Origin of the sequence: Planococcus faecalis, assembly GCF_002009235.1 — a bacterium.
In the GTDB taxonomy this organism is placed as follows: domain Bacteria; phylum Bacillota; class Bacilli; order Bacillales_A; family Planococcaceae; genus Planococcus; species Planococcus kocurii.
The window spans coordinates 2,204,634-2,435,319 of sequence record NZ_CP019401.1 but is presented as its reverse complement, the minus strand read 5'-3'; the positions used below and the strand labels follow the sequence as shown (position 1 = coordinate 2,435,319).

The following is a 230,686-nucleotide window of genomic DNA, read 5'->3' as shown; positions in this document are numbered from 1 at the left end:
TGTTGGGTAATGGGGCCACTATGAAAATCGGAATAATCTTTCAGTAAACGGGTATATTCTTCTTTTGTTAGCATGTTTTTAAATTCAATTTCAAGTTCTTTTGTCATGAAAAACACCTCTCTAGTAACTTCATTATCGGATAGTTGCATGCAAACTGCAACGAATGGCAGAGCTGTGTTAAAATATCATTATCAACAAGCTAGAAAGGAAGGTTCGATTTGCATAAATTAGTGGCAGTAAACAGGACCGAAATAACTGAAAAAAACATTGAGTTTATTATCGAAGAAATGGAACCGGCCGAAGCGCTTGAAGCATCCGGTCAAATGTTGACAGATTCTGATCATCAGGCGTTTGTCTATTTGTTGGACACAGGTACTGATTATATATATGTCCAATTTAAACTACATACATGGCCAGCGTTAACGCAAGCGTTACAACTGAAAAAAGTTCCGCTTCTGACGTGGGGTAAGCAAATTATGCCATTAGCAAATTTTCACGAAGAACTGTGGATGCTGGTGGAAAACATAGAAGGCAACGACAATTACGGGGAAGATTTCCGTACCGCTGTCGAGCAAGCATTTCATGAGGCACTTGCTTCACGAGCTTAAAAGAAGTAAGGGGGTCCGGTGATGGGGCAATGGAATCGATTTTTAGCACCATATAAACAAGCAGTAGACGAATTAAAAATTAAATTTAAAGGAATGCGGAGCCAATTTGAAAATGACAACACCAATTCGCCAATCGAATTTGTAACGGGACGTGTCAAACCGTTAGCAAGTATTTACGATAAGACTTTAGAAAAAGGGATTGCGTTTGAACCCTCTGAAAAGCTTGCGCATCAATTGCAGGATATCGCGGGTATTCGAATGATGTGTCAGTTTGTAGGGGATATTGAAACCGTAGTAGCTTTACTAAAACAACGTAAAGACTTGCGAATTGTAGAGGAAAAAGACTATATCTCAAACGAAAAGCAGAGCGGCTATCGATCGTACCACGTAATTGTAGAATACCCTGTTCAAACGATTAACGGCGAGGAACTGATTTTAGCAGAGATCCAAATCCGTACGCTGGCTATGAATTTTTGGGCTTCAATCGAGCATTCCTTGAATTATAAGTACAAAGGCGTTTTTCCAGAAGAAATAAAAAATCGGCTTCAACGAGCAGCAGAAGCCGCGTTCCAACTAGACGAGGAGATGTCCCAGATTCGGGATGAAATTCAAGAAGCCCAAGCTTATTTCACCGAGTTTAAGGAATCTCCCGGTACACATTTCCTGAGTGATAGAGAAGGAGGTCGAGCAGAACGATGAAATTTCATATCATATCGAGAACAGACAAATTATCCAATGACTTGATGAGGACCGCAAAAGACTATTTAGAGGATTTTGGCATGGAATGGAACGAGGAATCGCCAGACGTTGTTTTGTCTATCGGCGGAGATGGGACGTTGCTTCACGCTTTTCACAAATACAGCGAAAAGTTGTCAGAAGTCGCTTTTGTCGGAATACACACCGGTCATCTTGGCTTTTATGCCGATTGGAAACCGATTGAAATTGAAAAGCTTGTTTTGTCTATCGCGAAAAAAGAATATGAAGTAATCGAATATCCTTTACTCGAAGTCAGCATTCATTATCAGAACTTAGACGACCCCGCTGTTTATTTGGCTTTGAACGAGTCAACGGTAAAATCTCCTGATGTGACATTGGTAATGGATGTCTTTTTGAATGAAAGTCATTTCGAACGTTTTAGAGGAGATGGGTTGTGCATGTCGACCCCTTCAGGCAGTACAGCTTACAACAAAGCATTAGGCGGTGCCATCATCCATCCATCGCTGCAAGCAATGCAATTGACGGAGATGGCATCGATCAATAACCGTGTCTTCCGAACAGTCGGTTCCCCACTGGTGCTGCCTGGGCATCATAAATGTGCATTGCGCCCTGTTAAGGCCCCTGATTTTATGGTTACCGTCGATCACTTACAACTGCTCCATAAAGACGTTAAATCAATCGAGTATAAAGTGGCCAAGGAAAAAGTGCGCTTTGCGAGATTCCGTGCATTTCCATTTTGGCAACGTGTTCACGACTCGTTTATCGACAGTGAGCTTTCAGATTGAATGCTATGAAACCTTTTCAATTGACGTATACCGCTGAAAATCCGGGATTGCTCCGAGACGCGCTAGGAGGATGGGGCATCTCCAAACGGACACTAGCTTCTGTTAAATACGGAGGTGGTCAAATTCTGGTGAATGGTGCAGAAGTAACGGTCAGGCATGCCTTAGAAAAAGGGGATGCTGTGACCGTTATTTTTCCGAATGAAGAACATGGCAAAGGCTTAAGTGCAGAAGACGGACCACTGGAAATTGTCTACGAAGATGAAGCGTTACTAATTGTGGAAAAGCCGCCTATGCAAAATACGATCCCGTCCCGTGAGCATCCTTTTGGCAGTTTAGCCAATATTGTTGCAAAGCATTTTAATGACCATGGGATTCCGTCTACTTTGCATATCGCAACTCGACTCGACCGTGACACTTCCGGACTTGTTTGCATCGCAAAAAATCGCCATATTCATCATATGATTTCATTGCAACAACAGGAAAAAAAGATGAAGCGGCGATATGAGGCGCTAGTTCATGGACATTTAGAAAAAGAAAAATTTACGATAACAGCTCCGATTGGTCGAAAAAACGCCAGCATTATCGAGCGAGAAGTTCGGGAAGACGGTCAATTTGCGGAAACTGAAGTTTGTTTGCTTCAAAAGATAGCAGGCTATTCGCATGTTTCTTTGCAATTAAATACGGGAAGAACCCATCAAATACGCGTTCATTTAGCGCATATTGGTCATCCCTTAGTTGGAGATGATTTGTATGGTGGCAAGAGAAATCTCATAAAGCGCCAAGCACTGCATTGCACAGAGTTGGAGTTGATCCATCCAGTTACAGACGAAAGGCTGTTCTTCCATTCGTCATTAAATGGGGACATGCAGTCGTTGATTTAAGTGTAACGATAAAAGCGGTCTGGTTGATAAGGCTGTTCGGAAGAGACGGATACGATTTCTTTTTCAGGAAAACGGAAGGCGGTTAACGAACCCCCAAAAACACAGCCTGTATCAATATTGACGGTGTTGTTGATAAAATAAGGTTCTCTCGTCGGCGTATGACCATAAACGACCCATTTAGGACCTTTATAGAATTTGGCCCAGTCGCGGCGAACAGGACGACCATCAGCGTGAAACTTTCCCGTAATATCGCCGTATAGTACAAAGACCGCGATGCCTCTACTCAGCGGCTTTCCAACCATTTCAGCCTTTAGTCCAGCGTGAGCAACGATTAAATCATGATCAAGTTGTTGGTAATGAGGCAACTGTTCATAAAACTCAAGATAGCGTTTGCGAAATTGCTGTTGTTCTTGTGGAGACAGCATTTTCCATTCGGCCACAGTCATTTCTAAGCCGTGAGCAAGCTGGACATCATGTCCTTTGAAAAAGCGGAAAAGTTTATTGCAATGATTGCCAGGGGAATAGTAAAGAATGCCCTCGTCCTGTAAGGCGAATAATAAACGTAGAACTTCAAGTGATTCAGGACCGCGGTCCGTGGCATCTCCAACAAAAGCGAGTTGCCTGTTTTCAGGATGAATAAAGACATCTCGCTGTTTTTCGTACCCTAATCGGTCAATGAGCTTTAGTAGCTCCTGATAGCAGCCATGAATGTCACCAATTACATCAAATTTCATCGAACACACCTCTTTTTAAAAATTTACTATACATATGAGTGGTACAGCGTATAGACTACTATAGCAAGCATAGAAGATCTTCGGAAGGAGGGAGTATACATGATGGAAGAAAAAGTAGTACGCGATGAAGAATTAAACGAAGCATTGTTCACTGAATTACTTATACGCGGAGATGTTAAAGAATTCCGTGATGAGTTTTTATCCCACCATCCATACGACCAAGCAAGTTTTTACGAGAAAGCGGATTCGGGGACAAGGCAATTGCTGTATCAGTATCTCTCTCCTAAAGAGATGGCGGATTTGTTTGAAGCGATTGAATTAGATGATGATGATTACGAAGATCTATTTCTCGAGATGGATGCTCGTTATGCTTCTGATTTGTTGTCCTATATGTACACAGATGACGCGGTAGATATCTTAAACGAATTAAATAAAGAGCAGGTCGCCACTTATTTAACAATCATGGATAAAGAATCGGCGCAGCAAATTAAAGATCTACTGCATTATGAAGAGTATACGGCAGGTTCCATTATGACGACTGAATTTGTAGCTGTACCGAAAAATTCGACAGTACGTTCTGCGATGAACATTCTTCGTAATGCAGCACCTAATGCTGAAACCATCTATTATGTATTTGTCGTTGATGATGATAAGAAGCTGTCAGGCATTGTCACGTTAAGGGATTTGATTCTTGCAGAAGAAGATACCCTGATTAGTGCCATTATGAACGAACGAGTGGTCAGTGTTTCGGTTAGCGAAGACCAAGAAGAAGTAGCGCGAATGATTAAGGATTATGACTTCCTGGCATTGCCGGTAGTCGATTTTCAACAGCATTTGCTAGGCATTATTACCGTCGACGATATTATTGATGTATTAGAAGAAGAAGCTTCAGACGATTATTCGAAACTCGCAGCTGTATCAGATATGGACACGTTTGACAAAAGTTCGTTGACTGCCGCTAAAAAACGGTTGCCTTGGCTGATTTTGTTAACATTTTTAGGTATGTTGACGGCCAATTTGATGGGCATGTTTGAAGCAACGCTGGATCAAGTAGCGTTATTAGCTGTTTTTATCCCACTTATTGCGGGTATGGCTGGTAACAGTGGCACACAAGCACTAGCTGTAGCAGTTCGAGGAATTGCGACAGGGGACATTGAAGAAGAAAGTAAAATGAAATTATTACTCCGTGAAGCGGGTACGGGACTCATTACGGGCATTGTGTGCGGAGTCGTCGTTGTCGGCTTGGTTTACTTCTGGAAAGGTGAATTGTTAATCGGCATGCTCGTCGGAACTGCTGTTATGAGTTCTATTTTTGTCGCCACGTTAGCCGGTTCCTTTATCCCGTTATTAATTCATCGGATGAAGATTGATCCAGCTGTAGCATCAGGTCCTTTTATCACAACGTTAAACGATATTATTTCGATTTTAATATATTTAGGCTTAGCTACCACTTTTTTGAGCCGCCTCTAGAAAAGTGCAAATTGCACTTTTCTTTTTTGTGATGTATTATTAGTACCAGGTAATAATAATCGATGCAGGAGGAATGGACATGTCAATATCATTACAAGGAAAGACTTTTGTCATTATGGGAGTAGCCAACAAGCGGAGCATTGCTTGGGGGATTGCACGTTCGTTAGATCAATCTGGAGCCAATCTAATTTTTACTTATGCAGGTGAACGTTTTGAAAAATCAGTACGGGATTTAGTCGCAACGTTGGATGGGAACCATGAATTGATTTTGCCATGCGATGTGACCAATGATGAAGCTGTTGCGACTTGTTTCACGACAATTAAAGAACAAGTTGGCACAATTCACGGATTGGCGCATTGTATCGCTTTTGCAAAAGGCGAAGAATTAGCAGGCGATTTTTCAGATACATCGCGAGATGGCTTCTTGTTAGCACATAATATTAGCGCGTACTCGTTAACAAATATCGCGAAAAATGCAAAACCATTGATGGCTGAAGGCGGTAGTATCGTTGCACTAACTTATATCGGTGGCGAACGTGTAATGCCTAACTATAACGTCATGGGTGTTGCGAAAGCTTCTCTTGAAATGTCCGTGCGTTATTTAGCAGCAGACCTTGGCAAACACAATATTCGTGTCAACGCGATTTCTTCAGGTCCAATTCGTACGCTTTCTTCAAAAGGTGTCAGTGATTTCAACTCGATTTTACACGAAATTGAAGAAAAAGCGCCATTACGTCGTAATACGACACCTGAAGAAGTGGGCGATACAGCGGCATTCCTTTTCAGTGATATGTCACGCGGAATTACAGGAGAAACTATTCATGTAGACAGCGGGTTCCATATTTTATAAGCAGCAAAAAAACAGATCAGCCGATTTACCGGTTGATCTGTTTTTATTATTCTTAGTTTAATGATTTTTCCATCGTTTTATGGGGAATATCTGCGTCCATAAATTCGTCTGATGTAATTTCATAGCCAAGCTTTTCATAAAAGGCAAGCGCGTGAGTTTGTGCATTCAATTTGAGTCTGAAAATGCCATTTGTCTGAGCATAATCTTCCATTTCGTTCATCATCATGACGCCAATGTGCTGACCGCGGTACTCGGAAAGCACGCATACGCGTTCAACTTTGCCAAGACCGGTTTCAACTTCACGGATACGCCCAGCAGCAATTGGCTGTTCAAGTTGATACGCGATAAAGTGAATGGCGCCATCGTCATGTTCATCCATTTCGATATGAAGAGGAACCTTTTGTTCTTCTACAAAAACTTTTCTGCGAATATCAAAAGCTTGTTCTTTTTCCATTTGGTTTTCAGCCATTTTAACTTTCAACACTTATTGATCATCTCCAGTTAAACGGAATGTCTCATAAACCGTCCACGATCCATCTTCTAATTGATAAAGCAGATGCACCCGGTCAATGATTTCTTCGTGATCAATGCCGGCCATTTTTAACTGACCGTAGACATCAGCATGTTCTGTATCAGACAATTTTTGCCCGATTGTGATATGCGGTATGAAAGAGTGTTTGGACGTGCCACCAAAGAAATCAGAATTTAAATCCTCATGTAGCCCTTTGATTTCAGCAGTCGGTTCTACTTTGAAATACAAAGTAGTGTTAACCGGGGAAAATGTGCTAACACGCGTAGCATGCAATTTAAATGGTTTATGGCGACTTGCAATATTCCGCATTTCTGCTGCCATTTCCTTAATCTGTGATGCATCCACCTCAAATGGATCTTTTAATGTCATGTGAGGAGTGATTAACTCATAATGCGGATCATATCTTTTCCGGTACGAATTGGCAATATCCTGTAATTTTTTTGAAGGAAAAGCTGCGACTCCATATTTCATCCTAATGACCTCCTTGTCTGTAATAACCATCTTATAAGTATGTTGCTCATGCTACTTTGGAGCATCATCAGCCTTTACATGCCGAAGTTCTGAATAAGTGCACGTCTTAAATCGGGCTGCCAATGCTTCCAAGTGTGGTCTCCTTCAAATTCTTCATAAAAGACCGAAAACCCTTTATTTTTCATTAAATTATTTAATTTTCGATTTGGTTCGAGAAAATCAGCAGTTTCTCCTGATCCCAATTTTACGGCTGTTTCTTCTTTTCCAATTACATGATAAACGGTAAACGAGTTTGCTGATTTAAAAGCTTCCACGGCCGTTAATAGGTTTTCGCCAACTTTCGGTGACTGAAGAATTACGCGCCCAAAAATATTTGGGTATTTTAAAGCTGCCATTAGGGACACAGTCGCGGCTAACGAGTCACCAATCAAAGCGCGTCCCATACCCACTTGATAAGTCGGGTACTTAGCATCTAAAAACGGTACCAGTTCGTGTGCTAAAAAGCGCAGGTAAGCGCCATGTTGCTCGCCAGTCGGCTCGTATTTTTTATTGCGATCAGCTACGCTTTTATACGGAACACCGACCACAATAATATTTTCTATTTCTCGATTTTCCAATAATTCATCCACAACTCGCGGAATTCTCCCCAGCTGAAAATAATCTTTGCCGTCAGAAGCAATAACGAGTGTGTATTTATACAAAGGTGAAAAATTGGAAGGGAGATAGACAAGCAGTTGCATATCTTCTTGAAGCTCTTTGCTGTAGATCGATAAATCTTCTACCTTTCCAGTAGTCATGTCTATGCCTCCTTTAGGGTTTTGTAAGAAAATTGTACCACATTGCATAGACAAGGTATAATGGAAAGGAACATGAATAAGTTAAGATGAGAGGGGTTTTGGATATGGATGGCAGAAGATTCCGGGTTCACTCAGATGATGTGACAAAAGCTACTCATGAAGCATTAGAACGTAGAGGCGTTACAAATGAAGACATAGCCAAAATAGTTTTGGATATGCAATTGCCTTTTAACGAAGGACTTAAAATCGAACATTGTATGGAGTCCGTTGAAAGTGTTTTACGTAAACGTGAAATGCAGCATGCCTTACTTGTGGGAATTGAATTAGATGAACTTGCTGAACAAGGTAAACTATCCCGCCCACTTCAACAAATTGTAGGTTCGGATGAAGGTCTTTTTGGCGTTGATGAAATGATTGGACTCGGTGCAGTGTTAACGTATGGCAGTATCGCAGTAACGACATTCGGTCATTTGGACAAAAATAAAACAGGCATTATCCATGAGTTGGATACTAAATACGGTGGACAGGTTCATACTTTTTTGGATGATTTAGTCGCTAGTGTTGCTGCATGCGCATCAGCGCGTATCGCTCACCGCACGCGTGATCTGGAAGAACAAGGTAAGACTTTTGAAGATTTGGCTCCGGAAGACACAGCTCCTGAAACGTATGTAGAAGGTGCAGAGACGTAAACGAGTATTCTAAATGTTCTTTATGTAAGCGGTTGTATTTTTCGAAATGCATTGAATCTAGTAAGAAAGACATGCTATTATGAATAAGAACGTCAAAAATTAGTTTAGAAAAGGGAGGTCACTTTATGTTGAGAAAGAAATTTGGTTTATTCGCTGTAGTTACTCTTGCAGGATCTGTGTTTTTAGCAGGTTGTGGAGATGACAAGGCTACTGAAGGTGGAGGCGGAGAAGAAGCTTCTAAAGATCCAGAATTCCTTAGTATTCTGACAGGTGGAACAACAGGTACGTATTATCCACTTGGTGGCGCAATGGCATCCATTATTGAAACAGAGACAGGTTTAGATACAACTGCCGAAGTTTCACAGGCATCTGCTGCAAACATGACGGCACTGGCTGATGGAGATGCACAAATCGCATTTGTTCAAACAGATACGGCATTTTACGCTGCTGAAGGATCGAATATGTTCGAAGGCGAAGTGATTGATACGGTTTCTGCTATTGGGGCACTTTACCCAGAAACAATTCAATTAGTTACAACTTCAAGTTCAGGTATCGCTTCATTTGACGATTTGGCTGGGAAGAAAATTTCAGTTGGTGCACCTGGCTCTGGGACTTATATTAACGCTGAACAATTATTAGAAATCCATGGCATGACAATGGACGATATTGATGCACAGAATCTTGACTTTGGCGAATCACAAGAAAGCTTGCAGTCAGGTCAAATTGACGCAGCATTCATCACTGCTGGGACACCAACAGGCGCAGTTGAAAGCTTAGGCGCAACTTCTGATGTAGTAATCATTCCTGTAGAAAAGGATAAAGCCGATGAATTGATCGAGAAATATCCTTACTATGCGCACGACGTTGTACCATCTGGTATTTACGGATTGACTGAAGAAGTTCCAACGGTTTCTGTTTTAGCGATGTTAGTCGTGCAGAATGACCTTTCAGAAGATCTTGTTTACAATATCACAAAAGCAATTTACGAAAACACAGATAAAATCCAGCATGCAAAAGCTGAATTGATCAAAGCTGAAACAGGCCTTGACGGAATTGGAATCGATATCCATCCAGGTGCACAAAAATATTTCGATGAAGTAAATTAATTGAATGAGCGATTAACTGACGGTAAAGCGCAAGCTTGCCGTCAGTTATTTGTTTACATAGGGGAGAACAGATTATGCGGTGTAACCGGATACAAAAAATCCTTCTTTTCGTAACCATCCTCCTCATCATCAGCTCCTTAATCGCATTTATCCCTTCCCAGAAGTATTATGTGTTTATCGACAATGAGACTGAAGAAGTAGCGGCTTATGTACCAGTTGTCAGCCCGTACTTCCAACTAATCTATACGCATTCAATTCACTTATCAGAAGTTATTGAAAGCTACAAAGTAGTAAGCGATAATAGAATAATGATGACAGAACTTGAATACGAAGACTTTAACATTGGCATGCCTTCAAATGCAGGAGAAGGAGAGACCTTTGTCGAAAAAGACGGTAAATACTTTATCAAGAATATGACAAAGGAAATTCCGGAGTTTCGGTTATTTGTGGGAGATGTGGATGCCAACTTGTCATTCAAAACTAAAGGACATCAGATGGATTTAAAAAGAACACTTGAAAGAGGACAGTCCTATACGTTTCGCGTAGAGCACTTATCCCTGTTTCAACTAAGAAAAGGAGTGAGAATTGATGAGCGATAAGTTATCTCCAGAAGAACTTCAACAGAAAAAGCTTCCACCAGAAGATGAATCATACATCTCAGAGGAAAAACAAAAGGAAATTCTACAAAAATACGATCCTGAATCCAATACGAGAGATTTAAGTGGAATAATTAAACATGTGGTCTTTTTCGGTTTACTAGCCTTTTCCTTATTCCAATTGTATACCGCTATCTTTGGGCAGTATACTGCTTACATTCAGCGGTCGGTTCACTTAGGGTTTGCACTGTCCTTAATCTTTCTATTATTTCCTGCTAGAAAACGCAAAGGGGCTCGTCACAAAGTTGCCTGGTATGACTACATACTGGCGCTATTATCAGTAGGCGTAGCTGCCTATTGGCCAATTATGTATGATGATTTAGTCTTCCGTCTTGGACGGGTTACCGAATTGGATTTAATTGTCGGGATATTAGCAATCTTGCTGACACTTGAAGCAACACGGCGAGCAGTCGGTATGCCAATTACGGTCATCGCCAGTTTGTTCTTGGCATATTCCTTTTTCGGACCTTATTTCCCAGGGTTTTTACGCCACAGGGGACAGGATTTAGATTCGGTTATCCAACTGATGTTCTATACTACCGATGGAATCTTAGGAACACCCATCAGTGTCTCAGCTACCTTCATTTTTACCTTCTTGTTATTTGGTTCGTTCCTAGTGAAAACGGGGGTCGGGCAGTATTTTAATGACTTGGCTGTATCACTCGCAGGTAATTTAGTTGGTGGCCCCGCGAAGGTAGCAATCTTCTCAAGTGCTTTGCAAGGAACCATTTCCGGAAGTTCAGTGGCCAACGTTGTCACATCAGGTTCTTATACGATTCCGATGATGAAAAAATTGGGTTACAAGAAAGAGTTTGCTGGTGGAGTAGAGGCAGCGGCTTCAACAGGCGGTCAATTAATGCCACCAATTATGGGTGCTGCAGCTTTTCTAATGGTTGAATTTATTGGAGGAGTAACCTACTGGGAAATAGCGAAAGCCGCTGCTATACCGGCTCTTTTGTATTTCACAGGTGTTTGGATCATGACTCATTTCGAAGCCAAACGAATTGGCCTGAAGGGTCTTTCTCCAGAAGAAATGCCAAATCGTAATGAAGTATTAAAAAAGATTTACTTACTTACGCCGATTGTTGCCATCATCGTATTTTTATTGATTGGTGTGCCAACAATGCAAGCAGCACTTTACGGAATCTTGTTAACGATTTTTGTTAGTGCTTTCAACAAAGAAACACGACTTAGCTTTAAAGATATGATTTTAGCTTTAGTCGATGGTGCAAGAACAGCGTTAGCAGTTGCAGCAGCCACAGCAGCAGCAGGTATTATCGTTGGAGTAGTTGTTAAGACCGGGCTCGGATTGAGCTTGGCAAATGGACTAGTTTCAGCTTCAGGAGGAAACATCCTGTTAACGCTGTTCTTCACAATGCTAGCAGCAATTGTTTTGGGCATGGGCTCTCCAACAACTGCCAACTATGTTATTACGTCTACAATTGCAGCACCTGCTATTATTACGCTGTTAATGTTAGATGAGCCAGTTGGAGCAGCAGTTCCACTAGTGGTCGCTTTATCTGCCCATTTATTCGTTTTCTACTTTGGTATCATTGCTGATATTACACCACCGGTTGCACTTGCTGCATTTGCAGCGTCAGGTATCTCAGGTGGAGAGCCGATTAAAACCGGCTTTATTGCTGCTAAATTAGCAGCAGCAGCGTTCATCATTCCATATATGTTCGTGTTATCTCCAGCGCTGTTAATGATTGATACAAGCTGGCCAGAATTGATTTGGGTATTAATTACAGCTCTTTCAGGTATGGTTGCCATCGGAGCAGGACTCATTGGTTTCTGGTACCGAAAACTAAACTGGTTCGAGCGCATTATTACATTTGCGACTGGACTGGCGTTGATTTATCCAGAAGGCTTGTCTGATACAATTGGCGCAATACTATTCGTAATTTTGTTCGGAATTCAATGGATGGCACGTGAAAAGAAACCTGCTAAAACAGTAGCAGCGTAAAAAAGACAAAACCGTTTGGGCCAATGCCCGAACGGTTTTTTTTCATTGTTTTGGTTTATGAAAATACGAAAAAAGCCACCACCCGAAGGTGATGACTTTTTCAAAGCAAACTTTGTTCCTAAAGCTTGCAGTGGGTTTGGCACCCAATGATTTTTACTAATCTTAAAAACAATAAAAATGTTGGATGTCGAACTGCTTACTTTATTCATCATATACGGTTAAAAGAGAAATGTAAAGTTGTTAGAAAGTTTGGTGTTTCAAAAGATCACTAACTTATATGGAGTGCAAATTGATTGTCTGAGTACAAAACTATGGACAGTTACTAAAAAACAGGTACTAGTCTGATGTTCATTTGCTAAATTACCAAACGGCTGTTTTTATTTTCCTTAAAAGGATTGCCGTTAGTATAGCTGTGGTATAGAATAAGAACAAATGTTCTATTTGGAGGTGGTAATTATGAAGATGCATGAATTACCGGAACCTTATATTTTTTGTATCGACATGTGCGGCTTTTACGCCAGTGTTTCAGCGGTCGAGCTTGGATTTGACCCTTTAGAAGTTTGTCTTGCAGTTGTCGGGAATCAACAGCGAAAAGGCAGTGTTGTATTGGCTGCATCACCCATGATGAAAAAACGTTTTGGTGTGAGAACAGGTACAAGACTGTTTGAAATTCCAAATCACCGAGATATTTTGTTGATCGAGCCAAAAATGAAATTGTATCTACAGAAATCCATGGCCATTTCAGAGTTATTAGCAAGCTACGTGCCGAAAGAATCGATTCACATCTACAGCGTGGACGAAAGTTTTGTTGAACTTACAGGAACTGAAAAGTTATGGGGAGCACCCACAATGACGATGCGCCGCATTCAACAAGAAATACTAGAGCACTTTAAACTGCCTTCTTCAGTCGGCGGAGGACCGAACATGCTACTAGCAAAACTAGCACTGGATTTAGAAGCGAAAGAGACTGGATTTGCCTTTTGGACTTACGCCGATGTGGCCATGAAGTTGTGGCCCGTTAAACCGTTGAGCCGCATGTGGGGCATTGGGTCTCGAACCGAGAAGACCTTAAACAATATGGGGATTTTCTCTGTTGGTGATTTGGCTTGTGCTGATGTTTCAGTTCTAGAAAAACAGTTTGGTATTTTAGGAAATCAGCTGCATCAGCACGCCAACGGCATCGATCTGTCAGATATGGGGACACCTTTAGTCGAAGGACAAATTAGTTACGGCAAAGGACAAATTTTATACCGGGATTACATAGAAGAACAAGACATCATGACCATCATCCTGGAAATGTGCGAAGACGTCGCGATGAGAACACGCCAAGCGAGACGTGCAGGACGGACCATTCACTTAAGCATCGTTTACAGCAAGACAGCTTTCGGTGGTGGATTTTCCCACTCACGGTCCATTGACGAAGCGACAAATGATACATTGAAAATTTATAAGGTTTGCCAAGGCATTTTCAGAGAGTATTTTCAACACAAGCCAGTTCGGCAAATATCATTAGCTATCAGCAATTTAGAAGAAGAGTCATCGATGCAGTTAAGTCTCTTTGACGAAAAAAAGTTTGAAAACAGACAGCTTGGAGAAGCGATGGATCGGATTCGTAAAAGATATGGCTATTCAGCTATTTACCGCGGTGTATCAGCTACACAAGCGGGTACTGCGATCGCACGAACGAAATTAATCGGTGGGCACAATAAAGAATAAGGGGGCGATCCGAATGAAACGCAATAAGTATTTAAAAGTTGTCGGAGACATCAAAGACCGCGGACGCATCAAGTGGACTGCGTTAATGTTACCCGAGCATATTGAAATGATTCGGGAATGGTATGCCAAAGATGAACAAGTACCGAAGCCACAGTTAACTGAAGACGATTTGCAGCTGCTTCAAGAAGAAATGGATATTGCGTTAAAGCGACAATGTGAAGTGGTAATTCAAAGTTGGAAAGAAGGTGTCATCCATGAGTACCGTGGAACAATTGAAGGCATTGATGTAAGAAGTAGAGTGCTAATTTGTGTGGAGTCAGAGAAAAAGTATAGGTTACCGATCGATGAAGTGGTTGCGATTGTCATGGTGGATTGACGTTCAATCGAGTGCCACGAAAGGTACTGAATTACAACAAACCCTTTGAGGCATTCATGAATTTTTTGCCGCGTTCGACTTGAATTGACAATTTACATATTTATAGGCTATTGGATATGATAAAGTAAAAGAAAAAAGGAGGTAATATGAGTGAAGAAAATTATAGTGTTCGTTGTGCTATTACTTATGCTTAGTGGTATTTTTACTAATCAATCCTTAGCAGCTACTAATTTAAAGGATGTAGAGAAAAGTAATCGCTTTTATAATGAGATTCAATATCTTATTAAAGAAAAGGTGATTTCAGGTTTTCCAGACGGTACTTTTCGTCCGAAAAGTAATGTCACAAGAGCGCAAGCGGCAATCATGATAGGGAGAGCTATGGGCTACGATGGAAAACAAAGAAATACAAGCTTTTCAGATGTAAGCTCTTCAAAAATTGCAAGTGGCTATATTGCTGAAGCTACTGAAAACTCTTTAATATCGGGGTATCCTGATGGAACGTTCAAGCCCGACAAAGTAGTAACAAGAGCAGAAATGGCAATAATATTAAATCGAGCTTTTTTCAATAAGACGATCACGCCTACCGTCTCTTTTAGCGATGTGGGCAAGAAGATGAGCTCATATTATTCTATTATGAATTTAGCTGCGATGGGAATCGTAAGCGGCTATGAAGATGGAACGTTCAAGCCCAATAATAGTTTGAACAGAGAACAGTTTTCTGCTTTTCTGGCAAGAGCATTTAATGATGATTTTATCAAGTCACCTGACAAGACCGAAACGGTGTCACAACAACAAGCGATAAAAAAGGCTAAAAGTTATCTAGAATACACATCATTTTCTAGAAGCGGTTTGATTGCTCAATTAAAATATGAAGGTTTTAGTAATGCAGATGCGACGTATGCTGTGGACAAAATTAATGTGAATTGGAGAGGACAAGCCGTAAAAATGGCCGAAAATTATCTAGAATACACATCATTTTCTAGAAGCGGTTTGATCGCTCAATTAGAATATGAAGGATTCAGTAATGCAGATGCGAAGTATGCTGTGGACAAAATTAATACGAATTGGAGAGAGCAAGCCGTAAAAATGGCTAAAAATTATCTTGAATACACATCCTTTTCAAGGAGCGGTTTGATCGCTCAATTAGAGTTTGAAGGGTTCAGTAATGCAGATGCGACGTATGCTGTGAATGCCGTAGGACTCTAGTAGAAGTATGTAGATAATCGAAAGAATCAACGGTGAATATGAGTAAAGATTTTGGTTACACATATTTTTAATTAATGATGAAAATGTAAGCTATAATATATTCATTTTACGACTTCTAAGTAGAAGTCGTTTTTGATTTCATCAAATTTATTTGTTGGAAGATTGACAATAAGTAATGCTTAATATATACGATAGGATTTTAGAAAATACTAAACTACACAGAACATATGAAGCTCTTTTAACGTTAGTATATAGATTTCTAGGAATTTAAGAGAAAGGTTTAGAAGCTTCTTGTCATCTCTATAGTCTTGCATAGTAAACTTGAATAAAAAAACCACTTCCTCTCTGATTTCAATCAGATAAGGAAGCGGTCTTTGGTAGTGGATTCTTATTCGGTATCCAACCACTACACCATTGAAGTTTGAAAAGTGCCTCAAACCATTGATAGATTAACATGTATGATTCCTACTGGGCTCGAACCAGCGACCTCTACCCTGTCAAGGTAGCGCTCTCCCAGCTGAGCTAAGGAATCTCAATTTCCAGGACAAATATAAGTATAGCTCGTCCGCAGAAAAAGTCAATAGTTTACAAAGAAGAAAAGAAGCCTGTTTAGGGTCATTCGGTTAGTAGCATGTGGCGATTTGTATTGCTACAAGTCGATTAACCTACTGTCCAACACCTTTAAAGCCGGCATTTTTTGCTTCTTGTTCGGAACAGAACCATTCTTCTGGATTGGTTTGCTCGTAAGAAGAGTCGCTTGGCAGGTGGTAGATTTTATTGCCACTGCGGTTTATGTTGCCTTTAATATCGCAGTCGGTAGTTGCTTCTTTAGGGGGCGTGCTCGGAGTGCTAGTTGGTTCTTGTCCGTAAGCTTCCGAGTCAAAGCCGCGGTCTGTTGAATAATTTTCATATTGCCAAATGCCTGTTTGGCTGTCTTTGGCGACTTGCTCTACTTGTTCAAAATCGTCGAGGTAACGTGTGTTTGGGGGAAAGACGTAAGCAACTCTGGCCAGTCCAGATGCTAGCATTTGTTCTTGAACGCTCTCACCATCGACATAAATGTAAGCAAGTAAACGGTCATAATCATCAAAGCGGTCACCGACATCAAATTCAATCGATACATCACCAGATTCGATCAAACGTCTGTTTTCTTCAGTGGCCTCACTACCAAGCGGTTGTTTGCCGAGGCGTGGATGATTGGTTTCGGGTGTGTCTATTAATAGGTAGCGAACCGTCACTTCTTCGCCTTCGTATATAATTTTTATAGTATCGCCATCAATAACTTGCGTTACTTTCACATCAATTTGGTCCGTGGTGCCAGAAGTGTCGGTCGATTCTAACATTCCGCAGCCCGATAGGAATAATACAGCAACTAGCATCAATTTTAGTTTCATCACAATCCCCACTTTCAGTTCTTCATAAGTATATAAATAATTATGTTACCTGGCAATTGGATAACGGCTCTAAGTCGATCGTTCCCGTCGTTAACGCTAAAAAACGGCATAATAAAACGCCTCTTTCAATCAAAAATTGAAAAGGCGCCTTTATGTACGGGAGTGATAGAGTCTAATCCGTTTCCGCAATTAAAGTGTTGTCTCCGCGGGTGATGCTGTTTCAGCGTAATACAAAAGCGATTCTTCCGTGAGACCTTCTAATTTTTCCTTATTAACCCCAACTTCTAATTCACCCGTAAAAATAGTTTCCCACCAATAGGTCTGTTCATTCATTTTATTTCCCCCCTGGTTTTAATTGTATTGTTTGACTATTCTATACCCTTAAAGGTTACACTAATAAACAAATAAGGTAAAAAAGCTGAAAAGCATTAAAAGGAGAGATTTGGCATGATTTCAATTGGCATCATTGGAACAGGAATTGTTGGCGAACGAATTATTAAGCAACTGGAACAAGAACATCATGTGGACATAAAAATAGTTTTTGATCCACAAACAGAGCGTCTTACGCAAATTAGTGAAACTTACGGAATCCCTATGGCGAAATCAGTGGAAGAAGTGCTGCATTCAGACATCAATTGGGTTTATATTGCGACGCCTCCCGCTTTTCACGAAGAAATCGCTGAACGTGCAGCTAGTGCAGGGATTAATATCCTGTGCGAAAAACCATTGGCCCACAATGTTGAAGCTGGCAAAGCGATGGTAAAAACTGTACAAAATAACCGAGTGCAAACTGCCATGCATTTCCCCTTAATGTATAAACCTGCAATTCGTGAAATGGCCAAGCGCATTAAGGAAGGCGATATCGGAAAAATTGTCCGAATCGAACTTCAAACTTTTTTCCCAGACTGGCCGAGGTTATGGCAACAAAATCCGTGGATTGGTTCAAGGAGCCAAGGTGGATTTGTTCGTGAAGTGTTCCCTCATTATTTTCAATTAATGCATCGTCTCTTTGGAGCATTGTCGTTTACATCTCATCATATTACCTATCCAGAACAAGCGGATAAATGCGAAACTGGACTCATTGCACACGGACTTACCGAAGCAAAAATTCCTTTTTTACTGACAGGGATTAGCAATATTGGTCAAAAAGAATTATTGCAGTTTAAAGTGTATGGAGAACAGGGCGTGCTGACTCTAGAAAACTGGACAACCCTTTATAAATCAATGTACGGAGAAGACCGTCAATTGATTGAAGAATTTGAAGAAGTCCCGTCGCTGTTTGAAGAAATGAATAACCAGTCTACTTTATTGGTTAATTTCGAAGAAGGATTAATTGTTCAACGCTATATCGATCATTTACTGATGGAATAACTCTTTGTTTTTTCTATAATTCTTTTGGGTAAAGAACTTAAGGTCATTAACTTCGCTTATGCAATGCCAAAATTGCTATACTGAAGAAACTTAGAGGAGGTTGGACAATGAATTTTACAGCAACTGATGTGGAACGCATGATAGAAGAACAACGTGCTTACTTTTATACAGGTGACACGAAACCAGCGGATTTTCGAATTGAACAATTGTACCGCTTAAAAAGCGTGATCCAATCTCATGAAAAAGAGATTATCGATGCTTTGAAAAAAGATTTAGGAAAAAGTGAATTTGAAGCTTATGCAACAGAAGTCGGTTTTGTACTCGATAGCATCGGCAGCATGGCAAAAAATATAGAAGACTGGATGAAGCCTGAACACGTCAAGACACCAATTCATCTTCAGCCGGCTAAAAGCTTTGTTATCCGTGAACCATACGGCTCTGTGTTAATCATTGGGCCTTTCAATTATCCATTCCAATTGGTGATGGAGCCATTAATTGGAGCGATTGTCGGTGGGAATTGTGCGATAGTCAAACCTTCAGAAGCAACACCTCACGTGGCAAAAGTAATTGGTACTATAATTGAAGAAGCATTTCCTTCTTACTATGTTCGTGCAGTCGAAGGCGAACGTGAAGAAGTAACCGCATTGATTCATGCCTCATTTGATTATATTTTCTTTACCGGCAGTGTGAATGTCGGAAAAGTCATCATGAAAGCTGCATCCGAGCGCTTAACGCCGATTACCTTAGAACTCGGAGGCAAAAGCCCGGCGATTGTCGACCAAACAGCGAACCTGGAACTTGCTGCAAAACGAATTGCTTGGGGGAAACTGATGAATACCGGTCAGACATGTGTGGCACCTGATTATATTTGTGTACACGAATCGGTTAAAGAAGAATTCCTGAAAATTTTAACGAAAACAATAAAAGGCTTTTACGGCAAAGATGCACAACAGAGTCCTGATTTTGGGCGGATCGTCAACACTCAACATTTTGATCGATTGACTGAAATTATTCGCAAAGAAGCGGGACAAATTATTTATGGCGGCAATACGGATCGCAATGACTTGTATATCGAACCGGTCCTTCTAAACAATGTTAGCTGGGACAGTCCCTCTATGGAAGACGAGATTTTTGGTCCGATTTTACCAATTATTAGCTATACAGACTTGCCGTTATTGTTGCGTCAAATCCGTAACTTGCCGAAACCATTATCGGCGTATTTGTTTTCAGAAAATGAACGTGCGACACAATTTTTCTTAGATCAATTACCATTTGGCGGCGGCTGTATTAACGATACGGTTTCTCATGTGGGTAGCTCTTATTTACCGTTTGGTGGCATCGGAACGTCGGGTATCAATTCCTATCATGGTAAATCCAGCTTTGAAACCTTTACACACGCTAAATCCATCTTGAAGAAATCAACTAAACTATCGACAAATTTACTGTTTCCACCCTACAAAAATAAAGCGAAATGGATCAAGACAGTACTGAAATAAGCGGCCTTCGGGTCGTTTTTTTCGTTTCTGTCTGTCTTACGCTCGTCGAATCTACATGGGCGCCTGCGCTTTTCAGTGTCCAGGCTCCGGCGCCCAGATTCTAGGGTCATAAGCCAACCCAGCTGCGTGGCAAAGAGCGCCACACTGCTGGTCTGTCTTATGCCCGTCGAATCTACATGGGCGCCTGCGCTTTTCATGAATCTGATATGATACTTAGTAAGAGGTGATGGCAATGGCAGAACGCATTTTAATTGTTGAAGATGAAAAAAGCATTGCGCGTGTATTGGAATTGGAATTGAAGTTTGAAGGATATGAAACAGGCGTTGCTCATACAGGATCTGAAGGATTGATTCAGTTCCGGGAGCAGAACTGGGATTTGGTGTTGCTCGATTTGATGTTGCCAGAAATCCACGGCTTGGATGTGTTAAAGCGTATCCGCATATCGGATGCGGCGATTCCGGTTATTTTGCTAACAGCTAAAGACGATGTAAAAGATAAAGTGGCTGGTTTGGATTTAGGTGCCAATGATTATATTACGAAACCGTTTGAGATTGAAGAAGTGCTGGCACGAATTCGTGCGTGTCTGCGCCTATCAAACGGTAATGGAAATTCAGCGCTTCACCGTTTTCATGAGCTGGAAATGAACGAAAGTACGCGGGACGTCAAACGTAACGGACGGATGATTGAATTGACGCCACGGGAATTTGATTTATTGCTGTATTTGATTAAAAACTCACAGCAAGTGCTTAGCCGTGAACAAGTCTTGAATGCGGTGTGGGGCTATGATTATTACGGAGACACCAATGTAATCGACGTTTATATTCGCTATTTGCGGAAGAAAGTAGATTTGGGTGAACGTTCTACGTATATCCAAACCGTTCGTGGAGTGGGCTATGTGTTGAAGGAGCAAAGCCATGAAACTAAAAAATAAAATTCATATTTCCTCCACGTTGTTGATGCTGGTGATTTTGTTAATCTTGGCTTTCGTTATTTATTTTTCATTTAGCCGATTGACGTATTCGACAGAAGTTGAACAGCTTCAGACGGAAACGAACGCACTGGTGGCGAAGTTTAATAATACGGAAACGGAAGATCCAAGTACGGTGCTGCGTGCCTATGTCCCTGTTAATGGGCTTGTGAAAGTTACGACAGCTGATGGTCAACAACTAGCACCTATCCAATCTCCAACGGTAACTGTCAAGCTCCCCGATAAACTAGAAGAGCTGTCGGGCACAATCAACGTGGAAGGCGAGCGCTTTGCTTATGTTAAAGCACCGATTATTTGGACGGATGGCCAAGTGGCAGAAGTTACAGTTGCACAGTCGATGCAGGAAACGACAAAAAACTTGGAGACGCTGCGGCTGGTTTTAGTTGCTGTCACTTTGCTAGCTATGATTCCCGTGATTATTTCGAGTGTCGTTCTAGGAAGAATTGTTACACGGCCGATTACCAATTTGACGACTACCATGACACGCATACAGCGTAACGGTAATTTTGAAAAACTACCGGTAGCAAGCAATTCACACGATGAATTGACTGAGATGGGCAATACCTTCAATGAAATGATGGACTTGTTAGAAGAAAACTATTCCAAGCAAGAAGAATTTGTTTCGAATGCTTCCCACGAACTAAAGACACCGCTAACGGTAATCGGCAGCTATGCCAAACTGCTCCAGCGACAAGGCATGCACGATAAAAAAATTGCGGAGGAAAGTTTGGTAGCCATACGTGCAGAGACCGACCGGATGAAGGTGTTGATCGAGCAATTGCTGCATATTGCTCGCCGAAGCGAATCACAAATGGAATGGATCACTGTAAATGTAGTCGATATACTGGCGCAAACCGTCACGGCCATGAACACATCTTATGATCGTGAGTTCGAGTTGATTACAGCTGAACAGTCACTACCGGTCGTTACAGATGTCTCGAAGTTCAAGCAGCTTCTCTATATTTTGCTGGACAATGCCAGAAAGTATAGCGCTAATAAAATTGAGGTAATCGCTCAAAAAAATGGAGACACCGTTATTCAGATTCGTGATACAGGAATCGGCATTCCAAAAGATGCAGTGCCTTTTGTCTTTGAACGATTTTATCGTGTAGATAAAGCAAGGAACCGAGAAACTGGGGGATTTGGGTTAGGTCTATCATTGGCAAAACAACTGGCTGATTCATTGAAGGTTGAAATTAGTCTGGAGAGCATCGAGCAGTTGGGTACGACAGTAACCATTACTTTCTCAGAGAATTCTAATGTTGCTGATGTACACTTGAAACAGGAGGGATGATGATGCGAAAGTGGATTTTGATGACCTTAGCGACGATTTTACTTGGTGGGTCAGTAATAGCCTTTCTGCTGTTTCCACGCACTTCTCCTGAAATTTCAGAAGAGCAGGCCGAGGAAACGGTAATTAGCTTGTACGGGGGAAGTATTGAACAAACTACAGCCTCTGGAGAAGATTACCAAGTCGAATTCCAACGGACAGATGGACGCTATCTCGCTCTAGTAAACCGACAAAACGGCCAAGTAGAAAGCATGAAACTACTAAAAAAAACGGAAAAAGCTAAAAAATTAACCGAACAACAGGCAGAAAAGATGGCTTTAGAGAAAGTTGAAGGAATAATTGGGAGCAACACCTACAACAAAGATCGAAACGAGTACACCGTTAAAGTCGAGGAAGAAACGCAAGTCTCGACTTTGGTGCTATCTGCTGCAACAGGGGAAGTATTAACAATCAGTAAAGAGCCGGTTCAAGTAGTTCCGTCAGAAGAACCGGATCTCGAGCGGATTATTACACGCAACGAAGCGATTAGACTGGCTAAAAAAACATTGTCAGGAGAAGTTCAAGACGATGAATTCGTGGAGACCGTAGATGGTGGCTATTACTTGATTGAAATTGAGAATGACGAAACGGATCAAGAAGCGACAATTCAAATTCATGCAGTTCGTGGCGATACAATGACAGTCGAATGGGACAATTGACTTGAACGAATCTGCATTCATTTCTCATCAGTTTCTCATCTTGCCTTAATCTTCTACTCAGAAGAAGAGGTTATTGTAAGAGTAACAACAAATGAGGAGGAGAAATTACATGAAGAAATTAGTGTATATTCCAGTAGCAGTCGGGGTTTTAGCTTTTGGAGGCGTTGTAGTAGCCAATTCGGAAACAGCAGCTGTTAATGGCAAAGTGACTGATGACGTACAAGAAGTCGCAACTGAAAAAATGATGAGCACAGAAGAAATTTCAGCGAAAGCGCTTGAACTGGCAAATGGTCGCATTACGGATATTGAATTGGATACAGACGACAAAAGAGCCAATTACGAAGTAGAAATTGATTTTGATGGCTACGAATACGACATTGAATTTGATGCTTATACGGGTGAAGTACTTGAGCAGAAGCGTGAAAAAGACAACGCTGAAAAATCTCAGACAGCTACAGTGGGAGAATTTATTAGTTCTGACGAAGCGATTAAAGCGGCGTTAGCTACAGTGAATGGAACTTTCGAAGGGTTTGAGCTAAAAGCCGAAGAAAATCCTGCTTACTACGAGGTTGAAGTTCAAGATGGACGCATAGAACATGAAGTTGATGTTAATGCTAAAGACGGCTCTATTCTAAACCTTGCTTCAGATGAAGAAGATGATGACCGCGATTAATCAAAACTAAATAAAAACACAAAAGACGAAGGGGCGAAATCAGTTGATTTCGCCCCTTCGTCTTTTAAATTATGACTTTAAAAAAATCCTATTATTTGGCATGCGATAAGACTGAGGGAAATTTAACGAGTGCCACTTTCTTTAATAAGCGGGCAAAATGATTTTTGCGACTGTCCCTAGTCCGGCCGTACTCGATATGGTGAGAGTGCCGTTATGTTCTCGTATAATCTTTTGAGAAACCAATAACCCTAGTCCTGTACCGCTAGCTTTGGTCGTATAAAAAGGTTCGAAAATACCGTCTAAATCTTTTTCGGAAATTCCGATACCTGAATCTTCGAAGCTGATGGAAAACTTATTATGTTTTTCAGAAGTGATTGTTATTCGTATTTTTCCTGGCTGTTCCATTGACTCGACTGCGTTTTTCAATAAATTAATAAAAACTTGTTTTAAATGATGTTCTTCACCGTTGACTTGGAAGTCTTCTTGCCATTCTTTTTTTAATTCAATGCCGTTCAGATTAAGTTCAGAACCGAACAAGGTAAGAATATCTTCCAATGCTTGCTGAATACTAAACTTTTTTTGTGTGACGGCTTGTGGTTTGGCAAGCACTAAAAACTCACTAATGATCAAGTTGATCCGGTCTAATTCGGATTGAATCAGTTCGGTATATTCCGGAAAAAGATGCTTCGGATCGCGATGCATCATTTGGATAAAGCCAGAGATGACGGTCATGGGATTTCTAATTTCATGAGCGACACCAGCTGCAATTTCGCCTGCAAGCTTGAGTTTTTCAGATTGTAAAATCAGTTTGTCGGATTCTTTTTGGTAGCTGATGTCGCGAGAAATGATGGATGTCGCTACTACTTTTTGGGAATGGTCAAAAATAGGTGACAAGGTGATTAACGCGTGAAAGCGGCTGCCATCTTTTCGAAGATCTATTGTTTCTAAGAGAGAGTAACTTTTTCCTTGCTGAACATCCAATGTGCGTCTCTCGACGTCTTCTTTCATGTCCTGTGGATAAAGTGGCAAGGTGTTTCCTATGCATTCTTCAGAGGTCCAACCGTACAATTCTTCAAAAGCAGGGTTGACTGCGATGATTTTATTGTTTGGATCGAAAACAGCGATAGCATCTTTGGCTGTTTCAAAAAATAACTGTAAGTAACCTTCTTTGGATAACAAAGCTTTTTCCATCGATGCATTAGTTAGTTCTAGCTGCTTCCAATAGCGACTAAAGTAAATACTATGAAGCAAGGTAATCGATAATATCGATAGTATAAAAATAACGATGGATAATTGTGTGTAAGAAAAAGGATTTCCAGTATCAAAGCGGTCAAACAGTGTTGATAGGAGTGTGAATTCAATGGCAGTTGCTAAGCCGAGGATAAGAATAAGTTTGGTATCATTGTACAAAGCAGAAATAATAATTGGTACGACAAAATAAATAAGTGTAATAGGAGACAAAGATTCAACGTTCAAAATGAAGATGTACAGATTCATAGCAAAAAGAATAGCATACTGCAAGGTGCGTTCTTTCATTTTAGACATAGCCAAAAGAAATAAAAAATAACTGGAAATTCCGAAAAGCGGAGAAACCACTGCTGTATTTGTTTCTATTAATTGATTGAGCAAAAAATGGAAAATACTTAAAAATCCGAATACATGAATGAACAATTGGCTTCTTTTGCGATTAATAATCTTGCTTTCCATAAGTCACCTCAGCGTTTTGCTTTAAAATGATATCAGTCCTACTTAGAAAGTTATGAATAGTGAGTACAGTCCTAATTGGGTATATTGTGACTAAAATGACGCGTCTAACTAATTTTTTTAGCTAACTAATACTATAATACTATAAGACGGGACTGTGCGAACATCATTGATTTTGATATGATTAAAGAACCGAGGAGTGGTAGAGATGACTTATCAATGGAACCAAAACGAAACAATCGATTTGTTAAAAGAATTAGTGGAAATTCCAAGTCCATCTGGATACACCATGAATGTTATGTCAAAAATTCGTACTGCATTGACACAGTGGAATGTGGAGTATGAGACGACTCATAAGGGAGCAGTCATTGCGACGATCCCAGGAAAGAATCAACAGCAGCACCGTTTGCTGACAGCGCATGTCGATACGCTTGGAGCTATGGTGAAAGAAATCAAGTCGAGCGGTCGTTTAAAACTATCGTTAGTTGGCGGTTTTAAATTCAATGCAATTGAAGGTGAAAATTGCCTCGTACATAAAGCGGACGGTTCAACAGTTTCTGGAACAATCCTTTTACATCAAACGACTGTGCATGTTTATAAAGATGCCGGTACAGCAGAACGTAGTGCAGACAATATGGAAGTGCGTCTAGATGAAAAAGCATTTTCGAAAGAACAAGTGAAGAACTTAGGTATTGAAGTAGGAGATTTTGTTTCTTTTCAACCAAGATTTGAAGCGACAGCGTCAGGTTATATTAAATCTCGTCATTTAGATGACAAGGCAAGTACCGCGCTACTGCTTCAATTGGTAAAACATTTTAGTGAAACGGGAGAGCAGCTGCCCTATACAACACATTTTTATATTTCAAACAATGAAGAAATCGGTTACGGTGGAAACTCCAGCATTCCGAAAGAAACACAGGAATATATCGCTGTTGATATGGGAGCTATTGGAGACGGCCAAGAGTCGGATGAGTACACGGTTTCCATTTGTGCAAAAGACTCAAGTGGTCCTTACCATTATGGACTGACACGCCATTTAATTTCTTTGGCGCAAACCAATGCAATCGATTATAAAGTGGATATTTATCCTTATTATGGATCAGACGCGTCAGCTGCCATCAGTGCAGGACATGATGTGAAGCATGCTTTGTTTGGTCCTGGAATTGAAGCTTCCCATTCATATGAACGTACGCATACAGATTCATTACAAGCGGCAGCAGCATTGCTTTATGCATACGTGCTGTCTTCAATGGTTTCTTAAGAGTTAGGAGAGTGTTTTCATGAACAGCAAAGAGTTACTTACAGCCATTCCGTATAAGCAGATTAAAGGTGCCTTGCCTGATCGCATTGAGCATTTAACTATAGATTCACGTGATATTAAAAAAGATTCAATTTTTGTTTGCATCACTGGCTACACAGTAGATGGCCATGATTTTGCCCAACAAGCGGCAGACCAAGGAGCAGCAGTCATTGTAGCAGAAAAACCTTTAACAATAGATAATGCAACAGTGATTCTTGTCGAAAGTACGTCACGAACATTGGGACTTCTAGCTGCTAAATTTTACGATTATCCTTCTAAGCTTCTTCACATGATTGGAGTTACCGGAACTAATGGCAAAACGAGTGTGGCTGGTATTCTGCATTCGATGCTAATGGAATTAGGCGAGAAATCGGCAATGACGGGGACGATCGGCTTTAACTTGAATGGCCAATTGCATCCATCAGCTAATACGACAAATGATGTATTGACGACACAACAGATGATTGCGCGTGCGCGTGACGAAGATTGTTCGCATATGACGATGGAAGTTTCGTCGCACGGTTTAATTTTGGGTCGTTTAGCTGGTGTAGAGTTTGATACGGCTATCTTTACTAATTTGACACACGATCATTTAGATTTTCACGGAACGATGGAAGAATACGGTCATGCCAAAGCGTTATTATTTTCACAGCTTGGCCAGGATGTAGCCAATCAAAAGCAAGCCATCTTAAATGCGGACGATCCGTGGTCTAGTGAAATAGCAAAAATGACGCCTCATCCGGTGTACACATACAGCATTCAAAATGATGCACAATTCCGAGCAAAAGATATTCAATTGGCGCATACAGGAACTACGTTCACCTTGCATTGTCCTGCAGGCCAGTTTCCGGTAGCGATGAAACTGCTCGGTGAATTTAATGTTTCTAATGCGTTAGCTGCGATTGCCGCTTTATACGCAGAAGGCTATAAGTTAGATGAAATCTTACAAGCACTTGCGGCAATTGCGCCGGTAGAAGGTCGCATGCAAAAAGTGGAAGTTGAAGCACCTGTATCGATTTTTATTGATTATGCGCATACACCTGATGCGATTGAAAAAGCAATTGAAGCCGTTCAAGATTTTAAAAAGAATCGCATTATTTTTCTTGTTGGAACGGGTGGAAATCGTGATAAGACTAAACGTCCGATTATGGCTGAAAAAGCATCGGTTGCTGATTATGTGGTCTTGACAACAGATGACCCACGCGATGAAACGTACGACAGTATTTTAGAAGACCTGAAAAGTGGCATGACACATGAGCAGTTTGCTTGTATCGGTGACCGTGCAGAAGCAGTTAAGCATGCTGTTCAGCAAGCAGAGAGTGGCGACATTATTATTCTTGCTGGAAAAGGGCATGAAGATTATCAAATTATCGGCAACACCAAATACCCACACAGTGATAAAGAAATCGCGATACAAGAAGCATTGAAGAAGTTTTAGTGGAAAAGGAGCCTCCAACGGCTTCTTTTTTCTGTAGACGTTAAAATTCCTTGTTTTTTTCAGGTTCGTTCTCTAAGATGAAGAGAGTAGATTAAAGGAGCGTATAAACATGTCAGACCAATTAACGAATGAAATTCAAAATAGAAGAACTTTCGCTATCATTTCCCACCCGGATGCCGGTAAAACGACCTTAACCGAAAAACTATTATTATTCGGTGGAGCTATTCGTGATGCGGGAACAGTTAAAGGAAAGAAAAGCGGCAAGTTCGCAACATCCGATTGGATGGAAATTGAAAAACAACGTGGCATTTCTGTAACTTCTTCCGTTATGCAATTTGATTATGCCGGACATCGTGTCAATATTCTTGACACACCAGGACACCAAGATTTCAGTGAAGATACGTACCGTACATTGATGGCTGTTGATAGTGCAGTCATGATTATTGATGTTGCCAAAGGAATTGAAGCGCAAACTGTTAAGCTTTTTAAAGTCTGCAAAATGCGTGGCATTCCAATTTTCACCTTTATCAACAAAATGGATCGTCAAGGGAAAGAGCCATTAGAATTAATGGAAGAACTTGAAGAAGTACTTGGCATTCAATCTTATGCCATGAATTGGCCAATCGGTATGGGGAAAGAATTTCTTGGAATTTATGACCGTTTTAACAAACGCATTGAACCGTTTCGTTCAGCAGGAGATCGCTTTCTTGAACTTGATGAAAACGGCAAAATGATCGAAGAACATGAAATGAAAAAAACTTCTTATTATACACAGGCAATGGACGATATTGAGTTATTGGATGAAGCCGGTAATGACTTTTCGATTGATCGTGTAAAAAAAGGTGAATTGACGCCAGTATTTTTCGGTAGTGCATTGGCTAACTTTGGTGTGCAAACGTTTTTGGAAACCTATTTGCAATTTGCTCCTTCCCCGCAGCCGCGTATTACGCAACAAGAGGAAATAGTTGATCCAGTGGACATGCCGTTTTCAGGATTTATCTTTAAAATCCAAGCCAATATGAATCCTGCTCACCGCGACCGAATTGCTTTTGTACGGATCGTGTCTGGTAAATTTGAACGAGGAATGACTGTTACTTTAGCGCGTACCGGAAAAACGATTAAACTATCACAAACTACACAGTTTTTAGCAGATGACCGCGAAATGGTTAATGAAGCCGTAGCTGGCGATATTATCGGGTTACACGATGTAGGAAATTACCAAATTGGTGATACAATTACAAGTGGCAAGAAATTCGAGTTTGAAAGTTTGCCGCAGTTTACCCCAGAGCTTTTTGTGAAAGTAACGGCTAAAAACGTTATGAAACAAAAACATTTCCATAAAGGGATTCTTCAATTAGTTCAAGAAGGCGCGATTCAGTACTACAAAACGCTTCATCTAGAAGAAGTTATTTTAGGGGCTGTCGGACAACTTCAGTTTGAAGTATTCGAACACCGTATGAAAAATGAGTATAACGTAGATGTGCGTATGGAGCCGGTTGGTAACAAAATTGCACGTTGGATTGAAAATGAGGAAGATGTGAAAGAATCGATGTCAAGTGGGCGTTCAATGCTTGTGCGTGACCGTTTCGATCGATACGTCTTTTTATTCGAGAATGAGTTTGCGACACGTTGGTTCCAAGATAAAAATCCTAATATTCGACTATATAGTTTGTTATAAAAAACCTGCTACTAGCGGGTTTTTTTTTGAGTAAAAAAGTGGCAGATAAGTGAACAAGCTCTGTTAAATTTGCGGTTATAAAGGATTTTTCTTATGATAGAAGAACACAGTAAAGAGAGGGTTTGAAAAGATGAGAATAAGTGATTTTTCGATAAAAAGGCCCGTCTTTACATTGGTCATCATGTTTTTGATCATTATTCTTGGGGCGGTATCATTTACACGAATTCCGATTACGTTGATCCCTGAACTTAACCCGCCGATTGGTGTCGTGGTAACTAATTATCCAGGTGCTAGTCCGACAGAAGTAAGTGAAAAAGTAACAAAGCCTTTAGAAGCAAATTTGGCGACATTGCCGGGTATCAAATCGATTCAATCGAATAGCCAAGAAGGCTCGAATTTTATCTTGCTGGAATTTGATTGGTCAACAGATATAGATGATGTCCAATCAGATATCGCACAAAGAATTGATCAAACGCCGATTCCAGACGATTCGAATGATCCGCGCTTTTTAAAGTTCGATCCTTCTCAATTCCCCATCTTGCAGTTGTCTTTGCGTTCAAGTGATCCGGATGCAGACGTGCGAGTGATTGCCGAAGAATTAGAGACAGAACTTCGTCAAACAGACGGGGTAGCAAGTGTCAATGTTTCAGGTTCTTTAATAGAGGAAATTCAAATTGAATTAGATCAGGCAGCACTTGAAGAAAAAGGCTTGCAGCAATCGGACGTTGTTCAGCTGATTCAAGCAAACAATATTTCTTTACCTGGGGAACCGATTGAGACCGAAAATGGTCGAAACCTAACAACCCGCATTATTAGTACACTGACTAATGTGGAGGAAATACAGGACCTGGTTTTGACTATCGATCCGATAGACGGCAATAATGTCACAATCGGTGATGTAGCAAAGGTTGGTATTAGTGAACGTGAAAGTAGCAGTGAAACGAGAACAAATGAAGAGCCAGCTGTCCTACTGTCTGCTCTTCAGGAATCTCAAGCAAATACAGCAGAAGTTTCAGACGCATTCCAAGAAAGGCTAGATGAGCTGCTCAGTGAAGAGCGCTTTGAAGGCGTGGAGGCAGATATTCTGTTTGACCAAGGAGACTATGTCAAACTGGCTATCGGTAATATTGGACAGACACTGATTCTAGGCGGAATTTTTGCCATGCTAGTTCTATTCTTTTTCCTACGTGGCATTAAAAGTCCAATCATTATCGGTGTAGCGATTCCTTATTCTGTTATCGTTACATTTGTTCTTATGTTTTTCGCCGATTTTGCTTTGAATATTTTAACTCTAGGGGCACTAGCGTTGGGAATTGGAATGCTAGTGGATAACGCCATTGTCGTTATCGAAAATATTGAACGCCATTTGGCGATGGGCAAAAACGCCAAAAAGGCTGCTTCTGAAGGTTCAAAAGAAGTAGCAGGTGCAATTATTGCTTCAACACTTACGACTGTAGCGGTTTTCATACCGGTTATTTTTATCTCCGGATTGATTGGAGAAATTTTCTTTGAATTTGCTTTGACGATATCCTTTAGCCTTTTTGCATCGTTGGCAGTCGCTTTGACCGTTATACCGATGATGGCATCAAGGATGTTGGGTAAGCCTGGTACAAAACCGAAAGTCCAGAGAGATACTTCTAGAAGTGTCAAAGCATTTGAAGGATCGGTCGTTTGGGCTTTGCGCCATAGAATTATCGTGTTGTTTACAGCACTGGTATTACTAGTGGTAGGTGCTTTTGGCATCATGCAAGTCGGCACAGAATTTATTCCGGCAACAGACGAAGGGTTTGTCAGTGTTTCTGTAGAACTGGAAAATGGTTCTTCAAGAGCAGCGACAGATGAAGTAGTCAATCTGATAGAAGAAGAATTGAAACTTGAAGAAGATGTCGATGTGTACGTTAGCCTAATTGGCTCGACTCAACAGGGACAAGCGCAAGGATCTGCGGAAACAAATGTTGCTGAAATTTACGTGAAATTGGTAGATTTAGCAGATCGGGATCGTTCGGTTTTTGATTTTGTAGATGACGTACAGCCTCGAGTTCTGGAAACGGTAGGAGAGCGTGCGTTAGTCAGCTTTAACTTGCAGACAGCAGCCGGTTCTTCGCCAAATACGTTATCCTTTACTGTAACGGATACAGACCGTTCAAGACTGGACAAAGCGGTCGTCGATATTGAAGCGGCATTAACCGAACTTCCTGAAGTAACAGAGTTGACGAATGATCGTCAAGAAACTATTGATGAAATCCAGATGACTATCGACCGCGAGGCGGCTACTGAATATGGCCTGCCACCGGTCCAAATAGCTCAATCTGTCAATAACATTACACGAGGTGTTTTAGCTACTCAGGTATTGGCTGAAAATGATGAAGTTCTCAGTGTCTATGTGGCTTATGAAGAAGGGGAAAGAAACAGTCTTGAAAAACTACGCACTTTATCTCTTCGGACACCTGCAGGCGAATTTGTGGAACTCCAGGAGTTAGCTGAAATTGAAGTTGCTCAAGGTCCTGTGAGTATTCAACGTGTAGATCAGGCAGATAGCGTTTCTTTCACGTTGCAACATCAATCGAGTATTACACTAGGTGACATGTCTGATAAAGTCGACGTCGCAATTGAAGAGTTAGAGTTGGATGATAACACACTGATTTCGTTTGGCGGGGACCGGGAATTACTGGATAACTCGATCAATGATATGTTACTTGCCGTCATGCTTGCAGTGGTGCTTGTCTATATTGTAATGGCTGCACAATTTGAATCGTTCAAGTATCCACTAGTTATTATGTTCACGGTGCCATTGATGGCAATCGGCGTAGCAATCGCACTGTTCGTTACGCAGACGCCGGTTAGCATTACTGCTGTCATTGGATTGCTTGTTCTGGTGGGTATTGTCGTTAATAATGGGATTGTGCTGGTTGATTATATCAATCAACGAAAAGAGGATGGCATGGATTCCTATGATGCCATTATTACCTCGGTTCATGATCGCCGCCGTCCGATTCTGATGACAGCATTAACAACTATTTTGGGCTTATTGCCTCTAGCAATTGGTATCGGCGAAGGTACTGAAATTAATCAGCCGATGGGTATTACCGTTATTGGTGGGCTTATCAGTTCAACTTTACTGTCACTTTATATCGTGCCAATTGTCTATAGTCTATTCGATCGACAAACAAGAAGAATGAATAAAAAGTAAGCCTTCGGGTTTACTTTTTTTTTACTTTATAAGGTGAATGTCAAAGAAACTTTTCGTAATAGAGGGAGCTCAGTGAATTATTTTCTTACTTATCAAACATATTGATGGAAAATTTAGTATGATTTAAAAAAGGGGTTGAAGTTATGAAAGAAGTTGTGTTTACTGGTTTTCCTGGATTTATTGCGAGTCAATTGATGTACAAACATGCACAGCAAAATAAAGCGATTTCTGCCATTATCCTATCGTCGGAACGAACAAAGGCAGAAAAAGAAGCCAAGCGAATCGAAAAAGAAACAAATTGTCGAACGATCCAGCTGATTGAAGGAGATATCACTATTAGTGGATTAAATCTTACAAAGGCTGATAAAGAGTATTTACAGGAGAAAGAGGTGACATTCTGGCATCTTGCAGCTATTTATGACTTGGCAGTTCCAAGAGATTTGGCATGGAAAGTCAATGTGGAAGGAACTCGTCATGTGAATGAATTCGTTTCAGAATTGCCAAGTGTAGAACGCTATGTTTACTTCAGTACAGCCTATGTAGCTGGAAATCGACAAGGAACTATTTATGAAGACCAATTGCAACGACCAGAAGCGTTTAAAAACTTTTACGAAGAAACGAAGTTCGAAGCAGAACTACTAGTAAATGAGATGAAGAAACAAGTACCTGTCACAATTATTCGACCAGGCATTGTCCGTGGACATTCGATTACAGGGGAAACCATTAAATTTGATGGTCCATACTTTTTCTTGAATTTAATTGATCGAGTAAAATTTCTACCAATTATTCCATTCGTTGGACGTTCCAAATCGTATCTAAATGTCGTGCCGATCGATTATATTTTGGAAGCATCGATGTATCTTAGTGAATTGGCAGCCGCTGCCGGACAAACTGTTCATTTAACGGATCCCAATCCCCATCCTGTGGAAGAAATATATCGTGGTATGGTCCATTTGATGACAGGGAAAAATCCCAAAGGACGAGTGCCTCATAGCTTAGCGAAGATGTCTTTGTCTATTGGTTTCGTAAGAAGAGGGGTGGGTGTCGAAATTGAAACCTTAGATTATTTAACGTGGTCAGCTGATTTTGATACACAAAAAGCGGAAAATTTATTGGCAGGAAGCGGTATTTACTGTGCAGATTTTATAGCGACTATGCCTGCAATGGTTGAATTTTACAACGTACATAAAAATGACAAAAAATTTCAAATTGCTATCCGTTAAACTTTCTTTGGATTTGAAATGATGCTATACTAACATTACAACTCAATACACTTTGACTTTCAGTCAAGGGGGAGTAGCTATAGGGAAACCTATTTCACAGTCGTCAATACATGGTTAGTAGCCATCGGTTGTGATAGCAAACGAAATTTGCTTAGCGAGACCTTTGCCTTTATTTAGGCAAGGGTCTTTTTTGTTGGCAAAAAACAGGAGGAGAAAGCAGAATGGAAGCAGTTTTATTAGAATATGCTTGGGTACTACTCGTTTTAGTAGGACTTGAAGGATTATTAGCTGCAGATAATGCAGTAGTTATGGCGGTAATGGTTAAGCATTTACCGAAAGCACAACAGAAAAAAGCGTTGTTTTATGGATTGGTAGGAGCATTCGTGTTCCGTTTTGCAGCCTTATTCATGATCACGTTGCTCGTAAATATCTGGCAGATCCAAGCACTTGGAGCAGCTTACTTATTGTTCATTTCAATTAAGAGTCTCTACGATCAACGCAAGGGAGATACAGATGAAATCCTTGAAGGCGTTGATGGTAAACCTGAGAAAAAAGGTTCAGGTTTCTGGATGACGGTATTGAAAGTGGAATTAGCCGATATTGCTTTTGCTATCGACTCAATGTTAGCAGCAGTAGCTTTAGCAGTTACATTGCCACATTTAAATGTTTTTGGCGTTAATGACATTGGTGGCATTAACTCAGGTCAGTTTATGGTTATGCTGGCCGGTGGATTGATCGGTGTAATCATTATGCGATTTGCGGCACATAAATTCGTACAATTGCTTGAGAAATACCCGCAACTTGAAACAGCAGCGTTTGTTATTGTTGGATGGGTTGGAGTAAAGTTGCTAGTGATGACTTTATCTCACGAAAACGTCGGTATCTTGCCTACTGACTTCCCACACTCTACAGGCTGGACATTGGTCTTCTGGTCAGTATTACTCGGCATTGTCGTGGTAGGCGGAATCCTTGGAGTCAAGCAGAACAGAGAGCAAGCTAAAGAACAAGAAGTAAAATAAAAACGGTTTTAAAGAATAAAAGCTGGGGTTGTCACATCAGCCTCTATCATAAAACAGACGGAGAAAAAGGAACTCTTTTTCTCTGTCTGTTTTTTTGTAGTGCCGCAGAGAACGAAGAAAATAGCATGGTTGATGACAATGAAGACGGTGCAACCTGGCTGTGTCCGCTAAAGTGTCCGTCAAAGTAGACCTCAGTCCGTTCTGTAGGCAGTTTACTGAAAAATTGCAGCAAGACAATAAATAAGGTGAACAAAAAGGGAAGTATTTATATGGATACCCCGCAATTGTTTTACAAAAAATCATCATTCATACAACATGTGTAGAGACCGACAAAAAAATAACTATAAAAGCGAATAATGGTAAGAACAGTAAAGTCCACCTCTTTTCAAACACGCATTCCAAAGTTACAATTAACTGGAGGCAGTGACTTAGAGAAGAGGTGAATAGTGTGCTTTTAGCTTTATTAGGTGGAAGGTTCGGACGCAACAAAAAGTCTGATGCTGAAATAATGGTTTTGCAAGCACAAGGTGGCGATGAACAAGTATTGCATGAGTTGCTTTTTTCCTATTCACCTTTTATGAAAAAGACAGCTTCTCAAGTATGCAAGCGATTTATCGATGACCATGATGATGAATACAGCATTGCACTTTCTGCATTCAACGAAGCAATTGAAAAATTCGATCAAACCAATAATGCTTCGTTTCTAACATTTGCTCACCTCGTCATTCGCAGACGGCTAATTGATTTTATACGTAAAGAAAGCCGAAGAGATGAATTTAGCCACGACTTCATGACAGCGGAAGAGCCAGAAGCACATAATGGCCTTGCTGATCATGCTGCAGCTATGGCTTATTCGATAGAACAGCAAAATCAGAAAAGAAGTGAAGAAATATTTCTGTATGAAAAAATGCTTCAACAATTCGGCTTATCTTTTCAAATACTGGTAAAAGTGTCTCCAGTTCATCAAGATACACGTCTTACTTCTATTCAAATTGCCCAGTTAGTAGCCGAAACTGATGAGTATAAACAATACTTGATGGACAAGAAAAAGTTGCCAATCAAAGACATTGAAGCGCTCGTAAAGGTGTCGCGCAAAACGATAGAGCGCCATCGAAAATACATAATAGCAATGGCTTTACTGCAGATGAGCGATTTGCATTTTTTAAAAGAATATTTGAAGGGGCGATTAAACTAATGCGGAGACAATTGGGAATATGCATTGAATTGAATAACAATCGCTCTGTTTTTCTATTGAAAGATGGTCGAATCGTTAAAGGACTGCCTGTGGGCAAACCTGTACTAGGAGAAGAAGTTTTGTTTGATCTAGCTGATAAGAAAAGAGCAATCTATCGACAGCCCGTTATGGCTCCTCTAACAGCGGCTCTAGCTGCTGTTGCGTTGTTCGTTTCTGTTTTAGTGTTTCCCGCTGAAGAAGCATTTGGCTATGTCCAAGTTCAGATCAATCCAGGCATAGAACTAGGGATAAATGATGACTATGAGGTTGTATCTATCCGTGAACTAAATAGCGATGGGCAACAGCTGATTGAACAACTCGGCGGTTGGGAAAATGATTCTCTTCATGTTGTATTGGATCGGGTCTTTGAGCTGGCAGTCACAGAACGAACAAAGCAAATCACCATTACTGCAGTCGAAGAAAATGACAACAAAACCGACGAGTCTATAAAGAAAGTTGTTATGGCGGTTTCTTCAGATGTGAAAAATGAACAACTGGCAATTCAACTAAAGCGAGCCACAAAAGAACAATGGCGTCATTCAAAAGAAAACCAAATGCCTGTCGGACAATTGATTCATAAAGTTGAAACTTTGGAAATTCAGCAATCGCCTAAAGTAAACGATTCAAATCAGGAAAAAGAAGAAATGCCTACAAAAGAAAATAAAGCAGAGAATGAACACAAAAAACAGAATAACACCAAAGACATAAACAAAAAAGAGAAGGAAAATAAGCCAGTAGTAGGTCCGAAACCGAATTCGCCCGCAGTTCAAAAGAAAAATGAAAATCAGTCTATCCGAGCAAATCAACAACAAAAAACATCAACACAAAATATCCATCCATCAAAGTCTCTCAATAAAGTTGAAACTCGCGCTCCTATAGAAAAACAGCAAAAAATAGATCCGGTAAAGCCAGTTCAAAAAGAAAAATCTACGGAAAAAAAACAACAGAAAGAGACACAGAAACAGCAGCAAAACAACAGAGCTGTAGAACAGAAAAAGAATCCATCAACTACTACTAAAAATAAGTCTCAGTCAATACCAAACGACCAAAAGAACAATGAAAAAATCCTAAACAAAGCAATAAAGACCAGCTTTATAAACAAAAGAATAAAGATGTATCTCCGAATGCAGAACATAAACCAAAAGACAACGAGTAAATTTTTTCTTTGCACTGACAGCTGTTCTAGAGGACGTAAGGTGTTGTTTTTGAATTGCTAAAAGCTTGTTCATTGGACCAACTAAAATAGATTATCGATTTCTCTTTCTTTTTGTCTCATCTTTTCATAGAATGAGAAGAGAGTAAAACGCCGAAGGGAATCAATGTCTTATGAATAATTCATTTCAAAAAGTACGAAATCTAACACCTGCACAGGTTATTGTTTCGTATTATTTTGTGGCAATTGCTGTTTCCTTCTTATTATTGAGGTTACCAAATGTCCATAAACCAGGGATGACCATCCCCTTAATCGATAGCTTGTTTACTGCAGTAAGTGCTATAAGCGTAACGGGCTTATCCGTAATTAATGTTGTGGAAACATATACAGTATTTGGTATCGTTGTTTTAATGTTTATCTTGCAACTTGGGGGCATTGGAATTATGTCCATCGGAACATTTTTCTGGCTTCTTGTGGGTAAACGTATTGGGTTACGTGAACGCCAATTAATCATGGTTGATCACAATCAATCGAGTATGGCGGGCGTTGTTAAACTGATTCGCGAAATTGTGAAAATTATGTTGCTAATAGAAGCGGTCGGTGCAATTATCCTAACAATTTATTTTACGCAGTATTTTCCAACATTCCAAGAAGCGTTATTACATGGTGTATTTGGTTCAATTACAGCCACCACTAATGGAGGATTCGATATTACAGGCGAATCGTTAATGCCGTATTTTAATGATTATTTTGTCCAAATTATTAATATGATTCTCATTATTTTAGGTGCTATTGGTTTTCCGGTATTAATTGAACTAAAGGAATTTATTTCGAATAAGCAAAAATATTTTCGTTTTTCTCTTTTCACAAAAATCACAACGAGTATATTTGCAGTGTTACTAGCAGTTGGAGCTATCGGTATTTTCTTATTAGAATCGGTAAAAGCGTTTAAATCGATGAGCTGGCATGAATCGATATTTGCGTCGATTTTTCATTCGGTTTCCTCTCGATCAGGCGGTTTGGTTACAGTCGACATCACGCAATTCAGTGACGCCACAAATGTTTTTATGAGTGCCTTAATGTTTATAGGTGCATCTCCAAGTTCAGCTGGTGGCGGTATTCGCACAACTACTTTTGCAATCGCGATTTTGTTTTTGATTAATTTTGCACGAGGAAAAAACACCATTCAAATTTTCAAGCGCGAAATTGAGCTAATTGATGTCTTTCGGGCGTTCGCAGTTATTTTCTTGGCATTTTTTATCGTCTTTGCGGCGACCCTTGCACTTCTTATTACGGAGCCCACTGCTACGGTTGTGGAAATCATATTTGAAATCACCTCTGCTTTTGGAACATGTGGAATGTCTTTAGGCATTACAAGTGATTTGTCAGAAATCGGGAAGTTTATCATCATGGCTTTAATGTTTGTTGGGCGTGTTGGACTGATTTCTTTCCTCTTCACAATTGGCGGTAAAACAGATCCAACTAAATTCCACTATCCGAAAGAACGCGTAATTATCGGGTAGACCCAGGAAGGTGTCATTTGAGAAGAAAAAGACTATAATTAGTGCAATGCAGCTTAAATAGCGGAAAGAGTGAATAGGATGAACGAAGAAATCAAACAATCTCTGAAATTATTTATTGTGCTGTCGCGTGCACATAAAGCAATCACTGAACAGACCAATCAATTTTTCCAGGCGAGTGGCGTAAATCCAACTGAATTTGCGGTTTTAGAGCTTTTGTACCATAAAGGGAAACAACCGCTTCAAAAAATAGGTGGCAAAATATTACTAGCAAGTGGTTCTATTACTTATGTTATTGATAAACTCGAAAAAAGAGGCTATATTACGCGTGTTAATTGTCCGAGTGATCGCCGTATCACTTATGCAGAAATATCAGCCCAAGGTAAAGAATTCATGGCACAGATTTTTCCGGAACATGAAAAAAAATTGCATGAATTAACAGAAGCGTTATCGAATGAAGAAAAAGAGCAAGCCATTGAATTGATGAAAAAACTAGGTTTGTCGATCAAAGATTTATCATACTAATTCAAAAAAGGCCATCCAAAATTTGGATGGCCTTTTTGAATTGATGGATGTCTCTATTGGAGTACTCATTATTCAACTGATTGAATCGTTTTCCCCATAGAGATAAAATCTTCTGTTGCGTTAACCGTGTTGTCATCAAAAATAGTTAGACGCACAATCAGTTTATCGTTTTCGTAAACAATCCCGGTTACACTGCCTTCAGTACTTGGCACTTCGAAGGCCGCAGATTGTTTGAAGTTAGCACCATCGAAATTACTGGCTTCAACTGCTTCCGTATCTGGATTAACAGCTTTTAAGGTTTGTTTCATGCTTTCTGTTGCAGAAGCAAAATCGATGTCCTCAGGAGAAAACGTCTCAATTCTCATAAAAACGGCTGAATTATCCGAAACATACAGTGAATCTTTGTTTGGCTCTTCTGCTGTTAGTTCGTAACCATCTAAGACATGCAGTTCGTAGTTTTGTTCATCGCTTTGAATTAAGGTACCTGCAGCTTCTTCAACTGATTCGTCTTCGCTTGTAGTGGTGTCTTCAGTACTTTCTTCAACTGATTCGTCTTTGCTTGCAGTGGTGTCTTCAGCTGGTGCTTCTACTGGCTCAGTGTCTTCTTCGACAGTAGCTGCAGTTCCACAAGCTGCCAATAGCATAGCGATCATTAGAGCGGATGAGAATAAAAATAAGTTCTTCTTCATAAAAAAAATTCCTCCTATCGGTTTGTCTAGTAGACGTCCCAGAAAGAGGAATGTTTCACTTTAAATCGCTAGTGGGAAAATCAAAAATAACAAGACGATCATAACCAAATGAGAAACGATGATAACAGGTAAACTTCTTTTCCATTCATAAAGCAAACCAAGAATCAATCCTGTGATGATTCCAGTCCAAGCTCCTGGCCAAAATCCACCTAATGCCAGTGCCAGACCAAACAAAACAGAGCTCGCTAAAATTGCCAATGGCGTCGAGCAATAGTGTTTAAACTTCTGCTGAACAAGTCCTCTCCAAAAAATTTCCTCACCCGGTACGATGATAAACATTAATAGTAGGTAGTGCCAAATCGTAACAGGTGCAAAATTTGCTAGAAAACTTTTGACAGATCCAGCTATATTGAAAGGTGTTAATAGTAATAGCTGAAATCCGGCAGCAACGAGCCCGTAAAGAAGTGTTCCAAAGACTAATCCGTAAACCAAAGATTTCCACGTAACAAGCTCGTCAAAAATTTTAACGAATATAATAGCGAGAGACATTAATATCAGCATCGCAAATGTGTACATATACCAAAAAATAGCAGTATTTTCAAAAGCTAAATTGTATAAAAAGAAAGCTAGTGGCAGCATCAAAATCAACGGATGCTGTTTTAAAAAGTTAATCATGTAAATCCTCCTAAAAATTAAAGCCGTATTCCATTTTAATGACTCGGTAAAGACAAAGGTGTTCGACTTGTTTTCTTGCTGTATACTAATTCTAGTACAGGTGTTTTTTGACATGTCTTAAGACAGTCTCGTACAGTATATGCTAAATAGAATAGTAGCGTCCGTTTAGTATTATACCAGAAGGAATTAGTAAAACTAAGACAAAAGGAGAACAATTCATGACTGACTATAACGAGCAACTCGAAGCGTTAAAAAATGGTGAAATCGAATCTATTACAATTGAAAAAGAAGATTTTCTAGAATTCCGCAAGGTTTTGATTGAACGTGAGGATTTTAAGCATTTTAAAGGCACAGCCTATCATCACGGAACGACCAGTTATATCTACACCGAAGAACCGTCGAAATAAGAAAGCATAATTAGAAGCGGAGGGGACAATGTGGAGAAATTAACACAGGCTAGAACACAATTAAATCAATTAGTAGTAGGTAGAGAAAAAGAGATTGATTTTATGTTAATTGCGTTGATTCAAGGGGGACATGTACTGCTTGAAAGTGTACCGGGTTCAGGTAAGACGTGGATGGCTAAAGCATTTGCGGGGTCATTTGCTGGTCAATTTCAGCGAATTCAATTTACACCAGACGTTTTGCCGTCAGACGTTACAGGCATTCGTTTTTTCAATCCGAAGACGCAGGAATTTGAATTACGGGCTGGCCCAGTTCAAACTAATTTACTACTAGCGGATGAAATTAACCGAGCGACACCTAGAACGCAGTCAAGCCTGTTGGAATCGATGGAAGAAAAACAGGCGACCATTGATGGAGAAACTATACAATTGCCAGATCCGTTTATCGTCATTGCTACACAAAATCCCGTGGAATCGCAACAAGGAACATTTCCACTTCCTGCGGCACAACTGGATCGCTTTTTGTTTCGCCTAGAAATTGGGTATCCAAATCAACAAGAAGAGTTGTCTATCATTCGGAATTTTCGAGATAACGTTTCCCATAAAAAAGAAATTCTACCAGTGGCATCAGTTGAAGATGTTCGGAAATGGCGCATTGAAGCGAGTAAAGTAGCAGTTCACGAAGACATTGAAATGTATATTGTTTCACTTGTCCGCGCAACACGTGAACATCCATCAATTGAACTTGGCTTGAGTTCTAGGGCGGCTCTGGCACTTGTTCATGCAGCTCAAGGAAGAGCATTTATCGAAGGTCGAAATTTCGTAACGCCAGATGATGTAAAGTATATACTCGAACCCGTCGCGGTCCATCGGTTAATGCTGACAGCTGAAGGTATGCTCATTCAGGAGCCCACAGCTATTTTACGTGAAATTGCCACTTCTGTTGCTTCACCGGTAGAGGCGTTTTAGATGGTGTGGATGCGCCATGCTGACGATACGAAAAATATGAAATGGGTATTGGGCTTATTAATTGCCTTATTCTTTATGGCAATGATATTTTTACAGTTTTTAGCTGCAGCTGTCATCTGTTTTGCAGCAACAGTAGTGGGGTTGCAAATTCTCTATTTAGACCGAGCCGGCAAGAAATTGGTTTTTCAAAACAACCGCATACGTAAGCGTCTTCTTTATGGAGGAGATTCTTCTTGGGAACTTGTTTTTAAAAATGAAGGCTTGCCCATTTGGAACGGTCAATTGAAAATTTGGTTTCATGATGCAGTAGAGCCGAAAGGTGACAGTGCAGTGAGCTATGGAGATTTAGTAGAAGTTGATCTTCCTTTTACCATTGGCAGTAAGCAGACAATTGAAATTGATGTGCCAATTACAGGTAAAAGAAGAGGACTGTCGCGTATTCAGAAAATGGAGCTACTCATTGCTCATCCTTTTGGAGAAGGCAGCATAACTCTGGAGTATCAGCCGGCGATTTTACATGAGCAGCTGGTCTTTCCAAAACTTCAAAAATACCCTTTTCGGTATACGCCATCCCGTCAAAAACCGGGTCAATTCAATTTGCAACATACTTTGTTTGATGATGCCTTTCAGCCAATTGGTACGAGGGATTACGTGTCAACAGACCAATTCAATCAAATCCATTGGAAAGCCAGTGTTAGAATGCAGCAATACCAGACAAAAATTTTTTCGACAGTAGCTAATGAATCAATGCTCTTTGCGCTTAACGTGTCAGCCTTTTATGGCACTATTCATGATTTAGAAGATAGAATTGAAGAATTGGCTAGTTATATTGAGAATTGCTTTAGCGCCGGTGTGCCTTATGCAGTAGCAGTTAATATTCGTTCAGCCGGTAAAATGCCTTATTTATATTTGTCTACAGGACTCGGACAAAAGCAACGACATCAGGCGTTAGAACTGCTATCGATTATTTCCAAAAATAATGCTACACTGCCTTACCGCACAATGCTGGGACATTTGGATATGCATATAGAACTGCCTTATACAACTTATCTATTAACTGATACACCAAGTGACGCTTTACGCTTTATTACGAAATGGAGTGGTCAAACAGAATTGACCGTACTGCCAAGCAGAAAGGAACGTGATTTGGCATGACATCACGCTTACCATCTGCCATTCACTTTATGCTAGATGCTTTTATCATTGCGTTGGTCCTGGTTTTTGCTGATACACAAGGAGCCTTGTCTGTAGCTTGGATTTGGTTGTTGCTCGCATGGCTAGTCTCCGTTAGTTCGTACCTCCTTTTTTCAAGGTATTCGTATCAATTAGTAGGAGGGATCGGTCTTTCCACTGTTGCGACAGTAAGTATGTGGGCAATGGGTATGCCGTTATGGTTGACGACTATTTTAGGGATGCTGTCTGTTTACTTGCTTCATGCACGGTATTCAGTACGTTACAAAGAATTCAATTACGGTCACTATTTTTTAATGAAATTCACCGTAGTTTTTAGCATCTGCTGGATATTGGTACTGCTAAATCCAAACCAGCAAACAAGTCGCCTCCTGTTTTCCATCGTGCCTGTTGCCATCTTATTTTATGTAGGTGCGCAATTGCTCTATAGCTATCTTCATACGAGACAAGCCGGTGCAAAATTTAGCCAAGTAGCGAGTGTGTTTGGACTTCTCGTCAGCATTCCTTCCGTGGTAGCAATCAGCATCTTTTATATAGCTGATGATGTTCGGAGATTAGCCGGATGGGCAGTGGGAGGAATGATACGGGTTGTATTTTGGCCACTTGCGTTATTGCTTGAGCAGGTAAATGAATTTTTAGCAGGCTTATCAACAGAAGAAGAAATGCAAGAAACCTTAGAGGTACTTGGTCCCGATGAGGAAATAGCGCAACGTGAAACTTTGGTAAGCGAAACAATGCCGTCAGATTTTCCAATTGAAATTCTTTTAGGAATCGTGATGGTCATAAGTGCAGTAGTACTGATAATATGGCTGAAAAAAATCAAGCCGGATTCAGAAACGCCTGTACCCAAAAGCACAATCCGTATGAAAAGGCATAATCATTTATCTACAGAACTGTTCGTATCGACTGCTAAGGAATCTCCAGCTAGCAGGGACTTGCATCAAATTAGAGAAGTTTTTCGCAGTCTTGAACTAATGGCCAAAGAGCGAAAACTAGAACGGCAAAGTCACGAGACAGTCCGAGAGTGGATAGCACGAATGGATTGGGACGTATCAGCTTCTTTTTACAAAACCTACGACCGTGTCCGATATGGCGATAAACAGTTGCCGGAATCACAAGCTTCAAACTTTATCGCTGAAATTGAAAAAATAAAAAATCACTATTTGAATAAAAATGTTTAATTTGTTTTCAAGTCGGGCATAGTATACTTGAACAACAGCAACATTCTCATTTCCCCCTTTTGTGGTCGGTCCGTTTACGGATCGGCTTCTTTTTTGCGCTTAATAAGCGAGAGAGTAGTTCTTGTATCTACATAAGTGAATATCCTAAAGATGTTTGCTAAACTGAAGCTATATACAAAAGGAGGAACTACATATGAAGATTGGATTTATCGGAACTGGCGTGATGGGCAGTAGTTTGGTTAAGCATTTGCTCGACCATGAGCACGAGGTTTCAATCTTTACACGAACTGCTAAAAAAGCGGAAAGCTTAGTAAAAGCCGGTGCATTCCTTGTTGATTCACCTCAGCAAGTAGCGAATAACTGTGAACTCATTTTCACTATGGTGGGCTATCCAGCTGATGTTGAAGAAGTTTATTTTGGTGAGCGAGGCCTATTGGGGAATGCTAAAAAAGGAACGATACTTGTGGACCTAACCACTTCTCAGCCACAGTTGGCCCAAAGAATTTTTGAAGCAGCTACACTGGAAGGTCTCCATGCGCTGGATGCACCCGTTTCTGGTGGCGATATCGGTGCTAAAAATGGCGTATTATCGATTATGGTAGGTGGAGAAAAAGAAATTTTCAAGCAGATTTCTCCAGTTTTCAACTTATTCGGTGAAAATATCGTATTTCAAGGTCCTGCTGGTTCAGGGCAACATACCAAAATGTGCAACCAAATTAACATTGCCAGCACAATGATTGGGGTGTGTGAATCGCTTATTTATGCAGAGAAGGCGGGATTAGATCCTGAACGTGTACTGCGTTCTATTTCTTCAGGCGCAGCCGGTTCCTGGTCACTGTCAAACTTAGCACCTAAAATGATTAATGAAGATTTCCGCCCCGGTTTTTACATCAAGCATTTTATAAAAGATATGAAAATTGCGGCAGAAGAAGCAGAAAACTGGGGATTGGATTTACCGGGTCTTCGCTTATCTCTAAGCATGTATGAAAAAGTAGCAGCACAAGGTCACGAAGAACAAGGTACGCAAGCTTTAGTAGAATATTATCGATCATAAAAAAACTGGAAACCTCTACAGGTTTCCAGTTTTTAAAAATCAATCAAAATAGGATTTTTTAGGTGAATAAAATCGGTCAACTTGTCTTGGCTGATAGGATTTAGTGAAGTTAGAACGTACCACTTCTTTTTTTTGCGGTTCTAATCCAGTCAGCATCCGTAAAATTTCTTTCGCTACTTTCAAGTTCATTCGGCTAGGAGGATTGCGGTACGTATCGTCCAAGTGGCCTAAATGTTCGAGCGACGAGAAGTCTTCTTTTTTCGGAAGCATGTGAAAATAATAATTGCCGCATTTTACGAGGACTGAAGATTGCTGTTGACTTTTCTGAGGGTTTTTACTGAAGTGTAAACCAATTTTTAATGCACGTTGTTGTATAATCATTAAATTTAACGCTTCTTTCTTCAGTGCATACAAATAATGATTATCAGGAGCAGTTTTTGCATGGCGGTTAACAGTGAAAATGGCTTGCGCGATATCTGAATCTGATTTAGTAACTGGCATGAACTCATTCCTTTCTTACAAAATAGTGAGTAGTTCAGCTTTATCATATCAAAATTATTAAGCACTGTATACAAAAGCTCCATGTGCAATAAAAGGGGAAATCAATGACTTTGTAGAATGCTTTAGTTAAGGTGATCGAAACTGTCTGCAGTTTAGCTAACGAAATGTGGGCAAACAAAGAGCACTGATTTATGTGTTGTAATTTAATCAAAAGGGGATGTTTACATGTTTACGGATCAAACGATTATTGTTACAGGTGGCTCAAGTGGTATGGGACTGCACATGGCTAAGAAATTTGCCTCAGAAGGAGCTAATGTCGTCATCACAGGACGCGATATGGAAAAACTCAACGAGGCTGTGAAAGCGATTGCAGGAGACCGCGGTTCTGTCGAAGTTTTTCAAATGGATGTACGGGAACCTGAACATGCTAAAGCAATGGTAAAATTCGCTCATGAAAAATTTGGCAGAGTGGACGGATTGGTGAATAATGCTGCTGGAAACTTTATTGTTCATGCAGAAAAGTTATCGCCAAATGGCTGGAAATCAGTAATTGATATTGTCTTGAATGGAACTTTTTTCTGTTCGCATGCAGTCGGAAACTATTGGATTGAGAACGGTACAAAAGGCAATATTGTAAATATGCTGGCAACGTATGCTTGGAATGCTGGAGCAGGAGTTGCCCATTCAGCTGCAGCTAAAGCAGGCGTGATGTCGTTGACACGGACGCTTGCTGTTGAATGGGGTACACAGTTCGGTATTCGCGTGAACGGTATTGCGCCTGGACCGATTGAACGAACGGGTGGAGCTGACAAGCTCTGGGAATCTGAGAAAGCCGCTAAACGGACATTAGAGTCAATTCCTCTTGGCAGACTTGGAAAACCCGAGGAAGTGGCTGAACTGGCCGCCTTTATCATGTCAGATAAGGCTTCTTATATGAATGGGGAAATCGTCACCTTAGATGGTGGGCAGTGGCTGAATAAGTTTCCTTTTTAAGTAAGTTCATGCAACAATTAATTAGTTTCCGAAATCTTGATGTGTTATGATGAGTCTAACTAGACAGCGTCTAATACAGGAGATTTAAAAGGAGTAGAGTACATGATTTCATTGCCAAGCAAAGATTTTCTTGATACACCAATCGAAAACTATATCATCTCTTCCGAGAAAGTAGCGCATGTTCAAATGGGGAACAGTGCCGAACATGCACTGCTCGTCTTAACGAAGACAGGCTATTCAGCCATTCCGGTATTGGATTCGAAATACCGCTTTTGCGGTTTAATCAATGCACAACGGATAACTGACGCGATTCTTGGAATGGATCATATAGAATACGAGCGGCTTTCTGATATCCGCGTGGAAGATATCATGGAAAAAGATTTGCCTTTGATCCACGTCAATGAACGTTTTCAAAAAGCGCTTGATATGGTCATTAACCAGAACTTTCTATGTGTAGTAGACGACGAAGAAATGTTTATGGGGATTTTGACGCGGCGTGTTGTACTAAAGCAGCTAAAAAAACAAATTTATCAATTGAAAAGATGAGCACAGTAACTGGAAAAGGTCTCGTCATAGAGGCCTTTTTTACGATGGAAGTTAAATTTTAGCGTTTCATATTAGCTGGAAAACTTTAGCGCCCGTGTAGACGTAACGGGCGCTTTCGCTTTTTTTAATAGCTAATCGAAAAGAGGTTTGTTGAATGGAAGGAACAAAAAAACCACTCGTTTTAGCGTCTGTCATGCTCGCCATGTTCGTCAGTGCTGTCGAAGCGACAATCGTCTCAACAGCCATGCCAAGCATCGCAGCTGAACTAGGTGGGTTTTCAAAATATAGTTGGGTGTTCTCAGCCTATTTGTTGATGAGTACTGTAACCGTGTTACTCTACGGTAAACTATCTGACATATTCGGACGTAAACGTATATTTGCTGTCGGTATGCTTTTGTTTTTACTCGGTTCTTTATTATGTGGATTGGCCAATTCAATAGATGAACTTATTTTTTACCGATTTATCCAAGGAATGGGTGCAGGTGCCGTCATGCCAATCGCCACGACGATTGTCGGAGACATCTACTCTAGAGAAGAACGGGCTAAAATCCAAGGTTACCTATCAAGTGTCTGGGGAATTTCGGCAGTTACGGGTCCTGCAATTGGAGGGATTCTCGTCGTCACGATTGGTTGGGAATACGTCTTCTGGATCAATTTGCCTCTTGGGATTATTTCGCTGCTCGGTGTTCTGTTGTTTTTAAAAGAGCCAGTCAATACGAAGAAACCGGTAATTGACTATAAAGGGGCTGCTTTATTGACAGCTGCTTTATCGACTATGTTGTATCTGTTAGTTGAAGGCGGCGTATCATTTGATTGGTTTTCTACGAAATCACTGATTTTACTAACTGCCAGTATCTTGTTTTTTGTGCTATTCATATGGGCAGAGCGAAAAGCCGTCGATCCGATGATGCCTTTTGAGATTTGGCGCAATAAAACTATTTTTTATGCCAACCTGGTTTCTTTGACAAATGGTGTTATTTTAATAGCAATTTCTAGTTACTTGCCAACATATGTAACGGGTGTCATGGAACAACCTGCCGCGATTGCAGGCTTCACGTTAACAGCTATGTCAGTCGGATGGCCATTAGCTGCTTTTTTCTCGGGAAGACTCTTGCTGAAAATCGGGTATTTTAAAACATCTATCGCTGGTGGTGCTTTTTTACTAATAGGATCTTTGTTGTTTGTTTTGATGCAACCCGGATTCGGTCCTTTATGGGCGGCTATGTCGAGTTTTTCCATTGGTCTTGGCATGGGCTTAACTAGTACCGTGTTTATCGTTGCAATTCAGGCTGCCGTATCTTATGAACAGCGTGGTTCTGCCACTGCTTCAAACATGTTCATGCGGAACTTAGGTAGTACAATTGGTGTTGCATTGCTAGGTAGTATTCTCAACAGTTCATTACTGCGTTATTTCGCTGACAGTGGTCAAAACTATTCTTTAAGCGCTATCAATGATTTGCTTAGTGCAGATGCTCGCGCAGGAATTCAAGTAGAGTCATTGAGGTTTTTACAACAAGCATTAGCTGAATCGCTTCAACATGTTTATTTAGTCACTGCATTTTTCGCATTGCTTAGTTTTATTTTGATTTTTGGGCTTCGTGGGAAAAAAGGAGTGAAAAGTCGTGTCAAATGAAGAGTTAATTATTAAGATATTGGCAGAAGAAGGAAATATGAGAAAAGCTGCAGAGCGTCTGTTTTTATCACAGCCAGCCTTATCGCAGCGGTTGCAGTCTATTGAAAAAGACTGGGGCCAACAATTATTTATTCGTTCGCAAAAAGGATTATCGCCTACACCTGCCGGAGAACTGGTCATTCAATATGCCAATGAAACCATACAGCGAAAAGAAGAAGTATTCGAAGTCCTGCATACGTTAACTTCCAAAGTGCACGGCACGTTAAAAATTGCCTGTGCTACGATTATTGGACAAAATTGGTTGCCAAAAGTATTAAAGGACTTTGTGACACTTTATCCAGAAGCGAAAATTCAGTTGATTACAGGATGGAGTTCAGAAATAGTTCGTGCGTTATACGACGGCGAAGCTCATATTGGGATTGTTCGTGGCCATACAGATTGGAAAGGACCGAAGTTGCATTTGTTCAAAGATACTTTGTATCTGGTAGACAAAGAAATTCGCTCACTTGAGGAACTTCTTCAAACCGATCGGCCGTTTATCCAGTTTAAAAGTGATTCTACTTACTATGAAGAAATTCAACAATGGTGGCAAAAACATTTTGCTTCAAATCCGAAACGACAAATTACGGTTGATCAGATTGAAACATGTAAGCAAATGGCCGTTAACGGAATTGGCTATGCAATCTTGCCATCAATTACGCTGACAGGAACTGAGGAAGTTCATATGATGCCATTGACTAATAATGAAGAAGAGTTAGAGTTAACACGAGATACATGGCTTATTGGATACGAATCTGCTTTTCAGTTGCGCCAAGTAGAAGCATTTGTTGATATCGTTGAAAAACATGCCGCTTTATTAAGATGAAGTGGATGAATTTTTATGCTAAATCAGATATAATAACAACATCACTTAATAGAAAGAGGTTTTATTGATGAAACAGATGGATGCAACTGAAATAATCTCGTACATACAAAATGCAAAAAAAGCGACACCCGTAAAAGCGTACATAAAAGGTCAAGGCGTTGCTGATTTGGATTATGGCACAGAGTCCAAAGTTTTCGGACAAGGCAATTCAGTAACTGTATTCGGCGAATGGGCAGATATTCAAACGGCACTAGAAGAAAATGCTGCGCTTATCGAAGATTCTGTAGTGGAAAACGATCGTAGAAATTCAGCGATACCACTACTAGATATGAAAAACATCAATAGCCGCATTGAACCCGGTGCATTTATCCGTGAAAATGTAGAAATCGGAAACAATTGTATCATTATGATGGGTGCTGTAATTAATATCGGTGCTGTTATTGGCGATGGTACAATGATCGATATGGGCGTAATTATGGGCGGTCGGGCGACAGTTGGGAAAAACTGCCACATCGGTGCTGGAGCAGTACTAGCCGGCGTTATCGAACCGGCATCAGCAACTCCTGTTATTGTCGAAGACGATGTTATGATCGGCGCCAACGCAGTAGTTCTCGAAGGCGTTCGTATTGGTAAAGGTGCAGTTGTCGCAGCGGGCGCAATCGTCATCGAAGATGTGCCTGAAAACTCCGTAGTGGGCGGCACACCAGCGCGCGTATTGAAATTAATGGACGAAAAGACTCGTTCAAAAACAGAAATCAAACACGAACTAAGACAGCTATAATCGGTGAACCCAATGGAATTAGTGAGAATTAGAAGAGCGTTGCATCAGATTCCGGAAATTGGTTTTCAAGAAGTAAAAACACAAGCTTATTTAATGGACATCATTTCTCAGTTTCCTCAAGAACGTATTGAACTTGTAAAATGGCGGACAGGTCTTGCAGTTAAAGTACGTGGTGATAACCCGACAAAAATGATTGGTTGGCGAACAGACATGGATGCTTTGGCGATTATGGAAGAAACCGAATTGGAATTCCAATCCCAGCATCCAGGATTTATGCATGCATGTGGTCATGATATTCATATGACCATTGCAATCGGGTTGTTGCACAAGCTAATTGATGAACCCATTCAAGACGATGTTGTCATTTTGTTTCAACCAGCTGAAGAAGGACCTGGAGGCGCCTTGCCTTTTCGGGAATGGCTGAAAACCGACAAGCCGGATTTTCTACCTGATTGTATTTATGCTTTGCACATTGCACCAGAGCTGCCGGTTGGTACTGTGGGTACACGATCTGGATTATTGTTTGCCAATACATCAGAACTGTTTATCGATCTTCATGGTAAAGGCGGACATGCGGCTTTTCCTCATTTGACAGAAGACATGGCGATTGCAGCCGCTTCTATGCTGATGCAGCTCCAAACCGTGGTCAGTCGCAATGTGAACCCGATGGATTCGGCCGTGCTCACCATTGGCAAGTTAAGCGCTGGAACGGTACAGAACATTATTGCGGAACATGCACGGCTAGAAGGTACAATTCGCACACTTACTAGTGAATCGATGAGCCAAGTTAAACAGCGTATTGAAGCAATTTGCCGAGCGGTTGAACAAGCAAATAATTGCCAAGTCCACATTGATTACGGTTCGAGTTACCTTGAAGTTAAAAATGATGAGACTTTAGCAGAAAATTTCTTGCGCTACGCCAGCCAGGTTAAAGGCATCCAAGCAATACAAAGCGATGCCGCGATGACTGGTGAAGATTTTGGTTACTTTACCGAACAAATTCCAGGGGTTATGTTTTGGGCAGGTGTTTCGTCAGCGTATGGACTGCATCATTCAAAATTGAATCCTGATGAACAAGTTCTTGAGTTGATGCCAGATTTTCTACATGGCTTCTTTTTAAAAAGTTAAAAGCAGACAGCTCAGGCTGTCTGCTTTTTTGTATAAGGAAAATTAAATAAATAGAACGATACAGATTGAACTAATGATTGCCACTTGTCGATATTCCGCAAAACAGCTGTGCTTTTGGGTTCATAGGGTGTGAGTCATACAACTGGCGCTACAGGACTTCGCACCAGTTGAAAAGAGCTCGCAGGAGCCTCCATTGCTTTGCTCAATATCTTCTAGTTAACAATGGAAATATAGATAACACTTTCTTATTCAACGAGAAGCTTGTTTACTAGGATATCATCAGCAAGAATTTTTGATTCAAATTATTTAGAATTAATTGTGAGAAGATGGAACTAATTTAATTTACTAGCGTACTAATAAGGAGACGAGTAAAAGGGGGATTATCATGCATAAACGCTTGCTGGCATTTTTTGTTTTCGCATTATTCATGACTTTGTTTACTATGCCACAACCTTCTTTAGCAGCGCCACAAATCACTATTGATTCGAGTGCTGGTTTTCAAAATAAAGTAAAGTATGAAAAAGGGTTGCCTCTTCAGTTCACAGTAACCAATGAAGGATCAGCATTTTCTGGAGATTTGGTACTCAGTTTTTCAGAGACGTATAACCTCGGAGCTGGTATGGCCTTGCCAATAGATCTTGCAGAAGGCGAAAGCAAAACGCTGCAAATCGCTTCATCCGGATTATCTGATATGTATTACTCCGGGGCACCGAGCGACCAAAGTATCTTCTTGTTTGAAGGTGGTTGGGAAAAAGGAAAGTCCATTAAGTTTAAAGGCAAGAAAACGATACAGCCATCTTACTATACACCAATGTCATTATTTGTAGCGACGTTAACAGATAATCCAGATCGTTTATCCCCTTTAAAGCAATTGAACGTTCCAACAAGTGAAGGAATCGAAGTGTTTCACCTCAATCAACTAAAAGAATTTACATTACCGACTGAAGTGCAGGCATGGGACATGATCGATTATTTGGTCATTGATGAGTTTGCTTATAGTGATTTACCGGCATCTACCCAAAAAGCAGTTTTACAATGGATTCAACAAGGTGGACACGTTGTTACAGGATCCACAACTAACCTACAAGCAGAACTTGGCAATTTGAGCGAATACCTGCCTTTGGAATTAGCCGATGTGACCGATGTGAAAGTTCCAGGATTAGAAACAGCAGTTCCTGTTTTTCAAGCAACAGTCAAAGAAGGGGCGACAGCTAAGCTGCAAAAAGACGGTCAAGTTTTTGCTGCCACACAATCAGTTGGCTCGGGTAGTTTGACACAAATGAGTTTTTCGCTTGGAGACGAAACGGTTTCCACACAAAAAGGCTACAGCCAAATGATGTCGAGTTTTTTTCCAGCAGTTGCTACAAACTCTAACTCAATGGGTGGACAATCCATACTCGATTATATGACCTATGAAGTAGGAAGTGTTAACGAGTTGTTTGAAAGCTTTGAAGTGTCAAAACCATTTATATTGGCGATTGTATTATTCTATATTTTATTGATTGTCCCAGTACTCTATATCGTACTGAAGAAAAAAGACAAGCGAGAATATGCCTGGGTTATCATTCCAGCAGTTGCTGTATTAACTTCTATTGGATTATTCGCTTTTGGTGCAAAAGACCGAATTGGTAATCCACAAATTCAACAAACTGGCTTTTTTGAAGTAGACGCGGATAGTGGATTAAAAGGTTATTACGTTAATTCATTATTGTCAAACCGCGGTGGCAACTACCAGTTTACAGCGCCTGCTTCTACTACAATGACTAGTCGCATAGCTAATGAATTTTCTTCAACAGAGCCTTATCTTTCGGCAATGTTGGAAAGAGGTGCAACCAATAGTCAAATGACTTTGCGAGATATGCGTTACTGGTCTGTACAATCGATTATGGGACAATCCTATATAGAAGATAGTGGTGACTTCGCTATCGATTTAACTGTAGCTGACGAAAAAATTACGGGAACTATTCAGAATAACTTTCCGTTTGCGGTTGAAGAGATTTCAATTTGGACAGGTACACGTCTTATGGATGTCGGTAAGCTCAATCCTGGTGAAACCTTGAAAGTTAATGAACCCGTTCAATCAGCGATCTTGTCACCGGCTGCGCCTGTCGGTCAATCCTATGCCTATCAGCCAGTAGCAAATGTAAAAGAGTTGGAAAAAGCGCGTCGTCAAACTTTACTATCCACATCTTTCGAACAATTATCTGAAAACGGTAAATCGCCTTACGTAATCGCTTATACGAAAGATGCAATTGTGCCAATCACACTTGAAAATCAACGAGCATCTGTAGAATCTGTCCACCTGATTGCACAAAGTTTTAAACCGCAATTAACATTGGAAGGTGATATCACATTAAATGTAGATGCCTTGACGTTAGATCTTGTGGCAGCCAATAATACAGGGTTTTTTGAAAATGTCTCAAATGATCCGTATCTCTATTATTTTGAACCTGGTGAATTTGACCTGACCTATACTTTGCCAGAAGAAATTGAGTTGAAAAAATCAACATGGACTGAATTAGCACTTACTAAAACAGGACAAAACGTCACTGTCAGCCTATTCAATGTGGACAGCGGAAGTTACGAAGAAATTACAGAGGCTAACCCAAAGTTTGCTGAAAATGCAAAACAATATATCGGTCCAGAAGGCGCCATCAAACTAAAGTTGAAAGTTACCGAAAGTTCGAGCAACCCTGAAGTGGTTGTGCCGAAAGTCAAATTGAAAGGAGTGATTGCTCCGTGATTGAAACAATTGGATTAACAAAAAAATATGGGTCTTTTTATGCCTTACAAGATTTAAATTTAGTAGTTGAAGACAGTACAGTTTTCGGCTTTGTAGGTGCAAACGGGGCAGGCAAATCAACCACCTTTTCAATTTTGGCTACGCTTCTTCAACCAACAGCTGGTGATGCCTTTATTAATGGAATAAGTGTGACGAAAAACCCTCAAGAAGTGCGCAAGCAAATTGGTTATATGCCCGATTTCTTTGGTGTTTATGACCAACTAAAAACAGATGAATATTTAGATTTTTACGGTGCTAGTTATGGGATCAAGCCAAAAGAACGCGCTGTATTAATCCCGAAGCTTTTGGAACTGGTTAATTTAGAACATAAGCGTTATGACTACGTCGACTTATTGTCTCGCGGCATGAAACAGCGGCTTTGTTTAGCGCGGGCGCTGATTCATGATCCGAACATCTTAATATTAGACGAACCTGCTTCAGGACTAGATCCACGTGCACGTGTAGAAATGAGAGATATCTTACGAGAGTTAAAAGCTATGGGCAAAACGATCTTAATTTCTTCTCATATTCTTCCAGAACTTGCTGAAATGTGCGATAGCATTGGCGTCATTGATAACGGAAAATTGATTGCACAGGGTTCTGTAGCTGACATTCAAGCGCAACTTCAAAGTGAAAAAGTACTCCGTGTCAAACTAGTGGGCGATATGCAATCCGTCATTGCATTTTTTGAAATGGATCCGTTTGTTTCTCAAATAGAAGTACAACAAGACAAAAATAGCATTCAATTTTTCTACAGAGGAACAGATGAAGATCAACTGCAGTTGTTGCAACGAGCTATCCACCAAAAACTGCCGATTTTATCGTTCTCAGAAGAAGAGACGGATTTGGAAGATGTCTTTATGGCGATTACAAAAGGAGTGGAAATCGGATGAAAACCCTTTTTGGCAATCCCGTACTAGTGAAAGAACTTAAATTGCGCTTTCGTAACTTAAAAAGCTTTACCGGGATTTTGTTTTATTTAATTGCGATGAGCGTCTTTGTTTTCGGTTTCATTTTTCTAGCTACATCCTTAACAGGTAATGGTTTTTTTCGTCCGGATGAAAGTTTTATGTTATTTAGCATCATGACGTATATTCAATTAGGATTGATTTTATTCATTACGCCAGCATTAACAGCTGGGACCATTAGTACAGAACGTGAAAAACAGACCTTGAATATTTTACTGACAACTTCGCAAACTTCTTTCCAAATTATTTTTGGGAAAATGACATCATCCATCGCCTTTTTGTTGTTGATGATTGTGTCGGGGTTACCAATATACAGTTTAGTGTTTTTATACGGGGGCGTTTCGCCCAGTCAGTTATTTTATATTTTCTTGTTTTATATGCTGACCTTACTGGCAATTGCTAGTATAGGTGTCATGCTATCGACCTTGATTCGAAAAACCATTGTTGCCATTATCGCAACATACGGAGCCATGATTTTCATCGCTGGTGTTACCGCCTTTTTCTTACTGATTTCGGTTCAAGTTTCTCAAATGGGTTCGGCGGTGTCTTCAATCTCACCAATGGCTCATTTTTGGGCTACCATTAACCCGCCGGCAGTGTTGCTAACTTTGCTGCAGCCCTCAATGGAAGAGCAATTGCAAAGCTTAACGATGGTCCCCATTCCTCTGTGGATTGGTTATGCCATTTTCTATGTTTTGGTATCAGCCGGCTGTCTTTTATTGGCTGTCAAAAAGCTGCGCGTCAATATGAATAAATACAAATAAGGAGGGACTTTCATGAACAATCGTGATATACGCAGCTATGTTAAAAAAGTTGAGCGGCTGTTAAAAATGCTTCATATCAGCCGTGTTTTTCAGTTTGCATTATTTGTAGGTCTGACTTTAGCTACAGTATTGCTGTTAATATCACGGTTGTTCGTGCTTCCTTATTATGAATTTTATGCATATGTAGCAGGAGTTGCTATCGTGATAAGTTTGATTGTGTTGTCTAGTAAAGGCTTACCTAACGTGCAACAAGCTGTGCAAGAATTGGACCGTTTTACACCTCATAATCAGTTGCTAACCGTGTGGAAGCTAACAGAACAAAACACATTAACTAAAGAATTATCTCGTGAAACAGCCAAAATCATTCCGTATAGCTACCGACTATTCCGCAAAGAACGCAAAGTATGGCTACGTCCTAAGTGGTTAATCGGAGCGGTCGTTAGTGCGACGTGTATGGTCTTGCTTTTAGTGTTTCCTAGTAATTTGCAAAATCAAGCAAATGATGTGGAAAAAGAACTTGAATTGGTAGAAGATATTAAGAAAGAAATTAATGAGATAAAAAAACAAGCAGAAACAAAAGTAGTTAAAAAAGAATTGGATGCACTACAAGCAACAATCAAAGATAAAGAAAATCCAGAAGCTATATTAAAAGAAATCGTCAAAAAACAAAAAGAATTAGATTTGAAAAAACGCCAGCTGGCAAAAGGAAAAAACCCGGATGCTAAAGAAATTAGCGAAGATATTGAAAAAGCTGCTGGGCAATTAGCTGAGAAGGCCGGAAACACACAAACAGCTTTGAGTAATATGGGAAAACCTGTAGCATTTCCATTACAACAAACTATAGCCAAGCGAGAACAATCAACTAGTAGCAAAGACAATGATTCTTCTGAAGGCAAATCTTCTGACGCAGAAGGGAAATCTAGTGAATCTAATTCTAGTGGGCAAGCATCAGAAAACGGAGAAAGTGAAACTACTGAAACAGCTGGAGAGTCAGAAAGTAGCCAATCACAAAACCAAGGGCAAGGGCAAGGACAAGGACAAGGACAAGGGCAAGCACAAGGACAAGGACAAGGCAGCGGAGCTGGTAAAGGTCAAGGAAGCCGAGATTTGTTAACTGTACCTTCTCGAATTGGAGGTCGAAGTGACATATCAGTCGATAGCGGAAAAGTGGGAGAAGGACAAGCGGCCGGCGAACAATATGGTGCTGTTCCTGCAACTAAAGGAACGGTCCAGCCTTATGCGGACGTAGTGGGAGATTATTCAACTTCATATTTCTCAAGTGCAGATCGTCTCCAACTGCCTGCTGATTTACAAACCATTGTAGAACAATACTTTACAGATATTGAATCCGACAAATAGAAAAGAGGGCTTTTTATGACATACACGACCGATCAATTTACAGAAATGAGCCAATTGCTTCAACAAGTCAAATCCGAAATTGGACGGTTTATCGTCGGACAAGAAAGCGCGGTTGAGTTTTCTTTGTACGCTATTCTAGCGGATGGTCATGCCTTGCTAGAAGGCTTGCCCGGTCTTGGTAAAACAATGTTGATTCGGACCATTTCAGATGTGCTCGATTTGTCGTTTTCCAGAATTCAGTTTACACCCGATTTAATGCCTTCGGATATTACTGGGACGAGTCTTATTGAACGAGATGCAGAAGGACGCCAACAATTTACTTTTCGAGAAGGTCCGATTTTTCACCAAATGGTACTTGCAGATGAAATTAACCGTGCTACACCGAAAACACAAAGTGCGCTGCTAGAGGCAATGGGTGAAAAGACAGTGACCATACTTGGTGATACGAAAAAAATGGCGCGACCGTTTTTCGTTTTGGCAACACAAAACCCTATTGAAATGGAAGGGACGTATCCGTTACCTGAAGCACAAATGGACCGTTTTCTTTGTAAAATCCTAGTTGCTTACCCAAGTCGCGAGGAGCTTGCGGAAATTAGCCGCAGAACAACGGGATCTCAACTAATTCTTCTTAGTAAAAAAATGAATACAGCCAGCTTAATTGATGCACAAGATATGGTGAAAGAAGTGTTGATAGCAGAAGACATTTTAATGGTCGCTGTCGATATCATTCAAAATACGCATCCAGAGCATTCAGAACATCAAGAAATCCAGCAATTTGTTCAATACGGTAGCGGTCCTCGTGGTCTGCAAAGTTTGATCCGTTTAGCAAAAGCACGTGCTTTAATGGAAGGACGGTATCATGTATCAATTGGCGATTTAAAACATGTGGCAAAACCAGTACTGAGGCACCGCTTGTTATTAAATTATGAAGCAGAAGCAATGGGTAAAAATGTAGATGAACTGATTGATAGTGTGCTAAGTACAGCAGGAAAAGGCGTATTGAAATGACGTTATTAAATTTACCAGCTGATTGGGGCTCACGTCTTAGTCGCTATGCAATTGGAACAAAAGCAAAAATCAAGGGACACCATAAAGGTTCTCACCGGTCAATGCGTTTTGGTAGTTCATTGGATTTTTCCGATTTTCGCGAATACCATCCAGGAGATGATGTACGCCATATTGACTGGAACGTTTATGCAAGAACTGAACGTATCTATATTAAACGTTTTCTAGATGAACAAGAAATGCGTATCCATATCTTACTTGATAGTTCAAAATCAATGGACAATAAATGGCTGTTTGCGAAGCAATTAGCGTTTTCACTCGGTTTAATGGTGTTAGGAAGAGATGACCGCTTGACGGTGTCTGCTGGACAAAAACAACTGATTCCTTTTCGTAAAAAAGGGAAATCGGCAAAAAAGCTGTTTGAACATTTCGTATCTGTTATGCCCAACCCTGAAAACGTGTCATTTGCGAGTCAGGCAAGTTTTCACGCTGCTAAAGATTCTACGGTATTATTCATTGTATCCGATGGACTAGAACCACTTGCAGATTGGCAGGTGTTTTTCAGACAGGCTCCGACTTTTGCGCACGATATTCGATTTATTCATTTGACTACACAAGATGAACGGCTGCCGTCTTACAAAGGTGATTTGCGTTTTATCGACGATGAGACGCAGCAAGTAACGAGTGTGACGGTGACAGAAGAAGCACTTCGTGCCTACCAAAAGCAAAGTGACTTGCACAGTCAAGGTTTGGAATCTCTTTGTCGCACATATGGTATTGCTTATTTGCCGGTACACGTAGAAGACGGAATCGAGCAAGTGTTATTTCATCAAATGATACGAAAAAATTGGATTAGGTGAGGTGAAGCGGCATGGGAGTAGCAAATTGGGGAATGATTTGGACGGCAATTATGCCGCTAGCCGTCATTCTCTATTATTTCTTTAGAAAAAAGTACAAAGACCAGCGCGTTTCTTCAACGTTATTTTGGCAAGAACGAATGAAAGAGCTGCAAGCATCGCCTTATTTAAAAAAATTGCAGCATCATTTATTGTTTTATCTTCAATTAGCAGCCCTTATGTTTTGTGTAGTGGCGTTAATCGAGCCTTTCAGCGAATCGGAAACATTAGCTGGTAATGATTTTATATTTATTGTCGATACGTCAGCAACGATGCTAGCTGGTTCTCCAACGCATTTTGAAAAGCAGCAGGTCCAAATGAAGAAATTGGCGTCACAAGCAGGAGGTAAGCCTGTGACAATTGTTACGACGGGTGTTAGCCCGGAAGTGGTCATTCGCAATGAGCAAAATGTTGAGCGAGTCGAAAAAGCAATTGACGAATTAGCGGTAAGTTACGAAAATGCCGAAATGGAGCAAACGATTTTATTTGCGGATACGCTCGCGACTAATGACTCAACGATTATTCATATTTTTACCGATTACTTGGATCGTGCCATCCTTGCCAATAAAACCGGACAAAGTTATCAAGTTCATGGATTTTCAGAAAAACTGACTAATGTAGCCATTCGCCAATTGGGTCTTTCAGAAACGGACAATGGGATAAGAGGTATAGTTCAAGTAGTTAATAATAGCGAAAAAACGATGAATGCTACTGTCCGTTTATCGTCTGGCAGTTTCGAGAAAGCAGTAGAAGTAAAAATCGAAGCGGCGGAAGAATTGCTCGTTCCGTTTGAAGCGTTGCCAAATCATAAGCTATGGCAAGCAGAACTAGAGGTATCGGATGATTATGCGGCGGATAACACAATGGCAACATATTTGGCCCCACCAGTTAACGCAATTGTCATTGACTCGGCTTTGCATGAATTAATCGCAAGTGGTTTTCGTTCACTCGCTTTAGATGTTAGTTTAGCCGAAGCCACTCAATTGCAGCCTGACGCTGGATTACCCATAGTTACGAATCAACGTGACTTACTAGAAGCAACAACACCCATTTTAATGTTTGGGCGAAATGATGAAAATCCGTTTGAAGTGACCGGACAAATTGAGACAAAGCCGCATTCGCTTTTCACATATGCCTCATTGGACGAAGTTTATGTTTCACAACTGTACCCGTCTTTTGAAAACTATGAAACCATCGCCACCATAGATGACCATCCGTTTATTCAAATTTCTCCAAAAGGAGATATTGTCGTGCTGACAGATATTCAATTGACCGACTGGCCACTTTCTCCTTCGTTCCCTTTGTTTTTATGGAGCGCCATGGAAAGTTTATCAGGCGATGCGGAATTTCTTGGTTTTTTCCAACCGAACGAACACCGATCTGTATCGTTAGCTTCACCAACCGGAGAATGGGAAATTTTTCGAGACGGTGCTTATCGCCATTCCTATATTGAAAGGAACGGGCCTTTTGCGGCACCTAATGAACCGGGTGTTTACCAAGTGGTGGGTGACGAAAAAGACATGACTATGATCGTACAGTTAACTTCTCAAGAAAAAGAGCTTTCTGCTGGGGCGTCTTATGCAATGGGGCAGGCGAAAGCAGCACAAGATACCGTCCGCTTTTCGTTTGTGCCATTTGTTATAGGAATTGTCTTACTGTTAGTGCTTCTGGAATGGGAGGTGTATCGTCGTGGAATTACAACTCGATAAACCCATCTGGCTGCTGTTACTCATTCCGGTACTGTTTTATTTTGGCTGGTTTGCACTCAAGCATTTTTCAGCTAGCTCTAAAGTGATAAAGGCTGTGTTTGTTTTAAGAACCGTGGCTGTCACCTTGTTGATAGTTGCTTTGGCAGCTCCTTCGTTATTCAGTCCTGTAAAAGAAGAACAAGTTATTTTTCTTATGGACCGTTCTGCGTCTCTTGAAGGAATGCAAACAGCAATGACCGTGGCAATTGAAGAAGCAGTAGAGGCCAAAAAAGATTATCAATCTATCGCGGTCTATACATTTGCAGAGGATTTCCAAAGCTTGTTGCCAATGACTAACGATCCACAACCTTTACCGGCAGAACTAACCATTGGAAACAGTAGCCACACCAATATCGCGCGAGCGTTAGAACTTGCTTCAAATAGTGGAGATACCAACTTAGCGACGCGACTTGTTATTTTAACGGATGGCAATGAAACACAATCGTCTGCTATTGAAAGTTTAAATCGACTTCAGTCTGAGCGCCTTCAAGTGGATATCTGGCCGGTCGAACAAATCGCTAAAAATGATCTGGCGATTAGTCGTTTTGAAACACCTCCACATGCATTTTTAGGTGAATCGCAAACGTTTACTGTAGCCATTGACTCAAGTACCGAATCAACAGCTAAACTTATTTTTTCTGCTAATGATAAAGAGGTGGATAAGAAAGAAATCAAAGTTGTTGAAGGTCAAAATGTCTATAGCTATTCGTATCCTGCCAATTCGGAAGGGCTTCAAAAGTATGAAGTCCGTTTAGAAACGGCGAAAGATGCGTACCTTGAAAACAATTCATTGTTTAGCATGACAGAAGTTTCTGGAAACCCAGAAGTGTTAGTCGTCAATGGCGGTGTTCCAAGCCCAATTCCACGTTTATTGGATACAAATAATTTAAGCGTAACGGAACTAACTGCGGATCAATTGCCGAGTAGTTTGTCTGCCATCCTTCGTTACGATTCGATTATTTTTGATAATGTCTCTGGAACGTCTGTAGGAGAACAACAAATGACAATTATTGAACAAGCGGTTCGTCAATTTGGTGTTGGATTTATGATGGTTGGTGGCGATCAAAGCTTTGGCTTAGGTGGCTATTTTAAAACGCCAATTGAACAGTTATTGCCAGTCGAAATGGAAGTCAAAGGCAAGCATGAATTGCCTTCACTGGGATTGATGATTGTTATGGATCGTTCGGGAAGTATGATGGGCATGAAAATGGAACTAGCGAAAGAAGCAGCTGCTCGTTCGGTTGAATTGTTGCGTCCCGATGATACATTAGGAGTTATCGCTTTTGATGACAAACCGTGGGAAATCTTACCGACAGCTAAAGTAGCAGATCCGGAAAATGCAGTAGATAAAATTTTAAGTATTACACCTGGTGGCGGAACTGAAATTTATCGTTCGTTGCAGCAAGCCTATATGGAACTAGAAGATTTAAAACTGCAGCGCAAACACATTATCCTGTTAACAGATGGACAATCGGCAACATCCAATGATTATGACGCGTTGATCGAGAATGGAAAAGACAATAATATTACCTTATCGACCGTCTCTATTGGACAAGATGCAGATCGAAACTTACTAGAGCAACTAGCTAATACAGGTAGCGGGCGATTTTACGACGTTACGGATGCCACGACAATTCCCGCTATTTTATCCCGTGAGACGATCATGATGTCACGAACATACATTGTGGATAAGCCATTTTATCCGGTGGTATACGACAGCAAATGGAATAATTTGTTTGCAGACGGTGTCCCGCAGTTGAATACCTATATTGCAACGACAGCGAAAAATACAGCAACGGTGGCACTCGAAAGTGAAGAACAAGATCCGGTACTCGCGAGTTGGAATTATGGCCTTGGAAAAACAGTTGCTTTTACATCCGGAAGCGGGGCCTGGAGCGGTGATTTTCAGAGCTGGTCGAAGTGGCCAGAGTTTTGGGATAAAACTGCAGCTGAATTACAGCCTAGTTTTGAAGAAATTCCTTTTTCAGTGGTACGAAAAGAACAAGGCGTTTACACAGTCGAGGATCCTACTCATAGCTCGGCAATTTTAACGGTTGCGGCAGTAGATGAGCAAGGCAACGAGATTCCGCTGCAGACGGAACCGGTAGCACCTGGAAAAGTAGACGTGAAAATCGATGCTGAACCCGGATTAGTATTTTTGAGCGTGAGTAACGAAACAGGAGCAGCCTATAAAACAGGCCTGACGATCCCTTATGGAGATGAATACCACCCGGCAGAGGCAAACATGTCTTTACTAACAACATTGGCCAAACGGACAGGTGGACAGGTTTTAGAGACATTAGATGTAGCTTTTCGAGATATGTCTTACAAGAGTGGTAGTATTCGGTCGATTCAGCTGATTGTCTTGTTTATCGCAATGGTCTTGTTTTTTGCGGATATCACGCTTCGTCGTTTCGGACTACCGACACCTCTAGTTAAGAAAAAAGCTACAAAAGAAAAAGATTCCTCGCCTATGGCAATTGATCAATTAATAAAAGCGAAAAGTAAAAAATAACACTTTTGTATTTTCCCATTAAACAACAGTAGCTCAGACCTTTTAGGTCTGAGCTACTGTTGTTTAACTCCGGCTTGTAGCCAAAAGTTGTTGTTTTCGCATCGACCAGGTGTTGGCGATAAAGAAACAGGTGATTAAAATGGCAGTTCCTAAAATATAAGGATAGCTCATATCGATATCAAAAAGAATACCTGCAAGTGCCGGACCAATCATATTGCCAAGACTCATATAGGCATTGTTCATACCGGCGGCAAAGCCTTGTTCATCACCCGCTAATTTTGAAATCAACGTATTGATCGCAGGTCGAAGTAGAGATGCTGCAGTGAAAAATACCGCTGATACTAAAAGAATAGCCCAGAAAGAACTAACGAACAGAATACCAATCATCCCAGCTGCAGATATGAGAAGGTTAACCAATATAACTTTCATCTCACCGAAACGCTTAAAGAGTTTGTCGATTACAAATGTCTGAACAATAACGCCGACAAACCCACCAACTGTGATTAACACAGCAATTTCTTTCGGTGTGAAACCAAATTTTTTATCAGCATATAAAGCAATGGTCGATTGAAAGTTAGATAAACCAAAAGCGAAGATGAACATCACCAATAACATGACGAAGTAAGGAGTATAAGTAGAACGCTTCATCTGTTGCAGCAAGTTTTCGGATTTTTTATCCGTTGCTTGAATCGTAGGAACCACATTGGGTAGCACAGCGAAGGAGATCAACGCCGCAATTAAGGCAACTGCAGTAGCGATATAAAACGGAAATTGAATACTAACTTCGGCCAAAAAACCACCAATCCCAGGACCAATCATAAAGCCAAGTGACATAGAAGCACCAAGCAGACCCATGCCTTTACCTCGTTCTTCGTATGTCGTGATATCTGCAACAAATGCCATCATCGGCGGAATCAGGAAGGCTGCTCCCAATCCACTAAAAAAACGAGCTACATAAAGCATCCATAACTCAGTAGATATACCGAATGCAAGTTGAGACAGTCCGAAGACAATCAAACCAAAAATAATTAGTTTTTTGCGACCGTATTTATCGGAAAGCTGACCTGAAAGAGGAGAGAATAAAAACTGTGCTAAAGCAAAAGTGGCGATTAATGTGCCGAGTGCTTGACCTGCTACACCAAATGTATCCAAATAAGCAGGCATAATGGGAATGATCAGTCCAATACCACTCATCGCAATGAACATATTAAACATCAGCACATAAAGCGCCGATTTATTTGATTGTACGGCCATAGAGGGACCTTCTTTCGTTATTATTTCGTGTTGCTAAATTTCAGTCTTTAGAATCTACATACTATACCTCAAAACGCAAAAAAAAAACAGGCAAACGTTCTGCCTGTCAATTTTCCATATCCATTTTGAATTCTAAAAACAACTCATTATAAGTGCCAAGCATTTCAAGTCCTAAGTTTTCGTAGACTTCTAGTCGCTCTCGAAGTTCTTCAGGTGGATAAAACCGTTTATCTTCTGTAACTTCTGGGTCCATCAAAGCAATCGCTTTTTCGTTTGGTGTAGAGTACCCGACATAATCTGCGTTTTGAGCAGCTACTTCAGGATCTAACATAAAGTTGATAAAAGCATGAGCACCTTCTACATTATCCGCAGTTTTAGGAATAATCATATTATCAAACCATAAGTTCGAGCCTTCTTCTGGGACAACGTAATCAATGTCTTCGTTAACCCACATGACGTCTGCAGCTTGGCCGGACCAAATAACAGCTACCGCTGCTTCTTCGCGTCGCATCATTTCAACAATTTCATCGCCAATAATGGCTTTAACGTTGGGACCCATTGTTTTCAACTTGTCTGTCGCTTCTCGCAATTCATCCATATCGGTTGAATTTAACGAATAGCCGAGACTGTTTAACCCCAAACCAATCACTTCACGGGCGCTATCAACTAGGATGACTTCTTGTTCAAGTGACGGATCCCACAAGTCGTTCCAGCTTTCAAACGTCTGTCCGTCTAGTAAGGTAGGGTTAAAGGCTATACCGACAGTCCCCCAAAAATAAGGAATAGAATATTCATTGCCTGGATCAAAAGGCAAATCAAGAAAATAAGGATCAATATTTTTCAAGTTCGGAATCAGCGCATGGTCAATCGGTTGTAGTAATTTGTTTTCCTTCATTTTTTCAATCGCATATTCAGAAGGCATCGCGACATCATAAGTGGTTCCGCCTTGCTCAATTTTTGTCATCATTGATTCGTTTGAATCGAATGTTTCATAAACTACAGAGATATTGGTTTCTTCTTCGAATTGCTTAATTAGTTCAGGATCAATATATTCGCCCCAGTTGTAGACTGAAATGGTACCACCGCCTGAAGTTGCTGAACTTTTTTCCAATACATTGACGGTATACAACAGTATAGTCGAAATGACAACAATCGCGATTGCGACTCTCACAAGTTCTTTCATAGTTTGGCGCCTCCAGTCCCAGGAGATTGTCCCGCACGTTGATTAAAGAAGTAATAGCCGAGAACCAAGCCAAGTGTTACAACAAATATTAATGCGGAAAGCGCATTGATGGTTAACGTGATTCCCGCTCGTGCCATTGAATAGATTTCGATGGATAAAGTCGAGAAACCGTTTCCTGTGACGAAAAAAGTTACCGCAAAATCGTCTAACGAATAAGTTAATGCTAGGAAAAATCCAGCGAAAATACCCGGCTTAATATAAGGGATAATTACGCGCGTCAAAATATCACGTTTCGATGCGCCAAGATCTGTTGCAGCATCGATCAATGACCGGCTCATTTCCTGAAGTTTTGGCAAAACCATAATCACCACAATTGGAATACTAAAAGCAATGTGTGAAATTAAGACAGATGCAAAACCGAGTTTGACACCAACCAACGTGAACAAGATTAGAAACGATGCGCCAATAATGACGTCTGGACTGACAATCAAAATGGTGTTTAAGGACAAAACAGCTTTGCGCGTTTTGCGATTTCGTAAAAATACGATACCAATAGCACCTAAAACACCGATTGCTGTTGAAATAAGTGAAGACAATAAGGCAATAATTACCGTATTCATCAAAATAATGAGTAATCTTGTGTCATTAAAGACCGCACCGTAATGCTCCCAAGTAAATCCTTCAAAACTCGACATTGTGCCACCACTATTAAAAGAATAAAAGATCAAGTAGAAAATAGGCGCATAGAGAATGGCAAAGACCAGCACCAAATAGACTTTTGCCGTTTTACTTAGTTTTGCCATTATACGAGCCTCCTTTTTCTTTCTGACCTGTCAGCATCATAATGATGATCATAAACAAGATTAAAAACACTGCAATGGTTGAACCCATTCCCCAGTTTTGTGTCACAAGGAATTGTTGTTCAATGGCTGTCCCTAGCGTAATCACTTTGTTTCCAGCAATTAATCGCGTAATAACAAAAAGGGAAAGGGCAGGGATGAAAACAGCTTGAATGCCTGACTTTACGCCGTTGATGGCTAATGGAAAAATAACACGTCTAAATGTTGTGAAAGCTGAAGCACCTAAGTCTCGGGAAGCATCAATCAATGCAGGGTTTATTTTATCTAGCGAGTTGAAAATTGGCAGCACCATAAACGGAATAAAAATATAAACGGAAACAAAGATAAAACTGAAATCAGTAAATAAGATTTGCCAGGGACCTGCCCCAAGCGTTTGGAGAAGCTTGTTAGCAGGTCCATACAATCCAAAAATACCGATAAAAGCATAAGCTTTTAGCAATAAATTAATCCACGAAGGAATAATGATGAGTAGTAGCCAGAGTTGTTTGTGCTTTGTTTTTGTTAGCCAGTAAGCCGTTGGATAAGCAATCACAATAGTGATTAACGTAATCAAAAACGCATACCAGAAAGAACTCAGCGTCATCCGCAGATAAACAGAAGAAAAGAAATTCTGATAATTTTCCAAAGTAAAAGCGCCAGTCAAATCCAAAAATGAAAAATAGAAGATTAACGCAATTGGCGCTATGACGAATAAGGCAATCCATAAATAATAAGGGACAAGGTAAAGCGGACGTGAGGGGTTATCTTTCATTGACTGAAGCTCCGTAGGACTCAAGACGTGCATCAAACGCTTCTTCCGATTCGTTTAGACGCATCACGTGAATAGCTTCTGGTGAAAAATCTAAGCCAATTTGAGAACCGACTTCTACTTTTTTCGTAGAATGCACAAGCCATTCATTGCCAACTTCATCGATGGTTGAAATTTCAAAATGAACCCCTCTAAATAGTTGCGTATCAACCGTAACCATCATTTTGCCTGTTCCACTTGGCGTGATTTCCAAATCTTCTGGACGGATGACGATTTCTACTTGCTCATTCGGATTGAGTCCAGCATCGACACATTCAAAAATTTTATTGGCAAATCGAACTTGGTAATCCGCAATCATTTCTCCACTGACGATATTCGATTCTCCAATAAAGTCCGCAACAAAACGATTGATAGGTTCATCGTATATGTCCATAGGGGTGCCACTTTGCTGAATTTTACCTGCATTCATAACGAAAATTTCATCCGACATGGCGAGCGCTTCTTCTTGATCATGTGTGACAAAGACAAAGGTTTTGCCTAAACGCTGCTGCAGTTCCCGCAATTCATACTGCATCTCAGTGCGTAATTTCAAATCCAAAGCAGACAGTGGCTCATCTAGCAAAATAACTTCGGGGTCATTGACGATAGCTCGTGCAATTGCCACACGTTGACGCTGACCACCAGACATCTCTGAAATTTCTCTTTTTTCATAGCCTTGTAAGTTAACAAAAGCGAGTGCTTCTCGTACACGTCTTTCAACTTCAGGACCTTTTACTTTCTTAATCCGCAAGCCAAACGCAATATTTTCAAAAACATTCAAGTGAGGAAACAGTGCGTAGTCTTGAAATACCGTATTCACTTGACGCTGATTAGCAGGTACCGTGTTCATTTTTTTGTCTTCAATATAAATATTGCCGCTAGTAGGTGTTGCAAATCCTGCAATTAAACGTAAGATGGTTGTTTTTCCACAACCAGAAGGTCCAAGCAATGTATAAAATTTTCCTTTTTCGAGTTCGAAGCTAACATTATTTAAAACATTGCCGGCTCCTTCGTAAGTTTGCGTCACATTTTCAAAGCGAATGATGGGTATTTCCGCCATAAGATCCCTCCTGAATTATAAATAAGATTGTGTTGTGACAATGATCATTTCTGAAACACCATCGCAATCATTGATAAGCTGATGATGATTAGAAGCTTCATAGTAAATTGAATCTCCAGCAGCTGCAGCGTACTGATGATCGCCAATCTGAAGCAGCACCTGTCCTTCAAGAACATAGATAAAGGTTTCTGCTGAAGATGGCTCAAACTCTTTAAAATGACCGTTTGCCTGAAGCGTTAAAAAGACAGGTTCTATTTCTTTTTCGTTGGATGTAGGAATGAGCCATTCCACTTCATAGCCCGCATCTTCATCAACATGTGCGATATGATCTGCGGTCGAATAGACGATTTTAACTTCGTGATCCTCCGTAAAAAATTCTTTTGGCGTGGTTCCTAACACTTCGAGTAAACTAAAAAACGTTTCGATAGAAGGGGAATTCATGTCCCGTTCTAATTGGGAGATAAAACCTTTACTCAAATCAGTCCTTTTTCCAAGCTCTTCTTGAGTTAATCCATTTTTTAATCGAAGGCGTTTGATTTTTGTGCCGATATCCACCAGAGTTCTCCTCGATTCTTTGTATATGAATATTTGCAGAAAGTTTAGTTAAAATATACTTTTAGTTTACTAATAGCATATATTCATTATACGGAATGACACTATTTTTTCAAGCCGAAAATTATTTTCAATAAAGGATTGTTATCTATTGCAATTCACTAGCAACTTTTACTATCATAGAGAAAGTGTGAAATAATAAATAAACGAGATAATAATGATATGATAGATAGCAGGGAGATAGCTGATTTTATTGGCAACCAATTTTAACATACATGGTGCTCCTGCATAGGTACGAAATCGCTAAGCCAATTAACTTAAAGCAAACATTTATAAGTGGAATTTTCAAGTGAATGCATATAAAAATATACAAACAGTTCGACCCAAACTCTAGGAGTGATCAATGTGAACGGAAAAATGAATTTCTTTCTTGACCCTAAAAACCGTGTCATTCAAAAATCTTCAATTATGAACTACAAACAAGACCAGCAAGGATTGTATCTAGTAGCCGACAAGCGATTTATCAACTGGATGGATGTCCATACGTATTGTCATACGTGTTTAGCAGCTTTGACTTTTGATGACGAATTTGATGCAAGTTATTGCGCGAGTTGCAACGAATGGCGAGAAGAACCATGTACAGATATTAGTTGCGAGTATTGTGAAAACCGTCCAAAACGCCCATTAGATCCCCGCCGATAAGCGGGTTTTTTTTATTGAAATAAGTTTATCAACTCACGTATACGGTATTAGCGAATGCGATAACTTTTTCGATTAGTTTGCAAAAATTTAACAAGCATTGATGTAGCTAGGATGATCTATGTTAAAATAAAGCCACTTGAACAGTTGGAGGATGGATATGAAAAAAGAATTTGTAGTCATTGGACTTGGCCGTTTTGGCGGTAGCATTGTAAGAGAATTGATTGAACAAGACGCAGATGTAATGGCAATTGATAAAGACTCAGAGCGAGTCGATGAATACGCTTCGATCGCAACGCAAGCTGTTGTGGCCGACACAACAGACGAGGCAGTGTTAAAATCGCTAGGTATCCGGAATTTTGAACATGTTATTGTGGCCATCGGTGAAAACATCCAGGCGAGTATTTTAACAACATTGATGTTAAAAGAAATTGGTGTAAAGAAAATTACGGTAAAGGCGCAAAATGACTATCACGCGAAAGTATTGAATAAAATCGGTGCTGATAAAGTGGTTCATCCCGAACGTGACATGGGCATTCGGATTGCGCATAATATTCTTTCTAACAACGTATTGGATTACTTGGAGCTATCGGATGAACATTCTATTATGGAGATCAAAGCAAATCATAAACTTGCAGGCTACACCTTGATCGGTCTCGATATTCGGGCGCGTTATGGCATCAATATTGTGGCCATTAAAAGAGGAGACGATATTATCGTTTCTCCGCAAGCAGACATGGAAATTGAACAAGAAGATATCTTAATCATCATCGGTTCTGATGCAGATATTAATCGTTTCGAGAAAAAAATGATGAATTAGTAGAAAGGCCTGTAAAAGAAAGTGATTCTTTTACGGGTCTTCATGCGTTTAGGAAGAATAAAAAAGGTGTGTGGGAAGTTACTCCCACACACCTTTTAAATGCCATTTTATTAAACTTCCATAATTACTGGCAAAATCATTGGACGACGTTTTGTTTTTTCATACAAATACGGTCCAAGAACATCAGAAATATCATTTTTCAATTCTGCCCAGTCCGTATTTTTGCTATGAATTTTTTTATTTAAGTGACGATTAAGCATTTGCTGAGCTTCGTAAATCATCGTACCTGACTCACGCATGTAAACAAATCCACGTGAAATAATATCAGGACCCGAAACCATTTTGTTCTTTTGCATATCCACACTTACAACAACGATAACTAAACCTTCTTCAGAAAGAACACGACGATCACGTAACACAATGTTGCCAATGTCACCGATTCCACTACCGTCGATATAAACATCACCGGAAGGAACACGCCCTGCAATAGAAGCTTCATCTTGACCTAAAGCAAGAACTTCACCATTTTCCATAATGAATGTGTTTTCTAATGGAACATCACATTCAACAGCTAAACCGGCATGTGTTTTTAACATACGATATTCACCATGAATTGGCATAAAGTATTTTGGTTTAATCAAACGAAGCATTAATTTGTTTTCAGGCTCTGAACCGTGACCAGACGTATGGATGTTGTTAAGCGATCCGTGAATAACGTCTGCACCGGCACGGAACAATAAATTGATTGTTCGATTGACGCTACTCGTATTGCCCGGAATTGGCGAAGATGAGAAGACAACCGTGTCATTTGGTTGAATTTGGATTTGACGGTGAGTCCCGTTGGCAATTCTTGAAAGAGCAGCCATCGGTTCGCCTTGTGAACCGGTACATAAAATAAGTACTTCGTTAGCAGGTAGACGGTTCAAGGTTTGTGTATCCACAAACGCATCTTCAGGCGCGTTAATATAACCAAGTTCGCGACCAATCGTCATAGCGTTATCCATACTACGGCCGAAAACAGCTATTTTGCGTCCTTGTGCAACGGCTTCATCTGTCACTTGTTGCAGACGATAAATGTTTGAAGCGAAAGTAGCAAAAATCAAGCGACCATCGACTTTTCTCATAATGTCTTTAATCGTTTCGCCGACTTTTCGTTCAGACATCGTGAAGTCAGGAACTTCAGCGTTGGTACTATCGGATAGAAGACAAAGAACACCTTCACTACCGATTTGAGCCATTTTCAATAAATTGGCAGGCTCTCCTACAGGCGTGAAATCAAATTTAAAATCACCTGTATGGACAATATTGCCGGGCGGTGTTTTTACAACTACACCAAATGCATCAGGAATACTGTGAGTTGTACGGAAAAAGCTAACGGCCGTCTTCCGGAACTTGATGACATCTTCTTCTTCGATTTCAGTCATTTTTGTTTGACGCAATAAACCGTGTTCTTCAAGCTTTTTACGTAATAAGCCCAATGCTAGTTTTCCGCCATATACAGGAATATTTATCTTTTTAAGTAAGTAAGGAATACCGCCGATATGATCTTCATGGCCGTGTGTAATGAAAAGACCTTTGATCTTATCGACGTTTTTTACTAAGTACGTGTAATCCGGAATAACGTAATCGATTCCGAGCAAATCGTCTTCCGGAAATTTAATGCCGGCATCAATTAGGATAATTTCATCCTGAAATTGAACACCATACGTATTTTTGCCGATTTCACCCAGTCCGCCGAGTGCAAAAACAGCTGTTTGATCATTTTTAACGAATTTCATCGTTATTCGACGCTCTCAACTTCGTAATTTTGACTAGCTTGTTCATACTCAAGGTGATTGCCTTCAAGTAATTGAACAAGTTCAATATTGTAGTCACGATCTTTTAAATGGTGTCGGACTTCGCGCTCGGATGCTGCTTCCACATAAAGGCTTTGTGTATTTTCACGAACAGGTACTTCAAAACGGTTTTCTTGGTAGTATACTTTAAAAATCATTGTTTGCTCTCCTTTTTCCACGCTCAAATAGATGCACTTCCTTTATATTATCATGACATTAGACTAAAATAAAGAATAGCCCTCCTTATTTATAAAGAAGGGCTAAAACGTTTATGCGATTTTCTTTTTATTCATGATGCCATTGAGCTGTCTGAGAAGTTTTCTTTTCAACCGTTTCAGCATGGCTAATCACTCCTTAACGCGATTATACTGCGTTTTCTGACAATTGTAAAGAAGCTGAACCTGTGTATTCAACGCTAATTATATTAAGAATGGAGATTCTAAAATGCCGAAATTATTATTGCTAGATATCGATGGAACTTTGTTGGATTCAAACAAAAAACTACCGGCTTCTGCGAAAGAAGCACTACAACAAGCAAGATTGAATGGACATGACTTAGCCATTGCCACTGGACGTGGACCATTTATGATTACTTCTATTCTAGAAGAACTAAAAATCGATACGTACATTACGTTCAACGGCCAGTACATTTCACATAACAACAAAGTGGTTCATAAGCAAGCAATCGAAGCTAAAATGCTAAATGAAATTCTTGTGTATGCAGAGCAACGCAATCATCCCGTTGTCTTTATGAACGAAGAGAAAATGGTATCTTCTATCGATTTCCATCCGGATATTGAAGAAAGTATACAGACGTTGAAAATACCGCATCCTGAAACAGAGAAAGATTTTCATTTGAATCACGAAGTCTACCAAGCACTGGTGTTCTGTGAAAAAGAAGAAGAACAGCAATACCACGATGCATTTAAAGAAGTGGACTTTGTCCGCTGGCACCGCGTCTCTTGTGATATTTCACCAAAAGGTGGTACTAAGGCAAGCGGAATTAAAAAGTTGATCCGCGCAACAGGTCACTCTATTGAAGACACAATCGCATTTGGTGATGGATTGAACGATTTAGACATGATGGATGTCGCCGGATATAGTGTCGCAATGGCAAATGGTCACGAAGAAACCAAAAAACGCGCATCCTATGTAACAGAACACGTAGACAACGACGGTCTAGCAAAAGCGTTCAAGCATTTAAAATTAATTTGACAAAGAAAAGCGAAAGCGCCTGTTCGAGCTAGGTGCTTGAGCATATAGAATAAAAAAGAGACGCGGCTTATTCAGCCGTGTCTCTTCCGATTGCAATCGCATTTTCAATTTCAGCGAAAGGATTTGTTGGATTGATGTGATCGAAGAACATGACTCCATTCAAATGATCAAGTTCATGCTGGAATGCAATAGCAGGTAACCCTGTCAAACGCATTTTGAATTCTTCACCATCTGGATTAAAAGCTTTAACAGTAATTCGCGCATATCTTGGAACATATCCAGGAACTGAACGATCAACGGACAAACAACCTTCTCCAGCAGCTAAATAAGCTTTTTCTATAGAGTGACTGACTATTTTAGGGTTAATGGCAACGAGACTAAGATCTTCTCCTGTACTCTCGTCAAAATGCAAAGCGAACATTCGTTTTGCTTCATTTATTTGAGGAGCTGCAATACCAACACCGGGACGCAAATCATATTTTTCAGCCAGTTCATCGTCTTGGCTGTCAACTACATATTCCATAAGGTCTTTACTCAACTGACGATCTTCCTGAGACAGTGGAAATTTCACTTCTTCAGAACGTTTTCTGAGTGTAGGATGACCTTCGCGTATTATATCTTTCATTCGTATCAACTGATTTCATCCTTTCAAATGTCTTGCTATGTATTTTATTATAACGCAATTTTTCTATTTTGAAAAAAGAAAAAGCTGCAGAGCGTAGTTGTATTTTCCATATGTGCATACTATAGTTAATTCATGGGAATTAAGGAGTGAACTAGATGAAAAAAACAGCCGTAGTGTTAAGTTTTTTCGCAATTTTTTTGTTAACTGCTTGTTCAGGTTCAGGAATTCGCGGAGATTTAGATCAAGTACTTAACGATACTTTCGATGCGGAAGAGGAGTACCGTGCAGTGCAAGACGATTTGGAAAAGCGGGAGAAAACAGAACAGCAATTGTTTGAAGAAATTATGGCATTGACACAAGAAGAGCAAGACCAAGTAGCTAAACAAGCACAAACTGCGCTTGATTCGGCAGACGAACGTCTAGAGTTCTTAAAAACTGAAAAAGAATCAATGCAGTCTGCAGAAGAAAATTTCACTGGCATTGATAAAGTGATCAAAGCTGCCGAAGAAGTAGCTGTAAAAGCAGACGTGGAAGCGCTGAAGACAAAAATGAAAGAACGCTTCACAGCTCATTCGGAGTTTACGAAAGCTTATGAAAAGTTGATAGAAAGACAAAAAGAATTGTATGAGATGTTGAAGAAGGAAGAAACTACGTTGCAACTGCTTCAAGAAAAAGCTGCGGAAGTAAATGAACAAAACGAACAAGTTCAACTGGCTGTTACAGCATTTAACGAAATAACCAAACAGGTCAATGAATTAAAAGATGCCACAATGAAAAAAATAGATGAAAGTGAGGAATAAGCGGCCTTTATGGTCGCTTTTTCTGTCCTATAAAAGACGTGTAAAAATGACTCTGTATTATAATACAGAGTATTAAACGAACTGATACAGTTCAAGAAAACGAAATTGTCATGCAATTATTATTACTTAAAAATGTCAGGTTCTCTATGATTGACCCACGTTTTGTCGTAACGTATACTAAGTAGGAATGCGAAATTGTATCATAACTTGTATGTAATTATTTTAATACAGATAAAAAGGAGAGTTGCTTTTATGGCTGCGAAAAAATCACAGCAGTTCGATCCAGTAGAGACGCTGAATGCAATCGAAGAAAAGTTTGAAATGGTTCAGATTTTAAATGAAGAAGGCGAAATCGTTAACAAAGAGGCTGACCCGAAACTTTCGGACGAAGACCTACAGGAATTGATGAGCCGGATGGTATATACACGAATTCTTGATCAGCGTTCAATTTCTTTGAACCGTCAAGGACGTCTTGGATTTTATGCTCCGACAGCAGGACAAGAAGCTTCACAACTAGCTTCTCATTTTGCCTTGTCAAAAGAAGATTTCATTTTGCCAGGTTACCGTGACGTTCCACAATTGATTTGGCATGGATGGCCACTTCATCAGGCATTCTTGTTTTCACGTGGACATTTCATGGGGAACCAAATGGCTGAAGGTTTGAATATCTTGCCTCCGCAAATCATCATTGGTGCTCAATTTATTCAAGCTACCGGTGTTGCTCTAGGTATGCAAAAACGTAAAAAAGAAGCTGTTGCAGTTACTTACACAGGTGATGGCGGTTCTTCTCAGGGAGATTTCTACGAAGGAATCAACTTTGCAGGCGCGTTCCGCGCACCGGCTATTTTCATTGTGCAAAATAACCAGTATGCGATTTCGACTCCTCGCGAACTTCAAACTTCAGCGAAAACGATTGCTCAAAAAGCAGTTGCAGCTGGAATTCCTGGTGTTCTTGTAGATGGTATGGATCCACTTGCAGTATACGCTGTAACGCGTGATGCTCGTGAACGCGCAATCAAAGGTGATGGACCAACATTAATCGAAACACTTTGCTACCGTTATGGACCACATACGATGGCGGGCGATGACCCTACGCGTTACCGTACATCAGATATTGATAGCGAATGGGAAAAGAAAGACCCTCTTATTCGTTTCCGTAAATATTTGGAAGCAAAAGGCATTTGGGATGAAGCAAAAGAAAATGAAGTAATCGATAAAGCTAAAGAAGAAATTAAAGCAGCAATCAAAAAAGCTGACGGTGCTCCAAAACAGAAAGTATCAGATCTTTTAGAGCTTATGTATGAAGATGTGCCGTTTAATGTTCAGGAACAGTTGGATATTTATAAAGCAAAGGAGTCGAAGTAAGCCATGGCACAATTAACAATGATCCAAGCAATTACCGACGCTCTGAAAACAGAGATGAAGAATGATGAAAACGTTCTTGTTTTCGGTGAAGATGTAGGAAATAACGGCGGTGTATTCCGCGCGACTGAAGGTCTACAAAAAGAATTCGGCGAAGACCGTGTTTTTGATACACCATTAGCTGAATCAGGTATTGGCGGTTTGGCTATTGGTTTAGCTTTGCAAGGATATCGTCCAGTTCCAGAAATTCAGTTTTTTGGATTTGTTTTTGAAGTAATGGATTCGATTAGCGGGCAAATGGCACGTATGCGTTTCCGCAGTGGTGGAAGCTTAACTTCTCCTGTAACAATCCGCTCACCATTTGGTGGCGGTGTCCATACACCTGAAATGCATGCTGATTCATTAGAAGGATTGATGGCAGCTCAACCAGGTCTAAAAGTGGTTATTCCGTCTACACCTTATGATGCTAAAGGATTGTTGATTTCAGCAATTCGTGATAACGATCCTGTTATTTTCTTAGAGCATATGAAACTATACCGTTCATTCCGTCAAGAAGTACCTGAAGAAGAATACACAATTCCTTTAGGTAAAGCTGATGTGAAACGTGAAGGGAAAGACTTAACGATTATCGCTTACGGCGCAATGGTACAAGAAAGTATCAAAGCTGCAGAAGAACTGGAAAAAGAAAATTATTCGGTTGAAGTGGTCGATCTTCGTACGATCCAACCGCTTGATATTGAAACAATCATCGCATCAGTTGAAAAAACAGGTCGTGCTATGGTCGTTCAAGAAGCTCAAAAACAAGCTGGAATTGCAGCGAGTGTTGTAGCTGAAATTACAGACCGTGCCATTCTTACCTTAGAAGCACCTGTTCTTCGTGTAACAGCACCAGATTCAATATTCCCATTCTCACAAGCGGAAGAAGTTTGGTTGCCAAATGCGAAAGATATTATCGAAACAGCGAAGAAAGTTTTAACTTTTTAAATTAGACAGAACCGAAAGGGTGATATACATGGCTTTTGAATTTCGTTTGCCGGATATCGGAGAAGGTATCCATGAAGGTGAAATCGTAAAATGGTTCGTAAAAGCGGGGGACACAATCGAAGAAGACGATATTCTTGTCGAAGTACAAAATGACAAGGCCGTTGTCGAAATTCCTTCACCTGTTTCAGGAACAGTTGAAGAAGTATTGGTGGCAGAAGGAACGGTTGCAGTAGTAGGCGATATTTTAGTTCGCATCGATGCACCGGACGCTGAAGAAATGAGTTTTAAAGGGAGTCACGGTGACAAAAAAGAAGTCGCTCCTGAAGTAAAAGAAGAAACAGAAGAACAAGTCCAAGCCGGTACAGCTGAATCTGGTGGAGATGTGGATAAAGCATCTGCTAAAGAAGAAGAACCGAAAAAACAAACAGGTGCTGGATCTCAACCACAGGCTGACTCAACAGAGGAGTCTGATCCGACTGCACGCGTAATTTCAATGCCGTCTGTTCGTAAATTTGCACGCGACAACGATGTTGATATTAAGCAAGTAACAGGATCTGGTAATAATGGACGAGTGTTAAAAGAAGACGTGGAAGCGTTTAAGAACGGCGATCAAAAAGCAGCAATCCCTGCAGCTTCTGAAGAAGTATCACAAGAAGTAACAGAAGAAAGCACTGATAAAGCAGCAGCTCCGAAAGCGGCAGTAGCTCCTGAAGGTGAATTCCCTGAAACGCGTGAGAAAATGTCAGGAATTCGTAAAGCAATCGCTAAAGCGATGGTTCATTCAAAACACACTGCTCCGCACGTAACGTTAATGGACGAAGTAGATGTGACAGAACTTGTAGCACATCGCAAAAAGTTCAAAGACATTGCAGCAGAAAAAGAAATCAAGTTAACGTATTTACCATATGTAGTAAAAGCGTTAGTCAGCACATTGCGTGAATTCCCAGCTTTAAACACATCGTTTGACGATGAAACAAGCGAAGTGATTCAGAAGCATTATTTCAATATCGGAATTGCTGCAGATACAGAAAAAGGGTTAATGGTTCCGGTTATTAAAAATGCAGACCGTAAATCAGTATTCGCTATTTCTGATGAAATCAATGGCTTAGCGACAAAAGCGCGTGATGGTAAATTATCAGCTGCTGAAATGAAAGGTGCATCATGCTCAATCACGAATATCGGTTCTGCTGGTGGACAATGGTTCACACCTGTTATTAATCATCCGGAAGTAGCGATTCTTGGAATTGGCCGAATCGCAGAGAAACCTGTAATTAAAAATGGTGAAATTGTAGCGGCACCTGTGTTAGCATTGTCATTGAGCTTTGATCATAGAATGATCGATGGTGCAACAGCACAGCACGCATTAAATCATATTAAACGTTTATTAAGTGAACCTGAATTACTATTAATGGAGGCGTAAAAATTATGGTAGTAGGAGATTTCCCAATCGAAACAGACACGCTCGTAATTGGCTCAGGCCCTGGCGGTTATGTTGCAGCAATCCGGGCAGCGCAAACTGGCCAAAAAGTAACAATCGTAGAGAAAGAATATATTGGTGGCGTTTGCTTGAACGTCGGCTGTATTCCTTCAAAAGCAATGATTTCTGTTGGGCACCGTTTTGAGGAAGCTCAGCATTCAGAAGACATGGGAATTATCGCAAAGGAAGTTTCACTTAACTTTGAAAAAGCGCAAGCGTTCAAAGATGGCGTCGTTAAGAAATTGACTGGCGGCGTGGAGTCTCTTCTGAAAGGCAATAAAGTTGAAATTTTACGCGGTGAAGCTTATTTTGTTGATGAAAACACTGTCCGCATTATGGATGACAATTCAGCACAAACGTATAAATTTAAAAATGCTATTATCGCAACTGGATCTCGTCCAGTCGAAATCCCGACTTTCAAATTTACAAAACGCGTAATTAATTCAACTGGCGCTTTGGCACTTACTGAGCTTCCGAAAAAACTTATCGTTATTGGCGGCGGATATATCGGTACAGAGCTGGGTACTGCATTTGCAAACATGGGTTCTGAAGTAACGATCCTTGAAGGCACACCGGATATCCTTGCTGGGTTTGAAAAACAAATGACAGCAATCGTCAAAAAAGGATTGAAGAAAAAAGGCGTTGAAGTTATCACTAAAGCATCTGCTAAAGGTGTAAAAGAAACTGATTCTGGCGTTACGGTATCGTATGAAGCGGGCGGAGAAGAAAAAACGCTTGAAGCAGATTATGTTCTTGTAACTGTTGGCCGTCGTCCAAATACAGACGAAATGGGTCTTGAAGAATTGAACTTGAATATGTCTGACCGTGGCTTGATCGAAGTCGACAAACAATGTCGTACAAACATCTCCAACATTTATGCAATCGGTGATGTAGTAGCTGGCCTTCAGTTAGCACACAAAGCTTCATACGAAGGTAAAGTAGCTGCAGAAGCAATTGCAGGAGAAAAGTCTGAAGTTGATTACATGGCTATTCCAGCGGTCTGCTTTACAGATCCGGAACTTGCAAGCGTTGGTTTGTCTGAAGAACAGGCAAAAGAAGAAGGATTCGAAGCTGCGGCTGCGAAATTCCCGTTCGCTGCAAACGGCCGTGCTCTTTCATTAAACGCAACTGAAGGATTCGTGAAGCTAGTTTCGCGTAAATCTGACGGTTTGCTGTTAGGTGCACAAATTGTTGGAGCTGGCGCATCAGACATGATCGCTGAGCTTGGTCTTGCTATCGAAGCTGGAATGACAGTAGAAGATATCGCGATGACGATTCATGCTCATCCAACACTTGCTGAAATCACTATGGAAGCTGCTGAAGTAGCTCTTGGAACACCAATTCACATTATTAAATAAATAGTAGAGAAGTCGCTTTTGCGGCTTCTTTTTTTTGGAGAAAAGCTATTTTTCATGGTAAGATTTGTATGACAAAGGAGTGTTTGGATTGATAAATAGAAAAGCAATGGTTTTGGTAACCGCCCTGTTATTACTAGCGGCATGTGGAAATGACGATGAAGCAGTTACAAATAAGGAAGAAAAGACAGTTGAAGAACAAGTTGCAACTGAAGGAAAAAAAGCCGGAAAAGATGAAGAAGTAATTGAAACAAAAGAAGAAGAAGTTGAAGAAGAACCAAAAGAAGGAGTAACGTCGGAACCACAATATCGCATTAATCCTGCTAATTGGTCAGTACAACCTATAGCAGATGCTGCTGAAAAAGTAGTATTAGTAACTATTGATGATGCGCCGGACAAGCATTCAATAGAAATGGCAGAAACGTTGAAAAGTAAAGAAATTCCAGCAATTTTCTTCGTCAATGGTCATTTTTTAGATACAGATGAGGAAAAGCAACAGTTAAAAGAAATCTACGATATGGGCTTTGTAATTGGAAATCATACATATAGCCACGAAAATTTAAAAAATCTTTCTGAGCAGCAGCAGCAACAAGAAATTTTGGAGATAAATAAAGTTGTTGAAGAAATTACTGGAGAAAAACCAAAGTTTTTCCGTGCTCCTTTTGGCTCTAATACTGACTTTAGCAAACAACTTGTCGAAGACCAACAGATGGTTCTCATGAACTGGACCTACGGCTACGACTGGGAAAAAGACTATCAAGACGCTGCGGCATTAACAGAAATTATGGTTAATACGGAGTATTTAAATAATGGTGCTAATTTATTGATGCACGATCGAGATTGGACTGCAGAGGCATTACCCGGAATTATCCGAGGACTACAAGATAAAGGATATGGCTTTGTGGACCCGAAAACAATCGAAGGTATGTAAAAAAACGATCCACAGGTATATTTCTGTGGATCGTTTTTTGGGGGGTTCATTATGTAAACTTATGCCTGTCGGAGCTGACCAGGCACTTTCACTTTTCGTTGTCTAGACTCCAGCAGCCAGATTCTCGGGACATAAGCCACTCTGGCTGTGTGGCTGAAAACACGCCACTTCGCCAGAGCGTCTTATGCCTGTCGAATCTACATGGCTGCTTACGCTTTTCGGTGTCCAGTTGCAAGTGCCTAGCTCCTCGGGACATAAGTCAACCCAGCTGCGTGGCAAAGAACGCCACACTGCTGGGCCGTCTTATGCCTGTCGGAGCTGACCAGGCACTTTCACTTTTCGTGTTACCTAATCGCTTGTTGTTCTTTTATAACCCGTAGCATTTGCAGTGTGTCGTCTTCTGGTCCTTGTACGGGTAACCCGGCAGCTACGTTCATATGGATATAGTTGATATTTTCTTGGGTGATGATTTCACCAGGAATGAAAATAGGGATACCGGGTGGGTAGACCATGATAAATTCAGCAGAAATGCGTCCGACTGCTTCATTGATTGAGATAACTTCTGTTGTTGCATAGAAAGCGTCACGTGGTGTCATTGCGAGTCTTGGAATGTCTGGCATCAATACGACAGGTTCGATGACTACGGCATCACTTTCTAAGGTCTCAGTCATACGTTGAAGTGCATTGATCAATAGATTTACTTCTTTGCGGCTATCGCCAATTGTGATGAGGCATAAAATATTATACAAATCGGAAAGTTCGATTTCAATATTAGCGTTTTCTCTCAGCCATTCCTCGGCCTGATGTCCAGTAATACCTAAATTCTTTACACTGATTAATAGTTTCGTCGGGTCCATATCAAAAGTGGCGGACGAATTTAGTAATTCTTTACCCACACAGTGTAAATGGGGGATTTTGTTGATGCGTTTGCGCGCATCTTGAGCTAGCCGAATCGTCCGATCAATCAAATCATAGCCATTGATTGCCAATTGACGGCGTGCAGTATCAAGAGACGCTAAAATTGGATAGGACGTCGACGTCGTCGTTAGCATAGAAAGCGTCGATTGTACGCGCTTCGGCGATACTAAACCTTCTCGTACATTTAGCACCGAACTTTGTGTCATAGATCCACCTAGTTTATGGACAGAAGTTGCTGCCATATCTGCTCCTGCTGCCATTGCGGAAATCGGCAATGACTTGTGGAAATGAATATGAACCCCATGTGCCTCATCGACCAAAACAGGGATATTCCGCGAATGTGCAATATCGACAATCCGTTTTAAGTCAGCGGCTATGCCGAAATAAGTCGGATTAATGACTAGTACGGCTTTAGTATCTGGATACTCAACTAATGCTTTTTCTACTGCTTCCGCCGAAATTCCATGAGAGATCCCAAGATCAGGATCTACTTCAGGATGAATGAAAATCGGGATAGCACCAGCGAAAACAATAGCTGACATGATAGATTTATGGACATTTCTTGGCACTAGAATTTTATCATTGGGACCAACGACACTAAGAATCATTGTCATAATTGCGCCACTTGTACCTTGTACAGAAAAGAATGTATAATCTGCTCCAAAAGCTTCAGCAGCTAGCTCTTGCGCTTTTTTGATGGCACCTTTTGGAGAATGTAAATCATCCAAAGGAGCGATGTTAATTAAATCGATAGAAAGAATGTTGTCGCCGACAAATTCTCTAAAAGCTGGATCTACACCTTGCCCTTTTTTGTGGCCAGGAATGTGAAACTGGATTGGGTGCCGGTTTCGATGCTTGAGAAGCGCATCAAATAACGGAGTTTCTAATTGAGACAATGATAAGCCCACCTCGCTAAATAAAATGAAAACAAAATGAATTATAGCATGATGTACTCACCTATAGTACAAATTAAAAGGATTTTCCGTAGTGAAAGCGAATACATGACCTATAGAGAGAAAAGGAGTGAGTTGATGGAATTCAAAACAAAAGTGACGGAACTATTAGGAATTCGTTACCCAATTATTCAAGGGGGATTGGCTTACTTAGCCTATGCGGAACTAGCTGCGGCAGTGTCAAATGCAGGAGGACTTGGTCAAATTACAGCAATGAGTTTGTCAACGCCTGAAGAATTGAGAACAGAGATTCAAAAAGTAAGACAATTGACGGACAAGCCTTTTGGTGTTAATTTTGCAATTGGCGATCACGGTCGTTCGTTTTCTCATATGTTGAATGTAGCGATTGAAGAAAGAGTGCCGGTTGTTTCGATGACCGGTGGCAATCCGACGCCAATATTCGAGCAACTAAAAGAGACCAACATTAAAAAGTTGGTATTGGTTGCTGCAAAAAGGCAAGCTCAAAAAGCAGAAAGTCTCGGTGCTGATGCTGTTATGGTCGTGGGTCAAGAAGGTGGCGGACACTTGGGGCGTGACGATATTGGGACAATGGTGCTAATTCCACAAGTGGTAGATGCTGTAAAGATTCCGGTTATCGCTTCAGGAGGAATTGGTGACGGACGGGGCTGGATGGCCGCTCTTGCATTAGGTGCTGAAGGAATTGAAATGGGCACACGCTTTATTGCCACAAAAGAATGCGTCCATGCCTCAGCAGCATATAAACAGCTGTTAATCAATAGTTCAGAGAACGATACAGTTATTATCAAACGCAGCATTGGTGCGCCTGCGCGAACGTTACGTAATAGTTGGACCGACAAAATTTTAGAGATTGAAAGTCACGCGCCCACTTATGAGGCTTTAAAAGAATACATTAGTGGTGAAGCCAACAAGCGTTTCATCTATAATGGAGAAACAGACCAAGGCTTTGGGTGGGCGGGACAAGTGACTGGATTGATCAAAGATGAGCCGACAGTTCAGGAACTGATTGACTCAATGGTCAAACAGGCTGAAGAAATCCGAGGCAAATGGTCAGTTACTAGATGAAATGAGGGATGAACAATGGATTATTCTTATCCATTTTCAATTGAATGGTCAACAGAAGAAATTATTGATGTTGTCGGTTTTTTTGAAGCAATTGAAATGGCCTATGAAAAAGGCATTACCCGACAAGACTTATTGACGCGCTATCGTCAGTTCAAGCAAGTAGTTCCTTCGATATCAGAAGAAAAAACCTATTTTCGTGAATTTGAAGAAGAAAGTGGGTATGTAGCCTTTCCGGTTATTAAAGAAATGAAAGCTGGAACAGGCGATGAAACCATCAAACTAAAAAACAAGTAATAAAAAAGAACCTGTAGCCTTAGCGGCTGACAGGTTCTTTTGCCGGTTGGAGTAAAGCTGTATAAACAGGCAGTAAAGCTTGGAAAGTTTCTTCTGTGAATTGAAAAAATTGTTCCTTATTTAAAGAAGCGGCCTGTTCTCTAGTTAAATGGCGGCCAATTACAAATTCGCCTTTTTTTACATTACGCAACCGAATTAGCAGTTTTTCAATACCTGCGTCACCTAATTCATATAAGGTATTGGACTGCGGTTTCATATGATCTCCTGAAGCGGTGAAATCGGTTGGCAACTGTTGCAATACATCAGAATGCAATAAATTTTGCGCCATTGCAGTTTTATTCGGAGCCTCATAAATAACCGCTAAAATAATGAATACGTGACTTTCCCACATACCAATTTGAAAATGAGGAACGGCTTTATAGCCTCTTTTAAAAGGTGCAAAGGCTACCCAACTATCATTTGGCGGATTTACAGTTCTTCGCATATGTTTAGCTACGTGAGGGAAAAATTCATTTCCGGTTTTTCTAGAGAAAAATGATGAAAATTCAATGCCAAGTTCTTCGAATTTTGGCCGGACAATATCAGTCAGTGCAGACATTCTAGCATCTAAGCCAGGAGTGTTAAAAACTTCAAAATCTTGTTCGTTCCAGTAAGGTTTCAAATAAATATCCTCCTCTAATTTAAGCAATCAGGTTTCATTTTAACGAAGTTTGGGAAAAAAGAATATAAATACGTTCCTGCCAATGGATTTCGTTAGAAAAAAATGTTATTATAAAGTTGCAACAAGATTAGTCGGAATCTTCCGACTTTGATGAGAAAGGGGTGCTCATTATGAAACAGATGGTTCAGATAATCCGCAAAGCGGATGTAGAGAAGGAATATGTACATGTATTAAAGTTAGAACTCGATTATGAACTTGCTTCACTGTTTGATGCAATGCAGCAAAAGGACGACCATGAAGTGTCTAAAAGTAAACAGCGACTTCAGGAAATTCACCTAGAACTGGAGGCCCTCCATGCGCTCTAATTCATCTATACATTAAAGGCATCTGCTAGAGTAAGACAGCAGATGCCTTTTTCGTTATACTGAAACAAACAAGGAGGGATGCACAGATGGATTTGCATGCTATGGATAGATACATAAAATCACTCATTAAAGAAGCAGGGCATCAGATTCGTAATTCTTTTTTAACGGATATCACGATTGAATCAAAATCAAATGCCAATGATTTGGTAACCAATATGGATAAAGAAATTGAACAATTTTTTATCGAGCGGATTCGCAGAGATTTCTCAGGGCATCGAATTTTCGGAGAAGAGGGCTTTGGAGATGATATCCAAAACACGAACGGAATTATTTGGTTGCTCGATCCAATCGATGGCACGATGAATTTTGTTCATCAAAAACGCAACTTTGCTATATCTCTAGGAATATACGAAGATGGGATCGGTAAACTGGGCTATATATATGATGTTGTCAACGATGATTTATACCACGGAGTTAAAGACGGTGGAGCATATTGCAACAATGAAAAGCTAAGACCGCTTATGGAAACAGACATATCCGAATCCATCGTAGCAATGAATGCGACATGGTCAATCCCAAATCGTTATTTAGATCACGAAGCTATCATTCAATTGATTCGCGATGTACGCGGTACACGCTCTTATGGTTCGGCGGCACTTGAACTTGCTTATGTGGCATCTGGGCGTTTTGATGCGTATATTTCAATGAGGTTATCTCCGTGGGATATTGCTGGGGGTATGGTTATTGCTCAAGAAGTAGGTGCAATAACGACGAATTTTAAAGGAGACCCAGCAAATCTTTTAAAACAAGACACTTTTATAGCAGCTAATCCCGCAATTCATCAAAAATTGTTAGAAAAATATATAAAATTCAAGTAAAAAAAGATGCGGAATTCCGCATCTTTTTTTATAATTATAGTAATCCGGCTTCCCGCATTTCTTTTTTCTTCTTGAATCCCATGCCCATGATTAAACACAGGACTAAGATTGCTGCGAATATGCCCAGTACACTGCGCAAGCCAACAGCCAAGCCGATTCCTGCCATCGCTAGTAACGCTGCCAAAGAGTACAATACGAAGATCCATTTAATGTTTTTTATTGATTTTTTCACTTGATTTGCCTCCTGTAGCTTACAAACTGAAATAAAATCTTAGGGTTTTACACCTATATGTGCTATACTAGCACAGTTATAGGCATGAAAAAAGAATATTGGAGTGAAATTATGACTAAATTACGTAACGACTTAAGAAACATTGCAATTATTGCCCACGTTGACCATGGTAAAACAACGCTAGTGGATCAGCTTCTACAACAATCCGGAACTTTCCGTTCAAACGAACACGTTGACGAACGCGCAATGGATTCTGGCGACATCGAAAGAGAACGCGGAATTACAATTCTTGCGAAAAATACTGCAATTCAATACAAAGACGCTAAAATCAACATCCTAGATACGCCTGGACACGCGGATTTTGGTGGAGAAGTTGAACGTATCATGAAAATGGTTGATGGTGTTCTATTGGTAGTAGACGCTTATGAAGGCTGTATGCCACAAACGCGCTTCGTACTGAAAAAAGCATTAGAACAAAACCTGAAGCCAATCGTAGTTGTAAACAAAATTGACCGTGACTTTGCACGTCCTGAAGAAGTGGTTGACGAAGTCATCGAATTGTTCATTGAACTTGAAGCGAATGACGATCAATTGGAATTCCCGGTTATTTTTGCATCAGGTATGAACGGTACAGCAAGTCTTTCTTCAGATCCTGCTGATCAAGAAGAAAACATGCAGGTTGTTTATGATGCGATCCTGGAACACGTCCCAGCGCCAATCGATAACAGAGATGAGCCACTTCAGTTCCAGGTAGCTCTTCTTGATTATAGTGATTATGTTGGACGTATCGGAATTGGCCGCGTATTCCGCGGGACGATCGAAGTTGGACAATCGGTTTCATTGATGAAACTAGACGGTTCATTCAAAAACTTCCGTGTGACGAAAATGCACGGTTTCATGGGCCTAAAACGGGTGGAAATCGAAAAAGCAGAAGCTGGCGATTTGATTGCCGTTTCGGGTATGGAAGACATCAACGTAGGGGAAACGGTTTGTCCTGCAGAACATCGCGAAGCATTGCCTGTCTTGCGCATTGATGAGCCAACTCTACAAATGACTTTCTTAGTTAACAACAGCCCATTTGCAGGTAAAGAAGGCAAATGGATCACTTCAAGAAAAATCCAAGAACGTTTGGATGCTCAATTACAAACAGACGTATCTTTACGTGTAGACGCAACAGATTCGCCTGACGCTTGGGTAGTATCTGGACGCGGAGAATTGCATTTGTCGATTTTGATCGAAAATATGCGTCGCGAAGGATTCGAAATTCAAGTTTCTAAACCTGAAGTTATCGTTCGTATGGTTGACGGAGTTCGCTGCGAACCTGTTGAGCGTGTTCAAGTGGACGTGCCTGAAGAATACACTGGCGCAATTATCGAGTCATTGGGTGAGCGCAAAGGTGAAATGTTGGATATGGTAAACAATGGTAGTGGACAAGTTCGTATGGTATTTAACGTACCGGCACGTGGTTTAATCGGTTATACAACTGAATTCTTAACGCAAACTCGTGGCTATGGAATTATTAACCACACATTCGACAGCTACCAGCCAGTTGCTTCTGGTCGTGTTGGCGGACGTCGTGAAGGCGTATTGGTATCTATGGAGCGCGGTAAAGTTTCGACTTACGGCTTGATGGGGATCGAAGACCGCGGAACTTCATTCGTTGAAGTTGGCGCTGAAATTTACGAAGGTATGATAGTTGGACAACATAACCGCGACAGCGACCTTACAGTAAATATCGTAAAAATTAAAGCTGCAACAAACATTCGTTCAGCTAACAAAGACCAAACAACAACAATGAAAAAAGCACGCTTAATGAGTCTTGAAGAAGCGCTTGAATACTTGAACGATGATGAGTATTGCGAAATTACACCGCAAACGATTCGTCTGCGCAAAAAGATTCTTGATAAAAACGAACGTGAACGTATGGCTAAGAAAAAGAAAGTTGCCATCGAAGAATAAGTGAATAGGAAGGATGTATAACCGTGGACGAACAAGCTTTTGTCTATGACAATATGTATCCGGTAGCTCGAATTTTGTATCAAAATTTGCCGAGTTTTGAAATGGCAGGATACGCATTGTTTGCGATAATTTTCCTGCTCTCGGCGTTTGTTTATAAATTGGGGTTTGCTAAAAAGTTATCACTTGGAAAAAATGTAGCGATTGGTTTGTTTTTGGCAATCGGTGGTTTAGGGCTTACGTTTCTTGCCTTTTTCTTACCAATTGTTGAAGGGCTAGTCATTGCAGCGCTCATACTGATTCTTTATAAAATCCGCTTATGGCGCGAAAAACGCGAAAACGCTGTATCTCATTGAGATACAGCGTTTTTGCGTTCAAAAGTTTTATAGAGAATAGGCAGCAACAAGGAGTATGTGAGGTGAGAAAAAACCCAATACAGAAACGCTCCCCAATCTGTAACAGCTGGAACATTAGCTTCAATTGCAAGATAAGATAGTAAAAAGTAAAGAAACGGGAAAGGAACTGACATCAGTAAACTGATGAGCACCAATTGACCAAATGAATAATTTCGTCGTTTGGCTAAATAAACAAAGACAACACCGATAATCAGTGAAATCGTCATATGAAAAATAAATTCCGTAACTTCTGACCATTGTATTGTCCCGATCACTGGAACAAAATCAACATTCAGTAATAGTGTATATATTTGAACGCCAGTGACTGATTGAATCCACTTCATTAAAAGTCCTAAAATCAACCCACTCCAAAAGCCAATCCAGAGACCTTTTAAGAGCTTCATCAGAAATCATCCTCAATGCTACGGGAACTACGATAAAATCGAAAAGAACCCGTGGCAATGCGTTCTTTTGTTCTATCTGTGATCCGGTCGTGGCATTCGTTGCACATATGTGTATGGATCGGTCTATTGCGCAGGCGCTTTGCTTGGAGTGTATCATCGACTAACTCTTCAATCTTATCGCAGATTACACATTTCACACGCATAATGAATCACTCCTATTCGACTCGAATGGCTTGGATATCGGTAATTGGATTTTCCTGATTAGAACCGTCTGGAAGAAGTACGTGCACAGGACCATCTTCTTTTAAAGGTTTACCGTGATCACTAAATTTGAAAATTAGTTGTGCAGCATGCTCAATTGGAAATTCGAATTCACCGTTTAAGGTTTCAAAAACTACACGTTTTGCATGTTCAAAAGGTTCTGCATTCAAAAGGAATGGCTTGAAAAGAATGCCGAAAGTTCCTGTTAGCATTTCTTTTTTTTCTTTACTCTTATAGGTTTTCTCTGAATTCAAAGTCGGCGGTACGGTACTGCCTTCCATGATTTCACGAGACCAATGTTCACCCATTCCACGCTTATAGTCTTCAAGTTCGTCTTTTTCGATTCGCTCTTCTTGAAAATACGTTTCCAAATTCAACTTACGGTCGTCAAAAATCCATACAGTAGGATCTAATATAAGTTTAAATTTCACTTCACCTTTAAAAGGTACAATAAATTCCATGGGTAAACCCTCCATCTTAAATAGTTGCTCTCTTAATAGTATACCTTTTTGTGTCAAGTTCCTAAAGGGATTCATCTCTTTCATTATAGAGGCTTGCATTTTCTCTTTTTAAAAGATACACTTTAAACAGGAAAATAGAGAAGAAAACTCATAATATGGGGGGATTCCTCATGGAACATACAGAAGAACAAACATACCATCTGAAGGCCTTGGAACTCCTCAAAGCTGATGCAGAAAAAATTGAGCAATTGATTAAGGTGCAAATGGATCATTTGACATTGCCATCTTGTCCTTTATATGAAGAGGTGCTTGACACCCAAATGTTCGGCCTATCGCGTGAAATCGATTTTGCGGTTAAGCTGGGGCTAATCGAACGTGAGGCTGGAAAAAATTTAATGGATACGCTGGAAAAGAAACTTTCCATTCTTCACGAAGCGTATACAAATAAATGATCTAAAACTCAAACGAAATTTGTTTGAGTTTTTTTAAAATTTAAGGACATATTCTAGTTAGACTCTTCATCAATTAGAGGTTCGTTGGTGCCAGACACCATTGAAAAGTCAGCCTTTAAGGTAGCCTTTTTTCATATATCAGGCAGACTGGCATTTCATTTAAAATTGTTGTTACCTATCAAATTTATGCAGCGATTTGCATTTTCTCCCTAATCCATCAAATTTAAAAGAGGTATTAAAATGAAATCTTACATCAAGAAATACGCAAAGTTCTTTGATTATCCTTTATTTTTTACTTATCTGGCTTTAATAATATTTGGCTTGATTATGATCTACAGTTCAAGTATGGCCTGGTCAGTCAATTATTATGGCTCTGAGCCGGACCGATTTTACATACAACAATTAATAAATTTAGCAATTGCGTTTCCAGTTTTCGCGATTGCAGCAGTTTTCCCATACAAACATTTTAAAAAGAGATGGATGATGATGATCATTCTAGCAGTGGTTTTTACTGGTTTGGTTGCTGTGCATTTTGTCGGTTTTGCAGCGGGTGGTGCTAAAAGTTGGATCAGCCTTGGATTTGCTAATATACAGCCTTCAGAAGTAGCAAAAGTCGGCATCATTCTCTATTTATCAGGAGTGTTTTCAAACAAATATCACAATGGCACCATCAACAAATTGAATGATGCGATTATACCACCTGTTATTATTTTGACGCTTGTCCTGTTTTCTGTATTTCTTGAGCCCGATCTTGGTTCTATGCTAATTATTGGAGCGGTCGGTTTATCGGTTATGTCAGCGAGTGGTGTTCGCTTAAAACCATTTATCCGTCTTGCAGGTATTTTTATTGCGGCAGCATCTATTATTATTGTGCCTTTCATGATTTTTGCAGGAGATATGATTTTTACTGAAAAACGTCTTGGACGTCTGGATGCTTTTTTTAATCCGTTTTCGGATGAATTAGGATTTGGTTTTCAGATTGTTAACGGCTATCTAGCTATTGGCTCTGGGGGATTGAGTGGTTTAGGACTCGGTCAATCTATTCAGAAATTGGGCTATCTACCGGAACCCCATACCGATTTCATTATGTCAGTCATTGCTGAAGAACTGGGTGTGTTGGGTGTAGTGTTTGTTTTGGGTGGGTTAGGCTTTATTGTACTTCGTGGACTTTGGATTGCGATGACAACACATGATCCGTTAGCGAGAATGCTTGCAGCAGGTATTGCCAGTATGATTGGAATCCAGTCATTTGTGAATTTAGGAGGGTTAACGGGCATCATTCCGTTGACGGGTGTTACACTTCCTTTTATCAGCTATGGCGGAACGTCCGTAATTTTGTTATCTTTAGCTATGGGAGTATTAATGAATGTTTCCATGTTCAATAAATACGAAAAAACCAAAAAGTAAAGGGTGTGCTGCGGTGTGAAGGAGATTGACAAAATCTTGGTGGCCAACCGCGGAGAAATCGCTATTCGGGTTTTCCGCGCTTGTACAGAACTGAAAATTCAAACAGTTGCGATTTATTCTCAAGAAGACAGTGGTTCGTTTCATCGGTACAAAGCGGATGAATCCTATTTGGTTGGTAAAGGAAAAAAACCAATTGACGCTTATTTGGATATCGAAGACATCATTCGTATCGCTAAAGATTCCAATGTGGATGCAATTCATCCTGGCTATGGCTTCTTATCTGAAAATGTTCATTTTGCTAGACGTTGTGAAGAAGAAGGAATTGTTTTTATTGGTCCAACTTCGCGGCATTTAGACATGTTCGGAGACAAGGTAAAAGCGCGCACACAAGCAATTGCGGCTGGTATTCCTGTGATTCCAGGGACAGATGGTCCTGTTGATTCACTTGAGGAAGTTGAAGAGTTCAGCAAAACAGCCGGATTCCCGTTAATGATCAAAGCGTCTCTTGGCGGTGGTGGCCGTGGAATGCGAATTGTTAGATCTCACGAAGAATTAGCATCTTCTTATGAACGTGCGAAGTCTGAAGCGAAAGCTGCATTTGGATCCGATGAAATGTATGTGGAAAAATTTGTTGATAAACCAAAACACATTGAAGTTCAAATTTTGGGGGACTCTGAGGGCAATGTTATCCATTTGTACGAAAGAGATTGTTCGATCCAGCGCCGTCACCAAAAGGTTGTGGAAATTGCACCTTCCAATTCAATCAGCAATGAATTACGCAATGAAATTTGTGATGCTGCAGTCAAGTTAATGAAAAATATCGACTACATAAACGCCGGTACTGTCGAATTTCTCGTAGCAAATGATGAATTTTACTTTATTGAAGTAAATCCGCGTATTCAAGTTGAACATACGATTACAGAAATGATTACAGGAATCGACATTGTTCATGCGCAAATTCACATCGCAAGAGGACATATGATTCATAGCGAAGAAGTAGGAATTCCGCAACAAAGTGACATTCCATTATTCGGTTTTGCCATTCAATCACGTGTAACGACAGAAGATCCATTGAATGATTTTATGCCAGATGCCGGAAAATTGATGGTTTACCGCTCGGGTGGTGGATTTGGCGTAAGACTTGATGCAGGGAATGGTTTCCAAGGGGCTGTTATTTCACCTTATTACGATTCTCTTTTAGTGAAAGTATCGACTTGGGCATTAACATTCAAAGAAGCAGCTGCTAAAATGGATCGCAATCTTCAGGAATTCCGTATCCGTGGAATCAAAACAAATATTCCTTTCTTAGAAAATGTTGTAAAACATAAAAACTTTATTACAGGCGATTTTGATACGAGCTTTATTGATACGACTCCAGAGTTGTTTATCTTCCCAGTCCGACAAGACCGCGGTACTAAATTATTAAGTTATATAGGGAACGTGACAGTTAACGGCTTCCCTGGAATTGAGAAGAAAAAGAAACCAATTCATACGGCTCCAAGAAAACCGGAAATCGATCTCTTGTCTCCAGCGCCAAATGGCACAAAGCAAATTTTTGATTTGCAAGGAGCGGAAGGATTAACGAAATGGATTCATGAACAAAAAGATGTGTTAATTACAGATACGACGTTCCGTGACGCTCACCAATCTCTATTAGCTACACGCGTTCGTTCGCATGATTTGTTTGAAATTGCGAAAGAAACTGCTCGTTTGCAGAGTGATCTATTTTCTTTGGAAATGTGGGGAGGCGCCACGTTCGATGTCTCTTACAGATTTTTAAAAGAAGACCCTTGGGAACGTTTGATCAAACTTCGTAAAGATATTCCGAATGTCTTGTTCCAAATGTTGTTCCGAGGAGCAAATGCGGTCGGCTATAAGAATTACCCGGATAATGTGATTCGTGAATTTGTTCGCAAATCTGGAGATGCAGGAATCGATGTATTCCGTATTTTCGATAGCTTAAACTGGATCAAAGGTATGGAAGTGGCGATTGATGAAGTCCGCCAATCGGGCAAAGTCGCTGAAGCGGCAATTTGTTACACTGGAGATATTTTGGATCCGAGTCGAGACAAATATACGGTTCAATATTATAAAGATATGGCTAAAGAATTAGAAGCAGCAGGCGCACATATTTTAGCGATTAAAGATATGGCGGGACTGTTAAAGCCAGAAGCGGCATATCGTTTAGTATCCGAACTTAAAGATACTGTGTCATTGCCAATTCACCTTCATACGCATGATACGAGTGGTAACGGAATTTATATGTACTCGAAAGCGATTGAAGCAGGTGTTGATATCGTTGATACAGCTCTAGGGTCAATGGCAGGTCTTACATCACAACCAAGTGCAAGTTCTCTACATTATGCTATGAGCGGTGGCAAACGTGAAATTCGATCAGATGTGAAAAATCTCGAAAAAATGTCTCATTATTGGGAAGACGTTCGCAAATACTATGTAGATTTTGAAAGTGGCATGAATAGCCCACATTCAGAAATCTACGTCCACGAAATGCCAGGTGGTCAGTACAGCAATCTTCAGCAACAAGCTAAAGCTGTAGGGCTTGGGTTGCGCTGGGAAGAAGTAAAAGCAATGTATTCACGCGTCAACTTATTATTTGGAGATGTCGTAAAAGTAACTCCTTCTTCTAAAGTAGTAGGGGATATGGCATTGTTTATGGTTCAAAATGAGTTAGATGAAAAAACAGTAATCACACGCGGCAAGACAATCGACTTCCCCGAATCAGTTATTGAATTTTTTGAAGGGTATATTGGACAACCACATGGCGGATTCCCAGAAGAACTTCAGAAAGTCATTCTAAAAGAGCGTGAACCAATTACGATTCGTCCAGGTGAACTGCTAGAACCGGCAGATTTTGATGCCATTAAGAGAACTTTGTATGATAAATTAGAACGTCCAGTAACAAGTCATGAAGTTTTGGCTTATGCACTTTATCCAAAAGTATTTGATGAATACACAACGACGAATACCCAATTCGGCAACGTATCTGTTCTTGATACATTAACATTCTTATACGGAATGAGACTGGGCGAAGAAATTGAAGTAGAAATTGAAAAAGGCAAGACACTTATGGTGAAAATGGTATCAATTGGTGAACCACAAAAAGACGGGACACGCATTATCTATTTTGAATTGAACGGCCAACCGCGTGAAGTGAGTATTCAGGATATGATGGTGGAAACCGATAATACGGCCAAACCAAAAGCAGATCCAACAAATGAAAACCATATTGCTGCAACAATGCCTGGAACAGTATTAAAAGTACTTGCAGAAACAGGCGCTAAAGTAAAACGCGGTGACCATTTACTCGTGACAGAAGCGATGAAAATGGAAACAACTGTTCAAGCTCCTTTTGCTGGAACGATTCAAGCAATCCATGTAGTTGCTAATGACGGTATTTCTACAGGAGATTTGCTAATTGAAATGGAAAGAAAATAAAAAATAGGGCTGGCGCAAAAGCGCCAGCCCTATTTTTTATGAAGATTTTTTGATACGGCTGCGTGAAACAAGCAGCACCATGTAGCACAGTAAACCAAACAGCATAGAAATTAATAAAGAGTGAAGCAATGCGACAACTAAGTTTAGTTTTGTTAGCACAACAAGCATACCGGTCGTTGCTTGAAGTAAAACGATGATGAAAGCGATGCTCCATCCCCAGTAAATGACGCGCTGATCTTTATACTGCTTGATTGCATGCCAAGCGATATAGCCTAACCAAATGACAATCAAGCCGGCAGCGGCACGATGCCCCATCTGTACCCATTCATACATATTGCTCGGCAATGCGAAACTGTCATTTCGACACAACGGCCAATCTGCACAAACGAGACTAGACTCTGTGTGACGAACCAAAGCGCCAGTATAAACGACGAGATAAGAATACAAAGTAACGCCGATTGTGTGAAGACGTAATTTCTTACCAATTTGTAAGCGATCTGCATCAAACTTCCGATCTACTTCAAAAATTAATAAAGTCAGAAGCAATATAGAAGCAAACGATAGCAAAGAGATTCCAAAGTGTAGAGCTAGAATGAAATCACCTTGTCCCCAGAGAACTTGCGCTGCGCCGATCAATGCTTGCAAGACTAAAAAGAAAACGGCCATGACTGCTAAGAATTTAGTTTCACGAATGTGTCCGAACTTTCTCCATGCCCATACTGCCAAAATGACAATTAGTATACCAACTACTCCTGTGACGAGACGATGTGAAAACTCGATTAATACTTCAGCTGTAATATTATCTGGAATCAACTTGCCATTACAATCTGGCCAATTTCGTCCACAGCCTAAGCCGCTGTCGGTCTTTGTGACAAGAGCGCCGCCTAAAAGAATCAATAACATGCCTATAGTAGCCGCTACGGCAAACCATTTAATGTATTTATTTTGCTGCAAGTTACCACCTACTTTTTCTATAGAAAAAATTTTAAACTCCTATTTACCTGCATACTCGATAATAGCGAATGTTACTTCAAAATACAACGAGAAATCAGCAATAGTGGAAACTTTCAAGATTTGGACATAATAAAGGGGGCTTCACAAACTGTTCAAAAACTATTATTTTTCTATCTTAAAATAGTGTAGCCGTTAGGGTATGATAAGAGATGTATATTTGTGAGACCAATTACGTGAAAATCATCTCTTTTATCAGGAAATTTCAGTTATATGTAGAAAAACAACTGGAATTTAGATATAGTTATGATTAGCGGAGTATGCTTACAACTTTGAAAGGAGGGACTTATATGTCAAACGGCCGGGCAATGTCTGCAGAGACAAACGAAACACCGGAAGCAACTACATTTCTGAAAGACTTTTTGGCACTTATAAAGATTGGAATCGTAAATTCTAATCTGATTACAGTCTTTACAGGATTGTGGCTTGCATTTCAGTTTTCCGACCGACATTTTCTGAATGAGCTGGATATCCTTGTGTATACGATTGTCGGTTCAGCATTAATCATTGCGGGTTCAGCAGCTATGAACAACTATATTGATACAGATATAGACCCTTTGATGGAAAGTAAAAAATCACGTCCGACAGTAACAGGAAGATTCAAGCCATCAGCTGTATTGGCACTTGCGATTTCTTTCATCGTTATAGGCGAATTATTTTTGTTTTCCGCTTCTGTATCAGCTGGTTTATTTGGGATTGCCGGAATTTTAGCTTATGTCGTTTTGTATTCTATGTGGTCAAAAAGACGTTATGTCAGCAACACGATTGTGGGAAGCATCTCTGGTGCTATTCCTCCACTAATCGGATGGGCTGCTGTCGAACCAACACTCGGGACGGGTGCTTGGGCATTGTTTTTGATCATGTTCATTTGGCAGCCACCGCATTTTTATGCGTTAGCTATGAAACGAACAGAAGAATATCGGGCAGCGAATATTCCTATGCTACCGGTAGTTAAAGGTTTTCACAGAACCAAGAAATCTATGCTTGCATGGGTTGTAATGCTTTTCCCGTTGCCATTCCTATTAATGGAACTTGGGACAGGCTTCATCATCTTAGCGACACTTTTAAACATCGGTTGGCTTGTATTAGCTATTCGTGGCTTTAAGGTGACTGATGACTTGAAATGGGCGAAGACGATGTTTATTTATTCATTGAACTATATGACCATTCTTTTTGTTTCAATGATTATTTTTGCTGTCTTCATCTAAAACACCATTTCTACAGAGAAACTACTTATACAAGAGAGGGGTATGAAAAGCTATGATGAAAGGGATTAAAAAATGGCGGCTTTTCGCATTGATGACCACATTATTGGTTTTTCTTGCGGGATGTGGGCGCGAAGAGATTTCGACCTTGATACCAGCGGGCAAAGTTGCTCAAGATCAATTTAATCTGTTGATTTTATCATCAGTTGTTATGCTATTTGTCATCATCGTTGTAACAATTATTTTCGTTTTAGCAATCGTTAAATTCCGCCGTTCGAAAATGGGGGAAGACATGATTCCGGAACAAGTTGAAGGAAGCGCGAAATTAGAATTTTTATGGACAGCGGTTCCGATTGTCTTACTTTTAATTCTTGCTGTTCCAACAGTTTATTCAACATTTGATTTGGCTGACGTTTCTACGATGGACGTTGAAGCAAAAGATGGTAAGTCATCTAACTTAACGGTCAACGTAACTGGAAAACTTTACTGGTGGGAATTTGAATATCCGGAACAAGGAATTGTAACTGCTCAAGAATTGGTCGTACCGACTGATGAACGCGTTTACTTTAACTTGATTTCAGCGGACATTAAACACTCGTTTTGGATTCCATCTATTGGCGGTAAATTGGATGTAAACCCTGAAAACGTCAACACGTTCTATTTAGAGTTTGACCAGGAGTCAGCAGAACTTGAAGACGGTGTATTCTATGGTAAATGTGCTGAGCTTTGTGGACCTTCTCACGCATTGATGGATTTCAAAGTGAAATCTGTGGATCGCGAAGAGTTTGACCAATGGGTAACAGCTATGCAAGCCGAAGAACCAGCTGCAGTTGAAGGAGATCTTGCTCAACAAGGCGAAGAATTGTTTGGAGCTGACGGTTTAGCTTGTATCCAGTGTCATGCTGTTTCTGGTGCTGGCGGAACTGGTGGCGTTGGTCCTAACTTAGCAACATTTGGCGATCGTAACCGTGTTGCTGGATACTTGGAACACGACGAAGAAAATCTTAAAAATTGGATTCAAGATCCACAAGAATACAAACCTGGTAACTTAATGCCAGAAGCGGCTTCATTAAATAATGGAAAAGCACTGTCAGATCAAGAACTTGATGCTCTTGCGGCTTATCTAATGGGCCTATCAGTTGAAGAGTAGAAAAAAGCTTAAAAAAGGGAGGTATTCACTGTGAGTTCTATTGCTCAAAAAAAGGGCTTCGGCGCTACAATATGGGACTTCATGACAACTGTCGATCATAAAAAGATCGCGATCCTTTATCTCATCTCAGGTGGTTTCTTCTTCCTTGTTGGTGGCGTTGAAGCGATGTTGATCCGTATCCAGTTAGCTAAAGCAGGAAATGATTTCCTAAGTGCTGGAACATATAACGAAGTTATTACCATGCACGGTACGACCATGATTTTCTTGGCAGCCATGCCAATTTTACTGGCTTTCATGAACGCCATTATGCCTTTGCAAATTGGTGCGCGTGATGTGGCTTTCCCATTCTTAAATTCACTTGGTTTCTGGTTATTCTTCTTTGGTGGTATTTTCTTAAACCTTTCTTGGTTTATGGGAGGCGCACCAGACGCAGGTTGGACGAACTATGCTTCGCTCGCACTTGCATCTGAAGGTCACGGAATCGACTTTTATTCACTGGGATTAACGATATCTGGTTTTGGTACATTGATAGCAGGGATTAACTTCCTAGTAACGATTATCAATATGCGCGCACCAGGTATGACGTACATGAGAATGCCATTGTTTACGTGGACAACTTTTGTTGCTTCTGCTCTAATCTTATTGGCCTTCCCACCACTTACAGTCGGACTATTCTTTATGATCTTTGATCGTATGTTCGATGCTAGCTTCTTTGCAGTTGAAATGGGCGGAAACACGATTATTTGGGAGCATTTATTCTGGATTTTCGGTCACCCTGAGGTTTACATTTTGATTTTGCCGGCTTTCGGTATTTTCTCCGAAATCTTTGCAATCTTCTCGCGTAAGCGTCTTTTCGGATACACGGCACTTGTTTTTGCTACAATCCTAATTGGTTTTTACGGATTCATGGTTTGGGCTCACCATATGTTCACAGTTGGTTTAGGGCCAACAGCTAATGCTGTTTTCGCTTTAGCGACAATGATCATTGCTGTTCCAACCGGAATTAAAATCTTTAACTGGTTACTGACAATTTGGGGAGGCAATATTTCCTTTACTGTTCCAATGATTTACGCTGTAGCGTTCATCCCTACGTTCGTAGCTGGTGGAGTTACAGGAGTCATGCAAGCAATCGCACCTTTGGATTACCAATTGCATGATTCGTACTTTATCGTAGCTCACTTCCACTATGTTATTGTCGGTGGTGTTGTACTAGGTATTCTTGCAGGTACACATCTATACTGGCCAAAAATGTTTGGAACAATGCTTAGCGAAAAATTAGGAAAATGGACATTCTGGTTCTTCTTTATTGGATTCCATTTAACATTCTTCATTCAGCATTTCCTAGGGTTAATGGGTATGCCACGTCGTGTTTACACGTTCAGCGCAGATCAAGGCTGGGATTTGTTTAACGCAATTAGTTCAGTTGGAGCTGTTTTGATGGCGATTGGTGTCATCATTCTCCTTGTCAACGTCGTGATTACAACGGTTAAAAATGAGCGTGTCGGCAATGACCCATGGGGCGACGGTCGTACATTGGAATGGGCTATTCCATCTCCACCGCCATTTTATAACTTTGCACAAACACCATTAGTTCGTGGTCTTGATACGTACTGGATCGAAAAAATGGAAGGCAATAAAAAAGGCATGATTTTCGCAGAACCTCTTGGTGATATCCATATGCCAAATGGCTCAATCATTCCTTTCGTAATTTCACTAGGAATGTTCATCGCATCATTTGGTGCATTGTACTTCCTTGATGGCGACAAGCCTTGGGCATTAGCGGTCTTGATTCTTGGACTAGTCATTACTTTCGGTTCAATGTTGCTTCGCTCGTTAAAAGATGATTTAGGCTTCCACATTACAAAAGCAGAATTACTGAAAGATGCGAAAGGAGGCAACACTGATGGACATTAATCAACGATATACTCCTCAATCATGGCCCGAACACCCTGAGACGGCTACGATGGAAGGGAAAAATAAGTTTATTGGCTTCTGGTTGCTTCTTGCAGCTGAGACAGTAACGTTTGCGACTCTTTTCGCAACATATCTTGCATTAAAAGACAAAGGGCCAAGCGGCATGGAATTTTCTGCCGCTGAACTTTTTGAACTACCGTTAGTTTTTGCTATGACGATGATTCTTTTAACATCTTCATTAACAAGTGTTTACGCTATGTATCACATGAAAAACTATAATTTTAAAGCCATGCAGGCTTGGCTTGGGATTACCGTTTTGCTTGGTCTAACTTTCCTTGGATTGGAGATTTATGAGTTTAATCATTACGTCCATTTAGGATTTGGCTATACCAATAGTGCGTTCAGTTCGGCGTTCTTTACACTCGTTGGAACGCATGGTGCGCACGTACTATTCGGTCTTAGCTGGTTTATTGCCTTGATGCTTCGTAACGCAAAACGCGGTTTGAACATGTACAATGCACCAAAATTCTATTTAGCTTCGTTATACTGGCATTTTATTGACGTCGTATGGGTATTCATCTTTACTGTCGTCTATTTGATGGGAGTGATCGGATAATGGCACACGATACACATATTCATGTTAGATCGCAGGCAGAATTCGAATACGTCAAGAAAAAAAGAGCAGATGAAATGAGAGGCCATCTAGCAACTTTCGCAATTATGATTTTCTTAACATTAATTGCTTTTACTATGGTTGCGGCTGGATTTTCGGTTTACTTGATTGTTCCTATTATTTTATTGTTAGCAGGCATTCAAGTAATTCTTCAACTGTATTACTTCATGCACATGAGCGGTAAAGGACACGGCATGGTTGCGTTCTTTATGTTCTGTGGAATGTTTGTAGCTTTCATCACGGTTCTCACATTCGTAACAATTATTTGGTGGTAGAATCTCTTAGAAAGGGGCTGTGCCAAAAGGTCATAATCAATGACTTTTTGAGTGCAGCTCCTTTTTGCGTGCGACAGAATGAACGGATGTCTATTGAGAGGGACTGTTTTCTTAGCGTCTTGGCTGCCATTAGCCAGTTTGGATCTTTTAAAAGACCATTTCTTTAAAATGAAAGCAAAGGTCAAATCAGCTTTTGCTAATAAATCGATGACAGAAATCTACAGCAGATGCAAATTGGTGTAGCAAGTGTTGTCGTTCCTATCAAGGACAATCGATCGTTTTGTAAAAATCATCTCGGAGAACTCGAAAAAATGCACACCGATTTCGGGATTCTGGACCGCAATTCAAAAAAACAGACGGAGAAAAAAGAATTCTTTTTCTCCGTCTGTTTTATGTTAAAGACTTACATGACAGTTTCTTTTCTGCCATTGATTTGTTGTGTACACAAAGCGACAAAGAGTCATGAGGCATCGGGCTATGGAAATAATGCGTTCGCTTGATTCATGACAGATTCGACATGAATCTGTCTGTGTTTTGTATTGTTCATAGTTCGTTCATTGATATAGTTCATAGACCACTATATAATTAGGGTACTTGAGGAAAAGGAGGTCCGTTCCATGCCAATCAGTATCTTCGGATTCCAAGCTTTATGGAGTCCCGTTTACTTAGCCGTCCTCGTTTTAGTGACGATTCTCTATTTTTTAATCACTGTAAAATGGCGCGGAAAGTTTAAAGGCCATCAGCCGCTTAACATAAAAGAAGCTGGACTTTTTGTAACTGGTATAATTCTGCTCTATATTATTAAAGGTTCGCCTGTAGATTTATATGGACATATTCTTTTTACTATGCATATGATCCAGATGGCGTTATTGCTTCTGTTGATTCCGCCATTGTTGATTATGGGGATACCAACTTATCTGTGGAGAGCGTTTATCAATCTGCCAGTTGTCAAGCCATTGTTTAATTTTTTCACTAATCCAATGCTTGCTCTGATTTTGTTCGGAATGGTCTTTTCACTCTACCACATTCCATTGGTTTTTGATTTTGTTAAACAAGATATGCTCATTCACGGAGTGACTAACGTTATATTGTTTACCTCTGCTATATTTTACTGGTGGCCGGTAGTGAATAAAATGGAAGGCATGCATAAATTTCATGGTTTGAAGAAATTGGGGTATTTATTTGGACTTAGCGTGTTAATGACCCCTGCATGTGCATTGATCATCTTTAGTGGAACTCCTTTTTACGCAACCTATACGGATGGTGAAGCTTGGCTGCAAGCAATGGCGCTATGTGTGCCTGCTGGAACGCTATCGCAGCTTAACCTATCAGGTCCTGAGCTATTCTCTACGATGTCAGCGATTGAAGATCAACGAACTGGTGGAATTACAATGAAAGTGCTTCAGGAGCTTGTTTTTACAGGTTTCTTATGGCTAGTATTCTACGAGTGGTTACGTAATGAAACAGAAAATGCGGATGCAATTACAGCAAAATCTTTGCAAGACCGTAAAGATATGGCTTACCACAGACACAATGCTTGAATCATAAAGGAGAATAACTTAAATGAATTTGCCGCTATTGCCGACTATCAGTACATTTTTTATCGTATTAAGCGCAATTTTAGTAGCGATTGGCTGGAATCTAGTCCTTCGCCGCAAAATTGAAGCTCACAAGAAAGTGATGGTGGGAGCAGGGGCTTCGGCACTCACTTTCTTCATCATCTACATGTCTCGGACTATTTTTATCGGCAATACCGCTTTTGGCGGGCCAGATGATTTAAAAATCTTTTATACCGTATTTTTGATTTTTCATATTACCTTGGCTACAACCGGTGGAATCATGGGCCTTTTCACTATTTACTGGGGCTGGAAAAATCAATTGACGAAGCATCGCAAAATTGGTCCGATTACTAGTGTTGTCTGGTTTTCTACAGCAATCACTGGTGTCATGGTTTACTTACTCCTTTATGTATTTTATGAAGGTGGCCATACAACCTCAGTATTCAAAGCTATTTTAGGTGGATAAAAAAGAGGTTGTCCAATCAGTCTCTAACATAAAACAGACGAAGAAAAAGAATTCCTTTTTCTTCGTCTGTTTTTTTGGAATTATCGCCTGAAATGTAGAAGTGACAATGCCACAATCCCGAACGCCGTGTGCACTTTATCGAGGTCCCAGAGGAGAAATTACCGGAATGACGGATTGCTCTTGATAGACCGAACACACTTTCTCCGTCAATTTTGCGTTATCTGTTTAAAGAGGACGTCCATCATCACTTTTCCGTGCTATCCTTCGGAGAAGTCAACTTCAGATTTCACATAAAATCTTTTTTTCTACTGGTGGTGTGATGGCTCTCATTTTACAGAAATGGACGATTTTTTGTCTCATTTTTTCGTTCCAGAACGGCTGATGGGAATGGAGAGGGTGTAGCCGGCTGAGGCCGTGCCCGCAGAAAGCGAGCGCTGGAAAGGAAAGTAGCCTGTTTTGACACATGCAAAAGGAGCTGTACCCCAAAAAAGTCATTGTTTATGACCTTTTGGGACAGCCCCTTTTTCTATACTCTAAAATCCATTTTAATCATTCCAGCTTCGCGTGCTGATGTAAAGAGAATAACAATCAATGGTCCGATAAAAAATCCGAGAAAACCAATCAGCTGCAATCCGATAAACATCGCGATTAGCGTAGCTAATGGAGACAGGCCAATTTGTGTACCCATAACCTTTGGCTCTACCGTTCTTCTAATAATCAATAAAACTAATGCTAGAACTGCTAATTGAGTTCCTTGGACAACGTCACCCGTTATAAATTCATAAGCAAACCAAGGAGTTAAAACGATAATAGATCCCAAAATTGGAATGAAATCAATTAGCCAAATGATTAAAGACATAACGATAGCATATTCCGGGGTAATGAAAGCTAAAGAAATGAGTGACACGATGAAGATGATACAACTTACGAGAAATTGAGCCTTTAGAAATCCAAAAATCACTTTATTTAAACGTGCAAACATGAAACGAACTTTTTCAGCTGTCGATTCTTTTAGCCGTTTGAAAAGCAAGATTTTCAAATCGGGTAAATCCAACATAAACAAAAACAAGGCAATTAAAAAGACAATAAAGCTAACAAGAAAAGAAGGAATACCAGTCAATAAATTTGTTACTGTATCGTAATTGACAATGGTCAGTACCCAATTGCGAATTCCTTCCATAAAGCCCGCCAGTTCAGTTTCAAATGAAGAAATGACTTCAACTGGCATATCTCGTGTTGAGCGAAAGAAAAAACTTTGAAACTCATCCCACATGACGGACAGGGAATTCGTGTACTCTGGAACCATCTTAGAAAATTGGATGATTTGTCCGATTAATTGAGTAACAATCCAATAAAGCAGCAGAGAAACTACTAATAAAAATAAGATAAATACAGAGATGACGGCAGACTTTCTATGCCATTTGAATTTTTTATGTATAAAGTTTACGAGCGGTTCTAAAAAAATAGCAGTGATCAAAGCGATGATCAGAGGGATAGAAACAGGTAATATGTAAACTGAAATTAAAATCAAAGCCACTACTACAATAGCGATTGTTACTGTTCTTTTCGTCAACCACTTCACGTATTAAATCCTCCTTATGAAGTTAAAATGTTCATGAATTGGTTAAAAAAACCGCAGTTCAATTGATGAACTGCGGGATTTTTCATACGCTGATTTCGAAAGCTTCGACGTCTTTTTTAATAGCGTCTAATATTCCGATACAAGTTTTAACCAAGTGTTCTGGGAAATTTTCATCTTCACCGTATTCAACGCCGTGTGGATAATAATGCTTACCAAGTACGGGTTTTAAGACGCGCATTGTGGCATCGTTTGAATCGACGTCTCCAGAAGTAGCATAAGCAAATACGCGTAAATAATAAGTGCCTTCACGCACGATGAATTTACGGTCATAAGTGACACGCTCATAATCCCACTGACCTTCTTTGGTCAAGCTCTGTTTGTTCATAATGCTTTCAAGTAATGCGCCATCAACGTGAATGTTTTCAAGTCCTGTATTTTCAAAATACATAGGATCTCTCCTCCTCTTTAACAAAAAAGACTACATGCTCCTTTAATAATAGATCATAATTTAAGTTGTTGCAATGGCTAGATTGTGTCAGTGTAGAGGCGACTGTTATAATGAGGAAGATACAATAGCAAAGGGGCTGTTCGGTTGAAAGACTTGTTGCGTATTATGATTTTTCTATCGATAGTTCTGATCGGGTTATTTTACTTGGATCCTTCAATAAACGAGAATGATGTTCTTGAAGCTCCGCGCACGGCAGATCCATTGCCGAGCGAACATATTACAGATGAGTCTTTGGATATTGATCGTCCTCTAAAAGGAATTTCAAGTTATATAGGTAAATCTAGCGATCATTGGATTGAACAGTACGGAGAACCTGAACGGAAAGAACCTTCTGCTTACGGCTACGAATGGTGGATCTACAATGCCAGCTATGTTCACTTTACAATGGTAGGGATAAAAGACGACAAAGTAGTTCAAGTTTATACAGCAGGTACTGCAACAGATGCCACTCCTTATCAGATTGGGCAAAGTCTAGATGAAATATATCGGTTTACCATATTAGAAAATGAAGTGACGGTTAAATATGGCGCTAATGTTTATACATTCAATGTCACTGCTGAAGATATGGATAAGCGCATCCTGGTTAAATTCGATGGCGTTTACGCACAGCTCTATATTGACTCTACTGATCGTGTATTAGAAGCTGTTCGCTTTATGGACGCTGAGACTTTAATTCGTCATCATCCATACGACATGATGTTCTCTGGTGAATTGCTGCCAATCCAAGCTCCTTCTTCCACTATGCAACAATCGATTGATCAGGCAAATGCTAAGCAAATCGCCGACTTAGTCAATATTTATCGTCTGCGTCATCAATCAAAAACATTAAGTATTGATCCGCAAGCAAGCATTGTTGCTGAAGCCAATAGTGAAGATATGGCCAGACAGAATTTTTCTTCTGAAGAAATAGAATTTAAAGATTTACATGCGCGTTTGCAAGAGGGCAATATCTTATTCAAAGAGGCAGCTGTCAATACAGCTGAACGTTATTATGATGCAGCAGAAACTGCACACGGATGGATCAATTCAGACATTCACCGTAAAACCTTACTGAATGACCAATACACTGAAACCGGAGTGGGAGCGTTCGGAAAATATTATACACAGATTTTTCTTGAAAAAGAGTCAGTTACTGCTGTAAAGCAGTAACTGACTCTTTTTTTTCAGGAATAATGAAAAAAGAACCGGTTGCAGTCGCAATGTGTTTTCCGTCTGCTTGAAAGATATTTCCTTCAAGTACCATCGTATGTCTCCCGCTACGAATAATATGGGCACGTGCACTTATGGTTTCTTCGGTAGCGACCGTCAAATAATGAATGGTCAGATTTGTTGTGACAGCTGTAGTGCCGTTTGGACATTTACTGTTTGCCAAAGTACCCATTGCCGTGTCGAGCAAAACTGCAAGAATACCGCCGTGTGGAATGGCTACATTATTATGAATAAATGGCGTATTCGGTATAGTGACGACAGAAGATTGCTCGTCTGTAATGCGTGTCATGTTTAGACTAGCACTCAAATAAGTAGAAAATTCGCCTTGTTGTTTTTTCTCGAAATTACTTAAGTAATCAGTTAAAATAGCTAAATCTTCCTCGTTACTATTTTCTATAATGCGAGCAAATTGCTCAGTTATTGTACACATAAGGACATTCCTTTCAAGTCTATAGTGAAATGCAAAAATATCTGCTATGATTAAAGCGTAAAGGAGGAAAATGCTATGATTATGACCTATGAATGGGCTGAAATAACTGACTTTGCAGATGAGTTGAGCCAAATGATTCTACAATCAGAGCAAGCCGATCTTTATCGAGAAGCTTATGACTCTGTCTATAACGATAAAAATCTAGCAAATGAAATCCATGCCTTTGCTAGGTTAAAAGAACAATATGAAGAAGTTCAACGCTTTGGCAAATATCATCCAGAATACTCGCGTGTGATGAAGCAAATCCGGGTGGATAAGCGTCGCTTAGATTTAAATGAAAAAGTAGCCAATCTGCGTTTGATGGAGAACGAGCTTCAGGATCTAATGGATCAAGTAAGCTTTATCATCGGCCGATCGGTATCAGAGGCAGTGAAAATCCCGTCCTCTAATCCGTTTTTCTCTTCAGACTCTTCCTGTGGAAGCAGCTGTGGCACTGGTGGCGGTTGTTCGTGTTCGGCATAACGACTCGACTTCGAAAATTTTCATAAAAAAAGTGCAACGATTGCGTTGCACTTTTTTTATGCCTATTATTCTGCAGTTTCTGAAATAGCAGCGACAGCAAGATCAGGGCGATCCGTTATGATGCCTTTTGCACCTGCATGAATTAATGCACGCATCGTGTCTGGTTCATCGATAACCCAATAATGTACCGGAATATTCAAATTCTCTAGAAATGCGATAAAGCGAGAAGAATCTAACCGGAACAGAGAAGACTTTACAGGAATCTGAAAAACATCTGCTCGTGGCTGATACAAATGCCCGAATTGACTATTAAAAGACGTAAACGCTTTCCGGACTTCATTTTCTCCGGCACCTATTGCTACACGATTTTGAGCATACAAATTAAAACGATCGATTTGTTCATCGTAGAAAGAAGTAACAGCCACGCGATCTTGGGCTCCGAGCGAATCAATCAGTCGCCACAGTTTTGAAGGCACTAAACTGCCCTCATACGTTTCTGGTGCATCCTTAATATCAATATTAATATATAGCTGCGGAAATTGTTCAATCAGTTCGCGCAACAAGACCACTTTTTCATTTTTGCCACGGTAGGAATGTTGTCCGTCTAAATCGATAAAATGATACCCGAGATCAAAAGCTTTTAATTGCTCGAGTGACATATCGGCAACTCTACCGGCTCCGTCTGTTGTCCGGTCAATAAATTCATCATGAAAAACGAGGATTTCTTCATCATTTGTCATGCGAATATCAATTTCAAAGCCGTGGACGCCAAGTTCGGCTGAGCGATTAAAGGCAGCCATCGTGTTTTCAGGTGCCAGTTTGGCACCTCCACGATGTGCCAGCACAATCGGCTGTTCGTAATTTAGTACTTCTTTAGCAGGACGTTGATTTGGATTAGCTAAAGCCTTTGAGCCTGCCCAAGCTGCGGCTCCAACGGCTACAGCTGCTAAACCGATAGTAGTCTTTTTTCCCATACTGTAAATTACCTCCCTGGATTTCTCTAATAAAAACAGTATAGCGAATAGTTTGCCGTACTGTCAGTTTATTCGGTTGCGGCTTTTTTCTTTCCTATGGTATTCTAGACTCTAAGAAAAGAGGGATAGTTATGCATGATCGCCAAGGCCTCATTGTCTATGTGCATCATTTGAAACAAGCCAAATCGCTACGGAAATTCGGGCACGTTCATTATATTTCACGTAAATTGAAATATGTAGTCCTTTATATGGACCAAGAAGTTATCGAAGCAACCAAAACAAAGTTGAACAAATTACCTTATGTGAAACAAGTACTCGAATCCCAACGGCCATTTCTTAAAACAGAATATGAAAACGCCAAGCCGGATAAAGCAAAGGAATATGATTACAAAATCGGTCTTTGATTATTGCATAGGCGGAATATAGTGATTTAATCTTAAAACTGAAATTAGATGGCTATGATAGATTTTTTTATCTGCATATACGGATGAGTGCTTGACTTCCATCTTGATGGGACTGTGTCCGAGTTCTGAAACGACTTGCTCAAAAACGGCTAAACGCTTAGAGTCGACTGGAATTCCTTCACGGCAAAGATAGATCGGCATAAAGTTTCCTTCCGAAGCCGGTTTAAATACTGCTGCAATTGACAATACATTGTGTCCCTGCGGATTTGTTGAAACAAATACAAATCCGTGCATAAAGCGTTGTTTGTTGCTTGTGATTAGCTCACGGAGCTCATAGATATCTCCGTACCCTTCTCCGAGTTCAATAAAACGTTGTATCATCATTTCACGTCCTTTCCAGTCTTCATTTTACCATTAGGCAGTTAAAATGCATCAAGAAAATCATTTAAGTTAGAGGCGATAAGTATGCGTGTTGTAGCAGGTTCTGTTAAAGGAATTCCATTGAGAGCGGTTCCGGGCAATTCGACCAGACCGACGACAGATAAAGTAAAGGAATCTATTTTCAATATGATTGGTCCATTTTTTGACGGAGGATACGCGTTGGATTTATTTGCAGGAAGTGGTGGATTGGGAATTGAAGCCCTAAGCCGTGGTATTGATCACGTCATCTTTACGGATAAAGACAAGCGGGCTGTTGAAACAATTCACGCAAACTTGGAAAAAGTCCGTTTAACCGACCGTGCTGAAGTTCACCGGGCAGATGCAGAACGTGCATTAAAAGCGATTAAGAAAAATGGTGTGCAGGCCAGGCTGTTGTTTCTCGATCCACCTTATCATATGAAAAAATCTTATGATTTGATGGACCAAGCGGGAGAACTAGGAATTGTGACAGAAGATGCGGTTGTAGTTTGTGAACATGATCGTGAAGTAGAACTTCCAGATCGAACGATGTATTTTGAACGCTATAAAAAAGAGCTTTATGGCAGTACGATGATTTCAATTTACCGCTATCAGGGGGAAGAAGGAGAGCAAGTTGACTAAAATTGCTGTAGTTCCAGGGAGTTTTGATCCGATTACCATGGGTCACTTGGATATCATTAAACGAGCATCTACTATTTTTGATGAAGTAAAAGTAGTAGTGATGAATAATTCTTCCAAAAATCCATTGTTTAATGTTGAAGAGCGAATGGAAATGATTGCGAAAGTTACAGAGTCTATGCCTAACGTCAAAGTGGATTCATTTTCAGGTCTTCTAATCGATTATTCAGTTGAAGTGCGGGCCAATGCCATTATCCGTGGTTTACGTGCTGTCAGTGATTTTGAATACGAAATGCAAATCACTTCGATGAACCGGTTTTTAAACGAAAATATTGAAACCTTATTCATGATATCGAATAACCAATACTCATTCCTTAGTTCAAGCATTGTAAAAGAAGTGGCGAAATATCAAGGCAATATTAACGGCCTAGTTCCTGATGTAGTTGAAAAAGCACTTCAGTTGAAATTCCAATAAGTCACGAATCTCGTGACTTTTTTTTGTAGATTTGACAAAGCGCAAGATGCTGGTTAAAGAAGGGAAGAATTTGATGAAAAATAAACGATTATTCATTTTTGTTCTCGTCATAGCACTGGTGATTTTTCTTTCTTCCTATCAACTAGATGCTTATGTAACGAGACCAGGCGGGGCCTACGAGTTGTCACCGCTAGTCGAAGTTGCCGGAGGAGATGAAGACGATGAGGGCAGTCTCAGCTTAATGACGGTCTCGATGCTGACGGCTACACCGGCACTTTACGTATGGGCGAAAGTTCGAGATGGTTATAAAGTTCTTCAGCCTGAACAAGTAAGAAGCCCTCATGAGAGCGACGAAGAATACAATGTACGCCAGTTAAAACTAATGTCTGATTCACAAGTGAATGCGCTGCAAATTGCATTTGAGCAAGCAGAACTTCCTTACGAAATTAGCAATAATGGTGTCTTTGTCTTGAGTGTTCTGATGGGAGGGGCTGCAGACGGCGTCTTATCACCAGGTGATCGTGTGCTTGAGGTGGATGGCAATAAATTTACCGAAATGCAGCAATTTATCGATTACTTAAGCGACAAGAGGGTTGGGGACAGCGTGGAAGTTCTCTACAAACGCAAAGACCGCGAAATTAGTACAGACATCCAGTTAGCCCCATTGCCTTCAGACACAAAACGAGTGGGTTTAGGCATTTCTTTTGTTGAAGATAAAAGCATTGAAACGACGCCTGAAGTAGAAATTGATTCCGATACGATAGGCGGACCGTCAGCGGGACTAATGTTTACGCTTGAAATCCTCAACCAATTGGTGGATGAAGACATTACGAAAGGCTTTAACATTGCTGGTACCGGTACAATGGAAAGTGATGGTTCAGTCGGTAGAATCGGTGGCATCGACCAAAAAATTATGGCAGCCGACTCTGCAGACATTGACATTTTCTTTGCACCGAGTGAACCAGTTGAGGGTGGTGGTGACAGCAATTACCAAACGGCTGTTGAAACCGCTGAGAAAATTGGAACACCAATGAAGATTGTTCCAGTCGAAACAGTTGAAGATGCGTTAGCTTATTTAGAGGAGCTTCAGCCCCGGTAAATTGGGGGAGTCGTAAACTCTTTTTTTAGATGAACTGAGCCCATGCCTTGTAAATACATGGTGGTGGCGTGAATATCAAGTTTTCCCATTGGGTCGCCCAGATCAGCTGCGCGACTTATGAGGGGAAGCGTGATGTTCTTTTTTTTGTGGTTTAAATAGTGTTTTCCGCTGTTAGACATACCGAGAAGCCTAACATAAGTGGGAGAGTCAAAAGACCTTAGCATAGACCACGTGAAGCCTGTATAGATGTGCGTTAACATACGTTGAATCCGAGTTCGCGTAAAACGTTTTGATTTGACTAGTGAAATAAAGGATTCAAAGTTGTCGGCTGTTTTTGCCGACTGGTAAATTAGATTTTCAATACCTTCTATTACTTCAGCGCAGTGTTTTATTTGTTCAGGGCCTGAACGCAAAATAGTAAACCGCAGCAAAGGGTAGAATTGCTCCCAGCTGCCAAAGCAGCTATATTCGTCTTGCGCTTTTTTTAATAAGGCAATTGAAGATTCAGGCATATAAGTGGATAGTTCATCAACCGAATCTCCCTTAAAAAAAGCTTCACGAATTCCAGTAGCACTGGCAATCGGCAGACCTGTTTCTATTGAGTCGTGATAATTTGCACCAATCCGTTGAATGGTCAACGGTTTCATAGAGGAACCCAAATTTTGAGCAGCTTCTAGGTAATGAAACCCTAAAATATTATTGGGTTGCGTTAAATTCGCAAAATTCGGTTGCTTGCCTGTCAAAGTTAAGTAGGAATTGTTCAAGGCTTTTGGGTAGCTAATGCCAGTTTGAATAGCGTCATGGATAAGTTGTTGATAGTTGTCGGACTGCTCAGTCAATAACTGCAAAGAATTCAAAAAAGGGTCAATCGTTCCTTGTTCGCTGCCAAAACAAAAAGAGTCACAGCCGATTGCGTCAAGTAATGCAATTCCGCCTTTCGCGAAATCGGCAGCTTGTGCCGTAGCATAAACGTAAGGAAGTTCAATTACCAAATCGATACCCGCATCTAACGCCATTTGTGTCCGTTTCCATTTGTCCGTAAATGCGGGTTCACCGCGTTGCAAAAACTGGCCACTCATGACCGCAATGACGAGGTCGGCACCAGACGCTATGCGTGCTTGTTCAGCATGGTGGCGATGTCCGTTGTGGAAAGGGTTGTATTCAACAATAATTCCTACAGCTTTCAATTTGTTCACCTCTTTGGTAGAATTAACTCCAGTATACCGATGTTTGAAATAGAGTGACAAGATTTTTTCTTGACATCTTTTTCTGTGCATTATATAATCAACTTTGTTGTCTTGAGGTGATTACTTATGAAAATAGCGATTCAACAGCTTCAAAAGCATCGCAAAGACGGACTGCCAATTGACCAAATGGTTCATTTGGATGCAGTGAAATTACGGAATAGCGATATTCGGGAAATTTCACCTGTACATGTTACAGGACATTGCACAATTGGTTCGCAACAATTAACGTGCCAACTCCATCTCGAAGGTATGCTTACGCTACCTTGTGCTAGAACTTGGGAGGATGTTGAGTTTCCGATAAACGTTGATACGGTTGAAGTCTTTGATTGGTCTGGAAAAGGTCAAGAAGACAAGCTTAGTGATGTTCACTTTGTAGAAACTGAAGTTATAAACCTTCAGCCACTACTAGAGGAACTTGTTTTGCTGGAGATTCCGATTCAAGTGTTTAAGGAAGACGCTGATCAGTCTGTTATAAAAGGCGGAAATGATTGGTCGTATTCAACAGACGAAGAGTACGAAGCAGAGAAAGAAGCGGCACCACCAAAACCGGATCCAAGACTTGCTGATTTAGCAAAGTATTTTGATCAGTCAGATGAATAGAATTAGTGTAAGGAGGTGTCACCAATGGCTGTACCAGCTAGAAGAACGTCCAAAACCGCTAAAAGAAAGCGCCGTACACATTTTAAATTGTCAGTGCCGGGCATGGTAATTTGCCCAAGCTGTGGCGAAAGTAAATTGGCTCACCACGTCTGCAAAGCATGTGGATCATACAAAGGGAAAGAAGTAGTAGCAAGCAAATAAAACAGTATTTGTTGCTGAAAGGTTATTGAGAGGCCATGGCTCTCGATAGCCTTTTTCTCTATACATAAATAAGTGCGAAACTCCTATATGAAAACGGGATGAAGAGAGGGATTTTTGTGTCTTATACGATCGACCTGACGGATGGCATCATGACGTTTACCATTGATCGGCCCCATATACGCAATGCAGTGAACAATGAAGTGACAGCAGGACTTGAAGAATTAGTCGTTAAAGCGCAACAAGCAAGTGTCCAGATGGTCGTTATTACAGCTTCTGGTAAACAGGCTTTTTGTTCAGGTGGTGATTTGTCAGTGTTTCATACCTTGCGAACTGAAGAGCAGTCCTATCGCATGTTAAAGCGGATGAGTGATGTGCTGTATTCAATCAAAACGTTGCCTGTGCCGGTAGTTGCGGTCGTTAATGGCACTGCTGTTGGGGGTGGCTGTGAAATTGCCACAGCATGCGATTATAGGCTTGTGTGGAGTCATGCGAAATGTGGCTTCATACAAGGCACGCTCGCTATTACGAGTGGTTGGGGTGGCGGAACTTATCTATTGGAAAACTTGCAGCACGATCAAGCATTAAAAATGCTCAGTGAAGCAAACGTATACACGGCTAGTGAACTGAAAGAATTTGGCTGGGCATCGGTGATTGTTGATGACGAGCAAGATGTTGAGGCATTTTTTAGTCAGATGAAAAAAATTCATCCGGACGTGCACCGGGCTTATAAAGAAATAGCCATTCGCAAATGGCAAAAAACAGATTTAGCTGAACGGGTCGAACAAGAGGTTAGAAGATGTGCTGTGTTGTGGGAACGAGATGCACATCACGAAGCAGTCGACCGCTTTCTCAATAAAACAAAAAAATGAAATCCTTTTTGAGAGGGTTTCTTTTTTTATTCAACTACCAAATGAGTAAAGCGGTTTTAAACAAAATAAAAGAAATATTTCAACGAATAGTTGAAATCGCTTACAAAATTCGTATATGCTATAGAAGGGAGAAAACATAGGGGGTATTTCAAATATGAAGAAAATCCTAATCGCGAACCGGGCAGAAATCGCACGTCGAATTATTCGGACATGCAATCGCCTTGGAATCGAGACAGTCGCTATTCACTCTGAAGCAGATGGGGATCTGCCTTACGTCAGTGAAGCGACTGAAGCTGTACTGATCGGTCCAAATCCGGTCGTACAGTCTTATTTACAAATCGACAAAATTATTGAAGAAGCTAAAAAACGTGGAGTTGATGCTATCCATCCGGGATATGGTCTGCTGTCGGAAAATGCCGATTTTGCACGCAAAGTGGCGCGAGCCGGAATGATTTTTATCGGCCCTTCAAGCGACATCATCGAAAAAATGGGTGATAAGATCGAATCTCGTAGAACGATGATTCAAGCAGGAGTACCGGTTGTTCCAGGAACTGAAGAAGGCGTGACGACGCTTGAAGAAGCTTTGCAACAAGCGGTGGAGATTGGTTATCCATTAATGTTAAAAGCAAGTGCAGGTGGTGGTGGTATTGGCATGGTTCGCTGTGAAAATGAGCAAGCGCTCACTCAACAATTCGACTCGGTAAAAAATCGCGCCAAAGCTTATTTTGGAGATGACGTTGTGTATCTGGAGAAGTTTATCGCGGATGCGCGTCACATCGAAGTACAAATTTTTGGGGATCATCACGGCAATCTCGTTCATTTATATGAACGAAATTGTTCAGTTCAGCGCCGCAACCAGAAAGTGATTGAAGAATCGCCTTCGCCCAATTTGCCACTGGATGTTCGTGAACGTCTTTGCGCCGCTGCATTACAAGCAGGAAAAGCCGTGAATTATACGAATGCTGGAACCGTCGAATTTATCGTCGATTCTAATAATGAATTTTATTTTCTTGAAATGAACACGCGTCTTCAAGTAGAACATCCGGTTACTGAAGAAGTTACGGGGCTAGATTTAGTTGAGTGGCAACTGACTGTAGCTGACGGGGGCAAACTACCTTCTCAAGACAAGATCCAAACGAAGGGACACGCTATTGAATACCGGGTTTACGCAGAAGATCCTAAAACTTTTTTCCCGTCTCCTGGAAAGCTTGAAAAACTCCAGTGGGGGGAAGGCGCACGAATTGAGACTGGCTATGAAGAAGGCAATCAAGTAACTCCTTTTTACGACCCAATGATTTCGAAAATCATCATACATGGTAGTGATCGTGCAGATGCATTATCAAAATCACAAACTTTTTTTAATCGTGTTACAATTAATGGCGTAAAAACCAATATTCCTTTATTTAAGGAATTTATTGGATCAGAACAATTTGTCTCAGGCAATTATGCAACGGCAGTATTACCGGAATGGATGGAAAAAACAAAGGAGGAACACACATTATGAAAGAACTAAAAGCGTCAATGGCAGGAACGGTATTAAACATATTAGCAGCTGAAGGACAGGCAGTAACAGCAGGGCAGGCGGTTTTAACAATCGAATCGATGAAAATGGAAATTCCAGTAGAAGCTGAAGTTGGCGGCAAAGTGGAGAAAATTCATGTGGAAGTCGGCAGCTTTGTTAATGAAGGCGACGTACTGATGACTGTCGGAGAATAATCGGTAAAGCAAAGGGGACAACGAAATGACAAAAACGACTGAAACAACAGGATATAACGAACGTCTAGAACAAAAACTTTCAAAGATTTTTGCTGGGGGGCAGCAAAAATATCACGACAAAATGAAAGAAAGCAATAAACTCTTTGTCCGTGATCGGCTGAAATTATTATTTGATGATGAAAACTACGCGGAAGATGGGCGTTTTGCTAATGTAGAGGCGGCTGACTTGCCAGCTGATGGCGTTGTCACAGCTATCGGTAAAGTAAACGGCGAAACAGTTTGTGTGATGGCGAATGATTCTACTGTAAAGGCAGGTTCTTGGGGTTCACGCACTGTTGAAAAAATTATTCGCATTCAAGAAACAGCAGAAAAAATGCAAGTACCGATGCTGTACTTAGTGGATTCTGCGGGTGCGCGTATTACAGATCAACTGGACATGTTCCCAAACCGCCGCGGTGCAGGTAAAATATTCCATAACCAAGTAAGGATGTCCGGCATGGTTCCACAAGTATGTCTACTATTTGGACCATCTGCTGCGGGTGGCGCCTATATTCCGGCTTTCTGTGACATCGTCATTATGGTTGAAGGCAACGCCTCTATGTACTTAGGATCACCGCGCATGGCGGAAAAAGTTATCGGTGAAAAAGTGTCGCTTGAAGAAATGGGTGGCGCCCGTATGCACTGTACGGTTAGTGGTGTGGGCGATGTTTTAGTGACAACTGAAGAAGAAGCCATTTCAGAAGCGCGTCGCTACTTGACGAACTTTCCATCAAACTTTGCCATCAAGCCTGAAAAAATTGCGGCTAAAGCAGCGAAAGCAGGGCGATCGCTAGAAGCAATCATCCCAGAAAACCAAAATGCGCCATTTGATATGTATGAACTGATTGATCAAGTAGTCGATGAAGGTAGCTTTTTTGATATTAAAAAATTATTTGCCGGTGAATTGATTACTGGTATCGCGCGAATTGACGGTCAGGTTGTCGGCATTCTGGCTAACCAGCCAAAAGTAAAAGGTGGCGTATTATTTGGTGATTCAGCTGATAAAGGCGCTAAATTTATCAATCTTTGTGACGCGTTCTCGATTCCATTACTGTTCCTCGCTGATGTTCCTGGCTTTATGATTGGAACGAAAGTAGAACGTGCCGGTATTATTCGCCACGGCGCGAAGTTTATCGCTGCGATGAGTTCTGCAACTGTACCGAAAATTTCAGTTATTGTGCGAAAAGCATACGGAGCTGGTCTTTACGCGATGGCAGGCCCTGCATTCGAGCCGGACGTTTGTATCGCATTGCCAACAGCGCAAATTGCAGTAATGGGTCCGGAAGCGGCTGTTAATGCTGTTTATTCAAATAAAATTGAAGCCATTGAAGATCCAAAAGAACGACTTAAGTACGTTCAAGAAAAACACCAAGAATACAAAGAAGAAATCGATATTTATCGCTTGGCATCTGAAATGATTATCGACGAAATTGTGGCACCTTATCAATTGCGTTCAGTCCTTTCACAGCGTCTATCTTTTTACGAAACAAAAGATTTGCCGTTGCCATATCGAAAACATCCGATTTATCCTGTATAATAAAAACTATTATTGGAAGTCTGCCTAATATGGGCAGGCTTCTTTTTTAAGAAAATTTTTGGCACTGTAAGGAGTGATTTTATGAAATTTGCAATTATTGGAGCTGGAGTCACCGGATTGTTGACGGCTTATCTATTAAAAAAAGCCGGTCATGAAGTGCAAGTGATTTCGCAACAGCAAGAACAAGTGGCGTTGATTAATGAGAACGGAATTATACATGGTGAAAATCGTCAGCAACTGACCGCTTATGCGGATCTCGAGCACATCGATTCGGATGCTTTTGTTGTGTTGACAAGCACTTACGAAGAGCTGTCACCGATAGTAAGATTGTTGAAAATTCGGTGTGCAAGCAATAAAATTATTTTTCTGCAACAAGGAATGCTGTTTTTAGAAAAAGCGAAAACTTTATCACATCGCCATATTGCAGCAGCAATTCTGGAAACGGATTGTGTCAAATTGAGTGACACTGAAATTCACTTTGACAAAACTCCACAAGTGACGTTCGGATTAGTCAAAGGTCACGTGGAGGAATTCCAAGGTCTTCTAAAGGCGGCGAGTTGGAAAGCTATTTGGGTAGAACGTGTGGAAGCGCAGCTATTTGAAAATGTGTTGCTTGCCAGTTTAATCGATCCACTAACAGCTATGATGAAAATTCAAAACGGTGAGCTGGTTACTAATCCTCATGCTTATGAGTTGTTTAGAAATCTATATAATGAACTTTATCTCGCATTTCCAGAAATTGAATCGCTACAACCTATTGAACTTGTAGCAGCTTCGTGTGCGGCAGAGCCTAATGCTATATCACGAATGCTGGCAGACCGTCTAGCGGGTGATCCAATGGAGGTTGAGGGATTGATGCTGTATGTGTTAAATCGGACGAAGTTGGAATTGCCACTCTTTAAATCTTTATATCATCTTTTGAAAACAGTTGAGGTAGCAAAATGACGATAATATCTACAATTGGAACTGTTTTTCTTTATATTCCTTTTCTCCTTTTCGCTGTTATTTATTTTCTTTCACTGAAAAGAAGAAAAAGAAAAGCGTTAGGCTTAGCATCGGATATAACAACATTTGTCTTGTTTTTTTCCGTGCCGGCTAGTGTAGAAATTTTATGGGGATATTCTATCTCTGCGTATATTTATTTTGTGGCGCTGGTATTGGCCATTATTCTTTTAATCATTGAATGGAGAACTGCTAAGGAAATTGAAATCATTCCGTTTTTTCGAAAGCTATGGAGAACGTACTTTTTGCTGCTAGCTTCTCTTTACGCGGTCGTATGGCTAATTGGCCTAGTGACAGTTATTGTTAAATCAATTTAGCAAGCGTATTTTTTTTCTTTAAGTGATGCGTTTGCTATAGTAGATTTGAATGTAAAGGGAAAAGGGGACTTTTTTTTATGAAGGTAGAGGAACAATACGTAGAGCCAACGAGTAAACTAATGAGTGATTATATAAATGGGCAATCGTCAATCCGCCATTATTTTTCATACGATCCGCAAATGGCATCATTTCCTGAAAGATTGAAAAAACTGCAAAACCATTCTGTTGATCGCCAGAAACTAGCAGGCATTATGCGAGCTTATATGGGACGCAGTGAAATGTCTAAAGCAGCAGAACACAACGTAGAGTATTTTGAAGCCGGTGCACCAGTAGTGGTCACAGGACAACAAGCAGGTATTTTAACAGGACCTTTATATACGATACATAAAGCGATATCGGTCATCATGTTAGCAAAGCAAGCTTCACACCAATTAGAGACACCTGTAGTGCCGTTATTTTGGATTGCTGGTGAAGATCACGACTTGGCTGAAATTAGTCATCTGTACCGGGAAGTCAGTGGGCGAGTGGACAAATTGAATATCCCACACGCTGAATATGGCAAAAGCTCAGCGTCTGCTGCAAAGCTTAATAAATCTAAAACTGCTTCTTTTTTAGAAGAGTATTTTCGCAGCATGCCCGAAACTGAGCACTCTAAAGAAATTCATGATTTGGCTTTTGGGTTATTAGAGCAGTCTATTTCCTTTACCGACTTTTTTGCGTCGCTTCTTCGCTATTTCTTCCAAGAAGAAGGCTTGCTTTATATTGATGCTGCAAATGAAGAACTACGCAAATACGAATCTCCTTACTTTATAAAAATGATTGAACAGGCAGCTGAAATTACGGAATCGGTTACAGCAGCAGAACAATCATTGGTACAAGATGGTTACAGTGCAGTAATTGGAACAGAAAAAACGGCAGCCAATCTGTTTATTACGGTAAAAGGAGAGCGTCTACTACTAGAACGTCAAAATCAAGAGTTTGTCGCAAATAATGGAGCCATCCGCTATACTCAACAGCAGCTTTTGGAAATTGCTCAACACAATCCAGAACTTTTAAGCAATAACGTCGTAACGCGCCCATTGATGCAGGAAATGGTCTTTCCAGTTTTGGCTTTTGTCGCAGGACCTGGTGAAATCGCTTATTGGGCGGCCTTAAAAGACGCTTTTGCATTGTTTAATATGGAACTACCAGTCATTATGCCGCGCTTGAGTTTAACCTTGATAAATCGTCAAACACAGCGTTTGCTGGAGAAATACGAATTGGACTTTGATGCTGTCGTCAGCGATCGTCAAATTACTGTGATGAGAAATAATTTGATGGGATCGATTCGTGAGCAAAAAGCAGAAGCGTTAATTGGCGAACTTCAGCAACAGGTTGACGAAATGTACAATAAAATCAATCAACAGTTTTCTTCAATCAGTAAAGGATTGACCCCAATCGTTGAAAAGAATTTACAGTTGCACAGTAAACAAATAAATTTCTTGAAGCATAAACTGCAAGATGAAGTGATACTTCAAAACAGTATTGAATTTGGTCATTATGCCGCTATTGAAAACGAACTATTACCTAACGGTGGATTTCAAGAACGCGTGTACAGTCCATTTGTTTACATGAATCAGTATGGAACTGGGCTTGTGAAAGACCTTTTAGCACTTCCGCTCTGTTATGACAAAAATCATAAGATTATTTATATTTGACTGAAAAAGCCTGCATATGTAGGCTTTTTTTATGTCAAAATAACTTGTTGAGATATTTTCCTGTAACAAACTTGAAATATTTCAAAAACAAGTGGTGACAAGTGGGGGATTGTGGTACATTTATTACAATAAGTGGGGTGAAGGGTATGTTCATGGGCGAATATCAACATAGCGTTGATGCAAAGGGACGGCTAATTGTGCCAGCCAAGTTTCGTGAACAGTTAGGTGACAGTTTTGTCATCACCCGCGGCCTGGATCAATGCTTATTTGGCTACACGATGAACGAATGGCAGAAAATTGAAGAAAAGCTTAAAGAGTTGCCAGTCACTAAAAAAGACGCTCGTGCTTTTACAAGGTTCTTTTTCTCAGGCGCTACAGAAGTGGAACTTGATAAGCAAGGACGCGTCAATATACCGACAACCTTAATTTCTCATGCTAAACTTGAAAAAGAATGCATTATCTTAGGTGTCTCCAATCGTTTTGAAATATGGGCAAAAGATTCATGGGAAAGCTATTTTGCAGAATCCGAAGATTCCTTTAATGAAATCGCGGAAAATTTAACTGATTTTGACTTTTAAAAAGTGAACGGGGGGAATGGATTGTTCAATCACACCACGGTTTTACTGCATGAAACTGTCGATGGTCTGAACGTTCGTCCTGATGGCATATATGTGGATTGTACGCTGGGCGGAGCAGGACACAGCGAATATTTGGTTCAGCAATTATCTGACCAAGGTCATTTATATTGTTTCGATCAAGACGCAACGGCAATAGCTCATGCAAAAGAAAAACTACAAGATTATTTACATAGAATCACCTTTATCCATGCCAACTTTAAGTTTTTAAAAGAAGAATTGGAAATGCGTGGAGTGGAAAAAGTCGATGGCATACTTTATGACTTAGGCGTCTCTTCTCCTCAATTGGATACACCAGAGCGAGGCTTTAGTTACCATAATGATGCGCCTCTGGATATGCGAATGGATCAAAGTGCTGAACTTAGCGCTTATCATGTAGTAAATGAATGGTCTTTCGAAGATTTAGTAAGAATTTTCCATCGCTATGGTGAAGAAAAATTTTCTAAACAAATCGTACGCAAAATCGAAGCTGCAAGAGAAAAGCAACCCATTGAAACAACTGGCCAATTGGTCGAATGCATCAAAGAAGGCATTCCTGCTTTTGCTCGTCGCAAAGGCGGTCATCCTGCAAAACGTGTATTTCAAGCCATTCGTATCGCAGTGAACGATGAACTTGGCGCTGCTGAAACTTCTCTGCAGGACGCAGTCAATGTTCTTTCAATCGGTGGAAGAATTAGTGTAATCACTTTTCATTCGCTTGAAGATCGACTGTGTAAAGCCATATTTAAAGAAGCATCTTCACTTCCTGAATTGCCGCCGAATTTACCGGTAATTCCAGAGGGAATGGAGCCAATCCTAAAACTTATTACTAGAAAACCTATACTGCCTTCAGAAGAAGAGCTAGCACATAATAATCGATCAAGGTCCGCTAAATTACGAATTGCAGAAAAAATAAACGAGTAAGGGCGTGTTCAGATGGCACTGAATGCAAGAACTGAAATTTATATCCAACAGCCGGCCACTCCTCAAAATCCGAGTCAGCAACCGGCAAGAAAAAAAAGTTTAATTACTAAAGGTGAAAAAATTTTATATTCGACTTTTATAACAGTTTGTATTATGTGTGCATTGCTGGTTTTGCAGAATCAGTCAACGATTCAAGCGTCAACTCAAGAAATTCAAACAATTGAACAATCAGTCAATGAAAAAACGAAGCAAAACACAGATTTGTCGGTACAGGTGAGCGAATTATCTTCCTATGAGCGCATTTGGTCAAAAGCAAAAGAACTTGGCCTTAAGTTAAATGAGCAAAATGTAAAGGTAGTGCCTGGACAATGAAAAAAAAGTTTCGATTTCAAGGAGGAGCCTTTCTGCTGTTTTTGTTATTTGCAGGGCTCTTTTTCCTTTTACTGGCAAGAATTGTAACAATACAAGCCACGGGTAAAGTGGAAGGGCAAGAACTCGCTGCTAAAGCTGCAGCGAAATACAGCCAAGAAGAAGTGTTAACTGCTGAACGTGGACGTATCATCGACCGTAATGGAGAAATTATTGCTGAAGACACATTGACATATAAACTGGTTGCAGTACTCGACGAATCGGTTACTCAAAAAGCGAGCGACCCGCAGCATGTAGTGGATGCCGAAGAAACTGCTGAGAAATTGGCGGGGTATTTGGATGCTTCGGAAGAAAGCATTTTAGAAACTTTGAAAACAGGGATTGAAAAAGACCGTTATCAAGTGGAATTCGGTTCTGCTGGTCGTGAAATCAGTCATACACAGATGCTAGAAATGAAAGAAGCAGACATTCCAGGTCTTTTATTTGTTCGAGATTTAAAACGACTATATCCTAACGGTGTCTTTGCTTCGCATTTAATCGGCTATGCCATGAAAGAAGAGTTAGAAGATGGTGAAACAAAAACAACCGGTAGAATCGGACTAGAATCGATACACAACGAAGTATTAACCGGTAAAAACGGGAAAATGGAATTCGATACCGATAAATGGGGATTCCTCTTGCCGAATAATGAATCTGTTATTACTCCAGCAGTTAATGGCGCAGATGTCCAACTGACATTAGATAAAACCTTGCAGAATTTTTTAGAAGACGCAATGACCAGTGTGCAAGAGGAATACGATCCGACACGTATGATCGCTGTAATCGCTGATCCAAAAACAGGTGAAATTTTAGCAATGTCTCAGCGTCCGACATTTAATCCCAATACGCGAGAAGGTTTATCTGATAACTGGCTGAACGAAAGCATCGAATTGACCATTGAACCTGGCTCTCCAATGAAGATGTTTACACTTGCTGCTGCAATCGAAGAAGGCAAATGGGACCCTGACGCAACTTATAAATCAGGGACTTACACCTTACTGGACAGTACGATTGGTGACCATAACAGTGGAGAAGGATGGGGAACTATCTCGTTTCTAGAAGGTTTCCAACGCTCCTCTAACGTATCAATGGCATATTTACTGGAACGACTCGGAGCAGATACCTTTATGACTTACGTGGATGCTTTTGGTTTTGGTGAAAAAACAGGCATTGACTTACCGAAAGAGGCAACTGGAAAAATATTGGATCAATATCCGATCAATAAATTGACGACCGCATACGGACAAGGGTCTACAGTGACTCCGATTCAGATGATTCAAGCAGCATCGGCAATTGCAAATGACGGCGTTATGATGAAACCATATGTTATTGATCAGATTAAAAATGCCGACACAGGAAAAGTCACTGTTAAAAGTGAACCGCAAGAAGCCGGACAACCCATTTCAGCTGAAACAGCTGATCAAGTTAGAGAAGTTTTAGCTTCAACTGTCACTTCTGAAGTAGGATCAGCACGAGGATTTGCATTGCAAGATTACACAATAGCAGGCAAAACAGGGACTGCCCAAGTTCCAAAAGAAGGCGGTGGCTATTTAAAAGGACGAAACAATTATTTGTTTTCTTTCCTTGGTATGGCACCTGCTGAAGATCCTGAATTACTGATCTATATTGGTGTTCAACAACCGAACGTACCGGCCGATGAATATGGTTCTGTACCGGTCGCCAAGATTTTTACATCTGTCATGGAAAATAGCTTAAAGTATTTAAATATTGAGCCAGAAAATATGGCGAAAGCGACCACGATGCCTGTTGAAGAATATACAGGTAAGTCCGTAACCGAAGCCACGGAAGAATTGAAAGAATTAGGACTAGAAGTTATTGTTACCGGAAATACTGGAGAAGTTATCTCTCAGTACCCAAAAGTTGGGAGTACAGTGTTAAAAGGTGGGCGGGTGATTTTAAAAACTTCTGGGGAAACGGCTTTGCCTAATTTCAGTGGATGGTCTAAACGCGAGCTACTCGCATATCAATCCTTAAGCGGATTGTCGCTAGAAATTGCTGGGCAAGGATATGGTTTAACGCAAAGTGTTGAAGAAGGCCAACTGGTGAAGGAAAATGAGCCAGTAGTCATCGAACTTCATCCACCTGAAATATACTATCCTGCTCGCGCAGAAGCCAAAGCAAAAGAAGAACTACAAGAAACGGTTAACCCTGAAGTTGAAGAACTAGAAGTAGATTCAACTTCAGAAACACAAACAGACGAAACAACCGAGTAATCTCGTGTTAAAGGAGCTCTATAAATGAATAGTTATGTAGTAATGGGTTTAGGAATTGCTTTATTGTTAACGGTTATACTAATGCCAGTATTTATACCGTTATTGAAACGAATGAAATTCGGACAAAGCATACGTGAAGAAGGACCTGAATCACATATGAAGAAAACGGGTACGCCGACTATGGGCGGTCTGGTATTCCTAATCTCAATCATTGTCACGGTGTTGCTAGTCGCTTGGTTTGCTGACTTGGTAACTGCTAAAATACTAATTTTATTGTTGGTGCTTTTTGGATATGGCTTGATTGGCTTTTTGGATGACTTTATCAAAGTAGTACTAAAGCGCAATCTAGGGTTAACATCGCTACAAAAATTAATTGCTCAAATCGTTATAGCGGTCATTTCATTCTTTGTTTTGAGTGGGACTGACTTTGAGACAGGTGTCACTATTCCTTTTACTGACATCTCATTTGAGTTATCATGGCTATACGTGTTCTTTATCGTCTTTTGGTTGGTTGGATTTTCCAATGCAGTTAATTTGACAGATGGTCTAGATGGATTGGTAGCTGGAACAGCGTCTATTGCATTTGCTGCATTTGGTGTATTAGCTATTTATCAAGACGAAGTAGGCATCGCGATTTTCACTTTTTCTGTAACAGGCGGACTGCTTGGATTCTTGATCTTCAATAAATATCCTGCAAAAGTCTTTATGGGCGATACAGGTTCGCTAGCATTAGGTGGGGCACTTGCAATGGTCTCGATTTTACTAAAACAAGAATTATTGTTGTTGTTAATCGGATTAGTTTTTGTTATCGAAACAGCTTCAGTTATTTTACAAGTAGGTAGCTTTAAATTGCGTCAAAAACGAATTTTTAAAATGAGCCCTATTCACCATCATTTCGAGTTGAGCGGTTGGTCAGAATGGAAAGTGGTCCTTGTTTTCTGGTCAGTCGGTCTTATCAGTGCGGCAATCGCCGTCTTTTTGGAGGTAATGTAAATGAAGGAAGCTCCACATTTATATCAAAAGAAAGTCCTGGTTTTAGGGTTAGCGAAAAGCGGATTTACTGCTGCTCGTATTCTTCACAAGCTAGGTGCATTTGTTACCGTTAACGATTCTAAGCCTTTTGAAGAAAATCCTGAAGCACAGGAATTATTGAATATGGGCGTTACCGTTATTTGTGGCAGACATCCTGAAGATTTGTTAGAAGAGGGCTTTGAATTAGTTGTCAAAAATCCAGGAATTCCTTATTCCAATGTATTGATTGAGTCAGCGATAGAAAAGCAAATTCCAGTGTGGACTGAAATTGAATTGGCTTATTTAATTAGCGAAGCTCCCTTTATCGGAATTACGGGCTCTAATGGTAAAACAACAACAACTACTTTATTGTTTCATATGCTCAACCAAGACAATAAAAATCCATTAATTGCAGGAAATATTGGAACAGTAGCAAGTGGAGTCGCAGAAAAAGCAAAAGTAAAAAATATAATTGTAACGGAATTGTCTTCTTTTCAGTTGAAGGGAACTGTAGATTTCCGTCCAGATATCGCAATTATTACAAATCTGTATGAAGCGCATTTGGATTATCATGGATCAATAGAGGATTATCGAGCTTCTAAAATGAAGCTGACTGAAAACCAAACAGCAGAAGATTACTTTATCTATAATGCAGATCAACCAATTCTAGTCGAGCATGCAAAGAACTGCAAAGCGCAACTTATTCCTTTTACGTTGCAAGGACGCACCGCTACAAGTATCAGTGCTGACGATCAATTTGTTTATTGGCAAGGCGAAAAATTGATTGAACGTTCGAAGATTATGCTGGGTGGCCAGCACAATCTGGAAAACATTTTGGCTGCTACAGCAGCAACTTTGATTCAAGGCGGAACAAAAGAAACCATTACACGTGTCTTAACGTCATTTACGGGTGTAAAGCACCGTTCTCAATTTATTGTTGAGTGGCAGGGGCGCAAATTCTATAACGATTCAAAAGCTACCAATGCTTTAGCGACTAAGAGCGCATTGGAAGCTTTCCCGAAAAACATCATCTTATTAGCGGGTGGATTAGAGCGAAACCATTCACTTGAAGAAATTCGTCCATTTATGAATCGTGTCAAAGTATTAGTGACCTTAGGTGAAACAGCAGCGCGGTTCACGACGTTTGCAAAAGATTGTGGTGTGCCAACGATAGTTCAAGCAGGAAAAATGGACGATGCAGTTGACAAAGCAATTAAAGAATCTGCTAGTGGCGATACAATTCTTCTATCACCTGCTTGTGCAAGCTGGGACCAATACGATAGTTTTGAAATTCGGGGCGATGCTTTTATTACAGCAGTTCAACAAATGACAGAAGCAAACGAATAATAGATAAGGGGCAGCAATTATGGACAAAGTGATTGATATCGAAGAACGCATCCCGTCGCTTCGCGAGCGGCGAAAAAAAAGAACCAATCGCAAGTTCGTGGCGCTGCTGCTCATTTTTCTCACTTTGCTTGCCGTACTATTATACAGCCAGTCGAAGTACAGTGAAATCCAGACCATCACTATTAAAGGTGCCGTTCTCTTTGACCAAAAAAGCTACCAAGCTGCAAGTGGACTAGCTATCGGAGATTCGATGTGGTCTTTTGATGCAGGGACTGTTGCGCAACAACTGGAAAAGTTGGAGTGGGTGGAAGAATCGACGGTTAAGAAAAATTGGTTGACCGGTGTGGAAATTGATTTAAAGGAATATGTTCAAATGGGATATCTAGATCGCGGTAACAGCTATCAGATTGTCTTGTCGAATAACTTGGCTTTAGATCAGCCAGTGACAAATGTTGATGGTCCGATTTACTCAAACTTTGAAAATGAGAAAATACGAGAAAAGTTAATTGATCAGCTAACAGATATTGATCCTGAAGTACTTCAGCTGATTTCCCAAATTATTCTAGATCCTGAGCAAAAAGACGCGGATTATGTGACCTTATATATGAATGATGGAAATGAAGTTCGTGGTATTTTAAGCACATTAGCAGAAAAGATGAATTACTATCCATCTGTCATCGCGCAATTAGAAGATGATCAACAAGGCATAATTGATATGGAAGTGGGAATATTCTTCCGTTCTTATGCGGATGTTTATGGTTTTGCAAAGGAGGGTCCTGAAGATGAAGAAACCGAAGAAGAGCAACCGTAAAAGTTTTAGCAAATCGGTTGTTTTTTCCCTGGTTTTCTTGGTGCTCGGATTTATTATGGCTTATTCCTATAGTTTATCAAATGCTAATAGAGAGACGGCAGAGTTTACGGGTGGTGCATTTTTCGAACAGGAAGAACGCTACCGCAAAGAGTTGATTGATCAGCAAGAGCGCAATAAAGAGTTGAAAAATGAATTGCAAGAAAAGCAAAGCGAAGTTCAAGAATATGAAAAATCCTTTGCCGATGGCGAAAATCGCTATACAGAGTATGCAGAAGAAGCCAAAGAGCTTCGAAGATATCTCGGTTTAGTGCCCGTACAGGGAAGTGGATTAAAAGTGACATTGCAAGACGGGGATTATGATTCAAATTCAGTTAATCCAAACGATTACATTGTGCACGAAAGCCACGTTTTCCAAGTAATCAATGAATTGTATATTTCAGGAGCACAGGCTATTTCAATCAATGGTCAGCGTATTCATGGAAATTCATACATTGTTTGTACAGGACCAGTCATAACTGTAGATGGTGCACAATATCCCGCTCCTTTCGTAATTGAAGCTATCGGTGAACCTGAAGTACTGACAGCATCGATGGAATTGACTGGCGGAATTATGGATCAACTGCTCAATGACAACATTATCGTCACATTGGATGAAGGGCAGGTTATTAAAATGGCCGCTTTGCTGACAGAATCGTGAATAAGGGGAGAGTTAGATGAAAAAAAGAATTCTTACCCGATTTACAGTGATTATGTTTGTAATCGGCTTAATGACTGCTATGCAATACAACACGATTAATGAACCTGATGCCCGAGATACGCGAGATGTATGGGAAGTAAGACAAGAACTGTCGAGAGAAAAGCAACTTCACTCACAACTGCTATCAGAAATCAGCACGTTAGATGAGACGTTGAACAAATATGATGTGGACACAAACGCCAGCCCCGAACAAGCTTTGCGGGAAACTGCAGGGGAATTGAGAAATGCAGCTGGTTTAACGGAGACTACGGGACCGGGAATAGAAATTCTCGTTGAACCTTCAATGGAAGCGGTTGCGTTGGGCTTCGAAATAGAAGGGATCTCGCCGGATTTGCTTATTCGGCTAGTCAATGAAATTAATCGTTACAACGGTTTGTATGTTTCAATCGACAATAAGCGAATTATTAATACGACAGCAATACGAGATATAAATGGTCAAACGACGGTTAACGCGAAACCGATAGAACTGCCTCCGTTTTCCATAAAAATAATTTCTGAGTCTATGGAAGACTCAGAAAAGCTGTATAATCATTTATTGTCTTCACGTATTTTAGATGATTTTTATATCGATAATCTAACACTGACCGTTTCGGCTCCTAAAAAAGATCTAATCATCGAAGCGTATGATGAAGTGATAGACACCAAATATTTACAGTCAACAGAGGAGGAATAGCGATGTGGCTGTCCATTTTAGGTTTAATACTTGGTATATCGCTCGGGCTATTGACAGATATCCATATTCCACCTGAATATGCTAACTATTTGTCGATTGCCGTACTGGCATCGCTCGACACATTATTTGGTGGAATTCGTGCCCACTTGCAACAAGTGTACGATGACAAAGTATTTGTTTCAGGATTCTTTTTCAATATCGTCCTTGCAGCAGGTCTTGCTTTTCTTGGTGTTCATTTAGGTGTAGATTTATACTTGGCTGCTATTTTTGCATTCGGTGTTCGACTATTTCAAAACATTGCGGTCATCCGCCGCATTATTTTAGCAAAATGGGCTGAAAAAAAGGCAGTTAGAGAAACAATTTAAACAATTGAAGGAAATTTTTTTAAGTTTCGCGATTTTCTTAGACAAGGTGCACGATTTGCAATAGAATATAAGTACAGCAGTTTAATAAGGAGGTGCCACGAATTGAGTCAATCAGAATTATACGTTAGTCTAGATATCGGTTCGTCATCCATTAAAGTTTTAATTGGAGAAATGGCCAACAATTCACTGAATGTTATTGGCGTTGGAAATGTGAAATCTAATGGAATTAAAAAAGGTGCGATTGTTGACATAGATGCAACGGTGCAATCCATTAAAAAAGCGGTTGATCAAGCAGAACGCATGATCGGTAAGTCAATCCATGAAGTGGTATTAGGAATTCCGGCTAACAAAGCGGTGCTACAGCCTGTTAAAGGAATTGTGGCAGTTAACAGCGAGAATCGGGAAATTACCGATGACGACCTAGATCGTGTATTGGAAGCGGCTCAAGTTATGTCGATTCCACCAGAGCGGGAACTAGTAAACATCATTCCTGAACAATACATCGTTGATCATTTGGGTGAAATCAAAGATCCTCGAGGCATGATTGGTATCCGCCTTGAAATGGATGGTACAATGGTGACAACTTCAAAAACAATTTTACACAATGTACTTCGTTGTGTAGAAAGAGCGGGACTTGAAATCCGCGATATTTATGTACAACCACTTGCAGCAGGAAATTATGCATTGACTGAAGACGAGAAAAATCATGGCACAGCATGTATTGACATCGGTGGAGGATCTACTTCTATTTCCATCTTCCAAGACGGCCACTTGACCGCTTCTTCTGTTATTCCAGTTGGAGGCGACCACGTAACAAAAGATTTGTCCATTATTTTGAAGACACCGACAGATCAAGCTGAAAAAATTAAACTCGAGTATGGCCATGCATTTTTTGAAGATGCTTCAGAAGACGAAGTATTTGAGGTTCCTGTTATTGGATCGGATTCAACAGAACAATATAACCAAAAATACATATCTGAAATAATCGGAGTTCGCCTGGAAGAGCTTTTCGAACTGATTTTAGATGAATTTTATCGTTTGGGCGTTCAAGACCTGCCAGGAGGAGTTGTTTTAACTGGTGGTATGGCTAAATTGGATGGACTTCCAGAACTTGCTCGAAATATTTTGCAAACTCGAGTTCGTCTATTCACACCAGAATTTATCGGCGTACGTGAACCACAGTACACGACAGCGGTTGGTCTAATTCAATATGCATACATGGAAGATGTCTTTTATGGCCGTATTGGAAATGGTGGGGCTGTTGCGGGAACTGCGAAAGTTGAGCACCAAGAAGTGCAGCAACCTAAAAAACAAAAGCAACCAAAGCAAAATTCTGAAGGTGTCGTAACCAAAGCTAAAAAGATGTTTGATCGATTCTTTGAATAAAATCAATGTTGCATCTAGCTTGCAACTATAAAAGCTAAGCAATTTTAGGAGGAAAAAGAATGTTGGAATTTGATACAAATATTGATGCACTGGCCGTAATTAAAGTTATTGGTGTTGGTGGCGGAGGAAACAACGCTGTAAACCGCATGATCGAACATGGAGTACAAGGTGTAGAATTTATTGCAGTAAATACAGATGCTCAAGCTTTGAACCTTTCAAAAGCAGAAGTACGTCTTCAAATCGGAGGGAAATTGACACGCGGACTTGGTGCCGGTGCTAACCCAGATGTGGGGAAAAAAGCTGCAGAAGAAAGCAAAGAGCAAATCGAAGAAGCTTTGCGCGGAGCGGATATGGTATTCGTAACAGCAGGAATGGGCGGCGGAACTGGTACTGGAGCAGCACCAGTTATTGCTGGAATTGCTAAAGAACTTGGCGCTTTAACAGTTGGTGTTGTTACTCGCCCATTTACTTTTGAAGGTCGCAAGCGTTCTACTCAAGCAATCGGCGGTATTTCTTCTATGAAAGAATCTGTTGATACATTGATCGTTATCCCGAATGACCGCTTACTTGAAATCGTTGACAAAAACACACCAATGCTGGAAGCATTCCGTGAAGCGGATAATGTTCTTCGTCAAGGTGTATCGGGTATTTCTGATTTGATCGCCGTTCCTGGATTGATCAACTTAGATTTCGCCGATGTTAAAACAATTATGTCGAATAAAGGTTCTGCATTAATGGGAATCGGTGTATCTTCAGGGGAAAACCGTGCTTCTGAAGCAGCTAAAAAAGCTGTCTCAAGTCCGTTACTTGAAGTTTCAGTTGACGGTGCTAAAGGTGTCTTGATGAATATTACAGGTGGATCTAATCTTAGCCTTTATGAAGTTCAAGAAGCAGCTGATATTGTTGCATCAGCTTCTGATGAAGAAGTAAACATGATTTTCGGTTCTGTTATTAACGATAACTTAAAAGATGAAATCATCGTGACAGTTATTGCGACTGGATTTAACGAAGAGCAACTTCAACCAAGAACACCAAGAGGATCTGGATTGAATTCAAGCCGTGTGCAGTCGATTCAACAACAGACTCCAGCGCCTTCAATTCGTGATGCGCGTCGCGAAGATCAACGCCGTGACGAGCAACGTCGTGAAGAACAACCACCTTACTACAACCAAGAGCCTCAAAGACAAGAAAAACAAAGCGACGATGCACTAGACATCCCGACTTTCTTACGCAATCGTCAAAAGAGACGTTAATCCAAACAGCTGCCGTTGGGCAGCTGTTTTTTTTAGGAAAGAGCTTAATTGATAAATCAGCTGAAACTTGGTACAATGTAGGGGACTTCTATAGAAAAGTTGTGAATATATGAAACCTATTGAACCCGTCTTTAAAGAAATTACCGGACAGTTAAATGCTATTAAAGATAATATACAAATTATTGCTGTGACTAAACAAGTGGATGTGAAACGTACGGAAGAAGCAGTTCACGCTGGAATCCTCCATTTGGGTGAAAATCGCCCAGAAGGATTGGCATCGAAACTTGAAGCAATTGAAGAAGATGTATGTTGGCATTATATCGGCAATTTGCAAACACGAAAAGTAAAAGAAGTTATTAACGAAATTGATTATTTGCATTCTTTGGACCGCTCTAGTTTAGCGAAAGAAATCCAAAAACGTGCAAGTCGCCAAGTGAAATGTTTTGTCCAAATTAACGTATCTGGTGAAGAGTCAAAAAGTGGAATTGATCCTGCAAACGCAATTGATTTTATTGAATCTCTAAAAGACTTCGATAAAATTCAAGTAGTTGGATTGATGACGATGGCGCCAAATACTACAGACGAACAAATTATTCGCGAAGCATTTAAAGGATTAAAATTACTCCAACTCCAAGTATCAGAGAAACACTGGACCCACGCACCGTGTACAGAATGTTCCATGGGCATGTCCAATGATTACTTAATCGCTGCTCAAGAAGGAGCAACTTTTGTCCGAATTGGAACAGCGTTAGTCGGGTCGGAAAGTGAGGCAAAGCGATGAGTATGAAAAACAAATTTAAAAATTTCTTTTACTTAGATGAGTATGAAGAAGAGCAAGTGCACGAACAACCTATGACACAGCAAAAGTCAGCTCCACGTTACGAAAAACCAGCTGCGATGCAAGAACCGAAAAAAGCACCGAAAGAGCGGCGCCAGAAAGTAGAGGAGACCATTGTGCCTAATTTAGTTAGTTTACAAAGTGCTTCAAAATCTTCAAAAGTTAGCTTGGCAGAACCTAGAGTTTATGCAGAAGCACAAGATATAGCGGAAAGTCTAAAAAACAAACAGGCTGTCGTTGTTAATCTCCAACGCATTGAAAAAGATCAAGGTCTACGAATCATCGACTTTTTGAGTGGGACAGTTTACGCTCTTGGTGGAGATATTCAACGTATTGGAACGGATATTTTCTTATGCGTACCAGACACTGTAGAAGTGGATGGCGCCATTTCAGATTATTACTACGACGAGCAACAATAAGAAAGGTGCCTTAAAATAATATGATAATTTTTGTTAATTTATTACTCTCGGCGATTAATATCTATTTCTATATTCTAATTGTTAGTGTATTCATGAGTTGGGTACCGAGCATAAAAGAATCTAGCTTTGGACAAATGATTTCTAAAATTACGGATCCTTATTTGGATATATTCAGACGCTTTATCCCGCCAATCGGTATGATCGACATCTCACCAATTGTTGCGATATTCACTTTGAGTTTAGCTAGTCAAGGCATCATCGTGTTATTTAATTATTTAGCCTAACCCTAAACCTCACGTGATGTGAGGTTTTTTTCTTAAAAACCAATCACATGTGAAGGAGCATTCGTATGGAAGAGATATTTCAACATTTTAGAAAAGAAGAACAGCAGTTTATCGAACAAGCTTCGGGCTGGCTACGGGAAGTTGAAGACCGTTATTCACCAAGATTGACTGATTTTCTCGATCCGCGACAGCGCTTTATTGTTGAAGCAGTCATCGGATCGAGCGACGTGAAAATGATGACGTCTGGCGTTTTTAAAAATGCAGAAAGACAACGAGTGTTACTGTATCCTTCTTATTTTGAACCACAACAGGAAGATTTTAATATTACTGTTTTTGAATTGAAGTATCCATCGAAATTTGTCAACTTGCGTCATCCTGATATATTAGGATCATTAATGTCATTGGGGCTTGACCGCAGTAAATTTGGAGACATTCGCATAGATAACGAACGTGTTCAACTTGCAGTTATGAATGAAATCAGTCCTTATATGCAAAGTAATTTTGTTAGTGCAGCAAAAGTGAAAGTTCAGTTAAACGAAATAACAAACGAAAAAGAATTAATCGAGACGAGCGAAGAATGGATTGAAGAATCGTATACGGTCAGTTCCATGAGATTGGATACGGTAATGAGTTCGGTTTATCACATTTCTCGCCAGAAAGCATCGGCGTTAATCCACGGTGGAAAAGTGAAAGTCAACTGGACTTTGCAAGAGCAGCCGTCATTCGAACTGCACGAATCGGATATGATCTCTTCAAGAGGCTTTGGTCGTGTTCGGTTGATTATGATCGAAGGCCGCACCAAGAAGGATAAGGTTCGACTACAGATTGGCCGCTTAGAAGCAAAAAACTAGACGGTTCGGAAAAAATACGAAATAATACTGAAATTTAGCGCCATGAACTGTATAATAGGAAGATAACATGACAAGTTAAGGAGAGGTTTACTCAATGCCATTATCCCCGTTAGATATACATAACAAAGAATTCAGCCGGGCGTTCCGTGGATATCAAGAAGACGAAGTAAATGAATTTTTGGAACAAATTATGAGAGATTATGAAATTTTGTTAAAAGATAAGGCAACTTTAGAAGAACGGTTACGCACAACCGACGAACGAGTTGGCCATTTCAATACAATCGAGTCAACCTTACAAAAATCAATTTTCGTCGCTCAAGAAGCTTCGGAAGAAGTTCGACGCAACTCTCAGAAAGAAGCAGAGTTGATTGTCAAGGAAGCTGAAAAAAATGCTGATCGTATTGTTAACGAGTCGTTGACAAAAGCACGTCGCATTGCTACTGAAATTGAAGAATTGAAAAAACAATCTCGTATCTTTAAAAATCGTTTCAAAATGCTCGTTGAAGCTCAATTAGATTTAATTGAAACAGATGATTGGGAAACCTTATTAGAATACGATATCGACACACAGAATTTAGAGAAGATTGAGAAGGATAAAGAAGAGTCGAACTCTTGACTCTGAGACTTTCTACTTCTATAATTACGACATACAAAAAAACGCGCTGATAGAGACAGTAGGCTATGTAGGATGATTTAGCGAGTCAGGGACAGTGAGAGCCTGATACGACCTCATAGATGAAAATCACTCTTGAGCAGAATTGGTGAACAACAGTACCCAATTCCGTCTACGCCACGTTACGGTGATCGAGTGGCAGCTATCGAGCTGCAACAAGGGTGGTACCGCGAGTTTAAGCTTCTCGTCCCTTTACCAGGGATGGGGGCTTTTTATTATGCCTATAGGAGGAATGGAAATGGAATACAAAGATACGTTATTAATGCCGAAAACAGATTTTCCGATGCGTGGTAATTTGCCGAACCGGGAACCAGAGATGCAACAAAAATGGGAACAGATGGACATTTACAAGAAAGTGCTAGACCGCACAAAAGGTCGTCCATTCTTCATTCTTCATGACGGACCTCCGTACGCGAACGGCGATTTGCATATGGGTCACGCATTAAACAAAGTACTAAAAGATATGGTCGTTCGTTCTCGTTCAATGATGGGCTTTCATGCACCATACGTTCCGGGCTGGGATACGCACGGATTACCAATTGAACAAGCTTTAACAAACAAAGGCGTTAATCGGAAAGAAATGTCGTTAGCGGAATTCCGCAAGCTATGTGAAGAATATGCTTACCAACAAATCGATAACCAGCGCTCTCAATTCAAACGTATCGGTGTTCGTGGCGATTGGGAAAATCCATATGTCACATTAAAACCAGCATACGAAGCACGTCAAATTGAAGTGTTTGGTAAAATGGCCAACAAAGGCTATATCTATAAAGGATTGAAACCGGTTTATTGGTCTCCATCAAGTGAATCGTCACTTGCTGAAGCAGAAATCGAGTATCATGATAAAAAATCTCCTTCAATCTATGTATCTTTCCCAGTCACTGACGGTAAAGGCGTATTGGCTGAAGGCACAAACTTCGTAATCTGGACGACAACTCCTTGGACAATCCCAGCTAACCTTGGTATTTCTGTACACGCTAAGTTGGATTACGCGGAAGTTTCCGTAAATGGTTCTCTTTATATTGTGGCACAAGAGTTATTAAAAGAAGTGGCTGAGGAATTAGAATGGGTAGACTACGAAGTTGTTCGCTTAGTGCAGGGAGCTGAACTAGAGCATATCCTAACAAAACACCCGTTATATGACCGTACTTCTTTGGTTATGCTCGGAGAACACGTTACGACAGATTCAGGTACTGGTTGCGTTCACACAGCTCCTGGTCACGGTGAAGATGACTTCTTAATCGGTAAGAAATACGGATTGGATGTTCTTTGTCCAGTTGATGAACGTGGAGTCATGACAGACGAAGCGCCTGGGTTTGAAGGCGAGTTTTATGAAAAAGCGAATAAGTCGATCACAGAAGCACTTGATCATGCAGGCGCTCTTGAAAAAATTTCGTTTATTACACACTCGTATCCGCATGACTGGCGGACGAAAAAGCCAGTAATTTATCGGGCGACAGCTCAGTGGTTCGTATCGATCGATGCATTCCGTGACCAAATCTTAAAAGCGATCAAAGAAACTTCGTTCACTCCAGCATGGGGCGAAACGCGTCTTTACAATATGCTACGTGACCGTGGAGATTGGAATATCTCACGTCAACGCGTATGGGGCGTTCCAATTCCTGTGTTTTACGCTGAAAATGGAGATCCCATCATTACAGAAGAAACAATTGCCCACGTGGCTAAGTTGTTCCGCGAAAACGGATCGAACATTTGGTTTGAGCGTTCAGCAGCAGAGTTATTGCCGTCAGGATTCACGCATCCAAGTAGCCCGAATGGCTTGTTCACTAGAGAAACGGATATTATGGATGTTTGGTTTGATTCTGGATCTTCTCACCAAGGTGTTCTTGTGGAGCGAGAAGACTTGCACTATCCGGCTGATCTTTACCTAGAAGGATCCGACCAATACCGTGGTTGGTTCAACTCTTCACTAACAACGAGTGTTGCGATCAATGGTATCGCACCATACAAAGGTATCTTGAGCCACGGCTTTACGCTTGATGGCAACGGCCGCAAAATGAGTAAGTCGCTCGGGAATGTTATTGTTCCTGCAAAAGTTATGAACCAGATGGGAGCGGATATTCTGCGCCTTTGGGTGGCTTCTGTAGATTACACGGCGGACGTTCGTGTTTCCGATGAAAACTTTAAGCAAGTATCGGAAGTATACCGAAAAATCCGTAATACACTGAAATTCCTTCATGGAAATTTAGTTGATTTTAATGAAAAAGAGCATCGTGTCGCATTTGAAGATATGCGTGAAATGGATCAATACATGGTGATGAAATTGCAGAAAATGATAGAAACAGTACGGAAGTCATATGAAACGTATGAGTTCTCAACAATCTACCATGCGTTGAACAATTACTGTGCGAACGATTTAAGCTCGTTTTACTTAGATGTAGCGAAAGATGTTGTTTATATCGAACGTGCAGATCATCCTCATCGTCGTGCGATGCAGACGGTTATGTTTGATTCACTGATGGCGATTTTGAAACTGTCTTCACCAATCATTCCACATACGGCAGATGAATTATGGTCTTACCTAAGCTTTGTAGAAGAAGAAAGTGTTCAATTAACTGACTTCCCAGAAGCTGTTTCCAATCTAGCATTTGAAGGATTGGATGAGAAATGGAGCCGTTTCATGGATGTTCGCGATGATGTCTTAAAAGCATTAGAAGAAGCGCGTGCAGCTAAAACAATCGGTAAATCATTAGAAGCAAAAGTGACAGTTTATGGTGATGAAGAACTTGCGAACTTATTAGCTTCTACTGACGAAAATCTTGCTCAATTATTCATTGTATCGAAATATGAATACGGTGGAACGCAAGAACAAGCACCAGAACATGCAGTGAAATTGAACCAAGTTTCTGTTACAGTTCAAAAAGCTGAAGGTGAAAAATGTGAACGTTGCTGGACAATTTCTGAGGAAATTGGTCAAAGTGAAGCACACCCAACCTTGTGTCTTCGCTGTGCAAGTGTTGTAGAAACGCAGTTTGCTTAATCGAAACTACCGCTAAAAAAGAAAGGGTTTAGAGAGCTGGAATTCGGCTTCTCTAGACCCTTTACTTTTTCCCCTTACATTGTGTTAAAATAGATTGACTGATGAATTGACGGAGGATATGGATGTTTATTTATTATGGAATCGCATTAGTAATCATTGCATTAGATCAATGGACAAAATGGTTGGTCCTTAAAAATATGGAATTGGGTGAAAGGATTTCAGTAATTGATCCTTATCTCGGCTGGTTGTCGCACCGTAATCGCGGCGCTGCTTGGGGCATGCTCGAGGGACAGATGTGGCTGTTTGCCGTCATTACCGTGGCAGTTGTTATCGGAATTCTTTACTATTTTCATAAACATGCAAAAGGGCAACCATTGTTCCAGCTTAGTTTAATGGTTCTTTTGGGTGGAGCGATCGGTAATTTTATCGACCGCATGCTACGCGGGGAAGTTGTCGATTTTGTAGATGTGCTAATTCCCGTGGTCAATTATGATTTCCCGATATTTAATGTTGCAGATGCTGCATTAACGATTGGTGTCGTGTTGATGATTATTTTTATTATTTATGACGAAAAACAACAAAAGAAAAAGGTGTCTTAATGGAAGAATTAACGATTGAAATTACCGAAGAAATGACAGGCGAACGGGTAGACAAAGCTGTGTCATCAATAGATGAAGACTGGTCACGTTCACAGATTAGCAATTGGGTCAAAGAAGGCGCCGTAAAAGTTAACGGCATTAAAGTAAAACCGAATTACAAAGTTCGTTTGCAGGATGTTATCGTTGTCACACCGCCTGAACTTGAAGAATTAGATGTAGTTCCCGAAGATCTTAATTTGGAAATTGTCTATGAAGATGAAGACGTACTCGTAGTTAACAAACCAAAAGGAATGGTCGTACATCCGGCTCCGGGACACGCTAAAGGCACATTGGTTAATGGCTTAATGCATCACTGTACAGATTTGTCAGGAATCAATGGTGTAGTGCGTCCGGGGATTGTCCATAGAATTGATAAAGATACATCTGGCCTGTTGATGGTGGCCAAAAATGACGCTTCCCATACGTCATTAGTTGATCAATTAGTGAAAAAGACGGTTACGCGTAAATATGTAGCGCTCGTACATGGTCACATTCCTCACGATAAAGGAACGATTCAAGCACCGATTGCTCGTGATCCAAAAGAACGCCAAAACATGGCAATCGTTGATAAAGGAAAACATGCCGTAACACATTTCCGAGTTTTGGAACGTTTTGGTGATTTTACATTAGTAGAATGCCGCCTAGAAACAGGCAGAACGCACCAAATTCGTGTGCACATGAAATACATTGGCTACCCGCTTGTTGGAGATCCAAAGTACGGACCGAAGAAAACAATGGATGTTGGCGGTCAAGCACTTCATGCGGAGGTTATCGGTTTTGATCATCCGAAAACGAACGAATACATGGAGTTCTCTGTAGAGCCACCAGCTGAATTTGCAGAACTTCTAGAATCTCTTCGCGACAAGGATTGACAAAAGGGACCTTCTTTCTTTATACTTAAAAAAACGAATCGAATAATGAACACCTTTAAAAACAGTCCAGAGAGGCTGAAAAGGTATTTACGCAAGCCGGAAGTCTGTCTTCCGTGCTGAATTTTTCTGCGCATCTATCCTCTTGCCTCTCTGGCAAGAGGTTTTTTATTTGCAAAAAAGGAGCGGATCTTATGGTGGAAAAAGCAGATATTTTAGATGAACAGGCAATTAGCCGGGCAATTACACGTATTGCACATGAAATTATCGAACGCAATAAAGGCATCGATGATTGTATATTAGTTGGTATCAAAACGCGCGGTGCATTTATCGCAAAGCGACTGGCCGAAAAAATCGAAAAAATCGAAGGGCGTCCCATTATGAAAGGCGAACTTGATATTACGCTTTATCGAGATGACTTGAGCATCAAAACAAAAAACCAAGAACCGTTAGTTCAACAAGTTGATATTAAACACAGCATACTCGATAAAAAAGTCATCTTAGTAGATGATGTGCTCTATACAGGACGCACTGTACGCGCAGCTATGGATGCCGTTATGGACCTAGGACGACCGGCACAAATTCAACTAGCAGTATTGATTGACCGAGGACATCGTGAATTGCCAATACGCGCGGACTTTGTCGGAAAAAACATTCCAACTTCAAGTGATGAACGAATCATTGTTCAAATGGTTGAAAGCGATCAAGTGGACCGCGTTGCCATTCACGAATAAAGAGTCGGAAACAAAGGAGAATGGAAATTGAGTGAAGCAATTTTAGACGTACAAGATAAACCAAAAACAGGACAATGGATCTCGCTAAGCTTGCAGCACATGTTCGCGATGTTTGGCGCAACAATATTGGTACCGCAATTGGTTGGCTTAAGTCCAGCTATCGCATTGTTAACAAGTGGAATTGCAACAATCATCTTTATCCTCATCACACAATTTAAAGTACCGGCATATCTCGGATCTTCATTCGCTTTTATCTTGCCGATTACCATTGCTACGAAAACTGGCGGGATTGGCTCAGCAATGATTGGCGCCATGTTTGTTTCATTGGTCTACGCAATCGTCGCGTTGATCATTTGGAAAACAGGCTATCACTGGTTGATGAAATTACTTCCACCGATTGTTGTAGGGCCGGTTATCATTGTCATCGGACTGGCTTTATCGGGAACAGCAGTAAATATGGCCATGACCATTCCAGTAGGGAATGCTTCAGAATATAGCTTGCTGCATTTTTCGGCAGCTATTGTTACGCTGCTAACCGCTATCATTTGTAACATTTATTTTAAGAATATCATTTCATTGATGCCAATTTTGATCGGTATTATCGTAGGGTATGGCTACTCAGCTGCCATTGGCATTATTGACTACGGCGTCATTGCTGACGCGAAATGGTTCGCAGTACCAGAATTCTTAATTCCTGGAGTGGATTACTCTTTTCAAGTAACACCAACCTTGTTGTTCGTCATGGTCCCAATTGCCATCGTCACGATTTCTGAACATATCGGTCATCAACTGGTACTAGGCAAGATTGTCAATCGAAATTACATAAAAGACCCAGGCTTACATCGGTCGATACTAGGTGATGGGATTGGAACCTTCATCTCTTCACTAGTTGGCGGCCCGCCAAAGACGACATACGGTGAGAATATTGGGGTACTCGCAATTACGAAAGTGTTTTCAGTCTATGTCATCTTTGGAGCGGCAGTGTTTGCCATCGTCTTTTCGTTCTTTGGCAAATTGATGGCCGTCATCGAGACAATTCCAACGGCTGTTCTAGGCGGAATTTCGATCTTATTGTTCGGTATTATCGCATCTTCTGGTTTGCGTATGCTAGTAGATAACAACATCGACTTTGGCAACAACCGAAATTTAGTGATTTCTTCAGTTATCTTGGTTATCGGGATTGGCGGAGCTAAAATTGAATTTAGTGAAACATTCTCAATCGAAGGAATGGCGCTCGCTGCCATTGTTGGTGTCATTTTGAACTTAGTGCTACCCGGAATGAACAAAGAAGAAGTAGACGACGGAACTGAATAATTACCTTTTAATGAATGTCCAGAGAGGCATGGAAAGGGTTGAAGAATGGGTAAACACTACCCTTTTTTCCTCACACCTTCCTGCCTCTGGGAAGGTGTTTTTTTGTCTGACGAATGAGAGGAGGAGTCGATTTTGCCAAACTTACTATCTATGAACAACTTAGAAAATGACACGATTATGAGTTTGCTTAAGCGTGCTGGAGAATTTCAGCAAGGCAAGAGAGCGCCAATTGATGGCACGGTCGTCAACTTGTTTTTCGAACCAAGCACAAGAACAAAAATGAGTTTTGAAATGGCAGAGCATCATATGGGACTCGCTGTACTACCTTTTGAAACAGCTTTTTCTAGCATCTTAAAAGGTGAAACACTTTACGATACAGTAAAAACGATGGAAGCAATTGGCGTAGGTGCAGTCATTATACGTCATGAAGAAGAAGAGTATTATCAACAACTAGAAGGATGCGACGTTGCTGTCATCAATGGTGGAGATGGCTCAGGTCAACATCCAACACAATCTCTTTTAGACTTAATGACCATATATCAAGAGTTTGGACGGATCGAAGGCATTCATATCACCATCGTTGGAGACATTGCTCATAGCCGTGTCGCAAAATCAAATGCAGCGGCACTCAAACAATTAGGAGCAAAAGTGAGTTTTGTGTGCCCGGCGGACTGGAGCGGAGAGTACGAATCTTCCGAGCATTTGGGTGACTTTATTGAAACTACAGATGTTGTCATGATGCTTCGCGTTCAGCATGAACGTCATGCAGTATCAGCTCTTTTCTCGAAAGAAAATTACCATGAGCAATACGGCTTAACGATCGAACGCGAAAAGAAAATGAAGGATGGTGCCATTATTATGCATCCTGCGCCAATCAACCGCGGCGTCGAAATTGCAGATTGCTTAGTCGAATGTGAACGTTCACGAATTTTTAAACAAATGGCAAACGGAGTTTTTATTCGGATGGCAGTACTTGAATACGCATTGAAAGGGAGAGATTAACTTGAATTTATTCATTAAAAACGTAAACATGCTGCAAAATGGAGAATTAACCCCTACAACTATTCGTATTAAAGAAGGCAAAATTAAAGAAATCGGTAAAGAGTTACAAGCGGATAATGAGACCCAAATTGACGGCAAAGGCCGGATGATTGCACCAGGATTTGTTGATGTCCATGTTCATTTGCGTGAACCCGGTGGTGAGCAGAAAGAAACCATCGAAAGTGGAACACATTCGGCAGCAAAAGGTGGCTACACCACAATTTGTGCGATGCCAAACACGCGTCCTGTTCCGGATACGAAAGAAAATCTGCAGCTAGTCAACGGATTGATTGAAAAAAATGCGCTTATCCGAGTTTTGCCGTACGCGTCAATCACCATCAGAGAAGCAGGAAAAGAACGTACAAACTTACAAGAACTAAAAGAGAACGGTGCTTTTGCTTTTACGGATGATGGTGTCGGCATTCAAGAAGCGGGAATGATGTACGAAACGATGCAAGAAGCAGCGGAAATTGACATGGCAGTCGTTGCACATTGCGAAGACAATAGCTTGATTTACGATGGGGTCATGCACGAAGGCAAACGCAGTAGAGAACTTGGGCTTAAAGGGATTCCAGCAATTGCGGAATCGGTGCATATTGCACGCGACATTTTACTAGCAGAAGCAGCAGGCGCACATTATCACGTTTGCCACGTCAGCACAAAAGAATCAGTTCGCGTCATTCGCGACGCAAAACGTGCAGGAGTGCGCGTAACAGCTGAAGTTACACCTCATCATTTGCTCTTAACAGAAGATGATATTCCATCGGACGATGCCAATTACAAAATGAATCCACCACTACGTGCAAAAGAAGATTGGCAAGCGTTACACGAAGGCTTGCTTGATGGCACGCTAGACTTTATCGCGACAGACCATGCACCGCACACGGAAGCAGAAAAAACAAATGGCATGAATGGTTCGATGTTTGGAATCGTCGGTTTTGAAACAGCATTTCCACTGCTCTATAGCAACTTTGTCAAAACCGGCACATGGACGTTACAACAACTAATCGACTGGTTGACGATTAAACCGAGCGAAACGTTCAACTTGCCATATGGCACTTTAGAAATTGGGCAAACAGCGGATCTCGTATTATTAGATCTTGAAAAAGAACAACCAATTCAAGTAGAAGAATTTTTATCAAAAGGTAAAAACACACCATTTAATGGTTGGAATTGTACAGGGTGGCCAGTAACAACCATCTTTGGTGGCGAAATCGTATGGCAGGAGGAGAAAAATTAATGAAACGTTATTTAATTTTAGAAGACGGTACGGTATTTGAAGGAACAGCATTCGGAAGCGATAGTGCTTCTGTTGGGGAAATCGTTTTTAATACGAGTATGACGGGTTATCAGGAAATTTTATCGGATCCTTCTTACTGCGGACAAATTGTCACGATGACTTACCCACTAATCGGCAACTATGGCATTAATAGCGACGATTTCGAATCGATTGAACCCGCAGTAAAAGGCATGGTCGTTCGGGAACTTGCTGAGTTCCCTTCCAACTTCAGAAATAATTCAACCTTGGACGAGTTATTTAAAACGAAAGATATTCCTGGAATTTCAGGTATTGATACACGAAAACTGACGCGTTTGATTCGCTCAAAAGGTGCCATCAAAGGTGTCTTAACAGCAGCAGGTGAAGAGGTTCAATTAGCAGCAGTCGTGAAGACGCTTCAAGAAACGATTTTGCCAAGCGACCAAGTGGCGCAAGTTTCAACAGCACGTCCTTATCCAAGCCCTGGTCGTGGCAAACGGGTTGTATTAATTGACTACGGCATGAAGCATGGCATTTTGCGTGAGCTTAATAATCGCGATTGCGACGTCATTGTCGTTCCTTATAACACGACATCAAAAGAAATTCTTGCTTGGGGACCTGACGGCGTTATGCTATCAAACGGCCCTGGAGATCCAAAAGATGTAGAGGAATGTGTAGAAGTGGTACGTGAACTACTTGGTCAAGTTCCAATCTTCGGCATCTGCTTAGGACACCAATTATTCGCAAGAGCTTGCGGTGCGGACACCTTCAAATTGAAATTCGGTCATCGCGGAGGAAATCATCCAGTACGCGACTTAGTTACAGGGAAAATCGAAATCACATCACAAAACCATGGCTACGCTGTGGATGAAGATACTTTGCAAGGAACTCGTCTAAAAGTAACGCATAGCGCATTAAACGATGGTACGAACGAAGGCTTGGCACACTTAGATTACCCAGCATTCACAGTTCAATACCACCCAGAATCATCACCCGGACCAGAAGACTCCAACTACTTATTTGATCGCTTTATTGATGTTATGAACGCAACTCGAAAGGAGCAACAACATGCCTAAAAGACAAGATATTCAAAGTATACTCGTAATCGGATCAGGACCCATCGTAATCGGACAAGCAGCAGAGTTTGACTATGCAGGAACACAAGCGTGTCTTGCGTTAAAAGAAGAAGGATACCGCGTAATCCTAATTAACTCAAACCCAGCAACTATCATGACAGACACGGAAATTGCAGATAAAGTGTATATCGAACCGATCACACTGGAATTCGTTAGCCGCATCTTGCGTAAAGAGCGTTCGGATGCACTGCTTCCGACACTTGGAGGCCAAACAGGACTAAACATGGCGATTGAACTGGATGAGTCAGGTATTTTAGATGAGTTGAATATTGAAATTTTAGGTACCAAGCTTGAAGCCATCCATAAAGCAGAAGACCGTGACTTGTTCCGAACGTTGATGAACGAACTTGGCGAACCGGTTCCAGATTCAGATATTATTCACAACATGACAGAAGCTGGAAATTTCGTTGACCGTGTGGGTTATCCAGTGATCGTTCGTCCAGCCTTTACACTAGGTGGAACGGGCGGAGGCATTTGCGAGAATTATGATCAACTGAAAGAAATTGTAGCAAGTGGTTTGAAATACAGCCCGGTTACACAATGTTTACTAGAAAAATCAATTGCGGGCTTTAAAGAAATTGAATATGAAGTGATGCGCGATAAAAACGATACGGCGATAGTCGTTTGTAACATGGAAAACATTGATCCAGTTGGCATCCATACAGGTGATTCCATCGTTGTCGCACCAAGCCAAACTTTATCCGACCGCGAATATCAAATGCTGCGCAATGTATCTTTGAAGATTATTCGCGCCTTGAAAATTGAAGGTGGCTGCAACGTACAGTTGGCATTAGATCCATTTAGCTTTAACTACTACATCATTGAAGTAAATCCGCGGGTTAGTCGATCTTCTGCACTAGCATCAAAAGCAACAGGTTATCCAATTGCGAAACTAGCTGCAAAAATTGCTGTCGGTTTAACTTTGGATGAAATGATGAACCCCGTGACAGGGCGCACATATGCTGCATTTGAGCCGGCACTTGATTATGTGGTAACGAAAATTCCACGCTGGCCGTTTGATAAATTCGAATCTGCTAAACGCAATTTAGGAACGCAAATGAAAGCAACCGGCGAAGTTATGGCGATGGGTCGTACATTTGAAGAGTCTATTTTAAAAGCTGTCCGTTCATTAGAAACAGGGCAATTCCACTTAGAGCTAAAAAATGCGGATAGCATGAGTGATGAATGGATTCAAAAACGTATTTGTCGAGCGGGAGATGAGCGTTTGTTCTTTATCGGCGAAGCACTTCGCCGCGGTGTATCAATCGAAACCATTAACGAATGGAGCCAAATCGATTTATTCTTCTTGAAGAAATTCGAAAACATCGTAAAATACGAAGAAGATTTGAAAAACGCAGCGTTTGACTACGACGTAGCAAAACGTGCCAAACGTTTAGGCTTTGCAGACCGGACAATCGCCAAACTTTGGAACACAACAGAGCAGCAAGTGTATAACTGGCGCAAAGAACAAAAATTAATGCCGGTCTACAAAATGGTCGATACATGTGCGGCAGAGTTTGAATCGGAAACGCCTTATTTTTACGGCACGTATGAAGATGAAAATGAATCAGTAAAAACAGACAAAGAGTCGGTCATTGTTCTCGGTTCAGGCCCAATCCGTATCGGTCAAGGCGTTGAATTCGACTATGCGACGGTGCACTCTGTATGGGCGATTAAAGAAGCGGGTTACGAAGCGATAATCGTCAACAATAATCCGGAAACCGTTTCAACCGATTTCTCGATTTCCGATAAATTGTATTTTGAACCGCTGACAATCGAAGATGTTATGCACATCGTTGATCTGGAGCAGCCAAAAGGAGTTGTCGTTCAATTCGGCGGACAGACGGCCATTAACTTAGCTGAAAAACTTGAGCAAAACGGTGTTAAAATTTTAGGAACTTCACTAGAAGATACAGACAGAGCAGAAAATCGCAATAAATTCGAAGCAGCTTTGCACGAAATCGGCATTCCACAACCTTTAGGAAAAACGGCTGTAAATGCAGACGAAGCCATCATTATCGCTGCGGACATTGGTTATCCGGTACTCGTTCGTCCTTCGTATGTACTTGGAGGACGCGCAATGGAAATCGTCTACAACGAAGAAGACTTGAAATACTACATGGAACACGCAGTAGAAGCAAGTCCAGAACATCCAGTACTCGTTGATCGTTACTTAACAGGAATCGAAATTGAAGTAGATGCCATTTCAGACGGTGAACATGTCTTAATTCCAGGGATTATGGAACATATTGAACGCGCAGGCGTTCACTCAGGTGACTCGATCGCAGTTTACCCAACACAAAACATTTCAACAGAATTACTTGATACACTCGTTGATTACACCACACGATTAGCAAAAGGATTGAACATCATCGGCTTATTGAACATCCAGTATGTTATCTCGAAAGGGGAAGTCTTTGTGATTGAAGTCAATCCAAGATCAAGTCGTACAGTGCCATTCATGAGTAAAATTACATCAATTCCAATGGCTAATATTGCGACAAAAGCAATTTTAGGGCAAAGCATCGTTGACCAAGGCTTTACACCAGGACTTGCACCAATTTCAAAAGGAGTATTCGTCAAAGTACCGGTCTTCTCTTTTGCCAAGCTACGCCGTGTTGACATTACACTCGGGCCAGAAATGAAATCTACCGGCGAAGTCATGGGGAAAGACACGACACTTGAAAAAGCCTTGTATAAAGGACTAGCAGCAGCAGGTATGGAAGTGAAAGATCACGGTACGGTGTTATTAACAGTCGCGGATAAAGACAAAGAAGAAGCAATTGGTTTAGCTAAACGCTTTAAAGCAATCGGCTACCAAATCATGGCGACTGGCGGAACGGCAAAAGCTTTTGAAGAAGCAGGGATTGTTGTAGTACCTGTCGGCAAAATTGGTTCAGAAGGAAAAACCTTACTCGATGCGATTCAAAATGGCGATACGCAAATTGTCATCAATACATTGACGAGAGGCAAACAGCCAGAACGTGACGGCTTCCGCATTCGTCGTGAATCGGTTGAAAATGGCATTCCTTGCCTAACTTCACTAGACACGGCAGAAGCGATGCTACGTGTCATCGAATCAATGACCTTCTCAGCGGAGGAAATGGGGGCAGGTATATGATCAAACAAGAACGTATGCAAATTATCAAACAGCAGCAAATCGCCCATCATATTTTTGAACTAACTGTAAAAGGGGTTCTTGCCAATGAAATGGCAGAGCCCGGACAATTTGTCCATATTCGTGTGGCCGATAGTTTTGAACCGTTGTTGCGGCGCCCAATTTCAGTGGCTTCGATCGATCTAGAAGCTTCGCAATTCACAATGATTTACCGAGCAGAAGGACGCGGTACACAGTTATTGGCTGAAAAAAGAGCCGGTGATACCTTAGACGTACTCGGACCACTCGGACATGGCTTTCCAGTAGAAGAAGCTGTGAAAAAAGCGTATTTAATTGGCGGAGGAATCGGTGTTCCACCGCTATATGAACTCGCCAAACAGTTAAACGCGCGCGGTATCGAAACTGTCCATATCCTCGGATTTGAAAGCAAACAAGCCGTTTTCTACGAAGAAAAATTTCGTGGACTTGGAGATACGCATATTGCGACAGTGGATGGATCTCATGGTACGCAAGGGTTTGTCACGCATATCCTTAATGAGTTACCAACTGATTTTGATACTTATTACAGCTGTGGCCCAACGGCGATGCTTGAAGCGGTGCAATGGGCTTATCCACAGAAAAAAGGATTTTTGTCTTATGAACAGCGCATGGGTTGTGGCATTGGAGCTTGCTTCGCTTGCGTTTGCCGGACAACGAAAAGTGAAACGGATTACATCAAAGTATGTTCAGATGGGCCGGTATTTCCAGCAGGAGTGGTGATTTCATGATTGATTTAACAGTTAAACTTCCAGGACTCAACTTAAAAAACCCAATTATGCCAGCTTCTGGCTGTTTCGGTTTTGGTAAAGAGTATGCGCAATTATACGATTTGTCGCAGCTTGGCGCTATCATGATTAAAGCAACGACCGTTGAAATGCGTCTTGGTAATCCGACTCCGCGAGTTGCAGAAACAGCATCGGGTATGCTAAACGCTATCGGTTTACAAAATCCTGGCCTTGAAAAAGTAGCCGGTCAAGAATTACCATGGTTAGAAAAGTACGACGTGCCGATCATTGCCAATGTAGCAGGAACGACGACAGAAGACTATGTCGAAGTCGCGAAAGCTATTTCACAAGCACCAAATGTCCATGCACTGGAAATCAATATTTCGTGTCCAAACGTTAAGCAAGGCGGCATCACGTTCGGTACCGATCCAGACGTAGCACGTGAATTAACACGTGCTGTAAAAGAAGTGTCTGCTGTGCCGGTTTATATTAAATTGTCGCCGAACGTGACGAATATCGTGTCAATCGCCAAAGCAGTCGAAGAAGGTGGTGCGGATGGCATTACGATGATTAATACATTACTCGGCATGCGCATGGATACGAAAACTGGACGTCCGATTATCGCCAATATTACAGGTGGCTTGTCAGGCCCAGCTATTAAACCGGTCGCATTGCGGATGATTTATGAAGTTAGCCAGCATACTAAGCTGCCAATTATCGGTATGGGTGGGGTAACAAATGTGGACGATGTCATCGACTTTTTATCAGCCGGCGCGAGCGCTGTAGCGGTCGGAACAGCCAATTTCGTCAATCCGTTTGTGTGCCCAGAAATCATCGCTCAACTACCCGAACGCTTGCATGAACTTGGATTTGATTCAGTCGAACAACTTGTCGGAAGGAGCCACCGTCTGTGAGTAAACCCATTATTGCTTTAGATTTTGCATCAAAACAACAAGTAGAAGAATTTTTAATGCAGTTTTCTGAGCCGCTTTTTGTCAAAGTAGGCATGGAGCTTTATTACCAAGAAGGGCCTGAGCTAATTCGTTACATCAAATCGCTCGGTCATGAAATTTTCTTAGACTTGAAACTACACGATATTCCTAATACCGTTGAATCTGCTATGCGTGGCTTGTCTAAACTTGGGGTGGACATGGTCAATGTTCATGCTGCAGGAGGATTTGAAATGATGAAAGCAGCTAAACGTGGACTAGCGGATAGTGATACAAAACTGATTGCTGTGACACAATTGACTTCAACTAGTGAAGAACAGATGCACGAAGATCAATTGATTTATGTCAGCCTGGAAGAATCCGTATTGCATTACGCAAAACGTGCGATGCAAGCAGGATTAGACGGTGTGGTTTGTTCCGTACTAGAAGCACAAGCTATAGGAGATGCATGCGGACAAGAATTTTTGCGTGTCACACCAGGCATTCGACCGGCAGGCGTTTTAGCAAACGATCAAAAACGCATCGCGACTCCAGCGCAAGCGCGTGAAAAAGGTTCTAGTCATATTGTGGTCGGTCGAGCCATTACAAAAGCTGACAACCCATCAGAAAGTTACAGCCAGATTGCAACAGAATGGAGTGGACAATAATGAAGTTAAAAGTAGCAAATCATTTACTATCTATTGGTGCAGTCGAATTGCGTCCGCAAGATCCTTTTACTTGGGCATCAGGCGTTAAGTCACCGATTTACTGTGATAACCGATTGACAATGTCTTACCCAAAAGTACGCAAAGACATTGCTGCCAGTCTAGCAGAAACCATTAACGAATATTATCCTGACTGTGAAGTGGTTGCAGGAACTGCCACTGCAGGTATTCCGCATGCGGCTTGGGTTAGTGATATACTCGAACTGCCAATGGTTTACGTACGTTCGAAAGCGAAAGAACACGGTCAAACAAATATGATTGAAGGCAAAATCGAAAAAGGTCAAAAAGTAGTGGTCGTAGAAGATTTGATTTCTAAAGGTGGTTCTGTTTTGCAAGCAGCACAAGCGTTAGAAGCAGCAGGCTTTGACGTACTTGGAATCGTGGCGATTTTCACTTACGATTTACCGCAATCCATCGAGGCCTTCACAGGAGCAGGTTACACGTTCCACACGTTAACGGATTTCCCAGCGCTTGTTGAACAGGCGTTGAGTACGGGTGCTATTAGTGAAGACGAACTGCCGATGCTTGCAGATTGGCATGAAAAGTTAAAAGCAGGAACTTTGTAAAGCCGGCCAATTGGTCGGTTTTTTTCTATGTTGAAATTGTTGACATAAATGAGTAAACTGATTACACTATAAACAACTAGTTGGTAATGCAAGGTAGTTATTTTTTGAAACACTATCTTGTATTGCCGAGTACCGAAGGGAGAGACTGATATGGCTCTTAGAAGCCAATTGCTAAAAGGGGTTTTAGAAGCTTGTGTAATGGCTGTAGTGGAAGAGCAACCGATCTATGGCTATGAACTTTCGCAAAAGCTACAAAGAATTGGGTTGCCGGACATTAGTGATGGCACTATTTATCCCGTGTTACTTCGGCTGCAGAAAAATGGCTTTATCCGCGGTGAAATGAGACCTTCTGCAACCGGGCCGAATCGCAAGTATTATTTTTTGACCGAGGAAGGAAAAGTGGAGCTAGAGCAAATGGCTTTTGAGTGGCTGCAAATTGCCGAGCCGGTCAGTCAATTACTGAAAAGGGGTGGACACGATGAGAGGAACGAGTAAACTGATTAAGGAGAATAACGATAAAAGAGAGCTTTTAACTTCTAAAAACGAGAAAGTCTATGAAGATTTATTGCTGTATATACGAACAGATCTTCGAGTTGATGAGCGTGCAGCAGAAGAGCTGTTGATGGATTTATTAGATCACATAATTGAAGGGCAGGAGAATGGCAAAAATGCTACGGATTTGTTTGGTGATTCTCCAGAAGCTTATGCAAATGAACTCATTGCCAATATACCGAAAGAGGATAAACGAAATATTATGTTGCTTGCGACATCATTCATGCTTGGGTTGGCAGGTTGGTTTGCACTTTCATATGGAATCCTAAATGGTGTGATTTCGATTTTTATTCCTGTAGATAATGATTTTGCATTAGGAAGTGTGTTGCTAATTTTACTGGCATTGTTTCTGGTTGGTATTCTAGGTGTATTTATTGTTTTTCGAATTATTCGTTCTTCTGTTTTCAAAAAGGAAATTCAAAACTGGAAAATTTATGTTCAATCCGGATTGTTTGGTATGGCCGGAGTTGCTTTTATAATGGGAGTTGGCTATGTCTTTGAAGGAATTGGTCCAGTCATCCAAATTCAGTGGTGGGTATTTCTATTGATTGGACTGGCTTTATTAGGAGTAACGAAAGGGGTGAGTCACCTTTCAACAAGTTGATGAAAAATTAGCAAGGATGAAATTCTTTAGTGGCTCCTTTATAATGTAATTACTAGACTATTCGAATGAAAGGAGATTTCAAGTTCATGCAACAACAACAAATCAACAGCTGGATCGAACAATATCCAATGCTGAAAAATATGATTAATTTAGAGACAGTTTTTTGGTTAAATTCAAAACGTAAAAAAATGGCGGACATATCTGGGCTTGCCGTGAATTTAGCAGATATGCAACGAGCAGAGCAGCTTTGGCAACGATTTGCGCCGTATTTAGCAACAGAGTTTCCAGATACTGCGGCAGCTAACGGCATTGTAGAATCACCGCTACGTGAAATTCCTATGATGAAACAGCAACTCGATGATCATTACGACGGGGAAATTGAAGGAAAGTTATTTTTGAAATGCGATAATGAATTACCAATTGCTGGATCCATTAAAGCACGTGGCGGTGTTTATGAAGTGCTGCATCATGCAGAGAAATTAGCCATAGCTGCAGGACTGCTGGCAACGGAACAAAGTTATGAGCAGTTCTCATCTCAACAGTTCAAGCAGTTTTTTAGCCACTATTCGATTGGCGTAGGTTCTACCGGGAATCTCGGTCTTAGTATTGGTATTATCAGCGCCAAACTCGGATTCCAAGTTTCCGTCTATATGTCTTCAGACGCGAAACAATGGAAAAAAGACTTACTGCGTGAAAAAGGAGCAACTGTCGTAGAATTTGAAGGAGATTTTAGTGAAGCCATAGCTGCAGGACGACAGAGAACGCTCGCCAAGTCCGATGCTTATTTTGTTGATGATGAAAAATCTGAACATTTATTTTTAGGGTACAGTGTTGCCGCTTTTCGTCTTAAGCAACAATTAGATGCTGCAGCTATTCAAGTGGATGCTGACCATCCACTTTTTGTCTATTTACCATGTGGAGTAGGCGGAGCACCTGGTGGCATTGCATTTGGAATGCGCCAAATTTTCGGAGATGCGGTTCATTGCTTTTTCGTGGAACCAACGCATTCTCCTGCCGTGTTGGTCGGATTAATGACAGGTGAAAAAGAAAAGCTCTGCGTCCAAGATTTCGGCATCGATAACGTCACAGAAGGAGACGGACTGGCAGTTGGAAGGCCGTCGAGCTTTGCTTCTGGTATTAGTGAAAAAACCATTAGTGGCATCTATACGATTGAAGATCAGGAGCTATTTAAATTATTGACTCTTCTAGCAGATAGTGAAGAAATCTTCATTGAACCATCTGCTACAGCCGGATTGCTGGGTCCACTGAAAATTAGGGCTTCGGGTTACGCAAAAACCAACCAAGTTTCGATGACTGCAGCTACTCACATTGTTTGGTCAACTGGCGGTGCGTTAGTGCCACAAGAAGAAATGAACGGATTTTATCAACGTGGAAAAGCTTATTTAGGAGGCTGAAAATGGATTTAACGTGGATTAGTATTGTAGTCGGAACAATTCTTATAGCCGGTTATATTGTATATAGCGCGGTAGAGAAACACATTGAAACACTTGAAAACAGAGTCAGTAAAGTTGAGAAACTGCTTAAACAAACAATGCCAGAGATGGCATCGGTAGAACAAAAGGTCAATGAAGAACTTCGCGAACTTTTAAAACAAGGTAAAACAATTGAAGCGGTAAAACGCACGCGACAGGAATTCGGCTGGTCGCTGTTAGAAGCAAAACAATATGTAGATAAGCTTAAGGCGGATACCTAATGCAGAAATGCGAAATCTGCCGTACTTCATTTACTTGGAAACAAGTTAGTAAATCTTTGTGGCTTGCTTATAAGCCGATTGCTTGCCAAAATTGTGGAAAGCTTTATAAAGTTCAATTTCTGTCCCGCATTTTAGCTTCATTACTAGTAATAGGACCAATTTTTGCTTTCAATCTTTTATCTTATCCAACTAGCACACAAACATTTATACTGGCTGTGTTAATTATCATTCCTGTAAATAGTCTCATGCTGCCTTATTTGATGCGATATCGGCTAGCTTAAAAGATCCTTTCTGAGGATCTTTTTTTCTTTGCAGGAAGAACAGAAGGCTACAGCGAATAACTAATGTTAAAAAGATAAAAAGAAAAAGGGAGGCAACAGCATGAGTATCCAATCGAGTCACATCTTCGTCAATTTGCCGGTGAAAAACTTAGAGAAGTCGGTCTCTTTTTTCAAGCAACTCGGATTTGAATTTGAAAACAATATGACCAATGATGATGGTGCAGCTTTGATTATTGGGCCCACTAGTTATGTGATGCTCTTGACTGAGGCATATTTTAAAGGGTTCACAAAAAAAGAAATTGCAGATACCTCTAGCCAAAGAGAAGTTATTCTTACTATTTCAGCTCCCAGCAAAGAAAAAGTAGACGAGTTAATCAGTCTGGCATTAACAGCAGGAGCTCAACCAGCAAATGAAAACGTAGACGACGAATTTATGTATTATGGCAGCTTTATAGACTTGGATGGCCATATGTGGGAAGTTCTCTATATGCAAGAAATATATATGCGATCAATCGAAAGAAGCATCCGGAAGAACACTCTCCGGATGCTTCTTAAATGTAATCGGCGTAACGTTTTTCAAGGTAGTTTTGCAAAATCGTCATAACCGAACAAATTGCCCAGTAAATGAGCGCCACTAAAATCAACATCGTCAGTAAATCGTATTCGCGTGCACCGACAATTCGTGCTTTCTGAAAAATTTCTGGAACGGTAATCATCGCAGCTAATGAAGAAGCTTTGATCAAGTCTAGATAAACATTCGATAAAGGAGGTATCGCAATACGAATAGATTGTGGAAGAATAATACGTCGCATCGATTGCCAGTAGGTCAACCCCAGTGCGGTCGAGGATTCCCATTGCCCTTTATCAACCGATGCCAATGAAGAACGGAAAACTTCCGCAATATAAGCGGCACTGTTAATCGTGAAGCCAATTAAAGCGGCTTGTACAGCTGTAAATTCGATGCCGACGACCGGCAAAGCGAAATACAGCAGAAACAAGATGACGAGTATCGGTACGCCTCTCATAAAGGAAATATAAAGGCGTGCCGGAAATTGCAAGACGAATAATCTAGACGTTCTAGCAAGTGATAAGAAAAAGCCAATAATCATACCGACAATCATGCTAACAACGGAAATCAGCAATGTATAACCGATGCCTTCAAGCACATAGGGCAAAGATTCAATCGCTAAAGCGGGATCGAATAGCAATCCCCATTCAATGTCATTCATCAAATGACCTCCTGTTTAATTTTCTTCAATATCAGGTTTAATAGAGACATCTGCACCACCAAAAAATTCTTTAGAAATTTCCGTAATTGTACCATCTTTCAACATTTCTTCTAGAGCTGTGTCGACATGGTCAGCAAGTTCCGTATTGTCTTTGTTCATGACAAGACCCACTTCTGATGGTGCGTATTTAATATCCGGATGAATGGTGATATTTAGTTCAGGAAAAGCCGCTACTCCAAATGTCGACAAATAATAATCGTTTAAAATAACATCTGTCCGACCGATGGACACGTCTCTTAAGTACACCTCGTTTGAAGCGTTATCATAAGTAACTTCTTCGGCCCCATAATCACGTGCAATTTCCATGTAAATTGAAGTAGAAGCCCCAGCTGCTTTTTTACCCGGTAAATCTTCTAAACTTGAAATGTCCGATAAATCATCTTTTCGAACAACAGCTGTGCCGTATGAATGTTTAATTGGCGTCGAAAAAATAAATTCTTCGGCACGGTCTTCTGTAATTTCAATATCATTTGCGGCAAGATCTATTTGGCCTGTATTTACGCTCGTCAACATCTCATCAAATCCAAGTTCTTTAAATTCGATATCAAGTTCTAAACGATTACCGAGTTCACGTACAACTTCCACTTCAAAACCGGTTAATTCATCAGATTCAGAATCACGAAAAGATGTTGCTAACAATGTACCAGAAGTAGCGACTGTTAAAGAACCTTTGTCTTGAATTTCGTCCCAAGCTGATGTTTCTTTCGTGGTTGAACTTTCCTCATTACTACATCCAACCAATAACAATGTAGCAAGTACACCGGTTGTTAAAAACGTCTTTTTTTTCAAGAAATATGTATTCATGTAATAAAGCCCCCTTAAATTTAAATCCTTTTAGAACATAGCATTTACTCTAAACTAGGGCAATGTTTTAACTTCAAATTGAATTTATTTTTGTGTTAACGGTATTTTAATTATGTAAACTAAATAGCTGGTTGCTCTTAGGGAGAGTATGTACTCTCAAATTATTAAACTCCGGCTAATTGCGAGAGCGATGTCCAAAGCTATTGTTTAGACAAACCTCTTAATTTTTACAAAAAAACCAGAAAGCAAAGAGCTTTCCGGCACATAAACTATTTTTTTAACTTAATAACCAGTTCTTCATCAGGCGTTACAAACACGGTTTTTTGTTCGAAATAAATAACAAAACCTGGTTTTGAGCCATTCGGTTTTTTTACTTGTCGTGCCTCGGTGTAATCGACAGGAACAGAAGACGACTCTCTTGCTTTACTGAAATATGCGGCGATTGTGGCTGCTTCAAGTATCGTCGTTTCATCCGGATTGTTATCATGGATAATGACGTGAGACCCTGGAATGTCTTTCGTATGCAGCCATACATCAGACTTGGCTGCTACTTTAAATGTCACGTAATCGTTTTGCTTATTGTTTTTACCGACAGAAATGGGTATTCCCGCAGAAGACACGTAAGACTCCACAGAAGGCTTAGTAGGTTTTTTCTTTTTCTTTGATTTCTGTGCTTTCATAAATCCTTGTTCAGCTAGTTCTTCGCGAATTTCTTCAATATCTGAAATGCCAGCTTGTTGAACTTGAGACATTAAGGTTTCGAAATACTCGACATCTTCTTCTGTCTTACTTATTTGTTCTTGCGTTTTGACAACGGCTGTTTTAGCTTTTTGGTAGCGTGAATAGTAACGCTGTGAATTATCAATTGGTGTTTTACGCGGATCTAACGTAATGGTCACTTTTTCATCATTGTAATAATTATCAACTTCGATTTCCTTCATGCCTTTAGTCATACGGTGAAGATTGGCCATAATTAATTCGCCATTTAACTGAAGAACATCGCGTTTTTCAGCTTGGTCTTGCTCTTTTTTTAGTTTTTTCAGCTTGAGTTTTAGTTTGGAAATCTCATTTTGTAGCCATCTTTCCAAATCACCGGCTTGTTGTTTTACACGATCACGTTCGGCTTTGGCATAATACATTCGGTCGAGTAGTTCACCGAGTGTGCTAAATTCAAGACCGTTTTCTGCGATATGGGTTAATGGGCTGGCAGAAAAGAAGCTTTTTCCTTGGTATTCGACATAATAGCCGGTCGGATCAGCTTTTGAGAAGTCAGCAAGAAACGCTTTAGTCGTTTCAGTCTTATCCGCAGAACTTTCTAGACGAAACGCAAGTTCACGTGCGTTGAGTGGCGAAAAGCCAGAAAACTGACCGACAATTTCAGAGGGTTCAGCTTTGTTCAATTCGTCAATGGATTCAAATGGATCCTTTTTCTCCTGAGCAGGTGGAAAGATATACGGCTGTCCGGGAAGAATGGTCCGAAACGAATTGACGCTTGGCGGCAAGTGCTTCAGGCTGTCGAGAATCATGGTTCGCTCAGCGTCGATTAAAATAACGTTGGAATGTCGCCCCATCATTTCAACGTGTAGCTCACGTTCAATGTCATCGCCGATTTCATTCTTTGCTTTGATTTTCAGCATGATGAGACGGTCCATTCCGTATTGAGAAATTTCTGTGATGACGCCGCCTTCGATATGCTTGCGTAACAACATGCAAAACATCGGTGGTTCAGAAGGGTTGACGTTCGCTGCTGCTGTCAAGTGAATCCGTGAATACGATGGATGAATCGAAATGAGCAATTTATGATTTTTTCCTTGAGCCCGTATATGTAAAAGTAGTTCAAGCTGGTTGGGCTGATGAACTTTTGAAATCCTGCCGGTGACCAGTTGTTGAAGTTCGCCAGTCATCGATTTTGTGAATAATCCATCAAATGCCATTAAATATCCCTCTTTCAAATCGTTTTGTTCCATCTTATCATTTTCACGGTGTATTATGATATAATAAGACAGTTAGTAAGAAAACGAAGAACAACGATTGGTCGTAAATGGCGGCGAAGAGTTTGGTGAGAAACGCAATATTTCTTTTTGTTGATAATTGAAAGCATCTCCGGTCAGCCGAATGGTTTCCATTATCACACTAGACTCACACGTCGGCAAACTAACTGATCTGGGAATCGCGTAGCAAATAGCTATGGATGGGTTTCTATGGTGTTTACCAAGACCGCGTTCCTGCGTTTAAGTAGAAAATGATGACGAGGTAAATGAGGGATAAAATGAGAAACCAACGTGGACTGCTGATCGTCCTATCAGGGCCTTCGGGTGTTGGCAAAGGCACGGTACGAAAAGAGCTGTTCTCACAGCCGGATACAAATTATGAATACTCTATCTCGATGACGACTAGGTCGCCTCGTGAAGGAGAAGTTGACGAAGAAGATTATTTCTTCAAGACAAAACGTGAATTTGAAAGATTGATTGAGCAAGATGAGTTGCTAGAGTACGCAGAATTTGTTGGGAACTATTACGGTACACCGCTTGCGTATGTTAACAAAATGCGCGATGCTGGCCGCGATGTGTTCCTAGAAATTGAAGTTCAAGGTGCAGCACAAGTACGCTCGAAAGTTCCAGATGGCTTGTTTATTTTCTTAGCACCACCAAGTTTATCAGAATTAGAAGAGCGACTTGTCGGACGTGGTACTGAATCGGATGAAGTGATTGCTTCTCGGTTGCAAGCCGCTCGTCAAGAGTTGGAAATGATGAACTTGTACGATTATGTTGTAGAAAACGATGAAGTTGAAAATGCCTGTGATCGAATCAATGCCATCATTATTGCAGAACATTGCAAGCGTGAGCGTGTTGAAAGAAGATACTTTGATATGCTAAAGGAGAATGTCTGATGTTATACCCATCCGTTGATAAACTAAAAAGCCGCATTGATTCAAAATACTCATTGGTGGCACTTGCTTCAAAACGTGCACGCCAATTGCACGAAAACGGTGATGAAAAACTAGATTCATACGTTTCAGTTAAATCGGTTGGAAAAGCACTTGAAGAAGTAGCAGCTGGCGTTTTAACACAAGAAAAACAAGATGAATTCGCAATATATGAAGATGAAATTTAACCATTAATCGCAACAGACGACTCCCAGAGCAAATTTGTTCTTTGGGAGTTTGTTGTTTAGAAAGGGTGTTTCAGTTGGTGGAGAATCATAAAATTCTATTATGTGTCAGCGGAGGAATCGCCGTTTATAAAGCGGTGGCACTTGTTAGTAAACTGTCTCAAGCCGGCGCTTCTGTAAAAGTGATGATGACAGAGTCAGCGCAGCAATTTGTGCAACCGCTAACTTTTCAGGTCATGTCGAGAAACGATGTCTACACGGATACGTTTGATGAAAAGGATTCTTCTGTCATTGCGCATATCGATCTTGCGGATTGGGCAGACCTGATTATTGTAGCGCCTGGCACTGCCAATGTTATCGGGAAATTGGCAAATGGCATCGGTGATGATATGGTGACAACGACTTTACTTGCTGCAACTGCACCTATTTGGATTGCACCAGCAATGAATGTCCATATGTATGACCATCCGGCAGTCAAACGCAATATCCAGCAGCTTCATGAAGACGGCATCCGTTTTATCGAGCCATCTGAAGGGTTTCTTGCCTGTGGATATGTTGGGAAAGGTCGTTTAGAAGAACCAGAAAAAATTACAGCATTAATCAACGATTATTTTTCAAGTGAATATATACTGGCTGGTAAAAAAGTAGTTGTAACAGCGGGACCAACTCGTGAACGAATTGATCCGGTTCGTTTTTTGACTAATTTTTCCAGCGGAAAAATGGGCTATGCCATGGCCGCAGCAGCAGCTGAGATGGGTGCTGAAACAATCTTGATTAGTGGTCCGGTTTCATTACCAGTACCGAGTGGCGTAACAAGAATTCTAGTGGAAAGCGCTGAAGACATGTTGCAGGCAGTAGCAGCTCAATACGAGACGGCAAATTATGTTGTTAAAACAGCAGCAGTTGCCGATTATAGACCACAAGCAATTGCCAATCAAAAAATAAAAAAACAACAAGGCAATTCAACCCTTGTTCTAGAACGAACAGTTGATATTCTTCAACATCTTGGTCAGCATAAAACCAATCAAATATTGATTGGTTTTGCAGCTGAAACCAATAATGTAAGTCAATATGCTAAAGATAAGCTAGCGCGTAAAAATGCAGATTACATTATTGCCAATGATGTAACAGAAGTCCAAGCAGGGTTTGAATCGGATACGAATCGAGTTACGATTTATGGGAAAAATGACTTTGAGCAAATTTTTGACATGATGCCCAAGCAGCAATTGGCACGCCAATTGTTTAAGCTGATTACGGATAGAGAAGAATCGCATGATAGCTGAAGTTATCGTAGACGTTGCTGCACATCCAATCGACCGGCCTTTTGACTATGCCATCCCAACCGAAGTGGAAGTTTTGGCAGAGCCAGGGATGCGTGTGAAAGTACCGTTCGGCAACCGTAAAGTGCTAGGATTCATTACGAAAATTAAGTCGTCCTCAGAATTTGATCCGAAACGTCTAAAACCCATCCATGAGCTAATGGACGTAGTACCTGTATTAAATGAAGAATTATTAAAAATGGCACAGTGGATGAAGCAACAAACGGTATGTTTTGAAATTGATGCGCTGCAAGTTATGGTACCGGCAGCCTTGCGTGCAAAATACGAAAAACGCTTTGTGCTGAATGCAGCGCTTGAAGAAATTGCGCCTCCTTTACGCCCTTATTTTGAAAGCCGACCATTCATTCGATTGCAGGATGCAGTCGATGTCTACGGACTATTAAAAAAAGAAATGGAAAAAGGAACCATTATAGCCGATACGGACATTCAGCAGCAAACTGCTGTAAAAAAGGTGCGAATGGTTCATATCTCAAGTAGTTTAGAAGCATTAGAAGCTTTAAACATTCGCGCAAATGCAAAACAACAAGTAAAGCTAATGGAGTATTTCCTGAAAAATGCAGGACGGGCCATCGAATCTTCTCAACTGCAAAAAGAAGCCGGGGTTACCTTGCCAACTATTTATAGTTTGGTTGAAAAAGGCGCAGCTCAGATTTCCAATATGGAATCTTACCGCGATCCAATGCTGTTAACGGCAATTGAACAGAAATCTTTCTTGAAATTGACTCAAGCGCAGCAAGCTGCTTTTGATCTGATTGATAGCGCATTGAATACACCCAAAACCTTCCTATTGCACGGTATTACGGGAAGTGGGAAAACAGAGATTTACTTACAGACAATTGACAAAGTGCTTAAGCAAGGCAAAGAAGCAATTATGCTCGTACCAGAAATTTCACTGACGCCTCAAATGACCATTCGTTTTAAAGAACGATTTGGCGATCAAGTTGCAGTTCTTCATAGTGGCTTGTCGGCTGGTGAAAAATACGACGAATGGCGTAAAATCCAACGAGCTGAAGTGAAAGTAGTTGTCGGGGCGCGTTCGGCTATTTTTGCGCCGTTTCAGAACTTGGGTCTAATTATCCTCGATGAAGAGCACGAATCAAGCTATAAGCAAGACGATTCCCCGCGCTATCATGCAAGAGACATGGCAATTTGGCGCAGTGAGTATCATAATTGTCCGGTTATTTTGGGCAGTGCGACACCTTCACTCGAATCATACGCGCGCGCACAAAAAGGCGTCTATGAATTATTAGTGCTGGAAAAACGTGCAAAAAATCAACCTTTGCCTGAAGTTCATATTGTCGACATGCGTGAAGAATTGCGGAATGGCAATCGTTCCATGTTCTCTGTACAATTGGCGGACGCTATTCGTGATCGTTTAGAGAAAAAACAGCAAACTGTGCTGTTTCTTAACAAACGCGGCTATTCATCGTTCGTACTATGCCGTGATTGTGGTACGGTCATGCAATGTCCAAATTGCGATATTTCACTAACGTATCATCGGTCAAGCGAAACGATGAGGTGCCATTATTGCGGCTATGACGAGCGTGTACCGAAAACCTGTCCGGAATGTGAAAGTGAGCATATCCGGTTTTTTGGAACCGGTACACAGAAAGTCGAAGAAGAGTTAGCAAAAGTAGTGCCGCAAGCTCGAGTTTTACGAATGGACGTTGATACGACACGTACGAAAGGCGCACATGAAAAAATTCTTTCAGCATTTGGCGAAGGCAAAGCAGATATTTTGCTTGGCACTCAAATGATTGCCAAAGGACTGGACTTTCCCAACATCACATTAGTCGGTGTACTGTCAGCGGATACGACACTTCATTTGCCTGACTTTCGTGCGGCAGAAAAGACCTATCAATTATTAACGCAAGTTAGTGGTCGAGCAGGTCGTGACGTTCTACCAGGTACTGTTTTTGTTCAGTCGTACACGCCAGAACATTACGCAATTACGTTAGCAAAAGATCAATTGTACGAACCTTTTTACGAGCAAGAAATGGCGATGCGCAGAACAAGCGGTTACCCGCCGTATTATTATGTTGTCAATATCCAGTTTACGCATGAGGATTTAATGACAGTCGCCGAATATGCAGAACAAGCAGTCCGTTATTTGAAGAGTCAGTTGTCCCCTGGAACCTTGATCATCGGACCTTCAGCTTCGCTAATTGCTCGTGTCAACAATAGATATCGCTATCAATGTTTGATAAAATACAAAAAAGAACCGAAACTGACCGATACGATGCAGCAGTTGATCAAAATGTACCGCGCGGAGTGGCTAAAAAAAGGTGCTACTTTGTCGATTGATATGAACCCGACATCGGTCATGTAAGAGAAAAGAGGAAATGAATATGTCAATCAGACCTGTTATAAAACACCCTAACGAAGTATTAGAGAAACAATGTATAGCTGTAACTACTTTTGATAAGAACTTAGCGATTCTTTTAGATGACATGCATGACACAATGGTTGAATCAGATGGCGTCGGAATCGCTGCTCCTCAAGTAGGCATCGCAGTCCGAGCAGCCATTGTCGATTTTCGTGAAGGTCAAGAACCGATTGAAATGATTAACCCAGAATTGGTGCTGTTTGAAGGCGCTGAAACGGATATCGAAGGATGCTTAAGTTTTCCAGGGATTTTCGGAGAAGTGGAACGCTACGACCACATAAAAATTAAAGCACAAGAACGTGACGGCTCTTGGTACGAATTAGAGGCAGAAGGCTACGAAGCTCGTGCAATTCAACACGAAATGGATCATTTAGATGGTATCTTGTTTACTAACAAAATCACCAAATATGTTACACAAGAAGAATTAGATGAAATGATTCGTCAGCAAGAAGCAGAGGAGGAACAGGTTTGACCAAAATTGTCTTTATGGGAACTCCGGCTTTTTCAGCACCAATATTACGTATGCTGGTCGAAGAAGGCTACGATGTAATTTCAGTAGTCACGCAACCTGATCGACCAGTGGGACGTAAAAAAATAATGACACCAACACCTGTAAAAGAAGAGGCGTTGCGTCTTGGCTTACCCGTATATCAACCAGAAAAACTGAAAAACAAAGATGAACTGCAACAGGTGTTAGATTTACAAGCAGACTTAATCGTCACCGCAGCATTTGGACAAATTTTACCAAGTGAACTATTAGAAGCCCCAAAGTATGGCGCAATCAATGTGCATGCTTCTTTACTGCCAGCATACCGTGGTGGTGCTCCGATTCATCAAGCCATTATAGATGGTCAGTCTGAAACGGGTGTGACAATCATGTATATGGTTGACCGACTAGATGCAGGCGACATCATCTCGCAAGTAACTGTGTCAATCGAAGAACAAGATCATACCGGTAGTATGTTCGATAAATTGAGTGTTGCAGGGCGTGACTTGTTACAACAAACGTTACCATCGATAATTGCTGGGACCAATAATCGTATTCCACAAGATGATCAGGCCGTTACTTATGCACGCAATATTTCGCGCGAACAAGAACAAATCGATTGGTCGAAATCGGCTACAGCGATTTACAACCAAGTACGCGGTTTACACCCGTGGCCGGTCGCGTATACAAGTGTTAATGGAGCTACTATGAAAATCTGGTGGACAGAAAAAACTTCGTCAAACGCAAAAGGCCGTACGGGTCAAGTAGTCGGCTTAACCGAAGATTCGATTTTGGTGCAGACGGGTGAAGGTGTTTTAGCAATTACTGAGTTGCAACCAGCTGGAAAAAAACGCATGACAGCAAAAGATTATTTAAAAGGACTTAACATCCAGGTAGGAGATTTATTCCAATGAAAAATAAAAAACTTCAAGGCAATGTCCGAGATGCTGCGTTTTCGATTCTTTGGGCTGTTGAAAACAAGCAAGCTTACAGTAACCTATTGCTTCATCAAACTATCGAAAGCTACGGCATCGCAGCTAAAAATAGGGGCTTACTGACAGAAATTACGTACGGTACGTTGCAACACCAAATGACATTGGATTATTATTTAGAGCCTTACTTAAAAGGGAAAATTGAGCCATGGGTCAAAACTTTGTTGAGACTGTCTTTGTATCAAATTGTTTATTTAGATCGAATTCCTGCACACGCCGTCGTTCACGAAGCAGTTGAAATTGCTAAACGTCGCGGGCACGGGGGAGTTGCGTCTGTCATCAACGGCGTATTGCGCTCAGTGCAGCGAAACGGTGTTCGCTCATTCAATACAATCAGCGACCCATTCGAAAAAATCTCCATCGAAACAAGTCATCCCGAATGGATGATTAGACGCTGGGCAGAGCAATTCGGTTTAGAAAAAACACGTGAAATGGCGTTAGAGAATAACAAGACACCAGCACAAACAGTGCGTGTTAATACAGCTCGTGCTTCGGTTGATGAAGTGATTGAAATGCTTCAGTCAGAAGAATTAGAAGCTGTACCAAGCAAACTGATTCCGGAATGTTTAATCGTTACAAATGGCCAACCTGCGAGAACGGCAACATTTGAAAAAGGTTTTATTACGATTCAAGATGAAAGTTCGATGCTTCCAGCTTACGCCTTGCAAGTTGAACCAGGTATGACAGTTCTAGATATGTGTGCAGCACCGGGTGGGAAAACGACTCATATCGCTGAAAAAATGAACAATAGCGGGACTTTGTACGCGCTTGATTTGCATCAGCACAAAGTAAAGCTAATTGATGAAAATGCTGCAAGACTGGGTCACACTGTTATTGAAACAATAGTAGGTGATGGCAAGCAAAGTGTCGAACGTTTTGGCGAAGAGCAATTTGACCGTGTTCTCGTGGATGCACCTTGTAGTGGATTAGGTGTTATTAAGCGCAAACCTGATATTAAGTACACAAAAAAAGAAGCGGACTTTGCGCGGTTACAAGAAATTCAACTCGAATTGCTGGACCAAGCAGCTCGTTTATTAAAAGAGGATGGCATTTTAGTTTATAGCACCTGCACAGTAGATGCTGTTGAAAACAGAGGGACAGCTGAACGGTTTTTGAAAGAACATCCTGAAATGGAGAAGGTTCAGGCAGCTTTGCCAGCAACAATGGGCATTAAACATACAGGTTTTGTTCAAGTGTTTCCGCAGGATTATGGAAGCGATGGTTTTTTCATTGCAGCTTTCAAAAAGACACAAAAGACAGCAATAGCTTAAAGAGAATCGGGGTGTCGTAATTTGTTTCAGTATGTGGTTGAGAGCGATACAGGTAAAATTCGCGTCGTGAACGAAGACAGTGTTGCAGTACTTAAGCGACCAAGTGGACTAATGTTGGCGATCGTAGCAGACGGTATGGGTGGTCACAAGGCTGGTGACGTTGCTAGTCAAATGACTGTTGATCAGTTGAGTCACTACTTTTTAGAAGATGACGACACAGCGTTTTTGACACTAGATAGCAAAAAGGAGTGGCTTTCAGGAAGAATCGATGCGATTAATCGTGTAGTGTTTGACCACTCGGTAGCTAATCAAGAATGTAAAGGTATGGGCACGACATTAATCGCCGCGCTAATTGAAGGCGATGAAGGTGTTTTATGTCATATTGGTGACAGCCGTGCGTATCTAATTAACGAGACGATACAGCAAATTACAAGAGATCACTCTTACGTTAACGTACTTGTAGACAGTGGTGAAATTACTCAAGCAGAAGCGGAAGCGCATCCAAAGAAAAATTGGATCGTTCGTGCACTTGGTACTGAATCGGGGATTGAAAGAGAGTTAATCGATTTTTCATTTGCAGATGCTTCGTACCTATTAATTTGTTCAGACGGCTTGAGCAATAAAATTCCGAAAGAAGAACTTGCCTCCATCGTTCGTGCTACGGCTCCTTTATCCCAAAAGGGCCAGGAGCTAGTAAATTTGGCCAACGATCTAGGAGGAGAAGATAATATTTCGTTAATTCTTCTGTCCTCTATGGATAAGGAGGTGTAATTATGTTGATTGGAAAAAGTATCAACGGCCGCTATAAGATCAAGGAATTGATCGGTGGCGGTGGGATGTCCAATGTATATTTAGCACATGACATGATTTTGGACCGGGATATCGCCATCAAGATTTTGCGTTATGATTTCTCTAATGAAGAAGAATTGCGTCGGCGCTTTCAAAGAGAAGCCTTGTCTACGACTAGTTTGGCACATCCCAATATCGTGAACATTTTTGATGTGGGCGAAGATAAGTCGATTCATTACTTGGTCATGGAATACGTTCCAGGAAAAACCTTGAAAGAATACATAATCGAACATTCACCAGTAGCTCCTGAGCGTGCTGTTGAGATTATGAGGCAATTGGCGTCGGCTTTGGCGCATGCCCACCACAACCAAATCGTCCATCGGGACATTAAGCCGCAAAATATTTTGATGGACGCAGAAGGCAATGTAAAAATATCCGATTTCGGAATTGCAATGGCGTTAAGTGCAACATCCTATACGCAAACAAATTCGGTACTAGGAACCGTCCATTATTTGTCGCCAGAACAGGCACGAGGTGGTACAGCCAATAAGAAATCCGATATCTATTCACTCGGAATTGTAATGTACGAATTAATTACTGGTAAGTTACCATTTTCAGGCGAGTCAGCTGTTTCTATTGCATTAAAGCATCTACAAACAGAAACACCTTCACTGCGTGACACGGTTCCTTCTTTGCCACAAAGCTTGGAAAATGTCGTCTTAAAAGCAACTGCTAAAAATGTGCAACATCGTTATCAATCTGCTGACGAAATGGAAGCAGATCTCGCGACTGTTTTGATGCCAGAGCGACTAAACGAACCAAAATTCGTTGTGCCAGTGGACCAAGATGAAACACGTGCCATGCCAGCAATTAAAGACCCGGCAGCTTATGGTAGCGAGGCAAACACAAAAACAATGCCGCTACCTATTAAAAAAGTAGAAGAACAACAAAAAGCTCCTATCAAAAAGAAGAAAAAGAAATGGCCGTGGATTATTGGGGTGTTGTCTTTCTTATTACTAGCTGGTCTGGTGCAAGCAATTGCATTTCCTGGACTGTTTGAGCCGCGACAAGTAGCAGTGCCTGATGTTTCAGAAATGGAACGCACCGAAGCGGTAGAAGAGCTACAAGCAGCTGGCTTTGTTATAGGCGATGAAACCGAAGGGTATTCAGAAGAAATAGCAGAAAATCATGTGATTCGAACAATTCCAGAAGCTGGGAAAATGAGGGACCGTGAAACCAAAGTTCAGTTATTTGTTAGTATTGGGAAAGAAAAAGTCGAAATGGCTGATTTTATCGGCAACACGCTAGAAGAAGCCACAAAATCTCTAAACGACAAAGAGTTTGCTTCAGTAAAACCTACTGAAGAATTTTCTGAAGAACCGGTTGGGACCATTTTGAGTCAACAACCAGCAGCTGGTGAAGAAGTGATTGTCAGTGAAACGGATGTTGAGTTTATAGTGAGTAAAGGTGAAGACCTTCGAAATGTAGAAGATTTAGCTGGATTTACAGAAGCAAATCTGAACGACTATGCTCGGTCTTCGGGGTTTAATATCCGTATTGTTTCAGAACAAGCATCAGATGCAGTAGAAGCTGGAAAAGTTATGTCTCAAAGCCCAGCAGCTGGAGAACAACTCGTAGCGGGTGGAACGATTGAAGTGACATTATCAGCAGGCGAAGCAGAACAGCCACTGAAGACTTACATTCACACGGCAGAAATTCCGTATGAACCGGCCCAGCCTGCTGCTGAAGGTGAAGAACCGGTCAAACAGACCATTCAAGTTTATATTCAAGACAATACACATACAATGGTAGAGCCATTTGAGGAGTTTACCATTACTGAAGATCAATCTCATCGCATTGAGTTGCAAATAGCACAAGGTCAAAGTGCCTCTTACCGAATTGTTCGTGATTCCACAATTATTTTAGAAGAAACCTTTGATTATTCAACTGTAGAATAGCCAATGAAAGGAGTGAAACAATGCCGAAAGGTCAAATCAGAAAAGCATTAAGCGGATTTTATTATGTATTAGACGAGGATGGTGAACGTTACACTCAATGCCGTGGACGAGGAGTTTTTCGCAATCGCCAAATAACACCTTTAGTTGGAGATTACGTCGACTATAAAGCAGATAATGAGTTAGAAGGCACAATTTTACATGTCCATGAACGGAAAAATGAATTGGTACGTCCACCAATTACCAATGTTGACCAAGCAATCTTGGTATTTTCAGCAAAACAACCTGATTTTCATCCATTACTGTTAGATCGCTTTTTAACCGCTATTGAATCACATTCGATTCAACCCATTATTTGTTTAACGAAAATGGATTTGTTAAAGCCAGAAGAACACGCAAAAATCCAATCTTATATTGAAGATTATGAAAAAATCGGTTATGAAGTGATTCCGACGTTCATAGACGATCCGCATTTAAAAGACCGATTGATGCCGGTCCTTGAAGGCAAAATTAGTGTGTTAGCAGGACAATCTGGAGTTGGAAAATCAACGATGCTCAATACGATTTTACCGTCACTAGAATTAAAGACGGACGATATTTCCAAAGCGTTAAACCGAGGCAAACATACAACGCGCCACGTGGAGTTGATCGCCGTTAATAATGGTTTACTAGCTGATACGCCTGGTTTTAGTTCGTTTGACTTTGAAACGATGGAGCGGGAAGAATTGTCTGCGTGCTTCCCTGAATTTGCGGTACGTTCTAACGCATGCAAGTTCCGAGAATGCTTACACATGAATGAACCGAAGTGTGCGATTAAAGCGGCAGTTGAAGCGAAAGAAATTCCAGCATATCGCTACAAGCATTACTTGAAGTTTTTAGAAGAAATTATGAGTCGAAAGCCGAGGTATTCAAATGATTAAAATTGCACCGTCTATTTTAGCAGCAGATTTCGCAAAACTTGGAGAAGAAGTGTTAGAAGTAGAAAAAGCAGGAGCAGATTGGATTCATGTGGATGTTATGGATGGTCATTTTGTGCCGAACATTTCATTTGGAGCAGTCGTCTTAAATGCTATTAAGCCGTTGACTAAATTACCAATGGATGTTCATTTGATGATTGAAAATCCAGATCTTTATATTGAAGAATTTGCAAAAGCGGGAGCTGACTATATTACGGTACATGTAGAAGCATGCCCTCACTTGCACCGGACAATTCAGTTGATTCGCTCGTTTGGTGTTAAACCGGGAGTCGTGTTAAATCCACATACGCCGGTTGAAACCATTCAACACATTCTTGAAGACATCGACCTCGTGTTGTTTATGACAGTCAATCCTGGATTTGGTGGTCAAAAATTCATTCATTCGGTAGTGCCAAAAGTTAAACAATTGGCTGATATAATCAAAGAAAAAGGCTTATCCATCGACATTGAAATTGATGGAGGCATCAATGAAGAAACAATCGTGCCTTGTGCACAAGCAGGTGCCACTGTCTTTGTGGCAGGTTCCGCTATTTATAGCAAAAATGACCGTACACAAGCTCTTCAAGCAATCAAGAAAGCAGGAGAAGAGGCGATTTCTTGAACATCGTTTTAATCGCAGGAGGTCCGGCAGATGAACTGCCGGATTTTTCTTTATTTCCAGAAGCTTTGTATATAGGCGTCGATTCGGGAACACTTACATTGCTCGCCAAAAAAATTCAACCCATTTCGGCTGTCGGTGATTTCGACTCGGTAAGCGTTAAAGAGTACGAACAAATACGGATCGCTTTGCCTGAGTTGTCACGTTCTCCGTCTGAAAAAGATCAGTCTGATACAGAACTCGGACTTGAGGCGGCAATGGGCTATCATCCAAATCTTGTCATAATTTCGGGAGTAACAGGAGGCCGACTCGATCATTACATGAGCGTTTTGCACGTCTTGTTCAAGTATCAACAGCAATTTCCGAAAACTCGCTTTGTGTTGTTGAACAATCAAAACCGGCTCCGTTTTTTAAGTCCTGGGACTCATCGCATTGAAAAAGATCAGCGTTTCCGCTACGTGTCGTTTTATCCGTTTGCAGAGGAAGTTAAAGGCTTGACGTTAACGGGTTTTAAATATCCTGTAACGGATGAAGACATTTCTTTTGGAACGACACGCTTCGTCAGCAATGAACTTTTTAATGTTGGAAGTGTAACGATCAACAGCGGTTATTGTCTGATGATAGAAAGTTCAGATGCTTAGGGATGGAGTAAACTTTCGATAGAACTACTTATACAGTTTCTCAAATAAAATAGACGGAGAAAAGAATATACCTTTTCTCCGTCTATTTTATTGCTAGTGTAAAGGTGCTTTACCCATGGTGAAAAACGAAAAAATGCCAGGCTGATTAGATCAGCCTGGCATTATCCATGAGCGATTATACGCGCTCAACTTTACCTGATTTCATTGCTCTCGCAGAAACCCATACACGTTTCGGTTTACCGTTTACAAGGATACGAACTTTTTGAAGGTTTGCTCCCCATGTACGTTTTGTCGAATTCATTGCGTGCGAACGGGCATTTCCCGCGCGAGCTTTACGTCCACTAACTGCACATACTTTAGGCATGTAAGTCCCTCCTCACAAGTGAAGCTGAAAATTATGATAGAATTTCAGTTCGTTTTTCGTTTCACATACTTTAATAATTTAACACAGAAATATGGGGTTTGCAACTATATTTGAAGGTCTTTAAAGAAAAAAACCTTTACACCTTAAACGGCGGCTTTTCATCTATAAAGGTTTGAGGTAGAATGGGAAGAGTGAAATAGGACTCAAGGAGGAATTTCAATGTCGATTGAATTAAAGAATGAATATGGTCAAATCGATATTTCCAATGATGTAATTGCTCAAATAGCAGGCGGCGCAGCAATCGAATGCTATGGCATTGTAGGCATGGCAACGAAACACCAAATACGCGATGGCTTGACAGATATACTCCGCAAAGAAAATTTTGCCAAAGGAGTTCTTGTGCGCCAAGAAGATGAAAATTTGGTTATTGATATGTATGTCATCATTAGCTATGGAACGAAAATTTCTGAAGTAGCTTATCAAGTTCAGTCCAAAGTGAAGTACACCATTACTAAAACATTAGGTATGTCTGTAAAAGCAGTCAATATTTTTGTCCAGGGAGTTCGTGTAACGAACCCGTAGGAGGAGGAAGAATCAGTTATGAAGTCATTAAATGGAGTAAAGTTCGCAGAAATGGTACAGATGGGATCTCACCATCTTTTTCAAAATGCGGATTATGTTGATGCATTAAATGTTTTCCCCGTTCCTGATGGAGACACGGGGACCAATATGAATTTGTCAATGACTTCTGGAGCAAAAGAAACAACAGCTCAAGCAGAAGCGCATATTGGCAAGACAGCAGGTGCCTTATCTAAAGGTTTATTGATGGGAGCACGTGGAAATTCGGGTGTTATTCTCTCGCAACTTTTCAGAGGTTTTGGTAAATACATTGCTTCAGAATCAGAATTGACAGCGCTTAAGTTTGCAGAAGCTCTTCAACACGGTGTTGAAACAGCGTATAAAGCGGTTATGAAACCAGTTGAAGGAACAATCTTGACAGTCGCAAAAGATGCGGCTGCTAAAGGCATGGAAGCAGCAAAAACAGAAGAAGACCTCATTGTTTGGTTCGAGGCTGTAGTGACCGAAGCAAAAGCTTCTTTGGAACGGACACCTGACTTACTTCCCGTATTAAAAGAAGTCGGCGTTGTTGATAGCGGCGGACAAGGTCTTGTATATGTTTACGAAGGCTTTCTTGCTTCGCTAAAAGGGGAAGAATTACCTGAAAAACACGCACATCATTCAATGAACGATTTGGTCAGTGCAGAGCATCATAAAAACATTGCTGGCTTTATGGATACCGCCGATATTGAGTTTGGCTACTGTACAGAATTTATGGTGAAGTTCGAAACAGGCAAAAAAGAATTTAATGAGGCTTTATTTCGTTCTGACTTGAGTAGTTACGGGGATTCGCTATTGGTCATCGCAGATGAGGAAGTGGCGAAAATTCATATTCATTCGGAAGAACCTGGAAAAGTTCTTACATATGGTCAGGATTACGGCAGCTTGATCAGTATGAAAATCGAGAATATGCGTCAACAGCATATCGATATTGTTGGCGAAGGCTTCCAAAAAAATGCACCTAAACAACAAGCGACACATCCTTATGCGGTTGTAACAGTTGCCATGGGTGAAGGAATTTCAGAACTGTTGCGTAGTATTGGAGCTTCGTATGTCATTGAAGGCGGGCAGACCATGAATCCATCGACAGAGGATATCGTTAATGCTGTTAAATCGATTGGTGCAGAGCGTGTTTTGATTTTGCCGAATAACAAAAACATTATTATGGCAGCCGAACAAGCGGCTGAACTTTTAGATATTGAAGCGGCTGTAGTGCCTACTAAAGATGTACCTCAAGGAATGGCAGCACTACTCGCTTTCAACCCGGAAGCAACCGTAGAAACCAACCAAGTAGCAATGGCAAGTGCTTCAAAACATGTGAAATCAGGTTCTGTCACATTTGCTGTTCGGGATACATCGATTGATGGCATTGCCATTAAGAAAGATGATTTCATGGGTATTTCCGAAGGGAAAATCATCGTTTCTGATAGCAATCTAGAACGTGTCACTGAAGAGTTGGCTAAAAAGCTAGTAGACAACGAAGCGGAAATTGTCACAATTCTTTATGGAGAAGATGCGACAGCGGCAGATGCTCAGAAATTGGGCGAATTTATTGAGTCTTTAAATAGCGCGGTTGAAGTTGAAATTCATAATGGTAAACAGCCATTGTATCCTTTCATACTTGCTGTAGAATAATTTTTATTTTTGTTTTTTCAATATAGTCAAATGGCTAAGGCGCATACGAATGTATGCGCTTTTTATTTTTGTTAAATAAGTCGAAATCATGTACACTAACAGTATACGTAAATTGAAAGTGAGGGGTTTGAGCCATGAAGTTCAAATCTGTTTTTGATATAATCGGTCCAGTCATGATTGGGCCTTCTTCTTCGCATACTGCGGGAGCAGCCCGCATCGGAAGAGTAGCGAGGGATTTGTTCGGGAGACAACCGGATTGGGCAAAAGTGCACCTTTACGGTTCGTTTGCAGAAACTTATAAAGGGCACAGTACAGACGTTGCCATCATCGGTGGATTATTAGACTATGATACTTTTGATGAACGCATCAAAACGTCGTTTGAAGAAGCGCAAAAAGCCGGGATGACCTATGAGTTTATTCCTGAAACGGGTCATGTTGATCATCCGAATACAGCACGTATCGTCATTGGAGATGAAAAATCTGAAATGTCGATGATGGGCATTTCAATTGGTGGCGGAAAAATCGAAATCACTGAGTTAAATGGCTTCCCGCTTCGTTTATCAGGGAACCATCCGGCAATTTTAGTTGTCCATGAAGATCGTTCAGGGTGTATCGCCAATGTTGCGAATTGCCTCTACAAATACGATATTAACATCGGTCACATGGAAGTTTCTCGGAAAGAAAAAGGACATATGGCATTGATGGTCATCGAAGTAGATCAAAATGTTGATAAAGAAGTGATGGACGAATTGAAAAAACTTCCGAATATCACGCAGGTGACACGAATCGTCGATTAAATTGGAGGCTATGATAATGGAAGCTTTATTCCGTAATGTAAGAGAGTTAGTTGAACGGGCTGAAAAAGAACAGAAATTAATTTCTGAAATTATGATTGAACAAGAAATACTGATGACCAATCGATCGCGTGAAGACATCATGATTCAAATGGATCGTAACTTGACGGTCATGGAAGAAGCGGTAGAAAAAGGATTAAAAGGAGTTCACTCGGTCTCAGGATTAACGGGTGGAGATGCTGTACTATTGCAAGCTTACCGTGAAAAAGGCAATACGCTTTCTGGAGATTTGCTGCTTGACGCAGTTAGTAAAGCGGTTGCGACTAACGAAGTCAATGCAGCGATGGGAACAATTTGTGCGACACCAACAGCGGGATCTGCTGGCGTGGTGCCAGGTACGTTATTTGCTGTGCAAAATAAATTAAATCCAACACGCGAGCAAATGATCCGTTATTTATTTACAGCAGGCGCTTTTGGCTTTGTTGTGGCCAATAATGCATCGATTTCAGGTGCAGCAGGTGGCTGTCAAGCAGAAGTCGGATCAGCCGCTGGTATGGCATCAGCTGCTATTATTGAAATGGCTGGTGGTACGCCTCAGCAAAGCTCAGAAGCATTTGCCATTACGATGAAGAATATGCTCGGTCTAGTCTGCGATCCAGTGGCGGGATTGGTAGAAGTGCCTTGTGTAAAACGTAATGCAATGGGAGCTGCCAATGCAGTAGTAGCGGCAGACATGGCGTTAGCTGGTGTGACTAGCCGTATTCCGTGTGACGAAGTTATTGGTGCGATGTTCGAAATCGGCCAATCGATGCCGAGTGCGCTAAGAGAAACCGCAAAAGGCGGACTTGCCGCAACGCCTACTGGAAAATGGCTTGAATCCAAAATTTTTGGAGGAGCAGTTGTCGGAAGTGGGCAGTAAAGAGTCAGTCGCCACATTAAAAGGAGTAGGGAAGCAAGCAACCGAAACCTTACAGGAAATGAAAATTGAGACATTGCATGACTTGATCATGACATTTCCGTATCGCCATGAGGATTTTCAATTAAAAGATCTGGCCGATACACCTCATAATGAACGCGTAACAGTGGAGGGAAGGGTCGAAAGCGAACCTTCCGTCCTTTTTTTAGGTAAAAATAAATCGCGAACGCAAGTCCGGGTGTTAGTAGGGCGCCATCTGATAAAGGCTATATTTTTCAATCAGCCATATGTTAAAGCGAAATTGCAGTTGGGAGAAATTATTACACTAACGGGTAAATGGGATCGTGGACGTCAAGTTATTACGGTATCAAGTCACACGATTGGGCCGAGGACAAATGGAGCGGATTTCGAACCAGTCTACAGCTTAAAAGGCAGTATTCACCAAAAGACATTTCGCAAGCTGATGCGCCAAGCATTGGATTTAGTAAAAGAAGACATGGAAGATTGTTTGCCAAAAAGGTTTGTTGATGCCTATCAATTAGCGCCGGTACAAGATGCTTTAGAATGGGTTCATTTTCCTCCAGATGGTGAAAAAGTCAAACAAGCGCGTCGGCGTTTTGTTTACGAAGAATTATTAGTATTTCAATTAAAGATGCAAGCGCTTCGTAAAAAAAATCGTGAGGAAGAAGGCGGCTCTTTTATCGATTACGATCTCGAACGGTTGAAGGGATTTATTGACTCATTGCCTTTCAATTTGACTGCTGCACAAAAACGAGTGGTCAATGAAATTTGCAAAGATATGAAAGAGCCGTTCCGTATGAATCGACTCCTGCAGGGGGATGTGGGGTCAGGTAAAACAGTAGTAGCGGCAATTGCGTTATATGCAGCTCATACAGCAGGGCTACAAGGTGCGTTAATGGCGCCTACTGAAATTTTGGCGGAACAACATGCTAACACATTGGTGCAGTGGTTCAGTCCGTTTTCAGTGAACATTGCTCTTTTAACAGGCTCAGTAAAAGGAAAGAAACGACAATTGATTTTGGAACAGTTAGCAAATGGGGAAATCGATCTGTTAATTGGAACGCATGCGTTGATTCAGCCAGAAGTACGATTCCACAAGCTCGGTCTTGTTATTACCGATGAGCAGCACCGGTTTGGCGTGGATCAGCGACGTGTGTTAAAGGATAAAGGCTATAATCCTGATGTTCTATTTATGACGGCTACACCAATTCCACGAACGTTGGCGATTTCTGCTTTTGGAGAAATGGATGTATCCGTTATCGATGAAATGCCAGCAGGTCGTAAAGAAATTGAAACCTATTGGATGAAAAAGGAGATGTTCGGCAAAATTGTCGGGCGGATGGAAAAAGAGTTGGCTGCAGGACGACAAGCCTATGTCATCTGTCCACTGATCGAGGAATCCGATAAACTGGATTATCAAAATGCCGTTGATTTGTTTCAGCAGCTATCGATGTATTTCAATGAGCGTTTTACGGTTGGATTGATGCACGGACGCTTGCACTCAGATGAAAAAGAACAGACAATGCGCGAATTTTCAGAAGGACAAATTGCCGTATTAGTGTCAACAACGGTTGTAGAGGTTGGCGTTAATGTACCAAACGCGTCGTTTATGCTTATTTACGACGCCGAACGTTTCGGTTTGTCTCAGTTACACCAATTACGAGGCCGTGTTGGACGTGGCAGTGAACAGTCTTATTGCATCTTGTTGGCAGACCCGAAGACAGAAATTGGTAAAGAGCGTATGACGACGATGACTGAAACCAACGATGGTTTTGTGCTAGCAGAAAAAGATTTGCAGTTAAGAGGTCCGGGTGACTTTTTCGGCCGTAAACAAAGTGGGATTCCAGAATTTAAAATGGCCGATTTGATTCATGATTACCGAGCGCTTGAAGCAGCTAGAAAAGATGCTGAAAAACTAATCAGCAGCGACGAATTTTGGCAAGCGGATGATATGCGTTGTTTACGTCAACAGATAGAACAGTCAGGAATATTAACAGGTGGCCGGTTAGATTGAGAATGCAGGAATCATTATTTTCCTTGCATTCTTTTTTTGTTATTTATATACTCATATTAGTACCAAGTGCTAATAGCGGGCGGTGACACAGTGAAAAGACCAAAAAAACAACGGCAACAAGCGTTAAAAGACTCAATCAAAGAAAATCCTTTTGTCACCGATGAAGAATTGTCGGTAGCATTTGACGTTAGTGTTCAAACCATTCGATTAGATCGAATGGAGCTTGCCATTCCAGAGCTGCGCGAACGCATTAAACACGTAGCCGTGAAAACCTTCGAAGATGAAGTGAAGTCTTTGCCAATCGATGAAGTGATTGGTGAGATTATTGACATTGAACTAGACAAAAGAGCGATTTCGATTTTTGATGTAAAGCCAGAACACGTTTTTCAACGTAATCAGATTGCCAGAGGTCATCACTTATTTGCACAAGCCAATTCGTTGGCCGTGGCAGTAATGAACGAAGAACTGGCATTAACGGTAAAGTCGGAACTGCAATTTTTGCGACCGGTAACTGCCGGGCAACGGATTGTTGCAAAAGCAGAAGTAATCGACAGCCACCCTGAAAAAAACAGGGCGTTTGTTAAAGTAGTTTCATCGGTAGAACAGCAGACGGTTTTTATTGGCACTTTTGAAATGTACCGTATGACAGAGCAAAGTGAAGGTGACAAAGAATGAAAATAGCAGTAGATGCAATGGGTGGAGATCATGCGCCAAAAGAAATTATTGCAGGTGTATATAAAGCTTTAAAAGAATTCGCAGATGTCGAAATTCAGCTATATGGCCATCAAGAAAAGATGCAAGAATTTCTGACGGAACATGACCGGTTAACAATCGTCCATTGTGAAGAAGTAATCACTTCAGAAGATGATCCTGTGCGATCGGTTAAACGAAAAAAAGATGCCTCGATGGTTCGGATGGCACAAGCTGTAAAAGATGGCGAAGCCGACGCTTGCGTATCTGCAGGAAATACAGGGGCTCTTATGTCGGCAGGTTTATTTGTTGTAGGTCGCATTGATGGGGTGGATCGTCCAGCATTAGCCCCAACTTTGCCAACTATTGATGGCAAAGGGTTTGTCATGCTTGATATGGGTGCCAATGCAGAAGCAAAACCGGAACATCTTGTGCAATATGCGATTATGGGCAGCATTTATGCTGAAAAAGTTCGCGGCATTAGCAATCCAACAGTGGGTCTTTTGAATATCGGAACCGAAGAGAAAAAAGGCAATGACTTAACAAAAGCCGCTTTTCCATTATTAAAAGAAGCGCCAGTCCATTTTATTGGCAACGTTGAGTCACGTGATTTATTAAATGGTGTGGCTGATGTTGTGGTGACCGACGGCTTTACTGGCAATATGGTGTTGAAGACCATCGAAGGAACGGCGATGAATGTTTTTGCGATGATGAAAGATGTCTTTATGAGCTCAGTTAAAACAAAAGTTGCGGCTTTTCTTGTGAAAGATGATTTAAAAGGGTTGAAAGGCATGTTGGATTATAGCGAATATGGCGGCGCCGGATTATTCGGTTTAAAAGCACCCGTTATAAAAGCGCATGGTTCGTCAAATGCTAATGCCTTATTCAATGCGATACGCCAAACACGTACGATGGTTGAATTTGATGTAACGGGAACAATTTACAGTACGCTGAAAAAGGAGGCTTTACATGAAGACTAAGATTGCATTTATCTATCCAGGCCAAGGGTCGCAAATGGTTGGAATGGGCGAAAGCTTTTTAACAGACGATACGAGCCGTAATTTCTTTGAAAGTGCCAACCAAACACTTGATTTAGATTTATCTAAGTTGATGCTAGAAGGCCCACAAGAAGAATTGACGTTAACCTATCATGCGCAACCAGCTCTTTTAACAGTTAGTTCAATGATTACAGAACGATTGATTCGAGCAGGGATTAGACCGGATTATACAGCGGGTCATAGCCTTGGCGAATATAGCGCGCTCGTAACTTCGAATGTGTTAGAATTTCCAACAGCGGTTAACATTGTACATAAGCGTGGATTGTTTATGAATACAGCTTTCCCAGCAGGAGAAGGGACAATGGCTGCTATTCTTGGTATGGAAAGTGAAGAACTTGAAAAAGTAACAAATGAAGTGACGGACACGACAGGTGTTGTGCAACTTGCTAACTTGAATTGCCCAGGACAAATCGTTATTTCGGGTACAAAAGCAGGAGTTGAGCAAGCGTGTATCGTCGCTAAAGAGCGTGGAGCTAAGCGTGCCATTCCACTTGATGTCAGCGGACCGTTCCACTCGGAATTGATGCGTTCGGCATCCCAAGATTTAGCGAAAGAACTGAGCGTTTCTTTCTTGTTAGATGCGAAAATACCAGTCGTTTCAAACGTTACAGCAAAAGCGGAAACAAATGCGACACAAATTCAAGATCTTCTTGTTCGTCAATTGTATTCACCAGTTCTTTGGGAACAATCGGTGCGCGAAATGATTGATCTTGGTGTAACCGTATTTATCGAAATTGGCCCTGGGAAAGTATTGAGTGGATTAGTGAAAAAAATTGATCGCTCAGTTAAAACTTTGCCAGTTTATGACTTAGCGTCATTTGAAAAAGCGGTAGAGGAGTTGGCAAAATGACTAAACTTGCAGGGAAAACAGCCATTATTACTGGTGGATCTCGTGGAATTGGAGCAGAAATAGCGCGTAAATTTGCAGCAGACGGTGCAAAAGTAGTTGTCAATTATAGCGGTAGCCAAGAAAAAGCAGAAGCAGTAGTTGCGGATATTGAGGCTAATGGTGGTACTGCAATTGCAGTGAAAGCCAATGTTTCAGATGCCGAATCAGTTAAAGCGATGGTCGATGAAACGATGAAAACGTTTGGATCTGTTGATATTTTAGTGAATAACGCGGGTATCACACGTGATAATTTGATGATGCGTATGAAAGATGACGAATGGGACGATGTCATCAATATTAACTTAAAAGGCGTATTTATTTGCACAAAAGCAGTAACACGCCAAATGATGAAACAGCGCTCTGGCCGAATCGTCAATATTGCCTCAATCGTAGGCGTGATGGGCAACGCTGGACAAGCAAACTATGTTGCAGCAAAAGCGGGTGTCATTGGCTTGACGAAAACGACAGCGCGTGAACTAGCAAGTCGTGGAATTACAGCCAATGCTGTCGCTCCTGGCTTTATCACAACCGATATGACCGAAAAATTGAGTGAAGACGTTCAAAAAGCGATGATGGGACAAATTCCATTAGGTCGTTTTGGTGCACCAGAAGATGTTGCAAAAGCTGCGCTATTCTTAGCTTCGGATGATGCATCCTATATGACGGGCCAAACGCTTCATCTTGACGGCGGCATGGTCATGTAGGTAATTTTTTTGTATACTGATTTGAGGGGAGGTGACGACATTGTCAACAGTATTAGATAGAGTAACGAAAGTAATCGTGGATCGTCTAGGTGTAGAAGAGAACGAAGTGAAACTTGAAGCTTCATTCACAGGTGACCTAGGTGCAGATTCATTGGACGTAGTAGAACTTGTTATGGAACTTGAAGATGAGTTCGATATGGAGATTTCTGACGAAGACGCTGAAAACATGAACACAGTAGGCGACGCAGTAACGTATATCGAGAAAAAACAAGCGTAACCAAGAAAAGCGAAAGCGCCCGTGTAGACTCGACGGGCATAAGACACTCCGGCGAAGCGGCGTACTTTGCCGCATAGCTGGAGAGACTTATGATCCTAGAGTCTGGGCGCTAAACGTTCTACCAGAAAATTATACTTAAAACCATTGACGCACAATTGCTGTTACACTAAGCGATTGTGCGTCAATTCTCTTTTGCACAATCGCTGAAAAAAAGGTAAAATTGAAAGAAGTACACAAAGGAAGGCAGATAAAAATGGCCATGAATAAAAAAGTAAATCACCAAAAGACCAGTACCATAAAAGAAAGTGTCAAAGCGTCATTTGAACAACTGCAAAAAGAACTCAATGTTTCATTTAATAAACCTGCCTTATTGCATCAAGCTTTTACCCATTCATCCTATGTGAATGAGCATCGAAGAAAACAATTTACCGACAACGAACGTTTGGAATTTCTAGGAGATGCGGTATTGGAATTATCCGTTTCGCATTATCTGTATACGAAATACCCACAAATGAGCGAAGGCCAGTTGACAAAGTTGCGTGCAGCAATCGTTTGTGAACCTTCTCTGGTTTTATTTGCCAATGAACTAAAGTTCGGTAAATATATCCTTTTAGGTAAAGGGGAAGAGTTAACAGGTGGAAGAACACGTCCAGCTTTATTGGCAGATGTTTTCGAATCGTATATTGGCGCTCTTTACCTAGACCAAGGATTAGATCCTGTTGTCGCATTTTTGGAAACGGTATTATTTCCAAAAGTGGAAATCGGTGCTTTTTCGCATGTGATGGATTATAAGAGCCAATTACAAGAATTGGTTCAACAAAAAAATACCGGAGCATTGAATTACGAAATTATTGATGAAATCGGACCAGCGCATAGCCGTGTATTTGTGACTCGTGTATCGCTTGCGGATAAGGAACTTGGCGTCGGTAATGGTCGATCGAAAAAAGAAGCGGAACAGCAGGCAGCTCAGCTGGCAATCCGTAAATTGCAAGAATTGGCGGAGGAGTAGTCGTAATGTTTTTGAAGAGATTGGAAATCATGGGGTTCAAATCATTTGCTGATCGTATCGGCATCGACTTTGTACCCGGAGTAACCGCCGTTGTCGGACCAAATGGTAGCGGCAAAAGCAATGTTACCGATGCCATCCGTTGGGTGCTCGGAGAACAATCAGCAAAATCACTACGCGGTGCAAAAATGGAGGACGTTATTTTTGCGGGCAGTGATTCAAGAAAACCGTTAAATTTTGCAGAAGTTACGTTGATTTTAGATAATACGGACGGGCGTGTCCCTCTCGATTACAGCGAAGTTAGCGTAACGAGAAGGGTTTTTCGCAGTGGTGAAAGTGCCTATTTGCTGAATAAGCAAAATTGTCGATTGAAAGATATTACAGACTTGTTTATGGATTCTGGATTGGGTAAAGAAGCCTTTTCCATTATTTCGCAGGGACGAGTAGATGAAATTCTGAATTCAAAAGCAGAAGAACGTCGATCTATATTTGAAGAAGCTGCAGGTGTGTTGAAATACAAGCAGCGGAAGAAAAAAGCTGAAATGAAACTAAATGAAACCGATGAAAACCTTAATCGTGTATTGGATATTTTACATGAATTGGATGGTCGTATGGAGCCGCTTCAAATTCAAGCCTCCACTGCACGCGATTTTTTGGATATGAACGAACAGTTAAAAGATGCCGATATCGCCTTGTTGGCTCATGATGCCAGCAACTTGGAGCAGGAACTCAATCAACTAGCGCAAGAAGCAGCAGTTCACTTAGAAAAAGAGCAGCAAATAGCTGCAGAAATTACGACGAAAGAGCGTGCAGTCGCTGAAATTCGTCAAGCGCTCGCAGAGTTGGATCGCAAAATAGATCAAGCGCAAAATGCTTTAGTTGAAGCGAGTGCCGAAACGGAGAAATGGCAAGGACGCAAACTGTTGATGTCCGAGAAAAAAAGCAATGCTCATCGCCAAGCGCAGCAATTACAAAGTAATTTAGATGCGGAAAAACTAGAAAATATTTTGCTTCAGAAAAAACACAATGAGCAGTTGGTGTTATTAGAAGAACGCAAAATACAGCGTCAAAAAATACGGACGACGATTAAACAACTCGAAGAGCAGTTGAACCGAACTCCGGCCGATATCGACAACGAAATTGAAAATTGCAAGTCGGTCTATATCGATTTGATGAACGAGCAGGCAACAGTCAAAAACGAACTTAAAAATATTGGTTTGCAAGAACAACAACTGTCAGAATCAACCGGACGAATTACTTCGCAACGGGCTGACTTTGAGTTGGAACTATCGAAATTGAAAAGCCAAAAAACGCATGCAGAAAAAAATGTTGCAGACATTCGTACCTTGTTAGAAGACAAGCGTCAGCAATATAAAAACGCGGAAGCTTCTTATCAACTGCAAAAGCAATCATTTGATCAAAAGCAAGCGATGCTGTTTCAAGCCTATCAGTCTGAAAAACAGCTTGCGGCTCGCGTTGGTACTTTACAGGAACTTGAAGCCGATTTCTCAGGGTTTTTTCAAGGTGTCCGTGAAGTATTAATGGCACGTGAAAAAGGCCAGCTAGCAGGCATTAGAGGAGCAGTTGCTGAAATTGCGCAAGTAGAGAAAACTTATGCTAAGGCCATTGAAACGGCATTAGGTGCTTCAAGTCAGCACATTGTTACAGAAAACGAGCAGCATGCTAGAGAAGCCATTGATTTTCTTCGTAAAAAGAGGGCGGGACGTTCTACTTTCTTACCAATGACTGTCATGAAATCGCGAAAGATCCCAGAACATACATTGGCTACTGTGCGGGAGCACCCAGCCTATGTGAATATGGCATGCGAATTAATCGATTACGATGCACAGTATGCGATGATTATCGAAAATTTAGTAGGCAATGTCATTATCGCTGAAGACTTGAAAGGCGCGACAGCGATTGCTAAAGCAACCGGCAATCGCTTCCGTGTCGTAACCTTAGATGGCGATATCGTGAACGCCGGTGGATCGATGACAGGCGGTGCTAACAAAACCCAAGCTTCATTCTTCACGCGAAAAGCTGAACTTGAGCAATTGCTTGTGCAATCAGCAGAGTTAAAAGAGACCATCATAAACGCTGAAAAAACAGTAATCAAAGAACAGGCAGAAGTGAAAGTGGCAGAGGAATCCATTCAAGCCTTGAAAAATGAAGGGGAGAAATACCGGGATTCAGAAGCGGAAAGTTCGACCATTCTTCGTGAAATTGAAGCTGTTTTAAAGACAACGTTAGAGCGTTTCCATCTTTTTGAAGCAGAACAAAAAAACAAAGAATATGATTTGACAGCCATTACTGGACGAAAAGAAGTAGCATCTATACGCCGTGAGAGCATCGTAAAAGAATTGGCTGCTATTACCGTGGAAATTGACGAACTCACGCTGTTTAAGCAGCAAAACCAATCAGCACGTGATCAAGTTTTGGAGAAATTAGCAGAACAAAAGTCGTTAGATGCTGTAACAAAAGAACGTCTCAATCAATTAACAGTGAGTGAAGCGGAGCTTTTTGAGCGACTCGAGAAAAGCAATTACAAACTGCAAGAAAATCAAAAAGAGTTGCAATGGATTCAGTCAGAAGAAGCAGTAAAAGTGTATTCAGACAAGGAAATTCTGCAAGAAATTGAGACCTGGTCAAAGAAAAAAATGCACATGTTGCAAACGGTTGAGCAGACAAAAAAACAACGCTTAGGACAGCAAGATACCTTAACTGGTTTGGAAGAAGATTTAAAAGAACACCAACGTATTTATAAAGGCTATGTGGAAGCGATTCGAATTTATGAAGTCAAATCAACACGGTTAGAAGTTCAAATTCAAAGTTTTATTACCCAGCTTGACACCAATTATCAGCTGACACTAGAGCAAGCAAAACAGTTTGAAATGATTGATGAAGAAGTCGTTGTTCGTAGAAAAGTTAAATTGCTGAAACAATCTATTGAAGAATTGGGGCCTGTCCATATTGGTGCAATCGAAGAATTTGAACATGTCTCTGACCGCCATACCTTTTTAACAGAGCAACGTAACGATTTAAACGAAGCGAAAGAAACATTGCGAACATTAATTCGAGAAATGGACGGAGAAATGACTAGTCGTTTTGACGATACTTTTCATGCCATTCGCAAGCAGTTCCAACGGGTCTTTAAAGAGTTGTTTGGTGGGGGCTCTGCTGACTTAGTATTGACAGATCCGCAAGATATGTTGAGAACAGGTGTAGAGATTATTGCCCAGCCACCTGGTAAAAAGTTGCAAAATTTGAGTTTGCTATCTGGTGGAGAGCGTGCACTTACAGCGATCGCTTTATTATTTGCGATTTTGAATGTGCGTCCTGTACCCTTCTGTGTGCTTGATGAAGTCGAGGCGGCGCTTGATGAATCGAATGTCGTGCGTTACAGTCAATACCTGAAGAAATTCAGCGAAGATACGCAGTTTATCGTCATTACACATCGTAAAGGGACAATGGAAGGTGCCGACGTTTTATATGGCATCACCATGCAAGAATCTGGGATATCGAAACTGGTTTCGGTCAGGCTCGAAGAAAAAACCTGAAAAAGGAGTGGATACACATGAGTTTCTTCAAAAAACTAAAAGATAAATTTGCTGGCAATACCGAAGCTGAAGAATCAACTGAAAAATACAAAGAAGGATTAGCCAAAACTCGTATTGGTTTTACATCAAAAATCAATGATTTGGTAGCGAAATACCGAAAAGTCGATGAAGACTTTTTTGAGGAACTAGAAGAAATTTTGTTGCAAGCGGATGTCGGTTTCGAAACGGTTATTGAGTTAATGGACGACTTGCGTTTTGAAGTGCAACGGAAAAACGTAAAAGATACGTCAAATGTCCAATCCGTTATTTCGGAAAAACTGGTGGAAATCTATGAAGCTGGTGAAGCAGAAATCAATGAAATCAATTTTGTTGAAGGATTGACGGTCATTTTGATGGTTGGAGTTAACGGTGTTGGCAAAACTACCACTATCGGAAAACTCGCTCATCGTTTCAAAAATGAAGGCAAGACCGTTATGCTTGCGGCAGGTGATACATTCCGTGCCGGTGCAATCGAGCAATTGGATGTCTGGGGCAAGCGAGTTGGCGTAGATGTGATTAAACAAAGTGAAGGGTCAGACCCAGCAGCGGTTATGTATGACGCTGTACGTTCCGCTAAATCCCGCGGAGTGGACGTACTTATTTGCGATACGGCAGGACGTCTGCAAAACAAGGTCAATTTGATGAACGAACTGCAAAAAGTTCATCGTGTTATTTCTCGTGAAATTCCCGGTGCGCCTCATGAAGTATTACTGGCACTTGATGCTACGACCGGTCAAAATGCTATGCTCCAGGCGCAGACATTCAAAGAAGTTACCGATGTTACAGGCATTGTGCTAACAAAACTAGATGGGACAGCAAAAGGCGGAATTGTCTTGGCGATTCGCAATAAATTAAAAATTCCTGTGAAATTTGTAGGACTTGGTGAAAAACTAGATGACCTGCAACCTTTCGACGCGCAAAAATACGTTTACGGCTTGTTTGCTGAAGAATTGGATAAAGAGCAAGAATTGGAAGATGCAAAAGCAGACAAGTAAAATTACTTGACAGCTTTGTCGATTTTCAGTATTCTAAGCAATAGAATGAATGGGGTGAGCGTCAATGATGGGACTAGAAAAAACAACACGTATGAACTATTTGTTTGATTTCTATCAGGAGTTACTGACGCCAAAACAGCGTAGCTATATGATGCTGTATTATTTAGACGACCATTCACTGGGCGAAATTGCCGAAGAATACCATATCACCCGTCAGGCAGTTTACGATAACATTCGCCGGACAGAAGCAATGCTAGAAGAATATGAACGCAAGTTGCAGCTATTTGAAAAGTTTCAGAAACGGCAGCAACTGGTTTCGTCATTTGAAAAACAGCCATTCACAGAAGAGCGCGTTCAGCAGTTTTTGGGCGAACTAAAGGAATGGGATTAGGAGGCGGAAAGAATGGCATTTGAAGGTTTATCCGAACGCCTGCAAGGGACGATGACTAAGATAAAAGGTAAAGGTAAAGTCAACGAAGCAGACGTTAAGGAAATGATGCGTGAAGTTCGTTTCGCCTTGATCGAAGCGGATGTCAACTTAAAAGTAGTGAAAGAATTCGTCAAGAAAATCAGTGAACGAGCGATTGGACAAGATGTCATGGACAGCCTAACACCAGGACAACAAGTCGTTAAAATCGTTAAAGATGAACTGACAGAATTGATGGGTGGCGAAGAGCGGAAAATCGAGTTTTCCACAAAACAACCGACGGTCATTATGATGGTTGGTTTGCAAGGTGCCGGTAAAACGACAACCACGGGAAAACTTGCTAATTTGTTGCGCAGAAAACACAATCGTAAACCGCTACTCGTAGCGGCCGATGTTTATCGTCCGGCCGCAATTCAGCAGTTAGAGACGATTGGTAAGCAGTTATCGCTTCCGGTTTTTTCTAAAGGGACAGACATGTCTCCTGTGGAAATTGCGCGTCAGGCAATTGAACATGCGAAGGCAGAGCATTTGGATACGGTCATTATTGATACAGCAGGGCGTTTGCATGTCGATGAGGCGTTGATGCAGGAATTGAAAGATATTCGTGCGCTTAAAGAGCCAGATGAAATTTTCTTGGTCGTCGATTCTATGACAGGGCAAGATGCTGTCAACGTGGCTCAAAATTTTGATGCAGCCATTGGCATCACTGGCGTCGTTTTAACGAAGCTTGATGGTGATACACGAGGCGGTGCGGCATTATCCATTCGTTCTGTCACTCAAAAACCGATTAAATTTGTCGGGATGGGTGAAAAAATGGATGCGCTTGAAGCTTTCCACCCCGAACGTATGGCGTCACGAATACTTGGCATGGGCGATATGCTGTCGCTCATTGAAAAGGCGCAGTCAAATGTCGATGAAGTAAAAGCAAAAGAGTTAGAAGAAAAGTTCAGAACTTCTACTTTTACTTTTGATGATTTTCTTGAACAAATGACACAAGTCAAACAAATGGGACCATTGGATGAGATACTGAAAATGTTGCCAGGTGCCAATAAAATCAAAGGGTTAGAAAACGCAAAAGTCGATGAAGGCCAAATGGATCGCGTAGAAGCGATTATCTATTCGATGACCAAAAAAGAGAAAACCACTCCCGAAATCATTAATGCCAATCGAAAAAAACGAATTGCTAAAGGGTCGGGGACCAATATTCAAGATGTCAACAGACTGCTAAAACAGTTTGAAGACATGAAGAAAATGATGAAGCAAATGTCTGGTATGAACACGAAAAAAGGAAGAAAAAAAATGGGAATGCCGGGCCTAGACTCACTTTTTAAGTAAAGATTTCAAGGTGTTAAGAAAAAATACTTTACAAACTATTTAAAGCTTGCTAATATAATATCTTGTGTGAAACTATTCGGAGGTGCTTTAAGAAATGGCAGTAAAAATTCGCTTGAAACGTATGGGAGCTAAAAAATCTCCTTTTTACCGTATTGTAGTAGCTGACTCACGTGCTCCACGTGACGGCCGTCAAATCCAGACAGTAGGTACTTACAACCCACTGACAGTTCCAGCTGAAGTTAAGATCGACGAAGAGCAAGTATTGAAATGGCTTCATGATGGTGCAAAACCATCTGATACTGTACGTAACTTGTTTTCTCAAAAAGGCATTATGGAGAAATTCCATAACGAAAAACTAAACAAATAAGGGAGAGTTTTTTATGAGGCAGCTGATTGAGAGCATTGTCAAACCGTTAGTTGATTATCCGGAAGAAGTTCGCGTCGTTACTGACGAAAACGCAAGCCGAATTGTCTACAAGCTTTCTGTGCATCCAGAGGATACAGGGAAAGTGATCGGGAAGCAGGGGCGTGTAGCGAAAGCTGTTCGTTCAATTGTGTACTCAGCAGCAGGTGGTTATCATAAGAAAAAAACGTATCTCGATATTGTTGATTAAGAAGAAGGAGCCCAGGTTCCTTCTTTTTTTTTCAGAAAAATAAAAGTGAAAGGATGTTTGCTTATGCAATGGTTTAATGTAGGAAAGATTGTCAATACACACGGAATTCGTGGCGAAGTACGTGTTTTATCGCGTACGGATTTTCCAGAAGAACGCTTTGCAGTTGGGACGAAGCTCGGGCTTTTCATGCCGGATGCAAAAAAACCAATCATGGTAAAAATCGCCAGTCAGCGCCGACATAAAAACTTCGAGTTACTAACTTTTGAGGGTTATCCATATATCAATGACGTAGAGCCGTTTAAAGAATCTTATTTGCGAATTTCTGAACATGATTTGACTGAACTAGAAGATAATGCGTATTACCATCATGAAATTTTGGGGTGCACAGTGTTTTCAACCGAAGGGCAAGAACTCGGAAAGATCAGTGAAATTTTGGAAACGGGTGCCAATGACGTTTGGGAAGTTACACCTGAGTCGGGGAAGAAGCATTATATTCCTTATACTGAAGAAATCGTCCAAGAAATTGATATTGACCAAAAGAAAGTCGTGATCGAAGTAATAGAAGGGTTATTGTCTTGATGAACATAAATGTTCTATCGTTATTTCCGCCGATGTTTGAAGGGGTCTTTCAACATTCAATTATGAAAAAAGCGCAGGATAAAAATGCAGTTAGGTTAAACGTTGTGGACATTCGTGAATTTGCCGATAACAAACGCCAAGTTGATGATTACCCATTTGGTGGCGGAGCAGGAATGGTTCTAAAACCAGAACCGATTTTCAATGCGGTTGAAAGTCTCACGCCAAACAGCAAACCACGCGTTATTTTAATGTGTCCACAAGGTGAGCGCTTTACGCAGCAAAAAGCTGAAGAGTTAGCAAACGAACAGGAACTAGTATTTATTTGCGGACATTACGAAGGCTATGATGAACGAATTCGGGAACATTTGGTCACAGATGAAATTTCAATTGGAGACTTTGTGCTAACCGGAGGAGAACTTGCAGCCATGACGGTCATTGATAGTGTCGTTAGACTGCTTCCTGGGGTGCTAGGTAACGCCGATTCGCCAATTCGCGACTCATTCTCTACAGGACTTCTAGAGCACCCGCAATACACCCGTCCTGCCGATTTCAGAGGTTGGAAAGTACCAGATGTCTTAACTTCCGGTAATCACGGTAAAGTTGATCAATGGCGCGAAGAACAAACCTTAAAACGGACGCTTGAAAGACGACCAGATCTGCTCGAACACATCAGGTTGGATGACAAACAGAAAAAAATAATCGCCCAATTAAAGAAATGAAAATAGAGTGCAGCTTGCTCTTGCGCTGTCAGGTTATCAGTGGTATTATGGACACTGTACTTTTATGTGAAGTACAGGATCACGATGTTCCGCTGCAACAGCTGATTTGGTGTAAGAACATCTGTAGAAGGAGAGAAAAATAATGCAAAACATTATTACAGAAATCACTAAAGAACAAATTCGTACGGATCTTCCAACGTTCCGTCCTGGAGACACTGTTCGCGTCCACGTTAAAGTTGTTGAGGGTACACGCGAACGTATTCAGGTATACGAAGGAGTCGTAATTGGCCGTCGCGGAGGCGGAATCAGTGAGTCATTCACTGTTCGCAAAATCTCTTACGGTGTTGGTGTTGAGCGTACATTCCCTGTACACACACCAAAAATTGCACAACTTGAAGTTACCCGTCGTGGTAAAGTCCGTCGTGCTAAATTGTATTACTTGCGTGACCTACGCGGTAAAGCAGCTCGTATCAAAGAAATTCGATAAGCTTGTATTAATGAAAGAGGGCGCTTGCGCCCTCTTTCTTTTTGCTAAAAAGTTTAATTCCTTGTACAATTAAAACAGTAAGTTTGGGGAGGAACGCGCATGGAGACTGAAGTGAAGAAGAAAAATGAAATGTGGGAATGGTCCAAAGCTCTGTTGATCGCCTTCGGTTTGGCAGCAATTATCCGTTTCTTTTTATTCACACCGATTGTAGTAGATGGAGAGTCAATGATGCCGACTTTAGAGCACGGAGATCGCATGATTGTCAACAAGATTGGTTATTCAGTTGGGGAACCTGACCGTTTCGATATTATCGTTTTTCATGCCCCTGAACAAAAAGATTATATTAAGCGTATAATCGGTTTGCCAGGTGATCACATTGCCTATGAAGATGACCAATTATATATAAATGGAGAAGCAGTAGAAGAACCTTATCTAGACATTTATAAGCAAGGAATTACCGGTACACTGACAGAAGATTTTGTCTTAGAAGATGTTACCGAAGGACAAAGTACCATACCTGAAGGATCTATCTTTGTGATGGGGGATAATCGCCGTGCAAGCAAAGATAGCCGCCATATTGGATTGGTCTCGACCGATGAAGTGATCGGGGACACAAATTTTGTTTTCTGGCCATTGGCTGAAGCGGGAATTGTAAAATAAGGAGTGGTTTTATGACGATACAATGGTTTCCTGGACACATGGCGAAAGCGCGAAGACAAGTTACTGAAAAACTAAAGTTAGTGGATATTATTTTCGAACTTGTGGATGCCAGATTGCCTTTATCTTCACGAAATCCAATGATCGATCAAGTGATTCAGCAAAAACCACGTCTTATTATCTTAAACAAAATGGACATGGCCGATGAAGTTGAAACGAAAAAATGGATTCGTTATTTCGAAGATCAAGGTACTCGTGCAGTTGCCATCAATTCACTTGAAGGCAGAGGGTTGCAATTAGTTACGAAAGCATCAAAAGAAATACTTGAAGAAAAATGGGATCGGATGATTTCAAAAGGTATTAAGCCTCGTGCCATTCGAGCGATGATTGTTGGAATTCCAAATGTCGGTAAATCGACACTCATCAACCGTTTATCGAAAAAAAGCTTAGCGAAAACTGGAAATATGCCAGGTGTTACGAAAGCTCAGCAGTGGATTAAAGTCGGGAAAGAAATTGAACTATTGGATACACCGGGTATTTTATGGCCGAAGTTTGAAGATCCTGAGACTGGATTGAAACTGGCCGTTACGGGAGCAATCAAAGATTCAGTTATTCAAATGCAGGAACTGGCTATTTATTCTCTGAAATTTCTAGCAGAACGCTATCCAGAACGCATGATGGAGCGTTATGGAATTGACCATGTGGATGAAGAAATCGTCAATACCTTTGATCATATCGGAAAAAAGCGTCGTTGTTTAGATCAGCATGGCGAAATCGACTATGAAACAACCGCTGAAATAATTGTTCGCGATATTCGGAACCAGCATTTGGGCAAAGTGACGTTCGATTATAGAGATGAAATGATTGAAGAAGAGTGAGGGTTTCCTCTATTCGATTACCGGCTGTTCCTCGATTTTGAGGAACAGCTTTTTTGATAAGTGACACAAGCGTTGCGGCTTTAACCGTAGCATTGGAATTGAAAAAAGCGATGGTGTAGTGAAACAGCACGAATAATTCAGAAAAAATTAAATGGTGAGAGAAGTTGAATCGATGCAAACAACTACGGAAATAAAAGAAAAATTGAATGGCATAACGGAATGGCAACCGTGGATGGAGGAGCTTGAAAAGGACACGCGTAAAAGTGTTCAAACTTTATTAGCATCTTGGCTACGCAAGCAAATGCATCGGAAAAAATTGTTGGAAAATCATAATTCTAAATTAGTGTTCGACGATGTATTCAGAAAAGCCAAAGCTGATTTAGTAGCAGGAATTGATGAAGCCGGAAGAGGTCCACTAGCTGGTCCTGTGGTAACAGCTGCCGTCATTTTGCCTGAGGACTGCTCGAGCCTTGTGGGTTTAGATGATTCTAAGCAGTTGAGTAAAGTTAAGCGCGATCAGTTTGCAGAAATTATTAAAACGATTGCCATTAGCTATTCGGTTCATGTCCAGTCCCCTGAAGAAATTGATCGGCTTAATATTTATCAGGCAACAAAAAGCTCGATGACCCAAGCAGCACTGGCGCTCTCCCCTTCTCCTCATATCGTACTGGCTGATGCGATGATGCTCAAACTGCCAATGCCTTGTGAATCCATCATCAAAGGTGATGCTAAGAGCTTAAGCATTGCAGCAGCTTCTATTTTAGCGAAAACAGGAAGAGATGCCCTTATGGCGGAATACGCTCTTCAATATCCACAGTACGGATTTGAAAAACATTCCGGTTATGGCACGAAAGATCATATTACAGCGCTTGAAAAATATGGTCCATGTAAAATCCACCGATCAACATTCGAACCGATAAAATCTCTTTTGACAAAAAATTCACTGGTTTAAATAGATGAAGTTTTGTCGGAATAACGAACAACGGTGGACTTTTTGTGACAACTTTAATACAATGGTAAAGGCAATAAAATTACGATAAAGATGTTTGATTGGAGGATGACAGATGAATATCCATGAATATCAAGGAAAAGAACTCCTCAGACAATACGGCGTAGCAGTTTCTTACGGCACTGTTGCTTTTTCTCCGGAAGAAGCAGTAAAAGCGGCGAAAGAACTGAGTACGGATGTTGTCGTGGTTAAAGCGCAAATCCACGCAGGTGGACGAGGCAAAGCTGGCGGTGTTAAAATCGCTAAAAATCTGGATGAAGTCCGTACATATGCAAAAGAACTTTTAGGTAAAGTTCTTGTGACTCATCAGACAGGTCCAGAAGGCAAAGAAATTAAACGCCTGTTGATCGAAGAAGGATCTGACATTAAGAAGGAGTATTACATCGGATTGGTGCTTGACCGCCAAACTGCTCGTGTTACTCTTATGGGCTCTGAAGAGGGCGGAGTTGATATCGAAGAAGTTTCTGAAAACACTCCTGAAAAAATCTTTAAAGAAATTATCGATCCAGTAATCGGTTTGACTGGTTTCCAGGCACGCCGCATGGCTTTCAACATGAATATTCCGCCAAAGCTTGTAAACAAAGCAGCGAAATTCATGCTTGGTCTATACACTGTATTTATCGAAAAAGATGCATCTATCGTTGAAATTAACCCGTTAGTTGAAACTGGCGACGGCAATATTTTAGCGCTTGATGCGAAATTTGATTTCGATGAAAACGCTCTTTACCGCCACAAAGACATTGTGGAACTTCGCGATTTCGACGAAGAAGATGCAAAAGAAATCGAAGCCTCTAAGTATGACTTAAGCTACATTTCTTTAGATGGGAACATCGGCTGTATGGTTAACGGCGCCGGACTTGCTATGGCAACAATGGACACGATCAACTATTACGGCGGAACACCCGCTAACTTCCTTGACGTTGGGGGCGGTGCGACCGCTGAAAAAGTAACGGAAGCTTTCAAAATCATTCTTTCAGATAAGAATGTAAAAGGAATTTTCGTTAACATTTTTGGCGGTATCATGAAGTGTGACATCATTGCAGAAGGCGTTATTCAAGCTGCCAAAGAAGTAAGCCTTGAAGTGCCATTAGTAGTCCGTCTTGAAGGAACAAACGTAGAAATCGGTAAAAAACTGCTGAATGAATCAGGTCTTAATATCGTAGCTGCTGGAACAATGGCAGACGGCGCTAAACAGATCGTAGAACTTGTAGGCTAAAGAAGGGCAGGGACAAAAATGAGTGTATACATTAACAAAGACACAAAAGTGCTTGTACAAGGAATTACAGGGTCAACTGCCCTTTTCCATACAAAGCAAATGCTTGAATACGGAACGAAAATCGTTGCGGGTGTAACACCAGGTAAAGGCGGAACTGAAGCTGAAGGCGTACCTGTCTTCAATACTGTTGAAGAAGCAGTAAAAGCTACAGGCGCTAACGTATCTGTAATTTACGTACCGGCACCTTTCGCAGCAGACGCAATTCTTGAGGCTGTTGAAGCTGAGCTTGACATGGCAATTTGTATCACTGAGCACATTCCTGTATTGGATATGGTGAAAGTGAACCGTTACATGGAAGGCAAGAAAACACGTCTTGTTGGACCAAACTGCCCGGGCGTTATTACTCCGGACGAATGTAAAATCGGCATCATGCCTGGATACATTCACAAAAAAGGACATGTTGGCGTTGTTTCACGTTCAGGTACATTGACGTATGAAGCGACTCACCAATTGTCTGAAGAGGGAATTGGCCAATCGACAGCTGTCGGTATCGGTGGAGACCCTGTAAACGGTACAAACTTTATCGATGTGTTGAAAGAATTCAACGAAGATGAAGATACGTACGCAGTTGTTATGATCGGTGAAATCGGCGGAACAGCTGAAGAAGAAGCTGCTGAGTGGGTTAAAGCGAACATGACAAAACCTGTTGTCGGATTTATCGGCGGACAAACTGCACCTGAAGGAAAACGTATGGGCCATGCCGGTGCGATTATTTCTGGCGGTAAAGGAACAGCTGCTGATAAAATCAAAGCAATGAACGAAGCTGGAATCGAAGTTGCAGACACTCCATCCGTAATTGGAGAAACGTTGATTAAAGTGATTAAAGAAAAAGGTTTATACGACAAGTGTAAAACTCATTGATCTATAAGGAAGGCTCAAAATGCTGTGTTATCAGTATTTTGAGCCTTTTTTTGCATTGTGAAAATCCGGTGAAAGCAAACTGGCAATAACTGGATTAATTATAGAATTCCTGATTTTATCAAAACCGATACAGTACTGACTGTTTTATCTTAGCTTTTGATAATCCATTAAAAGGATTCTGTCCGAACGGTCATATGGTTAGTAAAAAACTTTACTATTCATTTTCCTTTATTTACAGCAAGTGTAAAACCTATTAATATGGACTATAAGTGCATGCGAAGATATGCATTTTTACCTTAAAAAAGAACAGGAGGAATAACATGAACAAAGAATTTACAGAACGGTTACTAGCGCTGCATTACGTATATCCAAAAAGCTTGAACAAATTACTGCCACTACTGGCGGATGATCCAGATTTATCAGCACTTGAACAAAAATCACCAAATGAATTAATGTCACTACTGAACATTAAATTAGAACAAGCAATCAAACTAAAAGCCTCTTACAGACAATCCCTGACATATCCCTTACGTGAAGCCTACGACAAATATAAGATCCTCCCCATGTCTTATCAACATCCTTTCTATCCCGAAAGTTTATTTGAATTAATCGATCCACCGGCTGTAATTTATGCTAAGGGAGACCTCACTTTACTCGCAAATCCTCAAAAAATCGCCATTATTGGTTCTCGGAAAGCCACTTCTTATTCGCAAAAAGCGTTGCACACAATCATTCCCCCTCTTGTTGAGAACAACTTTATCATTGTAAGTGGATTAGCAAGAGGTGCGGATGCGATGGCCCATCAAAAAACGATTGACTTAGGTGGTCGAACGATTGCTGTTACAGGTAGTGGTTTTTTGCATCCTTACCCAAAAGAAAACAACGCATTAAACGATATAATAGAAGAAAAACAGTTGGTTTTGACTGAGTATCCCCCTTATATGAAACCCTTAAAATGGAATTTTCCGATGAGAAATCGCATCATTAGTGGATTGTCTAAAGGAATTGTTGTAACGGAAGCTCTAGTGAAAAGTGGTACTTTGAGTACAATTGAACATGCGCTAGATCACGGAAAAGATATTTTTGCAGTTCCTGGAGATATTGGTTCGCTATTATCTGAAGGACCGCATAAATTAATTTTAGAAGGCGCAAAACCCGTGTGGAATGGCTGGCAAGTACTCGAAGAATACCAACAAATGACAGCTGAAAAACAATGAAAAAAATGAAAAGCCTTGCATTAAGCTAAAATCTGTTATACATTTTGCAACAGGTAATTCTTTTAAGCATTTTGAGAAACCTCTATGAGGAGGAAATAGTTATGGCGGATTTTTTAGTGATTGTTGAGTCGCCTGCAAAGGCTAAGACGATCGAACGGTATTTGGGTAAGAAATATAAAGTCCGTGCTTCACTTGGACATTTACGCGATTTGCCCCGGAGTCAAATGGGTGTAGACGTGGAAAACAATTATGAACCTCGATATATTACGATAAGAGGTAAAGGACCAATCTTACAAGATCTTAAAAAAGAAGCGAAAAAAGCGAAAAAAGTCTTTCTCGCGGCTGACCCCGACAGAGAAGGAGAAGCAATTGCATGGCATTTGGCGACGGCACTCGGTATTGATCAAACTTCAGATTGCCGTGTCGTTTTTAATGAAATTACCAAAGATGCGATTAAGGAATCATTTAAGCATCCGCGTAAAATTGATATGGACTTAGTCGATGCGCAACAAGCACGACGGATATTAGATCGACTTGTCGGCTACAGCATCAGCCCATTACTTTGGAAAAAAGTAAAAAAAGGCTTATCAGCTGGACGCGTACAATCTGTCGCGTTGCGTTTAGTTATCGATCGAGAAAATGAAATCAAGAGCTTCGAACCAGAGGAATACTGGTCAATCACTGGACAGTTCGAAAAAGCGAAGAAAAACTTCGAAGCGCAATTTTATGGCAACACAAAAGAAAAAATGAAATTGCATAATGAGGCTGACGTTAAAGCGGTCATGTCTTCCATGTCAGGAAAAAACTTTACCGTAAATCGCGTAGTGAAAAAAGAAAGAAAAAGAAACCCTTCGCCTTCTTTTACAACTTCTTCACTTCAGCAAGAAGCTGCTCGTAAATTAAACTTCCGAGCTAAAAAGACCATGATGCTTGCACAACAGCTGTATGAAGGTATTTCAGTAGGGAAAGAAGGCATCACGGGTTTGATTACGTATATGAGAACGGACTCTACCCGAATCTCGGATACGGCAAAAAAAGACACAATGGACTTTATCGTCGAGAACTACGGCGAGGAATACGTAACACAAAAAGCGCCAGCTAAGCAGTCAGCAAAATCACAAGACGCCCATGAAGCGGTTCGACCGACAAGCGTGATGAGAACGCCAGAATCGATGAAGAGCATTTTATCACGTGATCTTTACCGTCTATATAAATTGATTTGGGATCGATTTGTAGCGAGCCAAATGTCATCGGCTGTTCTAGATACAGTTATGGCAGAGTTGCAAAACGGTGAAGCAGTGTTCCGTGCAAATGGTTCACAGGTTAAGTTTCCCGGTTTTATGAAGCTTTATATTGAAGGCACCGATGACCAAAAAGAAGAAAAAGATAATATACTGCCGGAAATGGCTGAAGGCGATATCGTGAAAGCGGTCGACGTTACACCAAATCAGCATTTTACGCAGCCACCTCCGCGTTTTACAGAGGCTCGCTTAGTACGAGCACTTGAAGAACTAGGGATTGGACGTCCATCAACTTATGCACCAACTTTGGATACCATTCAAAAACGCGGCTATGTTACATTAGACGCTAAACGCTTTATTCCAACGGAGTTAGGTGAAATTGTTCATCAGCTAGTGCTCGAGTTTTTCCCGGACATTTTAAATATCGAATTTACGGCTAAAATGGAGCATGATTTGGATACAGTGGAAGATGGCGAAATTGAATGGCGCACCATTATCGATGCTTTTTACCAGAAATTCGAAAAAAATGTCGAAGTGGCAGAAAATGAAATGGAAAAAGTACAGATTAAAGATGAACCAGCTGGTGAAGATTGCGAACTGTGTGGTTCGGCAATGGTTTATAAATTGGGACGTTATGGTAAGTTCATGGCTTGTAGCAATTTCCCTGAATGCCGAAATACAAAAGCCATCGTCAAGCATATTGGCGTGAAATGCCCAACATGTAAAGAAGGCGAAATTGTTGAAAGAAAAAGTAAGAAGCGCCGGATATTCTACGGCTGCGAACGTTATCCAGAATGTGAATTCGTATCATGGGATAAACCAATTGAACGCCCATGTCCGAAATGTAACGAGTTGCTGGTAGAGAAAAAAGTGAAAAAAGGCGTTCAAATCAATTGCACAAGCTGTGATTATAAAGAAGAAGTTCAATAATACTATAGAGGTGTTTGAAAATGACGAAATATGTAAACGTAATTGGGGCAGGATTAGCTGGTAGTGAAGCAGCGTGGCAAATCGCAAAACGCGGGATTAATGTCCGTTTATACGAAATGCGCCCTGTTAAACAGACAGCAGCCCATCATACAGACAAATTTGCCGAGTTGGTGTGCAGCAATTCACTACGTGCTAACTCTTTAACTAATGCAGTTGGAGTTATTAAAGAAGAAATGCGTAAACTGGATTCAGTGATTATCGAATCAGCAGACGGTGCGTCTGTACCGGCTGGAGGGGCACTTGCGGTGGATCGCCATGAATTTGCGGCGGCCGTTACTGACAAAGTAAAAAACCATCCGTTAGTAGAAGTAATCAACGAAGAAGTAACAGAGATTCCAGAAGGCATTACGATTATCGCGACAGGCCCATTAACATCTCCTGCGCTTGCTGAAAAAATACGTGGCTTGACTGGCGAAGAATATTTATACTTCTATGATGCAGCAGCGCCAATCGTTGAAAAAGACAGTATTGATATGGATAAGGTTTATTTGAAGTCCCGTTACGATAAAGGCGAAGCGGCTTACCTGAACTGTCCGATGACAGAAGAAGAATTTAAACGTTTCCACACCGCGCTTGTCGAAGCAGAAGTTGTGCCTCTGAAAGAATTTGAAAAAGAGATTTATTTTGAAGGCTGTATGCCTGTCGAAGTGATGGCGGCTAGAGGTGAAAAAACCTTAACGTTTGGTCCGATGAAACCAGTAGGACTAGAAGATCCGAAAACAGGCGAGCGTCCGTATGCGGTCGTTCAACTTCGTCAAGACGACGCTGCTGGAACACTTTACAATATTGTTGGATTCCAGACGCATTTAAAATGGGGACCTCAAAAAGAGGTATTGAAATTAATTCCCGGTTTAGAGAATGTGGAAATTGTGCGTTATGGTGTGATGCACCGTAACACGTTCATCAATTCACCACGCGTACTGAAACCGACGTATCAGCTGAAAGCAGATGCCAATATCTTCTTCGCAGGTCAAATGACTGGAGTCGAAGGGTATGTAGAATCTGCAGGAAGTGGGTTACTAGCAGGAATCAATGCAGCGAAATTAGCGTTGGGCGAAGAATTGCTAGTGTTCCCAGCGGACACAGCGTTAGGTAGCATGGCACGTTACATTACTGAAGCAGACAGCAAGAATTTTCAGCCGATGAATGTTAACTTTGGGTTATTCCCGGAGCTAGGTGAACGGATTCGTTCGAAACAAGAACGTGCTGAAAGACACGCAAACCGTGCACTCGAATCAATTCAAAATTATATGAATACAGTAACGGTTTAATTGATAAAAGCCTCTAAATGTTGTTATAATTTAGAGGCTTTTCTATTTGGTGAAAGGTGGAGCACATATGGAGAAAGAAAAGATGCTTGAATCCTTTATGACCTATATTCAATTAGAGAAAAATTATTCAGAACACACTGTCCACCATTATGAACATGATTTGGCGGATTTTTTTCTGTTTTTGAATGCTGAAGGCGTACCTAACATTAGAGAAGTTGAGTATATACATGCCCGAAACTATATGACAAAGCTATATGATGCCAAGTTGTCTAGAACGACGGTTTCTAGGAAAATTTCTGCGATTCGATCATTTTTCCGTTACGGCAATCGTGAGTTTGGACTAGATGAAGCTGCATTTAGATCTCTCTACCATCCAAAAAAAGAAGAACGTCTCCCACAATTTTTTTATGAAGAAGAGCTTGCGCAGCTTTTTAAGTCCGTTCTAGGTGAAGACAAATTATCAGTACGCAATACCGCGCTCTTAGAATTGTTGTACGCGACAGGAATGCGAGTCAGCGAGTGCGTCTCTATTCGCTTAGGTGATTTAGACCAAGCCATACAGATTGTCAAGGTGATGGGCAAAGGCAGAAAAGAACGTTACATTCCTTATGGGCAATTCGCACAAGACGCGTTGGAACATTATATGGAAGATGCGCGTCCTAAACTGATGAAGAATCAAAAACACGATTACTTATTTGTAAATAGCCGGGGAGAGGCAGTAACCGATCGTGGAGTTCGCCACATTTTGAGCGAGTGCATGAAAAAGGCTTCTGTCAATTCTTCAATCTATCCGCACATGATTCGCCACAGTTTTGCAACTCACTTAATAAACAACGGAGCCGACATTCGGACCGTCCAAGAACTGCTTGGGCATTCCCACTTGAGTTCTACACAAGTTTATACGCATGTGACGAAAGAACATTTGCGCAATACGTATTTAAATTCACACCCGCGAGCTTAGAGAGGAGAATTTCACAATGCAAGAATTCCATGCAACTACGATATTCGCTGTTCGCCACAATGGCCAATGCGCCATGTCAGGCGACGGTCAAGTAACATTTGGTAATGCTGTTGTCATGAAGCACACAGCCAGAAAGGTACGGAAACTTTATAACGGACAAGTTCTGACTGGATTTGCAGGGTCAGTCGCAGACGCTTTTACTCTCTTCGAAATGTTCGAAGGAAAACTGACTGAGTACAACGGCAACTTGCAACGAGCAGCTGTCGAATTAGCAAAACAATGGCGCGGAGACAAAATGCTTCGTCAATTAGAAGCAATGCTCATCATTATGAACAAAGATGAATTGTTGCTCGTTTCAGGTACTGGAGAAGTAATTGAACCTGATGATGGAATTTTAGCAATCGGTTCGGGCGGCAACTACGCACTAGCAGCAGGGCGGGCGTTAAAGAAATATGCAGGTGATCATTTTACAGCTGCAGAAATTGCAAAATCGGCTTTAGAAACAGCCGCAGATATTTGTGTTTATACAAATCATCAAATTGTTGTGGAGGAATTGTCCGAATGAAAAATCAGTCAGATTTAACGCCAAGACAAATTACTGATCACTTAGATCGTTATATCGTTGGTCAAAAAGACGCAAAGCGTTCCATAGCAATCGCTTTGCGCAATCGCTACAGAAGAAGCCGTTTGGACGAAGAAATGCGTGGAGAAGTTATTCCGAAAAACATTTTGATGATCGGACCTACAGGCGTCGGAAAAACAGAAATTGCTCGCAGAATTGCTAAATTGACAGGGGCGCCATTTATCAAAGTCGAAGCAACCAAGTTTACAGAAGTTGGCTATGTGGGTCGAGATGTCGAGTCGATGGTTCGTGACTTGGTCGAGGCAGCTGTTCGTATTGTCAAAGAGGAAAAGTTTGAAGCAGTTCAATTTCAAGCAGAGTCGGCGGCTAATGAACGAATTGTAAAATTGTTAGCTCCTTCGATGCGTAAAAAACAAGCAAACCAAAATCCGTTAGAAATGCTATTTGGTCAGAAGCTTGAACAAGAAGAAGAAGAACCGACTGCAGAAGTTGAAGTTCGTGTGAAAAGAAGAGAAATCGCTGCGGACTTAAAAGCAGGTAAGTTAGAAGATGAGTGGATAACTGTAGAAGTAGTTGAAAATTCAAATTCTATGTTTGATGCATTGCAAGGTTCGGGCATGGAGCAAATGGGTGCGAGTATGCAAGATGCATTTTCTTCCCTTATGCCAAAGAAAAAGAAAAAACGTCGTTTGCAGGTAAAAGAAGCGCGTCGTATTTTAACAACTGAAGAGGCGGCAAAATTGGTGGATGATGAAGAAGTGGCATCAGAAGCAATTGAGCGCGCAGAACAGCATGGCATCATCTTTATTGATGAAATGGACAAGATTGCTAGCAAGAATGGTTCTTCATCTGTAGATGTGTCACGAGAAGGTGTGCAGCGTGATATTTTGCCAATCGTTGAAGGCTCTACTGTGTCCACAAAATATGGTGCGGTTAAAACGGATTATATGTTATTCGTTGCTGCTGGAGCTTTCCATATGTCCAAACCGTCTGATTTGATTCCTGAATTACAGGGGCGTTTTCCGATTCGTGTTGAATTACAGAAGCTAGAAGTGGGAGATTTTGTTAAAATTTTAACGGAACCAAAACATTCTTTAATAAATCAGTATAAAGCTCTTCTCGAAACAGAGGGAGTTGTGGTACAATTTAATGATGCCTCAATAGTCAGACTTGCAGAAATTGCATATGAAGTAAATCAGGACACAGATAACATCGGCGCACGCAGACTGCATACCATACTCGAGCGTCTGTTGGAAGATTTGTCTTTCGAAGCTTCCGAGATTTCACCGGCACAAATTGACATTACCCCTCAATATGTGAACGAAAAACTCGAGAATGTGGCGAAAAACAAAGACTTGTCACAATTTATTCTGTAAAACAAGGCGAAATAGTTTCAATAAAGAGTAAAAACCTTTAGAATATTGAATAAACAGAGCAAGAATTTATGTAGGAGGTTCATTTAAATGAATTTATTAGGGAAAACAAGACGAATTAACTCAATGCTGGAAGCAGCAGGCGGGAAAAAAGTAAACTTTAAAGACATGGCTGAGACTTTAAGCGAAGTAATCGAATGCAACGCATTCGTAGTTAGCCGTAAAGGTAAAGTATTAGGCTATGCAATTAACCAACAGATCGAGAATGATCGTATGAAAGGTATGCTTGAAGATCGTCAATTCCCAGTTGAGTATACACAAAAGCTTTCAAACATCACTGAAACGACTGAAAACTTAGATGTTAACAGTGAGCACACAATCTTCCCTGTAGAAGAACGCGAATTGTTTAAAAACGGTTTAACAACGATCGTGCCAATTAATGGTGGCGGCGAACGTCTTGGAACTTTGCTTCTTGGACGTGTGGATGCAGAATTCCATGACGACGATTTAATTCTTGGTGAATATGGCGCTACTGTAGTAGGGATGGAAATCCTTCGCGAAAAAGGTGACCGTATCGAAGAAGAAGCACGCAGCAAAGCAGTTGTACAAATGGCGATTTCTTCACTTTCTTACAGTGAACTTGAAGCTATCGAGCATATCTTTGAAGAACTTGATGGCAACGAAGGATTGTTAGTTGCTTCTAAAATCGCTGACCGCGTAGGAATTACACGTTCAGTAATCGTTAACGCACTTCGCAAACTTGAAAGTGCTGGTGTTATCGAATCACGTTCTCTAGGAATGAAAGGGACATACATCAAAGTATTAAACGCAAAATTCCTTGCAGAACTAGAACAATTAAAAATGAACTAAACGAATTTCAAGATGTCAGGAATTTATCCTGACATCTTTTCTTCTGTCTATTTAACCTTATTTAAGATAAAAGTGTTGCGCTTTAAAGCGTTAGCGTGATATAATTTCAAATGGTGTTAAATACACACGCATTTCGATTTGAGTCGTGGGTGCCCAATCCGGGTAACGGTTCAGAGAAGAAAAATGCGGAGGGAAAAAAATAACCTATCAGGAGGAAACATATCATGGCAGTAATCTCAATGAAACAATTGTTAGAAGCTGGTGTACACTTCGGTCACCAGACTCGTCGTTGGAACCCGAAAATGAAAAAATATATTTTCGTGGAACGTAACGGTATCTACATCATCGATCTACAAAAAACAGTTCGCAAACTGGAAGAAGCTTATAGCTTCATGAAACAAGTTGGCGAAGAAGGCGGAAAAGTTCTTTTCGTTGGTACGAAAAAACAAGCTCAAGACGCTATCAAAGAAGAAGCAGAACGCTCTGGTAACTATTACATCAACCAACGTTGGTTGGGTGGAACACTTACTAACTTCGGTACAATCCAAAAACGTGTGAACCGTTTGAAACAAATCGAGCGCATGGAAGAAGATGGAACTTTCGAAGTTCTACCGAAAAAAGAAGTTGTTCAGTTGAAAAAACAACACGAACGTCTTGTTAAATTCCTAGGCGGTATCCGTGATATGAAAGCTCTACCGGACGTAATGTTCGTAGTTGACCCACGTAAAGAACGCATTGCAGTTGCAGAAGCAATGAAATTGAACATTCCAATCGTTGGTATCGTTGATACTAACTGTGATCCGGATGAAATCGATTATGTTATTCCTGCAAACGACGATGCGATTCGCGCAGTTAAATTGTTAACTGGTAAAATGGCGGATGCTTTGCTTGAATCAAAACCGGAAGAAGATGAAGAAACTCAAGCTGAATCTGCTGAGTAATTCACGATTACACAGGTGATAAGCGGCCAACCCCTCTTATCACCTTTTTTTGAGAAAATAGCAACAAATTATGAAGGAGGAAATTAATCATGGCAGTTACAGCACAAATGGTGAAAGAATTGCGCGGAAAAACAGGCGCGGGTATGATGGATTGTAAAAAAGCATTAGTAGAAACAGACGGTAATATGGAAGCAGCACTTGATTTCCTACGCGAAAAAGGTCTTTCAAGCGCTTCTAAAAAAGCAGACCGCATTGCAGCTGAAGGAATTACTTCAATTCTTGTAAAAGAAAACGAAGCAATTATCTTCGAAGTAAACGCTGAAACTGACTTTGTTGCGAAAAACGACGGTTTCCAAACCTTAGTAAAAGAATTGGGCGAGCACCTGATTACAACAAAACCAGCTACTGTTGAAGAAGCAAATTCATCAACTATGTCTAATGGTTTATCAGTTGCAGACCACATTTCAAACGCAATCGCTAAAATTGGTGAAAAAATCACATTGCGTCGTTTTGAAATTCGTACAAAAACAGATGCAGATGCTTTCGGACCATACCTTCACATGGGTGGACGAATTTCAGTGCTTGTAGTTCTTGAAAACTCTACAGATTCAGATGCTGCACGCGACATCGCTATGCACATTGCTGCATTAAACCCTAAATACATCTCACGTGACGAAGTTTCTGCTGACGAAGTAGAACACGAGCGTAAAGTGTTGACTGAGCAAGCATTAAACGAAGGCAAACCAGAAAAAATCGTTGCGAAAATGGTTGAAGGCCGCCTTGGTAAATATTTCGAAGACATTTGCTTGCTTGACCAAGCATTTGTTAAAAACTCTGATCAAAAAGTTCGTGATTTCGCTACTTCTACTGGTGGATCGATTGAAGAATTCATCCGTTACGAAGTTGGAGAAGGCATCGAAAAACGTGAAGACAACTTTGCTGATGAAGTTATGAGCCAAGTTAACAAAAAATAAGATTTTTTATCATATGTTTTATCTTGGGGAACACAAGAATGTGTTCCCTATTTTTCAATAAAAGTGTAACGGAGGGTACCGATGAGTGTTCAGCAATATAAACGCATTGTATTAAAACTAAGTGGTGAAGCAATGGCAGGTGGACAGGGGTTCGGATTGTCCCCTGAAATCATCAAATCAGTCGCAAGCCAAGTAAAAGAAGTGGTGGAACTCGGAGTGGAAGTCGCAGTAGTAGTAGGGGGCGGCAATATTTGGAGAGGCAAAGTTGGTTCTGAAATGGGAATGGATCGTGCCACAGCCGATTATATGGGCATGCTGGCAACGGTAATGAACTCATTGGCGTTACAGGATTCATTAGAAAAGCAAGATGTAGAAACGCGTGTCCTGTCATCTATTGAAATGCGCCAAGTAGCTGAACCTTATATCCGCAGAAGAGCCATCCGTCATTTAGAGAAAAAACGAGTTGTCATTTTTGCAGCAGGTACAGGAAATCCATACTTCTCAACTGACACAACAGCAGCATTACGTGCAGCAGAAATTGAAGCCGATGTCATTTTAATGGCGAAAAACAATGTTGATGGCGTGTATTCAGCTGATCCGAAGACGGATTCTACAGCAGTAAAATATGAAGAACTTTCTTATTTCGATGTGATTCAACAAGGCTTGCAAGTGATGGATTCAACAGCTTCAACACTATGTATGGACAATGATATTCCACTCGTAGTATTCTCAATTATGGAAAATGGAAATATAAAAAGAGCTGTACTCGGAGAGAAAATCGGGACAGTAGTGAGGAGAACAATCTAATGCCGAAATCAGTAATGAATGAAACTACATCTAAAATGACTAATGCAATTCAAGCTTTTTCGCGTGATTTGGCCTCTATCCGTGCGGGGCGTGCAACTCCATCAATTCTTGATAAGTTAACAATTGACTACTATGGTTCTCCGACTCCAGTCAACCAAGTGGCAGGAATTTCGATTCCTGAAGCACGGTTGATCATGATTCAGCCGTATGACAAATCAGTTCTTGGTGATATCGAAAAAGCAATCCTTAAGTCTGACTTAGGGCTGAGCCCATCAAACGATGGTTCGGTAATTCGTTTAGCCGTACCTGCATTGACAGAAGAACGCCGCAAAGATCTTGTGAAACAAGTGAAAAAAGAAGCGGAAGAAGCAAAAGTCGGAATTCGTAATATTCGTCGAGATGCGAATGACGAGTTCAAAAAACTGGAGAAGAAAAGTGAAATCACAGTTGATGACTTGCGTGGTTATTCTGACGACGTCCAAAAGCTAACGGACGATAACATTACGAAAATTGATGAAATGGTTAAAGGTAAAGAAAAAGAGATTATGGAAGTTTAAATCGAACTTCATTTCATGTCGAGCGTCCTGTTAAACAGGACGCTTTTTCATGCAAAAAATCGGTGCTGTCTCTTTAAAGAAGCGCACAATGCTGTTTTTTTTGATATGATAAGCTATAGACATGCCGATTTGTACTAGGTGGAGGATTAAATATGTTCAATAAACTATTAAAACGAAATACTGATCAGTCTTTGGGAACCGGAGATCGCTCAGTTTTGATTTCAACTGAAAAGGTTCCGGCTCATATTGCAATTATCATGGATGGTAATGGACGCTGGGCAAAAAAACGTGCACTGCCAAGAGTTGCAGGTCATCACGAAGGGATGAAGACTGTTCGCAAAGTGACTAAGCTTGCCAACGAACTGGGTGTGAATGTGTTAACTTTATACGCATTTTCTACTGAGAATTGGAAGCGACCAAAAATTGAAGTGGATTTCTTGATGCGGTTACCTGAAGAGTTTTTAACAACTTTTCTACCGGAACTGATTGAAGAAAATGTGCGAGTGGAAATGATGGGCTATCGTCATAATTTGCCAGGACACACATTACGAGCAATTGAGAAAGCGAAAGAAGCTACAAAGGGTAATACCGGACTGGTCTTAAACTTCGCTTTAAACTATGGCAGCCGTGCAGAGATTGTGGATGCTGTAAAAGATATCGCAGCGCAAGTAGCTGCTGGGACTTTAGATATCAATGATATAAGCGAAGACCTTATTTCTGGGGGGTTGATGACAAAAGGGTTGCCAGAACCGGATTTATTAATCCGCACAAGTGGCGAAGTCCGTTTAAGTAATTTTATGCTTTGGCAATTGGCCTATACTGAGTTTTGGTTCACGGAAACCTTGTGGCCCGATTTTAATGAAGATTCCTTGTTGGAAGCAATTGGGAATTACCAGAAACGCAATCGGCGTTACGGAGGGTTGAAAGGAGACGAAGTGAAATGAAACAACGGATTATAACAGGTGTCATTGCGGCAGCTCTTTTCATTCCTTTTGTTATTTATGGAGGTGTTCCGTTTGTCCTACTGGTTTATTTGCTAGGGACAGTAGCGTTGCAGGAACTTTTGAAAATGAAAGGCCGGAGTCTACGGAGTATTCCCGGTCTTATTTCTTTGCTAGCACTTTATGCGTTTATGCTCCCTGATCGTTGGGCAGACCAAGTATTTGAATGGACAGGTTATGAAAAAGTCGAATTTGCCTTTTTAGCCGTTATTCTTCTATTGATACATACAGTTGTCGTGAAAAATAGTTTTACTTTCGACGATGCCGCTTTTGCTGTTTTAGGAACTTTATATGTAGGAATCGGCTTCTTCTATTTTATCGAAACACGCGAAGCAAGCTTGAGTTACTTAATTTTTGCATTATTGGTAGTCTGGTTTACCGATTCAGGCGCATATTTTACAGGGCGCAAAATTGGAAAGCGGAAACTCTGGCCAGAAATTTCACCGAACAAAACGATTGAAGGATTTGTAGGTGGTATTGTTTGGGCAATTGGGATTGCATTGATATTTAACTACTTTATACCGTTAAATCACTCAATCATCCTGATTGTCATCGTCACAATTATCGCTTCGATTTTCGGACAAATGGGTGATTTGGTAGAATCTGCGCTAAAACGCCATTTCAATGTAAAAGATTCAGGGTCGATTTTGCCAGGGCACGGCGGAATATTGGATCGTTTTGATAGTATTTTATTTGTTATGCCTTTGCTTCATTTTTTACATTTTATCTAAGAGAGGAACTTGCTGAATGGTTAAGAAAATTGTTTTATTGGGAGCTACCGGTTCAATCGGTGTACAGACAGCTGATATCATCCGAGAACATCCGCATGAATTTTCGTTGATTGGATTTTCTGCCGGAAAAAACATGGATGTTACGCGTAAATTGATCGTTGAATTCAATCCGGAAATTGTCTGTATTCAGCAAGCGGAAGATGCTAAAACACTGACAGCAGAATTCCCAGCGACGACATTCGTTTCAGGTGCGAAAGGATTAATCGAAATTGCTGTTTGGGATGCTGACATCTTAGTTAATGCAGTTCTTGGCAGTGTGGGCCTTGAGCCGACGTTAGAAGCGATTAAACTGGGTCGTACCATTGCAATCGCTAACAAAGAAACGCTCGTTACAGCAGGCCATTTAGTTATGAATAGTGCCAAACAGTTTGGTGCAGTCATCCTTCCGGTCGACAGTGAACATTCCGCATTGTTCCAAGCGCTCAATGGAGAGAAAAAAGATCAAGCTAGTCGGTTGATTTTGACCGCTTCTGGCGGTAGCTTTCGCGATTTGACTCGTGACGAGTTAAAAAATGTTACGGTACAGGATGCCTTGAATCATCCGAATTGGTCAATGGGATCAAAAATCACCATTGATTCGGCGACTATGGTTAATAAAGGTTTAGAAGTCATTGAAGCTCATGTGCTATTTGGTTTTGCATATGCCGATATTGATGTGGTGCTTCACCGAGAAAGTATTATTCATTCGATGGTCGAATTTCAAGATACGAGCGTAATCGCACAACTTGGAACTCCTGATATGAGAGTGCCAATTCAGTATGCATTGTCCTATCCTAATCGACTTCCACGACCGACAGCAAAACGATTGGATTTAGCTGAAATTAGTCAATTGAATTTTAAAAAGATGGACTATAAACGTTTTCATGCTTTGCAGTTAGCCTTTGATGCTGGAAATGCAGGTGGTACGATGACTACTGTTTTAAATGCAGCAAATGAACAGGCTGTCGCTCTGTTTCTTGACGAAAAAATCAAGTTCTTGCAAATTGAAGAAATGATTGAACGTGCAATGGATCACCATGAAGTTTTAAGCAATCCAGATCTTGAAACCATTCTGCACGTAGATGCTGAAACAAGAAAATCTGTAAAAAACATGCTAAAATGACTAAAGATCAAAACCGAATAAATTTATAAGGATGGGTTTAAAATGGAGACAGTTATCTCGTTTATAATAATTTTCGGTGCTTTAGTATTTTTTCATGAATTTGGTCATTTCCTTTTTGCAAAGCGAGCCGGTATTTTAGTCCGTGAATTTGCGATTGGTATGGGCCCGAAAATCTTGGGTATTACTAAAGGAGAAACGCTTTATACGTTGCGTTTGTTACCAATTGGTGGCTATGTACGTATGGCAGGCGAAGATATGGACACAATCCATCTTCAAGCAGGTCATCGTATTGGTGTTCTTTTAAACAAAGAAGGCCAAGCTAAAAAAATCATCATGAATCAGAAGCATGTTTACCCTGAAATTTTATTTCTTGAAGTAGAAGAAGCAGACCTTGAAAAAGAACTGTGGATCAAAGGCTATGATGAAGATGAAAAGCTAATACGCATTGAAGTTGCGCGTGACGCGGTTGTTGAGGAAAATGGCAGAGAAACCATTTTGGCCCCTTACGACCGACAATTTGATTCGAAATCAGTGGGCAAACGATTCATGACAATTTTTGCAGGACCGCTTTTCAATTTCATTTTGGCATTTCTTATTTTTACAGCAATTGGCATGATGCAGGGTGTCCCAACTTTTGAACCTGTTATTACCGAAGTAACGGAAGCAAGTCCAGCGGCAGAAGCTGGAATGCAAAATGGTGACTTGGTAACTGAAATTGAAGGAAAACAAATTGGCACTTGGGATGAACTAGTTGAATCGGTTCAGACGAATGCGGGGAATCCGCTTGCTTTTAGTGTTGAACGGGACGGTGAGCTGTTAGACTTTACCATTACACCTGAAATTTCAGATCAATCCGCTGAAGAAATCGGTGTAATCGGTGTACTTTACGAAAGTCCGGTAGAAAAAGATTTCTTTGGATCTTTTGCCTACGGCGCAGAACAAACCATCTTTTGGTTTAAAGAAATTTTCCGTTTGCTTGGTATGCTCGTAACGGGCCAGTTTACAATTGATGCACTTTCTGGTCCAGTGGGCATTTACAAAACGACTGAAGAAGTAGCTAAATATGGATTCTTTACTTTGATGAGTTGGGCAGGTATGCTCAGCATTAATCTCGGCATCATGAATCTACTGCCATTACCAGCACTTGACGGTGGACGTTTAATGTTCTTTATTCTTGAAGCGGTGCGGGGCAAACCGGTGGATCGGCAAAAAGAAGGAATGGTCCATTTTGTTGGAATTATGCTTCTCATGCTGTTAATGATTGTCGTCACCTGGAATGACATTCAAAAGTATTTCTTTTAAATAATAGCAAGTGGGCAGTACTGGACAGGCAACTATATGCCTGTCCAAAGCTTTTCGTCTTAAAAATTTTATAGTCAGTTGAGGTGTATTTTGGAATGAAACAAACAGCAACTTTTATCCCGACATTACGTGAAACGCCAGCAGATGCAGAAGTGAAATCGCATCAATTATTATTACGTGCAGGATTTATTCGACAAAATACGAGTGGTATTTATTCGTTCTTGCCACTCGGTAAACGTGTACTTCAAAAAGTTGAAACGGTAATTCGCGAAGAAATGGAAGCAGCGAACAGCGTTGAGATTTTCATGCCTGCACTTCAGCAAGCCGAACTATGGCAAGAATCAGGCCGGTGGTATACCTACGGGGACGAATTGATGCGTTTGAAAGATCGTAACGACCGCGAATTTGCCCTAGGCGCAACGCATGAAGAAGTGATCACAAGCTTATTGCGTGATGAAATCAAATCTTACAAGAAATTGCCATTGAACTTATTCCAAATTCAATCAAAATTTAGAGATGAGAAACGTCCTCGCTTTGGCTTGTTACGTGGTCGTGAATTTTTAATGAAAGATGCTTATTCATTCCATGCGACACCTGAAAGTTTAGACGAAACATACGATGTCATGATGCAAGCATATAAGAACATCTTCACACGTCTTGGTTTAAACTTCCGTGCAGTTATTGCAGATTCTGGTGCAATTGGCGGAAAAGACAATCACGAATTTATGGTGTTGTCAGAAATTGGCGAAGATACAATTGCTTACTCGGATACTTCTTCATATGCAGCGAATATTGAAATGGCAGCAGTTAACGTAAGCTATCCAGTATCAGGTGAAATTCCTGAAACGGTGGAAAAAGTTGCAACGCCAGGCAAAAATACCATTGCAGATGTAGCGGACTTCTTCCAAACGACTGCTGAAAAATGCATCAAAACGATGGTCTTTAAAGCAGATGATGAACTGGTCATCGTTTTAGCAAGAGGTGATCATGAAGTTAATGATGTTAAAGTAAAACACGCTACAGGTGCTACAGTTGTCGAAATGGCAACTCCCGAAGAGGTACAGCACTTATTAGGTTGTGATATCGGTTCGCTTGGACCTATCAATTTGCCGGAAGATATTCGATTGTTTGCTGACCATGCAGTAGAAAACATTGTAAATGGGATTGCTGGAGCTAACGAAAGTGGTTACCATTATAAAAATGTTACACCAGGAAAAGATTTTTCAGTTCCTGCTTTCCACGACCTGCGCTTTATCCAAGAAGGCGATGCTTCACCGGACGGTCAAGGAATGATTCAATTTGCTAAAGGAATCGAAGTCGGACATATCTTTAAGCTAGGGACGACTTACAGCATTCCGCTAAAAGGAACTTTCTTGAACGATCAAGGCAAAGCAATGCCTTACATTATGGGATGTTACGGAATCGGTGTATCACGTGTATTGGCTGCAGTTGCAGAACAATTCCAAGACGAAAATGGTTTTACCTGGCCAGACGTTGTTGCTCCTTATGAAGTTCATCTAGTACCAGTCAACGTTAAAGACGATGCTCAACGTGAACTTGGCGAGGAACTTTATTCGCTATTAAAAGAAAATCGTTACGAAGTACTACTTGATGACCGTAAAGAACGTGCAGGTGTGAAATTCGCAGATGCAGATTTGATTGGCTTACCAATCCGTATCACCATTGGCAAAAAAGCTTCAGAAGGAATTTTGGAAGTTAAAATACGTCGTACAGGTGAAACATTTGAATGGACGCGCGACGAAGTACTTGAGAAAATACAGCAGTTTTTTAAAAAATAACAGTGAAATCTGATATGATGAAAGGAAAGTACACATTGTACTTTCCTTTCTTTTTCTGCCCGCTTCAGAATCTACAGGGATGTCTCAAATGAGCTATCAAAATTTAATGAACGGGTATAGCTACCTTCCTGATTAGGAAAAGAATCACTTACCTTCCTGTTTATTAATTTCTATATTTTTATGGTTTTAGTTACTTCTATACACATAGCATTTAAAGGAAGAGTGGAAAGCGTCCGCCTAAAGCAATTTTTTACAATTCGCTTTTCTCAAATCACTACCATGAAGGGGATCATTATGACAAACGAGCAAGACTCCAAAATGCGATTCAACTTGCTGCTTCAGCATCTCGACTTAACGGACGATGTGCACATGCCTTTTTTTGAAGAGGCTGAATTGACACGGATGACGGTCCATAAAAAAGAGCGGTCGTGGAAATTTCTTGTGAAATTGAAGAATATCCTGCCGATTGATTTGTACTTATTAGTTAAAGAACGACTTTATAGCACCTTTTCTCCGATTGCTTCCGTTCAATTAACTATTGAAACAACGCAAGAAACAGCACAAGAAAATCTTGTGTTGTCTTACTGGAAATACGCGGTTGAAGAATTAGCAGACATGGCACCTCCACTGCGTGATCGCTTATTGTCGCAAGTACCTGTATGGAATGGCAATAAACTATTATTACAATGCAATCATCAACATGAAATGATGGCGTTAAAATCAAAATACAGCGAAAAACTAGCAGCAGTATACCGTCAGTTTGGATTTCCACATGTCGCGATCGATTTCCAATTGTCTGACGAAAATCAGGAAGCTGCCCACGAAGCATTTATGGCAGAGCGTCTACGTGAAGAAGAAGAAATGGCTAGAAAAGCACTATCAGATATGAAAAAACGAGAAACCAACCAGAGAGAAAATGGAGCTCCTTCAGGACCATTCCAGATGGGTACTGCTATCAAGCCAGATGAAAACATTGTAGAGATTAAATCCATCACTGATGAAGAGCGCCGAGTGACAGTTGAAGGTTACGTCTTTGATGCAGAAGTGAGAGAACTTCGAAGTGGACGTTCGCTGTTAACAGTTAAAATAACGGATTATACTGATTCAATTCTTATCAAGATGTTCTCGCGTGATAAAGAAGATGCTGAACTCATGGCTAATGCGAAAAAAGGCATGTGGTTAAAAGCGCGCGGCTCGATCCAAACGGACACTTTTGTTCGTGATTTAGTCATGATGGCGCAAGATATGGTTGAGATCAAACCGGAACTTCGCCGGGATACAGCGGAAGAAAAGCGTGTCGAATTGCATTTGCATACACCGATGAGTCAAATGGATGCTGTGTCTTCTGTCGATTCACTCGTCAGTCAAGCGGCTAAATGGGGACATCCAGCAATCGCAATTACCGATCATGCTGGTGTACAATCATTTCCGGATGCCTATGCTGCCAGTAAAAAACATGGCATTAAAGCAATATTTGGTTTAGAAGCAAATTTAGTAGACGACGGGGTACCGATTGCTTATGAAGAGCGTCATGCGTTATTAGAAGAAGAAACGTTTGTGGTATTTGACTTAGAGACAACAGGGTTGTCTGCTGTATACGACACCATTATTGAACTAGCTGCTGTAAAAATTAAGGGCGGCCAAATTATTGATAAGTTCGAAAGCTTTGCCAACCCTCATCATGAGCTGTCATCGACGACAATTGATTTGACTGGCATTACAGATGACATGGTCAAGAACGCACCAGAAGTGGAAGAAGTGATTCGCAAATACCATGAATGGGCAGGCGATCATATTATGGTTGCCCATAATGCTTCATTCGATATGGGCTTTTTATACGTATGTTATAAAAAATACGGTATCGATAAAAAGCATGCCACCATTGATACGTTAGAACTGGCTCGCATGCTTCATCCAGAGTTGAAAAGTCACCGGTTAAACACCTTGGCTAAGAAATTTGGCATTGAGCTGACACAACATCACCGAGCCATCTATGATACAGAAGCGACTTCGTATTTATTGACGCATCTGTTAAAAGAAGCAGATCAAAAAGGGATTCTTTATCACGATCAAATCAATGACTATGTCGGTAGTGGGGATGCGTACAAACGTGCACGTCCAACTCACTGTACGTTACTTGCGCAAAATCAAGAAGGATTAAAAAACCTATTCAAGCTGGTGTCTGCTTCACATATCGATTATTTCTACCGAGTGCCGCGTATTCCACGTTCACTATTGCAAAAACATCGAAATGGACTGTTAGTCGGTTCAGGTTGTGATAAAGGTGAAGTATTTGAAGCGGTCATGCAAAAATCGATGGAAGAAGTTGAAAAAGCAGCGCAATTTTATGATTATTTGGAAGTTCATCCAAAAGAGGTTTACTCGCATTTAATCGAACGAGAAATGATCCGTGATGAATGGAACTTGGAAGACATTATCCGGAAATTAGTGAAAATTAGCCGTAAATTAGAGATTCCTCTGGTTGCTACTGGCAATGTCCATTATTTAGACGAGACAGATGCTATTTTCCGACAAGTGTTGATTGGATCTCAAGGTGGAGCCAATCCACTGAATCGAACCAAATTACCAAAAGTACATTTTAGAACGACAAATGAAATGCTAGATGCTTTTGAATTTCTTGGAAGTGAAACAGCGCACGAACTAGTTGTAGCAAATTCCTTGAAGATTTCAGACATGATTGATGTTGTGAAACCCATTAAGGATGAATTGTATACACCGAAGATTGAAGGAGCCGATGAAGAGGTCCGTGAGTTGAGCTACAACATGGCTAAACAGATTTATGGATTGCCTTTACCAGAAATCGTAGAGGCGCGTATTGAAAAAGAACTAAAGTCCATTATCGGTCACGGATTTGCGGTTATTTACTTGATTTCACATAAGCTTGTTAAAAAGTCATTGGACGATGGCTATCTAGTGGGTTCTCGTGGGTCGGTTGGTTCTTCGCTCGTCGCAACATTAACAGAGATTACGGAAGTAAATCCGCTGCCGCCACATTACATTTGTAGAAAATGCAAAAAATCAGAGTTCTTTGATGACGGTTCGGTAAGCTCTGGGTTTGACTTAAAAGACAAAAATTGTCCAGATTGCGATGTGCCATATCAAAAAGAAGGTCAAGATATTCCGTTTGAAACCTTCTTAGGATTTAAAGGGGATAAAGTTCCCGATATTGATCTGAACTTTAGCGGTGAATATCAATCAAAAGCCCACAACTATACAAAGGAATTATTCGGTGAAGACAATGTATTCCGTGCAGGAACGATCGGTACGGTTGCGGAAAAAACAGCCTATGGGTACGTGCGGGGATATGCAAATGATCGTGATATGACGTTGCGCGGAGCAGAAATCGATCGTCTGGTGCAAGGATGTTCGGGCGTTAAACGAAGTACCGGACAGCATCCAGGAGGAATTATTGTCGTACCTGATTATATGGACATTTATGATTTTTCGCCGATACAGTTTCCGGCGGATGCGCAAGACTCTGAATGGAAAACAACGCATTTTGATTTCCATTCGATTCACGATAATTTATTGAAGCTTGATATACTTGGTCACGATGACCCGACAGTTATTCGCATGCTACAAGATTTATCAGGAATCGATCCGAAAACCATCCCGACCGATGATCCTGAAGTGATGAAAATATTCGCTGGACCAGAATCGCTCGGTGTAACGAAAGAACAAATTGGTTGCAAAACGGGGACACTTGGCATTCCTGAATTTGGTACGCGATTTGTGCGGCAGATGTTAGAAGAAACAAAGCCAAATACATTCTCGGAACTGGTTCAGATTTCAGGACTTTCTCACGGGACAGACGTTTGGTTGAGTAACGCGCAAGAATTAATTCAAAACGGAACTTGTCAGCTGTCCGATGTAATTGGTTGCCGTGATGACATCATGGTTTACTTGATTTATCAAGGGCTTGAATCTTCATTAGCGTTTAAAATTATGGAGTCAGTCCGAAAAGGTAAAGGGTTAACGCCTGAATTTGAGGAAGCGATGAAAAAAGAGGGTGTGCCGAACTGGTACATCGAGTCATGCAAAAAGATTAAGTATATGTTCCCGAAAGCCCACGCTGCTGCTTATGTATTGATGGCGGTAAGAATTGCTTATTTCAAAGTACATTTCCCGGTTCTTTATTACGCGGCTTACTTTACGGTTCGTGCGGAAGATTTCGATGTCAATGCTATGGCCAAAGGATCACAAGCGATTCGGACTGTAGTTAGCGAAATTAATGCCAAAGGATTGGAAGCTTCGACAAAAGAGAAAAACTTATTAACGGTTATGGAACTGACACTCGAAATGGTGGAGCGTGGCTATACTTTCCAAAAAGTCGATTTGTATAAATCCTCTGCAGATGAATTTATTATTGAAGGAAATAGCCTGATTCCTCCTTTTAATGCCATTCCAGGACTCGGGACCAATGCGGCAAAATCGATCGTTGCTGCACGCGAGCATGGAGAGTTTTTATCAAAAGAAGATTTGCAGCAACGTGGTCGTGTTTCAAAAACAATCATCGAATACATGGATGATCACGGTTGCCTTGAAGGCATGCCTGAGGCTAATCAGCTATCCTTGTTCTAGCCAGTTGCACCGCGGTGCCGGTTGTGGTATTATTGTAGTAACATTTATTGATAGCTCTGTCGCAGAAGAGTGGGTTCTCCCGCTCTTTTCTGTTTGTTTGGCATAAAATTGGCGGGAGGCTTATATGAGCAAAATTACAGAACAAATCGAGAAAATAGTACAACCCATTACCAGTGAATTAGCATTGGAACTTGTAGACGTGGAATTTTTAAAAGAAGGTCGCGACTGGTTTTTACGAGTATATGTAGATAATCCAGAAGCACCTATCGATATTGACCAATGCGCTTTAGTAAGCGAAAAGTTGAGCGAAATTTTGGATCAATTAGATCCGATTGAACAAAACTATTTCTTGGAAGTTTCATCTCCAGGTGCTGAACGTCCATTGAAGAAAGAAAAAGATTTTGAAAAAGCCCTTACTAAATTTATCTACATCAAAACCTATGAACCGGTTGAAGATGCTAAAGAGTTTGAGGGTTATTTAAAGTCCTACGATGATGAACAAGTAGAAATTGAAATTAAAATCAAAACACGCAGAAAAATAATTAATATCGCAAAAGACAAGATCGCAGTGATCCGTTTAGCCATTGATTTTTCTGTAAAACCTGATTGAAGAACCTGGGAGTGAATAAAATGAGCAGTGAGTTATTGGATGCTTTTGAAGTACTAGAGAAACAAAAAGGGATTTCACGTGAAGTCTTGATTGAAGCGATTGAAGCGGCATTGGTAACAGCATACAAACGGAATTTTAACCAAGCGCAGAATGTTCGTGTAGACTTGAACTTGAACACAGGAACAATGCTGGTTTACTCACGTAAAGATGTTGTAGAAGAAGTAGAAGATGAACGTCTTCACATCTCATTAGAAGATGCTAAAGTTATTAATCCAGCTTATGAACTAGGAGATATCGTGGAACAAGAAGTAACACCACGAAACTTCGGTCGTATTGCTGCACAGACAGCCAAACAAGTTGTTACTCAGCGCGTTCGTGAGGCTGAGCGTGGCTTAATCTTTGAAGAGTTTGTTGATCGTGCAGATGATATCGTAAACGGTATCGTTGAGCGTATGGACGCTCGCAATTTATACGTTGGACTTGGCAAGGTTGAAGCTGTGTTACCGCAGACAGAACAAATGCCAAATGAACATTACAAACCGCATGACCGCATTAAAGTGTACATCACGAAAGTAGAACGCACGACACGCGGACCACAAGTGTTTGTATCACGTACACATCCAGGACTACTGCGCCGTTTATTCGAAAACGAAGTGCCTGAAATTTATGATGGCATTGTTGAAATCAAATCAATTGCACGCGAAGCAGGAGATCGCTCGAAAATTTCCGTTTTTGCCCACCGTGATGATATTGATCCAGTAGGTTCGTGCGTTGGATCTAAAGGTGGTCGTGTTCAGACAATCGTTAACGAATTAAGTGGAGAAAAAATCGATATTGTAGAATGGTCAGAAGAACCGGTCGTTTTTGTAGCAAATGCGCTTAGCCCATCTAAAGTATTAGATGTACAAGTAAACGAAGAAGCAAAATCCACAACCGTTGTTGTGCCTGACTATCAACTATCTCTTGCTATCGGTAAACGTGGACAAAATGCCCGTTTAGCAGCGAAGTTAACAGGTTGGAAAATCGATATTAAAAGTGAAACAGATGCACGCGAACTAGGAATTTATCCAAATGAAAATTCTAGCATTGAACTAGTTGAATCTGGCGAAGAACTAGACGATTTTGATTTTTACGAAGAAAAAGAATAACGTAGAAAAGGTGATGTCCGTTGGCTCTGCAAAAGAAAATTCCATTACGGAAGTGTGTAGCTACAGGCGAGATGCATCCTAAAAAAGAAATGACCCGCGTTGTCCGTTCGAAAGAAGGCGAAGTATCCGTCGATTTGACAGGCAAAAAATCAGGACGCGGCGCATATCTTTCAAAATCGGAAGATGCCATCGCGACTGCCCGCAAAAAGAAAGTACTGGACAAGCAACTAGAAGTTAAAGTTCCAGACGAAATTTATGATGAGTTAATTCGCGTCGTTCTTAGAGAGCAGTTGAAATAATGAACAAACAAAAAATCCTTCAATTACTTGGATTAGCCACACGTGCAAGAATGACCATTTCAGGTGAAGAGATGTCCGTGAGCGAAGTTCGAAAAGGGAAAGCGAAATTAGTAATTATTTCTGAAGACGCTTCTGATAATACACACAAGAAGTTGCACGATAAATGTAAATCCAATGGAGTAGAACTCCGTGTTTTTGGGTCCCGGTATGAATTGGGACATGCGATAGGTAAGGAAGAGCGAGTAGTAATTGCAATCACAGATTCTGGATTTGCAAAAAAACTAATCAGCTTAATTGAAGAAATTAATCGGGGGCGAGCAGATGACCAAAATTCGAGTACATGAATACGCGAAAAAAGTAGATAAGCCAAGTAAAGAAATTATCAATGAATTGTCAAAGCTTAATGTTAAAGTGCCAAACCATATGGCGACATTAGAAGATACAGATGTGACAAAGTTGGACGGCATTTACAAAAACGCTTCAGCTGGACAGCGCACACAAGCACCATCAAGCCCGTCACGTCCATCATCACAAGGCCAGTCACGTCCATCGGGAAGTCAATCCCGTCCGTCACAAGGCCAATCACGCCCATCACAAGGTGGACAATCCCGTCCGTCACAAGGCGGACAGTCACGCCCATCAGGACAAAGTCAATCCCGTCCGGCAGCAGCTCCTAGTCAAGGACAATCCCGTTCACAAGGGAATGGCCAACGACCAACAGCACCAGCCAAAACAGGATCAAACTTTACGCCAAAGGCAGCTAAACCAACAGCAGGTCCGGGTCAACGTTCTTCAGGTCGTCCTGGTGGTGGAAACCGTAACGGCTTCCAAAACCGTAACCGTAAAGGCAAACAGCAACAACCGGTAAATCCGTTGCCACCAATGCCTAAAAAAGAAAAAGAGTTACCAGCTAAAATTACTTTCAGTGAGTCATTGACAGTAGCTGAGCTGGCAAAAAAATTAGGACGCGAGCCGTCTGAAATTATTAAAAAATTATTCATGCTTGGTGCAATGGCTACCATTAACCAAGAATTGGATAAAGATACAATTGAATTAATTTGTGCTGAATATGAGGTTGAAGTAGAAGAAGAGATCTTGGTGGATAAAACCGATCTTGAAGTTTATTTTGAACCAGAAGATGAAAATCTTAATGAAGAGCGTCCACCAGTTGTCACAATTATGGGGCACGTTGACCATGGTAAAACAACTTTGCTGGATTCAATCCGTAACACGAAAGTGACTGCTGGAGAAGCAGGTGGAATTACGCAACATATTGGTGCTTACCAAGTAGTTGACAACGGCAAAAAAATCACGTTCCTGGACACTCCTGGACACGCAGCGTTTACAACAATGCGTGCGCGCGGAGCAAAAGTGACTGACATTGCGATTATCGTTGTAGCGGCTGATGATGGCGTTATGCCACAAACGGTAGAGGCGATTAACCATGCCAAAGCTGCAGAAGTTCCAATTATTATCGCAGTCAACAAAATGGATAAGCCAAGTGCAAATCCTGATCGTGTCATGCAAGAATTGACTGAACATGGACTAGTGGCAGAGGCTTGGGGTGGCGAAACAATCTTCGTTCCAATTTCTGCTTTAACTGGAGACGGCATCGATTCATTACTTGAAATGATCTTACTAGTTTCAGAAGTTGGCGAACTAAAAGCAAATCCCGCACGTCGTGCAATTGGTACAGTGATTGAAGCAGAGCTTGACAAAGGTCGCGGTTCTGTTGCAACTCTTCTAGTACAAGATGGAACATTAAAAGTTGGAGATCCGATTGTTGTCGGAAATACATTTGGTCGCGTTCGAGCAATGGTGTCTGATATTGGCCGCCGCGTAAAAGAAGCGGGACCATCAACACCAGTTGAGATTACCGGTTTGAATGATGTACCTCAAGCGGGTGACCGTTTTGTTGTCTTCGAAGATGAGAAAACTGCTCGTCAAGTGGGAGAAACACGTGCAACTTCAGCGCTTCAAGTTCAGCGTTCTGAGAAAACACGCGTTACACTTGATAACTTGTTTGATCAATTGAAACAAGGCGAAATGAAGGAGTTAAACTTGATTGTCAAAGCTGACGTTCAAGGAGCCGTTGAAGCAATGGCTGCATCTCTTCTTAAACTTGATGTAGAAGGCGTCAATGTGAAAATTATCCACACGGGTGCTGGTGCGATTACAGAATCTGATGTTTCATTGGCAGCTGCTTCAAACGCTATCGTTATTGGTTTTAACGTTCGTCCAGATGCAAACGCAAAACGTGCTGCTGATGCTGAAGGCGTCGACATCCGTTTACACCGCATTATCTATAAAGTAATTGAAGAAATCGAATTTGCTATGAAAGGGTTGCTTGATCCTGAATTTGAAGAAAAAATTATCGGACAAGCAGAAATCCGTAGTACATTCAAAGTTTCTAAAGTCGGAACAATTGCCGGAAGTTATGTAACTGAAGGTAAGATCACGCGTGATAGCGGCGTCCGTGTCATTCGTGAAGGAATCGTTGTATTTGAAGGCGAAATCGATACGTTGAAACGTTTTAAAGACGACGCGAAAGAAGTAGCAAAAGGATACGAATGTGGGATCACAATTAAAAACTTCAATGATGTTAAAGAGTTAGACATTATCGAAGCATATATTATGGAAGAAATCGTACGCAAATGATCTTGTATATGGAATGTGAATTTTTCATTCCAACTGCACATTCGTTAAAAGATAAACGGGCAGTAGTGAAGAGTATGCTGACCCGTAGCAAGCAAAAATTCAATGTTTCTACAGCAGAGATTGATCACCAAAATGTATGGCAGCGAACCCGCCTTGCTTTTGTTATTGTTTCTTCATCAAAAGAAGTGGCAGATAAAGAAATGGCACAAGTTCTCTACTATTTGGAAAGCAATCCTGCATGGGAATGCTTGGAGTTTGAAAAAGAATATTTGTAAGAACGAGGTGGACCATCAATGACAATGCGCGCGAATCGTGTAGCTGAGCAGATGAAAAAAGAGCTTAGTGATATCATCAGTCGAAAACTGAAAGATCCACGTATCGGATTTGTCACTGTAACAGATGTTGAAGTTACAGGAGATCTCCAGCAGGCAACAGTATACATCAGCGTATTAGGCGAAGACCATGCAAAAGAACAGACATTGCTTGGGTTGACGAAGTCAAAAGGATTTATTCGCTCCGAAATTGGACAGCGGATCCGTCTCCGTAAAACTCCTGAATTGTCTTTTGAAATCGATTCATCGGTTGCGTACGGCAATCGAATTGATACGTTATTGCGTGGTATTCAAGAACCAAAAGAAGATTGAAATCAAAGCCTGCTGTCTATTGTAGACAGCAGGCTTTTTTGGCATCAAGCAAAGGAGATCAACAAAATGGCGCTAAATGGAATTTTACCATTATGGAAAGAAAAAGGAATGACTTCCCATGATTGTGTTTTTAAACTCAGAAAAATTCTTCAAACAAAAAAAGTAGGACATACGGGCACACTAGACCCTGAAGTGGATGGGGTATTGCCGATTTGTATCGGGAACACGACAAAAGTGGCTGAATATATTACGGACCAAGGCAAGACCTATGAAGCTGAAGTAACAATTGGCTACTCAACAGATACAGAAGATGCTACAGGTGAAACAGTTGAGACAGATGCTTCCAAAAAAGTGATTACGCGAGCGCAAGTGGCAGAAGTTTTGCTGCAGCTGACCGGTAACATTAAACAAATTCCACCGATGTATTCAGCAGTCAAAGTAAATGGCAAAAAATTATACGAATATGCCCGTCAAGGAATTTCGGTTGAGCGACCTGAACGAATTGTGCGCATTGATTCGATTGAATTGCTTGATGACGATCAGCGATGGATCGGTGAAAAAATTAGCTTTAACATTCGCATCCGTTGTGGCAAAGGAACTTATATTCGGACATTGGCCGTGCAAATTGGGGAAGCGCTAGGTTATCCTGCGCATATGTCGAGACTAACACGCACAGAATCAGGGAAATTTAGTGAAAAAGATTGTGTAACACTTGCTGAAGTGGCTGAACTTGCTCAAAATGGGCATATGGATGATATTTTAAAACCGTTAAGTTATGGCCTAAGTGCGTTTCCGTTTTTGGAAATTGAACAGCAACAAGTTTTTGCTGTGAAAAATGGTCAAGTGTTAGCGCGCCACGCCATACTAGATGAAATGGGTTTTGTAGCTTTAACCTACAAGGGGCAGCCAGTGGCACTCTATAAAAATCACCCTGAAAAAGCGGATAAAATGAAACCTGAAAAAATGTTCGGTTTTCCGACAGCAGACGAGGTGTAATATGGAAATTATTCATTTGAATTACCCGAACCATGTAAAACCAGATAGTGAAACTGGACCAATCTCCCTGGCGTTAGGTTTTTTTGATGGTGTACATAAAGGACATCAACGCGTCATAGGAGAAGCCATTAAACAAGCTCACCAAAAAAATATAAAGTCAGCAGTCATGACTTTTGATCCTCATCCATCGCTTGTATTGGGCGGAAGAAAAGAAGAAGTCTTTTATATTACACCTATGCAGCAAAAAATGGATATCTTAGAGGAGATGGACGTGGATTATTGTTTTATCGTCCGCTTTACTTCTGAATTTGCTAAATTGACGCCACAGGAATTTATCGAAATTTTTGTTAAAAACCTTCAAGTAAAACACGTGACAGCTGGATTCGATTTTTCTTTTGGTAGCAAAGGAAAAGGCGATATGGCATTGATGAAACTAATGAGCAAGGGTCATTATGATGTAACCGTTGCAGAGAAGTTAGAAGAAAGTGACGAGAAAATCAGTTCGACCCGTATTCGTGAATTATTAAAGCAAGGCGAAACCGGAAAAGTATGCCAGTTGCTTGGTCGACCGTTCAGAGTTCTGGGTACTGTAGTTAATGGCGACAAACGAGGCCGTACGATTGGATTTCCGACAGCTAACGTGGAGCCAGAGCTTGGTGCAATCGTACCGAGCCGCGGGGTCTATGCGGTGAAAATTCAGGTGCAAGGACAGCTATATAATGGTGTCTGCAATATTGGTTACAAGCCTACCTTCAACGATCCAGATGTAAAAAAACAAGTAATCGAGGTCCATATTCTTCATTTCGATAAATCCATTTACGGGGAAATGGTAGAAGTCGAGTGGTATGAACGGATCCGGGATGAGCAAAAATTTTCAGGGATTGACGAATTGAAAGCACAGATTCAATCGGATAAATTAACAGCTGAACAGTTTTTTGCAGGGATAAATTAACTCGTACGGTTGATTTTGAAAAAGTCTTATGCTATTATTTATGAGTACTGAAAGTACAAACCGTTGCTTGGCAATTCGATTCACCAACGTTTGCTCGGTAATAGGGGATATTAGAAATTAGGAGGTGGAAACAGTATGGCAATCACTCAAGAACGCAAAAATGAATTGATTAGCGAATACAAAGTGCACGACACAGATACTGGGTCTGCAGATATTCAAATCGCTATTCTTACAGAAGACATCAACAACTTGAATGAGCACTTACGTACTCACAAAAAAGATCATCACTCACGTCGTGGTCTATTCAAAATGGTTGGACGCCGTCGTAACTTGCTAAAATACTTACGTGAAAACGAAGTAGCTCGCTACCGCGAGTTAATCGCAAGACTTGGCCTACGCCGTTAATAGTAAACAGTAAAAGCGGGATTCGTCCCGCTTTTTCTTTATGGATTAAACTTTAATTTATCGCATCGCACATTGGATGCCTTTTTGATACACTACTAGTAGATACATACAGTATATAGATATACGGTAAGAGAGAGGAGCTCGATAATATGGAGCAAACAAAAAAAGTTTACACACTTGATTGGGCTGGCCGCGAGTTGCAAGTTGAGGTCGGTCAATTAGCAAAACAAGCAAACGGAGCAGCGTTAATCCGTTATGGCGATACAGCAGTTTTATCTACGGCAACGGCATCAAAAACGCCGAAACCTTTAGATTTTTTCCCGTTGACTGTTAACTACGAAGAACGTCTTTACGCTGTCGGTAAAATTCCTGGTGGTTTCATTAAACGTGAAGGCCGTCCATCTGAAAAAGCGACGTTAACAAGTCGTTTAATCGATCGTCCGATCCGTCCATTATTCCCAGACGGTTTCCGTAACGAAGTCCAAGTGATTTCAATGGTTATGTCTGTCGATCAGGATTGCCCGTCAGAAATGGCTGCAATGTTCGGTTCTTCACTTGCATTAATGATCTCAGATATTCCTTTTGGTGGACCGATTGCTGGAGTCATTGTTGGGTTAATCGACGGACAATACATCATCAACCCAACAAATGAACAACTTGAGCAAAGCTCGATTAACTTGATCGTAGCTGGTACAAAAGATGCGATCAACATGGTTGAAGCAGGAGCAAAAGAAGTTTCTGAAGAAATCATTTTAGAAGCTATTATGTTCGGTCACGAAGAAATCAAGAAATTGATCGCTTTCCAAGAACAGATTGCTGCAGAAGTTGGTAAAGCAAAAACAGATATCAAATTGTATGAATTAGATGCAGAATTGACATCTTCTATTAAAGAAGCTGTGGAAACTGACTTAAACGCTGCTGTTCAAATTAACGAAAAACAAGCGCGCAACGAAGCAATAGATGAAGTTAAAGCACGTGCAATGGCTGCATATGAAGAGTCAGAAGATGCAGTTAAGAAGCAAGCTGGCCAAATTCTTGATAAAATGGTCAAAGAAGAAGTTCGCCGCCTAATTACAGACGAAAAAATTCGTCCGGATGGCCGTGGACCTTCTGAAATTCGTCCATTGTCTTCTGAAGTCGGTGTTCTTAACCGCACACACGGCTCAGGATTGTTTACTCGTGGACAAACGCAAGCAATGAGTATTTGTACACTAGGTGCATTAGGCGATGTTCAAATTATTGATGGCCTTGGCATTGAAGATACAAAACGCTTTATGCATCATTACAACTTCCCGTTGTTCTCGGTTGGTGAAACTGGATTCCTTCGTGGACCAGGACGCCGCGAAATCGGTCACGGGGCACTTGGTGAACGTGCATTAGAAGCGGTTATTCCAAACGAAAAAGATTTCCCTTACACAATTCGTCTTGTTGCAGAAGTACTTGAATCGAATGGTTCAACTTCACAAGCAAGTATTTGTGCGTCAACACTTGCGATGATGGATGCAGGTGTACCTTTAACTGCTCCAGTTGCAGGTATTGCAATGGGTCTAGTGAAAAAAGGCGAAAACTATACTGTTCTTTCTGACATTCAAGGAATGGAAGATTATCTTGGCGATATGGACTTTAAAGTAGCGGGTACTGCAAAAGGCATTACGGCTCTTCAAATGGACATTAAAATCGACGGTCTTTCTCGTGAAATTTTGGAAGAGGCATTGGCACAAGCTCAAATCGGTCGTATTCATATTCTGGAATCCATGCTTGCGACGATTGCTGAACCGAGAACGACTCTTTCTAAATATGCACCGAAAATTATCATGGTGAAGATCAACCCAGACAAGATCCGCGATGTTATTGGACCTGGTGGTAAAGTGATCAACAAAATCATTGATGAAACGGGCGTTAAGATTGATACCGAACAAAACGGTACAATCTTCATTTCATCTGTTGATGAAGAAATGAACGCGAAAGCGAAAGCAATGATTGAAAACATCGTTCGCGAGGCGAAAGTCGGCGAATATTACGAAGGCAAAGTGAAGCGAATTGAGAAGTTCGGTGCATTTGTTGAATTGTTCCCTGGCAAAGACGGTCTTCTTCATATTTCTGAAATCCAAGAAGAACGGACTAAAGAAGTAGAAGACGTTTTGAAAATGGATCAAGTCATTCAAGTCAAAGTAATTGAAATTGACCGTCAAGGCCGTGTAAACTTGTCACGTAAGATTGTTTTAAAAGAACAAAAAGAAGCTGCTGAAAAACAAGACCAAGAATAAAGTTAACCATACGGAAATTGCCGACTTTGTCGGCAATTTTTTACTATGAGGAGGAACATGCACATGGTGACTACACAGACTTGCAAAAATGGATTGCGCATTGTTTCCGAACATATCCCGCATTTTCATTCTGTCGCAATGGGTGTCTTTGTGAACAACGGATCCCGAGACGAATTGCCAGAAGAAAATGGCATTACCCATTTTATCGAACATATGCTGTTTAAAGGTACGGAGTCACGAACAGCTAAAGAAATTGCTCGTGAATTTGATCGTATTGGCGGAGACATCAACGCTTATACCTCAAAAGAATATACATGCTACTATGCCAAAGTATTAGACCATCATGCAGAACACGCAGTAACCGTGCTAGCAGATATGTTTTTCCACTCACAAATGGACCCTGAAGAGTTTGATAAAGAACGTCAAGTTATTCTTGAAGAAATTAGCATGACAGAAGATATGCCTGACGATGATGTTCATGAGCAACTTTGGCGTGTGATGTATCCCGAAAATTCCATTGGTGCACCCATACTTGGAACTGCTGAAACATTAGCGAAATTTACACCAGAGAAAATTCGCGATTATATGGACCACCACTACACACCAGCGAATACTGTAGTGTCAGTAGCAGGTAATATTACTCCGGCCTTACTTGAGAAGATTGAAACGTTATTTGGGCATTTTGAAAAAGAAGAAAGCCCTAAAAAGTATGAACTTCCTAATTTCATGTCTGGCTATTCTTTAAAAAATAAAGAAACGGAACAAGGTCATTTATGTCTTGGTTATCCGGGCTTATCTTTAAACGATCCAGATATTTATAACATTACAGTGTTAAACAATATTATCGGGGGATCTATGTCTTCGAGATTGTTCCAAGAAATTAGAGAACAACGGGGTTTAGCTTACTCTATTTTTTCTTATCATTCGGCATATTCCGACCACGGAACTTTGGCGATTTACGGAGGAACTTCAGATGAGCAAATGGCTGAAATGCAACAAGTCATTTTAAGTTTACTTAAAGAATTAAAAAATGGTGGTATTACAGAACAAGAGGTCACAGACTCTAAAGAACAGTTAAAAGGCAGTTTGATGCTTGGGCTTGAAAGTACGAGCGCACGCATGAGCCGCAATGGCAGACATGAATTGCTGCTAGGAAAACATCAATCTTACGAAGAAGTGTTAACACAAATTGACCAAGTATCACTCGAAAAAGTAGTTGACTTATTAGAAATTCTAATAGAAGCACCCGCTGTTTCTATTATTCGTCCGAAAGAAGCTTCCTTAGTTTAAGGAAGCTTCACAGCCTGTTGAGAAACTAAGGTTTTATCGATTATCTTCTCAGTGGATTGGTCAAGAAACAAAAGAACGTGAAGTTTTTAGACCCTTCTGCTAAGCAGAAGGGTCATTTTTTTGATGT

228 protein-coding genes, 1 tRNA gene and 1 other annotated feature (2 of these 230 only partly in view) are annotated in these 230,686 nt (G+C 40.9%); of the genes, 190 read left to right on the top strand and 39 right to left on the bottom strand.

Annotated features, from left to right (window positions below):
* Positions 1–107: the beginning of a CYTH domain-containing protein gene (locus tag AJGP001_RS12305; RefSeq protein ID WP_078080595.1), read on the bottom strand. The gene continues 484 nt to the left of window position 1, outside the view; only the first 107 of its 591 coding nucleotides appear in the window; it begins with the start codon at positions 105–107; its stop codon lies beyond the left edge, outside the window.
* 111 nt (positions 108–218) lie between these two features.
* Between AJGP001_RS12305 and AJGP001_RS12300 the strand changes: the two genes are divergently transcribed.
* The 4 genes from AJGP001_RS12300 to AJGP001_RS12285 are packed head-to-tail and all read left to right on the top strand — an operon-like array spanning position 219 to position 2,991.
* On the top strand, positions 219–608 hold the full coding sequence (locus tag AJGP001_RS12300; protein ID WP_058384752.1) for a UPF0738 family protein: 390 nt from the start codon (positions 219–221) through the stop codon (positions 606–608).
* A 21-nt stretch (positions 609–629) separates the two neighbouring features.
* Positions 630–1,307 carry a GTP diphosphokinase gene (gene yjbM, locus AJGP001_RS12295; protein WP_058384753.1) on the top strand — a complete coding sequence of 226 codons (678 nt, stop codon included), beginning with the start codon at positions 630–632 and terminating at the stop codon, positions 1,305–1,307.
* Positions 1,304–2,110 carry an NAD kinase gene (locus AJGP001_RS12290; RefSeq protein ID WP_058384754.1) on the top strand — a complete coding sequence of 269 codons (807 nt, stop codon included), beginning with the start codon at positions 1,304–1,306 and terminating at the stop codon, positions 2,108–2,110. The genes yjbM and AJGP001_RS12290 overlap by 4 nt, the downstream gene beginning before the upstream one ends.
* A gap of 5 nt (positions 2,111–2,115) precedes the next feature.
* The gene (locus AJGP001_RS12285; RefSeq protein WP_071153584.1) at positions 2,116–2,991 is read left to right on the top strand and encodes an RluA family pseudouridine synthase; all 876 of its coding nucleotides are present in this window, start codon (positions 2,116–2,118) and stop codon (positions 2,989–2,991) included.
* Here AJGP001_RS12285 and prpE read toward each other — a convergent pair.
* A complete protein-coding gene (gene prpE / locus AJGP001_RS12280) occupies positions 2,988–3,725 on the bottom strand; it encodes a bis(5'-nucleosyl)-tetraphosphatase PrpE (RefSeq protein WP_071153553.1) in 738 nt (245 codons plus the stop codon). The genes AJGP001_RS12285 and prpE overlap by 4 nt on opposite strands.
* Before the next feature lie 99 nt (positions 3,726–3,824).
* Between prpE and mgtE the strand changes: the two genes are divergently transcribed.
* Both mgtE and fabI read left to right on the top strand, forming a co-directional pair.
* A complete protein-coding gene (mgtE, locus tag AJGP001_RS12275) occupies positions 3,825–5,195 on the top strand; it encodes a magnesium transporter (RefSeq protein WP_071153554.1) in 1,371 nt (456 codons plus the stop codon).
* Between the two features lie 79 nt (positions 5,196–5,274).
* A complete protein-coding gene (gene fabI / locus AJGP001_RS12270; protein ID WP_058384757.1) occupies positions 5,275–6,045 on the top strand; it encodes an enoyl-ACP reductase FabI in 771 nt (256 codons plus the stop codon).
* Positions 6,046–6,097: 52 nt separating this feature from the next.
* Here the strand turns inward: fabI and AJGP001_RS12265 are convergent, their stop codons facing one another.
* From AJGP001_RS12265 to AJGP001_RS12255, 3 genes are all read right to left on the bottom strand, one after another.
* Positions 6,098–6,529 (bottom strand): GNAT family N-acetyltransferase, encoded by a 432-nt coding sequence (locus tag AJGP001_RS12265; protein WP_058384758.1) that lies wholly within the window; start codon positions 6,527–6,529, stop codon positions 6,098–6,100.
* Positions 6,530–7,048, bottom strand: a complete 519-nt coding sequence (locus AJGP001_RS12260; protein WP_058384759.1) for a YjcG family protein — start codon at positions 7,046–7,048, stop codon at positions 6,530–6,532. It abuts the gene before it with no gap.
* Between the two features lie 74 nt (positions 7,049–7,122).
* The gene (locus AJGP001_RS12255) at positions 7,123–7,845 is read right to left on the bottom strand and encodes an alpha/beta hydrolase (protein ID WP_058384760.1); all 723 of its coding nucleotides are present in this window, start codon (positions 7,843–7,845) and stop codon (positions 7,123–7,125) included.
* 104 nt (positions 7,846–7,949) lie between these two features.
* Here AJGP001_RS12255 and AJGP001_RS12250 point away from each other — a divergent pair, with 104 nt between their 5' ends.
* From AJGP001_RS12250 to AJGP001_RS12220, 7 genes are all read left to right on the top strand, one after another.
* Positions 7,950–8,534, top strand: coding sequence for a phosphatidylglycerophosphatase A family protein (locus AJGP001_RS12250; protein WP_058384761.1), 585 nt, complete (start codon positions 7,950–7,952; stop codon positions 8,532–8,534).
* Positions 8,535–8,659: 125 nt separating this feature from the next.
* Positions 8,660–9,640, top strand: a complete 981-nt coding sequence (locus AJGP001_RS12245; RefSeq protein ID WP_071153555.1) for a TAXI family TRAP transporter solute-binding subunit — start codon at positions 8,660–8,662, stop codon at positions 9,638–9,640.
* 74 nt (positions 9,641–9,714) lie between these two features.
* A complete protein-coding gene (locus tag AJGP001_RS12240; RefSeq protein WP_058384763.1) occupies positions 9,715–10,239 on the top strand; it encodes a DUF1850 domain-containing protein in 525 nt (174 codons plus the stop codon).
* Positions 10,229–12,262: a TRAP transporter permease gene (locus tag AJGP001_RS12235; RefSeq protein ID WP_071153556.1), complete on the top strand. Its 2,034-nt coding sequence runs from the start codon at positions 10,229–10,231 to the stop codon at positions 12,260–12,262. Before AJGP001_RS12240 ends, AJGP001_RS12235 begins: the two co-directional genes overlap by 11 nt.
* Before the next feature lie 456 nt (positions 12,263–12,718).
* Positions 12,719–13,978 carry a Y-family DNA polymerase gene (locus AJGP001_RS12230; RefSeq protein ID WP_245830169.1) on the top strand — a complete coding sequence of 420 codons (1,260 nt, stop codon included), beginning with the start codon at positions 12,719–12,721 and terminating at the stop codon, positions 13,976–13,978.
* A 13-nt stretch (positions 13,979–13,991) separates the two neighbouring features.
* A complete protein-coding gene (locus tag AJGP001_RS12225) occupies positions 13,992–14,354 on the top strand; it encodes a YolD-like family protein (RefSeq protein ID WP_058384765.1) in 363 nt (120 codons plus the stop codon).
* Between the two features lie 150 nt (positions 14,355–14,504).
* Complete coding sequence (locus AJGP001_RS12220) at positions 14,505–15,560, top strand: S-layer homology domain-containing protein (protein ID WP_071153557.1); 1,056 nt, start codon at positions 14,505–14,507, stop codon at positions 15,558–15,560.
* Between the two features lie 459 nt (positions 15,561–16,019).
* Here the strand turns inward: AJGP001_RS12220 and AJGP001_RS12215 are convergent.
* The 3 genes from AJGP001_RS12215 to AJGP001_RS17545 form a co-directional block, all read right to left on the bottom strand.
* Positions 16,020–16,092: transfer RNA gene (locus AJGP001_RS12215), tRNA-Val, on the bottom strand.
* Between the two features lie 133 nt (positions 16,093–16,225).
* On the bottom strand, positions 16,226–16,954 hold the full coding sequence (locus tag AJGP001_RS12210; RefSeq protein WP_078080594.1) for a thermonuclease family protein: 729 nt from the start codon (positions 16,952–16,954) through the stop codon (positions 16,226–16,228).
* A 189-nt stretch (positions 16,955–17,143) separates the two neighbouring features.
* On the bottom strand, positions 17,144–17,287 hold the full coding sequence (locus tag AJGP001_RS17545) for a hypothetical protein (RefSeq protein WP_169793183.1): 144 nt from the start codon (positions 17,285–17,287) through the stop codon (positions 17,144–17,146).
* Positions 17,288–17,401: 114 nt separating this feature from the next.
* On the opposite strand from AJGP001_RS17545, the gene AJGP001_RS12205 reads away from it, so the two are divergent.
* From AJGP001_RS12205 to AJGP001_RS12180, 6 genes are all read left to right on the top strand, one after another.
* Positions 17,402–18,325, top strand: coding sequence for a Gfo/Idh/MocA family protein (locus AJGP001_RS12205; protein ID WP_078080593.1), 924 nt, complete (start codon positions 17,402–17,404; stop codon positions 18,323–18,325).
* Positions 18,326–18,432: 107 nt separating this feature from the next.
* Positions 18,433–19,821, top strand: coding sequence for an aldehyde dehydrogenase (locus AJGP001_RS12200; protein ID WP_078080592.1), 1,389 nt, complete (start codon positions 18,433–18,435; stop codon positions 19,819–19,821).
* 232 nt (positions 19,822–20,053) lie between these two features.
* Positions 20,054–20,752 (top strand): response regulator transcription factor, encoded by a 699-nt coding sequence (locus tag AJGP001_RS12195; RefSeq protein ID WP_058384769.1) that lies wholly within the window; start codon positions 20,054–20,056, stop codon positions 20,750–20,752.
* Complete coding sequence (locus tag AJGP001_RS12190) at positions 20,736–22,103, top strand: HAMP domain-containing sensor histidine kinase (protein ID WP_078080591.1); 1,368 nt, start codon at positions 20,736–20,738, stop codon at positions 22,101–22,103. The genes AJGP001_RS12195 and AJGP001_RS12190 overlap by 17 nt, the downstream gene beginning before the upstream one ends.
* Before the next feature lie 2 nt (positions 22,104–22,105).
* Positions 22,106–22,798: a PepSY domain-containing protein gene (locus AJGP001_RS12185; protein ID WP_078080590.1), complete on the top strand. Its 693-nt coding sequence runs from the start codon at positions 22,106–22,108 to the stop codon at positions 22,796–22,798.
* 109 nt (positions 22,799–22,907) lie between these two features.
* Complete coding sequence (locus AJGP001_RS12180; protein ID WP_071153560.1) at positions 22,908–23,471, top strand: PepSY domain-containing protein; 564 nt, start codon at positions 22,908–22,910, stop codon at positions 23,469–23,471.
* A gap of 141 nt (positions 23,472–23,612) precedes the next feature.
* Here AJGP001_RS12180 and AJGP001_RS12175 read toward each other — a convergent pair whose 3' ends face one another.
* Positions 23,613–25,178 (bottom strand): ATP-binding protein, encoded by a 1,566-nt coding sequence (locus AJGP001_RS12175; RefSeq protein WP_078080588.1) that lies wholly within the window; start codon positions 25,176–25,178, stop codon positions 23,613–23,615.
* Between the two features lie 205 nt (positions 25,179–25,383).
* On the opposite strand from AJGP001_RS12175, the gene AJGP001_RS12170 reads away from it, so the two are divergent.
* The 10 genes from AJGP001_RS12170 (at position 25,384) to AJGP001_RS12125 (ending at position 39,455) form a co-directional block, all read left to right on the top strand.
* Complete coding sequence (locus tag AJGP001_RS12170) at positions 25,384–26,436, top strand: M42 family metallopeptidase (RefSeq protein ID WP_078080587.1); 1,053 nt, start codon at positions 25,384–25,386, stop codon at positions 26,434–26,436.
* 19 nt (positions 26,437–26,455) lie between these two features.
* Entirely contained in the window at positions 26,456–27,913 is a 1,458-nt protein-coding gene (locus tag AJGP001_RS12165; RefSeq protein WP_078080586.1) for a UDP-N-acetylmuramoyl-L-alanyl-D-glutamate--2,6-diaminopimelate ligase, read from the top strand.
* 109 nt (positions 27,914–28,022) lie between these two features.
* Positions 28,023–29,591 carry a peptide chain release factor 3 gene (locus AJGP001_RS12160; RefSeq protein WP_058384776.1) on the top strand — a complete coding sequence of 523 codons (1,569 nt, stop codon included), beginning with the start codon at positions 28,023–28,025 and terminating at the stop codon, positions 29,589–29,591.
* Positions 29,592–29,721: 130 nt separating this feature from the next.
* Positions 29,722–32,781: an efflux RND transporter permease subunit gene (locus AJGP001_RS12155; RefSeq protein WP_071153561.1), complete on the top strand. Its 3,060-nt coding sequence runs from the start codon at positions 29,722–29,724 to the stop codon at positions 32,779–32,781.
* Between the two features lie 143 nt (positions 32,782–32,924).
* Entirely contained in the window at positions 32,925–34,004 is a 1,080-nt protein-coding gene (locus tag AJGP001_RS12150) for an SDR family oxidoreductase (RefSeq protein ID WP_071153562.1), read from the top strand.
* Positions 34,005–34,225: 221 nt separating this feature from the next.
* Positions 34,226–35,023 (top strand): TerC family protein, encoded by a 798-nt coding sequence (locus AJGP001_RS12145; protein WP_058384779.1) that lies wholly within the window; start codon positions 34,226–34,228, stop codon positions 35,021–35,023.
* Positions 35,024–35,471: 448 nt separating this feature from the next.
* Positions 35,472–36,218, top strand: coding sequence for an RNA polymerase sigma-I factor (sigI, locus tag AJGP001_RS12140; protein WP_071153563.1), 747 nt, complete (start codon positions 35,472–35,474; stop codon positions 36,216–36,218).
* Positions 36,219–36,337: 119 nt separating this feature from the next.
* The gene (locus AJGP001_RS12135) at positions 36,338–37,474 is read left to right on the top strand and encodes an anti-sigma-I factor RsgI family protein (RefSeq protein WP_143039515.1); all 1,137 of its coding nucleotides are present in this window, start codon (positions 36,338–36,340) and stop codon (positions 37,472–37,474) included.
* A 109-nt stretch (positions 37,475–37,583) separates the two neighbouring features.
* Complete coding sequence (locus tag AJGP001_RS12130; protein WP_058384782.1) at positions 37,584–38,933, top strand: TrkH family potassium uptake protein; 1,350 nt, start codon at positions 37,584–37,586, stop codon at positions 38,931–38,933.
* A 78-nt stretch (positions 38,934–39,011) separates the two neighbouring features.
* Positions 39,012–39,455, top strand: a complete 444-nt coding sequence (locus AJGP001_RS12125; RefSeq protein ID WP_058384783.1) for a MarR family winged helix-turn-helix transcriptional regulator — start codon at positions 39,012–39,014, stop codon at positions 39,453–39,455.
* Positions 39,456–39,523: 68 nt separating this feature from the next.
* On the opposite strand, the gene AJGP001_RS12120 is transcribed toward AJGP001_RS12125, so the two are convergent.
* Together AJGP001_RS12120 and AJGP001_RS12115 are read right to left on the bottom strand one after the other, a co-directional pair.
* Positions 39,524–40,144, bottom strand: a complete 621-nt coding sequence (locus tag AJGP001_RS12120; protein WP_071153565.1) for a hypothetical protein — start codon at positions 40,142–40,144, stop codon at positions 39,524–39,526.
* Positions 40,145–40,204: 60 nt separating this feature from the next.
* Positions 40,205–40,819: a CPBP family intramembrane glutamic endopeptidase gene (locus tag AJGP001_RS12115; protein ID WP_078080585.1), complete on the bottom strand. Its 615-nt coding sequence runs from the start codon at positions 40,817–40,819 to the stop codon at positions 40,205–40,207.
* A gap of 218 nt (positions 40,820–41,037) precedes the next feature.
* Here AJGP001_RS12115 and AJGP001_RS12110 point away from each other — a divergent pair, with 218 nt between their 5' ends.
* The 5 genes from AJGP001_RS12110 (at position 41,038) to AJGP001_RS12090 (ending at position 45,618) form a co-directional block, all read left to right on the top strand.
* Entirely contained in the window at positions 41,038–41,226 is a 189-nt protein-coding gene (locus AJGP001_RS12110) for a hypothetical protein (protein WP_058384786.1), read from the top strand.
* Between the two features lie 30 nt (positions 41,227–41,256).
* Positions 41,257–42,192: an AAA family ATPase gene (locus AJGP001_RS12105; RefSeq protein ID WP_071153566.1), complete on the top strand. Its 936-nt coding sequence runs from the start codon at positions 41,257–41,259 to the stop codon at positions 42,190–42,192.
* Positions 42,193–43,347: a DUF58 domain-containing protein gene (locus AJGP001_RS12100; protein WP_071153567.1), complete on the top strand. Its 1,155-nt coding sequence runs from the start codon at positions 42,193–42,195 to the stop codon at positions 43,345–43,347.
* Positions 43,344–44,564 (top strand): hypothetical protein, encoded by a 1,221-nt coding sequence (locus AJGP001_RS12095; protein ID WP_071153568.1) that lies wholly within the window; start codon positions 43,344–43,346, stop codon positions 44,562–44,564. The genes AJGP001_RS12100 and AJGP001_RS12095 overlap by 4 nt, the downstream gene beginning before the upstream one ends.
* Before the next feature lie 193 nt (positions 44,565–44,757).
* Positions 44,758–45,618, top strand: coding sequence for an NAD(P)-dependent oxidoreductase (locus tag AJGP001_RS12090; protein WP_071153569.1), 861 nt, complete (start codon positions 44,758–44,760; stop codon positions 45,616–45,618).
* A 39-nt stretch (positions 45,619–45,657) separates the two neighbouring features.
* On the opposite strand, the gene AJGP001_RS12085 is transcribed toward AJGP001_RS12090, so the two are convergent.
* Entirely contained in the window at positions 45,658–46,119 is a 462-nt protein-coding gene (locus tag AJGP001_RS12085) for a YkyB family protein (RefSeq protein WP_071153570.1), read from the bottom strand.
* 225 nt (positions 46,120–46,344) lie between these two features.
* Between AJGP001_RS12085 and fadH the strand changes: the two genes are divergently transcribed.
* From fadH to AJGP001_RS12015, 14 genes are all read left to right on the top strand, one after another.
* On the top strand, positions 46,345–47,112 hold the full coding sequence (fadH, locus tag AJGP001_RS12080; RefSeq protein WP_058384792.1) for a 2,4-dienoyl-CoA reductase: 768 nt from the start codon (positions 46,345–46,347) through the stop codon (positions 47,110–47,112).
* Positions 47,113–47,214: 102 nt separating this feature from the next.
* Positions 47,215–47,658: a cyclic-di-AMP-binding protein CbpB gene (gene cbpB, locus AJGP001_RS12075; protein ID WP_071153571.1), complete on the top strand. Its 444-nt coding sequence runs from the start codon at positions 47,215–47,217 to the stop codon at positions 47,656–47,658.
* A gap of 154 nt (positions 47,659–47,812) precedes the next feature.
* Positions 47,813–49,291 carry an MFS transporter gene (locus AJGP001_RS12070; RefSeq protein WP_071153572.1) on the top strand — a complete coding sequence of 493 codons (1,479 nt, stop codon included), beginning with the start codon at positions 47,813–47,815 and terminating at the stop codon, positions 49,289–49,291.
* Positions 49,281–50,156 (top strand): transcriptional regulator CcpC, encoded by an 876-nt coding sequence (locus AJGP001_RS12065; RefSeq protein WP_058384795.1) that lies wholly within the window; start codon positions 49,281–49,283, stop codon positions 50,154–50,156. Before AJGP001_RS12070 ends, AJGP001_RS12065 begins: the two co-directional genes overlap by 11 nt.
* Positions 50,157–50,223: 67 nt before the next feature.
* Positions 50,224–50,937, top strand: a complete 714-nt coding sequence (gene dapD, locus AJGP001_RS12060; protein ID WP_071153573.1) for a 2,3,4,5-tetrahydropyridine-2,6-dicarboxylate N-acetyltransferase — start codon at positions 50,224–50,226, stop codon at positions 50,935–50,937.
* Positions 50,938–50,949: 12 nt separating this feature from the next.
* Positions 50,950–52,065 carry an N-acetyldiaminopimelate deacetylase gene (locus AJGP001_RS12055; RefSeq protein WP_078080584.1) on the top strand — a complete coding sequence of 372 codons (1,116 nt, stop codon included), beginning with the start codon at positions 50,950–50,952 and terminating at the stop codon, positions 52,063–52,065.
* A 385-nt stretch (positions 52,066–52,450) separates the two neighbouring features.
* Positions 52,451–54,808, top strand: a complete 2,358-nt coding sequence (locus AJGP001_RS12050) for a hypothetical protein (RefSeq protein WP_071153574.1) — start codon at positions 52,451–52,453, stop codon at positions 54,806–54,808.
* The gene (locus tag AJGP001_RS12045; RefSeq protein WP_071153575.1) at positions 54,805–55,740 is read left to right on the top strand and encodes an ABC transporter ATP-binding protein; all 936 of its coding nucleotides are present in this window, start codon (positions 54,805–54,807) and stop codon (positions 55,738–55,740) included. The genes AJGP001_RS12050 and AJGP001_RS12045 overlap by 4 nt, the downstream gene beginning before the upstream one ends.
* Positions 55,737–56,579 (top strand): ABC transporter permease, encoded by an 843-nt coding sequence (locus tag AJGP001_RS12040; RefSeq protein ID WP_058384800.1) that lies wholly within the window; start codon positions 55,737–55,739, stop codon positions 56,577–56,579. Before AJGP001_RS12045 ends, AJGP001_RS12040 begins: the two co-directional genes overlap by 4 nt.
* 12 nt (positions 56,580–56,591) lie before the next feature.
* Positions 56,592–57,938, top strand: coding sequence for a hypothetical protein (locus AJGP001_RS12035; RefSeq protein ID WP_071153576.1), 1,347 nt, complete (start codon positions 56,592–56,594; stop codon positions 57,936–57,938).
* A gap of 15 nt (positions 57,939–57,953) precedes the next feature.
* The gene (locus AJGP001_RS12030; RefSeq protein WP_058384802.1) at positions 57,954–58,946 is read left to right on the top strand and encodes an AAA family ATPase; all 993 of its coding nucleotides are present in this window, start codon (positions 57,954–57,956) and stop codon (positions 58,944–58,946) included.
* On the top strand, positions 58,943–59,803 hold the full coding sequence (locus AJGP001_RS12025) for a DUF58 domain-containing protein (RefSeq protein ID WP_071153577.1): 861 nt from the start codon (positions 58,943–58,945) through the stop codon (positions 59,801–59,803). The genes AJGP001_RS12030 and AJGP001_RS12025 overlap by 4 nt, the downstream gene beginning before the upstream one ends.
* An 11-nt stretch (positions 59,804–59,814) precedes the next feature.
* The gene (locus AJGP001_RS12020; RefSeq protein WP_071153578.1) at positions 59,815–61,548 is read left to right on the top strand and encodes a vWA domain-containing protein; all 1,734 of its coding nucleotides are present in this window, start codon (positions 59,815–59,817) and stop codon (positions 61,546–61,548) included.
* Positions 61,529–64,102, top strand: coding sequence for a VWA domain-containing protein (locus AJGP001_RS12015; RefSeq protein WP_078080583.1), 2,574 nt, complete (start codon positions 61,529–61,531; stop codon positions 64,100–64,102). The genes AJGP001_RS12020 and AJGP001_RS12015 overlap by 20 nt, the downstream gene beginning before the upstream one ends.
* A 63-nt stretch (positions 64,103–64,165) precedes the next feature.
* On the opposite strand, the gene AJGP001_RS12010 is transcribed toward AJGP001_RS12015, so the two are convergent.
* The 6 genes from AJGP001_RS12010 to AJGP001_RS11985 form a co-directional block, all read right to left on the bottom strand.
* Positions 64,166–65,356, bottom strand: a complete 1,191-nt coding sequence (locus AJGP001_RS12010) for an MFS transporter (RefSeq protein WP_071153579.1) — start codon at positions 65,354–65,356, stop codon at positions 64,166–64,168.
* A 106-nt stretch (positions 65,357–65,462) separates the two neighbouring features.
* A complete protein-coding gene (locus tag AJGP001_RS12005) occupies positions 65,463–66,539 on the bottom strand; it encodes an ABC transporter substrate-binding protein (protein WP_071153580.1) in 1,077 nt (358 codons plus the stop codon).
* Positions 66,536–67,342 (bottom strand): ABC transporter permease, encoded by an 807-nt coding sequence (locus AJGP001_RS12000; protein ID WP_058384808.1) that lies wholly within the window; start codon positions 67,340–67,342, stop codon positions 66,536–66,538. Before AJGP001_RS12000 ends, AJGP001_RS12005 begins: the two co-directional genes overlap by 4 nt.
* The gene (locus AJGP001_RS11995) at positions 67,326–68,150 is read right to left on the bottom strand and encodes an ABC transporter permease (RefSeq protein WP_071153581.1); all 825 of its coding nucleotides are present in this window, start codon (positions 68,148–68,150) and stop codon (positions 67,326–67,328) included. The genes AJGP001_RS12000 and AJGP001_RS11995 overlap by 17 nt, the downstream gene beginning before the upstream one ends.
* Positions 68,140–69,246, bottom strand: a complete 1,107-nt coding sequence (locus tag AJGP001_RS11990) for an ABC transporter ATP-binding protein (protein ID WP_071153582.1) — start codon at positions 69,244–69,246, stop codon at positions 68,140–68,142. The genes AJGP001_RS11995 and AJGP001_RS11990 overlap by 11 nt, the downstream gene beginning before the upstream one ends.
* A 15-nt stretch (positions 69,247–69,261) precedes the next feature.
* The gene (locus AJGP001_RS11985) at positions 69,262–69,801 is read right to left on the bottom strand and encodes a helix-turn-helix domain-containing protein (protein ID WP_058384811.1); all 540 of its coding nucleotides are present in this window, start codon (positions 69,799–69,801) and stop codon (positions 69,262–69,264) included.
* 402 nt (positions 69,802–70,203) lie between these two features.
* On the opposite strand from AJGP001_RS11985, the gene AJGP001_RS11980 reads away from it, so the two are divergent.
* Both AJGP001_RS11980 and AJGP001_RS11975 read left to right on the top strand, forming a co-directional pair.
* On the top strand, positions 70,204–70,500 hold the full coding sequence (locus tag AJGP001_RS11980) for a hypothetical protein (protein WP_058384812.1): 297 nt from the start codon (positions 70,204–70,206) through the stop codon (positions 70,498–70,500).
* 157 nt (positions 70,501–70,657) lie between these two features.
* Positions 70,658–71,317, top strand: coding sequence for a potassium channel family protein (locus AJGP001_RS11975; protein ID WP_058384813.1), 660 nt, complete (start codon positions 70,658–70,660; stop codon positions 71,315–71,317).
* Between the two features lie 110 nt (positions 71,318–71,427).
* Here the strand turns inward: AJGP001_RS11975 and rnjA are convergent, their stop codons facing one another.
* Positions 71,428–73,095, bottom strand: coding sequence for a ribonuclease J1 (gene rnjA / locus AJGP001_RS11970; protein WP_058384814.1), 1,668 nt, complete (start codon positions 73,093–73,095; stop codon positions 71,428–71,430).
* Positions 73,096–73,097: 2 nt separating this feature from the next.
* Complete coding sequence (locus AJGP001_RS11965; RefSeq protein ID WP_078080840.1) at positions 73,098–73,310, bottom strand: DNA-dependent RNA polymerase subunit epsilon; 213 nt, start codon at positions 73,308–73,310, stop codon at positions 73,098–73,100.
* Between the two features lie 286 nt (positions 73,311–73,596).
* Between AJGP001_RS11965 and AJGP001_RS11960 the strand changes: the two genes are divergently transcribed.
* Positions 73,597–74,367 carry a Cof-type HAD-IIB family hydrolase gene (locus tag AJGP001_RS11960; protein ID WP_078080582.1) on the top strand — a complete coding sequence of 257 codons (771 nt, stop codon included), beginning with the start codon at positions 73,597–73,599 and terminating at the stop codon, positions 74,365–74,367.
* 67 nt (positions 74,368–74,434) lie between these two features.
* Here the strand turns inward: AJGP001_RS11960 and def (AJGP001_RS11955) are convergent, their stop codons facing one another.
* On the bottom strand, positions 74,435–75,001 hold the full coding sequence (gene def / locus AJGP001_RS11955) for a peptide deformylase (RefSeq protein ID WP_078080581.1): 567 nt from the start codon (positions 74,999–75,001) through the stop codon (positions 74,435–74,437).
* 146 nt (positions 75,002–75,147) lie between these two features.
* Between def (AJGP001_RS11955) and AJGP001_RS11950 the strand changes: the two genes are divergently transcribed.
* From AJGP001_RS11950 to AJGP001_RS11925, 6 genes are all read left to right on the top strand, one after another.
* Entirely contained in the window at positions 75,148–75,792 is a 645-nt protein-coding gene (locus AJGP001_RS11950; protein ID WP_071153587.1) for a YkyA family protein, read from the top strand.
* 252 nt (positions 75,793–76,044) lie between these two features.
* Entirely contained in the window at positions 76,045–77,157 is a 1,113-nt protein-coding gene (gene pdhA, locus AJGP001_RS11945) for a pyruvate dehydrogenase (acetyl-transferring) E1 component subunit alpha (RefSeq protein ID WP_071153588.1), read from the top strand.
* Positions 77,158–77,160: 3 nt separating this feature from the next.
* Positions 77,161–78,138, top strand: coding sequence for an alpha-ketoacid dehydrogenase subunit beta (locus AJGP001_RS11940; protein ID WP_058384819.1), 978 nt, complete (start codon positions 77,161–77,163; stop codon positions 78,136–78,138).
* 28 nt (positions 78,139–78,166) lie between these two features.
* Entirely contained in the window at positions 78,167–79,558 is a 1,392-nt protein-coding gene (locus AJGP001_RS11935; RefSeq protein WP_071153589.1) for a dihydrolipoamide acetyltransferase family protein, read from the top strand.
* Between the two features lie 5 nt (positions 79,559–79,563).
* On the top strand, positions 79,564–80,973 hold the full coding sequence (gene lpdA / locus AJGP001_RS11930) for a dihydrolipoyl dehydrogenase (RefSeq protein WP_058384821.1): 1,410 nt from the start codon (positions 79,564–79,566) through the stop codon (positions 80,971–80,973).
* A gap of 88 nt (positions 80,974–81,061) precedes the next feature.
* Positions 81,062–81,901: a polysaccharide deacetylase family protein gene (locus AJGP001_RS11925; protein WP_078080580.1), complete on the top strand. Its 840-nt coding sequence runs from the start codon at positions 81,062–81,064 to the stop codon at positions 81,899–81,901.
* Between the two features lie 344 nt (positions 81,902–82,245).
* On the opposite strand, the gene AJGP001_RS11920 is transcribed toward AJGP001_RS11925, so the two are convergent.
* Positions 82,246–83,715 carry an aminotransferase class I/II-fold pyridoxal phosphate-dependent enzyme gene (locus AJGP001_RS11920; protein WP_078080579.1) on the bottom strand — a complete coding sequence of 490 codons (1,470 nt, stop codon included), beginning with the start codon at positions 83,713–83,715 and terminating at the stop codon, positions 82,246–82,248.
* A gap of 135 nt (positions 83,716–83,850) precedes the next feature.
* Here AJGP001_RS11920 and AJGP001_RS11915 point away from each other — a divergent pair, with 135 nt between their 5' ends.
* The gene (locus AJGP001_RS11915) at positions 83,851–84,816 is read left to right on the top strand and encodes an NAD(P)H-dependent flavin oxidoreductase (RefSeq protein WP_071153590.1); all 966 of its coding nucleotides are present in this window, start codon (positions 83,851–83,853) and stop codon (positions 84,814–84,816) included.
* Between the two features lie 15 nt (positions 84,817–84,831).
* Positions 84,832–85,110, top strand: a complete 279-nt coding sequence (locus AJGP001_RS11910) for a UPF0223 family protein (RefSeq protein ID WP_071153591.1) — start codon at positions 84,832–84,834, stop codon at positions 85,108–85,110.
* Between the two features lie 19 nt (positions 85,111–85,129).
* On the opposite strand, the gene AJGP001_RS11905 is transcribed toward AJGP001_RS11910, so the two are convergent.
* Positions 85,130–85,771, bottom strand: a complete 642-nt coding sequence (locus tag AJGP001_RS11905) for a YktB family protein (protein ID WP_071153592.1) — start codon at positions 85,769–85,771, stop codon at positions 85,130–85,132.
* A 170-nt stretch (positions 85,772–85,941) separates the two neighbouring features.
* Between AJGP001_RS11905 and AJGP001_RS11900 the strand changes: the two genes are divergently transcribed.
* Together AJGP001_RS11900 and AJGP001_RS11895 are read left to right on the top strand one after the other, a co-directional pair.
* A complete protein-coding gene (locus AJGP001_RS11900) occupies positions 85,942–86,136 on the top strand; it encodes a hypothetical protein (RefSeq protein WP_038704363.1) in 195 nt (64 codons plus the stop codon).
* An 86-nt stretch (positions 86,137–86,222) separates the two neighbouring features.
* Positions 86,223–87,014: an inositol monophosphatase family protein gene (locus AJGP001_RS11895; protein ID WP_078080578.1), complete on the top strand. Its 792-nt coding sequence runs from the start codon at positions 86,223–86,225 to the stop codon at positions 87,012–87,014.
* A 34-nt stretch (positions 87,015–87,048) separates the two neighbouring features.
* Here the strand turns inward: AJGP001_RS11895 and AJGP001_RS11890 are convergent, their stop codons facing one another.
* Positions 87,049–87,234, bottom strand: coding sequence for a YlaF family protein (locus AJGP001_RS11890; RefSeq protein WP_058386869.1), 186 nt, complete (start codon positions 87,232–87,234; stop codon positions 87,049–87,051).
* A 123-nt stretch (positions 87,235–87,357) separates the two neighbouring features.
* Between AJGP001_RS11890 and typA the strand changes: the two genes are divergently transcribed.
* Both typA and AJGP001_RS11880 read left to right on the top strand, forming a co-directional pair.
* Entirely contained in the window at positions 87,358–89,205 is a 1,848-nt protein-coding gene (gene typA / locus AJGP001_RS11885; RefSeq protein ID WP_071153593.1) for a translational GTPase TypA, read from the top strand.
* Positions 89,206–89,228: 23 nt separating this feature from the next.
* Positions 89,229–89,558 carry a YlaH-like family protein gene (locus AJGP001_RS11880; RefSeq protein WP_058384829.1) on the top strand — a complete coding sequence of 110 codons (330 nt, stop codon included), beginning with the start codon at positions 89,229–89,231 and terminating at the stop codon, positions 89,556–89,558.
* On the opposite strand, the gene AJGP001_RS11875 is transcribed toward AJGP001_RS11880, so the two are convergent.
* Genes AJGP001_RS11875 through AJGP001_RS11865 form a run of 3 tightly spaced genes read right to left on the bottom strand, consistent with a single transcriptional unit; the run spans position 89,552 to position 90,723 of the window.
* The gene (locus tag AJGP001_RS11875) at positions 89,552–90,001 is read right to left on the bottom strand and encodes a hypothetical protein (RefSeq protein WP_058384830.1); all 450 of its coding nucleotides are present in this window, start codon (positions 89,999–90,001) and stop codon (positions 89,552–89,554) included. The two genes, AJGP001_RS11880 and AJGP001_RS11875, sit on opposite strands and share 7 nt — an antisense overlap.
* Complete coding sequence (locus AJGP001_RS11870; protein WP_058384831.1) at positions 90,001–90,204, bottom strand: YlaI family protein; 204 nt, start codon at positions 90,202–90,204, stop codon at positions 90,001–90,003. The genes AJGP001_RS11875 and AJGP001_RS11870 overlap by 1 nt, the downstream gene beginning before the upstream one ends.
* A 12-nt stretch (positions 90,205–90,216) precedes the next feature.
* Positions 90,217–90,723, bottom strand: coding sequence for a hypothetical protein (locus AJGP001_RS11865; protein ID WP_058384832.1), 507 nt, complete (start codon positions 90,721–90,723; stop codon positions 90,217–90,219).
* A 170-nt stretch (positions 90,724–90,893) separates the two neighbouring features.
* Between AJGP001_RS11865 and AJGP001_RS11860 the strand changes: the two genes are divergently transcribed.
* The 3 genes from AJGP001_RS11860 to pyc all read left to right on the top strand — a co-directional run bounded on the left by AJGP001_RS11860 (position 90,894) and on the right by pyc (position 96,038).
* Positions 90,894–91,175: an Fpa/YlaN family protein gene (locus AJGP001_RS11860; protein ID WP_058384833.1), complete on the top strand. Its 282-nt coding sequence runs from the start codon at positions 90,894–90,896 to the stop codon at positions 91,173–91,175.
* A 240-nt stretch (positions 91,176–91,415) separates the two neighbouring features.
* Positions 91,416–92,582: an FtsW/RodA/SpoVE family cell cycle protein gene (locus AJGP001_RS11855; protein ID WP_058384834.1), complete on the top strand. Its 1,167-nt coding sequence runs from the start codon at positions 91,416–91,418 to the stop codon at positions 92,580–92,582.
* Positions 92,583–92,597: 15 nt separating this feature from the next.
* Complete coding sequence (gene pyc, locus AJGP001_RS11850; RefSeq protein WP_071153594.1) at positions 92,598–96,038, top strand: pyruvate carboxylase; 3,441 nt, start codon at positions 92,598–92,600, stop codon at positions 96,036–96,038.
* Positions 96,039–96,074: 36 nt separating this feature from the next.
* Here the strand turns inward: pyc and AJGP001_RS11845 are convergent, their stop codons facing one another.
* Positions 96,075–96,992 (bottom strand): COX15/CtaA family protein, encoded by a 918-nt coding sequence (locus AJGP001_RS11845; protein ID WP_071153595.1) that lies wholly within the window; start codon positions 96,990–96,992, stop codon positions 96,075–96,077.
* Between the two features lie 347 nt (positions 96,993–97,339).
* Between AJGP001_RS11845 and cyoE the strand changes: the two genes are divergently transcribed.
* The 7 genes from cyoE (at position 97,340) to AJGP001_RS11805 (ending at position 104,291) form a co-directional block, all read left to right on the top strand.
* Positions 97,340–98,257, top strand: a complete 918-nt coding sequence (gene cyoE / locus AJGP001_RS11840; RefSeq protein ID WP_058384837.1) for a heme o synthase — start codon at positions 97,340–97,342, stop codon at positions 98,255–98,257.
* 52 nt (positions 98,258–98,309) lie between these two features.
* Positions 98,310–99,404, top strand: a complete 1,095-nt coding sequence (coxB, locus tag AJGP001_RS11835) for a cytochrome c oxidase subunit II (RefSeq protein ID WP_078080577.1) — start codon at positions 98,310–98,312, stop codon at positions 99,402–99,404.
* A gap of 30 nt (positions 99,405–99,434) precedes the next feature.
* On the top strand, positions 99,435–101,318 hold the full coding sequence (ctaD, locus tag AJGP001_RS11830; protein ID WP_071153597.1) for a cytochrome c oxidase subunit I: 1,884 nt from the start codon (positions 99,435–99,437) through the stop codon (positions 101,316–101,318).
* A complete protein-coding gene (locus AJGP001_RS11825) occupies positions 101,308–101,934 on the top strand; it encodes a cytochrome (ubi)quinol oxidase subunit III (RefSeq protein ID WP_058384840.1) in 627 nt (208 codons plus the stop codon). Before ctaD ends, AJGP001_RS11825 begins: the two co-directional genes overlap by 11 nt.
* Complete coding sequence (gene ctaF / locus AJGP001_RS11820) at positions 101,934–102,266, top strand: cytochrome c oxidase subunit IVB (protein ID WP_058384841.1); 333 nt, start codon at positions 101,934–101,936, stop codon at positions 102,264–102,266. The genes AJGP001_RS11825 and ctaF overlap by 1 nt, the downstream gene beginning before the upstream one ends.
* Positions 102,267–102,883: 617 nt before the next feature.
* The gene (ctaG, locus tag AJGP001_RS11810; RefSeq protein WP_071153599.1) at positions 102,884–103,807 is read left to right on the top strand and encodes a cytochrome c oxidase assembly factor CtaG; all 924 of its coding nucleotides are present in this window, start codon (positions 102,884–102,886) and stop codon (positions 103,805–103,807) included.
* 22 nt (positions 103,808–103,829) lie between these two features.
* Positions 103,830–104,291: a DUF420 domain-containing protein gene (locus tag AJGP001_RS11805; RefSeq protein ID WP_071153600.1), complete on the top strand. Its 462-nt coding sequence runs from the start codon at positions 103,830–103,832 to the stop codon at positions 104,289–104,291.
* Between the two features lie 526 nt (positions 104,292–104,817).
* Here the strand turns inward: AJGP001_RS11805 and ytvI are convergent.
* Positions 104,818–105,873, bottom strand: coding sequence for a sporulation integral membrane protein YtvI (ytvI, locus tag AJGP001_RS11800; RefSeq protein ID WP_071153601.1), 1,056 nt, complete (start codon positions 105,871–105,873; stop codon positions 104,818–104,820).
* Between the two features lie 82 nt (positions 105,874–105,955).
* The gene (locus tag AJGP001_RS11795) at positions 105,956–106,321 is read right to left on the bottom strand and encodes a YugN family protein (RefSeq protein ID WP_058384846.1); all 366 of its coding nucleotides are present in this window, start codon (positions 106,319–106,321) and stop codon (positions 105,956–105,958) included.
* A gap of 144 nt (positions 106,322–106,465) precedes the next feature.
* On the opposite strand from AJGP001_RS11795, the gene AJGP001_RS11790 reads away from it, so the two are divergent.
* Entirely contained in the window at positions 106,466–107,530 is a 1,065-nt protein-coding gene (locus AJGP001_RS11790) for a CAP domain-containing protein (RefSeq protein WP_071153602.1), read from the top strand.
* Here AJGP001_RS11790 and AJGP001_RS11785 read toward each other — a convergent pair.
* Complete coding sequence (locus AJGP001_RS11785) at positions 107,511–108,020, bottom strand: PaaI family thioesterase (RefSeq protein WP_071153603.1); 510 nt, start codon at positions 108,018–108,020, stop codon at positions 107,511–107,513. The genes AJGP001_RS11790 and AJGP001_RS11785 overlap by 20 nt on opposite strands.
* Before the next feature lie 75 nt (positions 108,021–108,095).
* Here AJGP001_RS11785 and AJGP001_RS11780 point away from each other — a divergent pair, with 75 nt between their 5' ends.
* Positions 108,096–108,542, top strand: coding sequence for a YlbF/YmcA family competence regulator (locus tag AJGP001_RS11780; RefSeq protein WP_058384849.1), 447 nt, complete (start codon positions 108,096–108,098; stop codon positions 108,540–108,542).
* A 65-nt stretch (positions 108,543–108,607) separates the two neighbouring features.
* On the opposite strand, the gene AJGP001_RS11775 is transcribed toward AJGP001_RS11780, so the two are convergent.
* Positions 108,608–109,516, bottom strand: coding sequence for a glycerophosphodiester phosphodiesterase family protein (locus AJGP001_RS11775; protein WP_071153604.1), 909 nt, complete (start codon positions 109,514–109,516; stop codon positions 108,608–108,610).
* Positions 109,517–109,647: 131 nt separating this feature from the next.
* Between AJGP001_RS11775 and AJGP001_RS11770 the strand changes: the two genes are divergently transcribed.
* Positions 109,648–109,920: a YlbG family protein gene (locus tag AJGP001_RS11770; protein WP_058384851.1), complete on the top strand. Its 273-nt coding sequence runs from the start codon at positions 109,648–109,650 to the stop codon at positions 109,918–109,920.
* Here the strand turns inward: AJGP001_RS11770 and AJGP001_RS11765 are convergent, their stop codons facing one another.
* The gene (locus AJGP001_RS11765) at positions 109,921–110,301 is read right to left on the bottom strand and encodes a DUF7147 family protein (RefSeq protein ID WP_058384852.1); all 381 of its coding nucleotides are present in this window, start codon (positions 110,299–110,301) and stop codon (positions 109,921–109,923) included.
* An 84-nt stretch (positions 110,302–110,385) separates the two neighbouring features.
* Here AJGP001_RS11765 and rsmD point away from each other — a divergent pair, with 84 nt between their 5' ends.
* From rsmD to AJGP001_RS11750, 3 genes are all read left to right on the top strand, one after another.
* On the top strand, positions 110,386–110,961 hold the full coding sequence (gene rsmD, locus AJGP001_RS11760; protein ID WP_071153605.1) for a 16S rRNA (guanine(966)-N(2))-methyltransferase RsmD: 576 nt from the start codon (positions 110,386–110,388) through the stop codon (positions 110,959–110,961).
* Positions 110,954–111,433, top strand: a complete 480-nt coding sequence (coaD, locus tag AJGP001_RS11755) for a pantetheine-phosphate adenylyltransferase (protein ID WP_071153606.1) — start codon at positions 110,954–110,956, stop codon at positions 111,431–111,433. Before rsmD ends, coaD begins: the two co-directional genes overlap by 8 nt.
* Positions 111,434–111,506: 73 nt before the next feature.
* Positions 111,507–112,532 (top strand): SepM family pheromone-processing serine protease, encoded by a 1,026-nt coding sequence (locus AJGP001_RS11750; RefSeq protein ID WP_078080576.1) that lies wholly within the window; start codon positions 111,507–111,509, stop codon positions 112,530–112,532.
* On the opposite strand, the gene AJGP001_RS11745 is transcribed toward AJGP001_RS11750, so the two are convergent.
* Positions 112,520–113,719, bottom strand: a complete 1,200-nt coding sequence (locus AJGP001_RS11745; RefSeq protein ID WP_078080575.1) for a nucleotidyltransferase — start codon at positions 113,717–113,719, stop codon at positions 112,520–112,522. The genes AJGP001_RS11750 and AJGP001_RS11745 overlap by 13 nt on opposite strands.
* 126 nt (positions 113,720–113,845) lie before the next feature.
* Between AJGP001_RS11745 and AJGP001_RS11740 the strand changes: the two genes are divergently transcribed.
* From AJGP001_RS11740 to AJGP001_RS11520, 45 genes are all read left to right on the top strand, one after another.
* On the top strand, positions 113,846–114,379 hold the full coding sequence (locus AJGP001_RS11740) for a YceD family protein (RefSeq protein ID WP_058384857.1): 534 nt from the start codon (positions 113,846–113,848) through the stop codon (positions 114,377–114,379).
* Positions 114,380–114,403: 24 nt separating this feature from the next.
* Positions 114,404–114,580, top strand: a complete 177-nt coding sequence (gene rpmF, locus AJGP001_RS11735) for a 50S ribosomal protein L32 (protein ID WP_006828847.1) — start codon at positions 114,404–114,406, stop codon at positions 114,578–114,580.
* A 116-nt stretch (positions 114,581–114,696) separates the two neighbouring features.
* Positions 114,697–115,449: an enoyl-CoA hydratase/isomerase family protein gene (locus AJGP001_RS11730; protein WP_078080574.1), complete on the top strand. Its 753-nt coding sequence runs from the start codon at positions 114,697–114,699 to the stop codon at positions 115,447–115,449.
* Between the two features lie 154 nt (positions 115,450–115,603).
* Positions 115,604–116,953 carry an acetyl-CoA carboxylase biotin carboxylase subunit gene (locus AJGP001_RS11725; RefSeq protein ID WP_071153609.1) on the top strand — a complete coding sequence of 450 codons (1,350 nt, stop codon included), beginning with the start codon at positions 115,604–115,606 and terminating at the stop codon, positions 116,951–116,953.
* The gene (locus AJGP001_RS11720; protein ID WP_058384860.1) at positions 116,950–117,165 is read left to right on the top strand and encodes a biotin/lipoyl-containing protein; all 216 of its coding nucleotides are present in this window, start codon (positions 116,950–116,952) and stop codon (positions 117,163–117,165) included. The genes AJGP001_RS11725 and AJGP001_RS11720 overlap by 4 nt, the downstream gene beginning before the upstream one ends.
* Positions 117,166–117,190: 25 nt before the next feature.
* Positions 117,191–118,741 (top strand): acyl-CoA carboxylase subunit beta, encoded by a 1,551-nt coding sequence (locus AJGP001_RS11715; RefSeq protein WP_078080573.1) that lies wholly within the window; start codon positions 117,191–117,193, stop codon positions 118,739–118,741.
* Positions 118,742–118,822: 81 nt separating this feature from the next.
* Positions 118,823–119,686: a ketopantoate reductase family protein gene (locus AJGP001_RS11710; protein WP_071153610.1), complete on the top strand. Its 864-nt coding sequence runs from the start codon at positions 118,823–118,825 to the stop codon at positions 119,684–119,686.
* Positions 119,683–120,060, top strand: a complete 378-nt coding sequence (locus AJGP001_RS11705; protein WP_071153611.1) for a DUF3397 family protein — start codon at positions 119,683–119,685, stop codon at positions 120,058–120,060. Before AJGP001_RS11710 ends, AJGP001_RS11705 begins: the two co-directional genes overlap by 4 nt.
* Positions 120,061–120,137: 77 nt before the next feature.
* Positions 120,138–121,757 carry a bacillithiol biosynthesis cysteine-adding enzyme BshC gene (gene bshC / locus AJGP001_RS11700; protein WP_071153612.1) on the top strand — a complete coding sequence of 540 codons (1,620 nt, stop codon included), beginning with the start codon at positions 120,138–120,140 and terminating at the stop codon, positions 121,755–121,757.
* 146 nt (positions 121,758–121,903) lie between these two features.
* Complete coding sequence (gene mraZ / locus AJGP001_RS11695; RefSeq protein ID WP_071153613.1) at positions 121,904–122,335, top strand: division/cell wall cluster transcriptional repressor MraZ; 432 nt, start codon at positions 121,904–121,906, stop codon at positions 122,333–122,335.
* A gap of 21 nt (positions 122,336–122,356) precedes the next feature.
* The gene (rsmH, locus tag AJGP001_RS11690; protein ID WP_058384866.1) at positions 122,357–123,295 is read left to right on the top strand and encodes a 16S rRNA (cytosine(1402)-N(4))-methyltransferase RsmH; all 939 of its coding nucleotides are present in this window, start codon (positions 122,357–122,359) and stop codon (positions 123,293–123,295) included.
* Positions 123,296–123,307: 12 nt separating this feature from the next.
* Positions 123,308–123,667 carry a cell division protein FtsL gene (gene ftsL, locus AJGP001_RS11685; RefSeq protein WP_058384867.1) on the top strand — a complete coding sequence of 120 codons (360 nt, stop codon included), beginning with the start codon at positions 123,308–123,310 and terminating at the stop codon, positions 123,665–123,667.
* Complete coding sequence (locus AJGP001_RS11680; protein ID WP_071153614.1) at positions 123,664–125,937, top strand: penicillin-binding transpeptidase domain-containing protein; 2,274 nt, start codon at positions 123,664–123,666, stop codon at positions 125,935–125,937. The genes ftsL and AJGP001_RS11680 overlap by 4 nt, the downstream gene beginning before the upstream one ends.
* Positions 125,938–125,961: 24 nt before the next feature.
* Positions 125,962–126,930 carry a phospho-N-acetylmuramoyl-pentapeptide-transferase gene (gene mraY / locus AJGP001_RS11675; protein ID WP_071153615.1) on the top strand — a complete coding sequence of 323 codons (969 nt, stop codon included), beginning with the start codon at positions 125,962–125,964 and terminating at the stop codon, positions 126,928–126,930.
* Positions 126,931–128,295: a UDP-N-acetylmuramoyl-L-alanine--D-glutamate ligase gene (murD, locus tag AJGP001_RS11670; protein ID WP_071153616.1), complete on the top strand. Its 1,365-nt coding sequence runs from the start codon at positions 126,931–126,933 to the stop codon at positions 128,293–128,295.
* Between the two features lie 19 nt (positions 128,296–128,314).
* Positions 128,315–129,106: a cell division protein FtsQ/DivIB gene (locus AJGP001_RS11665; protein ID WP_058384871.1), complete on the top strand. Its 792-nt coding sequence runs from the start codon at positions 128,315–128,317 to the stop codon at positions 129,104–129,106.
* Positions 129,078–129,803, top strand: a complete 726-nt coding sequence (locus AJGP001_RS11660) for a DUF881 domain-containing protein (protein ID WP_071153617.1) — start codon at positions 129,078–129,080, stop codon at positions 129,801–129,803. The genes AJGP001_RS11665 and AJGP001_RS11660 overlap by 29 nt, the downstream gene beginning before the upstream one ends.
* A 16-nt stretch (positions 129,804–129,819) precedes the next feature.
* Entirely contained in the window at positions 129,820–130,536 is a 717-nt protein-coding gene (locus AJGP001_RS11655; protein ID WP_071153618.1) for a DUF881 domain-containing protein, read from the top strand.
* Between the two features lie 2 nt (positions 130,537–130,538).
* On the top strand, positions 130,539–130,901 hold the full coding sequence (locus AJGP001_RS11650) for a small basic family protein (protein WP_071153619.1): 363 nt from the start codon (positions 130,539–130,541) through the stop codon (positions 130,899–130,901).
* A gap of 102 nt (positions 130,902–131,003) precedes the next feature.
* The gene (gene ftsA, locus AJGP001_RS11645; RefSeq protein ID WP_058384875.1) at positions 131,004–132,287 is read left to right on the top strand and encodes a cell division protein FtsA; all 1,284 of its coding nucleotides are present in this window, start codon (positions 131,004–131,006) and stop codon (positions 132,285–132,287) included.
* Positions 132,288–132,346: 59 nt separating this feature from the next.
* On the top strand, positions 132,347–133,540 hold the full coding sequence (gene ftsZ / locus AJGP001_RS11640) for a cell division protein FtsZ (protein WP_071153620.1): 1,194 nt from the start codon (positions 132,347–132,349) through the stop codon (positions 133,538–133,540).
* A 109-nt stretch (positions 133,541–133,649) separates the two neighbouring features.
* Positions 133,650–134,321, top strand: coding sequence for a YggS family pyridoxal phosphate-dependent enzyme (locus AJGP001_RS11635; protein ID WP_071153621.1), 672 nt, complete (start codon positions 133,650–133,652; stop codon positions 134,319–134,321).
* Positions 134,318–134,797, top strand: a complete 480-nt coding sequence (locus AJGP001_RS11630; RefSeq protein ID WP_058384878.1) for a cell division protein SepF — start codon at positions 134,318–134,320, stop codon at positions 134,795–134,797. Before AJGP001_RS11635 ends, AJGP001_RS11630 begins: the two co-directional genes overlap by 4 nt.
* Before the next feature lie 20 nt (positions 134,798–134,817).
* The gene (locus tag AJGP001_RS11625; RefSeq protein ID WP_058384879.1) at positions 134,818–135,081 is read left to right on the top strand and encodes a YggT family protein; all 264 of its coding nucleotides are present in this window, start codon (positions 134,818–134,820) and stop codon (positions 135,079–135,081) included.
* A 65-nt stretch (positions 135,082–135,146) separates the two neighbouring features.
* On the top strand, positions 135,147–135,932 hold the full coding sequence (locus AJGP001_RS11620) for a YlmH family RNA-binding protein (protein WP_058384880.1): 786 nt from the start codon (positions 135,147–135,149) through the stop codon (positions 135,930–135,932).
* Positions 135,933–136,026: 94 nt separating this feature from the next.
* Entirely contained in the window at positions 136,027–136,548 is a 522-nt protein-coding gene (locus AJGP001_RS11615; protein ID WP_058384881.1) for a DivIVA domain-containing protein, read from the top strand.
* A 37-nt stretch (positions 136,549–136,585) separates the two neighbouring features.
* Positions 136,586–136,800, top strand: a binding site (T-box leader).
* Between the two features lie 43 nt (positions 136,801–136,843).
* The gene (ileS, locus tag AJGP001_RS11610) at positions 136,844–139,606 is read left to right on the top strand and encodes an isoleucine--tRNA ligase (RefSeq protein WP_071153622.1); all 2,763 of its coding nucleotides are present in this window, start codon (positions 136,844–136,846) and stop codon (positions 139,604–139,606) included.
* 122 nt (positions 139,607–139,728) lie between these two features.
* The gene (gene lspA / locus AJGP001_RS11605; RefSeq protein WP_078080572.1) at positions 139,729–140,205 is read left to right on the top strand and encodes a signal peptidase II; all 477 of its coding nucleotides are present in this window, start codon (positions 139,729–139,731) and stop codon (positions 140,203–140,205) included.
* Positions 140,205–141,116 (top strand): RluA family pseudouridine synthase, encoded by a 912-nt coding sequence (locus tag AJGP001_RS11600; protein ID WP_058384884.1) that lies wholly within the window; start codon positions 140,205–140,207, stop codon positions 141,114–141,116. The genes lspA and AJGP001_RS11600 overlap by 1 nt, the downstream gene beginning before the upstream one ends.
* A 194-nt stretch (positions 141,117–141,310) precedes the next feature.
* Entirely contained in the window at positions 141,311–141,847 is a 537-nt protein-coding gene (gene pyrR / locus AJGP001_RS11595; RefSeq protein ID WP_269465415.1) for a bifunctional pyr operon transcriptional regulator/uracil phosphoribosyltransferase PyrR, read from the top strand.
* Positions 141,848–141,874: 27 nt separating this feature from the next.
* On the top strand, positions 141,875–143,161 hold the full coding sequence (locus AJGP001_RS11590) for a solute carrier family 23 protein (protein ID WP_078080571.1): 1,287 nt from the start codon (positions 141,875–141,877) through the stop codon (positions 143,159–143,161).
* Between the two features lie 132 nt (positions 143,162–143,293).
* Positions 143,294–144,163 carry an aspartate carbamoyltransferase catalytic subunit gene (locus tag AJGP001_RS11585; RefSeq protein ID WP_071153623.1) on the top strand — a complete coding sequence of 290 codons (870 nt, stop codon included), beginning with the start codon at positions 143,294–143,296 and terminating at the stop codon, positions 144,161–144,163.
* A 1-nt stretch (position 144,164) separates the two neighbouring features.
* On the top strand, positions 144,165–145,442 hold the full coding sequence (locus tag AJGP001_RS11580; RefSeq protein ID WP_078080570.1) for a dihydroorotase: 1,278 nt from the start codon (positions 144,165–144,167) through the stop codon (positions 145,440–145,442).
* Positions 145,442–146,536, top strand: coding sequence for a carbamoyl phosphate synthase small subunit (locus AJGP001_RS11575; RefSeq protein ID WP_281251053.1), 1,095 nt, complete (start codon positions 145,442–145,444; stop codon positions 146,534–146,536). The genes AJGP001_RS11580 and AJGP001_RS11575 overlap by 1 nt, the downstream gene beginning before the upstream one ends.
* Positions 146,529–149,717, top strand: coding sequence for a carbamoyl-phosphate synthase large subunit (gene carB / locus AJGP001_RS11570; RefSeq protein WP_078080569.1), 3,189 nt, complete (start codon positions 146,529–146,531; stop codon positions 149,715–149,717). The genes AJGP001_RS11575 and carB overlap by 8 nt, the downstream gene beginning before the upstream one ends.
* Positions 149,714–150,481, top strand: coding sequence for a dihydroorotate dehydrogenase electron transfer subunit (locus AJGP001_RS11565; RefSeq protein WP_078080568.1), 768 nt, complete (start codon positions 149,714–149,716; stop codon positions 150,479–150,481). Before carB ends, AJGP001_RS11565 begins: the two co-directional genes overlap by 4 nt.
* Positions 150,478–151,392 (top strand): dihydroorotate dehydrogenase, encoded by a 915-nt coding sequence (locus AJGP001_RS11560; protein ID WP_058384891.1) that lies wholly within the window; start codon positions 150,478–150,480, stop codon positions 151,390–151,392. Before AJGP001_RS11565 ends, AJGP001_RS11560 begins: the two co-directional genes overlap by 4 nt.
* Positions 151,389–152,075 (top strand): orotidine-5'-phosphate decarboxylase, encoded by a 687-nt coding sequence (gene pyrF / locus AJGP001_RS11555; protein ID WP_071153625.1) that lies wholly within the window; start codon positions 151,389–151,391, stop codon positions 152,073–152,075. The genes AJGP001_RS11560 and pyrF overlap by 4 nt, the downstream gene beginning before the upstream one ends.
* On the top strand, positions 152,075–152,698 hold the full coding sequence (gene pyrE, locus AJGP001_RS11550; RefSeq protein ID WP_071153626.1) for an orotate phosphoribosyltransferase: 624 nt from the start codon (positions 152,075–152,077) through the stop codon (positions 152,696–152,698). The genes pyrF and pyrE overlap by 1 nt, the downstream gene beginning before the upstream one ends.
* 150 nt (positions 152,699–152,848) lie before the next feature.
* Positions 152,849–153,193, top strand: coding sequence for a PadR family transcriptional regulator (locus tag AJGP001_RS11545; RefSeq protein ID WP_071153627.1), 345 nt, complete (start codon positions 152,849–152,851; stop codon positions 153,191–153,193).
* A complete protein-coding gene (locus tag AJGP001_RS11540) occupies positions 153,177–153,854 on the top strand; it encodes a DUF1129 family protein (protein WP_071153628.1) in 678 nt (225 codons plus the stop codon). Before AJGP001_RS11545 ends, AJGP001_RS11540 begins: the two co-directional genes overlap by 17 nt.
* Before the next feature lie 86 nt (positions 153,855–153,940).
* Positions 153,941–155,269, top strand: coding sequence for a D-serine ammonia-lyase (locus AJGP001_RS11535; protein WP_071153629.1), 1,329 nt, complete (start codon positions 153,941–153,943; stop codon positions 155,267–155,269).
* Between the two features lie 2 nt (positions 155,270–155,271).
* Entirely contained in the window at positions 155,272–155,568 is a 297-nt protein-coding gene (locus tag AJGP001_RS11530; RefSeq protein WP_071153630.1) for a hypothetical protein, read from the top strand.
* Complete coding sequence (locus AJGP001_RS11525) at positions 155,568–155,849, top strand: TIGR04104 family putative zinc finger protein (protein WP_071153631.1); 282 nt, start codon at positions 155,568–155,570, stop codon at positions 155,847–155,849. The genes AJGP001_RS11530 and AJGP001_RS11525 overlap by 1 nt, the downstream gene beginning before the upstream one ends.
* 100 nt (positions 155,850–155,949) lie before the next feature.
* A complete protein-coding gene (locus AJGP001_RS11520; RefSeq protein ID WP_342743334.1) occupies positions 155,950–156,453 on the top strand; it encodes a VOC family protein in 504 nt (167 codons plus the stop codon).
* Here the strand turns inward: AJGP001_RS11520 and AJGP001_RS11515 are convergent.
* The 3 genes from AJGP001_RS11515 to AJGP001_RS11505 all read right to left on the bottom strand — a co-directional run bounded on the left by AJGP001_RS11515 (position 156,401) and on the right by AJGP001_RS11505 (position 159,876).
* Entirely contained in the window at positions 156,401–157,081 is a 681-nt protein-coding gene (locus AJGP001_RS11515) for an amino acid ABC transporter permease (RefSeq protein ID WP_058384899.1), read from the bottom strand. The two genes, AJGP001_RS11520 and AJGP001_RS11515, sit on opposite strands and share 53 nt — an antisense overlap.
* 12 nt (positions 157,082–157,093) lie before the next feature.
* Positions 157,094–157,942, bottom strand: coding sequence for a transporter substrate-binding domain-containing protein (locus AJGP001_RS11510; RefSeq protein WP_071153632.1), 849 nt, complete (start codon positions 157,940–157,942; stop codon positions 157,094–157,096).
* Between the two features lie 269 nt (positions 157,943–158,211).
* On the bottom strand, positions 158,212–159,876 hold the full coding sequence (locus AJGP001_RS11505) for an Rqc2 family fibronectin-binding protein (RefSeq protein WP_078080566.1): 1,665 nt from the start codon (positions 159,874–159,876) through the stop codon (positions 158,212–158,214).
* A 335-nt stretch (positions 159,877–160,211) separates the two neighbouring features.
* On the opposite strand from AJGP001_RS11505, the gene gmk reads away from it, so the two are divergent.
* The 12 genes from gmk (at position 160,212) to AJGP001_RS11445 (ending at position 172,489) form a co-directional block, all read left to right on the top strand.
* Complete coding sequence (gene gmk / locus AJGP001_RS11500) at positions 160,212–160,832, top strand: guanylate kinase (RefSeq protein ID WP_058384902.1); 621 nt, start codon at positions 160,212–160,214, stop codon at positions 160,830–160,832.
* Complete coding sequence (rpoZ, locus tag AJGP001_RS11495) at positions 160,832–161,056, top strand: DNA-directed RNA polymerase subunit omega (RefSeq protein ID WP_058384903.1); 225 nt, start codon at positions 160,832–160,834, stop codon at positions 161,054–161,056. Before gmk ends, rpoZ begins: the two co-directional genes overlap by 1 nt.
* Before the next feature lie 74 nt (positions 161,057–161,130).
* Positions 161,131–162,336, top strand: coding sequence for a bifunctional phosphopantothenoylcysteine decarboxylase/phosphopantothenate--cysteine ligase CoaBC (gene coaBC, locus AJGP001_RS11490; protein WP_071153633.1), 1,206 nt, complete (start codon positions 161,131–161,133; stop codon positions 162,334–162,336).
* Positions 162,326–164,722, top strand: a complete 2,397-nt coding sequence (priA, locus tag AJGP001_RS11485) for a primosomal protein N' (RefSeq protein WP_071153634.1) — start codon at positions 162,326–162,328, stop codon at positions 164,720–164,722. Before coaBC ends, priA begins: the two co-directional genes overlap by 11 nt.
* 19 nt (positions 164,723–164,741) lie before the next feature.
* Complete coding sequence (gene def, locus AJGP001_RS11480) at positions 164,742–165,251, top strand: peptide deformylase (RefSeq protein WP_071153635.1); 510 nt, start codon at positions 164,742–164,744, stop codon at positions 165,249–165,251.
* Complete coding sequence (gene fmt / locus AJGP001_RS11475) at positions 165,248–166,180, top strand: methionyl-tRNA formyltransferase (RefSeq protein WP_058384907.1); 933 nt, start codon at positions 165,248–165,250, stop codon at positions 166,178–166,180. The genes def (AJGP001_RS11480) and fmt overlap by 4 nt, the downstream gene beginning before the upstream one ends.
* Positions 166,177–167,529 (top strand): 16S rRNA (cytosine(967)-C(5))-methyltransferase RsmB, encoded by a 1,353-nt coding sequence (gene rsmB, locus AJGP001_RS11470; RefSeq protein ID WP_071153636.1) that lies wholly within the window; start codon positions 166,177–166,179, stop codon positions 167,527–167,529. The genes fmt and rsmB overlap by 4 nt, the downstream gene beginning before the upstream one ends.
* Before the next feature lie 21 nt (positions 167,530–167,550).
* A complete protein-coding gene (locus AJGP001_RS11465) occupies positions 167,551–168,300 on the top strand; it encodes a Stp1/IreP family PP2C-type Ser/Thr phosphatase (protein WP_071153637.1) in 750 nt (249 codons plus the stop codon).
* Between the two features lie 2 nt (positions 168,301–168,302).
* Entirely contained in the window at positions 168,303–170,276 is a 1,974-nt protein-coding gene (gene pknB / locus AJGP001_RS11460) for a Stk1 family PASTA domain-containing Ser/Thr kinase (RefSeq protein ID WP_078080565.1), read from the top strand.
* 20 nt (positions 170,277–170,296) lie between these two features.
* A complete protein-coding gene (gene rsgA / locus AJGP001_RS11455; RefSeq protein ID WP_058384911.1) occupies positions 170,297–171,193 on the top strand; it encodes a ribosome small subunit-dependent GTPase A in 897 nt (298 codons plus the stop codon).
* Positions 171,186–171,851: a ribulose-phosphate 3-epimerase gene (rpe, locus tag AJGP001_RS11450; RefSeq protein WP_071153638.1), complete on the top strand. Its 666-nt coding sequence runs from the start codon at positions 171,186–171,188 to the stop codon at positions 171,849–171,851. The genes rsgA and rpe overlap by 8 nt, the downstream gene beginning before the upstream one ends.
* Entirely contained in the window at positions 171,848–172,489 is a 642-nt protein-coding gene (locus AJGP001_RS11445) for a thiamine diphosphokinase (RefSeq protein WP_071153639.1), read from the top strand. The genes rpe and AJGP001_RS11445 overlap by 4 nt, the downstream gene beginning before the upstream one ends.
* Positions 172,490–172,664: 175 nt before the next feature.
* On the opposite strand, the gene rpmB is transcribed toward AJGP001_RS11445, so the two are convergent.
* Positions 172,665–172,853 carry a 50S ribosomal protein L28 gene (gene rpmB, locus AJGP001_RS11440; RefSeq protein ID WP_058384914.1) on the bottom strand — a complete coding sequence of 63 codons (189 nt, stop codon included), beginning with the start codon at positions 172,851–172,853 and terminating at the stop codon, positions 172,665–172,667.
* A gap of 219 nt (positions 172,854–173,072) precedes the next feature.
* On the opposite strand from rpmB, the gene AJGP001_RS11435 reads away from it, so the two are divergent.
* The 54 genes from AJGP001_RS11435 (at position 173,073) to AJGP001_RS11170 (ending at position 230,559) form a co-directional block, all read left to right on the top strand.
* Complete coding sequence (locus tag AJGP001_RS11435; RefSeq protein WP_058384915.1) at positions 173,073–173,435, top strand: Asp23/Gls24 family envelope stress response protein; 363 nt, start codon at positions 173,073–173,075, stop codon at positions 173,433–173,435.
* Positions 173,436–173,453: 18 nt separating this feature from the next.
* Complete coding sequence (locus AJGP001_RS11430) at positions 173,454–175,106, top strand: DAK2 domain-containing protein (RefSeq protein WP_071153640.1); 1,653 nt, start codon at positions 173,454–173,456, stop codon at positions 175,104–175,106.
* 134 nt (positions 175,107–175,240) lie between these two features.
* On the top strand, positions 175,241–175,903 hold the full coding sequence (gene sdaAB, locus AJGP001_RS11425; protein WP_071153641.1) for an L-serine ammonia-lyase, iron-sulfur-dependent subunit beta: 663 nt from the start codon (positions 175,241–175,243) through the stop codon (positions 175,901–175,903).
* A 16-nt stretch (positions 175,904–175,919) separates the two neighbouring features.
* Positions 175,920–176,819, top strand: a complete 900-nt coding sequence (gene sdaAA, locus AJGP001_RS11420) for an L-serine ammonia-lyase, iron-sulfur-dependent, subunit alpha (RefSeq protein WP_058384918.1) — start codon at positions 175,920–175,922, stop codon at positions 176,817–176,819.
* Positions 176,809–178,851, top strand: a complete 2,043-nt coding sequence (recG, locus tag AJGP001_RS11415; protein WP_071153650.1) for an ATP-dependent DNA helicase RecG — start codon at positions 176,809–176,811, stop codon at positions 178,849–178,851. Before sdaAA ends, recG begins: the two co-directional genes overlap by 11 nt.
* Before the next feature lie 90 nt (positions 178,852–178,941).
* Positions 178,942–179,526 carry a transcription factor FapR gene (fapR, locus tag AJGP001_RS11410; RefSeq protein ID WP_071153642.1) on the top strand — a complete coding sequence of 195 codons (585 nt, stop codon included), beginning with the start codon at positions 178,942–178,944 and terminating at the stop codon, positions 179,524–179,526.
* Positions 179,523–180,521 carry a phosphate acyltransferase PlsX gene (gene plsX, locus AJGP001_RS11405; protein WP_071153643.1) on the top strand — a complete coding sequence of 333 codons (999 nt, stop codon included), beginning with the start codon at positions 179,523–179,525 and terminating at the stop codon, positions 180,519–180,521. Before fapR ends, plsX begins: the two co-directional genes overlap by 4 nt.
* Positions 180,511–181,449, top strand: coding sequence for an ACP S-malonyltransferase (fabD, locus tag AJGP001_RS11400; RefSeq protein WP_078080564.1), 939 nt, complete (start codon positions 180,511–180,513; stop codon positions 181,447–181,449). The genes plsX and fabD overlap by 11 nt, the downstream gene beginning before the upstream one ends.
* Positions 181,446–182,192 (top strand): 3-oxoacyl-[acyl-carrier-protein] reductase, encoded by a 747-nt coding sequence (gene fabG, locus AJGP001_RS11395; protein WP_071153644.1) that lies wholly within the window; start codon positions 181,446–181,448, stop codon positions 182,190–182,192. The genes fabD and fabG overlap by 4 nt, the downstream gene beginning before the upstream one ends.
* A 40-nt stretch (positions 182,193–182,232) precedes the next feature.
* The gene (locus AJGP001_RS11390) at positions 182,233–182,469 is read left to right on the top strand and encodes an acyl carrier protein (RefSeq protein ID WP_058384923.1); all 237 of its coding nucleotides are present in this window, start codon (positions 182,233–182,235) and stop codon (positions 182,467–182,469) included.
* Between the two features lie 253 nt (positions 182,470–182,722).
* On the top strand, positions 182,723–183,478 hold the full coding sequence (gene rnc, locus AJGP001_RS11385) for a ribonuclease III (RefSeq protein ID WP_078080563.1): 756 nt from the start codon (positions 182,723–182,725) through the stop codon (positions 183,476–183,478).
* 5 nt (positions 183,479–183,483) lie between these two features.
* Positions 183,484–187,032: a chromosome segregation protein SMC gene (gene smc, locus AJGP001_RS11380; RefSeq protein WP_078080562.1), complete on the top strand. Its 3,549-nt coding sequence runs from the start codon at positions 183,484–183,486 to the stop codon at positions 187,030–187,032.
* 17 nt (positions 187,033–187,049) lie between these two features.
* Positions 187,050–188,066: a signal recognition particle-docking protein FtsY gene (gene ftsY / locus AJGP001_RS11375; protein WP_071153645.1), complete on the top strand. Its 1,017-nt coding sequence runs from the start codon at positions 187,050–187,052 to the stop codon at positions 188,064–188,066.
* Between the two features lie 67 nt (positions 188,067–188,133).
* Positions 188,134–188,457, top strand: a complete 324-nt coding sequence (locus AJGP001_RS11370) for a putative DNA-binding protein (RefSeq protein WP_058386872.1) — start codon at positions 188,134–188,136, stop codon at positions 188,455–188,457.
* 12 nt (positions 188,458–188,469) lie between these two features.
* Positions 188,470–189,828, top strand: coding sequence for a signal recognition particle protein (gene ffh, locus AJGP001_RS11365; protein WP_058384927.1), 1,359 nt, complete (start codon positions 188,470–188,472; stop codon positions 189,826–189,828).
* A gap of 94 nt (positions 189,829–189,922) precedes the next feature.
* Positions 189,923–190,195 carry a 30S ribosomal protein S16 gene (rpsP, locus tag AJGP001_RS11360; protein WP_008497962.1) on the top strand — a complete coding sequence of 91 codons (273 nt, stop codon included), beginning with the start codon at positions 189,923–189,925 and terminating at the stop codon, positions 190,193–190,195.
* A gap of 13 nt (positions 190,196–190,208) precedes the next feature.
* A complete protein-coding gene (locus AJGP001_RS11355) occupies positions 190,209–190,442 on the top strand; it encodes a KH domain-containing protein (protein WP_058384928.1) in 234 nt (77 codons plus the stop codon).
* A gap of 63 nt (positions 190,443–190,505) precedes the next feature.
* Positions 190,506–191,021, top strand: coding sequence for a ribosome maturation factor RimM (rimM, locus tag AJGP001_RS11350; protein ID WP_058384929.1), 516 nt, complete (start codon positions 190,506–190,508; stop codon positions 191,019–191,021).
* On the top strand, positions 191,021–191,740 hold the full coding sequence (gene trmD / locus AJGP001_RS11345; RefSeq protein ID WP_071153651.1) for a tRNA (guanosine(37)-N1)-methyltransferase TrmD: 720 nt from the start codon (positions 191,021–191,023) through the stop codon (positions 191,738–191,740). Before rimM ends, trmD begins: the two co-directional genes overlap by 1 nt.
* Positions 191,741–191,882: 142 nt before the next feature.
* A complete protein-coding gene (gene rplS / locus AJGP001_RS11340) occupies positions 191,883–192,227 on the top strand; it encodes a 50S ribosomal protein L19 (RefSeq protein ID WP_058384930.1) in 345 nt (114 codons plus the stop codon).
* 99 nt (positions 192,228–192,326) lie between these two features.
* Entirely contained in the window at positions 192,327–192,887 is a 561-nt protein-coding gene (gene lepB / locus AJGP001_RS11335; RefSeq protein ID WP_058384931.1) for a signal peptidase I, read from the top strand.
* An 11-nt stretch (positions 192,888–192,898) separates the two neighbouring features.
* Entirely contained in the window at positions 192,899–193,762 is an 864-nt protein-coding gene (gene ylqF, locus AJGP001_RS11330) for a ribosome biogenesis GTPase YlqF (protein ID WP_058384932.1), read from the top strand.
* A 172-nt stretch (positions 193,763–193,934) separates the two neighbouring features.
* Positions 193,935–194,714, top strand: a complete 780-nt coding sequence (locus AJGP001_RS11325) for a ribonuclease HII (RefSeq protein ID WP_071153646.1) — start codon at positions 193,935–193,937, stop codon at positions 194,712–194,714.
* 112 nt (positions 194,715–194,826) lie between these two features.
* Positions 194,827–195,987 (top strand): ADP-forming succinate--CoA ligase subunit beta, encoded by a 1,161-nt coding sequence (gene sucC, locus AJGP001_RS11320; RefSeq protein ID WP_058384934.1) that lies wholly within the window; start codon positions 194,827–194,829, stop codon positions 195,985–195,987.
* An 18-nt stretch (positions 195,988–196,005) separates the two neighbouring features.
* Complete coding sequence (sucD, locus tag AJGP001_RS11315) at positions 196,006–196,908, top strand: succinate--CoA ligase subunit alpha (RefSeq protein WP_008430844.1); 903 nt, start codon at positions 196,006–196,008, stop codon at positions 196,906–196,908.
* A gap of 320 nt (positions 196,909–197,228) precedes the next feature.
* Positions 197,229–198,125 carry a DNA-processing protein DprA gene (gene dprA, locus AJGP001_RS11310; RefSeq protein WP_071153647.1) on the top strand — a complete coding sequence of 299 codons (897 nt, stop codon included), beginning with the start codon at positions 197,229–197,231 and terminating at the stop codon, positions 198,123–198,125.
* 101 nt (positions 198,126–198,226) lie between these two features.
* A complete protein-coding gene (gene topA, locus AJGP001_RS11305; protein ID WP_071153648.1) occupies positions 198,227–200,296 on the top strand; it encodes a type I DNA topoisomerase in 2,070 nt (689 codons plus the stop codon).
* Positions 200,297–200,316: 20 nt separating this feature from the next.
* A complete protein-coding gene (trmFO, locus tag AJGP001_RS11300; RefSeq protein ID WP_058384937.1) occupies positions 200,317–201,627 on the top strand; it encodes an FADH(2)-oxidizing methylenetetrahydrofolate--tRNA-(uracil(54)-C(5))-methyltransferase TrmFO in 1,311 nt (436 codons plus the stop codon).
* A 67-nt stretch (positions 201,628–201,694) separates the two neighbouring features.
* Positions 201,695–202,588: a tyrosine recombinase XerC gene (gene xerC / locus AJGP001_RS11295; protein WP_058384938.1), complete on the top strand. Its 894-nt coding sequence runs from the start codon at positions 201,695–201,697 to the stop codon at positions 202,586–202,588.
* A 16-nt stretch (positions 202,589–202,604) separates the two neighbouring features.
* Positions 202,605–203,153: an ATP-dependent protease subunit HslV gene (hslV, locus tag AJGP001_RS11290; protein WP_058384939.1), complete on the top strand. Its 549-nt coding sequence runs from the start codon at positions 202,605–202,607 to the stop codon at positions 203,151–203,153.
* Positions 203,150–204,547 carry an ATP-dependent protease ATPase subunit HslU gene (gene hslU, locus AJGP001_RS11285; protein ID WP_078080561.1) on the top strand — a complete coding sequence of 466 codons (1,398 nt, stop codon included), beginning with the start codon at positions 203,150–203,152 and terminating at the stop codon, positions 204,545–204,547. Before hslV ends, hslU begins: the two co-directional genes overlap by 4 nt.
* 87 nt (positions 204,548–204,634) lie before the next feature.
* Positions 204,635–205,414, top strand: a complete 780-nt coding sequence (gene codY / locus AJGP001_RS11280; RefSeq protein ID WP_058384941.1) for a GTP-sensing pleiotropic transcriptional regulator CodY — start codon at positions 204,635–204,637, stop codon at positions 205,412–205,414.
* 224 nt (positions 205,415–205,638) lie between these two features.
* A complete protein-coding gene (gene rpsB, locus AJGP001_RS11275; RefSeq protein WP_038704256.1) occupies positions 205,639–206,355 on the top strand; it encodes a 30S ribosomal protein S2 in 717 nt (238 codons plus the stop codon).
* 89 nt (positions 206,356–206,444) lie between these two features.
* Entirely contained in the window at positions 206,445–207,329 is an 885-nt protein-coding gene (gene tsf / locus AJGP001_RS11270; RefSeq protein ID WP_078080560.1) for a translation elongation factor Ts, read from the top strand.
* 81 nt (positions 207,330–207,410) lie between these two features.
* A complete protein-coding gene (gene pyrH, locus AJGP001_RS11265) occupies positions 207,411–208,136 on the top strand; it encodes a UMP kinase (RefSeq protein WP_058384943.1) in 726 nt (241 codons plus the stop codon).
* A complete protein-coding gene (gene frr / locus AJGP001_RS11260; protein ID WP_058384944.1) occupies positions 208,136–208,693 on the top strand; it encodes a ribosome recycling factor in 558 nt (185 codons plus the stop codon). Before pyrH ends, frr begins: the two co-directional genes overlap by 1 nt.
* Positions 208,694–208,845: 152 nt before the next feature.
* Positions 208,846–209,637 carry an undecaprenyl pyrophosphate synthase gene (locus AJGP001_RS11255; protein ID WP_078080559.1) on the top strand — a complete coding sequence of 264 codons (792 nt, stop codon included), beginning with the start codon at positions 208,846–208,848 and terminating at the stop codon, positions 209,635–209,637.
* Complete coding sequence (locus AJGP001_RS11250) at positions 209,634–210,425, top strand: phosphatidate cytidylyltransferase (RefSeq protein ID WP_058384946.1); 792 nt, start codon at positions 209,634–209,636, stop codon at positions 210,423–210,425. Before AJGP001_RS11255 ends, AJGP001_RS11250 begins: the two co-directional genes overlap by 4 nt.
* A 16-nt stretch (positions 210,426–210,441) precedes the next feature.
* Positions 210,442–211,587, top strand: a complete 1,146-nt coding sequence (gene dxr, locus AJGP001_RS11245; protein WP_071153809.1) for a 1-deoxy-D-xylulose-5-phosphate reductoisomerase — start codon at positions 210,442–210,444, stop codon at positions 211,585–211,587.
* A 42-nt stretch (positions 211,588–211,629) separates the two neighbouring features.
* Positions 211,630–212,889 (top strand): RIP metalloprotease RseP, encoded by a 1,260-nt coding sequence (gene rseP, locus AJGP001_RS11240; protein WP_078080558.1) that lies wholly within the window; start codon positions 211,630–211,632, stop codon positions 212,887–212,889.
* Positions 212,890–212,984: 95 nt separating this feature from the next.
* Positions 212,985–214,688, top strand: a complete 1,704-nt coding sequence (locus AJGP001_RS11235; protein ID WP_071153810.1) for a proline--tRNA ligase — start codon at positions 212,985–212,987, stop codon at positions 214,686–214,688.
* A 294-nt stretch (positions 214,689–214,982) separates the two neighbouring features.
* A complete protein-coding gene (locus AJGP001_RS11230) occupies positions 214,983–219,290 on the top strand; it encodes a PolC-type DNA polymerase III (protein WP_078080557.1) in 4,308 nt (1,435 codons plus the stop codon).
* Between the two features lie 124 nt (positions 219,291–219,414).
* On the top strand, positions 219,415–219,900 hold the full coding sequence (gene rimP / locus AJGP001_RS11225; RefSeq protein WP_058384951.1) for a ribosome maturation factor RimP: 486 nt from the start codon (positions 219,415–219,417) through the stop codon (positions 219,898–219,900).
* A 20-nt stretch (positions 219,901–219,920) separates the two neighbouring features.
* On the top strand, positions 219,921–221,048 hold the full coding sequence (gene nusA / locus AJGP001_RS11220) for a transcription termination factor NusA (protein WP_058384952.1): 1,128 nt from the start codon (positions 219,921–219,923) through the stop codon (positions 221,046–221,048).
* Between the two features lie 20 nt (positions 221,049–221,068).
* Entirely contained in the window at positions 221,069–221,347 is a 279-nt protein-coding gene (rnpM, locus tag AJGP001_RS11215; RefSeq protein ID WP_008430874.1) for an RNase P modulator RnpM, read from the top strand.
* Positions 221,347–221,691 (top strand): YlxQ family RNA-binding protein, encoded by a 345-nt coding sequence (locus AJGP001_RS11210; RefSeq protein ID WP_058384953.1) that lies wholly within the window; start codon positions 221,347–221,349, stop codon positions 221,689–221,691. The genes rnpM and AJGP001_RS11210 overlap by 1 nt, the downstream gene beginning before the upstream one ends.
* The gene (infB, locus tag AJGP001_RS11205; RefSeq protein WP_071153811.1) at positions 221,669–224,005 is read left to right on the top strand and encodes a translation initiation factor IF-2; all 2,337 of its coding nucleotides are present in this window, start codon (positions 221,669–221,671) and stop codon (positions 224,003–224,005) included. Before AJGP001_RS11210 ends, infB begins: the two co-directional genes overlap by 23 nt.
* Positions 224,002–224,280 carry a DUF503 domain-containing protein gene (locus tag AJGP001_RS11200; protein WP_071153812.1) on the top strand — a complete coding sequence of 93 codons (279 nt, stop codon included), beginning with the start codon at positions 224,002–224,004 and terminating at the stop codon, positions 224,278–224,280. Before infB ends, AJGP001_RS11200 begins: the two co-directional genes overlap by 4 nt.
* An 18-nt stretch (positions 224,281–224,298) precedes the next feature.
* Positions 224,299–224,649 carry a 30S ribosome-binding factor RbfA gene (gene rbfA / locus AJGP001_RS11195; RefSeq protein ID WP_006828239.1) on the top strand — a complete coding sequence of 117 codons (351 nt, stop codon included), beginning with the start codon at positions 224,299–224,301 and terminating at the stop codon, positions 224,647–224,649.
* Positions 224,650–224,715: 66 nt separating this feature from the next.
* Positions 224,716–225,645: a tRNA pseudouridine(55) synthase TruB gene (gene truB / locus AJGP001_RS11190; protein ID WP_078080556.1), complete on the top strand. Its 930-nt coding sequence runs from the start codon at positions 224,716–224,718 to the stop codon at positions 225,643–225,645.
* Between the two features lies 1 nt (position 225,646).
* Positions 225,647–226,597 (top strand): riboflavin biosynthesis protein RibF, encoded by a 951-nt coding sequence (gene ribF, locus AJGP001_RS11185; protein WP_078080555.1) that lies wholly within the window; start codon positions 225,647–225,649, stop codon positions 226,595–226,597.
* A 135-nt stretch (positions 226,598–226,732) separates the two neighbouring features.
* On the top strand, positions 226,733–227,002 hold the full coding sequence (gene rpsO / locus AJGP001_RS11180; protein WP_038704238.1) for a 30S ribosomal protein S15: 270 nt from the start codon (positions 226,733–226,735) through the stop codon (positions 227,000–227,002).
* 149 nt (positions 227,003–227,151) lie between these two features.
* Positions 227,152–229,269 carry a polyribonucleotide nucleotidyltransferase gene (gene pnp / locus AJGP001_RS11175; protein ID WP_071153813.1) on the top strand — a complete coding sequence of 706 codons (2,118 nt, stop codon included), beginning with the start codon at positions 227,152–227,154 and terminating at the stop codon, positions 229,267–229,269.
* 63 nt (positions 229,270–229,332) lie between these two features.
* A complete protein-coding gene (locus tag AJGP001_RS11170) occupies positions 229,333–230,559 on the top strand; it encodes a M16 family metallopeptidase (RefSeq protein WP_078080554.1) in 1,227 nt (408 codons plus the stop codon).
* A gap of 86 nt (positions 230,560–230,645) precedes the next feature.
* Here the strand turns inward: AJGP001_RS11170 and AJGP001_RS11165 are convergent.
* Positions 230,646–230,686 (bottom strand): IS1182 family transposase gene (locus AJGP001_RS11165; protein ID WP_425439663.1); it runs 1,323 nt beyond the window's last position. Within the gene, positions 230,646–230,686 belong to an annotated coding region that runs on past the window's edge; the region does not span the whole gene.

What these genes read in the sequence shown, in the direction of transcription:
- AJGP001_RS12145 (WP_058384779.1), top strand. Translation starts at nt 34,226, where the DNA reads ATGGAAGCAGTTTTATTAGAATATGCTTGGGTACTACTCGTTTTAGTA.
- sucD (WP_008430844.1), top strand. Translation starts at nt 196,006, where the DNA reads ATGAGTGTATACATTAACAAAGACACAAAAGTGCTTGTACAAGGAATT.
- AJGP001_RS11865 (WP_058384832.1), bottom strand. Translation starts at nt 90,723, where the DNA reads ATGGAATTTATTGTACCTTTTAAAGGTGAAGTGAAATTTAAACTTATA.
- AJGP001_RS11235 (WP_071153810.1), top strand. Translation starts at nt 212,985, where the DNA reads ATGAAACAAACAGCAACTTTTATCCCGACATTACGTGAAACGCCAGCA.
- gmk (WP_058384902.1), top strand. Translation starts at nt 160,212, where the DNA reads ATGAGAAACCAACGTGGACTGCTGATCGTCCTATCAGGGCCTTCGGGT.
- AJGP001_RS12200 (WP_078080592.1), top strand. Translation starts at nt 18,433, where the DNA reads ATGAATTTTACAGCAACTGATGTGGAACGCATGATAGAAGAACAACGT.
- AJGP001_RS12250 (WP_058384761.1), top strand. Translation starts at nt 7,950, where the DNA reads ATGGATGGCAGAAGATTCCGGGTTCACTCAGATGATGTGACAAAAGCT.
- AJGP001_RS12005 (WP_071153580.1), bottom strand. Translation starts at nt 66,539, where the DNA reads ATGAAAGAACTTGTGAGAGTCGCAATCGCGATTGTTGTCATTTCGACT.
- AJGP001_RS11355 (WP_058384928.1), top strand. Translation starts at nt 190,209, where the DNA reads ATGAGGCAGCTGATTGAGAGCATTGTCAAACCGTTAGTTGATTATCCG.
- AJGP001_RS12175 (WP_078080588.1), bottom strand. Translation starts at nt 25,178, where the DNA reads ATGGAAAGCAAGATTATTAATCGCAAAAGAAGCCAATTGTTCATTCAT.
- rpe (WP_071153638.1), top strand. Translation starts at nt 171,186, where the DNA reads ATGATTAAAATTGCACCGTCTATTTTAGCAGCAGATTTCGCAAAACTT.
- rpoZ (WP_058384903.1), top strand. Translation starts at nt 160,832, where the DNA reads ATGTTATACCCATCCGTTGATAAACTAAAAAGCCGCATTGATTCAAAA.
- AJGP001_RS11170 (WP_078080554.1), top strand. Translation starts at nt 229,333, where the DNA reads ATGGTGACTACACAGACTTGCAAAAATGGATTGCGCATTGTTTCCGAA.
- dapD (WP_071153573.1), top strand. Translation starts at nt 50,224, where the DNA reads ATGAAACAGATGGATGCAACTGAAATAATCTCGTACATACAAAATGCA.
- rpsB (WP_038704256.1), top strand. Translation starts at nt 205,639, where the DNA reads ATGGCAGTAATCTCAATGAAACAATTGTTAGAAGCTGGTGTACACTTC.
- AJGP001_RS12020 (WP_071153578.1), top strand. Translation starts at nt 59,815, where the DNA reads ATGGGAGTAGCAAATTGGGGAATGATTTGGACGGCAATTATGCCGCTA.
- AJGP001_RS12050 (WP_071153574.1), top strand. Translation starts at nt 52,451, where the DNA reads ATGCATAAACGCTTGCTGGCATTTTTTGTTTTCGCATTATTCATGACT.
- AJGP001_RS12150 (WP_071153562.1), top strand. Translation starts at nt 32,925, where the DNA reads ATGAAAGAAGTTGTGTTTACTGGTTTTCCTGGATTTATTGCGAGTCAA.
- AJGP001_RS12000 (WP_058384808.1), bottom strand. Translation starts at nt 67,342, where the DNA reads ATGGCAAAACTAAGTAAAACGGCAAAAGTCTATTTGGTGCTGGTCTTT.
- AJGP001_RS11615 (WP_058384881.1), top strand. Translation starts at nt 136,027, where the DNA reads ATGCCATTATCCCCGTTAGATATACATAACAAAGAATTCAGCCGGGCG.
- AJGP001_RS11250 (WP_058384946.1), top strand. Translation starts at nt 209,634, where the DNA reads ATGAAACAACGGATTATAACAGGTGTCATTGCGGCAGCTCTTTTCATT.
- mgtE (WP_071153554.1), top strand. Translation starts at nt 3,825, where the DNA reads ATGATGGAAGAAAAAGTAGTACGCGATGAAGAATTAAACGAAGCATTG.
- AJGP001_RS12110 (WP_058384786.1), top strand. Translation starts at nt 41,038, where the DNA reads ATGACTGACTATAACGAGCAACTCGAAGCGTTAAAAAATGGTGAAATC.
- AJGP001_RS11210 (WP_058384953.1), top strand. Translation starts at nt 221,347, where the DNA reads ATGAACAAACAAAAAATCCTTCAATTACTTGGATTAGCCACACGTGCA.
- AJGP001_RS12090 (WP_071153569.1), top strand. Translation starts at nt 44,758, where the DNA reads ATGAAGATTGGATTTATCGGAACTGGCGTGATGGGCAGTAGTTTGGTT.
- AJGP001_RS12195 (WP_058384769.1), top strand. Translation starts at nt 20,054, where the DNA reads ATGGCAGAACGCATTTTAATTGTTGAAGATGAAAAAAGCATTGCGCGT.
- AJGP001_RS12290 (WP_058384754.1), top strand. Translation starts at nt 1,304, where the DNA reads ATGAAATTTCATATCATATCGAGAACAGACAAATTATCCAATGACTTG.
- AJGP001_RS11545 (WP_071153627.1), top strand. Translation starts at nt 152,849, where the DNA reads ATGGCTCTTAGAAGCCAATTGCTAAAAGGGGTTTTAGAAGCTTGTGTA.
- cbpB (WP_071153571.1), top strand. Translation starts at nt 47,215, where the DNA reads ATGATTTCATTGCCAAGCAAAGATTTTCTTGATACACCAATCGAAAAC.
- AJGP001_RS12285 (WP_071153584.1), top strand. Translation starts at nt 2,116, where the DNA reads ATGAAACCTTTTCAATTGACGTATACCGCTGAAAATCCGGGATTGCTC.
- fadH (WP_058384792.1), top strand. Translation starts at nt 46,345, where the DNA reads ATGTTTACGGATCAAACGATTATTGTTACAGGTGGCTCAAGTGGTATG.
- pnp (WP_071153813.1), top strand. Translation starts at nt 227,152, where the DNA reads ATGGAGCAAACAAAAAAAGTTTACACACTTGATTGGGCTGGCCGCGAG.
- AJGP001_RS11625 (WP_058384879.1), top strand. Translation starts at nt 134,818, where the DNA reads ATGATAATTTTTGTTAATTTATTACTCTCGGCGATTAATATCTATTTC.
- bshC (WP_071153612.1), top strand. Translation starts at nt 120,138, where the DNA reads ATGAAGGTAGAGGAACAATACGTAGAGCCAACGAGTAAACTAATGAGT.
- AJGP001_RS11715 (WP_078080573.1), top strand. Translation starts at nt 117,191, where the DNA reads ATGACAAAAACGACTGAAACAACAGGATATAACGAACGTCTAGAACAA.
- ftsZ (WP_071153620.1), top strand. Translation starts at nt 132,347, where the DNA reads ATGTTGGAATTTGATACAAATATTGATGCACTGGCCGTAATTAAAGTT.
- AJGP001_RS12070 (WP_071153572.1), top strand. Translation starts at nt 47,813, where the DNA reads ATGGAAGGAACAAAAAAACCACTCGTTTTAGCGTCTGTCATGCTCGCC.
- AJGP001_RS12025 (WP_071153577.1), top strand. Translation starts at nt 58,943, where the DNA reads ATGACGTTATTAAATTTACCAGCTGATTGGGGCTCACGTCTTAGTCGC.
- AJGP001_RS11795 (WP_058384846.1), bottom strand. Translation starts at nt 106,321, where the DNA reads ATGTATTTTGAAAATACAGGACTTGAAAACATTCACGTTGATGGCGCA.
- ribF (WP_078080555.1), top strand. Translation starts at nt 225,647, where the DNA reads ATGGAAATTATTCATTTGAATTACCCGAACCATGTAAAACCAGATAGT.
- ftsL (WP_058384867.1), top strand. Translation starts at nt 123,308, where the DNA reads ATGGCACTGAATGCAAGAACTGAAATTTATATCCAACAGCCGGCCACT.
- AJGP001_RS11230 (WP_078080557.1), top strand. Translation starts at nt 214,983, where the DNA reads ATGACAAACGAGCAAGACTCCAAAATGCGATTCAACTTGCTGCTTCAG.
- AJGP001_RS11870 (WP_058384831.1), bottom strand. Translation starts at nt 90,204, where the DNA reads ATGCGTGTGAAATGTGTAATCTGCGATAAGATTGAAGAGTTAGTCGAT.
- pdhA (WP_071153588.1), top strand. Translation starts at nt 76,045, where the DNA reads ATGGCTGCGAAAAAATCACAGCAGTTCGATCCAGTAGAGACGCTGAAT.
- carB (WP_078080569.1), top strand. Translation starts at nt 146,529, where the DNA reads ATGCCTAAAAGACAAGATATTCAAAGTATACTCGTAATCGGATCAGGA.
- AJGP001_RS12185 (WP_078080590.1), top strand. Translation starts at nt 22,106, where the DNA reads ATGCGAAAGTGGATTTTGATGACCTTAGCGACGATTTTACTTGGTGGG.
- rpmB (WP_058384914.1), bottom strand. Translation starts at nt 172,853, where the DNA reads ATGCCTAAAGTATGTGCAGTTAGTGGACGTAAAGCTCGCGCGGGAAAT.
- AJGP001_RS12030 (WP_058384802.1), top strand. Translation starts at nt 57,954, where the DNA reads ATGACATACACGACCGATCAATTTACAGAAATGAGCCAATTGCTTCAA.
- AJGP001_RS11560 (WP_058384891.1), top strand. Translation starts at nt 150,478, where the DNA reads ATGATTGATTTAACAGTTAAACTTCCAGGACTCAACTTAAAAAACCCA.
- prpE (WP_071153553.1), bottom strand. Translation starts at nt 3,725, where the DNA reads ATGAAATTTGATGTAATTGGTGACATTCATGGCTGCTATCAGGAGCTA.
- rimM (WP_058384929.1), top strand. Translation starts at nt 190,506, where the DNA reads ATGCAATGGTTTAATGTAGGAAAGATTGTCAATACACACGGAATTCGT.
- pyrH (WP_058384943.1), top strand. Translation starts at nt 207,411, where the DNA reads ATGAGTGTTCAGCAATATAAACGCATTGTATTAAAACTAAGTGGTGAA.
- codY (WP_058384941.1), top strand. Translation starts at nt 204,635, where the DNA reads ATGAATTTATTAGGGAAAACAAGACGAATTAACTCAATGCTGGAAGCA.
- AJGP001_RS11655 (WP_071153618.1), top strand. Translation starts at nt 129,820, where the DNA reads ATGAAAAAAAGAATTCTTACCCGATTTACAGTGATTATGTTTGTAATC.
- ffh (WP_058384927.1), top strand. Translation starts at nt 188,470, where the DNA reads ATGGCATTTGAAGGTTTATCCGAACGCCTGCAAGGGACGATGACTAAG.
- mraY (WP_071153615.1), top strand. Translation starts at nt 125,962, where the DNA reads ATGAATAGTTATGTAGTAATGGGTTTAGGAATTGCTTTATTGTTAACG.
- ileS (WP_071153622.1), top strand. Translation starts at nt 136,844, where the DNA reads ATGGAATACAAAGATACGTTATTAATGCCGAAAACAGATTTTCCGATG.
- frr (WP_058384944.1), top strand. Translation starts at nt 208,136, where the DNA reads ATGCCGAAATCAGTAATGAATGAAACTACATCTAAAATGACTAATGCA.
- fabI (WP_058384757.1), top strand. Translation starts at nt 5,275, where the DNA reads ATGTCAATATCATTACAAGGAAAGACTTTTGTCATTATGGGAGTAGCC.
- AJGP001_RS11200 (WP_071153812.1), top strand. Translation starts at nt 224,002, where the DNA reads ATGATCTTGTATATGGAATGTGAATTTTTCATTCCAACTGCACATTCG.
- AJGP001_RS11950 (WP_071153587.1), top strand. Translation starts at nt 75,148, where the DNA reads ATGAAAAAAACAGCCGTAGTGTTAAGTTTTTTCGCAATTTTTTTGTTA.
- AJGP001_RS11255 (WP_078080559.1), top strand. Translation starts at nt 208,846, where the DNA reads ATGTTCAATAAACTATTAAAACGAAATACTGATCAGTCTTTGGGAACC.
- AJGP001_RS11975 (WP_058384813.1), top strand. Translation starts at nt 70,658, where the DNA reads ATGAAAAAAGAATTTGTAGTCATTGGACTTGGCCGTTTTGGCGGTAGC.
- rsmD (WP_071153605.1), top strand. Translation starts at nt 110,386, where the DNA reads ATGCGTGTTGTAGCAGGTTCTGTTAAAGGAATTCCATTGAGAGCGGTT.
- AJGP001_RS12245 (WP_071153555.1), top strand. Translation starts at nt 8,660, where the DNA reads ATGTTGAGAAAGAAATTTGGTTTATTCGCTGTAGTTACTCTTGCAGGA.
- AJGP001_RS11630 (WP_058384878.1), top strand. Translation starts at nt 134,318, where the DNA reads ATGAGTATGAAAAACAAATTTAAAAATTTCTTTTACTTAGATGAGTAT.
- AJGP001_RS12040 (WP_058384800.1), top strand. Translation starts at nt 55,737, where the DNA reads ATGAAAACCCTTTTTGGCAATCCCGTACTAGTGAAAGAACTTAAATTG.
- ctaG (WP_071153599.1), top strand. Translation starts at nt 102,884, where the DNA reads ATGCCAATCAGTATCTTCGGATTCCAAGCTTTATGGAGTCCCGTTTAC.
- typA (WP_071153593.1), top strand. Translation starts at nt 87,358, where the DNA reads ATGACTAAATTACGTAACGACTTAAGAAACATTGCAATTATTGCCCAC.
- def (WP_071153635.1), top strand. Translation starts at nt 164,742, where the DNA reads ATGTCAATCAGACCTGTTATAAAACACCCTAACGAAGTATTAGAGAAA.
- AJGP001_RS11965 (WP_078080840.1), bottom strand. Translation starts at nt 73,310, where the DNA reads ATGATTTTTAAAGTATACTACCAAGAAAACCGTTTTGAAGTACCTGTT.
- AJGP001_RS11705 (WP_071153611.1), top strand. Translation starts at nt 119,683, where the DNA reads ATGACGATAATATCTACAATTGGAACTGTTTTTCTTTATATTCCTTTT.
- AJGP001_RS11530 (WP_071153630.1), top strand. Translation starts at nt 155,272, where the DNA reads ATGGATTTAACGTGGATTAGTATTGTAGTCGGAACAATTCTTATAGCC.
- AJGP001_RS11600 (WP_058384884.1), top strand. Translation starts at nt 140,205, where the DNA reads ATGGAAGAATTAACGATTGAAATTACCGAAGAAATGACAGGCGAACGG.
- rimP (WP_058384951.1), top strand. Translation starts at nt 219,415, where the DNA reads ATGAGCAAAATTACAGAACAAATCGAGAAAATAGTACAACCCATTACC.
- AJGP001_RS11995 (WP_071153581.1), bottom strand. Translation starts at nt 68,150, where the DNA reads ATGAAAGATAACCCCTCACGTCCGCTTTACCTTGTCCCTTATTATTTA.
- AJGP001_RS17545 (WP_169793183.1), bottom strand. Translation starts at nt 17,287, where the DNA reads ATGAATGAACAGACCTATTGGTGGGAAACTATTTTTACGGGTGAATTA.
- AJGP001_RS11775 (WP_071153604.1), bottom strand. Translation starts at nt 109,516, where the DNA reads ATGGGAAAAAAGACTACTATCGGTTTAGCAGCTGTAGCCGTTGGAGCC.
- AJGP001_RS12130 (WP_058384782.1), top strand. Translation starts at nt 37,584, where the DNA reads ATGAATAATTCATTTCAAAAAGTACGAAATCTAACACCTGCACAGGTT.
- topA (WP_071153648.1), top strand. Translation starts at nt 198,227, where the DNA reads ATGGCGGATTTTTTAGTGATTGTTGAGTCGCCTGCAAAGGCTAAGACG.
- tsf (WP_078080560.1), top strand. Translation starts at nt 206,445, where the DNA reads ATGGCAGTTACAGCACAAATGGTGAAAGAATTGCGCGGAAAAACAGGC.
- coxB (WP_078080577.1), top strand. Translation starts at nt 98,310, where the DNA reads ATGATGAAAGGGATTAAAAAATGGCGGCTTTTCGCATTGATGACCACA.
- murD (WP_071153616.1), top strand. Translation starts at nt 126,931, where the DNA reads ATGAAGGAAGCTCCACATTTATATCAAAAGAAAGTCCTGGTTTTAGGG.
- ylqF (WP_058384932.1), top strand. Translation starts at nt 192,899, where the DNA reads ATGACGATACAATGGTTTCCTGGACACATGGCGAAAGCGCGAAGACAA.
- AJGP001_RS11720 (WP_058384860.1), top strand. Translation starts at nt 116,950, where the DNA reads ATGAAAGAACTAAAAGCGTCAATGGCAGGAACGGTATTAAACATATTA.
- AJGP001_RS11875 (WP_058384830.1), bottom strand. Translation starts at nt 90,001, where the DNA reads ATGAAGCTCTTAAAAGGTCTCTGGATTGGCTTTTGGAGTGGGTTGATT.
- lpdA (WP_058384821.1), top strand. Translation starts at nt 79,564, where the DNA reads ATGGTAGTAGGAGATTTCCCAATCGAAACAGACACGCTCGTAATTGGC.
- yjbM (WP_058384753.1), top strand. Translation starts at nt 630, where the DNA reads ATGGGGCAATGGAATCGATTTTTAGCACCATATAAACAAGCAGTAGAC.
- lepB (WP_058384931.1), top strand. Translation starts at nt 192,327, where the DNA reads ATGGAGACTGAAGTGAAGAAGAAAAATGAAATGTGGGAATGGTCCAAA.
- AJGP001_RS11710 (WP_071153610.1), top strand. Translation starts at nt 118,823, where the DNA reads ATGAAATTTGCAATTATTGGAGCTGGAGTCACCGGATTGTTGACGGCT.
- AJGP001_RS12170 (WP_078080587.1), top strand. Translation starts at nt 25,384, where the DNA reads ATGACTTATCAATGGAACCAAAACGAAACAATCGATTTGTTAAAAGAA.
- AJGP001_RS11575 (WP_281251053.1), top strand. Translation starts at nt 145,442, where the DNA reads ATGAAACGTTATTTAATTTTAGAAGACGGTACGGTATTTGAAGGAACA.
- AJGP001_RS11525 (WP_071153631.1), top strand. Translation starts at nt 155,568, where the DNA reads ATGCAGAAATGCGAAATCTGCCGTACTTCATTTACTTGGAAACAAGTT.
- AJGP001_RS11825 (WP_058384840.1), top strand. Translation starts at nt 101,308, where the DNA reads ATGGACATTAATCAACGATATACTCCTCAATCATGGCCCGAACACCCT.
- rplS (WP_058384930.1), top strand. Translation starts at nt 191,883, where the DNA reads ATGCAAAACATTATTACAGAAATCACTAAAGAACAAATTCGTACGGAT.
- rsgA (WP_058384911.1), top strand. Translation starts at nt 170,297, where the DNA reads ATGCCGAAAGGTCAAATCAGAAAAGCATTAAGCGGATTTTATTATGTA.
- rpsP (WP_008497962.1), top strand. Translation starts at nt 189,923, where the DNA reads ATGGCAGTAAAAATTCGCTTGAAACGTATGGGAGCTAAAAAATCTCCT.
- mraZ (WP_071153613.1), top strand. Translation starts at nt 121,904, where the DNA reads ATGTTCATGGGCGAATATCAACATAGCGTTGATGCAAAGGGACGGCTA.
- AJGP001_RS11370 (WP_058386872.1), top strand. Translation starts at nt 188,134, where the DNA reads ATGGGACTAGAAAAAACAACACGTATGAACTATTTGTTTGATTTCTAT.
- AJGP001_RS11660 (WP_071153617.1), top strand. Translation starts at nt 129,078, where the DNA reads ATGAAGAAACCGAAGAAGAGCAACCGTAAAAGTTTTAGCAAATCGGTT.
- AJGP001_RS12230 (WP_245830169.1), top strand. Translation starts at nt 12,719, where the DNA reads ATGAAGATGCATGAATTACCGGAACCTTATATTTTTTGTATCGACATG.
- AJGP001_RS11770 (WP_058384851.1), top strand. Translation starts at nt 109,648, where the DNA reads ATGCATGATCGCCAAGGCCTCATTGTCTATGTGCATCATTTGAAACAA.
- xerC (WP_058384938.1), top strand. Translation starts at nt 201,695, where the DNA reads ATGGAGAAAGAAAAGATGCTTGAATCCTTTATGACCTATATTCAATTA.
- priA (WP_071153634.1), top strand. Translation starts at nt 162,326, where the DNA reads ATGATAGCTGAAGTTATCGTAGACGTTGCTGCACATCCAATCGACCGG.
- AJGP001_RS11940 (WP_058384819.1), top strand. Translation starts at nt 77,161, where the DNA reads ATGGCACAATTAACAATGATCCAAGCAATTACCGACGCTCTGAAAACA.
- rpmF (WP_006828847.1), top strand. Translation starts at nt 114,404, where the DNA reads ATGGCTGTACCAGCTAGAAGAACGTCCAAAACCGCTAAAAGAAAGCGC.
- ctaF (WP_058384841.1), top strand. Translation starts at nt 101,934, where the DNA reads ATGGCACACGATACACATATTCATGTTAGATCGCAGGCAGAATTCGAA.
- smc (WP_078080562.1), top strand. Translation starts at nt 183,484, where the DNA reads ATGTTTTTGAAGAGATTGGAAATCATGGGGTTCAAATCATTTGCTGAT.
- pyrE (WP_071153626.1), top strand. Translation starts at nt 152,075, where the DNA reads ATGAAGTTAAAAGTAGCAAATCATTTACTATCTATTGGTGCAGTCGAA.
- AJGP001_RS12225 (WP_058384765.1), top strand. Translation starts at nt 13,992, where the DNA reads ATGAAACGCAATAAGTATTTAAAAGTTGTCGGAGACATCAAAGACCGC.
- AJGP001_RS11635 (WP_071153621.1), top strand. Translation starts at nt 133,650, where the DNA reads ATGAAACCTATTGAACCCGTCTTTAAAGAAATTACCGGACAGTTAAAT.
- AJGP001_RS11535 (WP_071153629.1), top strand. Translation starts at nt 153,941, where the DNA reads ATGCAACAACAACAAATCAACAGCTGGATCGAACAATATCCAATGCTG.
- AJGP001_RS12205 (WP_078080593.1), top strand. Translation starts at nt 17,402, where the DNA reads ATGATTTCAATTGGCATCATTGGAACAGGAATTGTTGGCGAACGAATT.
- AJGP001_RS11900 (WP_038704363.1), top strand. Translation starts at nt 85,942, where the DNA reads ATGAAACAGATGGTTCAGATAATCCGCAAAGCGGATGTAGAGAAGGAA.
- dprA (WP_071153647.1), top strand. Translation starts at nt 197,229, where the DNA reads ATGAACAAAGAATTTACAGAACGGTTACTAGCGCTGCATTACGTATAT.
- lspA (WP_078080572.1), top strand. Translation starts at nt 139,729, where the DNA reads ATGTTTATTTATTATGGAATCGCATTAGTAATCATTGCATTAGATCAA.
- AJGP001_RS11910 (WP_071153591.1), top strand. Translation starts at nt 84,832, where the DNA reads ATGGATTATTCTTATCCATTTTCAATTGAATGGTCAACAGAAGAAATT.
- hslU (WP_078080561.1), top strand. Translation starts at nt 203,150, where the DNA reads ATGAAAAATCAGTCAGATTTAACGCCAAGACAAATTACTGATCACTTA.
- AJGP001_RS11325 (WP_071153646.1), top strand. Translation starts at nt 193,935, where the DNA reads ATGCAAACAACTACGGAAATAAAAGAAAAATTGAATGGCATAACGGAA.
- AJGP001_RS11935 (WP_071153589.1), top strand. Translation starts at nt 78,167, where the DNA reads ATGGCTTTTGAATTTCGTTTGCCGGATATCGGAGAAGGTATCCATGAA.
- AJGP001_RS11430 (WP_071153640.1), top strand. Translation starts at nt 173,454, where the DNA reads ATGAAGTCATTAAATGGAGTAAAGTTCGCAGAAATGGTACAGATGGGA.
- AJGP001_RS11750 (WP_078080576.1), top strand. Translation starts at nt 111,507, where the DNA reads ATGAAAAATAAACGATTATTCATTTTTGTTCTCGTCATAGCACTGGTG.
- sucC (WP_058384934.1), top strand. Translation starts at nt 194,827, where the DNA reads ATGAATATCCATGAATATCAAGGAAAAGAACTCCTCAGACAATACGGC.
- AJGP001_RS11665 (WP_058384871.1), top strand. Translation starts at nt 128,315, where the DNA reads ATGGACAAAGTGATTGATATCGAAGAACGCATCCCGTCGCTTCGCGAG.
- AJGP001_RS11725 (WP_071153609.1), top strand. Translation starts at nt 115,604, where the DNA reads ATGAAGAAAATCCTAATCGCGAACCGGGCAGAAATCGCACGTCGAATT.
- nusA (WP_058384952.1), top strand. Translation starts at nt 219,921, where the DNA reads ATGAGCAGTGAGTTATTGGATGCTTTTGAAGTACTAGAGAAACAAAAA.
- AJGP001_RS11960 (WP_078080582.1), top strand. Translation starts at nt 73,597, where the DNA reads ATGCCGAAATTATTATTGCTAGATATCGATGGAACTTTGTTGGATTCA.
- AJGP001_RS11990 (WP_071153582.1), bottom strand. Translation starts at nt 69,246, where the DNA reads ATGGCGGAAATACCCATCATTCGCTTTGAAAATGTGACGCAAACTTAC.
- rnc (WP_078080563.1), top strand. Translation starts at nt 182,723, where the DNA reads ATGGCCATGAATAAAAAAGTAAATCACCAAAAGACCAGTACCATAAAA.
- fabD (WP_078080564.1), top strand. Translation starts at nt 180,511, where the DNA reads ATGAAGACTAAGATTGCATTTATCTATCCAGGCCAAGGGTCGCAAATG.
- AJGP001_RS11780 (WP_058384849.1), top strand. Translation starts at nt 108,096, where the DNA reads ATGATTATGACCTATGAATGGGCTGAAATAACTGACTTTGCAGATGAG.
- AJGP001_RS12235 (WP_071153556.1), top strand. Translation starts at nt 10,229, where the DNA reads ATGAGCGATAAGTTATCTCCAGAAGAACTTCAACAGAAAAAGCTTCCA.
- AJGP001_RS12120 (WP_071153565.1), bottom strand. Translation starts at nt 40,144, where the DNA reads ATGAAGAAGAACTTATTTTTATTCTCATCCGCTCTAATGATCGCTATG.
- AJGP001_RS11540 (WP_071153628.1), top strand. Translation starts at nt 153,177, where the DNA reads ATGAGAGGAACGAGTAAACTGATTAAGGAGAATAACGATAAAAGAGAG.
- AJGP001_RS12100 (WP_071153567.1), top strand. Translation starts at nt 42,193, where the DNA reads ATGGTGTGGATGCGCCATGCTGACGATACGAAAAATATGAAATGGGTA.
- rnjA (WP_058384814.1), bottom strand. Translation starts at nt 73,095, where the DNA reads ATGAAATTCGTTAAAAATGATCAAACAGCTGTTTTTGCACTCGGCGGA.
- fabG (WP_071153644.1), top strand. Translation starts at nt 181,446, where the DNA reads ATGACTAAACTTGCAGGGAAAACAGCCATTATTACTGGTGGATCTCGT.
- AJGP001_RS11895 (WP_078080578.1), top strand. Translation starts at nt 86,223, where the DNA reads ATGGATTTGCATGCTATGGATAGATACATAAAATCACTCATTAAAGAA.
- AJGP001_RS11785 (WP_071153603.1), bottom strand. Translation starts at nt 108,020, where the DNA reads ATGTGTACAATAACTGAGCAATTTGCTCGCATTATAGAAAATAGTAAC.
- trmFO (WP_058384937.1), top strand. Translation starts at nt 200,317, where the DNA reads ATGACGAAATATGTAAACGTAATTGGGGCAGGATTAGCTGGTAGTGAA.
- AJGP001_RS11765 (WP_058384852.1), bottom strand. Translation starts at nt 110,301, where the DNA reads ATGATACAACGTTTTATTGAACTCGGAGAAGGGTACGGAGATATCTAT.
- AJGP001_RS12155 (WP_071153561.1), top strand. Translation starts at nt 29,722, where the DNA reads ATGAGAATAAGTGATTTTTCGATAAAAAGGCCCGTCTTTACATTGGTC.
- AJGP001_RS12190 (WP_078080591.1), top strand. Translation starts at nt 20,736, where the DNA reads ATGAAACTAAAAAATAAAATTCATATTTCCTCCACGTTGTTGATGCTG.
- AJGP001_RS11510 (WP_071153632.1), bottom strand. Translation starts at nt 157,942, where the DNA reads ATGAATACATATTTCTTGAAAAAAAAGACGTTTTTAACAACCGGTGTA.
- infB (WP_071153811.1), top strand. Translation starts at nt 221,669, where the DNA reads ATGACCAAAATTCGAGTACATGAATACGCGAAAAAAGTAGATAAGCCA.
- AJGP001_RS12115 (WP_078080585.1), bottom strand. Translation starts at nt 40,819, where the DNA reads ATGATTAACTTTTTAAAACAGCATCCGTTGATTTTGATGCTGCCACTA.
- pknB (WP_078080565.1), top strand. Translation starts at nt 168,303, where the DNA reads ATGTTGATTGGAAAAAGTATCAACGGCCGCTATAAGATCAAGGAATTG.
- AJGP001_RS11565 (WP_078080568.1), top strand. Translation starts at nt 149,714, where the DNA reads ATGATCAAACAAGAACGTATGCAAATTATCAAACAGCAGCAAATCGCC.
- ftsY (WP_071153645.1), top strand. Translation starts at nt 187,050, where the DNA reads ATGAGTTTCTTCAAAAAACTAAAAGATAAATTTGCTGGCAATACCGAA.
- AJGP001_RS12010 (WP_071153579.1), bottom strand. Translation starts at nt 65,356, where the DNA reads ATGGCCGTACAATCAAATAAATCGGCGCTTTATGTGCTGATGTTTAAT.
- AJGP001_RS11805 (WP_071153600.1), top strand. Translation starts at nt 103,830, where the DNA reads ATGAATTTGCCGCTATTGCCGACTATCAGTACATTTTTTATCGTATTA.
- AJGP001_RS11520 (WP_342743334.1), top strand. Translation starts at nt 155,950, where the DNA reads ATGAGTATCCAATCGAGTCACATCTTCGTCAATTTGCCGGTGAAAAAC.
- rpsO (WP_038704238.1), top strand. Translation starts at nt 226,733, where the DNA reads ATGGCAATCACTCAAGAACGCAAAAATGAATTGATTAGCGAATACAAA.
- sdaAB (WP_071153641.1), top strand. Translation starts at nt 175,241, where the DNA reads ATGAAGTTCAAATCTGTTTTTGATATAATCGGTCCAGTCATGATTGGG.
- rseP (WP_078080558.1), top strand. Translation starts at nt 211,630, where the DNA reads ATGGAGACAGTTATCTCGTTTATAATAATTTTCGGTGCTTTAGTATTT.
- AJGP001_RS12165 (WP_078080586.1), top strand. Translation starts at nt 26,456, where the DNA reads ATGAACAGCAAAGAGTTACTTACAGCCATTCCGTATAAGCAGATTAAA.
- rsmB (WP_071153636.1), top strand. Translation starts at nt 166,177, where the DNA reads ATGAAAAATAAAAAACTTCAAGGCAATGTCCGAGATGCTGCGTTTTCG.
- AJGP001_RS12260 (WP_058384759.1), bottom strand. Translation starts at nt 7,048, where the DNA reads ATGAAATATGGAGTCGCAGCTTTTCCTTCAAAAAAATTACAGGATATT.
- sdaAA (WP_058384918.1), top strand. Translation starts at nt 175,920, where the DNA reads ATGGAAGCTTTATTCCGTAATGTAAGAGAGTTAGTTGAACGGGCTGAA.
- AJGP001_RS11860 (WP_058384833.1), top strand. Translation starts at nt 90,894, where the DNA reads ATGGAACATACAGAAGAACAAACATACCATCTGAAGGCCTTGGAACTC.
- cyoE (WP_058384837.1), top strand. Translation starts at nt 97,340, where the DNA reads ATGTCAAACGGCCGGGCAATGTCTGCAGAGACAAACGAAACACCGGAA.
- AJGP001_RS12035 (WP_071153576.1), top strand. Translation starts at nt 56,592, where the DNA reads ATGAACAATCGTGATATACGCAGCTATGTTAAAAAAGTTGAGCGGCTG.
- AJGP001_RS12180 (WP_071153560.1), top strand. Translation starts at nt 22,908, where the DNA reads ATGAAGAAATTAGTGTATATTCCAGTAGCAGTCGGGGTTTTAGCTTTT.
- AJGP001_RS12095 (WP_071153568.1), top strand. Translation starts at nt 43,344, where the DNA reads ATGACATCACGCTTACCATCTGCCATTCACTTTATGCTAGATGCTTTT.
- AJGP001_RS12240 (WP_058384763.1), top strand. Translation starts at nt 9,715, where the DNA reads ATGCGGTGTAACCGGATACAAAAAATCCTTCTTTTCGTAACCATCCTC.
- hslV (WP_058384939.1), top strand. Translation starts at nt 202,605, where the DNA reads ATGCAAGAATTCCATGCAACTACGATATTCGCTGTTCGCCACAATGGC.
- AJGP001_RS11620 (WP_058384880.1), top strand. Translation starts at nt 135,147, where the DNA reads ATGGAAGAGATATTTCAACATTTTAGAAAAGAAGAACAGCAGTTTATC.
- truB (WP_078080556.1), top strand. Translation starts at nt 224,716, where the DNA reads ATGGCGCTAAATGGAATTTTACCATTATGGAAAGAAAAAGGAATGACT.
- AJGP001_RS11915 (WP_071153590.1), top strand. Translation starts at nt 83,851, where the DNA reads ATGGAATTCAAAACAAAAGTGACGGAACTATTAGGAATTCGTTACCCA.
- rbfA (WP_006828239.1), top strand. Translation starts at nt 224,299, where the DNA reads ATGACAATGCGCGCGAATCGTGTAGCTGAGCAGATGAAAAAAGAGCTT.
- trmD (WP_071153651.1), top strand. Translation starts at nt 191,021, where the DNA reads ATGAACATAAATGTTCTATCGTTATTTCCGCCGATGTTTGAAGGGGTC.
- AJGP001_RS11740 (WP_058384857.1), top strand. Translation starts at nt 113,846, where the DNA reads ATGAAAATAGCGATTCAACAGCTTCAAAAGCATCGCAAAGACGGACTG.
- AJGP001_RS12160 (WP_058384776.1), top strand. Translation starts at nt 28,023, where the DNA reads ATGTCAGACCAATTAACGAATGAAATTCAAAATAGAAGAACTTTCGCT.
- AJGP001_RS11680 (WP_071153614.1), top strand. Translation starts at nt 123,664, where the DNA reads ATGAAAAAAAAGTTTCGATTTCAAGGAGGAGCCTTTCTGCTGTTTTTG.
- AJGP001_RS11505 (WP_078080566.1), bottom strand. Translation starts at nt 159,876, where the DNA reads ATGGCATTTGATGGATTATTCACAAAATCGATGACTGGCGAACTTCAA.
- AJGP001_RS12255 (WP_058384760.1), bottom strand. Translation starts at nt 7,845, where the DNA reads ATGACTACTGGAAAGGTAGAAGATTTATCGATCTACAGCAAAGAGCTT.
- AJGP001_RS12125 (WP_058384783.1), top strand. Translation starts at nt 39,012, where the DNA reads ATGAACGAAGAAATCAAACAATCTCTGAAATTATTTATTGTGCTGTCG.
- AJGP001_RS11855 (WP_058384834.1), top strand. Translation starts at nt 91,416, where the DNA reads ATGAAATCTTACATCAAGAAATACGCAAAGTTCTTTGATTATCCTTTA.
- dxr (WP_071153809.1), top strand. Translation starts at nt 210,442, where the DNA reads ATGGTTAAGAAAATTGTTTTATTGGGAGCTACCGGTTCAATCGGTGTA.
- AJGP001_RS12210 (WP_078080594.1), bottom strand. Translation starts at nt 16,954, where the DNA reads ATGAAACTAAAATTGATGCTAGTTGCTGTATTATTCCTATCGGGCTGC.
- plsX (WP_071153643.1), top strand. Translation starts at nt 179,523, where the DNA reads ATGAAAATAGCAGTAGATGCAATGGGTGGAGATCATGCGCCAAAAGAA.
- AJGP001_RS11435 (WP_058384915.1), top strand. Translation starts at nt 173,073, where the DNA reads ATGTCGATTGAATTAAAGAATGAATATGGTCAAATCGATATTTCCAAT.
- AJGP001_RS12085 (WP_071153570.1), bottom strand. Translation starts at nt 46,119, where the DNA reads ATGCCAGTTACTAAATCAGATTCAGATATCGCGCAAGCCATTTTCACT.
- AJGP001_RS11650 (WP_071153619.1), top strand. Translation starts at nt 130,539, where the DNA reads ATGTGGCTGTCCATTTTAGGTTTAATACTTGGTATATCGCTCGGGCTA.
- AJGP001_RS12055 (WP_078080584.1), top strand. Translation starts at nt 50,950, where the DNA reads ATGGAATTAGTGAGAATTAGAAGAGCGTTGCATCAGATTCCGGAAATT.